Source organism: Cellulomonas shaoxiangyii, assembly GCF_004798685.1.
GTDB lineage: Bacteria > Actinomycetota > Actinomycetes > Actinomycetales > Cellulomonadaceae > Cellulomonas > Cellulomonas shaoxiangyii.
On sequence record NZ_CP039291.1, the window covers coordinates 3,267,493 to 3,498,178 of the forward strand.

The following is a 230,686-nucleotide window of genomic DNA, read 5'->3' on the forward strand; positions in this document are numbered from 1 at the left end:
CGACGCCCCGGGCGGATCCGGCCGGTGCCGGGCGGGACGCCGGACGGCCTCCGGGTGTTCACCTGCGCGGTGGCCGACGTTCACCGGGCCGTGCCACGGTGTGGGCCGCACGGCGCACCTGCGCGCAGGAAGGGATCACATGCGGGACATCTTCAACAACGAGCTCAAGCAGCTCGGTGAGGACCTGGTGGCCATGAGCGGCCGGGTCGAGCAAGCCATCACCCACGCCGGCGTCGCGCTGCTGACGGCGGACCTCGGGCTCGCCGAGTCGGTGATCGCCGACGACCTCGCGATCGACGCCCTCGAGCAGGACCTCGACGAGCGGTGCGTGCGCCTCCTCGCGCAGCAGCAGCCCGTCGCCACCGACCTGCGCGTCGTCGTCTCGGCGCTGCGCATGAGCGCGTCCCTCGAGCGCATGGGCGACCTCGCCCGGCACGTCGCCCAGGTGGCCCGGCTGCGGTACCCCGCCGCGGCCGTGCCCGCGGGCCTCGAGTCGACGTTCACGCAGATGCAGGACGCGGCGGTCCGCGTCGCACGCCGCACCACGACCCTGCTGGAGACGCGCGACCTCGACCTCGCCGTGAGCATCGAGCAGGACGACGACCTGCTCGACCAGCTGCACACCGACACCTTCACCGCGATGCTGTCGGGCGACTGGGACCGCCCCGCGCAGGTGACGGTCGACGTGACCCTGCTCGGCCGGTACTACGAGCGGTTCGGGGACCACGGGGTGTCGGTCGCGCGCCGCGTCGGCTACCTCGTCACGGGCGACGCCGCGCACGCGCTGGACCCGGCCGCGGTGCGCTCGGGCTGACCCGCCGCACCGCCCGTACCGCGAGGCGCCCGACCCGGGGAGGGGGCGGGCGCCTCGCCTCGTCGTGGTCAGCGACCCTGGTTCGCCACCGCGGCGATCGCGGCCTTCGCGGCCTCGGGGTCGAGGTACGTGCCGCCCGTGACCGTGGGCTTCAGCGTCTCCTCGTCGAGCTCGTAGAGCAGCGGGATGCCGGTGGGGATGTTGATGCCGGCGATCGTCTGCTCGTCGACGTCGTCGAGGTGCTTGACCAGCGCGCGGATGGAGTTGCCGTGCGCCGCCACCAGGACCGTCTTGCCGGCCTGCAGGTCGGGCACGATCTCGGCGTCCCAGTAGGGCAGCGCGCGGACGAGCACCTGCGCGAGCGCCTCGGTGCGCGGGATGGGCTCACCGGCGTAGCGCGGGTCCGTGTCCTGCGAGAACTCGCTGCCGAGCTCGATCTCGGGCGGCGGGACGTCGTACGAGCGGCGCCAGAGCATGAACTGCTCCTCGCCGTACTCCTCGAGCGTCTGCTTCTTGTTCTTGCCCTGCAGCGCGCCGTAGTGGCGCTCGTTCAGGCGCCACGAGCGCTTCACCGGGATCCAGAGGCGGTCGGCCACGTCGAGCGCGTAGTTCGCGGTCGTGATCGCACGGCGCAGGAGCGACGTGTGCACGACGTCCGGCAGCACGCCCGCGTCGGTCAGCAGCGTGCCGCCGCGCTTGGCCTCCCCGACGCCCTTCTCCGACAACGGCACGTCGACCCAGCCGGTGAACAGGTTCTTGGCGTTCCACTCGCTCTCGCCGTGGCGGAGCAGCACGAGGGTGTAGGTCATGGACCCATCCTGCCGCAGGCCCGCCGGGCGGGCGCAGGGACGTCCGTCCCGGAGCCGGGCGCGTGGCCGGCCGGCCGTCGGCGGCCCGGTCGCGCGAGGGGTCAGCGGCGCTGCTCGGCGGCGACCGTGTAGACCTTGACCAGCTGGTCCGCGGCGGTGTCCCAGCCGAAGCGCTCGGCGACGCCGCGGGCCGCGCGGCCCCACGCGGCGCGTCGGTCGTCGTCCGCGAGCGCGTCGGCGACCGCGTCGGCCCAGCGCGCGGGGTCGTGGCCCGGGACGAGCCGGCCGGACACGCCGTCGTCGACGACGGTGCGCAGCCCGCCCACGGCTGCGGCGAGCACCGGGACGCCGCTGGCCTGCGCCTCCGCGGCGACGAGCCCGAAGGACTCGGAGCGCGACGGCATCGCGACGACGTCGGCCGCGTGGTACCACAGCGGCAGGCGGTGGCGCGGCGCCGGCGGGTGGACGAGGACGTCGTCCGCGACGCCGCAGGTCGAGGCGAGCGCGAGCAGCTCACGCACGGCCGTCACGCGGCCGCTCGGGCCGCCGAGCACGACGAGCAGCGGGACCGGCCGGCCCGTCGCCTTCAGCACGCCGAGGGCGCGGACCAGCACGTCGGGGGCCTTGAGCGCCTGCACCCGCCCCGCGAACAGGACGACCTGCCGGTCGAGCGGCAGGCCCACGGCGCGGCGGGCGGCCTCGCGCCCGCCGGGCGCGGCGGGGGCGAACCGGTCCAGGTCGACACCCGGCTCGACGACGTGCACCCGCTGCGGGTCGGCGGCGTAGAGGTCGACGAGCTCGCGCGCCTCGACCGGCGTGGACGCGACGAGCGCGTCCGCCTCCGCGACGACCTGCTCCTCCCCCACGATCCGCACGGTCGGCTCCGGGGAGTCGCCGGGGCCGAGGCTCGCGTTCTTCACGCGCGCGAGGGTGTGCGCGGTGTGCACGAGCGGGACCTCCCAGCGCTGGGCGGCGAGCGCGCCGACCTGCCCCGAGAGCCAGTAGTGCGAGTGCACGACGTCGTACCAGCCGGGCCGCCGGGCCGCCTCCGAGCGCAGGACGCCGGCCGCCATGGCGCACAGGACGCCCGGCAGGTCGTTCTTGTCGAGGGCCTCGAACGGTCCGGCCGGCACGTGGTGCACGAGCACCGGCGGCACGACGCCGGCCGGCACGTCCGCGGCCAGCAGGACGTCGCGGGCCTCCGTGCCGGCGAGGACGCGGCCGTCGGCCGTCGTCCCGTCGAGGACGACCGTCTCGGGCAGGTCGGACGACGTCGCGCGCGTGAAGATCTCGACGCGCGCACCGCGGGCGGCCAGCGCGCGGGACAGCTCGAGCACGTACACGTTCATGCCGCCGGCGTCGCCCGTCCCGGGCTGGTCCAGGGGGGACGTGTGCACCGAGAGCATGGCCACCCGGGGTGCGCGCTCGACGGTCACGTGCCCATTGTCACGCGGCGGGCGGCCCGCGCACGCCACGGCCGCGGCCGCCGGAGGTCGCGGCCGCCGCCGACGTGCCGGCCGGTGGCCCGGGCCGCGGTCAGCGCACGCGGGTGATGCACGCGGGCGACGGGATCGGCGCCCTGCCGACCTCCGTGCCGTCGTGGTCCAGGACGACCACCGCGTGCGAGTCCTGCAGCGCCACCACGGTCCAGTCGGCGACGACGTCCAGGTGCCGCGGCGTCCGGCCGCCCAGCGGCGACGACGTGCCCGCGCCGAGCGACCCGTCCGCCGCCACCGGGTACGTCGTCACGACGTCGGCACCGCGCACCCCGAGCAGGAGGCGGTCCCCCTCGAGCAGCACGTGGGACGGGGAGGGCGCCGCCCCGCCCGCGTGCGCGGCGTCGACGGCGGGCGCGGCCGCCACCGGGTGGCCCGTCGCCGAGGCCGCGTCCCACGCGAGCACGTGCACGGCCGCGTCGAGCTCCCCCACGACGTACAGGTGGCGCGCGTCCGGTGCGAACGCGACGTGCCGCGGGCCGGTGCCGGGCGGCAGGGTCGCGGCGACGCCGTCGTCGGTCAGCGTGCCGTCGGCGGCACGCGCGTACCGGCGCAGCTCGTCCGTGCCGAGGTCCGACACGAGCACGTGCCGGGCGTCCGGCGTCAGGGCGACGAAGTGCGCGTGCGACCCCTCCTGCCGGTCCGTCACCGGACCCGAGCCGGCGCGGGTGAACGTCCGGGCCGGGCCGGGCGCGGCGAGCACCTCGGGCGCGAACGCGCCGTCGGGCGTGAGGGGCAGGACGGCCAGCACGCCGTCCGAGTAGCAGGCCACGTACAGGGCGTCCTCGACGAGGAGCAGGTGGCACGGGTGCGCACCACCGACGGGCACGGTCGCCACGGCGCTGAGCGCGCCCTCGTCGTCGACCGCGAACGCCGTCACGGTGCCCGGGTCGTCCTCCGCCACCGCGTACACCACGCGCCCCGACGGGTGCGCCACGACGAACGACGGCGCCGGCGTCTCGACGGCCGGCCGCGGCCGGTTCAGCGTCCCGGTGGCCGGGTCCAGGTCGACGACCCACACGCCCTCGCCGCGCCCCGGCTCGGTGCCGATCCCCGCGCGCGGGTACGTGCCCACCCACAGCGGGACGGACCCGTGCGCGAGGGTCTCGGCGTCGGTGGCGGGCTCGGGCTGCGTCGTCAGGTCGTCCACGGGAGCGACCCTACGGAGGCCCGCGCGCCCGCGCGTCCCGTGGACCCGCGCCCCTCCCCCGGACCGGGACGCGACCTCGTCACTCCCGCGCGACCTCGTCACTCCCGCGCGACCTCGTCATCCACAGGTGACGAGGTCGCGTCCGAGTGACGAGGTCGGCGGCGCGGCGGGGGCCGGCGGGAGGGTGGGCGGGCGCCGGGTCAGCGGGGGGACGCGGCGGCGGCGTCCGGGGTCAGCCAGACGGACGGCTCCGCGACGACCTGGCGCAGCACGGCCAGCGCGCCGCCCGTCATCGCGGGGTAGGCACCGGCGCGGGCGCGCGAGACCTCCAGCGTGGACCACGGCGCGAAGATGACGTGCGCGTCGAGCGCGTCGCGCACGGGCGCCTCGACGTGCGGGTACAGCTGCCCGAACGTCCCGCCGAGCACGACGGCCCCGACGTCCACGACGTTGGCGACCGTGGCGAGCGCGAGGCCCAGCCAGCGGGCGGCGCCGTGCACGGCGTCGAGGGCGCGCCGGTCCCCCGCCTCGACGGCGGCGAGGAGCTCCGCGAAGCGGCTGCCGGCGGGCAGGCCCGCCGCGGTGGCGATCGCGTCCTGGCCGGCGAGGCGCTCGAGCGTCGCGGGGCCGCCGCGTGCGGAGCCGTCCACGACCATGTGCCCGATCTCCCCGCTCCAGCCGTGCCGGCCGAGGAAGATCTCGCCGTCGAGCACGAGCGCACCACCGACGCCCACCTCACCGGACACGTAGAGGAACGACGGCCCGTCCGCGCCGCGGCGCACGTGCGCCTCGGCCCGGGCGGCGAGGTTCGCCTCGTTCGCGAGCCGGGGCGGGAACGAGGCGAGCACGGGGTCGGCGGCGAGGCGGGCGACGACGTCGACGTCCCGCCAGCCCAGGTTCGGCGCCACGCGCAGGGGCCCGGTCACCCGGTCGACGAGCCCGGGCAGCGCGAGGGCGGTCCCCGCGACGCGGACGCCGTCGGCCTGCAGGCCGGCGAGCACGGGGCCCGCGAGGGCGGCGAGCCGGTCGAGCACGTCACCCGGGTCGGCCCCGCGCAGGTCGTCCTGCTCGACGCGCTCCACGAGCACACCGCCGGCGAGGTCCACGACGCGCACGCCGAGGTAGTCGACGTTGACCTCCATGCCGACGCCCGCGATCCGTCCCGCGGCCGGCACGAGCGGCACCGCCGGACGCCCCGCGCGCGGGACCGCGACGGGGTCGAGCTCGCGGACCAGCCCGGCCTCGATGAGCACGTCGACGAGGCCGGTGACGGTGCCGCGGGCGAGGCCGGTGGCGGCGGCGATCTGCGCGCGGGAGGGCGGCGCGGTCGCGTCGACGACGCTCGCGAGCGCCACCGAGAGGTTGTGCTCGCGCAGGTGCTCCTGGCGGCGGGCGCGCACCGGGTCCGGCACGCGCTCGGCGGCGCGGCCGTGCCGGGTGCGGCGGGGGGCGTCGGGGTCGTCCGCGACGCCCGGTCGCTCCGGCGCCGACGCGCCACCGGCGGGGTGCGCGTCGTCGCTCGCCTCGGCCATGGCTTGACCCTAGCCCAGTTCCATGGATAAATTCATCGCGAGAACAAATCCGTCGGGCGCTGTCGCCGGGCGGACCCGACCGCTCGACGTGGAGATGTGCCCATGGTTCGCAAGCCCACCCCTGACGACAAGTTCTCCTTCGGTCTCTGGACCGTCGGCTGGAACGCGCAGGACCAGTTCGGGTCCAACACGCGCTCCTGGCTCGACCCGGTCGAGGCCGTGCACAAGCTCGCCGAGCTCGGCGCCGCGCACGTGACGTTCCACGACGACGACGTCGTGCCGTTCGGCTCGTCCGACTCGGAGCGCGACAAGATCCTCGAGCGCTTCAAGGGCGCCCTGGCCGAGACCGGCATCACGGTCGAGATGGTCACCACGAACACCTTCAGCCACCCGGTGTTCAAGGACGGCGCGTTCACGTCGAACGACCGCCGCGTGCGCCGCTTCGGCCTGCGCAAGGTGCTCCGCAACGTCGACCTCGCCGCCGACCTGGGCGCCGACACGTTCGTCATGTGGGGCGGCCGCGAGGGCGCCGAGTACGACTCGGCCAAGGACCTCAACGCCGCGCACGACCGCTACGCCGAGGGCATCGACACCGTCGCCGCGTACATCAAGGAGAAGGGCTACGGCCTGCGCATCGCGCTCGAGCCCAAGCCCAACGAGCCCCGCGGCGACATCCTCCTGCCGACGATCGGGCACGCGATCGCCCTGATCTCGACGCTCGAGCACGCCGACATCGTCGGGCTCAACCCCGAGGTCGGGCACGAGCAGATGGCGGGCCTGAACTTCACCACCGGCATCGCGCAGGCACTGTGGCAGGGCAAGCTCTTCCACATCGACCTCAACGGGCAGCGGTCCATCAAGTACGACCAGGACCTCGTGTTCGGCCACGGCGACCTGTTCTCGGCGTTCGCCACGGTCGACCTGCTGGAGAACGGCTTCCCCAGCGGCGGCCCGCGCTACGACGGCCCGATCCACTTCGACTACAAGCCCTCGCGCACCGAGGACTTCCAGGGCGTGTGGGACTCGGCGGCGGCGAACATGTCGACGTACATCCTGCTCAAGGAGCGGGCGCTCGCGTTCCGCGCCGACCCCGAGGTCCAGGAGGCCCTCGAGGCCGCCGGCGTCCTGTCGCTCGCCGAGCCCACGCTCGCCGAGGGCGAGACGGTCGCCGACCTGCTGAACGACCGCTCGGCGTTCGAGGACTTCGACGCCGACGCCGTCGGTGAGCGCGGCTTCGGCTTCGTGCGCCTCAACCAGCTCGCGCTCGAGCACGCGCTCGGCGCCCGCGGCTGACCGACCGCACGTCCGGCACGCCCGCCGGAGCCCCCCTGCACGACCGGGGCGCTCCGGCGGGCGTCGCCGTCCCCGCCCCCGCGCCCCGTCCGGGCGACGCGGGGCGCGCCCCCCTTCCCCGCCCGGACACCCGACCCGCGGCCGACCGCCGCGGGCCAGCTCGCGGAGGAGCACAGGCGATGACGCTCGTGGCAGGTGTGGACTCGTCCACGCAGTCGTGCAAGGTGGTGGTGCGCGACGCAGAGACCGGCGCGCTCGTGCGGCAGGGTCGTGCGTCGCACCCCGACGGCACCGAGGTCGCACCCGCGGCCTGGTGGGACGCGCTGCAGGAGGCCGTCGCGCAGGCCGGCGGCCTCGACGACGTGGCCGCGGTGGCCGTCGGCGGCCAGCAGCACGGCATGGTGGCGCTCGACGCGGACGGCGAGGTCGTCCGCGACGCGCTGCTGTGGAACGACACCCGGTCGGCGGGTGCGGCCCGCGACCTGATCGCCGAGCTCGGCGACGGCGACGTCGTGGCCGGCGCGCAGGCGTGGGCGTCGGCGATCGGGTCGGTGCCCGTCGCGTCCCTCACCGTCACGAAGCTGCGGTGGCTGCGCGACGCCGAGCCCGAGAACGCGGCCCGCGTCGCGGCCGTCGCGCTCCCCCACGACTGGCTGACGTGGAAGCTCGCCGGCGGCCTCGCCGGGGCGGGCTGGGAGGGCCTCGTCACCGACCGGTCCGACGCGTCGGGCACGGGCTACTGGTCCCCGTTCACCGAGGACTACCGCCTCGACCTGCTCGAGCGCGCCCTCGGCTCCGTGCCGCGCCTGCCGCGCGTGCTCGGCCCGCGGGAGGCGGGCCCGCGGCTGGCCGGCGGCGGAGCGGTGCTCGCCCCGGGCGCCGGCGACAACGCGGGCGCCGCGCTCGCGCTGGGTCTGCAGCCCGGCGACGTGGCGGTGTCGATCGGCACGTCCGGTGTCGTGTCCGCCGTGGCGAAGGCCCCGACGGCGGACGGCTCCGGCCTCGTCACCGGCTTCGCCGACGCGACCGGTGCGTACCTGCCGCTCGCGTGCACGCTCAACGCGTCGCGCGTCCTCGACGCGGCCCGGCGCATCCTCGGCGTCGACCACGCCGGGCTGTCCGCGCTCGCGCTGTCGGCGCCCGCCGGCGCCGACGGCCTCGTGCACGTCCCGTACCTCGAGGGCGAGCGCACGCCGAACAAGCCCGACGCGACCGGCGCCCTGCACGGCATGCGCCTGACGAACACCACGCCCGCGCACCTCGCCCGCGCCGCGGTCGAGGGCATGCTCTGCTCGCTGGCCGACGGCATCGACGCCCTGCGCGACGTCGGCGTGCCCGTCGAGCGGCTGTTCCTCATCGGCGGCGGGGCGCAGTCCGAGGCGGTCCGCCGGATCGCACCGACGGTCCTCGGGCTCGACGTGCACGTGCCGACGCCCGGCGAGTACGTCGCCGACGGCGCCGCACGGCAGGCGGCGTGGGTGCTCTCCGGCACGGACGCCGCACCCGCGTGGTCGGCGGCCACGGACGCCGAGGTCGTCCGCGCCCCCGCCGAGCCGCACGTGCGGGCGCAGTACGCGGCCGCGCGCGAGCTCACGGTCGACCGCGCGTCCTGACGCCCCGCGTCACGACGCACGGGCGAGGGCCCGGCACCTGTGCGGTGCCGGGCCCTCGTCACGTCGCGGTGCGCGACGGTGCGGCGCGCTCAGTGCGCGTCGTCGTACGCCTGCTTCACCTCGGCCGAGATGCGGCCGCGCTCGGAGACCTGGTAGCCGTTCGACTTGGCCCACTCGCGGATCTCCTGCGCCTCGTTCGCCCGCGCCGCGCGCGAGGAGGACGAGCCGGCGGAGGACGAGCGGCCCGACGAGCGGCCGGAGGAGGAGCGTCCGCCCACGCGGCGCGCGTGACCGACCCACGTGCCGAGGGCGTCGCGGAGCTTGGCGGCGTTCTCGGTCGTCAGGTCGATCTCGTAGGTCACGCCGTCGAGCCCGAACGTGACGGTCTCGTCGGCCGTGCCGCCGTCGACGTCGTCGACGAGCAGGACCTGAACCTTCTGCGCCATGAAGTACTCCTGAGAACAATGTGAGTCGTGCTGACCGTCACAGCGTGACACTCGTCATTCCGGCGCGTCAAACGCTGCTGGAAATCTCTCAGGAATCCGCCGCGCGGTCGACGGTCGCCGACCCGCTCTCGCCGTCCATCTGCGCCAGCGCCTGACGTTCTGCGCGGTCCGCGTTCACGATGGCACGCATCGCGAACCAGAAGATCACGCCGACACCGATCGACGGCAGCAATGCGGCGAGAACGCCGCCCCAGTTGTCCATGGTCACCTCCGCCACAATGACTGCATCACGCCTGCGGCTTCACGAGCGGGAAAAGGATCGTGTCACGGATGCCGTGACCTGTCATGGCGATGAGCAGCCGGTCGATGCCCATGCCCATGCCGCCGGACGGCGGCATGGCGTGCTCCATCGCGGCCAGGAAGTCCTCGTCGACGCGCATCGCCTCGTCGTCGCCGCGCGCGGCCAGCAGCGCCTGCGCCTCGAAGCGCTCCCGCTGGACCACGGGGTCCACGAGCTCGGAGTACGCCGTGGCGAGCTCCATGCCGCGCACGTACAGGTCCCACTTCTCGACCAGGCCGCGCTCGGTGCGGTGGTCGCGCGTGAGCGGGGACGTCTCGACGGGGAAGTCGCGCACGAACGTCGGCGCCCACAGCGTCGAGCCGACGTGGTGCTCCCACAGCTCCTCGACCATCTTGCCGTGATTGCGGCGGGCGGGCGCGAGCTCGATCTCGGCCTTCTCCAGCAGCTCCGAGAGGTGCTCGTCCGACGTGTCGTGCGTGATCTCCTCGCCGAGCGCCTCGGACAGCGAGCCGTACATCGTCAGCTCCGTCCAGTCGCCCCCGAGGTCGTACGCGGACCCGTCGGCGAGCGTCACCACGGTGGTCCCGAGCGCGTCCTGCGCGGCCGTCTGCACGAGGTCGCGGGTGAGCGCCGCCATCGTGTCGTAGTCGCCGTAGGCCTCGTAGGCCTCGAGCATGGCGAACTCCGGGGAATGCGTCGCGTCGACGCCCTCGTTGCGGAAGTTGCGGTTGATCTCGAAGACCTTCTCGACGCCGCCGACCGCCGCGCGCTTGAGGAACAGCTCGGGTGCGATCCGCAGGTACAGGTCGATGTCGAACGCGTTCATGTGCGTCTCGAACTGGCGCGCCGCGGCACCCTCGGGGCGCACCTGCAGCATGGGGGTCTCGACCTCGAGATAGCCGCGGCGCCAGAAGTTCTCGCGCACGGAACGCACGACCGCGGCCCGCAGCCGCACCATGTCCCGCGCAGCCGGCCGCACGATCAGGTCGACATACCGCTGCCGCACGCGGGCCTCCTCCGACAGCTCGGCACCGTCGTAGAGGTTGGGCAGGGGCCGGATCGCCTTCGCGGCCATGCGCCACTCGTCCGCCATGACGCTGAGCTCGCCGCGGCGGGACGCAACCACACGGCCGTGCACGAACACGTGGTCCCCGAGGTCGACGTCCGCCTTGAACGCGGCCAGCGCCTCCGCGCCGACCTCCTTCTCGCTGAGCATCGCCTGGAGGCGGTTGCCCGCCCCGTCCTGCAGCGTCGCGAACGCGAGGCGGCCGGTGACGCGCAGGAACACGACGCGGCCTGCGAGGCCCACGACGTCGTCCGTCTCGGTGCCCGGCTCGAGGTCCGGGTGCGCGGCGCGGACGCCCTCGATCGTGTGCGTGCGCGGCACCCCGACCGGGTACGGCGCGACGCCCGCCGCCAGGAGCCGCTCGCGCTTGGCGCGGCGGACCTGGATCTGCTCGGGGACGTCGTCGGCGGGCACCGTGGGCGTGGCGGTCACCGCGCAATCCTACGGTCGCGCCGGGGGCCTCCCGGGCGCCCGGCGACGCACGTGCGGGACGTCACGGCGGCGCCGCCGTCCCGCGGACGGGTCAGGCGCCGGCGTGCAGGTCCAGCGCCACGTCCAGGATCGGCGACGAGTGGGTGAGCGCGCCGACGGAGAGGAAGTCGACGCCCGTCGCGGCGACCGCGGCCGCGCGGTCGAGCGTGAGGTTGCCCGTCGCCTCGAGGTCGACGTGGCCGGTGGCCGCCGCGCGCGCCCGGACCCGGGCGACCGTGTCGCGCAGCGTCGCGTCGTCCATGTTGTCGAGCAGCAGGAAGTCCGCACCGGCGTCGAGGGCCTCGTCGGCCTGCTCCGGCCGGTCGACCTCCACCTGCACCGCGACGTCGGGGAACGCGGCCCGCACCGCCGCGACGGCGCCCGCGACCGACCCGGCGGCCACCACGTGGTTGTCCTTGACCATCGCGACGTCGTGCAGGCCCATGCGCTTGTTGGTGCCGCCGCCGCAGCGCACGGCGTACTTCTCGAGGGCGCGCAGCCCGGGCGTCGTCTTGCGCGTGTCGAGCACCTGCGCGCCCGTGCCCGTCAGCGCGTCCGCCCAGCGCCGCGTGTGGGTCGCCACGCCGGACGCCCGGCTCACGAGGTTGAGCAGCGTCCGCTCGGCGACGAGGAGCACCTGCACGGGGCCGTCGAGGCGCGCGACGACGTCGCCCGCGCGCACCGCGGTGCCGTCCGGGACGAGCCAGGTGACCGTCGGGCGGGGCAGGCGGAGGCGGTCCGCCACCTGCGCGAGCACGTCCGGCACGACGACGAGGCCGGCGACCACGCCGTCGGCACGGGCCGCCAGGTCCGCGGTCCCCCGCGCCGCCGCGTCGACCGTCGCCTGCGTCGTCACGTCGCGCCCCGGCGCGGCGCCCAGGTCCTCGTCGAGGGCGGCGGCCACGACGCGGGCCACCGCCACGGCGTCGGGTCCCGGGTCACCGGGCAGGCGGGGGTCGGTCGGCGTCGTCACGGGCGGCACGCTAGCGCGTGGACGCGGCGCGCCCGCGCACGGTCCAGCCGCACGGTCCACCCGCCCGGTCCCGGGCGCGACCGAGCCCCACGGGCAGCCGGGGGGGACCGCCCGTGGGGCTCGTCGAGGTGCGGACCGGCCATGCGCCGGCGGTCCGCACCGCGACCCGGCCGGGATGCGTCCCGGCCGGGTCACGCTGTCAGGGCCGCGTGAGCAGCCCCCGCCTGCGGGCGACGACGAGCACGACGCCCGCCGTCAGCACGAGCACGGCGAGCACGCCGAGCCCGAGCCCGGCACCGGTGACGGCCAGGCCGCCCCCGGCCGACGCCTGCGCGGCCAGCACCGTCAGCGTGGTGCTCGCGAGCACCGTGCGGTCGGTCGACGCCTGCAGGACGTACACGCCGGCCGCCGTGCGGGCCGGCACCGTCACCGTCACGGTGGCCGTGCCGTCCGCCGCCGTCGTCACCGTGCCGAGCACGGTGCTGCCGACCGGCGCCGTCGCGGCAGCAGCCGCGCCGACGCCCGCGCCGCCGCGGGCCGTGGCCCCGGCGCCCAGCGAGACGGCGACCCGCTGGCCGGCCTCGAAGCCGGCCAGACGGACGTCGACCCGCCCACCGGCGCGCACCCGCGCCGGGTCGGCCACGATCGACGGCTTCCCGACGGACGGGTTCGTCGGCGGCGCCGTGGGCCCGGTCGTCGGCGGGGCCGTCGGGTCGACGGTCGGGGTCGCCGTCGGCTCGTCCGTCGGCGTCGGGGTCGGCGTCGGGGTCGGCGTCGGCTCCGGCTCCTCCTCGGCCGCCACCAGCTGCCCCACGCCCCAGCGGGACGGGGTCTGGTATCCGGCGCCCGTGGGGTCGGCCCAGTTGCGGATCGACTGACGTGCGCCCGCGGTGGCGTCGTTGACCTGGAAGTCCAGGCCGTGGAACGTGCCGAGACCGGCCTCGCCGAGCAGGCTGATCGCCGCCTCGACGCGGTAGCCGCCGTCCGTGCGGACCACGGCCGACTGCAGGCGGCTCTCCTGGAACGCGGTGTCGCCGGTGCCGAACGAGACCACGTTGTCCGCGCTGATGCGGATCTGCGTGTCGTCGTACCGGTAGGCCGCGCTCTTGTAGTTGCCCGGGTCGACGTAGATCTCGACCGAGTCCTGCACCCACGGGTCGGACCCGGTCACGTCGACCACCGGGTCGGCCACGTCGGCGAGCACGTACAGGAGGTTGCCGCGCCACAGGGTGCGGACCTGGGCGACCGCGCCGCCCGTGCCCTCGACCTGCTTCTCGGTGGCGACCACACCCGCCGCAGACCAGGCCTCGTCCACCTCGCCGTCGACGTCCGGCGCGGTGCCGGTCTCGACGACCTCGAGGTAGGACAGCGCCTCGACGAGCGAGAGGGTGCCGACCGCGCCGGGCGTGTTCCAGCCCGTCGTGGTCGACCCGTCCGTGACGCGCAGGTCGAAGTCGACGGTGTCGCCCTCGGCGGCGTCGACGAGCGGCAGGTGGACGACGGCCGACCAGCCGTCGCCCGACTCGGTGACGACGCCGTCGACGTCGCCCTCGCCGTCCCGCCCGAACGTGTACTCCTCGTCACCGACGACGAACGTCACCGCGTCGCCGTCCTGCACGGTCGCGTCCGCCACCGTGACGTACGCGGTGAGGTGGTCGGCGGCCCAGCGGAGCTGGAACGCGGCCACGTCGTCGATCGCGTGCAGGCGCAGCCGGTCCCACTCGTCGGCGGACGTGGCGTCCCCGTCGAGGGGCACGTCGCCGGCGAACACGTCCGCCGTGCGCAGTCGCGCGGGCAGCTCCGCGTCGGCGGCGCCGTAGTAGGCCGGCTTGGCCGACAGGTCGTCGTCGAACAGCAGCGGCCCGCCCGACGCGTCGCGCCAGCTGCGTGCGTCCGTCAGACCCCACACCGTGACCGAGAACAGCTCGTCGGTGTGCTCGCGGAAGATCCGGAACGCGTCGCGGTAGTAGTAGCCCTGCTCGATGAACCGGGCCTGGCTCTCGGGCGTGCCGGTGGTGACGTCGAGCTCCGTGACGGCCTGCGTGAGGCCGAGCCCGGAGAACCGCTCGAGCGCGTCGTCGAGCGTGGAGACCGGCATCGCCAGGCTGACGTGGAACTGGTGGCCCACGCCGTCGACCGGGACGCCACGAGCCAGCAGCCGCTGGACCAGGTCGTAGTACCGCTGCTGCTTGCCGGCCTGCTCGGTGTTGTAGTCGTTGATGAACAGGGTGACGGGACGCTCGACGCCGGGCGCCGCGTACTCGTCGTTGAACGCCTCGTCGGCGTACTGGAACGCCAGGTCGACGAACTCCTCGCCGAGGATCCGGTACCACTCGCTGCGGCGCATGCCGTCGGCGAACTCGGAGCCGTCCGAGATGACCTCGTTGACCACGTCCCAGGCGACGAGCGGGTTGGTGTCCGACCCGAAGAGGCCGTACTCCGCCGCCATGTACTCCGCGATGTCGAACACGTGCGTGCGGAGCCGGTCGCGCAGCACCTGCTGGCCGGCCGCGTCCGCGGCGAGCGGCTGCCCGGCGGCGTCCTGGAAGAACCAGGCCGGCGTCTGGGCGTGCCACGCGAGCACGTGCCCGTACACGCGCAGGTCGTTCTCCTGCGCGTACCGCATGATCGCGTCCGCCTCGGGGTGCGGGGTGAACGTCGTGCCCGCGTACCAGGCCTCGGGCTTCATGTGGTTCTCGGGCGTGAGCTGGTCGAAGTGCCGCTCGGTGAGCTCCGCGGCCGAACCGACGGTCTCGCGGCTGTCGATGGCCACGCCGAGCGGGAAGTCGACCGTGCCCTTGAGCGGCGGCAGGTCCTGCACCGTGCCCGGGGCCGTGGCGGTGATGGAGATGTCGTCGACGAGGAACGTCGAGGTGTTGCCCGGGTCGGTGCTGCTGACCCAGGTGGTCTCGAGGTAGACCTCCTGCACGCCCGTCGGGACCGTGAACCGGCCCGTCACGCGCGTCCACTCGGTGGTCAGGCCCGTGAGCTGGACCAGGTTGCTGTAGCCGTCCGTCTCGCCGGTGCGGGTGTGGGCGCTGAGCGTCATGTCGCCCGGCGTGCCCTCGAACCTCACCCACGCCTCGAGGTCGTAGCTCGTGCCGGGCACGAGGACCCCCGCGACGGGGACCTGGATGCCCTGGCCCTGCGACGTGCGGCCGCTGACCCGCGCCGCGTGGTCGCTCTCGCGACCGGGCTCGACGACCTCGACGGTCGGCGTCCCCGCACCGTCGGCGCGTGCCGACCAGCCCTGGAGGGTGCCGTCCTCGAAGTCCGCCACGATCGAGGCGCCGGTCGGGGCCTCGGCCGCGCCGCCCTGCGGCAGCGTGAACGTCCAGCCGTCGGCCAGCCGCTCGGTGACGACCGTGCGCGTCGCCGCGACGGAGGCCGCGCGGTCGCCGCCGCCGTCGTGCACGAGCACGAGCTGGCCGGCCTGCATGGCCGTGCGGAGGTTGGCCGTGAGCACGGCCTCGTCCTGCGTGGCCCAGTCGTTGATCGTGTTGACCACCCCGAGCGGCTGCATGCCGAGCGAGACGGCGACCGCCGGGGTCGCGCCCCACGAGCCGTTGGGCGCGCGGAAGTACGGCACCGGGGCGTCCGGGTCGCCGAGCGCCTCGCGGATGATCGCGAGGTTCTCCACGAGGTCGGCGCGCACCTGCTCCGCCGTCCAGGAGCCCATGTCGTCGTAGCCGGTGGAGTGGTTGCAGAGCGTGTGGCCCTCGCGGACCATCCGCTGGAGCAGCTCCGCGCCGCCCGGCGCCTCGATGTTCTGGCCGATGACGCAGAACGTCGCGGGCAGCTCGTTCTCGGCGAGGAAGTCGAGGAGGTCCGCCGTCTCCCCCGGGTTGGGGCCGTCGTCGAACGTGAGCGCCGCGACGTCGCCCGTGCCGCGCGCGGCGGTGACGGGGGTGGCCGTGGGGTTCACGGCGCCGCCCGGGACGACGTCGGGGTCGGGCTCCTCACCGTCGGGGGCCGTGCGGGTGACGAGGACGTCGTCGAGCAGGAACGACGGCTTGAGGGACCCGTCCCACGGTCCGGCCTCGAGGGCCAGCTTCACCGTGCCGGCGTCGACACCGGCGGGGACCGTGTAGGCACCGGTGATCGTCGTCCACGCGGTCGTGCTCACGGCCGTGGCGCCGACCGGCGTGTAGGCGCCGTCGTACAGCGTGAAGCGCCCGACCGAGTCGGCCGCCTCGTCCACCAGGCGGATCCGCGCGGAGAACGCGTACTCGACCCCCGCCTCGAGGACGCCGGTGGCCGACTGGACCGAGTCCCACGTGTTCGCACGCGTCGAGATGCTCAGGGCCTGGCCGGCACCCTCGGCGACGTGCTCGAGCGTGGGCGTGCCGCTCTGCTGCAGGTCACCCAGCGTGCCGTCGTCGAAGTCCGCCTCCAGCACGACGACGGGGTCGGCAGCGTTCGCCGCGCCCACCACGAGGGATCCCAGGAGCGGGGCGACGACGAGGCTGCCGACGACCAGTGCTCCGATCCCGATAGTTTCGCGACCTCGACGGGGCCTACGTGTGCGACGCATCGACGCTCCCTTGCGCAATGACGGCAGTGAGACTGCAAAGTACGTCATGATCATGGGCTGAACTAGCGTCCAGCGGAAGGTTCGCCCGCTCGCTGTTGCGCGATCGTGACCGAAATTATCGGTCGTCCCACGTCTCCGCGGCGGTGCGGCGGGCCGCCGTCAGGGCCGGCCCGCGTCGTGCACCACGCGCGCCACCTGCACCCGGTTCGCGGCGCCGAGCTTCGCGTACAGGTGCCCCACGTGCGTCTTCACCGTCGCCAGGCCCAGGTGGAGCTGCGCGGCGATCTCCGTGTTGGACAACCCCTCCGCCACGGCCAGCGCGACGTCGCGCTCGCGCGGGGTCAGCCCCGCGAGCAGCCGCCGCGCCGCCACCCGCCGACCCGCGTCCTGCGGCTGGGCCACCGACGCGATGAGCTGCGCCGTCACCGTCGGGGACAGCGCCGGCTCCCCCGCCGCCACGCGGCGCACCGCGTCGACGAGCTGCGCGGGCGGCGTGTCCTTGAGCAGGAACCCCGCGGCGCCCTCGCGGAGCGCGCGGAGCACCAGCTCGTCGGCGTCGAAGGTCGTCAGGACGACGACGCGGGCGGCCGAGCCCCGCGCGCGCAGCGTGCGCAGCGCCGTCAGTCCGTCGACGCGCGGCATGCGCACGTCCATGAGGACGACGTCGGGACGCAGCCGCAGCACCTCCGCCACGGCCTCCTGGCCGTCCGCGCACTCGCCGACCACCGAGAGCCCCGGATCGCCGCCGAGGATCAGGCGCAGGCCGGCGCGCACGAGCGCGTCGTCGTCCACGACGACGACCCGCACCGGCCCCGGCACCGCACCCGGGCCGCCGCCCGACCCCGCCGGCGCGCCCCCGTCCGGCACCGCCGCACCCGCTCCCGATCCCATCACGCCGACCACGGCAGCCACGCTCTCACGACGAACCGGCCGGCCGCGTCGGGCCCGTGCTCGAGGCCGCCGCCGGCGAGGGTCGCCCGCTCGCGGGCGCCCACCAGCCCCAGCCCCGCCCCGGGCACCCGGGACCCCGCGTGGACGCCCACGGGCGCCGCGTCGTTGACGACCGTGAGCTCCAGCCGCCCGCCGGGCTCACCCGCGAGGCGCACCGCGACCGGCGCCCCCGGCGCGTGCTTCTGCGCGTTCGTCAGCGCCTCCTGCAGCAGCCGGAAGGCCGTGCGCGACACCGACGCGGGGACGCCGGAGAGCGACGTGCGCGTCGCACCGGGCAGGGCCGAGACGTCGAGCGTCACGGGCGCGCCCGCCTCGTCGACGTCCGCGAGCAGCGCGGGCAGCTCGTCGAGCGTCGGCTGCGGCGGCTCCTCCTCCGTCGCGGCGGGCGCGTCGGCGCGCAGCACGCCCAGCACCTCGCGCAGCTCCTCGAGGGCGCGGTGCGCTCCGTCGCGGACCGTCTCCGCGGCGGCGCGGACCTCGTCGCGGCTCAGGTCGTCGCGGAACGCGAGGCCGCCGGCCTGCAGCGCGACGAGCGAGATCCGGTGCGCGAGGACGTCGTGCATCTCGCGGGCGATCCGCGTCCGCTCGGCGGCGCGCGCCTGCTCGGCGCGGGACTCCTGCGCCGCCTCCGCGACCAGGGCACGCTCCTCCAGCGAGCGGACGAGCTCGCGGCGCGTGCCGACGTAGAAGCCGATCGCGACCAGCAGCCCCCAGACGAGCGCGGACAGCCCCAGCGCCGGCAGCAGCATCACGCCGACCCGCTCGTCGCGGACCACGGTCGCGTTCAGCATCTCGTTGGCGACCGAGCCCAGGAGCCAGACGCCGCCGACGGGCAGCAGCTCGCGCCACCGGCGGCGCGTGGCGAGCGAGACGAGCGCGAGGGCGGCCGGCCCGACCGCGAAGGTCGACACGGACGTCGCCGCGACGAGCAGCACCGCCACCACGACGGGCACCTGCCGGCGCAGCGGCAGCAGCGCGAGCGAGCCGAGCCCGATCAGGAGGTCGGCGGTGACGAGCAGCCCGATGCCGAGGGACCCGGGCTCGGGCGCGTTGGTCGACGCGTCCAGCACGACGACGGACCAGACGACGAGGCCGGTGCCCCCCGCCACGAGGTAGCGCCAGGTGCGCGACCACGGGCCGAGGCGCGGGGGGACGGGTGCGGGAGGGGGCATGTCCCGGAGCCTAGGGACGGCACCGCGTGCACCGGATCGGACCGGCGGACGCGACGTCTCCCCCGCCGGGGGGAGGTGGTGACGCTCCGCGGAGGACGGACCGCGGGTGCGCCCTCACGCCGGGCGGACGGGGGCGCGCGTGACGCCCACCGCCCCGCCGGGGCCGAGCGCCACCTCCACGCGGACGCGCCAGTCGTCCGACGAGGCCGGGAAGTCGGTGCGGGCGTGCCCGCCGCGCGACTCCTCGCGCGCGAGCGCCGCCTGCGTCAGCACCGTCGCGACCTGGTGGACGTTGGTCGTCTCCCACTCGGCGGTCTGCGGGGCGGCGAGGGCGCGGCCGTCGTCGTGCCGACGGTGGGCGTCGGTCGGCACGGCCGCGAGCGCGTCCACGGCGCGGCGCAGGCCGTCGCCCGACCGGAGCACGCCGGGCCCGTCGGTGGCCGCCCGCTGCACGCGCGAGCGCGCCGCCGCCGCCACGAGGGCCGCGTCCCCGGGCCGCTCGACCGGGTCGCCGTCCGTGAGGAACCCGCCCTCCAGGCGCGCGACCACGTCCCGCGCGGCCCGGTGCGCGAACACCAGCCCCTCGAGCAGCGAGTTCGACGCGAGCCGGTTCGCCCCGTGCACCCCCGTGCACGCGACCTCCCCCACCGCGTACAGCCCCGGGACGGACGCCCGCCCGTCGAGGTCCGTCACGACCCCGCCCGAGTGGTAGTGCTGGGCGGGCGCGACCGGCACGAGGTCGGTCGTCAGGTCGATGCCGTGCTCGAGCAGCCGCGCGTGGATCGTCGGGAAGCGGCCGCGCAGGAAGTCGGGGCCCAGGTGGCGCGCGTCGAGCCAGACGTGGTCGGTGCCCGTGGCGGCGGTGCGCCGCACGATGGCGTGCGCCACGACGTCCCGGGGCGCGAGCTCGGCCAGCGGGTGCTCGTCCGGCATGAACCGGAAGCCGTCGGTGTCGAGCAGGTACGCGCCCTCGCCGCGGACGGCCTCCGAGACGAGCGTCAGCTGGCCCTTCACGCCCGAGCCGAGCCACAGCACGGTCGGGTGGAACTGCACGAACTCCAGGTCCGCGAGCCGGGCGCCCGCGCGCAGGGCCGCCGCGATGCCGTCGCCCGTGGCGAGCGCCGGGTTGGTCGACGAGCGGAACACCTGCCCGATCCCGCCCGTGGCGAGCACCACGGCCGGGGCCAGCGCCGCCCCGACGCCGTCGCGGGAGCCCTCCCCGATGACGTGCAGCGTCACGCCGCGCACCGGACCGGGTGCGCCGTCGGGACCGGGCTCGCCCGTGAGCACGTCGAGGACCAGCGCGTGCTCGACGACCTCGATGCCCGGGTCGTCGCGGACCGCCACGATCTGCGCCACGAGCGCGCGGGAGATCTCCGCGCCCGTCGCGTCGCCGCCCGCGTGCGCGATGCGGTCCGTGAGGTGGCCGCCCTCGCGGGTCAGGCTGATCGCGCCGTCGGGACCGGTGTCGAAGACCGCACCACGGGCCACAAGCTCGTGCACCCGGGCGGGCCCCTCCGTCACGAGCACCTCGACCGCGCGCGGGTCGCACAGGCCGGCGCCGGCCACCAGCGTGTCGTGCAGGTGCGCCGCGGGCGAGTCGCCGGGGTCGAGGGCCGCGGCGATGCCGCCCTGCGCCCACACCGTCGACCCGGACGACAGCACGTCCTTGGTCACGAGCAGCACGCGGCGCACCCGCGTGCGCAGCTCGAGGGCAGCGGTCAGCCCGGCGACGCCGGAGCCGACGACGACCGCGTCCGCGTGCACCGTCCAGCCGGGGGCCGGGGCCGCCAGGCGGGTCGCGAGGTGGGTCACCGGCTGCCGGGGCGGCCGGCGTCCGGGGCGTGCCCGGGCGCGTGCGGGGCGTGCCCGGGCGCGTGCGGGGCCGACGCCACGGCGGCGCGCCCCTCGCCGAACGGCAGGCCGCTCGGCACGAGCCCGGCCTCGGCGGTCCACGCCGCCGGCACCTGGCCCGGGTCCTCGTTCGTGTCGAGGACCTGGTTGTCCGCGTCCACCAGCACGACGTGCGGGCTGTACGTCCGCGCCTCGGCGTCCGACATCGTGCCGTAGGCGATCACGATGACGACGTCCCCCGGGTGCACGAGGTGCGCGGCGGCGCCGTTGACGCACACCTGCCCCGAACCCGCCGCGCCGGCGATCGCGTACGTCGTCAGGCGGGCGCCGTTCGTCACGTCGACGACGTCGACCTGCTGGCCCGGCAGCACGTCGGCCGCCGCGAGCAGGTCCGCGTCCACCGTGATGGAGCCGACGTAGTGCAGGTCCGCCGCCGTGACCGTCGCGCGGTGGATCTTGCCGGTCATCATCGTGCGCTGGAGCGTGGTCACGCGGCACCTCCGGCCGTGCGGACGCCGTCGGCCCCGGGGGCCGCGGCTGAGGTCGGGTCGGTGCCGCCGGCGCCCCCGAGGGCCACCGGCGCGTTGTCGATGAGGCGCGTCGCGCCGATGCGCGCGGCGACCAGCAGCAGCGCGTCGCCGGTCGTGGCGTCGGCGTCGGCGAACGTCGCGGGGTCGACGAGCGCGACGTAGTCGACCGCGTCGTCCGCGGTCAGCGCCGCGTCGAGCGTCGCGCGGGCGGCCGTCCGCACGGCGTCGGGCCCACCGCCGGCCGCCGCCGCACCCGCACGCAGCGCCGCGGACAGCGCCAGCGCACGCGCGCGCTCCGCCGCGGACAGGTAGGCGTTGCGGCTCGACAGGGCCAGCCCGTCGTCCTCGCGGACCGTCGGGTGCGCGACCACCTCGACCGGCACGTCCAGGTCGCGCACCATCCGCCGCACCGCGGCGAGCTGCTGGGCGTCCTTGGCCCCGAACACCGCGACGTCCGGCCGCGTCAGGTGCATCAGCTTGAGCACCACGGTCAGCACGCCGTCCAGGTGGCCGGGGCGGGCCGCGCCCTCGAGCACGTCGCCCACGGCGCCCGCCGCGACCCGCACCACCGGGTCCCCGCCGGGGTAGACGACGTCCACCGTCGGGGCGAGCACGACGTCGCCCGCGCCGAGCAGGCCCTCGCCCGTGAGCCGGCGCAGGTCGCCCTCGAGGTCGCGCGGGTAGCGCGCGAGGTCCTCGGTGGGGCCGAACTGCAGCGGGTTCACGAAGATCGTCACGACCACGGCGTCCGCGAGCTCGCGCGCGCGCCGGACCAGCGCGAGGTGCCCGTCGTGCAGCGCGCCCATCGTCATGACGACGGCACGCAGGTAGGGGCGCCCGCCGTCGGCGTCGTCCGCGGCGAGCGCGGCCTCGTCCTGCGCGTCGAGCGCGCGCTCGAGCGACTCGCGGTCGTGCACCAGCACGGGACTGCCCGTCATGCGTCCTCCTGCGGCGACGTGCCGCCGTCGTCCTGCCCGTCCGGGCCCGGGGACCCGGTTCCGTCGTCAGGGTCCAACGCGGTGGGGCCGGCGTTGATGCCCGCGAGCGCGTCCAGGACCCGCTCGGCCTCCGCCGGGCCCAGGAGGCCCGCCGCGAGCGCCCGCGACGTCGCCGCGCGGGCCAGGGCACCGTACCCGCTGGGCACGTCCACCGCGCCCGTCGCGGCCCCCAGTGCGGCGAGGGTCACAGCGTGCTCGTGCACGGTCCCCGCGTCCCCGCGGCGCACCGGGCCCGTGAGCGCGCCGATCGCGCCGGGCCCGTCCGCGCCGGTGGCGTCCTCGGCGCGCAGCGCCCCGTCGAGGGCGGCGTCGAGCAGCGGGCGCAGCACGCGGCCCGGCTCGGCGACGCCGGCCGCACGCAGCGCCTGCGACGCCTGCGCCACGAGGACGACCAGGTGGTTCGCCGCGTGCGCGAGGCCCGCGTGGTACAGCCCGCGCGCCCCCTCCGCGAGGACGACGGGCTCCCCGCCGACCTCCACGACGAGCGCCTGACCGATCGGCAGCACGGGTGCGGGTGCGGTCACCGCGAACGCGCAGCCGACGAGCCGCGCGAGGTCGAGCGACGTGCCCGTGAACGTCATGGCGGGGTGCAGCGCGAGCGGGATGACCCCCGCGGCGCGCGCGGGCGCGAGCACGTCCACCCCGAAGCGCCCCGACGTGTGCACGACGATCTGCCCCGCCTGCCAGCGGCCCGTCTCCGCGAGCCCCCGGACGAGCCCCGGCAGGACGTCGTCCGGGACGGCCAGCAGCACGAGCTCGCTGCGCCGGACGACCTCCGGCACGTCGACGACCGGTACCCCCGGCAACAGCGTGGCGGCCCGCTCGCGGGACTCCTGGGACACCGCGCTGACCGCGACCACGGGGTGCCCGGCGCCGCGCAGCGCGTTGCCGAGCACCGCGCCCACGCGGCCCGCCCCGACCACGCCGACCCCGAGGCGCCCGGGGCGGGCGGCGGGGTCGGCGCTCACCGCGGGTCCCCGGGCCCGGCCGGACCGTCCCCCGGCAGTGCGGGGCCGTCCCCCGGCAGCGCCGGCCCGTCCCCGGCCCCGACGCGCGCGCCGACGCCCAGCGACGCAGGCGCGTGCGGCGCCTCCGCCGCCCGCATCCACAGCTCCGGGCCCGCGACGGCCCGCGCCTGGCGCGCACGCTCCGCCTGCTCGCCCAGCAGGGCGCCCGCGACCGCGCCGTCGAGGTGCGCGACCTGCGGGCTGACCGGCCCGGGCGTCGAGTGCGCCACGAACGTCGCCACGCCGAGCCGGCGCTGCACCGGCCCCTGCGTGACCGCGAGGCTCTGCGTGCGCTCGTGCGGCACGACGACGACCGTCCGCCACCAGCGGCCCGAGCGCATGATCAGCGCGGTGCGCGTCACCAGCACGCCGTGCCGGCGCCAGCCGAGGGGGTCGAGCCAGCGGGCGCGGCGCGGCGCCGGCGTGAAGCCGCCGTCGTCGCCGGACCCGTCGTAGGCGGCGTCGAGCGCGGCGAGCGGGTCGTCCGTGCCGAGGTCGGGCAGCACGAGCCACATCGCGACGGCCGCCTCCTGCCGGGTGGCGACCGGGTGCAGCACGGACTCGTTGGTGGCCTCGGCGCCGTACCCGGCGACGTTCATCTCGATCCGCCACCAGTCCGGGCGCCGCCACAGCGGTCCCTGCGTGAGCCGCACGGCCTGCACGCGCCCCGGGGGCACCGTCTGCGTCCGCGTCTCCGTCAGGCCGTGGCGCAGCCGGATGCCGTCGGGCGACGTCGCCGCGCGGAACGTCGCCGCGACGTTGAGCCGCCCCCAGACGTAGCCGCCGATGCCGAGCGCGCCGGGCACCACGACGAACAGGGGGCCCACGTCGCGCGCCGCGACGGCCCCGACGACGCCGCCGGCGACCGCCACGAGGAACACGTACGGGGCCCCGGAGCGCAGGATCGAGCGGACGAGGCGCGGCATGGGCACCTCGTACACCTGCTGCTCGGGGGCCGCGGCGAACGTGGGCGCCGGGGCTCCACCCGGCGCACCTGCGGCAGCCGGCGCCCCCGCGACCGGAGCGGCGCCGCCGGCCGGGACGTCGATCGTCCCGCCGACCGTCCCGCCGACCGTGTGCTCCCCCGGCCCGGCCGTGCCCGCCGGGGCGACCGCGCCGGCACCGGGTGCGGCCGGCGCCGCGGCCGCGGGCCGCAGGCCCGCCGACAGCGCGAGGATCTGCGCGCGCAGAGACTCGGCCTCCGGCTCGCGCAGGAACGCGAGCTGCACGGCGGAGCCCGTGCCGCCGGCGACCTCCAGGTTCAGCTGCGCGAGCCCCAGCAGGCGCGCGAGCAGCGGCTGGACCACGTCGACGGCCTGCAGCCGGTCGAGCCGGGCCTGGCGCTGCTGGCGGAACAGCAGGCCGGTGCGCAGGTGCACCGCCTCGTCCGTCACCGCGAACCGCGTCACGCGCCACGCGAGCGCGGAGTACACGAAGCCGACGACGGCGACGAGGAGCAGCACCCCGATCACCACGAGCCACGCCCGGCCGGGGCCGAGCCACTCCCCCAGGCCGCGCAGGTTCTCCACGGCCTGGTAGCCGGTGTACGCGAGGAACGCGACGAAGACCTTCCAGCCCCGCAGCGCGGGCGTCACGGGGTGCATGCGCCGCCAGTCGTACGCGTCCTCCGGCGCCGCCTCCGGGACCGGCCGCAGGTCAGTGCTCACAGCCCCGCCAGCCGGGCCTCGCCGCGCGACGCCAGCCGGTCGCGCAGGCGGGCGGCCTCCTGCGGGGGCAGGCCGGGGATCGTCGCGTCGGTGCCCGGCGCGGCGGTGTGCAGCTGGACCGTGGCGATGCCGAAGCGACGCTGCACGGGGCCGGCGCTCACGTCGACGTACTGCATGCGGCCGTACGGCACGACGACCAGCTGGCGGAACAGGATGCCGCGGCGGATCAGCAGGTCCTCGGCACGCTCGGCGTACGCGAGCGCGCGGACCTGCCGCACCACGAGCAGCGCGGGCCAGAGCACGAGCACGGCGGTCACCGCGGGGAAGACCCACACCCAGCCGACCCCGATGAGCGCCGCCATCCCGGCGAGCAGGAGGACGAGCCCGCCGCCCCACAGCCCGAGCATGAGCAGGCGCACCGTGGCCAGGCGCGTCGACACCGGCGTCCACGTCACGTCCGCGGGGTCGAACGGTCCGGCGGCGGGGGCCGCGGGCGCGGGGACGTGCCCCGGGGTGTCGGTGGTCATGGGCACCATCCTGGCACCGGGCGCGCGGGCGCCGCGCCACCCGCGGGACGCGTCCGTGCTGGTCGTCGCGGACGACCGGGCGCCGACCGCCGTCCCGGTCCGGGGCGGCGTGGCGCGGTCAGACGACGCCGGCGTCCGCGTCCGGCTCGCCGCGGCGCTCCCCCTCGCCGTCCGACGGCGGGACGCGGCAGAAGTGCTCGGCCACGAGGCCGACCCCGGCCAGCACGGCGGCGCCGAGCGCCGCGACGGCCGCGGCGCCCGCGCGCGACGGGTTGCCCGGCACGTCGGCGTCCGTGAGGAGCGACAGCGTCTGGCCGCCGTACCAGCCGACGAGCAGCGCGCCGGTGTAGCACGACGCCTTCGCCAGCACCGCCGTGCGCGCCGCGCGCAGCGGGCTCAGCGACGGGCGCCTGCCCTGCTGGTACTGCCGCACGGTCCACCCCAGCGCGAGCACGAACCCGGCGATGACCAGCTCGACCGCGACGACGAGCCACGGCACCTCGGGCGGCGTCGACGCGCCCCGGCCGACGGTCATCCGCATGAGCCACCACGTCACCGCCGTGGTGGCGGCGGCGAGGAGGAGCAGCGTGCGCAGGCGGGTCGCGGTCACGGCCGGTACGCGTCCCCGTGCGGGTCACCGGGCCACGGGCCGGGCGCCGTCGGCGGCACCGCCGGGGACGTGCCGGTCACCGGCAGGAACGGCCGCGGGCCCTCGGGCGGTGCGGAGGGGTCCACCGAGCGGACCGGGTCGAACGGGGACGACGTCGCGGCCTCCGGGGACGCGTCGGCGCCGCGCGGGCGGTCGGCGCCGTCCCGGTGGTGGGCGCCGTACGGCACGTCCGCGTCGTCCCGGTGGTCCGCCCCGTACGGGCGCTCCGGGTCGCCGTCGTGGTCCGCGCCGTACCGCTGGACCGTCTCGCCGGCGTCCGGGCCGCCCGGCTCCGGGCTGGCCGCCGGGACGGGCGCCGTCAGCCAGTCGAGCGCCATCCAGCGCACGCCGTCCCGGTCGGGCGCCGTGGCCGCGAGCCGCGCGACCGGGCCGCCGCCCAGACCCGGCAGCACCGCCTCCGGGTCCACCTGCGCCCACGGCTCGAGCACGAACGCGCGCTCGTGCGCACGCGGGTGCGGCAGCTCGAGGTCGTCCGCGACGGCGAGCGTCGTCCCGTGCACGACGATGTCGATGTCGAGCGTCCGCGGGCCCCAGCGCTCGAGCCGCTCGCGGCCGTGCCGGTGCTCGACCGCGTGCACCGCGCGCAGCAGCTCGCGCGGCGCGAGCGTGGTCCGCGCCAGGACCACCGCGTTGAGGTAGTCCGGCTGCTCGGGCCCGCCCACCGACGCGGTGCGGGCCAGCGGCGACACCGCCACGATCTCCAGCCCGGGGACGGCCGCGAGGTCCGAGACCGCCCGCCGCAGCGTCTCCTGCGCCGGTCCCAGGTTCGCGCCCAGGGCCAGCACCGTCTCGACCGCGGTCGCGGGGGCGCGGTCGAGCTCGTCGCTCAGCACGTCCCCCTCGACGACGTCGTCGTCGACCGGCGGCATGAGCTGCGTGTGCGCGTCGGCGAACGGCTCGGGCCGCGGGTCCTGCGGCGGGTACGCCGGCTGCTCGTCGCGCACGGGCGGGAGGAGCTGCGTGCGGGCGTCGGCGGACGCGTCGTCGTGCGCGGGTGCGCCGCCCTCGCCGGCACCGGCGTGGTCCGGCTCGTGCCGCGGCCCGCCGTGCACCGGCAGGCCCGCCGGCGGTGACGCGGCGCCCGCCGCGACCGCCGGGAGCACCCCGGTGGGCACGGCGCCCGTGGGCGCCGGCGCGACGACGAGCGGCCCCGACCCGTCCGGTCCGACCTCGACCCCGCCCGGCAGCTCGACGGGCAGCTCGGCCGGGTCGCGCGGCAGGTCGGCGGCCTCGGTGGTCACCGCGACGCCCGGGGCCGGGGTCACGGGCAGCGGCGCGGTCGGCGGGTGCAGCAGGGGCTGCCGCGGTCCGGCCGGCGCGCGGCGCGGCTCACCGGTCGAGGGCCGGTACGGCTCGGCGGCCGGCAGCTTGGTCCGGTCACGCCGGATCGAGACGACGACGTCCCCGAACGGCACCGTGATCGGCGCCTGCGGCTTGTGGACCGCCACGTCGACGGCGTGCACGTGCGGCTGCACGAGCACGGTCGCCGCGATGCGCTCCGCCACGGTCTCGATCAGGTCGGCCGGGTCGCCGGCGAGCACCGCCGCGACGTGCTCGGCCAGCGTGCCGTAGTTCAGCGTGTGGGCGAGGTCGTCGGTCGCGGCCGCGCGGCGCGTGTCGAGGTGCACCACGACGTCCGCGACGAACGTCTGCCCCTCGCGCCGCTCGTGCGCGAACACCCCGTGGTACCCGGTCGCGCGGATGCCCTCGAGGCGGATCTGGTCCAGCCGTCGCCCGCCGCCGTCCTGCACGTCGTCCTGCGCGCTCACCGCACTCCCTCCGGCCCGGGCGTCCTGCCCGCAGCATGCCCCACGCGCACCGTCGCGCGCCCGGCTTCCGTCGTCGTGCCCGTACCCACCGGCCCTGTGGACGCGGCCCTGCGCCACGCCGCCGCGACCCGCACGGCGGCGGCCGACGCGGCGACCTCGTGCACGCGCACCGCCCACACGCCCGCCGCCGCGGCGAGCGCCGAGACGGCGGCCGTCGCGTCGTCGCGCTCGGCCGGCGGCACCGGGCGCCCGGCGGGGCCGGCCAGGAGGTGGCCGAGGAAGCGCTTGCGGCTCGCCCCGACCAGCACGGGGAACCCGTCCGCGACGAGCTCGGGCAGGTGCGCGAGCAGCGGCCAGTTGCTCGCGCCGGTCTTCGCGAAGCCGAGGCCGGGGTCGAGGACGACCTGGTCGTCGCGCACGCCCGCGGCGCGCAGCGCGTCCACGCGCTCGGCCAGCTCGCGCCGGACGTCCGCGACGACGTCGTCGTACACGTCGTGCGCGTCCATGACGTCGGCGTGCCCGCGCCAGTGCATCGCGACGTACGCCGCGCCCGTGCCCGCCACCACCGCGGCCATCTCCGGGTCGGCCACGCCGCCGCTGACGTCGTTGACGAGCACGGCCCCCGCCTCGACGGCGGCCCGGGCGACCGAGGCGCGCGTGGTGTCGACGCTGACCGCCGCGCCGGCGTCCACGAGCCGGCGCACCACGGGCAGCACGCGGGCCAGCTCCTCGTCGACCGGCACGCGCGCCGCACCGGGCCGCGTGGACTCCCCGCCGACGTCGAGCAGGTCCGCCCCCTGGGCGGCGAGCTCGAGCGCGTGCGCGACGGCGGCGTCGGCGTCGAACCAGCGGCCGCCGTCGGAGAACGAGTCGGGCGTGACGTTGACGACGCCCATCACGAGCGTGCGGCCGGGGTCGCGCAACGCCGCCGGCAGGGCGGTGAGCCGCTGGTCCGCGGGCACGGCCACGCCGCCGCGCTCAGCGCCCGGCGACGAGGCTCATCGCCTCGGCGCGCGTGGCGACGTCGCGCATCTGCCCGCGCACGGCGGACGTCACGGTGCGCGCACCGGGCTTGCGCACGCCGCGCATCGACATGCACAGGTGCTCGCACTCGACCACCACGAGGACGCCGCGCGGCCGCAGCACCTCGACGAGCGCGTCCGCGACCTGCGACGTGAGGCGCTCCTGCACCTGCGGGCGGCGGGCGTACACGTCGACGAGCCGGGCGAGCTTCGACAGCCCCGTGATCCGGCCGTCCTCACCGGGGATGTAGCCGACGTGCGCGACGCCGTGGAACGGCACGAGGTGGTGCTCGCACGTGGAGTACACCTCGATGTCGCGCACGAGGACCATCTCCTCGTGCCCGAGGTCGAACGTGGTGGTCAGGACGTCGCGGGGCTCCTGGTACAGGCCCGCGAAGATCTCCCGGTACGCGCGCGCGACGCGCCCCGGGGTCGCCCGCAGGCCCTCGCGGTCCGGGTCCTCCCCGACCGCGAGCAGCAGCTCGCGCACGGCACGCGTGGCGCGCTCCTCGTCGAAGGGGCCGACCGCCAGCCCCGCACCGAGGCCCACGGCGCCGATCGGCGTGATCCCGCCGTCGGGCCGCGCACCGCCGTCCGGCCGGGCACCATCGGGCCGCGCACCGCCGACCGGCTGCGCACCGTCGACCCGCGGCACGTCCCGCTGCCGCGCGCCCGCCTCCGCGCCGACCGTCCCGTCCGTCACGTCAGCGCTGCCCGCCCATGTCCGGGGTCTGGCCCGGCGGCACCTCGATGACCGCCGTCACCGGGCGCTCCTCGTCGGCCGCCGCGGCCTCGTCCTGCGGGACGACCGGGTGACCGTTCTGCGCGGCCTTCTCGGCCGGCGTCATGACGGGCCCGCGGTCGCTGACCGCCCGGTCGTCGCCGGAGATCCACACGTCGCGCGGGGGGCGCTTGGTGACCGGCGCGAAGATCGCCGCGAGCTGCTCGCCGTTCAGCGTCTCCTTCTCGAGCAGCTCGAGCACGAGGTGGTCCAGCACGTCGCGGTACTCGACGAGGACGTCGCGCGCCTCGTCGTGCGCACGCTCGATCAGCCCGCGGACCTCCAGGTCGATGGCCGCGGCCACGTCCTCGGAGTAGTCGCGCTGGTGGCCGACGTCGCGGCCGAGGAACATCTCGCTCGACTCCTGGCCGAGCTTGATGGCGCCGATCCGCGAGCTCATCCCGTACTGCGTGACCATCTTGCGGGCCGTCGACGTGGCCTTCTCGATGTCGTTGCTGGCGCCCGTGGTGGGGTCGTGGAACACGAGCTCCTCGGCGACGCGGCCGCCCATGGCGTACGCGAGCTGGTCGAGCAGCTCGTTGCGCGTCGTGGAGTACTTGTCCTCCATCGGCATGACCATCGTGTAGCCGAGGGCACGCCCGCGGGGCAGGATCGTCACCTTCGTCACCGGGTCGGTGTACCGCATCGCGGCCGCCACCAGGGCGTGGCCGCCCTCGTGGTACGCCGTGATCTTGAGCTCCTTGACGTTCATCACGCGCGTGCGCTTCTGCGGACCGGCGATGACGCGGTCGATCGCCTCGTCCAGCGCCTCGTCGTCGATGACCTGCGCGCCCCGGCGCGCCGTGAGCAGCGCGGCCTCGTTCAGCACGTTCGCCAGGTCGGCGCCGCTGAAGCCGGGGGTGCGGCGCGCGACGACCGCGAGGTCGACGCCCGGCGCCATCGGCTTGCCCTGCGAGTGCACCGCGAGGATCCGCTCACGGCCCTTGAGGTCCGGCGGCTCGACGGCGACCTGGCGGTCGAAGCGGCCCGGCCGCAGCAGCGCGGGGTCGAGGATGTCGGGCCGGTTCGTCGCCGCGATGAGGATGACGTTCGTCTTGACGTCGAACCCGTCCATCTCGACGAGCATCTGGTTGAGCGTCTGCTCGCGCTCGTCGTGCCCGCCGCCCAGGCCGGCGCCGCGGTGGCGCCCGACCGCGTCGATCTCGTCGACGAAGATGATCGCCGGCGAGTTCTCCTTGGCCTGCTGGAACAGGTCGCGCACGCGGCTCGCGCCGACGCCCACGAACATCTCGACGAAGTCCGAGCCGGAGATCGAGTAGAACGGCACGCCCGCCTCGCCGGCGACGGCGCGCGCGAGCAGGGTCTTGCCGGTGCCGGGGGGACCGTAGAGCAGCACGCCCTTGGGGATCTTCGCGCCGACGGCCTGGAACTTGGCCGGCTCCGCGAGGAACTCCTTGATCTCCTGCAGCTCCTCGACCGCCTCGTCCACGCCCGCGACGTCGGCGAACGTGACCTTCGGCGACTCCTTGCTCACGAGCTTGGCGCGCGACTTGCCGAAGCTCATGACGCGCGAGCCGCCGCCCTGCATGTTCGACATGAGGAACCAGAACAGGCCCAGGATGATGACGAACGGCAGGAGGATGCCGAGCAGGCTGCCCCACCACGACGGCTGCGGGACCTTCGACGTGAAGCCCTCGGCGGGGTCGGCGGCGGTGACGGCCTCGACGACCTGCTCGCCCTGCGGCGTGACGTAGAAGAAGTAGACCTGCGTGCCGAGGTCGGTGTCCTCGTCGGGCTTGTAGGCCTCGCTCAGCGTGAGGTCGACGCGCTGCGTGCCCTCCGTGATGAGGACCTGCTCGACCTTGCCGTCCTCGAGCAGCTCGAGGCCGGTCGAGGTGTCGACCTGCTGGACGCTGGGCATGCGCAGCATGCTGAGGGCGACCACCGTGAGCACGATGGCCAGCGCGACCCACACCAGGGGGCCGCGGACGAGACGCTTGAGGTTCATGGGCGATCGGGGCGTGCGCCCCTCATCCTCCGCTCGCAGGGACTTCCGGCGCACGACGGTACACGGCGGCACTGGACGATCCCTGGGTGTTCGCCCAGGGCACAGCCGGTGCGGCGGCGACGCGCGCGGGCGTCACTGACCGTAGACGTGGGGCGCGAGCGTGCCGACGAACGGCAGGTTGCGGTACCTCTCGGCGTAGTCGAGGCCGTACCCCACGACGAACTCGTTGGGGATGTCGAAGCCGACGTAGCGCACGGGCACCTCGACCTTCGCGGCGTCGGGCTTGCGCAGCATCGTCGCGATCTCGACCGACGCCGGCCCGCGCGAGCGCAGGTTCGACAGCAGCCAGCTCAGCGTCAGGCCGGAGTCGATGATGTCCTCGACGATGATGACGTGCTTGCCGGTCAGGTCCGTGTCGAGGTCCTTGAGGATCCGCACGACGCCGGACGACTTGGTGCCCGACCCGTAGGACGACACGGCCATCCAGTCCATCGCGACCGGCACGCGCACGCGCCGCGCGAGGTCCGCCATGACCATGACCGCACCCTTGAGGACGCCCACGAGCAGCAGGTCGCGGCCCGCGTAGTCGGTGTCGATCTGCGCCGCGATCTCGTCCAGCCGGCTCTGCAGCTGCTCCTCGCTCAGGAGCACCCGCTCGAGGTCGTCACCCATGTCCGACGCGTCCACCGTCTCACTCCCGCTCGTCGTGCTCGTCACCGGTCGTGCCCCCGTCCGACCGCCCCGGCGCACCGCGCAGGGGGTCGGCCGGGCGGGGGTCGAGCCCGCCGAGGTAGAGCCTGCCACACGAGCGCCGGGCCGCCCGCGCTCCCGGTAGGTGCACGTCACCCTGCCCGCGCCACTCGCCGAGGAGGGCGTCGACGGCGAGCACGTGGGCCCGTGCGAGCGCCCCCGCCGGGACCCCGGAGCGCACTGCGGCCGTGTGCAGCGCGCGGCGCCGGACGGCCGAGGGCGCCCCCGCGAGGACGTCGACGTCGAGGGCGAGGACGTCGGCGCCGAGGGGCGCGCGGTCGTCCCCGCCGGGGTCGACCGCCGCCGCGCGCAGGAGGTCGGCCGCGAGGGCGTCGAGCGCGTCGGCCGACTCCGCCAGCGCGTCGGCGGTGCGGGCGAGCGCCTCCGCCACCCCGGGTCCCAGGACGTCCTCGAGCACCGGCAGGACGTCACGGCGCACGCGGCTGCGCAGCGGCAGGGCCGCGACCCCGGCGGGGGCGTCGCGCCCGTTCGTCGGGTCCTGCCACGGCGCGAGGCCCTGGGCGGCGCACGCGTCCTCGGTGCAGGTGCGGCGCAGGCCCAGCAGCGGCCGGCGCAGCAGCCCGCGCACCGGTCGCATCCCGGCCAGCGCACGCTCCCCCGATCCGCGGGCGAGCGCGAGGAGCACGCCCTCGGCCTGGTCGTCGAGCGTGTGCCCGAGCAGCACGGCGGCGGCACCGGCGCGGCGTGCGGCGTCGTCCAGCGCGGCGTACCGGGCGGTGCGCGCGGCCGCCTCCGGGCCGCCGTCCCCGCCCACCTCGACGCGGACGACGTCGACGGGGTCGAGCCCCAGCCCGCGGCAGGCGGTCGCGGCCGCGGCGGCCACGGCGGCGGACCCGTCCTGCAGGCCGTGGTCCACGACGACCGCACCGGCGACGAGGCCGGTCCCGCCGCGGGCCCGCCGCCGGGCCTCGTGCGCGAGCCCGGCGGCCAGCGCGAGCGAGTCCGCGCCCCCCGAGCACGCCACGAGCACGGTCGCGCCCGGCGGGACGTCGGCGAGCGCGCCGCGCACGGCCGTGCGCACGGCCGCCACCGCCGGGGCGGGTCCGCTCACCCGTGCACGCGGCGGACCCACGCGTCCGGGTCGCCGATCTCCGCGGGCGAGGGCAGCGCGCCGGGCCCCGACCAGACGGCGTTGAGCCCGTCGGCGCCCGCGCGCCGGCGCACGCCGCGGACGAACGCCGCGCCGTCGCGGTACTGCGCGAGCTTGAGGTCCAGGCCCAGCAGGCGGCGCAGCACGCGCTCGACGCCGCCCGCGCGCGCCGCCTGGTCGCGGCGCCGCTCGAAGGCGCGCCGGATCGCCCGCACGGACGGCACCACGCGCGGGCCGACCTCGTCCATCATCACGTCGGCGTGCCCCTCGAGCAGGGCCATGACGCCGCTGACCTCGTCGAACACGGCGCGCTGGCGGGGCGTGAGCACCTGCAGCACGCCGCCGGACCCCTCGGGCCCCGTCAGCCCGCGCGCGACGGACGCCACGAGCTCGTCGAGACGCGGTCCCGCGGGCCGGTCCGAACCGGCACGGCCCGAGCCGGTCGAGTCGGGTCGCGGCGTGAGGTCGGCGAGGTCGGACAGCAGGTCGGCCGAACGCGCGCGCAGGTGGCCCGCGAGCCACGGCGCCGCGGCGAACTGGAGCGCGTGCGTCTGCTCGTGCAGGGACACCCACAGCCGGAAGTCGTGCGGGTCGACGCGCAGCGCGCGCTCGATCTGCAGCACGTTGGGGGCGACGAGCAGCAGGCGTCCCGGCTCGCCCGGCGCGGCCGTGAACGGGTCGAACTGGCCCAGCACCTTGCCCGACAGCAGCGCCAGGACGCCGCCCGCCTGCGCGGCCGCGGCGAGCCGGGCCACGTCCGGCACCTCGACCGCGGAGCCGTCGCTGCGCCGCGCGAGCGGGGCGGCCATGACCGCGAACATCTCGGCGTTGGCGCGCGCCCACCCGGGCCGGTCGACGACCACCACGCGCGCGACGTCCTCGGCGCTGCGGCCGTCGGCGGGCGTCATGCCCGTGGCGTCCACGACGTGCCGGGCGGCGACGTCCGCCGACGTGCGCAGCTCCTCGACCAGCGCCTCGAGCACGGCGCGGCCGGCCACCGGTCCGGGCGGGGCGAGCCGCCCGGCGACGCGTGCGGCCGCGTGCCAGTCGACGGGTCCGGGCGTGGCGGGGTCCATCGGGTCACGGTAACCCGGCGCGCGCGCCCGGGCGCCGGGTCGCGCGGCACCCGCGGCACCACGTGGGCGCGGCCGTGCGCCGCACCCGGCCGGCGCGGCGGCCGGGCGCCGGCGCGTCGGCGTCGCCCGGCGCCGGCGCGTCAGCGGCAGCCGCACCCCGCGAGCTCGGTGACGAACGCGTCGACGGCCTGCCGCGGGGCCCACTGCCCGCCCGGCGGCGTCTGGTCCGCCATCACGACGAACACGAGCTGGCGCCCCTGCGCGTCGAGCACCGTGCCGGCCAGCGACGTCACGGCCGGCAGGCTGCCGGTTTTCGCGCGCACGAGCCCGCGCGCGGGCGACGTCGTGAACCGGTCGCCGAGCGTGCCGGTGAGGCCCGCGACGGGCATGCCCGTCGCGACGTCCCGCAGCCGGGGGTGCGCCGGGTCCGTCGTCAGGCGCACGAGGTCGGCGAGCAGCGCCGGCGACAGCGACGACGTCGCCGCGAGGCCGGACGCGTCGACGAGGCGCGCTCCCGACACGTCGACGCCCAGCGCGCCGACCGCGCGCAGCACGGCCTGCGTCCCGCCCTCGAAGCTGCCCGGCAGGCCGGCGTCCACGGCCACGAGCCGGGCGACGACCTCCGTCACGGTGTTGTCGGACGTGTCGAGGAAGTAGTGGGTGACGTCCGCCAGCGGGGCCGACTCGACGCGTGCGAGCTCGCTGCCCTCGACGGGCTGGGGCGCGCGCGACGGCCCGCCCGTGACCGTGATGCCGGCCTCCGCGAGCCGGGTCGCGAAGATCTCCGCGGCCGCCACCGACGGGTCGGCGGCCCGCGGCGGGTTCGGCCCGGGGCGCAGCTTGCCGAGGTCCACCGCGAGCGCGGTGATCGGCGCCGTGAACCCCATGTCGACGTAGTCCGCGTCCCACGTCGGGTGCTCGGTGGGACCGCTGAAGAGCGTGTCGTCGACGACGAGCTCGACCGACGTCGTCCCGCGCAGCGCGAGGGCGTCGGCGGTGCGCCGCGCGAGGTCGGCCATGCCGGCGCGGCCCTCGACCGCGTCCGGGTTGCCCTCCCCCGCCGCGAGCAGCACGTCGCCGCCGCCGACGAGCGCGATCCGGTCGCCGTCGAGCGCGAGCACGCGCGTCGGCAGGGTCGCGTCCGGGTCGAGCGCCGACAGCGCCGCGACGCCCGTGAGCAGCTTGGCCGTCGACGCCGGGACCCGGCCCGCGTCCGGCTGGTGCGCGCCCAGCACCTCGCCGGTGAGCTGGTCGGCCACGACGACGCCGACGGACGGGCCGAGCCGCGCGTCCGCGACGAGCCCGTCGACGAGCGCCTGCACCGCCGCGGGCGACGGCGGCGGGACCTGGGGGTCGAGGTCGTCCAGCGCGCGCGGCACCGCGGTCGGAGCGAGCGCCCCGGGCGCCGTCGGGAACGGCGAGGGGTCCGGCACGGGCGGTGCGAGCGTCACGATCCCGGGCACGACGTCGTGCGCGTCCGCGGTCGCGTACGCGCCCGCGCCCAGCACCAGGACGAGCGCGACGGTGCCCGTCACGCGCGCTCCTGTGGTCATCGTCACCCGCTTCGCCGTACAGAGGTCGGTACCGCCCCGCCGGTGCGCCACACTACTGTCCTGGACAAGGGCGCCCGGGGAGACGACGCGCCCACGGCCACCTTGCCGCCCCACGAGGGCCGGCGGGTGGAGACGCGTGGAGGAAAGCACTGTGGAGTTCGACGTCACGATCGAGATCCCCAAGGGGCAGCGCAACAAGTACGAGGTGGACCACGCGACCGGGCGCATCCGTCTGGACCGCATGCTCTTCACCTCGACGCGCTACCCCGACGACTACGGGTTCATCGAGGGGACCCTCGGCGAGGACGGCGACCCGCTCGACGCACTCGTGCTGCTGGAGGAGCCGACGTTCCCCGGCTGCCTGATCCGCTGCCGCGCGCTCGGCATGTTCCGCATGCGCGACGAGGCCGGCGGCGACGACAAGGTGCTGTGCGTGCCGACGGGCGACCAGCGCGCCGCGTGGCGCCAGGACATCGACGACGTGTCGGACTTCCACCGCCTCGAGATCCAGCACTTCTTCGAGGTCTACAAGGACCTCGAGCCCGGCAAGTCGGTCGAGGGCGCGCACTGGGTCGGCCGCGCCGAGGCCGAGGCCGAGATCGAGCGCTCCCGCCAGCGCGCGATCGACACCGGGTACGACACCGGCCACTGATCGCCGCGCCGCGCCGGCGACGCCGGGCGGACGCCACGACGCCCGGTCCGCCCACCCCGAGGGGTGCGGCGGGCCGGGCGTCGTCGTGCGTGCGGGCCGCGCGGGTCAGGGGCGACCGGCGAACGGCATGGTGCCCGACCAGCGCATCGACACCTGGCGCAGCGGCACGCCGGGCTTCGACGCCTCGACGATCTGGCCGTTCCCGGCGTAGATCGCGACGTGGTAGATCGAGGTCGGGTCGTTCTTGTTGCTGCCCCAGAAGACCAGGTCACCGGGGCGCAGCTGGTCGTACGGGATCTTGAGGACCTGCTTGTACTGGTCCTTCGAGGTGCGGTTGATGCCGACGCCCGCGGCGCGCCACGCGCCCGAGGTCAGGCCCGAGCAGTCGTACCCGTTCGGGCCCGTACCGCCCCACACGTACGGCAGGCCGATCTTGCTCTGCGCCCACGCGACCGCGGACGCGCCGGCGCCGGCGGAGCCGCGCGACGTGCCGGTGCCCAGGCCGTACGGCGAGCTCGGAGCCGGGGCGGGAGCCGGGGCCGGCGCGGGAGCGGGAGCCGGCGCGGGAGCCGGGTTGGCCGGCGCCGGGTTCGCGGGAGCCGGGTTGGCGGGGGCCGGGTTCGCCGGCGCCGGGTTCGCGGGGGCGGGGTTCGCCGGGGCGGGGTTCGCGGGCGCGGGGCGGGCGGGCCCGGGGTTCGCGGGAGCGGGGTTCGCGGGCGCCGGGTTGGCCGGCGCGGGGTTCTGCGGCGCCGGCGCGGCCGTGCCGCCGGCCGGCGCGGTCGCGGCCGGCGCGGCCGGGCGCGTGCGGTCGGCCTGCGCGGAGGCCTCGGCCCGGGCGCGCCGCTCGGCGTCGAGGGCGTCCTGGCGGGCGCGCTCGACCTCGGCGCTGGTCTGGCGGGCGGCGGCGAGCGCGTCGATGAGGCCGTCGCGCTCCGCCTGGCCGGCCGTGAGGGACGCGTCGGCGGTGGACTGCGCGTCCTGCGCCGTCACGAGGGCGTCCTCGGCGGCGGCGGCGGCCGTCTCGGCGTCCGCGGCGGCGCGCGTGGAGCGCGTCTGCATCGTCTCCGCGACGAGGAGGGCCGCGGTGAACTCCTGCACGACCTCGTCGGCCTTGCCGGTGGCGCGGTTGAGCGCGGTCGACCGGCGGGCCACGTCCTGGAAGCCGTCGGCCGACAGCACGGCCTCGAGCGCCTCGACGGACCCGCCGGAGCGCGCCAGCTGGCGCGCGACCGCGACGAGCCGCTGCCTGGCGTCCTCGGCCTGGGCACCCGCCTGCTCGGAGCGCGCCGCCGCCTCCTGCGCGCGGACCTTCGCAGCGTCAGCGTCGGCGAGCGCCTGCGCGTAGTCCTCGCCGGCGCTCTGGACGGCCACCTGGGCGGCGTCGGCGGACGCGGCCAGCTCGGCGAGCCGCACCTCCATCTGCGCGACGGAGCGCTGCGCCTGCCCGACGGCGGCGCGCGCGTCGCGGACGTCGTCCTGGCCGGGCGCGGCGCCGGCGAGGGTCGCCGGGGACGCGACGAGGCCGAACGTCAGCAGCGCGACGGGTGCCACCCCGAGCAGCCGGCGGTGCCGCACCCACGCCGGCGCGCGGTGCGGGGACCTCGTCCCGGCTCGCGTCGCGGCGGTCGGGGGGACGGCCGCGGGGGGACCCGCGGAGCCGTCGGTGCGGGGCGTCGCCCGCTGCTGCTCGTCATGCACGTCTGCGACGCTACCCGCGGTGGTCCCAGGAGAGAACATCTGTCACAGACGTCCCAGTAGTCACACCGCTGTGCTTCGGGAGGAACCCGGACAGACCCTCTGGGCCGTCCGGGTGAACCGGGTCGCCGCCGGTGCGGGGCGGCGTCCGCACCGGCCTCCCGCGGCCGTCGCCGCGGGGTGGACGGCGCGGGGCGCGGACACCTCCCCGTCCGAGGGGCGAGACGGCCGTACCGGCAGGCGGGACGATCGGCCTACTCTCGGCCACATGTCCCGCCGAATGTGTCGCTGACCAGCGCACGCTCGGCCGTACCCGCGGCCGGTCGCCCCGGCGGCCGCCCGCCGAGCCCCGGCTCGTCCCGTGCGCACCACGACCCCCCCGCGGGGCGGGCGCCGGCAGCGCGCTCCTCGGGTGCCCCGCCCGACCGCCGGTCCCCCGGCGCCGTCCCCCAGGAGCCCGTCCCATGAGCAACGAGAGCTGGAGCTTCGAGACCCGCCAGATCCACGCGGGCCAGACCCCCGACGCCGCCACCGGCGCGCGCGCCCTGCCGATCTACCAGACGACGTCGTTCGTCTTCGACTCGCCGAAGCAGGCGGCCGACCGGTTCGCGCTCGCCGAGCTCGGCCCGATCTACACGCGCATCGGCAACCCCACGCAGGAGGTCGTCGAGAACCGGATCGCGGACCTCGAGGGCGGCGTCGGCGCGCTCCTGGTCGCGTCCGGCCAGGCGGCGGAGACGCTCGCGATCCTCAACGTCGCCGAGGCCGGCGACCACGTCGTCGCGAGCCCGTCGCTCTACGGCGGCACGTACAACCTGCTGCACTACACGCTGCCCAAGCTCGGCATCGAGACGACGTTCGTCGCCGACCCCCACGACCCGCAGGCGTGGCGCGACGCGGTCCGCCCGAACACCAAGCTGTTCTTCGCCGAGACGATCCCGAACCCCAAGGCCGACGTGCTCGACATCGAGGCCGTCGCGGGCGTCGCGCACGAGGCCGGCGTGCCGCTCGTCGTGGACAACACCGTCGCGACGCCGTACCTCGTCAACCCGCTGCAGTGGGGCGCCGACGTCGTCGTGCACTCGGCGACGAAGTACCTGGGCGGGCACGGCACCGCGATCGGCGGCGTGATCGTCGACGGCGGCACGTTCGACTACGCGCAGCACCCCGACCGGTTCCCGAACTTCAACCAGCCGGACCCGTCGTACCACGGGCTCGTGTTCGCCCGGGACCTCGGCGTCGGCGGCGCGTTCGGCGCGAACCTGTCCTACGTCCTCAAGGCCCGCGTGCAGCTCCTGCGCGACCTGGGCCCCGCCCTCAGCCCGTTCAACGCGTTCCTCATCGCCCAGGGCATCGAGACGCTGTCGCTGCGCATGGAGCGGCACGTCGCGAACGCCCAGAAGGTCGCGCAGTGGCTGGAGGCCCGCGAGGACGTCGTGCGCGTGCACTACGCGGGCCTCGAGTCGAGCCCGTGGCACGCGAACCAGCTCAAGTACGCCCCCCGGGGCGCCGGCGCGGTCCTCGCGTTCGAGCTCGAGGGCGGCTCCGCGGCCGGCCAGGCGTTCGTCTCGGCGCTCGAGCTGCACTCCAACGTCGCAAACATCGGTGACGTCCGCTCGCTCGTCATCCACCCGGCGTCGACGACGCACAGCCAGCTGACGCCGGCCGAGCAGGAGCTGTCCGGCGTCACGCCGGGCCTCGTCCGCCTGGCCGTCGGCATCGAGCACGTCGACGACATCCTGGCCGACCTGGACGCCGGCTTCCGCGCCGCCAAGAGCGCCTGAGCCGGTCCGCCACCGAGGAGCCGCACCGCATGACGACGCCCCGCCCCCGCCCCGGCACGCCCGCCGCGCACGACGCGTCCCCCGGACCCGTCGCGACCGGTGGCGCGATGCCGGGCGGGTCGGACGTCGCCGGCCTGCCCGGGGTCGGGCGGCGCACCCGCCGCGGCGCCACCCTCGGCACCCGCCGGCCCGCCCCGGACGTCCCCGTGCCCGCGAGCGCGGCGTGGCGCGACGGCGACCCCGTGGGCCGCCGGCAGTTCGCCGACCTCGGGCCGTTCGCGCTCGAGTCGGGCGGCCGGCTGCCCGCCGTGCGGCTCGCGTACGAGACGTGGGGCGAGCTCGACGAGGACGGCGGCAACGCCGTGCTCGTGCTGCACGCGCTCACGGGCGACTCGCACGTCACGGGCCCCGCCGGGGAGGGGCACCCGACGCCCGGCTGGTGGCAGTCGATGGTCGGCGCGGGCGCACCGATCGACACCGACCGCTGGTTCGTCGTCGCCCCCAACGTGCTCGGCGGCTGCCAGGGGTCCACGGGCCCGGCGTCGACCGCGCCCGACGGCCGCCCGTGGGGCAGCCGGTTCCCGCTGCTGACCGTGCGCGACCAGGTGGCCGCCGAGGTCCGCCTGGCCGACCTGCTCGGCATCGACCAGTGGGCGCTCGTCATCGGCGCGTCCATGGGTGGGCAGCGCGTGCTCGAGTGGGCCGCCTCCGCGCCCGACCGCGTCGAGGCGTTCGCCGCGATCGCCACGTGCGCGCAGACCGGCGGCGACCAGATCGCCGGCTTCCACACCCAGCTCAGCGCGATCGCCGCCGACCCGCGGTACCGCGACGGCGACTACTACGGCGCGGCCGACGGCGACGGGCCGCACGTCGGCCTCGGCATCGCCCGGCAGATCGCGCACCAGACGTACCGGTCCGCCGCCGAGCTCGACGAGCGGTTCGGGCGCATCCCGCAGGGCGCGGAGGACCCGCTCGAGGGCGGGCGGTTCGCCGTGCAGTCCTACCTCGACCACCACGGGGACAAGCTCGCCCGACGGTTCGACGCGAACACGTACGTCACGCTGACGCGGTCGATGATCACGCACGACCTCGGGCGCGACCGCGGCGGTGTCGAGGCCGCGCTCGCCCAGGTCACGGCGCGCGGGCTCGTCGTCGCCGTCGACTCCGACCGCCTCTTCCTGCCCGCGCAGTCCGAGCGCGTCGCCGCCGGGGTGCCCGGTGCGGGACCGGTCCGGTACGTGCGCTCGGCGTACGGCCACGACGGCTTCCTCATCGAGGAGGACCAGGTGGGCGCGCTCGTCACGGACTTCCTGCGCGAGGGCGCGTCCCACCACTGACCGCGCGCGCCGGTCGTGCGGCGCCCCCGCCGCGCGCGGCACGATGGGCCGATGGACACGGACGCCGACCTCACGACCGCGAGCACCGCCCTGCGCACCCAGTGGGACGCACTGCGCACGTGGGCGCACGACGTCGGCGACCCGGCGCTCGCCGCCGCGCCGTCGGTGCTGGACGGCTGGACCGTCGCCGCGCTGTGGGCGCACGTCGGCCGCGCGATGGAGGCGCTCACCGCGTGCACGCCGGCACCGGCGGGCGTCGTCCCCCTCACGCTCGGCGAGTACCTCGCGACGTACGCGGCGGGCGCAGCGGACACCGCGGAGGCGGCGCGGCGGCTCGCCGCGGAGCACGTGTCCGACCCCGTCGGCGCGGTCGAGCGCAGCGCCACGGCGGCGCTCGCGCACCTGGGGACCCTCGGCCCCGGCGACCCCGTGGTGCAGGCACGGCGCGGCCCGGTGCGCCTGTCCACGATGACCCTCACGCGGGTCGTGGAGCTGGTGGTGCACGCCGACGACCTGCTGCGGTCCGGGCGCCGGGCGCGGGGCACGTCCGCCGGCGTCCCGGACCCCGTCGACCCCCGCGCGCTCGCCGTCGTCGCGGACGCCCTGCTCACGGTGGTCCAGGCCCGCGGCGGCTGGGACCTCGAGGTGGCCGACGCCCGCACGTGGGTGCGGATCGCGGCGGGCCGCATCCCCTACGACGTCGACGTCCTCGCCGACGCGCTGCACGCGCGGTACACGTCCGACGCCGTGCCGGACCTGGGGCGGCTGCTCCCGCTGCTGTGAGCCCGGCGCGGGTGCGCCGCCGCGACGCGCACCCGGCTAGCGTGACCGCATGCTGAGCGCCCGCGTCACCGCGTTCTCCCCCGACGACCCGCTGTCCGGCCTCACGGTGGGCGACGCGCCGGCACCCGGCGTCCTGGTCGACCCGCCGGCGGGCTGGACGACCGTCGACGTGCGCGCGGCCTCCCTCAACCACCACGACCTGTGGTCGCTGCGGGGCGTCGGCCTGCGGGCGGAGCAGCTGCCCATGGTGCTCGGCACCGACGCGGCCGGCGTCACCGCGGACGGGCGCGAGGTCGTCGTGCACGCGGTGGTGGGCGGCCCCGACGGGCGCGGCGTCGACCCCGACGAGCCGCGCACGCTGCTGTCCGAGCGGTACCCCGGCACGCTCGCCGAGCGCGTGGCGGTGCCGGCGTGGAACGTGCTGCCCAAGCCGCCCGAGCTCTCGTGGGTCGAGGCGGCGTGCGTGCCGACGGCCTACCTGACGGCCTACCGGATGCTGTTCCGCTCGGGCGGTGCGCAGCCCGGGCAGCGGGTGCTCGTGCAGGGCGCGGGCGGCGGGCTCGCGGTCGCGGCCGTGCAGCTCGGTGCCGCGGCGGGCCTCGAGATGGTCGTGACCGGGCGCGACGCCGGCAGGCGCGAGCGCGCGCTGTCGCTCGGGGCGGCCGCCGCCGTCGAGCCCGGCGCCCGGGTCGGACGCGTCGACGTCGTCCTCGACAGCGTCGGGCGCGCGACGTGGGAGCACTCGGTGCGCTCGGTGCGCCCCGGCGGGCGGATCGTCGTCGCCGGCCTGACCTCCGGCGACCCCGCCACCGCCTCGCTGACGCGCGTGTTCTTCCAGGAGATCAGCGTCGTCGGCGCGACGATGGGCACGCGCGACGAGCTCGGGCAGGTGCTGGCCTTCCTGGCGCGCACGGGTGTGCGGCCGCTCGTGGACTCCACGTACCCGCTGGCACGCGCCGCGGACGCGCTCGGCCGGATGTGGAGCGGGCGGCAGTTCGGCAAGATCGTCCTGGAGGTCTGACCGGCAGCACGTCCCGGGTCCCGGCGACGCACGCGCCTGCGGCCGCGGACGGGGGTCCACGTGGAGCTGACGACGACGGCGGGCACGCCGCACGCACCGGCGGTGCCCGACGCCCCGGCGCCGCCGGCATCGACGTCCGACGGCCTGCGCGCCGACCGGTGGGCCCCGGACGTGCTCGGCGACGGCTTCGAGGCGCGCCTGCTGCCGCTCGCCGACGACGACGAGGGGCCCGTCGTCGCCACGCTCGTGCGGTACGTGCCCGACGCGACGCTGCGGCCCGCCCGCGCGGTCCTCTACGTGCACGGGTGGTCGGACTACTTCTTCCAGGCGCCGCTCGCGCAGTACTGGCACGGGCTCGGCGCGGCGTTCTACGCGCTGGACCTGCGCAAGTACGGCCGCTCGCTGCGCCCGTACCAGACCCCCGGCTACGTCGAGGACCTGCGCACGTACGACGAGGAGATCGCGGCCGCCCTGCGCCGGGTCCGCGCCGAGCTCGGCCCCGTCGCCCGCGTGGTGCTCATGGGGCACTCGACCGGAGGGCTGGTCCTGTCGCTGTGGGCGGCGCGGCACCCCGGCACGGTCAGCGGCCTCGTGCTGAACAGCCCGTGGCTCGAGCTGCAGGGCTCGGCGATCGTCCGGCACGTGAGCGCCCCGGCGATCCACCAGCTCGCACGCTTCCAGCCGCGTGCGCCGCTGCCCAACATCGACCCGGGCTACTACGCGCGCACGATCGCGGAGACCACCGGCGGCGAGTGGCCGATCGACGACCGGTGGCGTCCCACCCCGTCGTTCCCCGTGCGGGCCGGGTGGCTGCGCGCGGTGCTCGACGGGCACGCGACCGTCGCACGGGGGCTCGCTCTCACGGTGCCGGTGCTGACCGCGCTGTCGGCGCGCACGCTCATCAGCCCGCGCTGGAGCGAGGAGATGCGCTCCGCCGACATCGTCCTCGACACCGAGGCGATCGCGCGGCGGACGATCCACCTGGGGCCGGTGAGCACGCTCGTGCGCATCCCCGGCGGCATGCACGACCTCACGCTGTCCGCCCGGCCCGCGCGTGAGCGCTTCTACGCCGAGACGACGCGGTGGCTCGCCGCGTACGGGTGGGGCTGACCCGCCAGCCTCAGAGCGCCCCCGTGGCCTCCGCCAGCGTCGGGCCGCCGTCCCCGAGCCGCCACGCGCGCCAGCCGTCCGCCACCTCGACGCCGGCCACGCGGGTCGCCGCGTCGTCGGGGTCCGTGACGACGTCGCCGTCGGGGAGCTCGATGCGCCCGTCCGGCAGCAGCATCGCGGTGAACCGCTGACCGCGGCGCTCGCGCGTCCACACCAGGGTGGTGACCGCGCGCCGGCGCCTGGCCAGCATCGCGAGCCCGGGGTGGGGCCAGCCCTCGTCCGCGCGCGCGGGGCGCGACGGTGCCGGAGCCGCCGGCGGTGAGCCGGGAGGGGCGGCGGCGGTGGGGGTGGCGCCCGTGGGAGCGGCGCCCGTGGGGGTGCCGGTGGGCGTGGCGCCGGTGTGCGTGGCGCCGGTGGGGTCGTCGTCCTCCGTATCGGCGGCGGCGGCGTCCGTGCCCGCCGGCGCGGCGGCGCGCAGACCGGCGACGGGGGTGAGCGTCGGCGGGCCGGCGCGCCGCGCGGACGGGGGCGCGTCCGCGGGGTCGCGCGGCCAGTCCGGCGTGTCGCGGCGGCCGTGGCGCGGCCCGTCGCCCCCGCGGGGCTCGGCCGTGGGCCCGGCGGTGCGGAAGGGCAACGGCGTCGGCTCGGTGACCGTGCCGCGCCGGCCGATCGGGGTGGGCGCGGGCGGCTCCGGCTGCTGCGGCGGCGGCGTCACGGCGCGCAGCTCGCCCGTGGGCGGGGCCTTGCGCGCGGGGGCGCCGGTGCCGCGCTGCTCGTCGTACGCCATGGCCGTCGCGAACGCCTCGCTCGACCGCACGAGCCGCAGCGCCGTGGGCTCGACCGACCGGCGTGCGCCCTCGTGCAGCGCGAGCGGTGACACGTCGAGCAGGCGCCGCTCGTCACCGCGCACGACCCCCACCTGGAGGACCTCGACCTGGCGTGCGGGCCCGCGCAGGAACGCGAGCGTGTCGGCGGCCTCGGCGGCGACCTCGGAGCACAGCAGCAGGAGGCGGACGCCGTCGCGCCGGCTCGTCTGCGCGCCGACGGGCACGTGCTCCCGGAACGCGGCGAAGTCGGCCCCGAAGCGGCCCGGGTCGACGTGGTAGGCGCGGGCGAGGTCGGACGTCGTCAGGCGTGCGGCCGCACCGCCGCGGCGCAGCGCGGCCACGATCGCGTCGTCGTCCAGCACCTGCGCGACCTCGACGACCACCGGCCGACCGGCCGCGTCGAGCGCGAGCAGCTCCGGCAGGTCGCCGCGCTCGGCGGCCGCGGCGCGCGTGCGGACCACGAACAGGGGCTCCCCGGCGATGGCCGCGAGGTGGTGGGTGACGAGCGCGCCGACCTCCTGGGCGAACGACCCGGCGAGCGGCTGCATCGGCTGGACGAGGCGGGGGCGTCCGTCGTCGAGCTCGAAGATCGGCATGTCGCGTCCGGGCCCTTCCTGGGCACGCGCCCGCCGAGGAGCCGTGCACCGTCACCGCCGGCGACGCGTCCGCCTCGCGCGCCTCGCGGGCCTCCACTGTCCCACGACCCGGCGGGCTTCGTCAGCCCGTCGAAGGGGTGGTCATGGTCGTGCGCGCCGCGTCCTCAGTCGTCGGCGAGCAGCGCCTCGACCCGGTCGACCTTGCCCTGCAGCTCGCCCGTGCGCCCCGGCCGGATGTCGGCCTTGAGCACCAGGCTCACGCGGTCGCCGTGCCGCCCGACGGCCTCGGTGGCGCGCCGCACGACGTCCATCACCTCGTCCCACTCCCCCTCGAGGGTGGTGAACATCGCGTCGGTGCGGTGCGGCAGCCCCGAGGCCCGGACGACGCGCAGCGCGTCGGCGACGGCCTCGGACACGGACTCGCCCGCACCGAGCGGGGCGACGGAGAAGGCGACGAGCATGCCCCCACCCTGACGCGCGTGCCGCGTCCCGTCCACCGCCGGTGGGTGGGTGCGTCAGGCGTCGTGCGTGCGGCCCAGGCCGGCGCGGCGCAGCACGACGCCGACCGCGACGCCGACGACCGCGAGCGCGACCGCCGTGGCGGCGGACGTCACCGCGACGCCGTGCGTGAACGCGGCCTCCGCCGCGGCGCGGACCTGGGTGCCGAGCGCACCCGGCAGGCCGTCCGCGACCACCATGGCGCCGCCGAGCGTCTGGCGGGCGGCGTGGGCCGCACCCGGCTCGACGGCGGCGGGCAGCACGAGGTCCGCGCGGTAGACGGCCGACAGCACCGACCCCAGCACGGCCACGCCGAGCGACGCGCCGAGCTCGTACGACGTCTCCGAGATCCCGGACGCCGCGCCGGCGCGCTCGGGCGGGACGGAGGCCAGGATGGCGTCGTTCGTCAGGGTCTCGGCCAGGCCGACCCCGGCGCCGACCAGGCAGAACACGGCGACGATGCCGGCCGTGCCCACGTCCCGCGCGACGACGACCGCGACCGCGTAGCCCGCCACCGCGAGCAGCATGCCCGCCGGCACGAGCGCCCAGCGCGGCACGGCGCGCGCGAGGCGGACCGCGAGGATCCCCGACACGATGGAGGCGACGGCGCCCGGCAGGAGCGCCGTGCCGGCCTCGCGCGGCGAGAGCCCGACGACGAGCTGCAGCACCTGCGAGACCACGAGCACCAGGCCGGCGAGCGCGAACGACGCCATGAAGTTCGCCGCCACGGAGGCCGAGAACACCGGCCGCCGGAACAGCCCCACGTCGAGCAGCGGCTCGGCCAGGCGGGTCTGCCGGCGGACGAACACCGTGACGAGGGCGGCGCCGAGCGCGAGCGCACCCAGGCCGAGCGCGCCGACGCCGTGCCCGGCGGTGGTCTTGATGCCGTAGACGAGCGGCAGCATGCCGACGGTGGCGAGGACGACGCTGGGCACGTCGAGCCGGGCCGCGGACGGGTTGCGCGACTCGGGCAGCAGCAGGCGCCCGGCGACGAGGAGGACGAGCAGCACGGGGACGTTGAGCAGGAAGATCGAGCCCCACCAGTAGTGCTCGAGCAGCCAGCCGCCGACGACGGGCCCGAGCACCGACCCGCCGGCGAACCCGGACGCCCAGACGGCGATCGCGAGGCGCCGCTGGGCGTCGTCGAGGAAGACGTTGCGCAGCAGCGACAGCGTCGAGGGCATCAACGTCGCGCCGAACACACCGAGCAGCGCGCGGGCCGCGACGAGCTGCCCGGCGTCCGTCGCGAAGGCGGCGAGCAGGCTGACGAGGCCGAACCCGGCCGCGCCGATCAGCAGCAGGCGCCGGCGGCCCACGCGGTCGCCCAGCGTGCCCATCGTGACCAGGAGGCCCGCGAGCATGAGCGGGTAGACGTCCACGATCCAGAGCAGCTGGTCGGCGGACGGCGCGAGCGCGACGGAGATCTGCGGCAGCGCGAACGAGAGCACCGTGGTGTCGACCGACACCAGGAGGACGGGGAGCATCAGGACGGCCAGCGAGAGCCACTCGCGGGCGCCGGCGCGGGCCGGGGCCGCCACGGGGGCGGCGGACGTGGGGGTGTGCGTGGGCACGGTGGTTCCTGTCGTGGTCTCCCGCATGACCGGGCGGGGCCCGGGGGACGGGCACGCGGCGCGGGTCCCTGCCCCGCGACGGGCGTGGCGCTCGGCCACGCGGCTATACCGTCCAGCCGGTACAGTAGCACCGTGCCGCCGGCCCGCAGTGGTGACGTCGCCCACGACTACGCTCCCCGCATGCCCTCGACGCGCGACCGCATCCTCGACGCGCTCCAGGACGTGCTGCTGGAGGAGGGGCCCGCCGGCGCCACGCTCGACGTCGTCGCCCACCGCGGCGGGGTCTCCAAGGGTGGGCTGCTCTACCACTTCCGCTCCAAGGACGACCTGTTCGAGGGCCTGCTCGGGCGCCTCGACGCGGGCGCCGCCGCGGCCGAGGCGGCCACGCCGGGCGACCCGGGCGGCGCGGCCCGCTGGTTCCTCGACGGCTCGCAGTCCGCCGACGGCCCCGAGGAGCGCACGATGCTCGCGGCCCTGCGGCTGCTCGGCACCTACCCGCCGGCGCGGGCGCGCATGGCGTCCTACCTCGACGGCTGGGCGGCCGGCCTGCACCGCGCGGTCGACGACCCCGTGCTGTCCCGCCTCGTGCAGCTCGTCGGCGACGGCCTGTTCCTGCACGCGCTGCTCGGCGCGGGCGACCCCGACCTCGACGGGCAGGTCGTCGCGGACGTCCTGCGACGCGTGGGCGGCACGCGCCGCTGACCGGCCGCCGCCGGCCCCGGCCGCCGGGCAGCCGGCGGGCGGGTCGCCGGTGGCGGGTCAGCCGGCGGGCGTGCGCTCCGGCAGGTGCGCGGCCAGCAGCTCGGCCAGGTGCACGCCCTGCACGCCCGCGAGCTGGTCGGCCTGCGTGCGGCACGAGTAGCCGTCGGCGAGGAGGACGTCGCCCGGGGCGGCGTCCCGCAGCGCCGGCAGCAGCGACGCCTCGGCCACCGCGACCGACACGTCGTAGTGGCCCTTCTCCATGCCGAAGTTGCCGGCGAGTCCGCAGCACCCCGCGAGCGCGGAGAACTGCGCACCCGCCTCCGTGAGCAGGCGCCGGTCCGCCGTGTACGTCATGACGGAGTGGTGGTGGCAGTGCGGCTGGACGACGGCGGTGACGTCGGAGAGGTCCGGCACGGACCACCGCTCGCCCGGGCCCACGGGGGCCGGGGCCGTGAGCAGCTCGGCGAGCGTGCGGGTCTCGCGCGCGACCGCGACGGCCCGGGGGTCGTCCGGGAGCAGGTCGAGCAGGTCGCTGCGCAGCACGGCGGTGCACGACGGCTCGAGGCCGACGATCGGCACGCCGTTGACCGCGAACGGGCCGAGCACCTCGAGCAGGTGCGACAGGCGCTTGCGGGCGCCGTCGAGCTGCCCCGTGCTGATCCACGTGAGGCCGCAGCACGCGTCGTGGTCCGGCACGAGCACGTCGTAGCCGGCGTCGCGCAGCACGCGGACGGCGGCGTGCGGCACGGACGGGGACAGGGTGTCGCTGAACGAGTCGGTCCACAGCACGACGGGCGGTCGGCGGCCGCCCGCGGCGGCGCCCTCCGGCACGGTCGGCAGGCCGTCCGCGGCGGCGCCGCCCACGACGCGCACCTCACCGGACCGCGCGCCCGCCGTGCGCGACCAGGCCCGGAACGGCACGGGCGCGAAGCGGACCATCTTCCGCCGGGTGTCCATGCCGCCCGCGGCGAGGACGGCCCTCGCGAGCGGGCGCACGCGCAGCACCGCGTTCGCGAGCGACGCGAGCCCCGGCAGCCCCGTGATCAGGCGCGACCAGCGCGGCAGCCAGCCGAGCGCGTAGTGGTTCACCGGGCGGACCCTGCCGCGGTACGTGCGGTGCAGCACCTCGGCCTTGTACTGCGCCATGTCGACGCCCGCCGGGCAGTCGGAGGAGCACGCCTTGCAGCTCAGGCACAGGTCGAGCACGTCGTGCACCTCGGGCGACGACCAGCCCTTCGTCACGAGCGTGCCGTTCGCCATCTCCTGCAGCACGCGCGCGCGGCCGCGCGTCGAGTCCTTCTCGTCCTTCGTCGCCAGGTACGAGGGGCACATGAAGCCGCCGGTGGCGCGCGTGTCGGCCCGGCACTTGCCGACGCCCACGCAGCGGTGGACGGCGGTCGTCATGTCGCCGCCGTCGTGCGCGAACGCGAACCCGCCGGACCCGGCGAGCAGCGGGCGGGCCGCGGGCCGGCGCAGGTCCGCGTCGAGCGGGTTCGGCCGCACGAGGACGCCCGGGTTGAGCAGGTCGCGCGGGTCGAACAGGTCCTTGACGGCGCCGAACAGGTCGATCGCGCGCTGCGAGTACATGACGGGCAGCAGCTCGGAGCGTGCGCGCCCGTCGCCGTGCTCACCGGACAGCGAGCCGCCGTGCGCGGCCACCAGGTGGGCGGCGTCCGTCATGAACGCCCGCAGCGGACGCCCGGACTCCGCCATCGGCAGGTCGATGCGCAGGTGCACGCACCCGTCGCCGAAGTGCCCGTACGCGAGCCCGTCCACGCGGTGCTCGGCCATGAGCGCCTCGAGCTCGCGCAGGTACGCGCCGAGCCGCTCGGGCGGCACGGCCGAGTCCTCGAAGCCGGGCCAGGCCTGCTCCCCCGCCGGCGTGCGCCCCCCGAGCCCGGCGCCGTCCTCACGGATGCGCCACATCGCCGCGGCCTGCGGCCCGGGCGGGAAGACCGCGACGGCGTCCGTGCCGGCGTCGGCCGCGAGCGCACGGGCCGACGCGAGCGCCTCGTCGAGCGTCGCGCCGCCGACCTCGACCATCATCCAGCCGGCACCGGGCGGCAGGTCGGGCACCGCGGCGGCGCCCTTGACGCGGCGCACCACGTCGACGAGCCGGGCGTCCATGCCCTCCACGGCGAGCGGGCGGTGCGCGAGCAGCGCGGGCACGGCGTCGGCCGCGGACGGCATGTCGGGGTAGCCCAGCACGACGAGCACGGGCGCCGACGGCACCGGCACCAGGCGCACCGTCGCGCCGAGCAGCGTGACGAGCGTGCCCTCGGTCCCGACGAGCGCCTTCGCGAGGTCGGTGCCGTTCTCCGGCAGCAGGTGCTCGAGGGAGTAGCCGGAGACCTGACGCGTGAACCGGCCGAGCTCGGTACGGATCACCTCGAGCCCGCCGCGCACCACCGCGTCGAGCCCGGGGACGGCCGCGAGCGCACCCGCACCGGCGCGCGCGGTGAAGCGGCGCCCCGTCCCGTCGACCACGTCGAGGTCCACCACGTTGTCCGCGGTGCGCCCGAACGCGACCGCCCGCGGCCCGCACGCGTTGTTCCCGATCATCCCGCCGAGCGTCGCGCGTGCCTGCGTCGACGGGTCGGGGCCGAACCGCAGCCCGTGCGGCGCCGCCGCGGCCTGCAGGTGCGACATGACGACACCCGGCTCGACCCGTGCCGTGCGCGCCTCGGGATCGATGTCGAGCACGCGGTTCACGTGCCGGGAGAAGTCGAGCACGATCCCCGGTCCGACCGCGTTGCCGGCCACGGACGTCCCGCCGCCGCGCGAGGTCAGCGGCGTGCCGGTCTCGCGCGCGACGTGCAGCGCCGCGAGCACGTCGTCGGTGTCGCGCGGGAACACCACGACGCGCGGGACCACGCGGTAGTTCGAGGCGTCGGTGGAGTACTCGGCGCGCCGGCGCGTGGTGTCGTCGACGGACCCGCGGACGACACCGCGCAGCGCGTGCACCACGTCCCGGACGTCCGCACCGGGCTTCTCGGTCGTCACAGCCACGCTCGGCAGTGTCGCACCCCGCACCCGGGACCCGCGTCGGCGTCCGTCGCGCACGCGGCCCCGGGGGCGGGGTGCGGCGCCGTCAGGACTCGAGCTGCGCGTCGAGCGTGATGGTGGTGCCGGTGAGCGCCTTGCTCACGGGGCACGTCGCCTTCGCGGCGTCGGCGGCCTCGCGGAACCCGTCCGCGTCGACGCCCGGCACCTCGCCCCGCACGGTCAGCACGATGCCCGAGATGCGGAAGCCGCCGGCCGGGTCCGGCGACAGCGTGACGTCGGCCGTCACGTCGAGGGACTCGGGCGCGTGGCCCTTCTCGCCGAGCAGCGCGGACAGCTGCATCGCGAAGCACGACGAGTGCGCGGCGGCGATCAGCTCCTCCGGGCTGGTCGTGCCGCCGGCCTCCTCGGCCGCCCGCTTGGGGAAGGACACGTGGTAGGTGCCGACGCCGGAGCTCGTGAGCTCGACCTGGCCGCTGCCCTCCTGCAGGGAGCCGTTCCAGGCGGTGCGTGCGGTGCGCGTGGGCATGTGCACTCCTCGGTTTTCGTGCGGGGGTGGGGCCGGGCGCCGCCGGGCGGGCCCGTGCCGGGGAGCGCGCGGCGCACGCCCCGTCGTCCAACCTAGGAGCCGGACGCGGGTCCGCGCGAGGCGTCAGCGCGCGCGCTCGAGGTGCGCGGACACCACGTGCGTGGGGGCGCCCGCCTCGCGCAGGGCCCACGCCGCGCGCGCGTGCAGGGCCCGGCGGTCACCCGCGTCGAGACCCGCGTAGAGGGAGGACCGCACGAGGTCGTGGCGGAAGACCAGGCGGTCGCCGCGCGCGTGCACGACGCCCGCGGCCAGGCCGTGGCGCAGCGTCCGCCAGCACTCGGTGACGGAGTCGCCGGCGAGCGCGGCGAGGTCGCCCACGACGAACGACGTGCCGAGCACGGAGGCCTGCCCGAGCAGCGCGAGCACGCCCGTGCCCAGGTGCGCGACGTGGGCCCGGCCGACCCGGTCCAGGTCGTCGAGCCAGCCCGTGCCCACGGCCTCGACGACGCCGTCCCGCTGCTCCAGCACGCCGCACGCCTGCGCGGTGCGGACGACGTCGACGACCAGCCGCGGGTTGCCGCCCGTGGTCGCGAGCACGCCGCGCAGCCGCGGGCCGACCTTGGCGTGCAGCAGCGACTGGGCGAGCTCGACGGTCGCGGCCGGGCCGAGCGGCCGCAGCTCCAGGTAGCGCGCGCCCGCCCGGGTCCAGGCGGCGACGAGCTCGGCGAGCTCGGCGCGGTGGGGAACGGCGCGCGTCGTCATCACCGTCAGCGCGTGCGGGAGCGTTCCCTCACCGGCCAGGCCGGCCAGCAGGCGCAGGGAGCACGCGTCCGCCAGGTGCAGGTCCTCGAGCACGAGCACCCAGGGGCCGTGGTCGCCGTGCCGGCGGACGAGCGCCGCGAACAGCTCGTCGGCGCGGGCGTACCGCTTCGGCGCGTCGGCCCGGTCGTCGGGCAGGACGTCGAGCAGGTCGGCGAGCTCGGTGACGACCGGCCCGCGCGCCTCGCCCCCGCGTGCGCTGCGACCGCCCACCGGCCCCAGGAGGGCGTCCGTGAGCAGCGCGTACGGCGGGGCCGCGGGCCCGACCGCGCGTCCCGTGCGGACCTCGATGCCGAGCAGGTCGGCCGTGCCCTGCAGGGCCTCGACGAGTCGCGTGCGCCCGACACCGGGCTCGCCCTCGAGCACGACGGTGACGCCCTCGCCGGCCGTCGCGCCCGACAGCAGCGCGTCCAGGTCGTCGAGCTCGCCCGCGCGTCCGACCAGCGGCTCGTCCCGGGCGGACGGGGAGGGCGCGGTCATACCGCCGATCGTAGGACCCGGGCGGCACGACCTCCCTGCCCGGGCGGGAGCCCGGCGGGGCTGTGGGCGGACGTGCTCAGCCCACGTACTCCCAGTGCCACGGCTCAGGCTTGCTGCCGCCGGCGCGGGCCCACTCGGGCAGCACCCAGTCGTGGGCGGGGGCGTTCTCCCGCATCCAGACGTGCTCGGCCGTGCCGAAGGACTGCACGGCGCCGCCGAGGTCGACCGCCACACCCATGCCGTGGTTCGACGTGCCCGGGCGCGCGCACAGCGAGCCCTTGTTCGCGCGGCACGCGACCTGCTGGGCGTAGGGCCGGTAGGAGTCGGAGACCTGCAGGTGCTTGCCGAACCGCGCGGCGAAGTCTGCGTCCAGGGCCTCCAGCGCCTCCGCGGCGTCGCACCGCAGCCGGACCGACGGGGAGAAGGACACCCCGCACAGCGCCGAGTCGGGCACCTGACCGTTCTCGAAGCCCTGCAGCGAGGACTTCCACGCCGCGCGCTGGGCCGCCTCCTCGGCGGCGACGCGGGCGGCCTCGTCGGCGGCGGCCTGCGCCGCGGCCTCCGCGGCGGCCGTCTCGGCCCGCTTCTGCTCGGCCGACGCCTTGGCGGCGTCGGAGGCGCGGGCGACGCGCTCGAGCGCGTCGCGCAGCGGCTCGGTCGCGGGGTCGCCCGCGTGCGGGATCGTGGTGGTCTCGCCCGTGTCGCCCTCCGCCGCCGGCGCGGCGGCGTCGCCGGCCGCCTCGGCCGGGTCGGCGGGGACGGCCGTCGGGTCGGAGGACCCCGCGGGCGCCGACGCGGAGTCGTCCGCCTCCCCGGTCGGTGCGGACTTCGCGGGCGCGTCCGCGTCCTGCTCGGAGTCGTCCCCGCGGGGGGCCGAACGTGAGACGGGGGCGTCGCGGTCGACCGGCGGGTCGGTGGGCGTGAGCGGCGCGACGTCGACCTGCGTGATGGCGTCCTGCAGCTCCGCCGTGGCGGCGTCGAGCTCCGCGATCACCTCGGGGGCGACGGCGACCTGCTCGGCGTCGGCGCGCACGGCGGACGCCTCCTCGATGGCGCCCGACGCGACGTCGACGGCCTCGGCACGCAGCTGCTCGGTGCGGGCGAGCGCGGCGCGGTCCTCGGCGTGGCGGGCCAGGATCCCCTCGTCGCGACCGTCGGCGAGCACCGCCGAGGGCGGCTCCTCCGCGGTGGCGGTCACGACGACGGCACCGGTGCTGAGCACGAGGCCCACGGCGACCGCACCCTGCGCGACGCGTGCGGGCAGGGGCACGCCCCACCCGGCAGGTCGGCGGAGGGTGATGGGCTGACGGCGCGGGGCGGCATGCCTGCCGCCCGACCGACGCCGCGGGATCGGCAATCTGTCACTCACTCGTAACACGTTAAGTGAGTCGGACGCACGTCCATCCGACTTGAGCGAATACGGGTGCGAAGATTCCGTGCACATCCCGTTACGTCCACGCCACACGGCCGAGCATGTCGGAGCACTACGCTTTCACCCGTGCCCGATCTGGACGCGCAGCCAACTGCTCCCGGGACAGCGCCGACCGCGCCGACGCCCGTCGCAGCCGCGTCGACCCCGCACGCGGACGGCGGCGGCCTCGACGACCTGTACGACATCGCACGGCTCGCGCGCCGCCTCGACGTCGAGCACGCCACCATCCGCGTCTGGCTGTCCCGCAAGGTGCCGTGGCTGCCGCCCCCGGACGGCCGGCTCAACGGCGGCGCCGTGTGGCGCGCCACCACGCTCGAGGGCATCGAGGAGCGGCGCTTCCGCCGGCGGCCGGGCCGCAAGCCGCGGTTCCTCACCGCTCCGGCCGCGGCCGACGTCCCGCGCACCGGCCCGCTGACCGGGCAGATCCCGATCGTCGACCCGGCCGCGCGCACCGGTGCCGTCGCGGCGGTCGCCGCCGCCACCGGGCAGATCCCGGTCGTCCCGGTCACGGCCATGACCGGCGCCATCCCCACCGTCCCGATCGCCCCGCGGACGGGCCAGGTGCCCGTCGTGCGGCCGCGCGGCCGGCACGCGGCGCTCACCGGCCCCGTGCCGACCGTCGCACCGCGCGCCGTCGGCAGCACCGCCGGCATCCCGCCGACCGCCTGACGGCCCGCGGACGGGCGCCACGCGCCGGCGCCCCCCGTGCGGCGCGGTCGTACGCTGCCCGTATGGCGGGCCGGACGCCGGACGACCCCGACCCCGCGCGCGCCGCCGACGTGGCGGCAGCGATGCGCGCGCTCGACCGCGCCGCGTTCCTGCCGCCCGACCAGCGGCCGCACGCGCACGAGGACCGCCCGCTCCCGCTCGGGCACGGGTCGACGAGCTCGCAGCCGAGCACCGTCGCCGCGATGCTGCGCCTCCTGGCCGTGCCCGCGGGCGCGCGCGTGCTCGACGTCGGCGCGGGCTCCGGCTGGACGACGGCGCTGCTCGCGCGGCTCGTCGGGCCGGCGGGCGAGGTGCTCGGCGTCGAGCTGGAGCCGGCCGTCGCCGCGTGGGGGGCGGGCAACGTCGCGGCCGCGGGCATGCCGTGGGCGCGGCTGCGCCCCGCCGACCCGCACGTGCTCGGCGGCCCGCGACCCGGCGGCTGGGACCGCGTGCTCGTCTCCGCGGCCGCCGAGGCGCTGCCCCGTGCGCTCGTCGACCAGCTCGCCCCCGGAGGTGTCCTCGTGGTCCCGGTCGGGCGCACGATGCACCGCGTCGTGCGGCGGCCCGACGGCGGCGTGGACGTCACGACGCACGGCTCGTACGTGTTCGTCCCGTTGCGCTGACGGCGTGTCCGCCGGACGCGCCGACGAGGGCACCACCGGTTCAGGAGGGATCCCCGTGAACCCGACGGACCCGGACGGGTCACGGATTCCGGCGGAGGGGTGACGAAACGCCTACCGGTCAGTAGCGTGCACCCTGCCCGGGGGGAACTGTGACAGCAGCCACACCGGGCGTGACGCCCGGGACGCCGTCCTCGCGTCCGCCGTGCCCCGCACCAGCCGTCCGACACCCCGGGATGACAAAATGCCACGTCGTGCTCTCGCCGGCCTCGCTGCCGCCTCCGTCGTCCTCGCCACCGCGCTGCTCGCGCCGCCCGCGGCCGCGGCCCCACCACCGGACGAGCTGTCCGGCCTGCTCGTCGAGGACCGGGCCGTCCGCGTCGAGAAGGAGGGCGTCGGCGACGCCCTCGCGGACGCCACCGGACAGGTCACCGCGTTCGTCGAGCTCGACACCCCCGCGGGCGTCGAGGTCGCGGAGGACGGCGGCGCACCCGCCGACGTCCTGGCGGCCGCGGAGGTGACCGAGGCGAAGGCGGCCGAGGTCGTCCCCGCCGACGCGGGCGAGGCACGCGCCGCCGGCGCCGAGCCGACCCGCATCGCCACCCTCACCAACCTCGTCTCCGGCGCGCTCGTCGTCGGCGACGCCGCGCAGCTGCGCACGCTCGCCGACCGGCCCGACGTCGTCTCGGTCCGGCTCGTCGCCGAGCGCACGCTCGACAACGCCGCGCAGGTCGAGTTCACCCGTGCCCTCGCGACGTGGCAGGACACCGGCGTGCTCGGCACGGACGTCACCGTCGGCATCGTCGACACCGGGATCGACTACACGCACGCCGACTTCGGCGGCCCGGGCACGGTCGAGGCGTACGAGGCCGCGTACGGGGAGAACGGCTCGGGGCCGATCCCCGCGGGCTCGTTCGACCCGGAGAAGTTCCTCGGCGGCATCGACTTCGCCGGCCGCGACTACCACGCGGGCGGCACGCCCGCGCAGCGCGTGCCCGCGCCGGACGACAACCCCATCGACGTCAACGGCCACGGCTCGCACGTCGCCGGCACGGCCGCCGGGTTCGGCGTGACGCCCGACGGCGCGACGTTCCGCGGCGACTACAGCGCCCTCGAGACGGTCGCCGACTGGCCCGTCGGCCCGGGCACCGCGCCCGCCGCGCAGCTCTACGCGCTCAAGGTCTTCGGCGACATCGCCGGGTCCACGAACCTGACGTCGCTCGCGTTCGACCACGCGGCCGACCCGAACGGCGACGGCGACTTCAACGACCGCCTCGACGTGCTCAACCTCTCCCTCGGCGCGGCCGGCGCACCGGCCGACGACCCGGAGAGCCTCCAGGTCGGCGAGCTCACGGCGCTCGGCACGGTCGTCGTGCTCTCGGCCGGCAACGAGGGCGACGTCGAGGACATCGGCGGCTCCCCCGGCAACGGCTACGCGGGCCTGACGGTCGCGTGGTCGATCGGCAAGGACCTCGCGTTCGACGCCATGGAGGTCACCGAGGCGTCCGACCCCGCGCTCGTCGGCCGCCACGCCGGTCAGAACTCCGTCGCGTACTCCGGTGCGGACGTCACGGCGCCGGTCGCGTACGTCGGCCCGACGTTCGACGGCTGCACGCCGTTCACGCCGGAGCAGGCCGCCACGGTCGCCGGCAAGATCGCCTACCTGTGGTGGGACGACGACGACGCGACCCGCGCGTGCGGATCCGTCGTCCGGTTCAACAACGCGACGGCCGCGGGCGCGGTCGGCGTGCTGCTGCCCACCGAGGAGCGCATCTTCCCCGCCGGCATCTCGGGCAACGCCACGATCCCCGGCTTCCAGATGACCGCCGCCACCACCGACGCGCTCCTGCCCGAGATCGAGGCCGGCACGCTGGTCGCGCGCATCGGCCCGTCGATGGCCCTGTCCACGCGGCAGGACGTCGGCGCCGACACCCTCAGCACGTCCTCCTCGCGTGGTGCGCACGGAACCGTCGGGTGGGCCAAGCCCGACGTCGCGGCGCCCGGCCAGCAGATCGTGTCGGCGGACGTCGGGTCGGGCAACGCCGGTGCGACGAGCAACGGCACGTCGATGGCCGCCCCCCACGTGGCCGGCATCGCCGCCCTCGTCAAGGAGGCCCGTCCGGGCTGGTCGGCCGCGCAGATCAAGGCCGGGATCATGAACACGGCGACGCACGACGTGTCGACGGAGCCCGGCGGCGACCTGTTCTACGGCCCCGCCCGGGTGGGCTCCGGCCGCGTCGACGCCCTCTCGGCCGTCACGAACGACACGCTCCTCTACAACGCGGAGCGCCCGCAGCAGGCCTCGGTCGGCTTCGGGGTCGTGCAGGTCGGCGCGGAGCCGGTGACGATCCGCAAGGCCGTCACGGTGCAGAACCTCGGCAGCACGGCGCGCACCTACACCACGTCGGTCACCGAGAGCACGACGTCCGGCGAGGCGTCCATCACCGCGAGCCCGGCGTCGCTGCGGGTCCGCGCGGGCGGCACGGGCATCGTCACGCTGACGTTCACGGCCGACCCGGCCACGCTGGCCCGGGACATCGACCCGACGCAGCAGGTGGAGCAGCTCGAGGGCCTCGCCCGCGAGTACGTCTCGCAGGTCTCCGGACGCCTGGTCCTCACCTCGGGCGGTCAGGAGTGGCGCCTGCCGGTCCAGGCCGCGCCCCGGCCCACGACCGACCTCGAGGCCCTGCCCGTGGCGTTCGCGGACGCCGGCGCGGAGACGGCCGAGCTCGCGATCACGGGCCGCGACGTCGTCGCGGACGGCTGGTACGGGCTCGTCACGCCGCTCGTGCACGCCGCCGACAGCCCGCGCCTCGACGCGCTGCCGCCGAACGCGCAGACCTCGCCGTCGACCCTCGCCGCCGGCGACATCCGGCACGTGGGCTGGGCATCGACCGCTCCGGCGGTCGAGGCCGCCGGGGGCGACCCGACAGCCGACGGCTACCTCGGCGTCGGCATCGCGACCGACGGCGACTGGGCCGTCGTCGGGCACGCGCTGCAGCCCCGCGTCCTGGTGGACACGGACGGCGACGGCGAGCCGGACGTCGTGAGCATCGTCACCAAGCTCGTCGACACCGACTACACCGTGGTCGAGACGTACGACCTCGAGACCGAGGACCTGATCGCCGGTCCGGAGCTCGCCTTCCCGTTCGCGGGCGAGATCGAGGCCGGGTCGTTCGACAACAACGTGCTCACCGTGCCGGTGCCGCTCGCGGCGCTCGGGGTCGAGCCGGGCACGCAGGTCGGCGTCTGGGCCGCGATGTACAGCGAGTACGCGTTCCCCGCCGACGGCGTGATCGACCAGGTCGGGCCGTTCACGGTCGACCCGTACGACCCGCCGCTGTGGTTCGAGTCGAACATCGGCGCGGACTTCGTCTCGGCGTCGTTCGCCGGTGCGACGGTCGACGTCCACAAGGGCCCGGGTGCCGCCGACGCGCGGATCCTCGCGCTGCACCACCTCAACGGCACGGGCGACCGGGCCCAGGTCATCGACGTGACCGTGCCCGACGCGATCACCACGACGACGACGCTCGACGTCGAGTCGGCGTGGACGGCCGGCGAGGAGACGCTGTTCCAGATGACGGTGAGCCCGGGCGAGGCGACGGGGACGTTCCGCGTCTACGACGGCGAGACGCTCCTCGGTGAGACCGAGGTCGTCGACGGGGCCGGCGTGTGGGGCACCGCGTCGCTCGGCGCCGGGCCGCACGCGTTCCGGGCCGAGTACGTGCCGGACACGGCGCTGTACGCGGGGTCGACGTCGGAGGTGGTCGAGCGCGAGTTCGCCGCGTCGGCCTCGACGACGACGCTGCGGCTCTCCGCCTCGTCGGCCCGGTACGGCTCGCCCGTCACCGCGACCGTCACGGTCACCGGCCAGAGCTGGGCACCGTCCGGCCCGGTCGAGATCCGCGAGGGCAGCAGGGTCGTCGCGACCGGCGAGCTGACCGTCGACGGGCTCGTCGGCACCGCCACGGTCGAGCTGCCGCGGGACCTCGGGGCCGGCACGCACCGCCTCGTGGCCGTCTTCGGCGGCACGGCGGACCTCGCGCGGTCCCAGTCGGCCCGTGCCGACCTGCGCATCACGCGGGCCGCGTCCCGCGTGACGCTCTCGGCCGACACGTGGACCGTGCCGCGCGGCAGCACCCCGACCGTCACCGTGACGGTCGGCGGCACGGTCGAGGGGGCCCCCGCGGGCACCGGGTCGGTCCGCGTCCTGCTCGGCCTGCGTCCGCTGGACGTGGTGCAGCTCGCCGACGGCACGGCCCAGGTGACCCTGCCGGCGGTGCGCTCGACGAACGTCGTGACCGTGCTCTACGGCGGGGACGACGGCTACCTCCCGGGTGCCGCCGCGCAGGTGGTCCGCGTCGGCTGACCCGCACCGACCGGTCCCGAGGGCCGGTGCCGCCACGGACGTCCGTCCGGGCGACACCGGCCCTCGGTGTGTCAAGGGACCTCCTGAGGGCGCCGATGCAGCGCGCATGGGCATCTTCGAGCACCGGACCCCGCCGCAGGGCGCCGTGCTGCCCACGCCGCACGGCCCCGGCGACTCCCCGCTCCCCGCCGACCCCGCAGACGGCGCCGGCGAGGCGACCGGTGCCGCCGGCGACTCCGCCGCAGATCCGGTCACTGCGGAGCCGGTCACCGCGGAGCCCGCCACCGCAGCGCCCGCCACCGCGCCGGCGCCGAGCGACCTCGGGCACACCGTCGACGACCTCAACCCGGCCGAGCGCATCTGGCTCGCCCAGCAGCGGACCCTCCTCGCGGACCTGTGCGACGACCCCGCGGACGCGGCGGCCGTCGCGGCGTTGTTCGACCGCGTGCGCACGCAGTGGTCCGAGGCGGCCGAGCGGCCCGACCACCGTCCCCTGGCCGACGCGTTCGGCGTGGCACTCGGCGACCTCGTCGTGGCGCAGGCGCCCGCCCTGCGGTGGGCCGCGGCCAGCGACCGCTACGGCACGGAGATCGTGCTCGCGCACGACGCACCGCAGGTGCTCGTGTACCCGCTCGCGTCGGTCGGCCAGTACTGGGAGGACGCGCGCCCCGGCTGGTTCGCGGCGCAGGTGGAGCGGCTCACGCAGACGGTCCGGGCGGCGCTGGACTCCGGGGGCTGACGACTTCGCCGGCGGCGCGCGCCGCCGGCGACCGGACGACCCGCCCTCCCCCGGCGGGTCCCCCGGGCGGGACCTCGCGCACGTGCCGGCCCCCCTCCGGCGCGCGCGGGGTCCCGCCCGCCGTGGTGGTGGGACGCGCCCGGCGGTGCGGAACGCGCGGGGGCCTAGAAGAGGACGTCCGGCTCCGGTCGCTCGGTGGCCGACGGGGCCGTGGCGGACGGGGCCGCGGGGGACGCTGCCGGTGCGCCCGGGGCGGTCGCGGCGGGGGTGCGGGTGGTCGCTGCACGGGTACGGGTACCGGTCGCCGTCGCGGCACGCGTGCGCCGCGCCGGTGCCGCGCCGACGGGCTCGAGCACCGGCGTCGCGCGCATCGTCCCGGCGGGCAGCGTGCCCTCACGGGCAGCACGCGCGGCGACCCCGGCGAGCTCGTCCGCCCGCTCGTTGAAGCGGTCGCCGGTGTGCCCGCGGACCCAGCCGAACGTCACCGGCCCGGTCCGGTCCGTGATGGCGCGGTCGATGGCCTGCACGAGTCCGAGGTTCTGCACGGGTCCGCCGCCGGCCGTGCGCCAGCCCTTGCGCTTCCAGCCGGGCAGCCACTCCGACGCGCACTTGATCGCGTACTGCGAGTCGGCGACGACGCGCAGCGGCTCGTCCCCCGGGTGCGCGAGCACCGCCTCGAGCACGGCCATGAGCTCCGCGACCTGGTTGGTGCCGGAGCGGGCACCGCCGCTCGCGCTCGTGCCGTCGTGGTTGACCCACGCCCAGCCGATCGCCCCGCCGGGGTTGCGCAGGCAGGAGCCGTCCGTGCTGACCGTGATCACGGTCGACGATCGTGCCACGCGCGCCGGGGACCGCCGAACCGCCCGACCGCCGCGTCAGGCGACCGCGCTGAGCGCCTCGACGACCCGTCGCACGCTCGACGACAGCCCCCACCGCTCCGCGAGCGCGACCAGCGCCTCCGGGTCGGCGGGCGTGGCGGGCAGCCGGTCGTCCGCGTCCGCGACGGGGGCGTCCGCGGCGACCCGGACGACCGTGGGCGCCACGGCGAGGTAGTCGGCGGCCTCGGTGAGGCGGCGGCGCTGGGTCGGCGTGAGGCCGGCGTCGCCGGAGTCGCGGGCGGCGAGCACGCCCTCGAGCGAGCCGTACCGGTGGATCAGCGCGGCCGCGGTCTTCTCGCCGATCCCCGCGACCCCGGGCAGGCCGTCGCTCGCGTCGCCGCGCAACGTGGCCATGTCCGCGTACGCGCGGCCGGTCGGCACGGCGTACTTCTCCGCGAGCAGCGCCTGGTCGACGACGAGCAGGTCCTTGATGCCCTTGATCGTGTAGAGCACCCGCACGGGCACCTCGTCGTCGACCAGCTGGAACAGGTCCCGGTCGCCGGTGACCACGTCGACGGCGGCGCGCTCCCCCGCCGGGCGCGCGGTCTCGCGCGCGACCAGCGTCCCGATGACGTCGTCGGCCTCGAACCCGGGCGCACCCACGCGCGCGATGCCGAGCGCGGCGAGTGCCTCGACGATCACCGGCACCTGCGGCGACAGGGTGTCCGGCACCTCCTCGACCCCCGTCGTGCCGGGCCGCTCCTGCGCGACGCGGTGCGCCTTGTACGACGGGATCGCGTCGACCCGGAACTGCGGCCGCCAGTCGTCGTCCCAGCAGGCGACGAGGCGCGTGGGCCGCCGGTCGGTCACCAGGCGGGCGATCATGTCGAGCAGCCCGCGCACCGCGTTCACGGGTGTGCCGTCGGGCGCCTTCACCGAGTCGGGGACACCGAAGTACGCGCGGAAGTACAGCGACGCGGTGTCGAGGAGCAGCAGTCGTCCGGCGGCCATGGGCGAACGCTACCGACGCCCACCGACGCCCGCCCCGTTCGGGGCGCGCGCCTCGTCGGCGGGGCGCCGACCTCGTCACCGCGGTGCCGACCTCGTCACCCGTGGCTGACGAGGTCGCGCCGCAGTGACGAGGTCGCGCAGCAGGTCACGCCGTCAGTCCACCGGGCTCAGGTCCAGCTGGTCCTGCGCGACGGCGATGACGCTCCACGTCTGCCCGTCCGCGTCGGCGAGCTCCCACGCCGGCACGAGGACGGTCGCACCGTCCGGCGTCGTGAGGAGCGTGACGCCGAGGCGCGCGTCCACGAGCGTCACCTGCTGCACCGGCCAGGCGATCGGCGAGCCCGGTGCGGGCACCGGCGGGACCGTGGGCTCGGCCGGGGCCGGCTGCGGCTCGGCGGGCATGCTCCCGACCACGTCCTCCGTGCCGGCCCCCGCCGCGGCCGTGCGCGCCAGCGGGCTCACGCCGCCGAACGAGGCACCGAACCGCGGGTCGCCGAGCCGCTCGACCGCGTCCGTGGCGCTGACGACGTCGTACGTGCCGAGCTCGACGAGCGACGCGAGCGGGCCGGACGCGGACTGCACGCCGTCACCCGCGAGGCCGACCGTCCACGCGACGCCGGTCTGCGTGCCGTCGACGACCTGCGTCGCCTGCACGTTCACCAGCCCGGGCACGCCCGTCTCCTCGGCGACCGTGAGCTCGTAGCCCGCGGTGTCGACGCCGAGGCGGTCGAGGAGGTCACGGGCCGCCGCGACCGCCGCGTCGCCGGTCGGGGTCGCCGCCGGGTCGCACACGCTCGGGTCGGCCGGCGCGGGTTCCGGCACGGGTTCCGGCGCCGGCACGGGCAGGATCGACATGTCGGGGGCGACGGCCGGCTCGCCGGTCGCGTCGCCGGTGCCCGCGGCCGGACCCGCACCCTCGGCCGCCCCGCCGTCCAGCTCCTCCGGCAGGCCCGCCTGGCAGACGGACGGGTCGCGCGCGCGGTCGTAGAACCACAGGTTCGCCGTCCCGTCGCCGCCGATCGTCACGCTCGCCCCGGTGCCGTCGTTCGCGCCGACGACCCACTGCCCCCACTCGGCACGTGGCTCCCCCGGGACCCCGAGCACCTCGGCGGCGCGGCGGGCCGCCTCGGCCGTCGCGGCCGACGTGGCGTCGAACGCCCACGCCCGGGCCTCGCCCGGCTCCGTCGGCAGGCCCTCGCCGGTGAACGTCGTCCGCCAGCCGAAGCCGGGCGCGATCATGCTCCGCGCCGTGCCCGCGTCGGCTCCGGCGAGACCCTCGACGGTCGCCTCCGTGCCCACCGCCTGGCCCTGCAGCGCGATCGGCGGCGCGGCGGGCGCGTCGCCGCCCGCGGCGCCGAGCGCGTAGCCGCCGCCACCCACGAGCACCGCCCCGGTCGCCACCGCGGCGACCTGCAGCCAGCGCGCGGGGCGGCGGCGCGCGCGGGCCGCGGCGAGCTCGTCGGGGGCGGAGGGAGCGGGCCCGCCGGTGGTCGCTCCGGTGGGCCCGCCGGTGGTCACGCCGACGGCGACGCCCGTCGCGTCGGTCAGGCGCGCGTGCAGGCGCGGCAGGTCGGGCGTCGCACCCGCCGCCGGGTCGGCGGCGCGCACGCGCGCCAGGGCTGCGTCCTCGGCCTTGGCGGCGGCCTCCGTAGCGGCCTCCTCCGCGGCGGCGGCGGTCGTCGCGTCCGCAGTGGCCGCGTCCGCAGTAGCAGGGTCCGCGCCGGCGGCGACGGCGTCGGCCGTGTCGGGGCCGTCGCTGCCCGTCGCGGCGTCGTCGGGTGCGTCGTGCCGCGGGTCGCGCGTGTCGTCCATGGGGTCCTCCTGCCGGGGCGGTGCAGCGGGCCGGCCGGTCCGGGGGCCGGACGCCGCGGCTGCTCTCCTGCCCCGTCTGTGTCGTCGGGGGTGCGGCTCTTGCAGCGGGTCGGCGCCGGCTCCTCAGGCGTCGACGGCGGCGAACGCGGCCCGCAGCCGCGACCGCGCCCGCGAGAGGGCGGCGTCCGCCCCGCCACGCCCGGTGCCGAGGACCGCCGCGAGGGCGTCGCCCGTCAGCCCCTCCCAGGCGTGCAGCAGCAGCACCTCGCGGTCCCGCGCGGACAGCCCGGCCAGCACGGTCCGCACGGTGTCGTCCCGCACGGTCCGCAGCGCGGGGTCGTCACCGTCGGGCACGTCGGGAACCTCGGCGACCGGCACGGGGCGTCCCTTGCGGCGGTGGTTCGCCACGACGAAGCCCGCCGTCCGGTACAGCCACGGCAGCTCGGCGCCGTCCGGCACGTCGTCGCGCCGGCGCCAGGCGACGGTCAGCACGTCGGCCGTGAGGTCCTCCGCGTCCGACCGGCCCGCGCGGCGTGCGACGTACCGGTGCACCGCCGTGGCGTGCGCGCGCACGAGGGAGTCGAACCAGGCGCCGTCGTGGGCGGGCGGGGACGCACCGGCCGGACCGGCACCGGCGAGCGGAGCGGGCGGCGCGTCCGGGAGTGTGCCCCCGGGCGCGCCGCGGTCCCGGTCCGCCGCGGGCGCGGGCCCGCCGGGGACGACGTCGGCGTGCGGGGGGTGCGTCGGCACTGCGGCTCCCGGCGGGTTCGGCGGCGGTGGCGGCGGTGCCCGTGAGCACCGCCCTCACCCCCTGGTGTCGCCACCTGCGCCGATCTTGCACCCGTCCGGCCACGGGACGCACGAACGGCGTGCCGGTCGCCTCCCCTGGGGCGGGGCGGGAGCGGCACGCCGTCCGACGGACGCGCGGCGGGTGGGCCGGTCAGAGGCCGTCGGCCACCACGGCCGTGGCACGCAGCCACGCGTCGCGGGTCGACGGGCGCAGGGACGCGTGCGCGATGGGCCCGCCCGTGACGAGCGCCCGGTCGTGCGGCACCTCGACGACGGCCCGCGTGAGCGCGCCGAAGTGCGAGCGCAGCCGCTGGCGCAGGTCCTTGTCGACCTTCGGCTCGGGGAACGACAGGATCGTGACGGCCTGGCGCACCAGCTCCTCGTGGCCGGTCGCGCGCAGTGCGTCGAGCGCCCACGCCGCCGACTGCGCCGTGTCCTCACGCAGCGTCGAGACGACGACGAGCTGGTCCGCCGTGTCGACCGCCGCGCGCCAGTTGGAGGCGCGCATGTTGTTGCCCGTGTCCACGACGAGCACCCGGTAGAACTGCGACAGCACCTGGTGCAGCGCGCGGAACGACTCCGCGTCGACGCTCGACACCGACGCCGCGTTCTCGTCCGAGGCGAGCACGTCGAACTGCTCCTTCGGCTGCGTGCGCACGTACGAGTCGAGGTCGCCGATGCGCAGGGTGCCGCGCCCGGTGAGGTCCGGCAGCGCGTGCAGCAGGTCGACCGCCGTGCGCGTGTGGTCCGCGTGCGACGAGCGCCAGCCGAGCGTGCCGCGCGTCTCGTTGTTGTCCCACGCGAGCGTGTACCCGCCGCGGTGCAGGCCGAACGTCGCCGCGAGCATCATCGTCGCGGTCGTCTTGTGCGCGCCGCCCTTGGGGTTGACGACGACGACCGTGCGCGGGCCGTCGAACGTGCGGCGCACGGCCTCGACCTGCGACCGCCGGACGCGCTCGGCGCGCCCCGGCTGCGGCGTCACCGCGCCGAACGTGAGGCGGCGGACCGTGCGCTGCCAGCCGCGCTCGGCGGGGCCCTCGTGCGCGGGGTGCCGGGCCGCCAGCAGGTCGTCGAGCGTGGGCAGCGAGGTGCCGCCGACGGCCGGGGTCGCCCCGGTCGCGGGGCCGCTGCTGCGGCGGCCGCCGACCGCGGGTGTCGCGCCCGTGGCGGGTCCGCCGCGGCGCGTGGCCGGGGGCGGCGCGTCCACGGCGGGCGTGGCGCCGGTGGTCGGCGGGGCGGGTGCGGGGGCCACCGCGGCGGTCGGGGCCGACGTCGCCGCGAGGGGGCCTCCGGCGGCCGGCACCGCGCCGGGTGCTGCCACGGCGGTCACGTCGCCGGTCAGGGGTGCCACCTCGTCGGCGTCCGTCGCCTCGTCCACCCGACCGTCCGGGTGGATCACGAGCGCCCACAGCCCGTCGGGGTCGCGGACCTCGACGGGCAGCGCGCGCCCTGCCTCCTGCGCGAGCGTCGCGATGCGCGAGGTCATCTGCGCGCCGGCCTCCGCGAGGTCCGCCGCCGCGATGCGCTGGAGCACACCGTCGACGGAGATCTCCCCCGTGCCGTCCTCGCGCACCTCCGCCACGATGTGGGGCAGCGCGCCCGTCGTGGGCTCGCGCGTGGCCACGTCGCCGCCGCCGGTGTCCGTCATGGGTCCCCTCCGTCCTGCCGGCCCGCGGCGCCCGCAGGTGGCACGCCGGGACACGGACCTGCCCTGAAAATCCTGGACGAACGTATCGCTGCTGCGGCCCCAGCGCACAACGGGCAGGGTCCAGCGGCGCAGGACGGGCGGTCAGCGGGACCGGACCGCGCCCACGAGGGGCGCGCCGGAGGGGTCACTCGTCGGTGTCGACCTCGAACCACACGGTGGTGCCCCCGTCGGGCAGCCGGGCCGAGCCCCAGGCCGTCGACAGCGCCTCGACCAGCGCCATGCCGCGGCCGTTGAGGGCGGTCGGCTCGGGATGACGGACCTGCGGGGTGCCGCCGCCGCGGTCGGTGACCGCGACGCGCACGACCGGGCCGTCGACCCGCACCGCCACCCGCACCGGCTCGCCGGACGGGCCGTGCACGACCGCGTTCGACACCAGCTCGCCCGCGAGCAGCTCGATGACCTGGTTGGCCGCCCCGCCCACCCCCGCCCCGGCGACGGCGCGCATCACCCAGTGCCGCGCCTGACGCGACGCGCTGCGCTCGGCGATGACGACGAGCTCGTCGTCGACGATGGGCGGCGGCGCACCGCGCCGCCGTCCGCTGCGGAGGTCCCGGACGTCACCCACGCCCACCAGGGTGCACGAGAGACGCCCGTCCCGCCGGTCAGCCCGCGTGACGGACACCCGTCCGGATGACGGCCACCGGCGTCGCCGACGTGCCGCGTCGCCTGGGCGTCCAGGTCACGGCGTGGTCCGCACGCCCGGCACCCAGCCCTGCGACGGCATGCAGAACCACAGCACCGCGTAGATCAGGAACGGGCTCCCGGGGAGCACCAGGAGCAGCACCAGAACGAGCCGGACGATCCACGCCGGCACCCCGGCCCGCACGGCCACGCCGGCGCACACGCCCGCCAGCAGCCGGCCCGCGTAGGGGCGCACCAGCCCGGCACGCGCGAACGCGCTGCGGATCTCGTCCATGTGAGTCCTCCGTCCCGGGGCGGACCGTCCGCGCCCGACACCCGAGCCTGCCGCGCCGCGTGCCGGCGCGCCTCCGGGACGGACCCGGAGCCGACCCCGAGCCCGGCCGGCCGCCGGTCGGGGTGCGCGCCGCTGAGGCACCTCAGACGCCGGGCGCGGGGCCTCAGGGCGTGGCGGGCCGTTCCCGGCGCCGCGGACCCGTCGTCCGCCCGATCCGCCGGCACCCGCCTCACGGGCAACGTCGTCGTCGTGCCCGCGCACCGAGCGCCGGGCACGACGAGGAGGACGAGATGAGCACCACCATGTGGGGACCCGCGCTCGACGCCGAGATCGCCTACCGCCGCGAGCGCGTGCAGGACGCGCTCGCGTCCGCCCGCGCCCCGCACGGCGACCGGGAGGACGACGCCCCCCGGACGACGGCGGCGCAGGGCACCGGTCGGCACGCGTCCGGTCGGCACGCGTCCGGTGGGCACGGCTCCGGCCGAGGCCCCGGGCGTCGGTGGGTGCTGCCAGGATCGGGGGCGTGGCACGCGGCCCGATGAGCACCCCGTTCGTCGCGCGCTCGGCGCAGGTGGCCCGGCTGACCGAGGCCCTGGGCCGCGCGCGCGCCGGCACGCCCTCGCTCGTGCTGCTCGGCGCGGACGCGGGCGTCGGCAAGACCCGGCTCGTCCGCGAGGTGGCCGAGCGCGCCGGGGCGGACGGCGCGCGCGTGGTGACCGGGCACTGCGTCGACCTGGGCGAGATCGGGCTGCCCTACCTGCCGTTCGCGGAGGCGCTGGGTGCGCTGCACGCGCTCGACCCGGACGCGGTGCGTGCGGTCGCCGCCGCCCGGCCGGCGCTCGCGCGGCTCGCCGGCCCGGGCACGGTCGCGCCCCCGGGCGACGACGCCGCGGACCGGCTCCAGCTCTTCGAGGGCGTCGTCGAGGCGCTCGCGGCGTCCGCGTCGCCGGACCGGCCGCTGCTGCTCGTGCTGGAGGACATGCACTGGGCCGACGCGTCGAGCCGTGACCTGCTGCGCTTCCTCGTCTCGCGCCTCGCCGGGCAGCACCTGCTCGTCGTCGTCACCTACCGGACGGACGACCTGCACCGGCGCCACCCGTGGCGTCCCGTGGCCGCCGAGCTGGCACGGCACCCGCGCTCCGAGCGCCTCCTGCTCGACCCGTTCACCGAGGACGAGCTGCGGGACTTCACCGCGGCCGTGGCCGGTGCGCCGCTGCCCGACCCGCTGCTGCGCCGCGTGCGCGAGCGCGCCGAGGGAAACGCGTACTTCACCGAGGAGCTGCTCGAGGCGGGCGCGGACAGCGACGCGCTGCCGTGGACGCTCGGCGACGTGCTGCGCACACGCGTCGAGCAGCTCGAGCCGGCACCGCTGCGCCTGGTGCAGCTCGCGTCCGCCGCCGGCCGCCGGGTCGACGAGCCCCTGCTGCGCGCCGCCGCCGGCGCCGACGGCGACCCGGCCCTGGCCGCGCCCGGTGCGGTCGAGCGCGCGCTGCGCGACGCGGTGGCGCAGCACGTGCTGGTCGTCGAGGACGGCCGGATCGCGTTCCGGCACGCGCTGCTCGCGGAGGCCGTCTACACCGACCTGCTGCCGGGCGAGCTCGGCGGCGTGCACCGCGCGTACCTGCGGGCGCTCGACGCGGAGCCCGGCGTGGGGACGGCGGCGCAGCGCGCGGCGCACGCCGTGCGCGCACCCGACCTGCCGGTGGCCCTGCGGGCGTCGTGGGACGCCGCGGTGCAGGCGCACCGCGTCCTGGCCCCGACGGAGGAGCTGCGTCACCTGGAGGTCGTCCTGCGGCTGTGGGACGCGGCACCCGAGGTGGCGGCGGCCCTCCCGGAGCACCGTGCGGGCGTGCTGCTGCGCGCCGCGGGCGCCGCGAGCCGGGCCGGCGCCGCGGACCGCGCCGTGCAGCTCGCCCGCTCGGCGCTGGAGGCCCCGGACACCCCGCCGGGCGAGCGGCCCGCCGTGCGCACCATGGTCGCCCGGCACCTGCTCGGCGTCGACGACGTGCCCACGGCCCTCGACGAGGCGGCCCGGGCCGTCGCCGAGCTCCCCGACGCGCCGACGCCCGCGCGCGCCTGGGCGCTGGCCACGTACGCGCGCGCCGCCGTCAACGCGGGCCGGGAGGACGAGGCGGAGCAGCTGGCGGGCCGGGCGGTGGAGATCGCCCGGGAGGTCGGCGACGCGGCCGCCGAGTCGGACGCGATGGCGACGCTCGCGCTCGCGGAGCGCCTCGACCACGCGCAGTCGGCCCGGCTGCTCGCCGAGGCCCTGGAGCGCGCGGTCGGCGCCGAGGACCGGGCCACGGAGCTGCGGATCCGCTACAACCTCGCCTCGGCGCACTACGACGTCGGCGACCTGCCGCGGGCCGCGCAGGCGTCGGCCACCGGGGTGGCGCGGGCCCGGGCGCTGGGCATGTCCTGGGCGCCGCACGGCGTCGACCTGCACGCCCTCGACGCGATGATCCGGTTCGCGCGCGGCGACCTGTCGCCGCGCGCACCCGGCCCGGACGACGACGGGGACGTGCCCGAGTTCGCCGCCGCACTGGTCGCGGCGGGAGACCTGTGGGCGGCCGTCGCGCGCGGCGACGACGACGCCGTGGGCCGCGCGCAGGCGCTCGAGCGCTGGTGGGACCGGGACCCGCTCGTGGCGCTGCTCGCGGGCGGCAACGCCGTCGACGCGCTGACGTGGCAGGGCCGGCCGGCGCAGGCACGGGAGCTGCTGGACCGCGTCGACGCGCACCTGCGCTCGGTGTGGCCGCAGATGTACACCGGCGGCATCCGGATGAGCGCCCTGGCGCTCGCCGCGACGGCCGACGAGGCCGCGGTGCGGCGGCTCGCCGGCGCCGCGGTCGACGACCTGCTGGCGGACGCCGACGCACGCCTCGACCGTGCCGAGCGGACCGCGCAGGCACGTCGTCCCCGCCCCGGCGGCATGGGCCCGGAGGGCCGCGCGTGGCTCGCGCGGGCGCGCGCCGAGCACGCGCGGGCCCGCAGCGAGGCGGCACCGGCCCTGTGGGCGAGCACCGTCGCGGAGTTCGGCTACGGGCACGCGTACGAGGAGGCGCGCTCGCGCTGGCGGTGGGCCGAGGCGCTGCTCGTGGCCGGCGACCGCGCCGCGGCGACGACGCAAGCCGCGTCGGCGCTCGCCGCCGCGCAGGGCATGGGCGCCCGGCCGCTCGCCGAGGCCGTGCGCGACCTGGTCCGGCGCGGGCGGCTGGACGTCGCGGGCGTGCGCGCGCAGGGCGTCGACGTGCTGACCGCCCGCGAGGCCGAGGTGCTCGCGCTCGTCGCGCAGGGGCTGTCCAACCGGCAGATCGGCGAGCGGCTGTTCATCTCCGGCAAGACCGTGTCCGTGCACGTGTCGAACGTGCTGGGGAAGCTCGGTGCGTCCGGGCGCACCGAGGCGGTCACGGTCGCCCACCGGCGCGGGCTCCTGACGCCCCGGGCCTAGGCGCCCGCCCGGGGGCGCGGCTGCGACCTGGGCGGATGTCGGCGGGCAGCCCTACGGTGTGAGCCATGGCACAGAAGGCACCCACGGTCGAGCTGGACGTGCGCGGCCGCACGGTCCGCGTCACGAGCCCCGACCGCGTCGTGTTCCCGGCGCGCGGGCTGACCAAGCTGGACGTCGTCCAGTACTTCGTCGCGGTAGGCGACGGCATCCTCGGTGCGCTGCTGCACCGCCCCACGACGCTCGAGCGCTGGCCCAAGGGCGTCTTCGAGGGCGCGCGCATGTCGACGCGCCAGGACTCGACGGGTGACGCGTTCTACCAGAAGCGGCTGCCGCAGGGCGCTCCCGACTACGTGGAGACCGCCCGCATCGCGTTCCCGAGCGGCCGCACGGCGGACGAGGTCGCACCCACCGAGCTCGCGGTCGTCGCCTGGGCGGCGAACATGGGCACGCTGACGTTCCACCCGTGGCCGGTGGTCCGCGACGACGTGGAGCAGCCCGACCAGATCCGCATCGACCTGGACCCGCAGCCGGGCACCGACTTCGCCGACGCGGCGCGCGTCGCCCCCCACGTCCGCGAGCTCCTCGCCGAGCACGGCCTCGAGGGCGTGCCGAAGACGTCGGGCGGGCGCGGCATCCACGTCTTCGTGCCGATCGAGCCCGCGTGGACGTTCACGGACGCGCGGCGGGCCACGATCGCGTTCGGGCGCGAGCTCGAACGGCGGCTGCCCGACCAGGTGACGATGAAGTGGTGGAAGGAGGAGCGGGGGCAGAAGATCTTCGTCGACTACAACCAGATGGCGCGCGACCGCACCATCGCGTCGGCGTACTCGATCCGCTCGAACCCCCGCGCCACGGTGTCGGCGCCGCTCACGTGGGACGAGGTCGGCGACGTCCACCCCGACGACTTCGACGTGCTGACGATGCCGCAGCGCCTCGCCGACGTCGGTGACCTCTTCGCGCCGCTCGTCGCGCACGAGCAGCCGCGGTACCGCCTGGAGTCGCTGCTCGAGCTCGCCGACCGGCAGGAGCGGGACGAGGGCCACGGCGACCTGCCGTACCCGCCCGAGTACCCGAAGATGCCCGGCGAGCCCAAGCGCGTGCAGCCGAGCAAGGACCGCGACCGGCCGCGGTGACACCGGGGCACGTGCCGCGCCGTCACCCCCGCCGGCGGTCGCGGCTCAGCCGCGGTACTCGTAGTGCCAGTACTCGGGGTTGGAGCCGCCCTGACGCGCCCACGTGGGTGACACCCACCCGTACGACGGCCCGTTCGCGACGAGCCAGGCGCGCGCGGCGCTGTCCCACCCGTACGCGCACGGGAGCTCCGGCACGTCGATCGCGAGGCCGGTGCCGTGCGACGACGTCCCGGGCACGGCCGCGACCGCCCCGAGCGCGGCGCGCATCTCCACCTGGGTGTCGTAGTCGCGGTACGTGAGGTCGAGCGCGAGGTCGTGGCCGAGCGCCGCACGGAACGCGGCGTTGAGGCGCTCCAGCGCGGCCGTCGCGTCCTGGCGCAGGTAGAAGGGCGTCCCCTGCGAGTCGCGCGTCCACGACACCGCGCTCAGCGCCGAGGGGGGCAGGCGCCCGTTGCTGCCGTCGCCGCCCTCGGTGGGCACCGACGTCCAGAACGCGGGGCCGGAGTACGTGGTCACGCACGAGCGGTCGGCCGCCGGTGCGGCTGCGGGTGCGGGCGCGCCCGGCGCCGGTGTGCGCGGGCGGGCGGCGGCGGCCTGGGCGCGCGCCGCGGCCTGCGCGGCCTCGCGCGCGGCGACCGCCTCGGCGACCGCACGCTCGGCGACCGCGACGTCCGCCGCGAGCGCGCGCAGCCGCACCGCCGACGCACCGTCCGCCTCCCCCTCCGCCGTGCCGAGCACCCCCGCCAGCGCCTCGCGCACCGCCTCGTCGTCGACCCGCTCCGCGGAGGACCCGAGCGTGCCGTGGGCCTGCGCCACCGCGGCGTCGAGCGCCGCCCGGGGCCCTGCCTGCACGGCCGCGGCACCCGCCGTGCCGAGGAGGGCCGTCCCGGCCGCCGCGGCGGACCGGTCCGCGTCGACCGCGAGCGCGACCGCGGCGACCCGGGACTCGGCCGCGTCCCGCAGGGCCGCCTCGTCGCCCCGCCTCTCGGCCGTCCACGCCCAGCCGCCCGCTGCCGCGCCCAGGGCGAGCGAGGCGGCGGTGAGCACGCTGACGGCGACGCGGCGGATCTCGGCCTCCGGTGGTCGGGACTCGGCCGGCGCGGGGCACGGCAGGACGCGGACCACGGTAACGGTGCCGGCGCCCGCTCGCCGCACCGGCGTCACACCTCCGAGCGCTCAAGGCCGCCGCCGGGCGAGCCGATGCCACAGGCATGCGCACCGCCTCGCCGACCCTCCCGGCGGGGACCGCACCGGTGGCCACGACCGGCGCCGGCCCTGTCCTCGCCCGCCTCCTCACGCCGTCCGAGGTCGCGCACCTCGACCGTCTCCGAGAGTGGCTGGAGGAGGACGGCGTCGACGTGGACAACGCCGCGTCCCTCGACGCCCGCTGGGGCCGGTTGCTCGCGACGCACCCCGCCGACGGGCCCGCCCCCGCCGGGGTCGCCGCGGCCATCGGCATCGCGGTCGGGGACCTCCTCCTGCGCTCCGTGCCGGGCGCGACCTGGATGATGTGCCCCGGCCCCGACGGCGCCACCCCCGGCGTCGTCGCGGACGGCCGCGTGCACAGGCCCGTGCTCGCCGTGCTCGACGCGCACGCCCGCTGGCGCGTGCGCGCCGCCGACTGGACGGTCGACTACGTGCGTCGCGCGGCGCAGCACCTCGCCGCGCCGCCCGAGGAGGCCGCACCGGCCACCGAGCCGGCAGCGCCCGAGCCGTCCGCCGCCGAGCTCGTCGTGCCCGAGCTGGTCGACCCGGCGCCCCTCGACCCCCAGCCCCTCGACCCCGAGGTCGCCGACACGGCGGCCGTCGAGCCCGAGGTCGCCGACACGGCCGGCCCCCCGGCCCCCCTCGACGCACTGTCCCCCGCCTGGCGGCCCCCGACGCCCGCCCCGGCGACGCCCGCGTGGGCGCCGGTGCACGCACCGTCCCCGGCCGCGGCCCCGCTCCCCGAGGCGGATGTGGTCACGTCGTCCACGCCCGTCGTCGCGCCGGCCTCGACCCTCACGCCCGAGGACCTCCCCCACCGCCCGTCGGCGCAGGTCCAGGACCTCGCGCTGCGCGCGCTCGAGCACGCCCTCGAGCAGGCCGTCGCCCACCCGGAGGGTGCGGCCCCGTTCGTGCTCGTGCGGGACGACGCGGGCGTCCACCTGACGACGTTCCCGCACGGCGACGCGGGCACCCTCGAGGCGCGCGAGCACGCCCGGCGCTGCGGTCTCGCGGCCGCCGCGGTGGGCTGGACGTCACGCGCGGACGCGGTCCGCCCGTACCCGCGCGCGGTGGTCGACGCCTCCGCCGCGGGTGAGCCGGGCATCCGGGTGGCCCACGCGTTCCTGCACGACGCGGCGGGTGGCCGCGAGATCGGCGGCCCCGAGGTCGTGGGGCAGGCGGCTCCCGTCCTCTGACGGCGCGGGCGGGCCCTCCCGCGCCGTCACGGACGTCCCGGCACGCCCGGCTGCTCGACCGGTGCGTCCGCCGGCGTCTTGCCGTGCCGGACCTCCACCCCGCCCATGAGCGAGACGACGCGCACGTCGAGCAGGGGCGCGGCCGGGTCCGCGGGTGCGACCGTCTTGTCCTCCCAGCCACCCAGCAGCGGCAGCCCACCGATGCGCACGCGCCACGTGCGCGGTACGCGGATGTCCACGCCGCCCCAGAACGTGAACACGTCGATGCGCGCCTGCCCCACGATGTCGGCCTCGCGCAGGTCGAGGGAGACCCCGCCCATGACGGCGGTGAGGCTGGCACCGGTGAACCGCTGCGACCGCGTGCGCGGCTCGGCGCCCCACCAGAACGCGAACGCGGTGACGTGGTCCGCGTCGCCGCCCGACGAGCCGGCGCGCAGGAGGATGCCCAGCCCGACGGCCACGATCGCCACGGGCCACAGCGCGGACCACACGTCGGGCTCGACGACGCCCAGCTCCACGAGCAGCAGGATCGCCCCGACGGCCGTGACGACCGCCGGCCCGATCCACGCGCGCGGCACCACCACCGCGGACACGACACCGACGGCGATCACCGCGAGCGGCCACCACGTGCCCACCACGGTGCCAGGATCGACGTCGAGGACGCCGGTGCGCTCGAGCAGCAGCACGACCCCGACCGCGACGACGAGCAGACCGAGGAGCACCTGGCCGGGGGGACGTCTCTGCATGGCCGTGACGCTAGCGGCCCGGTGTGCCCCCGGGCACCACCCGGTCGCCCGCTCCGCCTGCCCCGGACGCCGCGCGCCGGCGTCCCGCCGGGCCTACCGTGGCCGACGTCCACCCCGCCGCACCGCGCGGCGACGACCTGGAGGTGCACATGAGCAGCCCGATCCCCGACCCCGGCGCCGTGCCCGACGAGCCGCTGTTCACCGACGTCCCGGGCGACGACGCCCAGCCGGACGACCCGCGCGAGGAGGAGCCGGAGCCGAGCGACGGCACGCCCCTCGGGGTCCCGGACGCGCCGGACCCCGACGACCTGCCCTTCCCCGGCGGCGGCAACCCGTCCTGACGGCTGTCGGCGGCCGGTCGTAGCGTGGGGGCATGACCGGCGCCGACGTCGCACCCGGGACCGAGCCCGCCGACCCGCGGAGCCCGGCCGAAGTGCGGAGACCCGTCGACCCGCCGACCCCGACCGGCCCGCCGGCGGCCACGGACGCCCGTACCGACGCCGAGGCACGGCTGCACGCCGTCGCCGCGGCCTTCGCCGACGTGCCCGGTGTGGTGCTGCCCGCGGTCGGGCGCCGCCACTTCGGCACCGCGACGCTGCGGGTGCACGGGCGGATCGCCGCGTTCACGCCGGGCGAGCACCTGGTGGTCAAGCTGCCGCGCGACCGCGTCGCGGCTCTGGTCGCGTCCGGCGACGGGCTCCCGTTCCCGGACGACCGGCCGCCCATGCGCGAGTGGGTGAGCATCGCGTCCGACGACGCGGACGTGTGGCACCGCGCGGTGGCGGACGCGCTGGCGTTCGTCGGCCGGAACGGCGACGGCCCCGCACCGGTGGGTGCGGGGCCGACGCGGACGAGCCGCCTTGGGGAATCGAACCCCAGACCTTCTCATTACGAGTGAGACGCTCTGCCGACTGAGCTAAGGCGGCGCTGACGTCGCGGCGGGCCCGAGGGCCACCGGAACGGCGAGCGCGCCCACTGTACCCGGCGGCGCGCCCGACTCCAAAGTCAGCAGCGGGTCCCGTCGGCCGGTGCCGTGCCGGTCAGCAGGTACCCGTCGACGGCGTCCTTCACGCAGGAGTTCGAGCGGCCGTAGGCGGTGTGCCCCTCGCCCTCGAACGTCAGCAGCACGCCCGACGAGAGCATGCCGGCGAGCGACTCGGCCCACGCGTACGGCGTCGCCGGGTCGCCGGTCGTGCCGATCACGAGGATCGGCGCGGCGCCGGGCGCGGCGTACGAGTCGAGCGCGCCGACCTCCGGCACGGGCCAGTCGGCGCACGACGCTCCACCGTAGGAGAAGAACTGCCCGACCGTCGGCGCGACGGCGGCGATCTCGGCGGCCTCGGCCTGCATGTCGGCGAACGCCGACGGCGCCCGCTCGTCGAGGCAGAGGATCGCCGTGAACGCCTCGTTCTGGTTGGTGGTGTACGTGCCGTCGGGCTCGCGCCCGTAGTACTGGTCGGCGAGCTGCAGCAGGGGCGTGCCGTCGCCCGCCTCCAGCGCCGCCGTCAGCGCCTGCGTGAGCACGGGCCACGCCTCCTGCGCGTACAGGGGCGTCGCGACGCCGCTGAAGGCGAGCGCGACGGTCAGCTCGCGGTCCGTGCTGGTGCGCATCGGGTTGGCGCGGGTCCGGTCGAACAGGTCGCCGATCTGCGCCATGCCCGCGTCGACGTCGCCGTCGAGCGGGCAGCCCGCCGCCGCCTGGCAGTCCTCGACGTAGGCCCGCAGCGCCTCCTCGAACCCGGCGGCCTGCCCCGCGGCGACCTCGCCCGAGTCGAGCGTCGGGTCCATCGCGCCGTCGAGGACGAGGCGGCCGACCCGCTCGGGGAACAGCGCCGCGTACGTCGCGCCGAGGTCGGTGCCGTAGGAGTAGCCGAGGTACGTCAGCGCGTCGTCGCCGAGCGCGGCGCGCAGCACGTCCATGTCCCGCGCCGCGCTCGCGGTGTCGACGTGGCCGAGCAGCGGTCCGGTGCGGTCGAGGCACGCCTCCCCGTACTCGGCGCTGCGCGCGATCGCCTCGTCGACGCCCTCGGGCGTCGAGAAGTCCGGCACCCACGCCGTGAGCGCGTCGAGGTCGGCCGGCTCGACGCACGTCACCGGGGACGACGCCTGCACCCCGCGCGGGTCGAACGCCACGAGGTCGTACGCCGCGCGCACCTCGGCGCTCACGAGCACCTGGAACGACGGGAGGAAGTCGATCGCCGAGCGCCCCGGACCGCCGGGGTTCACGAGCAGCGAGCCGACGGGCTCGCCCGAGGACGCCGGCACGCGTCGCAGCGCGACCGTGATGGTGTCCCCCGCCGGCTGCGACCAGTCGAGCGGCACGGTCGCCTCGGCGCACTGCTGCGACCCGCACGCGCTCCACTCGAGCTGCTGCTCGTAGAACGGGGCGAGGGCGGGGTCGACCCCCTCGCTCGCGGAGGAGCCCGCGGCGGACGTGGGGGCGGAGGACTGGTGCAGGGGCGACGGCGTGCACGCGGCCAGCCCGAGGGCGGCCAGGACGGCGAGGGCGCACCGGCGCAGGGTGAGGGGCGTCGGCATGGCACCTACGGTATCCGCACCGCCGACGCACCCGGGGCTCCGTCGCGGGCCCGCACGCGCTCCTCCCCGGGCGTGCACGCGACGTCCGCACGGGCACGGCCGCCGCGGCGGGTCAGCCCTGCGGGCGCAGCGCGATCGCCATCGCCTCGACCGCCAGCAGCGGCGCGACGTTGCCGGCCAGCCGCGTGCGGGCCTGCCCCACCGCGTCCATCCGGCGCAGGGTCTGCTCGGGCGTGGACCCGGCGGCGAGGGCGCGGACGGCCTCCTCCTGCTCGACGTTGACGAGGTCGACGTCCGCCCCGAGCTGCACGACGATCACGTCGCGGTACAGCGACAGCAGGTCGACCATCGCGCGGTCGAGCACGTCGCGCTGCGCGCGGGTCGCCCGGCGCTTCTGGTCGTCCTCGAGCGCCTTGACCTGCCCGCGCAGCGCGGGCGGGAGCGTGGTCGCACCCTCGGCGCCGAGCGACCGCAGCAGCGCGTTCTTCTCGGTCGCGTCGCGCTCCTCGGTCGCGGCCCTCGCATCGGCCTGCGCGGTCTCGACGAGGGAACCGGCCGCGAGCACCGCGTCCCCGACCCCGCGCACGCCCGTCGCGATGCCGAGCACGGCGGCGCGCCGCTCCCGCGCCTTGGGGTCGCGCGCGAGGCGGCGGGCGATGCCGACGTGGCTCTGCGCGGCGCGGGCCGCGACCACGGCGGTGCGGTGGTCGACGCCGTCGCGCCGGACCAGCAGCTCGGCGACCGCCTCGACGGGCGGCACGCGCAGCGCCACCGAGCGGCTGCGGCTGCGGATCGTGACGAGCACGTCCTCGGGGCTCGGCGCGCACAGCAGCCACACCGTGCGCGGGGGCGGCTCCTCGATCGCCTTGAGCAGCACGTTCGCGCTCTGGTCGTTGAACCGGTCGGCGTCCTCCACGACGATGACCCGCCACCGCCCCTGCGACGGCGAGCGCTGCGCCAGCTCGACCAGCGGGCGGGTGGTGTCCACGCGGATGAACACGCCCTCGGTGGCCACCAGCGTGACGTCCGGGTGCGTGCCGCCGAGCACCGTCGTGCAGGCGTGGCACGTGCCGCAGCCGCCGGCCTCGCACTGCAGGGCCGCGGCGAAGGCGCGCGCGGCGTTGGACCGCCCCGACCCCGGGGGGCCCGTGATCAGCCATGCGTGCGTCATCGCCGCCGGGTCCTCGATCGCGTGCCGCAGCACCGCGACCGCGGGCTCCTGCCCGACCAGGTCGTCCCAGACGCTCATCGGCCGAGCCTCCCGCCGACCGGTGTCTCGGCGTCACCCGTCGACGCCCCCGACGTGGTGGCAGCCGTGGTGGCCGACGTTGTGGCAGACGCGGCGCCGGGCGCCGGCACGGGGCCCAGCAGCGGCGCGAGCCGGTCACGGACCGCCGCCGCGAGGACGTCCGCCGGCTGCACCGCGTCGAGCACGAGCCAGCGTCCCGGGTCCGCGGCCGCCCGGTCGAGGAACGCCCGGCGCGTGCGGCGGTGGAACGCGTCACCGGCGGACTCGAGCCGGTCGGGGTCACCCGTGAGCCGCGCCAGCCCCACCGCGGGGTCGAGGTCCAGCAGCACCGTGACGTGCGGCAGCAGGTCGTACGTCGCCCACAGGGACAGGTTCTCCACCTCCGCCGCGCCCAGCCCGCGGCCGCTGCCCTGGTAGGCCACCGACGAGTCGAGGTACCGGTCCGTGAGCACGATCGCGCCGCGTGCGAGCGCCGGGCGGACGAGGCTCGCGACGTGGTGCGCGCGGTCCGCCGCGTACAGCAGCGCCTCCGTGCGCGGGTCCAGGTCCTCGCCGTGCAGGACCGCCTGGCGCAGCTCCCGCCCCAGGGGCGTGCCGCCCGGCTCGCGCGTGACGACGACCTCGCGCCCCAGCGCGGCGAGGTGGTGGCCGAGCAGTGCGACCTGCGTCGACTTCCCCGCGCCGTCGCCGCCCTCGAACGAGACGAACACCCCGGCGGGTGCGCCGTCACGTGCGTCGGCCGGTCGGTGGTGGGTCACGGCGTCAGGCTAACGCCCGCCCCGGACACGGCGGCCCCGGCCCGGCGCGAGGCAGGCCGGGGGCGCCCGGTGTCAGGCCGCCGGTTCGCCCGGGTAGACGACGCCCACCTGGCGGCGGACCTCGTCCATCGTCCGCATGACGTCGAGGGTGCCCTGCCAGGTCATGCGCGGGCTCTCGGTGTCACCGGCGGCGACGCGGCGCGCCACCTCCGCGGCCTCGTACTGCAGGCCGCGCGCGTACGGCTGCTCGAACGTCCACTCGCGGCCGTCGCGGCGGGCGACGCGGAACTGCGTGGGCCCGTAGAAGCTGCCCGCGACGCGGATGTACCCCTCGGTGCCGGAGATGGACGAGGTCGTCGGCGTCTTGGCCCACAGCGTCGTGTTGAGCGTCGCCTGCACCTGGTCGCCGTACTCGAGCACCATCGAGATCTGCCCGTCGACACCCGTGGGCGTCAGCTGCCCGTAGGCGTGCACGCCGGTCGGCACCCCGAGGAAGTCCTGAGCCCACGAGACGGGGTACACCCCGAGGTCGAGCAGCGCCCCGCCTGCGAGCTCCGGCGCGTACAGCCGGCTGCTCGCGTCGAACGGGAAGTACTGCCCGTGGTCGGCCCGGATGTTGACGATGTCGCCGATCTCACCGGCCTCGATCACCTGGTGCAGCGCCGCGACGTGGGGCAGGAACCGCGTCCACATCGCCTCCATGACGAACACGCCCGCCGCCTTCGCGGCCGCGAAGATCTCCTCCGCCTCGGCGCTGTTGCGCGTGAACGACTTCTCGACGAGCACGTGCTTGCCGGCCTTGATCGCGAGGAGCGCGTGCTCGTGGTGCTCGGAGTGCGGGGTCGCGACGTAGACGGCGTCGACCTGCTTGTCCTCGACGAGCTCGCGGTAGCCGACGTGCGTCGTCGGGATGCCGTGCGCGGTGGCGAACCGCTCGGCGCGGTCGCGGTGCCGCGACCCGACGGCCACGAGCTGCGCACGCGTGAACTCGCGCACCGAGTGCGCGAACGTGGAGGCGATGTTGCCGGCGCCGAGGATGCCCCAGCGGATCGGCGGTGCGGAACGGGGGTCCTCGGTACGAGCCATGCCGCCAACCTAGCGGCCCCGCGACGACGCGTCCGTGCGACGCCGCCACCGAGCCGGGCGCCGCTGCCGGCCGCCCGCCGGCACGAGGTGCAGATCCGCCGGGGACAGCAGGCTCGTGGGCCGGCCGATCTGCACGTCGCTACCCGCCCGGTGGGCGCAGCGGGTGGCGGCGGACGGTTCTCGCCACGGTGCCCGCGTGCACGTCCCGGGCCGTGAACCGGAGGACGACGGCGCCGGTGGCCACGATGGCGTTCTGCCGCGCGCGGTCGTGGAAGAGCGCCGCCGGTGTGCCGTGCGGCCCGGCACCGTCGATCTCCGCGACCAGCAGGCGCCCGTCCCGCAGCCACCACCCGAGGTCGCCCCGCGCGAGGACGCGTCCGCCCGCGTCGCGCACCGGCACCTGGAGGTCGTGCGGCGGGACGCCGGCGTCCTGGCACTGCAGACGCGCCCACGACTCGAGCGGCGACTGCGCCCTGCCGTCGACGAGGGCCCACCACGTCGCGGTCCGCGCCGCGCCGCGCCGTCCGCGCGTGGCCCGCTGCACCAGCGCGAGGTCCGCCGGCCGGACCAGCCGGCGCTGCAGCGCCGAGTCGAGGACCGCGACCGCGTGCGGCCGGCTCAGCTCCGGCACGGCCTGCGCCAGCGCGCTGACCGGGTCGACGACGAGCGCGCCCCCGAGGCGGAGGACGCGCGTTCCCTCGCCGAGCCGGCGCATCCGGACCCCGCCGCGAGCGGCGTGGGTGGCGCCGCGGCGCGAGGCGACCTCGGGAGCGACGCCCGCCGGCAGGCCCTCCACGCCGAGGAGCGCGAGCGCGCAGCAGCCCGTCGCCACCGCGTGGTCGACGCCGACGGTGAGCAGCGCGAGCCAGGCCGTGCGCACCCGCCGACCGGCCGGGTCCGCCGGCCCGCCGACCGCCTCCGCCGCCACCTCGTGCACACCGGTCACCACCGGGGCGAGCACCCCCGCCCGGCGGAGCGCTGCGCGCCGGGCGTCGGTCACCCCGGCGTCGTCGCACTGGCGGGACGAGAGGAGGCCCGCCTGCGCGGCGGCGAGGCGCAGCAGGTCACGGGGCAGCAGCTGAGGTCGACGCACACGGCATGGGACCGCACCCGCGTCGGGCGCCGACCGCCAAGCGCCGCGACCGGTGGACGCCCCGGCCACCACCGGCCCCTGTGGACGCGTCGACGCCCCCACGCCCGGCGACGAGGTGCAGAAGAGCCGGCTTCTCGATCCGATGAGCCGGACCACCTGCACCTCGAGGGGACGGGACGGTGGGTCAGCGGAGCGGAGCGGCCGCACGGGTTGCCGTCATGAACCGGTCCGCGACCTCGGTCAGCGTCGTGGCGAGCTCCGGGGGGTGCACCACCGTGAACGGCGCGCCGACCAGCCCCAGCGCCGTCGCCGCCCACAGGAGGTCGTCGACGTCGAGGCGCACGCGGCACCGCCCGTCCGGCTCGTCCGTGACCGACAGCCACCACGTCGCCCGGCGCCGGACGTCGGCGGCCGGCGCGTCCACCACCGCCTCGACGCGCCACCGCTCGGGGCCGCCGCTGACGCGCTCCCGCACGTACGCGGCGACGTCGTCCGCCGGCAGCGGCCGCGGTGCGAACGGTCGGCCGGTCCCGCGCGCCCCGCGCAGCCGGTCCAGCCGGAAGACGCGCCAGTCGCCGCGGTCGACGTCCCAGGCCACGAGGTACCAGTGCGCGCCGAGGGGCACGAGGCGGTACGGGTCGACGGTCCGGTCGGTGCGCGCACCGTCGGCGGCGGTGTAGGCGAACGCGAGCCGCTCGCCGTCCCGGCACGCGAGGGCGAGCGCGGTGAGCGCGTCGGGGTCCGCGCCGCCGCTCTCCGGGGTCGTGCCCCACGTACCCGGCACGGTGACCGCCCGCAGCGCGTCGACCCGGCGGCGCAGCCGCTTCGGCATGACGGGGACGACCTTGGCCAGCGCCCGGACGGACGGCTCCGCCAGCCCCGCGATCCCCGTCGACGCCGCCGCCGACAGCCCGACCGCGAGCGCGACCGCCTCGTCGTCGTCCAGGACGAGCGGGGGCAGCGCCGCGCCGGGCGCCAGGGTGTAGCCGCCGTCGACCCCGGGCTGCGCGTCCACCGGGTAGCCGACCTCGCGCAGCCGGTCGACGTCGCGGCGCAGGGTCCGGATCGACACGCCGAGCCGGTCGGCGAGGTCGGCGCCCGACCAGTGCCGGCGCTGCTGCAGCAGGGACAGCAGGCGGAGCGTGCGCGAGCTCGTCACGGCCATGTGCCGAGTGTGCCGCCATCGCGGTCAGGAAGTGGCACCGATCGTCCCTAGCGTCGGTGACGACCCCGACGGCCCTGACCGTCACCCGCCGTCACCGGCGCCGCCGGCCCGGCCCGACCCGTGAGGAGCACCACCATGACCGTCACCACCACCACGCACCTGAACTTCCGCGGCGACGCCCGCGCCGCCCTCGAGCACTACCGGGGGGTGTTCGGCGGCGAGCTGACCGTCGTGACCTACGCCGACGCGCACGCCGTGCAGGACCCCGCCGAGGCCGACCAGGTGATGTGGGGACAGGTCGCCTCCCCCGCCGGTTTCCACGTGATGGCCTACGACGTGCCCGCGCGCCTGCCGCACGACGCGGGCACGAACGCCTTCTTCGTCTCCGTCCGCGGTGCCGACGCCGACGAGGTCACCCGGTACTGGACGGCGCTCGCGGACGGCGCGACGGTCCTGCAGGACCTCGCTCCGGCCGGGTGGGCGCCGCTCTACGGGATGCTCGTCGACCGGTTCGGCGTCACGTGGGTGCTCGACGTGGCCGTCGCGTACGCGGGCTGAGGAACCGGACCGGGCGGGTCGGCCGGTCGGCCGGTCGGCCGGTCGGCCGGAGACGGCGGACGGGCCGCCCGGACCGTGCCGGCGGTGCTGCCGCGGGCGCGACCCCGGCACCGCCGCGGAACTTTCATCCTTGCCGGAATCGGGCCATACCGGACACGCTCGACCGTCACCGGGGACCGGCGAGGGGGCTGCCATGCGGCACGACGACGACGTCCCGCACGAGGACGAGGAGTACGTCGGGATGCTCGGCGACGGCTGGACCGTCGACCGGAGCGGTGCCCACCCGGCCGTCGACGGGCCCTGCCCCGTGTGCGGGGGCGCGGCCTTCGGGCCGGACCCCGTGCTCGGTGGCCGAGCGGGGGACGCGGTGGGCGACTCGCCCGGGCTCGCCGTGCAGCGGCACGCCGTGCGCGCCCGGTGCGCGTGCGGCCGCGACCACGGCGCCGACGTCACCGGGTGCGGACGCACGTGGTGGGTGCCGGTATGACGCGCGAGACGCTGCCGCCCCAGCACACCGCCGCGGTGACCGCCTCCGACGGGGCCGCGTACGAGCGCATCTGGTCGGAGTACACGCAGCAGCTGTCCACGCTGCGCACCCGCGCGGCCACCTACGTCGCCGCGCTGGCGTCCATCACCGGTGTCCTCGGCACCGTCGCGGTCCTGAGCACCGGGACGAGGCTCGAGCAGCTGTCGCGGCCGTGGGGGGTCGTGGCCGGCGTGCTCGTCCTGCTCGCCGCCGCCGCCGTCGTCACCGGCCTCGTGCTCGTCTACGACGCCGCGACGACCACGCCGTGGGACGCGGGCCGCGACACCCTCGAGCCCTACATCGCGACGGCACGGGTGGACGGCGCCGCGGCGGCGTGGACGTCGGCGGTCACGACCGCGGTCGGCCGCGCGCGCACGTCGCTGACGGTCGCGCTGTGGGTCAGCGTCGGCGCGGTGGCGCTGATGGCGGCGGCGCTGTCGCTCGGCTGGTGGGGGCCGACCGGCGGTGCCGCGACCGGCACGTGGTGCGTGCAGGTCGGGGGCACCACCCTCGAGGTCGACGCGCCGCCGCGTCTCGTCGACGGCACGTACGAGGTCGTCGCCTGCGGGTGACGACGCGCGTCGTCACCCCGTCGTCACCCCGTCGTCACCCCTTCTTCGCGGTCGCCTTCTTGCGCGGCGCCGCCGGCTTGCGGGCGGTCGTGCGCTTCTTCGCCGGACCGGCCGCCCGCTTCTCGGCGAGCAGCTCCACCGCCTGCTCGGGCGTGATGGACTCGGGCGTGACGTCCTTCGGGAGCGTGCGGTTCGTCTCGCCGTCGGTGACGTACGCGCCGAACCGGCCGTCCTTGACGACGATCGGCTTGCCGCTGGTCGGGTCGTCCCCGAGCTCGCGCAGCGGCGGGGTCGCGGTCTGCCCGCGGCCGCGCTTGGGCTGCGCGTAGATCGCGAGCGCCTCGTCGAGCGTCACCGTGAAGAGCTGCTCCTCCGACGCGAGCGTCCGCGAGTCGGTGCCCTTCTTGAGGTAGGGCCCGTACCGCCCGTTCTGCGCGGTGATCTCGGCACCCGACTCGGGGTCGACGCCGACGACCCGCGGCAGCGACATGAGCCGCAGCGCGTCGTCCAGCGTGACGGTCTGCAGCGACATCGACGAGAACAGCGACGCCGTGCGGGGCTTGGGCTGCGCGGCCAGGGCCTTCTTGCGGGCCGCGGCCGAGAGGTTCGGGTCGAGCTCGGGCTCGGGCAGCACCTCGGTGACGTACGGGCCGTAGCGGCCGTTGCGCGCGACGATCTCGGTCCCCGTGGTCGGGTCCGTGCCGAGGACCTTGTCGCCCTCGGGCTGGGTCTCGAGCAGCTCGCGCGCCTTGGCGGGCGTGAGCTCGTCGGGCGCGAGCTCCTCGGGGACGGACGCGCGCACCGGGTCGTCGCCCGGGCCGGCGCCGGGCGCCTCGAGGTACGGCCCGTACCGGCCGACGCGCAGCGTGATGCCGTCGCCGATGTCGATGGAGTTGACCTCGCGCGCGTCGATCTCGCCGAGGTTGTCGAGGATGCCGCGCAGGCCGCCCGTCTCCGGGGACTCCGACCGGTCGCCGAAGTAGAACTCGTTCAGCCAGTCGACGCGGTCGCGCTGACCGGCGGCGATGGCGTCGAGGTCCTCCTCCATGCCGGCGGTGAACCCGTAGTCCACGAGCCGGTCGAAGTTCTCCTCGAGCAGCCGCGTCACGGCGAACGCGAGCCACGTGGGCACGAGCGCCTGGCCGCGGTTGGTCACGTACCCGCGGTCCTGGATGACACCGATCGTCGCGGCGTACGTCGACGGACGGCCGATCCCGCGCTCCTCGAGCGCCTTGACGAGCGACGCCTCGGTGAAGCGCGGCGGCGGGGACGTGCGGTGCCCGTCGGCGGCGAGGTCGCTCCCGGTCAGGGGGTCGCCCTCGGCCATGCGCGGCAGGCGGGCGTCCTTCTCGGCGCGGGCGCCGTCCTGCGACGCCTCGGCGTCGTAGCGGTCGACGTCGCGGCCCTCCTCGTACGCGGCGAGGAACCCGCGGAACGTGATGACGGTGCCGGAGGCCGAGAAGACGGTCTCGACGGGCTCCGCGCCCGCGGGCGTCGCCGTCGCGGCGAGGCGGACCGACGCGGTCTGCCCGCGCGCGTCGGCCATCTGCGAGGCGACCGTGCGCTTCCAGATCAGCTCGTACAGGCGGAACTGGTCGCCGGAGAGCTGCCTGGCGACCTGGGCCGGCGTGCGGAAGTGGTCGCCCGCGGGGCGGATCGCCTCGTGCGCCTCCTGCGCGCCCTTCGCCTTCGACGTGTAGACGCGCGGCGCGTCCGGCACGTACTCGGCGCCGTAGAGCTCGGCGGCCTGGCGGCGCGCGGCGTCGATCGCCTGCGACGACAGCGTCGGCGAGTCGGTACGCATGTACGTGATGTAGCCGTTCTCGTACAGCGACTGCGCGGTGCGCATCGCCTGCCGCGAGCTCATCCGCAGCTTGCGCGACGCCTCCTGCTGGAGCGTCGACGTCGTGAACGGCGCCGCGGGGCGGCGCGTGTACGGCTTGGTGTCGAGCGAGCGGACCGCGAAGTCGGCGTCGGCCAGGCCGGCGACGAGTGCGTGCGCGCGGGCTTCGTCGAGCGTGACCGCGTCCCGCGTGCGCAGCTGCCCGCGGTCGTCGAAGTCGCGCCCGCTCGCCACGCGCTGCCCGCCGACGCCCGTCAGGCGCGCGCTGAACCGGGGCTCGCCCGCGTCCGCCACGGCGAAGGTGCCGACGACGTCCCAGTACTCGGCCGGGACGAACGCCATGCGCTCGCGCTCGCGCTCGACCACGAGCCGCGTCGCGACCGACTGCACGCGCCCGGCGGACAGGCCCTGGCGGACCTTGCGCCACAGCACGGGGCTGACCTCGTAGCCGTAGAGACGGTCGAGGATGCGGCGGGTCTCCTGCGCGTCGACGAGCCGCTCGTCCAGCTCGCGGGTGTTCTCGAGCGCCCGGGCGATCGCCTCGCGCGTGATCTCGTGGAAGACCATCCGCTTGACCGGCACCTTGGGCTTGAGCTCCGCGAGCAGGTGCCAGGCGATGGCCTCCCCCTCGCGGTCCTCGTCGGTCGCGAGGTAGAGCTCGTCGGAGTCCTTGAGGAGCTTCTTGAGCTCGGCGACCTTCTTCTTCTTGTCCGCGTCGACGACGTAGTACGGCTGGAAGCCGTGCTCCACGTCGACCGCGAACTTGCCGAAGGGCCCCTTCTTCATCTCCGCCGGCAGCTCGGACGGCTGCGGGAGGTCGCGGATGTGGCCGACGGACGCCTCGACGTCGTACCCCTCGCCGAGGTACCCGGCGATGGTGCGCGCCTTCGCGGGTGACTCGACGATGACGAGCTTGCGCCCTGCTGACATCAGACCGGCCTTCCGTGCATGCGGGTGGATCGAGAGGAGGTGGCGGACGGGTACCCCGGGGACTCTACGTGTCTCCGTCAAGCCGGTGCGGCGGCCGTCCCGTCACGCGACCCGGCGGCGTGCCGCAGGACCAGCATGAGCGCGAACGTCAGGCAGGACGCCGCGATGACGGCCGAGACGCCGCCCGCGTAGGCGGCCAGGTCGGTGCGCCCGGACGGCGCGTCACCGCGCACGGCCCATGCCCGCGCGAGCATCGCCAGGGCGAACGCGCCGGTCCCCACGGCCGCCACGACGAGGGCGGCCGCGGCCGTGCGCGTGCGGCGCCACCAGCGGTCACCGCCCTCGACCTGCGCGAGCGCCGCCGTGGCCGTCGCGGGTGCGGGCGCGAGCGCCATGGCCCCGCACACGAGCGCCACCCAGGCGAGCACGACGAGGACGGCGGCCACGACGTCGGCGGGGCGGTGCCACTGGCCGACGAGGGTGGAGACGCCGGTCGCGCTCGTGTACCCGGCGCCGACGACGGCGACGAGCGGGCGCGCGCGCGGCGGGACGACGAGCAGCAGGGCCGCGGAGACGGACGCCGCGACGGTGGTGTGCCCGCTCGGCAGCGTGTTGCCGTAGTCGGCGCCCACGCCGTGGTCGGGCCGCTCGAGCAGCCGCTTGACCCCCTGCGTCGTGAGGTTCGCGCCGCCCACGAGCACCGCGACCTGCACGGCCAGCGACCACCGGCGCCGCACCGCGGCGATCAGCACCGACGCGAGGAGCACGGCCCCGACGAACCCGACCGAGACGACGTCGAGCACCGGCTCCGCGACCGCCCAGAGCCGCCCCTGCCCGTACCGGGCACCGTCGAAGGCGGCGTCCTCGACGCGCTGGCCGGCCCACGTCACGACGAAGACGCGCCACAGCACCGCCACGGCGAGCGCCGACGCGAGGGCGACCGCCACCGCCGCCGCGACCACGACCGCGCGGGCTCGGGGGCGGCCGGTGCGGGGGCGGGGTGTCGCGGCGGGCGCTGCACCCCGGACGGGGGGGAGGGACGAGCGGCCAGGCACGTGCACACGGTAGGACACGCAGCGGCGTGCGGGGGCCGGGCGGGCGTTCCCGCCGGCGACCGGCGGCGCCACGCCGGCGGCGCCACGCCGGTGGCGGGCTCAGGGCCGGGCCACCGCCCCGGACGGCACCGTGTCCGCCGCCGCGCCGTCGTCCGCCCGGTCGTCGATGCCGCCGAGCGCGTCGGCGTGCCAGTCCACGAGCCGCCACCGCCCGGGCGCGCCGGCCAGCGTCACGGCGCCGGTGTTCGACAGGCCGTGCCGCGCCGCGTCGGCCGGGTCGACGTCCGGGCACCGGGACGCCACCCACGCGCGGATCACCGCACCGTGGCTGACGACGACCACGACGTCCCCCGCGGCCGCCGCCTCGTCGACCACGGCGTCGAACCGTGCCAGCACCGTCGCCCCGTCCTCCCCGCCCGGGACGCGCGCCGTCAGGTCGCCGTCGCCCCAGCGCAGCACCGTCCCCAGGTAGGCCATGACGGAGTCGTGGTCGCACGCCATCTCGAGGTCCCCCGCCGACACCTCGCGCAGCCCGGCGCGCACGCGCACGTCGAGCCCGAGCGCCGCCGCCAGGGGCGCGGCGGTCTGCTGCGTGCGCACGAGCGTCGACGCGTACACGGCCGCGACACCGCGGTCGCGGAGCACCGGTACGAGCGCCTGCGCCTGCCGGACGCCCAGCGGGGTCAGGTCGGCGCCGGGCGCCGCGGTGTCGAGGTGGTGGCCGACGTTCGAGGACGTCTGCCCGTGCCGGACGAGGACGAGGCGCACCCGCCCATCCTGCCCCGCGGCGAGCGGTGCACCGGACGAGCGGGCGGGCGAGCGAGCGGGCCGTCAGAGCGGGAAGGCGGCGTACGCGTCGGCCACGTCCTGCACGGGGGCGTTCAGCTGGAGGACGGCGGTGCCGTTCTGCCACACCGCGACGCCCGTGCCGTCGCCGGCGTCCACGAGGGTGTACGTCCCGACGGCCGCGCCGCCCGCCTGGACCTCGCCCGACTGCGGGAGCGTCGGTGCCTGCGCGCCGGCGGTCGCGTCGGCGGTCGCGTCTGCCGTCGCGTCGGCGGTCGCGTCCGGAGCGGGTGCGGCCGGCAGGCCGGCCACGAGGGTCGCCGCGAACGCGGCGGCCTCCTCCGGGGTCTCGAACTGCGCCGCGCGCACCGTGAGCGTGCCGTCGGCGCCGTCGGTGTACGTCTCCGTCCACGCCTCGAGGGCGCCCGCGGCGACCCGCTCGTCGTCGGGCACCGAGCTCGCGAGCGCGTACTGGAGCACGGACGCCGGCAGGGCGGACGTGAAGACGGTCGCCGCCTCGCGCGGCACCGCGTCGACCGTGGGCGTCGGCGACGGCAGGACGACCGTCGTCGCCGTGGCGACGGGCGTCTCCGCGCCGTCCCGCGTCAGCAGGACGCCCGCGACGACGCCGCCGAGGACCAGCACGCCCGCCGTGATCGCGGCCGGGACGAGCCACGCCGGGCGCCGGTCCCCCGCCGGGTCCGGGGAGCCGGACTGTCCCGGTCGTCCCGTGTCGCTCATCGACCGATCCCCTCGTGTCGCGTCAGCCGGCAGCCGCCGGACCGCAGCGCAGCCTACCGACGCCCACCCGGGCCGCCCGGACGGGTCCGCGGCGCGGCGGCCGGGTGCCACCAGGTGCGGGGCGGGGCGGCCGGCGCTGTCGGTGGTGGCCCGTAGCGTGCCCCCCGTGAGCCCCACGACCACCCGCCGCGCCGACCGGTCCGCCGACGCCCGCCCCGCCTTCCGCTGCAGCGAGTGCGGGTGGGGCGCGTCCAAGTGGGTCGGCCGCTGCGGCGAGTGCCAGGCGTGGGGCACCGTCGCGGAGGACGTCGGCCCGGGCGGCGGCGCACCGCGGACCGTCGCCGTGTCAGCCGCGCGCAACCCCGCGCGCCCCATCCACGAGATCGACGTCGAGGCCGCCGCGGCTCGCCCCACGGGGGTCGCGGAGCTCGACCGCGTGCTCGGCGGGGGGCTGGTGCCCGGCGCGGTCGTGCTGCTGGCCGGCGAGCCGGGCGTGGGCAAGTCGACGCTGCTGCTCGACGTGGCGGCCCGGACCGCGCGCTCCGGCCGGAAGGTCCTCTACGTGACCGGGGAGGAGTCGGCCGCCCAGGTGCGGCTCCGCGCGGGCCGCATCCGCGCGCTCGACCCGCACCTGCTGCTCGCGGACGAGACCGACCTGGCGACCGTGCTCGGCCACATCGAGGCGGTCGACCCCGACATGCTGGTGCTCGACTCCGTGCAGACCGTGGCGTCCGCGCAGATCGAGGGTGCAGCGGGCGGCGTCGCGCAGGTGCGCGAGGTCACGGCGGCCCTCATCGCGGCCGCCAAGTCCCGTGGCATGCCGGTCGTCCTCGTCGGGCACGTCACCAAGGACGGTTCCGTCGCGGGGCCCCGCACGCTCGAGCACCTCGTCGACGTGGTCTGCCAGTTCGAGGGCGACCGGCACGCGCGCCTGCGGCTGCTGCGCGCGACGAAGAACCGGTACGGCCCCACCGACGAGGTGGGCTGCTTCGACCTGTCCGAGCACGGCATCGTCGGCCTCGCCGACCCGTCGGGCCTGTTCACGTCCCGCCTGGCCTCCGACGTGCCGGGCACGTGCCTCACCGTGACGCTCGAGGGCCGGCGCCCCCTCGCGGCCGAGGTGCAGGCGCTCGTCGCGCCGAGCGTCGTGCCGAACCCGCGCCGCACGACGAGCGGCGTCGACGGCAGCCGCCTCGCGATGGTGCTCGCGGTCCTCCAGCGCCGCCTCGGCGCGCGCCTCGCCGACCAGGACGTCTACCTGTCCACCGTCGGCGGCGCGCGCGTCGTGGAGCCCGCGGCGGATCTCGCGCTCGCCCTCGCGGCCGTCAGCGCGCGGGAGAACGTGCCGGTGCACCCGGGGCTCGTCGCGGTGGGCGAGGTCGGGCTCGCGGGTGAGATCCGGCCGGTGTCCGGCGTCGGGCGCCGGCTCGCGGAGGCCGCCCGGCTGGGCTGCACGCGGGCGGTCGTCCCGCTGGGCACGCTCGGCGAGGTCGCGGTGCCCGAGGGGCTGCGCGTGCTCGAGGTCGGCGACCTCGCGGCGGCCGTCCTCGCGGGTCTCGCGCCCACCGACCGCGACGCGCCCGGCGGCGACGCGTGACCGTGCACTCGGCCATCGCGTCACGCCCCCGATACGATCAGGCGGTGCCGCACCAGACACCGCAGGAGGACCTGCTCCGGTCCACCCTCGCCGCCGTCGCGCCCGGATCGGAGCTGCGCGACGGTCTCGAGCGGATCCTGCGCGGCCGCACGGGCGCCCTCATCGTCCTCGGCATCGACGAGACCGTCGAGCGGCTGTGCTCCGGCGGCTTCGTGCTCGACGTCGAGTTCTCCGCCACGCGCCTGCGGGAGCTGGCGAAGATGGACGGCGCGGTGGTGATCGACCCCGTCCGTGGCCGCATCGTGCGCGCCGCCGTCCAGCTGCTGCCCGACCCGGCCATCGAGACGAGCGAGTCCGGCACGCGTCACCGCACCGCCGAGCGCGTCGCGAAGCAGACCGGCCTGCCGGTCATCTCCGTCTCGGCGTCGATGCACATCATCGCGCTGTGGGTCGGCACGTCCCGGCACGTGCTCGAGGACTCCACCGCGATCCTGTCCCGCGCCAACCAGGCCCTCCAGACGCTCGAGCGCTACAAGGCCCGCCTCGACGAGGTCAGCGGCACGCTGTCGGCGCTCGAGATCGAGGACCTCGTCACGGTCCGCGACGTGTCCGCCGTGGTGCAGCGCCTGGAGATGGTGCGCCGCATCGCCGACGAGATCGCCGGGTACGTCGTCGAGCTCGGGAGCGACGGCCGGCTGCTCACGCTGCAGCTCGACGAGCTCGTGGGCGGAGTGGGCATCGAGCGGGAGCTCGTCATCCGCGACTACGTCGACACGACCCGCCGCTCGGTGGAGTCGGTGCTCGACGCGCTCGCCGAGCTCGGCTCGACGGAGCTCATCGACATCGCGCTCATCGGGCGCGTGCTCGGCCTGCCCGGGGGAGGCGAGGCCCTCGACGCGGCCGTCGGCCCCCGGGGGCACCGGCTGCTGTCGAAGGTGCCCCGGCTGCCGTCGACCGTCGTCGACCGGCTCGTCGTCCACTTCGGCGGGCTGCAGAAGCTGCTGGCGGCGACCGTCGAGGACCTCATGGCCGTCGAGGGCGTCGGCGAGCAGCGCGCCCGCTCCATCCGCGAGGGCCTGTCCCGCCTCGCCGAGTCGAGCATCCTCGAGCGCTACGTCTGACCCCTCGCACCCGTGCGGACCGCGTCAGCTCAGGCCGAACACCGCGGCGGGGGCGCTCGCGCCGCCGACCGTGAACGCGGCCGAGTACGTGCCGTCGCCCGGCTCGGGCAGGTCGCCGGGGCAGCCCTCCGCCGACCGCTCCCGGGACCACGTCATCGCGCGCTCGTCCACCTGACCACCGGCGAGCAGCAGCGTCAGCTTCTCCACCTCGGCCGGCAGGCAGTCCCGGCTCGACCAGATGCGGTCCGAGCCCGAGGTCACGACGACCTCCCGGCTCCGCTCGTCCGCGTCGACCAGGCAGGGCTCGTCGCCCGAGTTGGTGATGCTCACCGTGAAGGTGGGCTCGACGTCACCGGGGAACGTCTCGGCGCCGGGCGTGATCGCGAGCGCGAGCTGCTCGGGGGCGCACGCCGGCACGCTGCCGTCCGGGTCCTCGTCCGCCGGCTCCTGGTCGGCAGGGGCGTCGGCCGGGGCCGCAGCCGTCGGGGACGTCGCCGCCGCTGCCTCGCCGTCACCGCGCCCCGTCAGCCACACGACGAGGAGCACGACGAGCAGCAGCGGGAGCCCCAGCACGACGAAGCGGCGCACCCAGTAGACGCGGGCGGGCAGGCGCTGCGGGACGTGCCGGTCGCTCATGGTGTCCTCCGGTGCGGGATCGGCCGCGGGTCGCCACGGCGCGTCGTCCACGGTACGAGCCGGACGCGGCCGCGGCGGGGACGACGCGCCCGCGTCGCGGGTCCCGGTCGGCGGCGGCGCCCGGCGACACCTGGCCGGCGGCGGCACCCGGTCGGCGCGGTCGGCGGCGGGGCACCGGTTCGGCGCGGTCGCCGGCGTGCCGCACGATGGGCGCGTGCTCGCCGCCCCCGCTCCCCCCGCGCCCGCCGCGCTGCGCGACCCCGTGCTCGCGTGGTTCGACGCGCACGCCCGTGACCTGCCGTGGCGCGCGCCCGGCCGCACGCCGTGGGGCGTGCTGGTCAGCGAGGTGATGCTGCAGCAGACGCCCGTCGTGCGCGTCGAACCGGCGTGGTGCGCGTGGATGGCCCGCTGGCCCGGTCCGGCGGACCTCGCGGCCGCCCCGACCGGCGACGTCCTGCGCGCGTGGGACCGGCTCGGGTACCCGCGGCGCGCGCTGCGCCTGCAGGAGTGCGCCCGCGCCGTGGTGGAGCGGCACGGCGGGCGGCTGCCGGCCGACGAGGCCCGGCTGCTCGCCCTGCCGGGTGTCGGCGCGTACACGGCGGCCGCGGTGCTGGCGTTCGCGTTCGGCCGGCGGTCGGTGGTGCTCGACACGAACGTGCGGCGCGTGCTGGCGCGCACGGTCGCGGGCGAGGCGCTGCCCGCGCCGACGCAGACGGTCGCCGAGACGCGGCTCGCGGCGGCCTACGTGCCCGACGACGACGCGACCGCCGCCCGGTGGGCCGCCGCGTCGATGGAGCTCGGCGCGCTCGTGTGCACCGCCCGCAGCCCGCGGTGCGACGCGTGCCCCGTGCGCGACGTCTGCCGGTGGGTCGCCGCGGGGCGCCCGGGCGACCTGCACGCGCACCGTCGCCGCACGCAGGCGTTCACGGGCACCGACCGGCAGGTGCGCGGGCGCGTCATGGCGTTGCTGCGGGAGGCGCTGGGGCCGGTGCCCGCGAGCGCGGTGGACGCTGTGTGGCCGGACCCGGCCCAGCTCGCCCGCTGCCTGGACGCGCTGGTCGCGGACGGGCTCGTGGTCCGCGTCGAGGCGGCCTCGGTCGACGACGCGCCGACGTACCGCCTGCCGCACTGACCTGGGGTGACCCCGAGGCGGCCCCTGCCGCGACGCGTGCCCCGCGGCGTCACACCGCCGGGTCGTCCCCCGCGAGGTCGAGCAGCATGCGCGTGTTGCCGAGGGTGTTGGGCTTCACGCGCGCCAGGTCGAGGAACTCGGCGACGCCGTCGTCGTGCGAGCGCAGCAGCTCCGCGTACACGTCCTGCGGCACGGGCGTCCCGTCGATCACGCGGAACCCGTGGCGCCGGAAGAACTCGACCTCGAACGTCAGGCAGAAGAGGCGCCGCAGCCCGAGCGCGCGGGCGCGCTCCACGAGCGCCGTCAGCAGCAGGTGCCCGACGGCGCGGCCGCGCCACCGCGGGTCGACCGCGAGCGTGCGGATCTCCGCGAGGTCCTCCCACATGACGTGCAGGGCGCCGCAGCCGACGACGTCGTCGCCCAGCTGCGCGACGGCGAACTCCTGCACCGACTCGTAGTAGCCGACCCACTCCTTGGCGAGCAGGATGCGCTCCGCCGCGTAGGGCTCGACGAGGGCGCGGATCGCCCGCACGTCCGCGGGAACCGCGGGTCGGACGAGGACCTCGGAAGGGCTCACGTCCCCAACCTAGACAGTCCTGGGCGCCCGTCCGGATCGCGTCCAGCCCCGCGCGCGTCGGCGCGTCCCCCACGACCTCGTCCCGGAACCCCGTCCCCCGCGACCTCGTCACCCGCGCGCGACCTCGTCACCCACGACTGACGAGGTCGGCACCGCAGTGACGAGCTCGGCACCGCAGTGACGAGCGCGGCGGCCGTCAGGACGGGCGGGGGCGGGCACGCGGCGTGTGCCGCCCGCCGGCGGCCTCGACGAGCGCGGTCGCGGTCAGCTCGTCGACGACGAGGTCGGTGACCACGTCGGCGCGCAGCGCGGCGAGCAGCGGCGCGACCTTGTTGTCGCCGGCGACGACGCAGACCCGCCGCGGGACGCGCTGCAGCTCCTGCGGGCTGGGGCCGGTCGCACGTTCGTTCAGGGACACGTCCTGCCAGGACCCGTCGGCACGCAGGAACACCGTGCAGACGTCGCCGACGACGCCCTCGTCGTGCAGCAGGCGCACGTCGGACTCGTCGAGGTACCCGGCGGAGTAGACGTGCGACGGCACGGCGCCCGCGACCGCGCCGGCGGAGAACACCGCGATGTCGGCCCGCTGCTGCATGTCCAGGACGCGGCGCACCGACCGCTCGCGCCACATGGCGGCCTTGGTGTCGGGGTAGTCGAAGAACGCCGGCACGGAGAAGTGGTGCACGCCGGCGCCGAACGCGGACCCGAACGAGGAGATGAGGTCGCTCGCGTACTCGACGCCCGAGGTCCGCATGTTGGCGGCGCCGTTGAGCTGGACGACCGCCGACCCGCGGGTCGGCTTCGGCGCCAGGTACCGCGACACGGCGGCGATGGTGGTGCCCCAGGCGACGCCCATCACCATGTCGGAGTCGAACCACGAGCCGAGCAGCCGCGCGGCGGTCATGGCCACCTGGTCCAGGCGCTCGACGGTGCCGGCCGAGTCGGGCACGGGGACGACGTAGGTCTCGATGCCGAACGTGGACGCGATCGACCGGCCGAGCCCCGGTGCACGCGTGCTCGCGGGCCGCAGCGTGATCTCCACGAGCCCGGTCTCGCGGGCCCGTTTGATGAGCCGCGACACGGTCGACCGCGACGTGCCGAGGTGGCGTGCGATCACGTCCATCTTGAGGTCCTGCAGGTAGTACATCGACGCCGCTCGCAGGACGTCCTGCTCTCGCTCCACGTACATCCGCCCGCCCCCTGCGTCCGCCGTGCGCCGCCGTTCTGCACGTTCGTGCAGCCCGGTTGCGCGTGTGTTCTGGACGTGATGACCATAGCCGGACGAAACCGGCGAGCGAGGGGGCTGCTCGTGCCGGGAGCCGACGACCGACGACGCCCCGCGACGGCTTCGGGGAGGACCCGCACATGAGAACCGCACCCCTGACGGTGCAGGCACGCCAGGACGCCCTCGACGCGCTGCGACGCAGCCCCGAGCGCGACCGCGAGCTCGACGTCCTCGTGGTGGGCGGTGGGGTGACCGGGGCCGGGATCGCGCTCGACGCCGTCACGCGCGGCCTGTCCACCGGCATCGTCGAGGCGCAGGACTGGGCGAGCGGCACCTCGAGCCGCTCGAGCAAGCTCGTGCACGGCGGCCTGCGCTACCTGCAGATGCTCGACTTCCACCTGGTGCGGGAGGCCCTCACCGAGCGCGACCTGCTCATCACGCGGCTGGCGCCCCACCTGGTCAAGCCCGTGAGCTTCCTCTACCCGCTCGAGCACCGGGTCTGGGAGCGCGCGTACGTTGGCGCCGGCGTGGCGCTGTACGACACGCTCGCCTCCGTCTCCGGCGGCCGCCACCGCGCGATGCCGATCCACCGGCACCTCACCCGCAAGGGCATGGAGCGCCTGTTCCCGGACCTGCGGCACGACGCCGCCGTGGGGGCGGTCCGCTACTGGGACGCGAGCGTCGACGACGCGCGCCTGGTCGCGACGCTCGTGCGCACGGCTGTCTCGTACGGCGCGCACGCCGCGTCGCGCACGCAGGTCGTGCAGCTCCTCACGACGGGCGGCGGCGCGGTCACCGGCGCGGAGCTGGTCGACCTCGAGACGGGCGAGCACCTCGACGTCCGCGCGCGCAACGTCATCAACGCGACCGGCGTCTGGACGGAGAAGACCGAGGCCCTCGCCGGCACGGACGGCGGCCTGCGCGTGCTCGCGTCGAAGGGCATCCACATCGTGGTGCCGCGCAGCCGCATCGAGGGCGGCACGGGCCTGATCCTGCAGACAGAGAAGTCGGTGCTGTTCATCATCCCGTGGTCCCGGTACTGGGTGATCGGCACCACCGACACCCCGTACGAGCAGGACCTCACGCACCCCGTCGCGACGAGCGCGGACATCGACTACGTCATCGACCACGCGAACCAGGTGCTCGCGCGGCCCCTCACCCGCGAGGACGTCATCGGCACGTGGGCCGGGCTGCGCCCCCTGCTGCAGCCGGGCACCAAGGAGGGCACGTCGTCGGCGAAGGTGTCGCGCGAGCACACCGTCGCCTCCCCCACGCCGGGGCTGACCGTCGTCGCCGGCGGCAAGCTGACGACGTACCGCGTGATGGCGAAGGACGCGGTCGACTTCGCGATCGGGTCCCGGGCCACCACGGTGCCGTCGATCACGGACGACGTGCCGCTCGTCGGCGCCGAGGGGCTGCGCGTCGTGCAGCGACAGGCCCGCGCCACGGCGGCCCGCTACGGCTGGGACCGCGCGCGCATGGACCACCTCCTGCACCGGTACGGCTCCCTGCTGCAGGAGCTCACGGACATGGTCGACGAGCGTCCGGAGCTCGCGGAGCCGCTGGTGGGTGCGCCGGCGTACATCGGTGCGGAGGTCGTCTACGCGGTGACCCATGAGGGCGCGCTGCACCTGGACGACGTGCTGATGCACCGCACCCGGATCAACTACGAGCAGGCGGACAAGGGTGTCGGCGCCCTCGACGAGATCGCGGACCTCATCGCGCCCGTGCTCGGCTGGGACGACGCGACACGCGCCCGCGAGATCGAGGCGTACCGGGCGCGTGCCGCGGCCGAGGACGCCGCGGCGGCCGAGCCCGACGACGAGTCGGCCGAGCGCGCACGCCTGACGGCCGAGGACGTCAGGCCGCTCCTGCCGATCGCGGGCGAGGTCGACCCGGGCGCGAAGCCGGGCTCCCCGTCCGGGCGTGGCTCCGCCGGACCGTACGGCACCTGACCGACCAGACCGACCAGCACGACTCGCACGACCCGCACGACCTGCACCACCGTCGACCGCCCGGCTCCCGGGACCCGGCCGACGAGCCGGCGACAACGACGTCACAGGAAGAGGTCTGCAGTGGAGATTGTCGAGTACACGATCGGTGACGCGTTCGTCTCCGAGCTGATCGGGACCGCGATCCTGCTCCTGCTGGGTGCGGGCGTGGTCGCGAACGTGATCCTGCCGCGGACCAAGGGGTTCGGCGGCGGCTGGCTCCTCATCAACTTCGGCTGGGGCATCGCCGTGTTCGCCGGCGTCTACGCGGCGTACCGGTCCGGGGCGCACATCAACCCCGCCGTGACCATCGGCCTGTGGGCCAGCGGCGCGGAGGAGTTCGCCCCGGGCATCGAGGTGACCGTGCTCAACGGGTTCCTGTACGTGGTGGCGCAGATCGCCGGGGCCGCGATCGGCGCCGCCCTGGCGTTCCTGGCGTACAAGAAGCACTTCGACGAGGACGCCGACCCGGCCGTGAAGCTCGGCGTGTTCTCCACGGGTCCGGAGCTGCGCTCGTACGGCTGGAACGTCGTCACGGAGACCATCGGCACGTTCGTGCTGGTGTTCGTCGTCCTCGCGTTCGGCAACACGCCGTCGGAGCTCGGGCCGCTCGCGGTCGCGCTGCTGGTCGTCGGGATCGGTGCGAGCCTCGGCGGGCCCACGGGCTACGCCATCAACCCGGCGCGCGACCTGGGGCCGCGCATCGCGCACGCGCTCCTGCCGATCCGCGGCAAGGGCAGCAGCGACTGGTCGTACGCCTGGGTGCCGATCGTCGGCCCGCTGCTCGGCGGAGTCCTCGCGGGCCTCGTCGCGAGCGTCTACCTCGGCTGACCCCCACCCATCCCCCACGACCCGCGCTGAGCCGCACAGGAGGGACGCACATGTCCGAGAAGTACGTCATGGCGATCGACCAGGGCACGACCAGCACCCGCGCGATGATCTTCGACCACTCCGGGAACGTCGTCTCCACCGGTCAGGAGGAGCACGAGCAGATCTTCCCCCGGGCCGGCTGGGTCGAGCACGACGCGCAGGAGATCTGGACCAACACCCGCGACGTCGTCGGCCGCGCGCTGGGGCGCGCGAGCCTGCAGAACACGGACCTCGCCGCGGTCGGCATCACGAACCAGCGCGAGACCGCGGTGGTGTGGGACCGGCGCACCGGCGAGCCGGTCCACAACGCGATCGTGTGGCAGGACACCCGCACGCAGAAGATCTGCGACGAGCTGGCCGCGCTCGGCGGCGGCGCCGAGCGCTACAAGGACCGCGTGGGGCTCCCGCTGGCGACGTACTTCTCCGGCCCGAAGGTGCGCTGGATCCTGGACAACGTCGAGGGCGCGCGGGAGAAGGCGGAGGCCGGGCACCTGATGTTCGGCAACACCGACGCGTGGCTGATGTGGAACATGACGGGCGGCCCCGACGGCGGCGTGCACGTCACGGACGTCACGAACGCCTCGCGCACGATGCTGATGAACATCGACTCGCTCACGTGGAACGAGGAGATCGCGGCGGAGATGGGCATCCCGATGTCGATGCTGCCGCAGATCCGGTCCTCGTCGGAGGAGTACGGGCGGGGCCGCGCGCGCGGCCTGCTCGGCGGGGTGCCCCTCGCCGGCATCCTCGGCGACCAGCAGGCGGCGACGTTCGGGCAGGCGTGCTTCGAGGTCGGCAACGCCAAGAACACGTACGGCACGGGCAACTTCATGCTCATCAACACCGGCACCGAGCCGGTGCCGAGCAAGAACGGGCTGCTGACCACGGTCGCGTACAAGATCGGCGACAAGGACGCGGTGTACGCGCTCGAGGGGTCGATCGCCGTGACCGGGTCGCTGATCCAGTGGCTGCGCGACAACCTCGGCATCATCTCCTCCGCGCCGGAGGTCGAGAAGCTCGCGGCGAGCGTCGACGACAACGGCGGCGCGTACTTCGTCCCGGCGTTCTCGGGGCTGTTCGCCCCGTACTGGCGGTCGGACGCCCGCGGCGCGCTGGTCGGCCTGACGCGGTACGTCACGAGGGCGCACATCGCGCGCGCGGCGCTCGAGGCGACGGCGTTCCAGACCCGCGAGGTGCTCGACGCGATGAACGCCGACTCGGGCGTGGACCTCACCGAGCTGAAGGTGGACGGCGGCATGGTCGCCAACGAGGCGCTCATGCAGTTCCAGGCGGACATCCTCGGCGTGCCGGTGATCCGGCCCAAGGTCCCGGAGACGACGGCCCTGGGCGCCGCCTACGCCGCGGGCATCGCGGTCGGCTTCTGGTCGGGCGAGCAGGACGTCGTCGACAACTGGGCCGAGGACAGGCGCTGGGAGCCGGCCATGGACGCCGACGAGCGCGACCGCCAGTACCGCCTGTGGAAGAAGGCCGTCACCCGGACCTTCGACTGGGTGGACGACGACGTGCGCTGACCCGCTCGGCGCGTCGGTCGGCGTGTCGCTCGGCGCGTCGGTCGAGGGGTGGGGACCTCTTCCCGCGGGCGTACGCACGGTGTGCGTACGCCCGCGGGAACGACCTCGCTCGCCCCGCGACACGCGCGTCCGACACGCCGGGCAGATGACGGCACGGCAGCGGCACGCGCGGCGCGGCGCGGGGTGTGGAGGACCGCCGCGGCGCACCTCGTCCCGGCCGTACGGTGCCGCGCATGGTCTGGGGCGAGCACATCCCGCTGCGCACCGCGCGGCTGCACATGCGGCTGACGGAGGAGGGGCTGGCGCTGCTGCGGCAGGCGGCCGCCGTGCAGGAGCAGGACGTCACGTCGTTCGTCCTCGGCGTCGCGCTGGACAGGGCCCGCGACGTCGTCACGCGGGAGAACGCGCTGCGCGTGCAGATGGCGGTGATCGCGGCCGACCCGCTCCGCTACGTCCGCGATCCGCGCGTCCCCGACGATCCTGAGCTCGCCGCCCTCGTGCTCGCGGTGCGGCACGACCCCGACGGGCTCGACCGCCTCGGCTGAGCGGCGGCCGGTGGCGCAGCGGCCCGCCCGGACGCAACACGGCGGTCCGGGTGCGGGCCCGGCGGCCGCGACGCAGCATGGGACGGTGCCGGGTTCGCCCGGAATGACCGACCGCAGTGACCACCGACGAGGGAGAGCACGCATGGGCATCGACGACCTCAAGGGCAAGGCGTCCGACGCGGCGAAGGGCGAGAAGGGCGAGCAGGCCAGCGACGCCGCGCTCGAGAAGGGCTCCGACGCGGCCTCGTCCGCGACCGGCGGCAAGCACGACGACAAGCTCGACAAGGCGCAGTCGGCCGCCGACAAGAAGATCGGCGACAGCTGACGCACGGCGCCGGCGCACGGCGCGCCGCGGACGACCCGCGTCCTCGTCGCTCACCACGGTCAGCGCGACGGCCGGTGAGCGGCGGGGGGCGGGCCGTGACGGGCGGCGCCCGCGGGTAGCGTTCCGTCCCGTGCGAGTCGCGACGTGGAACATCAACTCGATCCGGGCACGCTGGGAGCGCGCGGCGGCCTGGCTCGGGAGCGCGGACGTCGACGTCCTCGCGCTGCAGGAGACGAAGGTCAAGGACGAGGCGTTCCCCCGGGAGCCCTTTGAGGCGCTCGGGTACGAGGTCGTCACGCACGGGTACTCGCAGTGGAACGGCGTCGCGATCCTCTCGCGCGTCGGTGTCGCGGACGTCGAGGTGGGGTTCCCCGGGCAGCCGGCGTGGGGCGACCCCGCCGTCGTGGAGGCGCGCGCGCTCGGCGCGACGTGCGGCGGCGTGCGCGTGTGGAGCCTGTACGTGCCGAACGGCCGCGAAGTCGACGACCCGCACTACGCCTACAAGCTCGAGTGGCTCGCCGCCCTGCGCGACGCCGCCGGGAAGTGGCTCGCCGACGACCCCGAGCTGCAGGCCACGCTGATGGGCGACTGGAACATCGCGCCCCTCGACACCGACGTGTGGGACATCGAGCGGTTCGCCGGCCGCACGCACGTGACACCCGCCGAGCGCGCCGCGTTCCGCGCGTTCGCCGAGGGCGGCTGGACCGAGGTGTCGCGCACGCACGTGCCCGCCGAGCACACCTACACGTACTGGGACTACCAGCAGCTGCGGTTCCCGCGGAACGAGGGCATGCGCATCGACCACGCGCTCGCGACGCCGGCGCTCGCCGCGCGGGTCACCGGCGTCACGTTCGTGCGCGACCAGCGCAAGGGCAAGCAGCCGTCCGACCACGTGCCCGTGGTGCTCGAGATCGCGGACTGAGCCGTGGGCGACGACCGCACGGCCGACGACCGCGCGCCGCACGACCGGCCGATCGAGGACCCCAACCCGCCGACGCACTACGCCGAGGGCTGGCAGGCCGGCCCGCGCCCCCGCAGCCGCGTGCCGCTCCGCGCCGCGGGCGCCGGCGTCGCGCTCGCGGTGCTCACGGGCGCCGGCCTGCTCGTCGCCGACCGCGTGGAGGCGAGCCGGTCGCGCCCGCTGCCTCCCGACGTCACCGCGCCGGTCGACGCGTGGGCCGCGCAGGTCGTCACCGGCTCCTGCCTCGCGGAGCTCCCGGCCGACGGCGCCGTCGAGCGCGTGCGCGTGGTGCCCTGCGCCGATCCCCACACCGCGCAGGTGGTGGGGCAGTTCTGGTTCGCGCCCGACGCGGTGTGGCCGGGTCAGGACGCCGCGCACGCGCGCGTCGCGCGGTCGTGCGCCCTGACGGACGAGGAAACGGCCGCGGGCGTGCGCGTCGTCACGTGGGCGCCCACCGAGGACGGCTGGCGCTCGGGCGACCGCGACGGGCTCTGCCTCGCGGTCGCGCCCGAGCCGGTCAGCGGCTCGTCGCTCAGCGTGCCCACCGAGGGCTGAGGGTCGCGCCGACGCGTCAGAGGTGGCCCTCGCCGGCGTGCCGGCGGCGCTCGCCGCGCGCGCCGGTCCGGTCCCAGACGAACTTGCCGACGACGAGGACGAGGACGAGGTACACGGCGTAGTTGAGGACGTCGCTGTACCGGCCGACGTCCTCCCACTGCGAGCCCAGCAGGTTGCCCGCGAGGACGAGCGCGCCGTTCCACACGAGCGACCCCGCCAGCGTGAACAGCGAGAACTTCCAGAACGGCATGCGCTCGACGCCCGCGGGGATCGAGATGAGGCTCCGGACCACCGGCACGCACCGGCCGACGAGGACGGCCGCGCCTCCGTGCCGGTCGAACCAGCCCTCGGCCTTGTCGAGGTCCTCGGCCTCCATGAGCGGGATCCGCTGCATCCAGCGCCGGATGCGATCACGCCCGACCCAGTACCCGAGGCCGTAGAGCATCCACGCGCCGACGAGCGCACCGATCGTCGCCGCCGCGATGGCCCACCCGAGCGACATGTCGCCCTGCGACGCGACGTACCCGGCGACCGGCAGGATCACCTCGGACGGGATCGGCGGGAAGAGGTTCTCCAGCGCCACGAGCAGGCCCACGCCGACGGGGCCCAGCGCCTCGATGACGCTCACGACCCAGCCGGCCAGCCCCGTCAGCTCGGCGCCGCCGCCGGACGCGGCGAGCGCCGGGGAGCCGAGCACGGTCGTCGGGGCGGTGGCCAGGGCGACGTGAGGAGGCATCGCACGATGCTGCCACGGGCGTCCGCGCGGTGCCCGGCGGCTCTCGCCGGGCACCGCGTCAGGACGTCAGTGCGTGGCCTTCACCGTCAGGCCGCTCTCGCCGAGGTCGACGTGCACGGTGTCGCCGTCGCGCACCTCGCCGGCGAGCAGCGCCCGCGCGAGGCGGTCGCCGATCTCCTTCTGCACGAGGCGGCGCAGCGGGCGCGCGCCGTACGCGGGGTCGTACCCCTCGATCGCGAGCCACTCGCGCGCGCCGGGCGTCACGTCGAGCGTGAGCCGGCGGTCCGCCAGGCGGCGGCCGAGCAGGTCCACCTGCAGGTCGACGATCGACCCGATCTGCTCGAGCGTGAGGGCGTCGAACAGCACCACGTCGTCGAGGCGGTTGAGGAACTCCGGCTTGAACGCCGCGCGGACCGCGCTCATCACCGCGTCCCGGCGGGCCGCGTCGTCGAGCAGCGGGTCGACGAGGAACTGCGAGCCCAGGTTCGACGTGAGCACGAGGATGACGTTGCGGAAGTCGACCGTGCGGCCCTGGCCGTCGGTCAGGCGACCGTCGTCCAGCACCTGCAGCAGCACGTCGAACACCTCGGGGTGCGCCTTCTCGACCTCGTCGAGCAGCACCACCGAGTACGGGCGCCGCCGCACGGCCTCGGTGAGCTGGCCGCCCTCCTCGTAGCCGACGTACCCCGGGGGCGCACCGACGAGCCGCGCGACGGAGTGCTTCTCGCCGTACTCGCTCATGTCGATGCGGACCATGGCGCGCTCGTCGTCGAACAGGAAGTCCGCGAGCGCCTTCGCCAGCTCGGTCTTGCCGACACCCGTCGGCCCGAGGAACAGGAAGGAGCCCGTGGGGCGGTCCGGGTCGGAGACGCCGGCCCGTGCGCGGCGGACCGCGTCGGAGACGGCCGCGACGGCCTTCTCCTGCCCGATCAGGCGCTTGCCGAGGGTCTCCTCCATGTGCAGCAGCTTCTGGGTCTCGCCCTCGAGCAGCCGCCCGGCGGGGATGCCGGTCCACGCGGCGACGACCTCGGCGACCTCGTCGGGGCCGACCTTCTCGGCGATCATCGGCGCCTCGGTGGTCGGCTCCGCCTCGGAGGCCTCCGCGGCGGCGATCTCCTTCTCGACGGCGGGGATCTCGCCGTAGAGCAGGCGGCCGGCCGTGGCCAGGTCACCCTCGCGCTGCGCGCGGTCGGCGTCGGCCCGCAGCTGGTCGAGGCGCACGCGCAGGTCGCCGACCCGGTTGCGCCCGCCCTTCTCCTTCTCCCACCGGGCGTTGAGGGACGCGAGCTCCTCGCGGCGGTCCGCCAGGTCGGCACGCAGGCGCGCCAGCCGGTCCTGCGACGCGGGGTCGTCGGCCGTGGCGAGGAACTGCTCCTCCATCTCCAGGCGCGTGACGGCGCGCTGCAGCTCGTCGATCTCGACCGGGGACGAGTCGAGCTCCATGCGCAGGCGCGAGGCGGCCTCGTCGATCAGGTCGATCGCCTTGTCGGGCAGCTGGCGGCCGGTGATGTACCGGTCGGACAGCGTCGCCGCGGCGACGATCGCGCCGTCCGAGATCTCGACGCGGTGGTGCGCCGCGTACCGCTCGCGCAGGCCGCGCAGGATCGCGACGGTGTCCTCGACCGACGGCTCGCCGACGAAGACCTGCTGGAACCGCCGCTCGAGCGCCGGGTCCTTCTCGATGCGCTCGCGGTACTCGTCGAGCGTCGTCGCGCCGACCAGGCGCAGCTCGCCGCGCGCGAGCATGGGCTTGAGCATGTTGCCCGCGTCCATGGCGCCCTCGCCGCCGGCGCCCGCGCCGACGACCGTGTGCAGCTCGTCGATGAACGTGACGACCTGCCCCTCGGACGCCGTGATCTCGCCGAGCACGGCCTTGAGGCGCTCCTCGAACTCGCCGCGGTACTTGGCGCCCGCGACCATCGAGGCGAGGTCGAGCGAGACGAGGCGCTTGCCACGCAGGGACTCCGGCACGTCGCCGGCGACGATGCGCTGCGCGAGCCCCTCGACGACGGCGGTCTTGCCGACGCCCGGCTCCCCGATGAGCACGGGGTTGTTCTTGGTCCGCCGGCTCAGGACCTGGATGACGCGGCGGATCTCGGCGTCGCGGCCGATGACCGGGTCGAGCTTGCCCTCCTCGGCCCGCTTCGTCAGGTCGACGCCGTACTGCTCGAGCGCCTTGTAGGTGCCCTCGGGGTTGGGCGTGGTGACCTTCGCGTTGCCCCGGACGTTCGGCAGCGCGGCCACGAGCGCGTCGCGGGACGCCCCGGCGGCCCGCAGGGCGTCGGCGACGCCCGACTGGCCGGCGGCCAGCCCGATGAGCAGGTGCTCGGTGGAGACGTAGTCGTCGCCGAGCGCGCGGGCCTCGGCGTTGGCGGCCTCGAGCGCCGCGGCCGTCTGCCGGGACGCCGAGGGCTGGGCCACCGTCGAGCCGCTCGACGACGGCAGGTTGACGAGGATGCCGCGCACGGCGCGACCGAGCGCCGTGCGGTCGGCGCCGACCGCGTCGAGCAGCCCGTTCGCGACGCCGCCCTCCTGCTGCAGCAGCGCGTTGAGGATGTGCGCCGGCTCGAGCTGCGGGTTGCCCGCAGCGCTCGCCTGCTGAATCGCGTCGCCGAGAGCCTCCTGCGACCGCGTGGTGAACTTCGCGTCCACGTGACCTCCCTGTGCGGACCCCCCGCACGTCGTTCCCTGTTCCTGCTGTCCCCAACGGACCGCAGACTTGAGTCTATTCCGCTCAACTCTCGGCACCACCGGAGGCGGGGTACGGGACCGTGCCGGCGGGCGGGGGCCGCGTGGGCGCCGCCGTGCGCTCGTCACCGGGCCGTCGCGCCGCCGTCGCCGCGCCGACACCCACCCTGCCTAGCGTCGTCGCGACACCAGGAGAGGAAGGGCACCGATGACCCTCACGCTGACGCTCGTCCGCCACGGCCGCACCCACTTCAACGCGCGACGCATCCTGCAGGGACGCTGCGACTCGCCCCTGACCCGGCCCGGCCGCGAGGGCGTGCGCACGACCGCGCTGCACCTGGCCGGCACCCCCTTCACCGCGGCGTGGGCCTCCCCGTCGGGGCGCGCCGTGACGACCGCCGTCGAGATCCTGCGCCACCACCCCGACCTGCGCCTGCGCACCGACGCGGACCTGCGCGAGTACCACTTCGGCGTCTACGAGCAGAAGCCCGAGTCGACGCTCGACGGCGTCGTCGCGTGGTCGGACCTGGTCGGCGACGTCCTCGCGGGCACCCACCCCGGGCTGCCCGGCGGCGAGCACGCGGCGGAGTTCATGGGCCGCACCCGCCGCGTGTTCCGGCGGATCGCCGCGGACCACCCCGACGGGCACGTGCTGGTCGTCGGGCACGGCCTGGCGCTCGGCGCGTACCTCGCGACGGTCGATCCGGTCGGGCTCGTGCCGCTGCCGAACGCGTCGGTGTCCACGGTGGAGGTCGAGGCCGACGGCACCGCCCGGATCACGCAGCTCGCGCTCGACGTCGCCGGGCAGGGCCACATCGCGGCACGCCCCATGACCCGGCGCACCCCGGTGCCGTCGGTGGCCTGACCGGACGACCGCCGACCCGTCGGCGTCCGGCCGTCGAACCCGGACGTCCTCAGCACGGGGTGGCCGGGACGCTGAGGAACTCCGGGTTCGACCGTCGGGCCGTCCCGACGGCGACCGGCCCGCTTCGGTGGCGGTGCGTCGCGGCGGTGCGACGGCGGGTCCGGTGGCAGCATCGGCGCGTGATCGACGACGCCGTGGGACCGCCCGAGACCGACGACGTGCTGGGGACCGGGTGGGTCTCCCGCACGCTGCCGCTGCGCCCCGACGCGCTGTCCCGGCGCGGCGGGCCCGACCCCGTCGCGACGCTCGTCCACCGCCGCCCCGACGCCACCGGCGACCCGGGCGCGTCCCGCCCGCACACCGCCGTGCTGTACCTGCACGGGTTCGTCGACTACTTCTTCCACCCGCACGTCGCCGACGCCCTGGCCGCGGCCGGGTACGACCTGTGGGCGCTCGACCTGCGCGACTACGGGCGCTCGATCCGCCCCGGCCGGCCGGCCAACGAGATCACGGACCTCGCGACGTACAGCGAGGAGATCGACGCGGCGGTGCGCCTGCTGCGGGCGTCGCACGACCGCCTGGTCGTCATGGCCCACTCCACCGGCGGCCTGACGGCCGCGCTGTGGGCGGACGCGCGCCGCGGCCTCGGGCGGGTGGACGCGCTCGTGCTCAACTCGCCGTGGCTCGACCTGAACGGCACCATGCTGGAGCGGACGGTGCTCACGCGGGCGATCGACATGGTCGGCGGGGTGGCCCCGCGGCTCGTCGTCTCGCGCGTGGGACGGCACTACGGCGAGGCCCTGCACGCGGCGAGCGGCGGCGAGTGGGACTACGACCTCGCGTGGAAGCCGCACCGCTTCAAGGTCCGCGCGGGGCTGGCGCGGACGGTCCGCCGGGGGCACGCGCGCGTCGCGCGCGGGCTGGCGGTCGACTGCCCGGTGCTCGTGCTCGCGTCCGACGCCGCCGGCCCCGACGACCGCTGGCACGAGGCGCTGCTGACCACCGACTCGGTGCTCGACCCGGCGCAGATCGCGGCGCGCGCGCCCCTCCTGGGTCCCGACGTGACGTTCGTGCAGGTGCCCGGCGGCGCGCACGACCTCGCGCTGTCGCGCGCGCCCGCCCGCGAGCGCTACCTGCAGGAGGTGCTGCAGTTCCTCGACGCGCGCGTCGGCGGGCGCCCGCAGGACGCGGACGCCTGACGGGGGCTCAGGCGCCCGCCGGGAGTAGCGCCGGCTCCTCCGGCTCGGACAGGGACAGCACCGCGCCCACCACGCCCGGGCTCGCGCGCACCCGCCCCTCGATGCGCGCCAGCACGTGCGACGCGTCGTCCTCGGCCAGGTTGCCCGAAAGGTCGACGGCCCCCACGAGGAAGACGCGCCGCGCGCCGACGAACTCGATCCGCAGGCTCGTCACGCGCGCCACCTCGGGCATCGCGAGCAGCCACCGCAGCGCCGCGTCACGCAGCGCCGGGTCGACCGCCTCGCCGACGATGAACCGCAGGTTCCGCTGGATGAGCACGATCGCGACCACACCGAGCAGCAGGCCCACGAGGATCGAGCCGACCGCGTCCGGGACGGGCGAGCCGGTGACCTCGTGCGCCGCGATCCCGGCCGCGGCGATCACGATGCCGACGAGCGCGGCTGCGTCCTCGAAGAACACGGCCCGCACCGTCGGGTCCGACGTGCGCAGCACCTGGGTGAACAGCCCGACCCGCTGCCGGCGGGCGTCCGCGCGCGACTGGCGCCACGCCTGGGTGAACGACGCGCCCTCGAGCACGAAGGCGACCGCCAGCACCACGTACGCGACGACGAACGACTCCGCCGGCTCCGGGTCGAGGAGCTCCTGGATGCCGTGCGTCACGGACACGCCCGCGCCCACGCCGAAGAGCCCGATCGCGGCGAACAGCGACCACACGTAGACCTCGCGGCCGTGCCCGAGGGGGTGGGCCGCGTCGGGCGGGCGCTCGCCGCGCCGGTGCGCGATGAGCAGCAGCACCTCGTTGCCCGTGTCCGCCCACGAGTGGGCCGCCTCCGCGAGCATCGACGCGGCTCCCGTCACGACCGCGGCCACGGTCTTCGCGACGGCGACGAGGAGGTTCGCGACGAGGGCGAGGACGACGGTCAGCAGCGACTCGCCGCCGCCGGCGTCACCGTCGCCGTCACCGTTGCCGTTGCCGTCGTCCCACATGCCTCTGGCGTAGCACAGCCCGGCCGCGCGTGCGCCCCCGGCGGGCTCGGCGACACGTGCCGTGGGCCCCGGGACGCCGAGGCCGGGCAGGCGCCCACCCGCTGATGCGGACGGGCGTCCGAGATGGTTGGCTGTGCCCGCCCGGGCGCCGACCGCCCGGAGCGCGACGAGAGGGTGGCAGACCGCGATGACGGTGAACGACAGCCCGTGGCCCGCCGGCGTGCCCGCCTGGGCGGACATCACGGTGCCCGACCTGGCCGCGGCGCAGCGCTTCTACGGCGGCCTGCTCGGGTGGGAGTTCTCGCAGGGGCGACCCGAGACCGGCGGCTACGTCACCGCGTCGGTCGACGGGCGCCGGGTCGCGGGCCTCCTGCCGGCGTCCGACGCGTCGGCGGACGACCCGGCCGCGTGGTGCCTCTACCTGGCGGTGGACGACGTCACCCTCGCCGCGGAGCACGCCGTCGCCGCCGGCGGCCAGCTGATCGCCGGTCCCATGACCGTGCTCGGCCTCGGCGACATCGCCGTGCTGGCCGACCCCGTCGGCGCCGTCTTCGGGCTGTGGCAGTCCGGCACGCACACCGGCTGGGACGTCACCGACGTGCCGGGCGCGTTCGTGTGGGCCGAGCAGATGTCGCAGCACCCCGACGTCTCGCGGCGCTTCTACACCGAGCTGTTCGGCTACGAGCAGACGGACCTGAGCGCCCCCGACTTCACGTACACGTCGCTGGCCGTCGGCGGCTCGCCCGCCGTCGGCGTCGGTGGCTACGGGGCGGGTGTCGGTGCCGACGTGCCCGCGGCGTGGACCTGGTACGTCGCCGTGCCGGACGTCGACGCCGCCGCGCGCCGCGTGCCCGAGGTCGGCGGCAGCGTCGTCAGCGGCCCGGAGGACACCCCGTACGGGCGGCTCGTGCTCGCGCACGGCCCGGCCCGTGAGGTCGTCGCGCTGCTCGAGCAGCCCCCGGCGGACGTCCCCGCCTGACGCGGCCCCCGCCGGGCCCGGCAGCCGGGCGCGGCGGAGCGCCGTAGCCTGGTGCCCGTGCGCCAGGCCGACGAGGACGTGTTCACGCACCGCGCGTCGCGGCCCCACGAGCCCCTGCGCACGTTCCACCCGCGCCGGTCACCCCTCGGGCGGGACCGCACGGACGCGCTCGACCGGCTCTTCCCGCGCTGGGGGTTCTCGGTCGACGACGAGCGGGCCGCGCCGCCGCGCACGCCCGACGGCCTGCTCGACACCGCCGCCCTGTTCGGGCGCACCGCCCCGCTGGTCGTCGAGATCGGCTCCGGCATGGGGGACGCGACCGCCGCGATGGCCGCCGCCGACCCGGGCCGCGACTGGCTCGCCGTCGAGGCGCACCTGCCCGGCGTCGCGGCGCTGCTCGTCCTGCTCGAGCGCGAGGGCCTGACGAACGTGCGGGTCGCGCACGGCGACGCGCTGCGGCTGCTGCGCGCGTCCGTCGCGCCCGGGTCGCTCGACGCCGTGCACGCGTTCTTCCCCGACCCGTGGCCGAAGGCCCGCCACCACAAGCGCCGGCTCGTGCAGAGCGACCACGTCGCGCTCGTGCGGGACCGGCTCCGCGTGGGCGGGACGTTCCACGTGGCGACCGACTGGGCGGAGTACGCGGAGCAGGCCGCCGAGGTGCTCGCGGCGGACCCGGACCTCGACGGGGGCGTCGTGCCGCGGCCCGCGCACCGGCCGGTCACCCGGTTCGAGCAGCGCGGCCTCGACCTCGGCCACGCCGTCACCGACCTGATCGTGCGGCGGGTCCGGTGAGGCTGCTCCTGGTTCCGGGGGTCTCCCCCGACCGGTGGGCGCGCGTGTGGGCGCAGCGCCTGCCCGGCGAGGCGCTGGACGTGGTGCGCGGCACGCCGGGGGACGCGGTCGCCGCGCTGCTCGAGGGCCGCGTGGACGCCGCCGTCCTGCGCCTGCCGCCGGACCCGGCACCGGCCCCGCCCGCACCCGGGCTCCCCGCGGTCACGCCGGCGACCCGCGACGGCTGGGCCGTCGTGCCGCTCTGGGAGGACCGGGCGGTCGTCGTGGTCCCCCGCGAGCACCTGTTGACGGTCGTCGAGGCCGTCGACCTGGCCGACCTGCGCGAGGAGCCGCTGCTGGTCCCGGCCGACGACGTGCTCGGCGCGGAGGCCGCGGTCGGCGCCGACCAGGTCACCGAGGTGCCCGACACGGCGACGGCGCTCGACCTGGTCGCGTCCGGCGCGGGCGTCGTCGTGCTCCCGCACGCGCTGGCGCGCGAGCACGCCGACAAGCGGTTCGCCGTGCGGGAGGTGCCGGAGCTGCCGGGGTCGCCCGTCGTGCTCGTGTGGCACCGCGACGCCGAGCACCCGCTCGTGCAGGAGCTGGTCGGCATCGTCCGCGGGCGCACCGCCGGGAGCTCCCGGGGCGACGGCACTCCCCCGCCGGACGCTCCCGCGCGCACGGGCCGGCCGCGCGACGGTGGCCAGTCGGGCGGCGGTGGCCAGGCGAGCGGGCGCCCGCGCGGAGGCCCGGCCCGCGGCACCCGCCGCGACGGACCGCCGCGGGGCCGGCGCCGCCCCCACTGACCCGCGCCCCGCCGCCGCGAGCACCCCGCACGCAGACCGGCGCCCGGTCGGCCACCGTACGGTGGCCGGCCGGGCGCCGGGTGGTGCGAGGTGCGGAGGGTCAGCGGGCGGTCTGGCGACGTCGCGCCAGGACCAGCGCCCCACCGGCGGCGACGAGCAGGGCCGCCGCGAGGCCGGCCGCCTGCGGGTCCGCGCCGGTGACCGCGAGGGTGCCCGCGCCGGTGCCGGCCGCGAGGACCTCCACGTACTGCCAGCCCAGGAGCGTGCCGTCCGCGCGGTACAGCGCGACGCGGTGCGTCCCGGCGGCGATCCCCGCGGGGACCGTGAGGCGCAGCGTGCCGTCCGCGGCGACCGTGGCGACACCGAGGTCGGTGGGCACCGAGAACAGGTAGGCGTGCAGCACCGCGCCGGCGGGCAGACCGGACAGGACCAGCGTGCCGCCCGGGCCGACGGTCGCCGGGGCGGTGAAGCCGCCCCGCGTGGCCTCCGTCAGCTCGTCAACGGCGGGGCAGGTGCCCGCAGTGACGGTGACGGTCCGGGAGACGAAGTTCCCCACCTCGGGGAACGCCTCCCACTCGCCCAGCTCGCCGAACTCCCCGGCGAGCGGGAACGCGAACACGTCGTACGCGCCCGGCGCGACCGCGACGTCGCCGGCGACACCGGCGTCACCCTCGGCGACGACGTCCTCCTCGTTCAGCCCGAACAGGCTGCTGCCGTTGGTGATGACGAGCCACGCGGTGGACGCGGCCGGCTCGATGACGAGGCGGCCGGTCGGGGCGGCGTTCAGGCCGGTGCACGTCGGCTGGACGACCGTGAGCGCGGGCACCGGCTCGACGGCGGGCGCGGGCTCCTCCGACGGCGTCGGCGTGGGCTCCGTCGTGGGCTCGGCCGTCGGCTCCGTCGTGGGCTCGGCCGTCGGCTCGACGGTCGGCTCCGTCGTGGGCTCGGCGGTCGGCTCCGTCGTGGGCTCGACGGTCGGCTCGACGGTCGGCTCCGTCGTCGGCTCCGTCGTCGGCTCCGCCGTGGCGGTCGCCGTGGGCGTCGGGGACGGCGTCGTGGCGGCCTGCGCGGTGGCGATGCCACCGGTCAGCAGGGCGGAGAGCGCGACGACTGCCGCTGCTCGCCGGAAGGGGGTGGGGGACACGTGGTGCTCCTTCGTAGCCCGCCTCCGGGTACGGAGCGAGCGGATCGCTGGGTGCTGCGCTCGCGACGCTAGGGGCGGCGGCGCACCCCGGGGCAGGGCCGGGCAGGTGACCCGGCCCGCCCACGCCGGACGAACGCGGACGATGCGGGCGCCCCGGACGGGTGAAGTTCTGCGGACGCACCACGGCCCGCCCGCACCCGCGTGAGCGGGGCGGACGGGCCGCGGTACGTCGGGTGGCCGCTGCGCTAGCGCGCGACCACCGGCTGCGAGTGCCAGATCCGGTCGATGTAGTCCCACATCGACCGGTCGGAGGAGAAGAACCCGGACCGCGCGACGTTGAGGATCGCCGACCGCGTCCAGCCCTCGACGTCGCGGTAGGCCACGTCGACGCGCTCCTGGGCGTCGAGGTACGCCTGGAAGTCCGCGAGCGCGAGGAAGCGGTCCTCGGTGAGGAGGTTCGACACGATGGGCTCGAACACGCGCTTGTCGTCGGGCGAGAACGTGCCGGACGCGATGAGGTCGATCGCGCGCCGCAGCGTGGCGTTCTCCTCGTAGTACTTCGACGGGTCGTAGCCGACCGCCTGGATCTCCGCGACCTGGGGCTCGAGCAGCCCGAACAGGAAGAAGTTGTCGTCGCCCACGAGCTCGCGGATCTCGACGTTCGCGCCGTCGTCCGTGCCGATGGTCAGCGCACCGTTGAGGGCGAACTTCATGTTGCCCGTGCCCGACGCCTCCTTGCCGGCGAGCGAGATCTGCTCCGACAGGTCGGCGGCGGGGATGAGCTTCTCGGCGAGCGTCACGTTGTAGTTCGGGGGGAAGACGACCGTGAGCGCACCCTGCACGCGCGGGTCGGCGTTGACGGTCGCCCCGACGTGGTTGATGAGCCCGATGATCTGCTTGGCCATCTTGTAGCCGGGCGCGGCCTTGGCGCCGAACGCGAACACGCGCGGCGGGATCGACGCCGGGTCGAGCTCACCGCTGATGATCCGCTCGTACAGCGACACGATGTGCAGCACCTTGAGCGTCTGGCGCTTGTACTCGTGCAGCCGCTTGACCATGACGTCGAGCATCGCGTCGGTCCGCAGCTCGATGCCGTCGCGCGTCGCGAGCACGCCGGCGAGGCGCTGCTTGTTCGCGAGCTTCACGGCCCGGAACCGCTCACGGAACTCGGCGTCGTCGGCCAGCGGCTCCATCTCGCGCAGCCGCTCCAGGTCGGTGACCCAGCCCGGGCCGATGGCGTCGGTGATGAGGTCGGACAGCGCGGGGTTCGCCAGCCGGACGAACCGTCGCGGGGTGACGCCGTTGGTGACGTTCGTGAACTTGTCCGGCCAGAGCTCGGAGAAGTCGGGCAGCACGTTGTCGCGCAGCAGCTGCGAGTGCAGCGCCGCGACGCCGTTGACCTTGGCGCCGGCGATCGTCGCGAGGAACGCCATGCGCACGGACCGCTCGGGGTGCTCGGCGATGATCGACATGCGGCGCAGGCGCAGCTCGTCGTTCGGGTACGCCTGGCGCACCTGGGCGAGGAACTCGTCGTTGATCCGGTAGATGATCTCGAGGTGCCGCGGCAGCAGGCGGCCGAGCAGCTCGACGGGCCACACCTCGAGGGCCTCGGGCAGCAGCGTGTGGCAGGTGTACGCGAAGCACTTCTGCGTGATGGCCCACGCCTCGTCCCACGCGATCTTCTTCTCGTCGACGAGGATGCGCATGAGCTCGGGCACGCCGATCACCGGGTGGGTGTCGTTGAGCTGGAACATCACGACGTCGGGCAGCCGGTGCAGGTCGAAGTCCGCCGGCAGGCCGTCGAGGAAGTCGCGGATGGAGCACGCCACGAAGAAGTACTGCTGCTGCAGCCGCAGCTCCTTGCCCTGCGGCGTCGAGTCCTCGGGGTAGAGGACCTTGGAGATGTTCTCGGCGAACGTCTGCGCGCGCACGGCCTCGGCGTAGTCGCCGGAGTTGAAGATCTGCAGGTCGAACGCCTTGGTGGCGCGCGCGCTCCACAGCCGCAGCGTGTTGACGCGGCCGTTCTGGTAGCCCGGGACCATGTAGTTGTAGGGCACGCCGAGGACGTCCCACGCCGGCACCCAGCGGCTACGGGTGACGCCGTCGTCGTCGGTGTAGGTCTCGGTGGACCCGCCGAAGTGCACGGTCACCGCGTCCTCGGGGTGCGGGAACTCCCACGGCGCACCCAGCGACAGCCAGGTGTCGGGCTGCTCGACCTGCCAGCCGTCGACGAACGTCTGCCGGAAGATGCCGTACTCGTAGCGGATGCCGTAGCCGATGCACGGCACGCTCATGGTCGCGAGCGAGTCGACGAAGCACGCGGCGAGCCGGCCGAGGCCGCCGTTGCCGAGACCCGGCTCGACCTCCTGCTCGCGCAGCGTCGCCAGGTCGATGCCGAGGGACGTGAGGGCCTCCTCGACGATCTCCGTCAGGTCCGTCGCGATGAGCGCGTTGTCGAGCTGGCGCCCGAGCAGGTACTCGGCGGACAGGTAGGCGACCGTCTTGGCGTGCGCGTCGCGCTGCCGGCGCAGCGTCTCCATCCACCGGGCCATCAGGTACTCGCGCACGGTCCGCGCCAGCGCCAGGTACTGGTCGTTGACGCTCGCGCGGGACAGGGGAACCCCCTGCCCGAAGTTGAGCTCGCGCAGGAACTCCTTGGCGAACCCCTCGACCGAGTGCTGCGGGGCCGTCACGGATACGGTGCCGTTGACGCGGTTCTCAGTCACTTGCGCAACGTTATGCGTCCTGGCCGGGAGAGGCCAGGCCGCCCGTCCCGGGGAGCCCGTCCGGCGAGACTCTCATCCGCGTCTCATCGACGTGGCGCCACCCGCCCGCGGGCGAAACCGCGTGACAGCGCCCGCACCCCGCACCACGCTGGACGGACCACCCGCCCCCCGATGAGTTGGCGCGCGGGAACGGTCTGCACCACGGACACCCTCGTACCCGCGGAGGACGCGCCATGTCTGCCCCCACCTCGTCCGCACCGGAACCGCCGCCCGGGACGCCCGACGCCGCCGGCCCCACCGGGACCGGCGCCGACGCCGCGCGCGACCCCGACGTCGCGCTCGACCAGGCCCCGCTCACGGAGGCCGACCACCCCCGGTGGCGGCGCGACCTCACCCTGTTCCTGGGCGGGCAGACGTCGTCGCTGCTCGGCTCGATGCTGGTGCAGTACGCGATCATGTGGCACCTCACGCTCGAGACGCGCTCGGGCGCCGTGATGGCGGTCTACGCCGTCGTCGGGTTCCTGCCGCAGGCGGTCGTGTCGGTCTTCGGCGGCGTGTGGGCGGACCGGCTGGACCGCAAGAAGCTCATCATCGGGGCCGACGCGACCATCGCCGCGAGCACCCTCGCGCTCGCCCTGCTCATGCTGTCCGGGTACCGCGAGCTGTGGCTCCTGTACCTCGTGGCCGCCATCCGGTCGGCCGGTGCCGGCATCCAGACGCCCGCCGTCTCGTCGCTGCTGCCGCAGATCGTGCCGACCGAGAAGCTCATGCGGGTCAACGGCATCAACCAGACGATCCAGTCCGCGATGATGCTCGTCGCCCCCGCCGTGGCCGCCGCCCTGTACGCGTCGGCCTCGATCGAGGCGATCTTCTTCGTCGACGTCGTCACCGCGCTCATCGGCATCGCGCTGCTGACCCTCGTGCCCGTACCGCGGCTCGTGCGCACCGACCAGGTCGCGGGCGTCCGCGGGTACCTCGCCGACCTCGTCGGCGGCGTCCGGTACGTCGCCACCCACGCGTTCGTGCGGTGGGTGCTGCTGCTGTGGGGCGTCGTGTTCGTGCTCATCGTCGCGCCGTCGTTCCTCACCCCGCTCATGGTCGTGCGCACGTTCGGCGACGAGGTGTGGAAGCTGACCGTCAACGAGCTCGCGTTCAGCGTCGGCATGCTGCTCGGCGGCATCGTGGTCGCCGCGTGGGGCGGCCTGCGGAACCGCATCGCGATGGTCGTCGCCACCACCCTGCTGTTCGCGCTGTTCAACATCGGGCTCGGGCTCTCGACCAACATGTGGGTGTTCTTCGCCTTCATGTTCCTCATCGGCCTGGGCGTGCCGTTCTTCTCGACGCCGACCATGACCGTGCTGCAGGAGAAGGTCGAGCCCGAGCGGCAGGGCCGCGTCTTCGGGTTCGTCGGCATCGTCATGGCCGTCGCGATGCCGCTCGGCATGTCGGTGTTCGGGCCGCTCGCCGACCGGTACAGCGTCGAGTCGCTGCTCGTCGCGGCGGGCGTCGCGCTGCTGCTGGTCGTGCTCGTCGCGGTCGGGCTGCCGTCCGGGCGGCGCGCGATGGCGGAGGCGGACGCCGACGCGCCGGCGCAGGAGGCGCGCGTCTGACCTCCCCGCCGCGGGGTGAGAGGGTGACCGCGTGCGCGCGCCGACCGGACCGACGTCGGGCCGTCCGCCGCACCTGCGGCCCGGCCTCGTGGCGCTGGTCGCGGCCGGCGGCGCGGTCGGCACGCTCGCGCGGCAGGGCCTGGGCGGCGCCCTCGGCGGCGGTGCCGGGTGGCCGGTCGCGACGACCGTGGAGAACCTCGTCGGCGCCCTCGCGCTCGGCCTCCTGCTCGGCGCGCTCGGCCGCGGCGCCGAGTCGCCGCGGGCGCGCGCGGTGCGCCTCGCGGTCGGCACCGGCGTGCTGGGCGGGTTCACGACGTTCAGCACGCTCGCGATCGAGGTGCAACGGCTCGGGGCTGACGGCCACGTGCTGCTGGGAGCGGCGTACGGGCTGGTCAGCGTCGCGGCGGGGTGGGCGGTGGCGCTCGTCGGCGTGGTGGCGGGCGGGCGCGCACGACGCGGTGCACCGGACGAGGACCGCGTCCCGGACCCGCCCCGGGCAGCCGTCGAGGGCCGGGGGCGCACGTGACCGTGCTGCTCCTCGCCCTCGCCGGCGGCCTCGGCGCCGCCGCACGGTTCGTCGTCGACGGGCTCGTGCGGGCGCGCACCCGCACGCCGTTCGCGTGGGGCACGTTCGTCGTCAACGTCTGCGGCTCGCTGCTGCTCGGCGTGCTGGTGGGTGCGGGCGCCGCCGGGCTGCTCGCACCCGTGGCGCTGCTCGTCGCCGGGACCGGGTTCTGCGGCGGCTTCACGACGTTCTCGACGGCGATGGTCGACTCCGTGCGGCTGGCTCAGGACGGTGACGTGCGGGGTGCTGCCCTGAGCGCGCTCGGCTCGCTGGTGGTCTGCGTCGCGGCCGCGGCGGCGGGGGTGGGACTGGTCCGGGCGGTCACGGGCTGACGTCACCGGCCCCGGGTCGGCGGTGGCGCCGGGCTGCCGCGACCGCCGCGTGCCGTCCGGTCAGCCGGTCGGCTCGTCCTCGACGGGGGTCGCGCCCGTGGCCTCGGCGGTCGCCCGGTCCACCAGGTACACGCGGCCGCTCGCGTCGCGGACGCGGACGAACTCGGCCCGCAGGGCCGACTCGCGCTGGACCTCCGCCTCGTTCGCACGGCGGCCCCGGCGGTGGGGGTGCGCGACGGACGCGGGGCCCAGCAGGTACCGCGCCAGCCAGTCCGTCATGTCGAACCGCTGACCGCGTTCGCGCGGCATGGCGACCCCCGGGGTTGCGAGTGGTGGTGCGCCCATCATCCCGCACGCCGTCGGGCCTCCGAGCGCCGAGCCGGGGGGCGGCCCGCCGACGTCAGCGCGACGTCCGCCGGTACCGCCCGATCGCGAGCGGTGCGAAGACGACGAGGATCACGACGACGCAGATCAGCGTGTACAGGGCGGGGTTCTGCATCGACCAGGCGTCGGGGACCGGCGCCGCCGGGTTGGTGTTGCCGAACAGCTCGCGGCACGCCTGCGTGAGCGTCGACACCGGGTTCCACTCGACGAACACGCGCAGCGCCGACGGGAACGACTCGAGCGGCACGAAGGCGTTGGAGACGAACGTCAGCGGCATGATGACGATGAACGACGCGTTGTTGATGACCTCGACGCTCGGCACGAGCACGCCGACCAGCGCCATGATCCAGCTCACGGCGTACGCGAACACCAGCAGCAGCCCGAACGCCGCGGCGGCGTCGAGGAGCGACCCGCGCACCCGCCACCCGACCAGCAGGCCGGTGAGCGCCATGATGAGCAGCGAGAGCACGTTGTAGACGACGTCCGACAGCGTGCGCCCCGCCAGCACGGCGGACTGCGACATGGGCAGCGAGCGGAAGCGGTCGATGATGCCCTTCTGCATGTCCTCCGCGATGCCCGCCCCGGTGAACGTGGCACCGAAGACGACCGTCTGGGCGAAGATCCCGGGGATGAGGAACTCCCGGTAGCTGACGCCGTCGCCGGGGTCGATCGCCCCGCCGAAGACGTACGCGAAGAGCAGCACGAACATGATCGGCGAGATCAGCACCGCGACGAGGATCTCGGGCACGCGCACGATCTTCAGCAGGTTGCGCTTGGCGACGACCTGCGTGTCGGTGAACGTCCGGGTCAGCGTGGTCACCGGGCCACCTCCCCGGTCGCGTCGGGGCGCGCGGGCACGAGGTCGCGCTCCTCGTCGGGCGGCCCGCCGGCCGGGGGCGCGTCGGCGTCCTCCGCCGTGCGGCCGGTCAGCGTGAGGAACACGTCGTCGAGCGTGGGGCGCCGCAGGCCCACGTCGAGGACCCGGACGCCGTCCGCCTCGAGCCGGTCGAGGACCCGCCGCAGCGACCGCGCGCCGTCCTGCACCGCGACCGAGAGGCTGCGCTCGGTGGCACCGTCGTGCACGTCGTCCCCCACCGCCGCGAGCGCGGCCCGCGCAGCCGCCCGGTCGGCCGTGTCGGCCACGACCAGCTCGACCCGCTGGCCGCCCACCTGCGCCTTCAGCGCGTCGGCGGTGCCGTGCGCGATGGCGCGGCCGTGGTCGACCACGACGATGTCGTCGGCGAGGCGGTCCGCCTCCTCGAGGTACTGCGTGGTGAGCAGCACGGTCGTGCCGGTGCGGACCAGACCCGCGATGACGTCCCACATCTGGAGCCGGCTGCGCGGGTCGAGGCCGGTCGTCGGCTCGTCGAGCACCACGACGCGCGGCGTGGCGACGAGCGCGCACGCGAGGTCGAGGCGACGGCGCATGCCGCCCGAGTACGTCTTCGCGGGGCGGTTGCCGGCGTCCGACAGGTCGAACCCCTCGAGCAGCTCCCGCGCCCGGTCGACCGCGCGACGCCGGCGGAAGCCGTAGAGGCGGCCGATCATCTCCAGGTTCTCCGCACCGGTGAGGTTCTCGTCGACCGCGGCCGACTGCCCCGACAGCCCGATGCGCCGGCGCACCTCCTCCGGCTCGCGCAGGACGTCGGCTCCCGCGACCGTCGCCGTGCCCTCGTCGGGGCGCAGCAGCGTCGTGAGGATGCGCACCGCCGTCGTCTTGCCCGCCCCGTTCGGGCCGAGCAGGGCGAGCACCGTCCCCTCGGGGACCGCGAGGTCGAGGCCGCGCAGCGCCTCCACCCGGCCGTACCGCTTCACCAGCCCGTGGGCCTCGATCGTCGTCGTCATGCCCCGCTCCCGTCTCCGCCGTCCCCGGGACCGACCGACCGTGCACGCGGAACTCATCCGGGTCGCCGGGCCGCACCGCGCCCCGCGCCGTCCCGGACCGGCGCGCGATCCCCGGGCGCTCGGTGCCCGGTTCGTCCTGGTCCGTCCACCATGCTGCACCCGACCACCGACAGGACGGCAGGGGTGTGCGGGCAGGGCCGTGCGCCGGGCCGGCGGGGGTCAGAGCGACGTGCGGAGCACGTCCTCCATCTCGTCGCCGGTCAGCACGACGGGGTTGCCGCGCGTGCTCGACGCGGCGAGCGCGTCCCGGGCGACGTGCGCCACGTCGCCGTCCTCGAGCCCCAGCGCCGCCAGCCCGCGCACGCCCAGCGCCGCCACGGTGTCCCGCAGCCACGCGACGCCGTCCTCCGGGCGGGCGCCCGGCCGTCCGGTGAGCACGGCCGCCGCCTCCGCGTACCGGCGCAGGCCCTCGCCGTCGGGGTCGCCGCGCCGCAGGGCCCGCACGTTCGCGGCGGTCGTGGCAGCGAGCACGGCCGCGCACACCTCGCCGTGCGGGGCGCCCAGGCGTCCGCCGAGCGCCGCCGCGAGCCCGTGCACCGCCCCGAGGCGCGCGTTCGCCAGGGCCATCCCGGACATCAGCGCCGCGAGGCTGAGGTCGGTGCGCGCGTCGAGGTCGTCGCCGTGGGCGTGGGCACGCAGCAGGCTGCGCCCGGCGCGGCGCAGGCCCTCGCGGGCGAGCGGATCGGTCAGCGGGGTGGCCTGCGGCGTGGTGAACGCCTCCAGGCACTGGGTGAGCGCGTCGGCGCCGGACGACGCCGTGACCGCCGGCGGGCAGCCGACCGTGAGCACGGGGTCGACGACCGCGACGGCGGGCAGCAGGGTGGGACCGCGCAGGCTCGCCTTGACGCGCCGCTCCGGCACGCGCACGGGCGCGTTCGCGGTCACCTCGGCGCCCGTGCCCGCCGTCGTCGGCACGGCCACGACCGGCAGCGCGGCTGCGGGCAGCGGCAGCCCGCGGCCGACGACCTCCAGGTGGTCGAGGACGTCGCCGTCGGAGAGCGCGAGCGCCGCCACGGCCTTCGCGGTGTCGACGACCGACCCGCCGCCCCACCCGACCACGACGTCGGGGCGCAGCTCCCGGGCGCGGGCGACGACCGCCCGCACGTCCTCGACCGTGGGCTCGCCCCGGTGCCGCCAGACGTCGACGTCCCCGGCGCCCGCGAGCGCCTCGACGTCGGCCGATCCGCCGGCCACCACGAGCACGCCCGGGCCGAACGACGCGAGCAGCCCCGCCACGCCGTCCGCCGCCCCGGCGCCGACCACGAGCCGCCCGGCCGTCGCGAACGTGAACATGCCCCGACCCTAGGTGCGGTCGGCGCCGAGCCGAAGACGCGTCAGTGCAGCCCGGGCACCAGCGCGCTCAGCAGCCCCAGCGCCGCGCAGACGCCGAGCGTGCGCAGCACCGACCAGCGCAGCCGGAGCACGAGCACGCCGGCGACGAGCGCGATGACCACCGGCACGGGCTGCACCGACCCGAGGTCCGGCACCTCGAGCCGGAACGGCCCCCACCGCTGCACGGCCGTGGACGCGAACAGCGTGTGCAGCGCGAAGTACAGCGCGAGGTTCGCGATCACGCCCACGACGGCGGCGGTGATCCCCGTCAGTGCCGCGCCCAGCGACCGGTTGCCGCGCAGCCGCTCGACGTACGGCGCACCGAGGAAGATGAACAGGAAGCTCGGGACGAACGTGACCCACGTGGTCAGCAGCGCGCCGAGCACGGCGGCCACCCACGGGTCGAGGCCGCCGGGGTCGCGGTAGGCGCCGACGAACGCCACGAACTGCACGACCATGATGAGCGGCCCGGGCGTCGTCTCCGCGAGCGCGAGCCCCCGCACCATCTCGCCGGGCGCGAGCCAGCCGTAGACCTCCACGGCACGCTGCGCGACGAACGCGAGCACCGCGTACGCCCCGCCGAACGTGACGAGCGCGGTCCCGGAGAAGAACAGCCCCTGGTCGGCGAGGACCGAGGACCGCCCGAGCAGCAGCAGCACCGCCGCCACCGGTGCGAGCCACACCACGACGCCGACCCCCAGCACCAGCGCCGCGCGCCGGCCCGACGGCCGGGCGCCGTGCAGGGCGTCGTCCGGGATGACGGGCGGCGGCCCGTCGTCCGTGCCGCCGTGCCCGGCGCGCTCGACGAGCAGGCGCGGCGCCCACCGGTGCAGCGCCCAGCCGACCGCCCCCGCGCCCAGCACCACGAGCGGGAACGGCAGGCCCAGCAGCGTCAGCGCCACGAACGCGGTGACGGCGAGCACCACGAGGGCCGGGCTCGTCAGCGCGCGCGAGCCGACGCGGTGCACGGCCTGCACGACGATCGCGATGACGGCCGGCGCGAGCCCCGCGAACAGCGCCGTCACGGCCGTGGTCTCCCCGAACGCCACGTACACCGCCGAGAGCGCGAGCAGCGCGACGACCCCGGGCAGCACGAACAGGGTCCCGGCGACGAGCCCGCCGCGGAACCCGTTGAGCAGCCACCCCGTGTACACCGCGAGCTGCTGCGCCTCCGGACCGGGCAGGAGCATGCAGTAGTTCAGCGCGTGCAGGAACCGGCGCTGCCCGATCCACCGCCTCTCGTCCACGAGGGTGCGCTGCATGACGGCGATCTGGCCGGCGGGACCGCCGAACGTCTGCAGCGAGATGGCGAACCAGGCGCGCACGGCCGTGCCGAACGGCACGAGGTCGCGCACGGGCGCCCCGCCGCCCGTGGGCCCGGCGACGGGCACGGACGGGCCGTCGGTGCGGTCGGCGCTCGGCACGGCGGCAGGGCACCACGGCACCGGAGGGCGTGTCCAGCACCGTCCGCGCTGCGGTCGCGGCCCGTCGGCGGGGTGTCGGTGGGGCCGCCTACCGTCGTCCCCGGGAGGGCGCGATCCCCTGACCCGGCGCCGGCGGCCGCTCGCCCCCGGCCGGCTCGCCACCGGGCCGGGAGCGAGCACGCGGTCACCGTGCCGTCGCGCCGCGCGCCTGCACCTCGAGCCAGTGGGGGTTCTCCATGAGGCCGAGCAGGTTGCCGAACGGGTCGACGACGACCGCCGTCCGGAAGCCCTCGCCACGCTCCGTCACCGGCTCGCGCGGCGTCGCGCCGAGCGAGAGCACGCGCGCGAGGGCCGCCTCGAGGTCGTCGACGTGCCACTGCACGACCGCCCCACCGGGCTCGCCCAGCGCGTTCGGCGGCGCGTACGCCGCGTCGATGAGGCCCAGCTCGTCCTCGTGGTCGCCGACGCGCCACTCGTGGTACCCGGGCACCCGGAAGTACGGCTCGAGCCCGAGCAGCTCGGTGTACCAGGCGGACGCCGCCTCGTGGTCCTCGGCGTAGATGGAGATCGTCGCCACTCCGCGCAGCATGGCTGCCCCTCTCGTCGCGGCGGTCCCACCGACCGCCCGACCACCACTGTGCTGCGAGTACCGGTCAGATGCTGTCCTCCACCGAACCTCCGCCCGGCGGTCACGGCGGCCGGGTCACCGACGACGCGTGCCGGTGCGCAGGGCGACACGCGGGCACGTGCCCACGGCGCCGGAGGTCAGGCGGTCTGCGCCTCGAGGACCGCCCACACGTGCTTGGTCGTCGTGTCGGCGTACCAGCCCACGTCCTGCGAGAGCCGGCGTGCGATGCGCAGGCCGAACCCGCCCATGCCGACCGCGCGCTCGCCGGCGATCGCGGGCGTGCCGCGCACGTCGTGGTCGGCCACGTCGAGGAGCAGCAGCGACCCGCTGCGGCTCAGCGTGACGATCGTCGGGGGGATGCCGTGCAGGAGGGCGTTCGTGGCGAGCTCGCTCGCGATGAGGAGCATGCGCTCGCCCACCGGGTCCAGGCGTGACGGGTCGCCGCCGGTCTCGGCCGAGAGCTCGCGACGCAGGCGGGAGAGCTCCGCCGTGGTGTCGAGGGTCCACGTGCGGACGTGCTCGAACCCCTCCGGCGGGAGCGCCGTGCGCAGCCCCTGGTCCCGCTCCGACGGGCCGTCGGTCGGCTGCTCGCTCACAAGGCTCCTCGAGGTCGGGCGGCGTGCCGTCTCACGCGCGCACCCACCGTAGGCGGCGGGGGACGCGGACGCGCGGCGAGCCACGCGGGCGCGTCGACGGGCGCACCGCGACGCGGCGGCGGCTGGCCGGACCGGCCAGGACGTCCTCCGCGCGCCGGTCAGGCGGTGCCGGACGCCGCCGGGACGCCCACCGTCTGCTGACCCGCGAGGAGCCACCGGACCGTGCGCGTCGCCTGCCGGCCCGCCCAGTGGGCCGCCGTCCCCCGCGCGCGCCCGACGGTGCCCAGGCCGAGCTGCTCGGCCGCCCACGGCGGCAGGCTCGCGACCGCCGCCTGCGACAGCGCCGAGTACCCGAGCCGCAGCGGGGCCGGCACGGGCGGCTCGCGCAGCAGGAAGTGCGCGGCGTCCAGGGCGGCCGGGGTCGGTCGCAGGACGGGACGGTAGGAGTCGAGCGCCGCCTCGAGCTCGGCCACGGTCTCCGGCACGTCGACGGCGCCGAGCGCGCGGCCGATGCGCGCGGCCTGCGCGACGTACTCGTCGGCGCGCCCGGGCGTCAGCGGGTGCGTGCCGTGCCGGCGGTGCGCGTCGAGGAAGCTCTCGATCTCGGCGACGTGCACCCACCGCAGCAGGTCGGGGTCGTCGGCGGCGTACGCGACGCCGTCGGCCGTGACCCCGCGGACGCGCCCGTGGATGGTGCGCACCGCGTCGACGGCGCCCTGCGCGTCCTCGGCGGTGCCGAAGACCGTCACCGCGAGGAACGTGCTGGTGCGCGACAGGCGACCCCACGGGTCGGCGCGGTAGCCGGAGTGCTCCGCCACGGCGGCCATCGCGGCGGGGTGCAGCGACTGCAGCAGCAGGGAGCGCAGGCCGCCCACGAACATCGACGCGTCGCCGTGGACCTCGCGGATCGCCGCGTCGGGGGCGAACCAGCGCGGGCCGGGACGGTGGTGGATGCGGTGCCGGCTGCGCTCGCCGTGGGGTCCCGCGACCCGCAGGAAGAGCGCGGTGCCGGCGCGGGCGCGCCACCGGCGCACCGGGTCGACGAGGGTCATGCGCCCACGCTGCGCGACGGTGCCTGAGCGGCCGCTGAGACGCGCGCCGCACCGACGCGGGGAAGAGGTGCGCGCCGGACCTGGTTGCGACCGGTATGCGCGCCATCACCTACGCCACGTACGGCGGTCCCGACGTCCTCGAGCTCACCGAGCAGCCGACCCCCAAGGTCGGGCCGGACAGCGTCCTCGTCCGCGTGCGGGCCACCTCCGTGAACCCGGTCGACTGGAAGGTCCGCGCGGGCTACCTCGACCCCCTCATGGACGTGACGTTCCCCGTGGTGCCGGGCTGGGACGTCGCGGGCGTCGTCGAGCAGGCGGGCCTGGACACCCCCGAGCTGCGGGTCGGCGACGAGGTGTACGGGTACGTGCGCAAGGACTGGGTGCAGGGCGGCACGTTCGCCGAGCTCGTCGCCGCCCCGGTCCGCACGCTGGCCCGCAAGCCGGCGGCGTGGTCGTTCGAGGAGGCCGCCGCGGTACCGCTCGCCGGCCTCTCCGCCTACCAGAGCATCGAGCGCACGGGCCTGCGCGCGGGCCAGACCGTGCTCGTGCACGCCGCCGCCGGCGGCGTGGGGCAGTTCGCGGTGCAGATCGCCCGGGCCCGCGGCGCGCGGGTCATCGGCACGGCGTCCGAGCGCAACCACGACCACCTGCGGGCGCTCGGGGCCGAGCCGGTCGTCTACGGGGAGGGCCTCGCCGACCGCGTGCGCGCGCTCGCCCCCGCCGGTATCGACGTCGTCCTCGACTACGGCTCGGACGACCTCGTGCCGACGACGCGCGCGGTGCTCGCCGACGGCGGGACGGTCGCCTCGATCGTCGACGCCGCCGCGCGCGACGAGCTCGGCGGGCACTACGTGTGGGTGCGCCCCAGCACGGCGGACCTCGACGCGCTGAGCGCGCTCGCGGAGGCCGGGCAGCTGCGCGTCGACGTCGCGCAGGTGTTCGACCTCGCGGACGCGGCCGCCGCGCACGAGGCCAGCGCGAGCGGGCACGTGCGCGGCAAGGTCGTCGTCCGCGTCTGACGCGGCCTCCCCGTCAGAACGCGAGCTCGGCGACGCGGGCCGCACCGCGCAGCACCAGGCGCAGGTCGACGTCGCTGCGGTCGACGCCGGCGCGGTCGGCGCCGGGCGCCACGGGCACGACCACCGTGGTCCACCCGTAGCGGCCCGTCGGCGGCACCTCGACCGGCGCGGCGAGGGGCGTCCACGCGTCGTCGCCGGCGCCGCCGGGGCGCACCTGCACGGACACGGTCGAGGGCACCCACGCGGCCAGCGCGCGACGGGCGACGGTGAGCGTCACCCGCTCCACGCCGGACAGGTCGAGGCGGTCGTACCGCGTCCAGGCGTCCGCGCGCGCCGGGTGCACCTCGACGCTCGACCCCTGCTCGCGCGTGCGGTCGGACGTGACGGCGCCGTCGTGGCGGTGGAACGCGTGCGCGGGCAGCACCTCGACGCGGCGGGGGCGCGTGCCCTCGCCGGTGACGACCAGCTCGGCGGTCACCGCCGCGTCCTCGACCGACGCCCCGGCGGTGAGCACGTACCGGCCCGGCTGCACGCGGTAGGCGCCCGGGGTCGCGGGCGTGGCCGGTCCGCCGGCGGCGGGCACGGCCGCGACGTCCCACACGGCCAGGACGCCGACGGGCACGGTGAGCCGGACCTGCCGCTCCTCACCGGGCTCCAGCCGCACGCGCGTCCACGTCGCGAGCCGGCGCCGGGGCGCCGGGACGGGCAGCTCGGGTGCGCGGACCCAGAGGGCGACGAGCTCGTCGACGGCGCGCGTGCCGTCGTTGCGCAGCGTCACGGTCGCCTCGACCCCGTCGCCGGCGGCCGCGCGGACCGCGCCGTCGGCGTCGTCGGCGTCCCGGCCGACGAACCGCGCCGGCACGTGGCTCGTCGTGGGCGCCGGTGCCGCGACGGTCGCGGCGGACAGGTGCAGGCCCGTGTAGCGCACCGGCGCGTAGGTCAGGCCGTGGCCCAGCGGGTAGAGCGGCGCGGCCGGCTGGTAGCGGTAGGTCTGCCCGGACCCGACGACGTCGTAGTCCAGCAGGTCGCCGGCGTCGGCCTCGGTGCGCCACCACGTCTGCGCGAGGCGACCCGACGGCGACCGGTCGCCCGACAGCACGTCGACGAGCCCGCGGCCGAGCTCCTGGCCGGCGTGGCTGGTCCAGACGACGGCCGCGGCGGACGCCGCCTCCTCCGCCACCGCGTACGGGTAGCTCGACACGACGGTGAGCAGGGCGGGCGCCCCGCCGGCGACCGCGGTCCGCCAGATCTCGCGCGCGGCGGCGGGCAGACGCAGGTCGGGGCGGTCCTCCGTCTCGCGGCCGGCGACGTGCGGGTCGTTGCCGACGGCGACGACCACGACGTCGGCGCCCGCGGCGGCGTCCGTGACGGCGGCCACGCCCGAGCGCACGACGTGCCGGGCGAACCGCTCGGCGGTGCGCTCGGTCCCGTCGGCGACGAGCAGGTGGGTGCCGTGCTGCACGCGCAGCCACCTGCCCGACCCGACGTGCTGGACCGACACGGTCTCGTCGGCGTGCGTACGGAACCGGTACGTCTCCTGGGCGACCCAGCCGCCGATCCGGCCGGACGCGGCCGCCTGGATCCACGAGGCGCCGGTGAGCAGGAGGCCGGACGCGACGGCACGCAGGCTCACGACGCCGTCACCCCAGTCGGTGACGTCGAACCGCGTCGGGTCGCCGGTGCCGACGGCCGTCGCGGTCACCGCGCCGTCCGGCAGCACCTCGAGGTAGCGGTCGTGGGTCAGGGAGCGCAGCGCGATCCGGTCGGCACCGGGCGCGACGCGCACGTCGGCGTCCGGGTACCGCTCGCGGAGCGCGGCGGCGAGGGTCGAGGTGTACGGCGGCGTGCCGGAGTACCAGTCGTGCACGACCTGGTCGGCGAAGGGGCCGACGACGGCGATGGTCCGCGGCGCGCGCAGCGGCAGCAGCCCCGCGTCGTCGGCGAGGACGACCACGCCGCGTCCGGCGGCCTCGCGGGCCAGCGCCCGGTGCTCGGGGCCGGCGGCGGGCCGGGTGACGGCCGGGTAGGGGTCCTGCCCGGTGAGCTCGCCGGTGCGCTCGCGCAGCTCGAGGAGCCGCAGGACCGCGCGGTCGACGTCGGCCTCGCCGATCAGGCCGGCCTCGAGGGCCGCGGTGACCCGCGAGACGGTGGGGCCGGTGTCCTCGGAGTTGTCGGTGAAGGAGTCGACCCCGGCCCGCAGGGCGGCGGCGGTCGCGGGCACGTGGTCGTCGAAGTACCGCTCGCCGTCGACGAGGTTCGACGGCGCCTGCGCGTCGGAGACGACCGCGAGGGAGTGCGGCGCGAACCCGCGCAGCTCGTCGAGCAGCTCGTGCGCGACGTGGTTGGGCCGGCCGTTGACGAGGTTGTACGACGGCATGACGGCGCCGACCACGCCGGCGGCGAGCGGCCCGACGAACGCCGGCAGCTCCCACTCGCGCAGCGCCTGCGGCGGCAGGTGGGAGCTGGTGACGGCGCGGTCCGTCTCGTTGCCGTAGGCCAGGTAGTGCTTGAGCGTCGGGACGGTCTTCCACACCGTCGGGTGGGACCCGCGCAGCCCGGTGCAGAAGCCCGTGGCCAGGGCCGCGGTGAGGTCCGGGTCCTCGGCGTAGCCCTCCTCGGTGCGTCCCCACAGGGGGTGGCGCAGGGTGTTCACGACGGGTGCCCAGACGTTGAGGCTGACGGTGGGGTCGGCCGCGTGGCTCGCGCGCACCTCGGTCGCCACCGCGTCGCCGACCTCGGCGAGGAGCTCGGGGTCCCAGGTCGCACCCAGGCCCACGGCCTGGGGGAAGACCGTCGCCTCCCCCAGCCAGGACAGGCCGTGCAGGCCCTCGGTGCCGGTCCGGAACGCGGCGAGCCCGAGCCGCTCGACGGCGGGGGCGTGCTGGTGGAGCATGGCCACCTTCTCGGGCAGCGTCAGCTCGGCGAGCACCTCGCTCGCGGTGCGGACGGCGGCGCTGCGGGACTCGGCCCCCATGAGGCTCCTTCGGTAGGCGGTGTGCCGAACGCTCGAATCGGTTCGACGAACATCGCTGGCTCGTTGCGCTCGCTGCGGAACGCTGCGCGGGCCAGTTCTGGCCGCGATCCTGCGGATCCTCGTCATCGAGGGTCGGGCGGGACGAACGAGGGTTGCGCGGCAAGGACGGCGACTATACGTTACCGGCGAAGCGCTTCGATGGTCGATGCCGACCCGGAGCGAGCAGCGGAGGGCACCGACGCCCTCCCACGGGACAGGGAGCTCCGCCGATGACGTCGATCGATCCCACGCACGGGCGCGCACCCCGGCAGACGCACCGCAGAGCCGTCCGCGCAGTCGCCGCGGTCGGCAGCCTCGCCGTCCTCGCGGCGTGCAGCGGCGGCGGTGGCGAGACCAGCAGCGGCGGCACCGAGGGCGACGCGGGTGCCATGGGCACCATCAGCGCCGACGCGCTGCCCGCCTACGTGCCCATCGACCTCGTCGAGCCCGACTTCCCGAGCGTCAACGGCTCGACCCCGGGGTTCCTCTCGGTCCCGGACCCGCTGGTGAAGGCGTTCGACGCCCCGCCCGGCACGGGCGGCACCTACACGGCGATGACGCCGCTGTGGGGCACCATCCCGCCCACCGAGGGCAACGCGTACTTCGACGCCGTCAACGAGGCGATCGGCACGGACATCACGTTCCAGATCTCCGACGGCAACACCTACGGCGACAAGCTCGCCGCGGTGCTGTCCTCCCCCAAGGACGTCGCCGACTGGGTCAGCATCCCCACGTGGAACGTCCCGCCGCGGTTCGGCCAGGCCGTCGACACGATCTTCGAGGACCTCACGCCCTACCTCGCAGGCGACGCCGTCGAGGAGTACCCGTACCTCGCCAGCATCCCCACCGAGGCGTGGAAGACCTGCGCGTGGAACGGCAAGATCTACGGCCTGCCGTTCCCGCAGGAGGTCGGCGTCGGCAACTGGGTGTTCTACCGCAGCGACCTGCTGCCCGACGCCCAGCTGCCCACGAACGCCGACGAGCTCATCGCGTTCGCCGAGGCGAACACCAAGGACCGCGTCTGGGGCACCAATGACCTGGTCGCGACGTCCGCGCTCATGCACGAGGTGCCCCCGGACTGGGCCCTCGACGAGAACGACGAGCTGATCCACCGCTTCGAGACCCCGGAGTACCGGGCGCACCTCGAGTGGATGGCCGACCTGTACGCCTCCGGCGCCGTGCACCCCGACGCCGTCGCCGACAACCAGGGCGACGCGGGCACCCGGTTCGAGTCCGGCAGCGTGATGATGACGTCCACCGGCGTCGGCTACTGGCACGAGGCCCTCACGCGCAACCGCGCCGGCAACCCGGACTGGAACATGACGCCGCTGCCGGTGTTCGCGGCGGACGGCAGCGCCCCCGTCGTCTACAAGTCCGACGGCGCGAGCATGTGCTCCTACCTGAAGAAGTCGGACGACGACGCGGCGATCGAGGAGCTGCTCTCGGCGGCGAACTTCCTCGCCTCGCCGTTCGGCACCGAGGAGTTCCAGCTCATCAACTACGGCGTCGAGGGCACGCACTACACGGTCGACGCGAACGGCCTGCCCGTGCCGACCGAGCTCGCGCAGACCGAGGTCCAGCCGTCGTACATCTTCCTGGTCGACCCGCCGGTCGTGAACGCCAAGGTCACGCTGCCCGACTACGTCGAGCAGTACAGCGCCTGGACGGCCACGAACTCGGAGTACGTCGTCGAGCCGCTGTTCTACGGCATGAACATCACCGAGCCGAACCAGTTCGCCTCGCTCGGCCAGCCGTTCGTCGACCTGGAGAAGGACATCGCCCGCGGACGCAAGTCCATGGACGACCTCGACGCCGCGCTCGAGACCTGGCGCGCGTCGGGCGGCGAGGAGCTGCGCGCGTTCTACACCGAGATCTACGAGGCCCAGCAGGCCGGCGACGAGAACTCGGACCAGTGACCAGCCCCACCACCACCCGTCCCGGCTCCCCGGCTCCCCAGCCGGGGGGCCGGGACGCCCCGGGCGGCACGCGCCGCCCGGGCCGGCGTGAGGTCGCCACGCACAACGGGATCGTCGTCAACAAGGTCACGATCCGCACGCGCCTGCGCAGGGACCGCTCGCTGCTGCTCATGACGGTGCCGGCGGTCAGCCTGCTCGTCGTGTTCGCGTACGTGCCGATGCTCGGCAACGTCATCGCCTGGCAGGACTACTCCCCGTACGTCGGGATCCTGAACAGCCCGTTCACCGGCTGGGACAACTTCGTGCGGGTGTTCAGCAACCCGCTGTTCCTGCACGCGGTGCAGAACACGCTCGCGATCACCGCGTTCCAGCTGGTCTTCTTCTTCCCGATCCCGATCGTCCTGGCCCTGCTGCTCAACAGCGTCGTCACCCCGGGCATCCGCACGACGATCCAGTCGATCATCTACCTGCCGCACTTCTTCTCGTGGGTGCTGGTGGTGACGATCTTCCAGCAGATCTTCGGGGGCGCGGGGCTGGTCAGCCGCGTGCTGGCCGACCGCGGCCACGCCGGTTTCGACCTGATGACGAACCCGGACGCGTTCCTGGTCCTCGTCACGGCGCAGGCGGTCTGGAAGGACGCCGGCTGGGGGATCATCATCTTCCTCGCAGCCCTCTCGACCGTGGACCCGGCCCAGTACGAGGCCGCCGCGATGGACGGCGCCGGCCGCTGGCGCCGCATGTGGCACGTCACCCTGCCGGCGATCCGGCCCACGATCATCCTGCTGCTCATCCTGCGCCTGGGCGACGCGCTCACGGTCGGGTTCGAGCAGCTCATCCTCCAGCGCGGGGCCGTCGGGCCGGGCGTCTCGGAGGTCATCGACACGTTCGTCTACTACCAGGGCGTCGTCAACGGCGACTGGGCGTTCGCGGCCGCCGCAGGCCTCGTCAAGGGCGTCGTGTCGCTGCTCCTCGTGCTCGGGGCCAACAAGCTCGCGCACGTCTTCGGTGAGGACGGGGTGTACCGCAAAGCATGAGCATCCAGACAGACGCAGGCCAGGGGCCGCTCGGCCGTCCCGACGCCGTGCCGGTGCCCGCACCCGTGCGGGACGCCGGCCCGCAGCGCAGGCGGCCGCGCCGCTCCCGGCACCGCAACGCGTGGGAGGGCACACCGTCGCCGCTCGGGCAGGCCGCGAAGGCCGCGGTCCTGGCCGCCGTCGTCCTCGTGGTCCTCTTCCCGCTGTACACGGTGGTGCTGACGTCGCTGTCCACGACCGCCGACGTCAACCGGTCGGGCGGCATGGTCGTCGTGCCGGGCAGCATCACGTTCGCCGCGTACGAGCAGATCCTGACCGGGGGCATCGTCTCGCGCGCCGCCCTGGTCAGCGTCGGGATCACCGCCGTCGGCACCGTGCTGTCGACGGCGGTGTCGGTGCTCGCGGCCTTCGGGCTGTCGCGGCCGGGCTCGGTCGCCCACCGGCCGCTGCTGTTCGTCTTCCTCGTCACGATGTTCTTCGGGGCGGGGATGATCCCCACGTACCTGCTGGTGAGCAACCTCGGTCTCATCAACTCGTACTGGGCGCTGATCCTCCCCGGGGCCGTCTCGGCCTTCAACGTGCTGATCCTGCGCTCGTTCTTCATGGGCATCGACCCCGCCATCACGGAGGCCGCCCGCATCGACGGCGCGGGCGACTGGCGGGTCCTGGGGCGCATCGTGCTGCCGATGTCGAAGGCCGTCACCGCGGTCGTCGCGCTCTTCTACGGCGTCGGCTACTTCAACGCGTTCTTCAACGCGATGCTCTACATCAACGACAACGCGAAGTGGCCGCTGCAGCTGGTCCTGCGCTCGTACGTCCTGCAGGGCGTGACGCTGCCGGGCAGCGGCACGGGGCAGGTCGACGTCGCCACCGGCGCCGTGACCGGCCTGCCCGTGAAGATGGCGATCATGGTCCTCGCGATCATCCCGATCCTCGTGGTCTACCCGCTGGTCCAGCGCCACTTCACGAAGGGCGTGATCTTCGGGGCGGTCAAGGGGTAGGACGCGACCCCCGACGCGGCCGACGGCGGCGCACGCCGCCGCCGCGGTCCGTCGGCACCGTCCCCGGGGCGGCCCGCCGGGCGTCCACCCGGTGCACCCGCGCCGGTGGACGTGCGGACGGGCCCGCCCCCGCGGCGCACCGCCTCCGGCCCCTCCCCCGCCGCGGCCCCCGCACCTCGTGCCGATCGCGGCACCCGCACCACGTGCCGCACGCGGCACCCCACGCCCTGTCTGATGGAGGCACGATGAAGTTCACCGACGGCTACTGGCAGCTGCGCCCCGGCGTGGAGGTCCTGCGCCCGCGGGACGTCGACGACGTGGTCGCCGACGGTGACGACCTGGTCGTGTACGCGCCGACCGCGCCGATCGGCGCCCGCGGGGACACGCTGAACCGCCCGCTCGTGACGGTCCGGCTCTCCGCCCCGATCCCCGACGTGATCGGCGTGCGCATCTCCCACCACGTCGGCGGCCCCGACCGCGGGCCGCACTTCGCGATCGCCACCGAGCAGCACGACGTCGCCCGCACGCTGCCCGAGTCGCTCGGCAAGGGCCCCGCGACCCTGCGGTCCGGGCGGCTGACCGCACGCGTCGCGACCGACGGGCCGTGGGGCGTCGAGTTCGTCGCGGACGGCCGGGTGCTCACGTCGTCCACCGACCGCAGCGTCGGGATCATCAGCACGCCGGACGGCCCGTTCGTGCGCGAGCAGCTGACGATGGGCGTCGCGGAGACGGTCTACGGCCTCGGCGAGCGCTTCGGCCCGTTCGCGAAGAACGGGCAGAGCATCGACATCTGGAACGAGGACGGCGGGACCGCGTCCGAGCAGGCGTACAAGAACGTGCCGTTCTACCTGTCCGACGCCGGGTACGGCCTGTTCGTCGCCCACCCCGAGCGCGTCTCGTTCGAGATCGCGACCGAGGTGGTCTCGCGTGCGCAGTTCTCCGTGGCCGGCGAGGAGCTCCAGTACTACGTCGTGCACGGCGCGACGCCGAAGGAGATCCTCGAGCGGTACACCGCGCTGACCGGGCGCCCCGCCCGGGTGCCGGCGTGGAGCTACGGACTGTGGCTGTCGACGTCCTTCACGACCAGCTACGACGAGGAGACCGTGACCTCGTTCGTGGACGGCATGGCCGAGCGCGACCTCCCGCTGTCGGTGTTCCACTTCGACTGCTTCTGGATGCGCCGGTTCCACTGGAGCGACTTCCGGTGGGACCCCGAGATGTTCCCCGACCCCGCGGGCATGCTGGCGCGGCTCAAGGCCAAGGGCCTGCGCATCTGCGTCTGGATCAACCCGTACATCGCCCAGCGCAGCCACCTGTTCGAGGAGGGCCGGCGCCGCGGGTACCTCGTCAGGCGCGCCGACGGCGGCGTGTGGCAGTGGGACAAGTGGCAGGCCGGCATGGCGCTGGTCGACTTCACGAACCCCGAGGCGGTCGCCTGGTACCAGGGCGAGCTGCGCGCGCTGCTCGGCGACGGGGTCGACTGCTTCAAGACCGACTTCGGCGAGCGCATCCCCACCGACGTCGTGTGGCACGACGGCAGCGACCCGCAGCGCATGCACAACCAGTACGCCCAGCTGTACAACCGGGCGGTGTTCGACCTGCTCGTCGCCGAGCGCGGCGAGGGCGAGGCCGTGCTGTTCGCGCGGTCCGCCACGGCGGGCGGGCAGCAGATGCCCGTGCACTGGGGCGGGGACTGCGAGTCGACGTTCGTCGCGATGGCGGAGTCGCTGCGCGGCGGCCTCTCGCTCGGGATGAGCGGGTTCGGCTACTGGAGCCACGACATCGGCGGGTTCGAGGGCACGCCGGACCCCGCCGTGTTCAAGCGCTGGGTCGCGTTCGGCCTGCTGTCGTCGCACTCGCGCCTGCACGGCTCGAACTCCTACCGCGTGCCGTGGGCGTTCGACGACGAGGCGGTCGACGTCACGCGCCGCTTCACGCAGCTGAAGATGCGGCTCATGCCGTACCTCGGCGGGGCCGGCGAGGAGGCCGCGACGACGGGCGTGCCCGTGATGCGCGCGATGGCGCTGGAGTTCCCCGGCGACCGGGGCGTCGCGGGGGTGGCGACGCAGTACATGCTCGGCGGCGCCCTGCTCGTCGCCCCCGTGTTCTCCGCGGGCCGGGCGACGCAGGTGTACCTGCCCGCCGGGACGTGGACGCACCTGCTCACCGGCGAGCGCGTCGCCGGGGCCGGCTGGCGCACGGAGGAGCACGGCTTCGACTCGCTGCCCCTGTACGTGCGGCCCGGCACCGTGCTCCCCGTCGGCGCCGTGCGCACCGCGCCGGACTACGCGTGGGCGGACGGCGTCACGCTGCGGCTGTTCGAGCTCCCCGACGGGTACGACGCCGTCACGACCGTGCCCGGGGGCACCGGCACACCCGCCACGTTCCGCGTGCGGCGCACCGGGACCCGCGTGACCGTGGTCAGCGACGACGCCACCGCCGCGTGGTCGGTCGCCGTGGGCGCGCTCGACGAGCCCGCCGCGTCCGCCACGGGTGCCGGCACGCTCAGCGTCGACCTGGCCGCCGCCGCATGAGCGCTGCCCGCTCGACCGTCACCCGGCCCGAGGACTGGCACCGGGCCACCAACCCCGTCCTCCCCGGGTTCCACCCCGACCCCTCCGTGTGCCGGGTGGACCACGGCACGCCCGACGCCCCCGACACGTGGTTCTACCTGGTCAGCTCCACGTTCGAGTACCTGCCGGGCCTGCCCGTGCACCGCTCGCGCGACCTCGTGCACTGGGAGCTGGTCGGGCACGTCGTGACCGACCAGCTCGACTACTCGCGGCTGGGGGACTCCGGCGGCCTGTACGCCCCGACGATCCGGCACGACGGCGAGCGGTTCCTCGTCGTCTGCACCCACCTCGGCGGCCCCGAGGGCGGGACCGGCAACTTCGTCGTCAACGCGACGGACGCGGCCGGCCCCTGGTCGGCGCCCGTGTGGTGGCCGACGTCCGAGGGCGTCGACCCGTCCCTGCTGCTGGACGACGACGGCCGGATCTGGGCGCACGGGGCACGCGCCGCGCACGAGCCGCAGTGGGCGCACCAGGGCGAGATCTGGGTCCGGGAGGTCGACCCCGCCACGCTCGAGCTCACCGGCCCGGAGACGGTCGTCTTCACCAGCGCCCTGATCGGCGCGGTCTACACCGAGGGCCCGCACCTCTACCGGCGCGGCGGGTACGTGTACCTCGTCGCCGCCGAGGGCGGCACGGGGCACCACCACGCCGTCGTCGTCGCCCGCGCGGAGTCGCCCACGGGCCCGTTCGAGCCGTCGCAGGACAACCCGGCGCTGACGCACCGCCACCTCGGCCCCGACGCCGTCGTGGTGAACGTCGGGCACGCCGACCTCGTCGAGGCGGCGGACGGCTCGTGGTGGGCGCTCGCGCTCGCCTCCCGGCTGTCGGACGGCATCGACCTGCTCGGCCGCGAGACGTTCCTGCTGCCCGTCGACTGGGTCGACGACTGGCCCGTCCTGGCGCCCGGCGTCGGGACGCTCGTGCCGGAGCCGGGCGGGCCGGCGGGCACGCGCACCGGCGCCGACTCGCCCCGGCCGCACGCCGCGTGGGTGGCCGTGCGCCGGCTGCCCGGTGCCGTGGCCGAGCTCGACCACGCCGGGGCGCGCGCGACCCTGCACGCCGGTGCGGGGATGGCCGCGAGCGAGCCCGCGTTCGTCGGCCGGCGGCTCCTGTCGCCGGCCGCCGTGCTCACGCTCGAGCTCCCGGACGACGCGCTGACCTGGGCGGGCGCACCCGGCCGCGAGGTCGGGCTGGCACTGCGCCAGTCGGGCACGCAGTGGCTCACCGCCGGCCTGCGCGCCGGCGCCGACGGGCCGCGGCTCGTCGTGACGCGGTGCGTCGACGGGCAGGCCGACGTCGTCGCGGAGCACCGCGTGCACGGTGCCGGGACGGTCCGCGTGCGGGTCGAGGGCGCGCGCGCCGACATCGGCTGGCAGGACGGGTCGGACGGCTCGGACGTCACGGACGGCTCCGACGGCTCCGACCGCACGGCGGTCGCGGCGGTCACCCGGGTCGACGTCACGCACCTGTCGACCGCGTACGCGGGCTGGTTCGTCGGTGTCGTGCTCGGCCCCTACGCGCTCGGCGACGGCGACGTCACGGTCGGCCGCCTGGAGCAGCGGGCCGTGTGAGCCGCCCGGCCGGCACTCCGGGGCGGGCGCGACGGGGACGCACGCCGCCCGCGCCCACGCGCGTCGGCTGCGGCAGCATGTCGGGGTGACCGACCCCGCCACCCCCGCGCCCGCGCCCGCCGGCGTGCGCATCGTCCCGCTCACGGCCGCGCACTGGCCCGAGGTCCGTGACGTGTACGCCCGCGGCATCGCGACCGGCGAGTCGACCCTCGAGAGCGAGCCGCCCGACTGGGACCGCTTCGACGCCGGCAAGCTGCCCGACCACCGGTTCGTCGCGGTCGACGAGGACGGCACCGTGCTCGGGTGGGTGGCCGCGAGCCCGACCTCCGAGCGCGCCGTCTACGCGGGCGTGGTCGAGGTGTCGGTGTACGTGCACCCCGACGCGCACGGCCGCGGCGTCGGGCGCGCGCTGCTGACGGCGCTGCTGGCGTCCACCGACCGCGGCGGCATCTGGACCGTCCAGGCCGTCGTGTTCCCGGAGAACCGGGCGAGCGTCGCGCTGCACACGTCGCTCGGGTTCCGCGTGGTCGGGCGGCGCGAGCGCCTGGGCCGCGCGGCGCACGGGCCGCGGGCGGGCACGTGGCGGGACGTGCTGCTGCTCGAGCGTCGACGCTCCCGGGACTGAGCGTCGCACCGGGCGGCGGCCGGGACGGCCGCCGGGCACCGGGTCACCAGTCGGCGCGCTCCGCGAGGCCCAGGGTGTACTCCACCCAGAACCGGCCCGCCGGCGGGCCGCCGTGGCACGTGCCGTCGGACAGGCCGACGGTCTTGACCCACAGGTTCGCCACGTGCGGGCCGGTGCCCGTCGCCCCGGGCCGGGTGCCGAGCGCGCGCCCCGGCGGGTTGCACCACTGCGTGCCGTCCTCGCCCGCGAGCGGGCCGTTGCCGTTGCGCGACGTGTCGACGACGAACGCCGCCCCGCCGAGCAGCGCCGACAGGTACCGCCCGTAGGCCGCCTCGTGCTCGGTGCGCTGGAAGTTCGCGGTGTTGACGGCGAAGCCCGCGGCCCGGTCGACCCCCGCGGCGCGCAGCCGCAGCGCCATGTCCCGCAGCGCGTCGGCGCTCCAGCCGAAGCTGTTGCTGCTCGCCGCGTCGAGGTAGACCTCCGCGCCGGCGTCGACGAAGGCGTCGACGGAGTGCCGCAGCGCCGCGAGGCGCGCGTCGCGGTCGCCGCAGCGCTCCAGGTGCAGGAGCGCGTCCGGCTCGACGACGACCACGGCGTCCGCGCCCGCCAGGCCCGCCGCGACGTCGTCGACCCACGCCGTGTACTCGCCGGTGGTCGGGAAGCCGCCCGCCGAGTGGCTGCCGCAGTCGCGGTCGGGGATCGCGTACGCGACGAGCACCGGGGTGCGGCCCGCCGCGCGCGCGGCGTCGGCGTACGCGCGCACGCCGGCGGCCGTGTCTGCCGGCCCCAGCCAGCGCGCCGACACGTGGGCCGCGGCCTTGTCGAGCAGCGCCGCGTCCTCGTCCCGGCCCTCGGCGCGGGCGTCGCGGGCGGCCCGCGCGGCGGCGGAGGACGGGTCGACGTACGGCGGCGCGGCAGAGAGCACGGTGCTGAACGCGCGCTCCCCCGGGGCGGCGCCGTCCGGGCGCGCGGGGTCGTCGGGACGCGCGAGGGCGCCCGGGTCGTCGGCGCCGTCCGGACGCGGCAGCGGGTCGGGCAGCGGCAGGCCGACGACCGTCGGCGCGCGCTCGGCCGGCGGCGACGGCGTCGACCACACCGCGTCGCCGTCGCGGCCCACGAGGTACGCGCGGCCGTGGTCCTTCACGACGAGCCGGGCGCCGGGCACCGCGGTGCCCGTGGACCAGGCGACCGTGCCGTCGGGGGCGACGAGGCGCACGTCGCCGTCGGCCGTCACCGTGGCGTGAGCACCCGCCGGCGCGGGCGGGGCCGCCCACGCGAGCCCGTCGGCCGAGGTCAGCGTGAAGGTCCCGTCCTCGCCGACGGTGAGGCGCACGCGCCCGTCACCGCTGGTCACCGACTCGCCGGGCAGCAGGAGCCCACCCGTGGGGACGCGGTCGGCGGGCGCGGTGCGCAGCGCGGGGCCGTCCGTCGTGGCCGCCCACACCTGCTCCCCCGCGCCGTCGAGCGTGCGCAGCAGCCCCGGCTCGACCACCGTGCGCGCGCCGGGCGCGTCCGTGCCGGTGCTCCACAGCACGTCGCCGTCCGCGGCGACCACCTCGAGCCGGCCCTCCGGCCGCTGGACGAGGCGCGCGCCGGCGTGCCCGGCGGTCCCCGTGTGCCACACGACCCGGCCGCCCGACCGCAGCGTCACGTCACCGTCCGGCTGCACGGCCAGCTCGGTGTCGCGGTCGGCCGCGTGCAGGGCGTCCCCGGGGCCGAGCGCGTCGCCGCTGCCCAGTGCGTCCGCGGGCGCGGGGGTGCCGGCCGGTGACGGCAGCGTCAGCACGAGCGTGGCGAGCAGCACAGCGGCGGCGAGCGCGACGACGGCGAGCCGGGCGTGCGGCTGGCGCGGCGGGCGCGACGGGTGCGGTCCGGGCGGCATCTCCGTCCTCGTCCTGGGTCGGTCGGAGCGGGTGCGGTGCGGTGCAATGCGGGCCCGCGCGGCGGGGGACCGGGAACGCGAGAGGCGCGGCACCCGGGGGTGCCGCGCCTCTCGTCTGCGCGCCCGAAGGGACTCGAACCCCCAACCTTCTGATCCGTAGTCAGATGCTCTATCCGTTGAGCTACGGGCGCGTGGCCGTTGCGGGCCGGAGAGAACATTACAGGAGCGACGCCCCTGCCCCAAACCCGATGCCCCCGGCCGCCGCGGTGCGACGCAGGTCACGCCGGGGGGACGACCCGGCTGACCACGTACGCGTGCTTGCCGAGCTGCCGGCCGCGCACGAACCCGAGGTCCTCGAACAGCTCGACCGTGCCGCTGAACAGGAACCGGCCGTGCGCCACGCGCCCGTCGGTGCCAGCCGATGCACCAGCAGCCGCCGACGATGCCGTTGTTGCGCTCGACCAGCTCGGCGAACGCGTCCCAGGTCGACGCGTCGAGGGTCGTGACCCCCGGTGCCACGTCAGGCCCGCGCGGCGTCGTCGAGGACCGCGCGGCGTCGTCAGGCCCGCGCGGCGTCGTCGAGGACCGCGGCGAGCTCGGCCGGCCGGGTGAGCATCGGCCAGTGGCCGGAGTCGAGGTCGACGTAGGAGACGTCCCGCGCCGCGGCGAGCTCCGGCACGTCGCCGGCGGCGACCCACGCGCGGGCGTCGTCCGGGCTGAACTCGGGGCAGACGACCGTGACGGGGACGCCGTACCGGCGCTCGTCGCGCAGGCGGACGACGCCGCGGGCCACCCGCTCGGGGACGGGCGCGGTGCGGGCCGCCAGGGCGTCGCGCGCCGCGTCGTCGAGGTCGGCGCTGTCCGCGCCCTCGAACGGGCCCCACCCGGGGAACGGCATGGCGCCGTCGACGACCGGGAAGAAGTCCGCGTACGTCGCGCCGTCCGGCACCGGGAACCCCCCGACCAGCACCGTGCGGCGGACCGCCCCGGGACGCGCGTCGGCGGCGGCCCACGCGAGCGCCGCCGCGGCGGAGTGGCCCACGACCAGCGGCGCGTCGGCGGCGTCGACGGCCGCGACGACGGCCGCGACCTGGTCCTCGAGCGACGCGGCGGCCGCCGCGTCCGGTCCGGTGCCCGGCAGCTCCACGGCCACGGGCCGGTGCCCCCGGCGGCGCAGCGCGTCCGCCACGGCGTCCCACTCCGACGCCGCCAGCCACAGCCCGGCCACGAGCACCATGTCCACGGTCCGCTCCTCCGTCGTCCCCGTGCGCCCGCGGCGTCCGGGCCGCGTGGCACGTCGTCGGTCCGACGGTAGGGGCACGGCCGTCCGCGCGCTCCCCGGGCAGGTGGCAGCCGACCTCGGCTCGCGGCTCGGTGCGCGGGGACGCGCTCCCCCGGCCCCCGCACGACGAGGGCCCCCGCCGAGCAGGTGCTCGACAGGGGCCCTCGCAGGAGCGGAGACGGTGGGATTTGAACCCACGGAAGGGTTGACCCCTTCACGGCCTTAGCAGGGCCGCGCACTAGACCTGGCTATGCGACGTCTCCAGGACGTGCACAGGCTACCCGCCGCCGGTCGAGGCGCCAAAGCGCGGCGCGGCGGCCCGGCCGCGGGTCCGGCGGCGGCCGGTCAGTGCTCGAAGCCCCACTCGCGGTCGGTCACCATGCGCGCGACCGCGAGGCCCACCGCGAGCGCGGTGACGACGAGCGCGGCGGGCACCCCGTACTCCAGGGCCGTCGTGACGTCGCCGTTGCTCAGGTGGTAGACGGCCCGGTACGCCCCGACGCCCGGCACCATGATCGTCACCGCCGGCACGTAGACCGTCACGCGGGGGATGTTCAGGCGCGGCGCGGCCCACGCGGCGAGCAGCCCGACGAGGAACGCCGCGACCGCGGCGGCGGCCTGCGGCGGCCACACGAGCTGCTCCACGGCGGCGATCCGCAGGACGTTCGGCACGGCGGCGACGCCGGCGGCGACGAGCGCCATCGACCACGGGCTGTTGAACATCAGGGCGAACCCCAGCACGCCGACGAACGAGGCGAGCAGCCGCAGCGCCTGCCGCGCGGTGGGGTCCAGCGCGGCCGCGCCGGGCGGGTCGGGGCTCAGGCCGACGACGATCGACACGGCCCACACCGCGAACGCGGCGGACACGAAGATCATCAGCGCCCACGTCAGCCGCGCGACGCCCGCGGACAGGTCGAGCCGCGCGAGGTCGAGCGCGCCCGTGACCAGCGGGAACCCGGGGACGAGGAACAGCGCGGCGGCCACGTAGCCCGTCTCGTGCGCGCCGCCGGTGACCCCGGCGAGGTCGAGCAGCGCGACGAAGCCGAGGTAGGTGACCGCCGCGAGGGCCGCCGCCAGCATCGTCACGCCGAACTGGTTGTAGCCGCGGTGCAGCATCGTGCGCCGCAGCCCCTGCCCGAGGCCGGCGCCCAGGAACGCCCCGAGCACCTCGACGGGCCCGCCGTTGTTGAGGAAGGCGAACGCCCCGCACGCGAGGGCCGCCCACAGCGCGTTCAGCCACACCGGGTACAGCGGCGGCTTCGTCGCGATGCGGTCGACCTCCGCGTCCACCTCCGCGACGGTCACGGGCGCGTGCGCCTCGACGCGTTGCGCCAGGTGCTCGAGCTCGGCGAGGCGGTCGGTGTTGACGCCGACGCTGCGGACCTCGGTGACCTCGGTGCGGAACGAGCGCCCCTGGTGCGACGTCGTCGTGATCTCCGTCAGCGTCACGTGCGCCTGGTGGCGGTCGACGCCGAGCGCGCGCGCCACGCGGGCCATCGACGCCTTGACGCGGTACGACCCCGTGCCGGCCGACAGGCTGAGCCGCCCGACGCGCAGCACCGTGCCGGACCGTCGGATCAGCTCGAGCTCGGCATCGTCCGGTCCGGTGGGCACGACGCCCATCATGACGGCTCCACCCCCGCCCACCCGCGACAAGCGACCCGCCCACCCCCGCGCCTCCCCCCGACGCCGGGCCCGTGAGGTGCAGATCCGCCGGGCCATGCGCTCGGAAAGCGGGTGCATCTGCACCTCGCCGGCTCGGGCCGGGGGGTCAGGGTGGGGGTGGGAGGGGTTCGGCCGTCTCCTGTTCGCGTTCGCGGGCGCGCTCGGTCGTGGCGCGGGCGCGCTCGAGCTCGCGGCGGGACGCCCGGACGGCCTTCTCGCGCTCGTGCGCGGCCGTCTGCGCCGTCATGACGGCCTCGTCGACGCGCGGCAGAGCCGAGCGGGCCTCGGTGAGCCGGCGGCGCAGCTCCGAGAGCTGCCGGACCAGCTCCTCCTCGGCCCGGTACGCCTCGGCCGACGCCTCCTCCGCATCCTCGAGAGCGGTGGCGGCGTCCCGCTCGGCGCGGGTGGCGCCGTCGTGCCGCTCCTCCAGGCGGGCCAGCTCGGCCTCGGCGTCCTCGCGGGCCGCCACCGCCTGCTCGTGCCGCAGCCGCGCGCGCTCCCGCTCCCGCTCGGCGCGCTCCTCCGCGGCCCGGCGCTCGCGCTCCGCGCGCTCCTCGGCGGCCCGGCGCACGCGCTCGGCGCGCTCCTCGGCGGCCCCGCGCTCCCGCTCGGCGGCCTCGGCGCGGGCGCGCTCCGCCTCGGTGGTCGCACCGTCGGACGACGTCCGGCTGCCCCCGGGCCGGGACGTCGGGCCGCGCTCGGCGCGTCCGGGGGTCCGAGCACGTCCCCTCGAGCCGCCGGCGGAGCCGCCGGACGCGCCGCCGTCGCCGTCGCCGGGGCGGTCGTCGTCTCCGTCGCCGTCGCTGTCGTCGCCGGCTGCGCCGCCGCCCGACGCGTCCCCGCGGCGCGCACGGGCCGGCCCGTCCCGCCCACCGACGGGGAACGCCGTCACCACGGCGTCCGCGCCGTCGGCGGCGTCGGCACCCCCGTCGTGCGCGTCCCCGTCCGTGCCGCCCTCCGGGCGCGCGTCGTCGTGCGCGGCGGCGCCGCGACCGCCCGCGTCGGCGGCCGTACGGGCTGCGGGCCCGGGCTCGGCCGTGCCGAAGCCGACGTACTCCTGGCCCTGCGTCAGCGTGCCGCTCGTGACGGCGTCGGCGACGCGCGGGTCCAGCAGCGCCGCGTTCAGCGTGCGGTCCACCTCCTGCGCGGCCGCCTCCGACACCTTCTGCCCGGCGGCCGCCGCCAGGCGCCGCGCGCGGCGCACGAGCCCGGCGACGAGCGTGCGCCGCTGCGTGCTCAGCTCCCGCAGCGCCGGGCCGTCGAGGGACCGCTCCGCCTCCTGCAGCCCCTCGCCGACGGCGCGGACCTGCTCCGCGAGGGCCGGGTCGTCGCGCATGAGCAGGTTCACGGCCCACGCGGCGAGCGTCGGCTTGCGCAGGGCCGCGATCTGGCGGGCGAGGTCCCGGTCCTTCCCGGCCTTCGCCTCGCGCGCGGCGGCGTCCCGGCGCGCGACGAAGTCGGCGAGCGACCCGCCGTACAGGTCGTCGACCACCTCGTCCAGGCTCACCACGGCTCCACCCTGCCCGACGCGCCGCCGTCCGGCACCCGCCCCCCGGAACGACCCGTCGCGGACACCCCCCGGGCATCCCGGGCCATCGTGACGGGGCACCGGCCGCCGAACCCGGAGTTCCCCAGCGTCCAGGGGCACCGGTGCTGAGAAAGCGCCGGTTCGTCGGCAGGGGTGAGCCAGCAGCGGTCAGCCGGCGTTCGGGCGGCGGGGCGGGAGCCAGCGGTTGCCGTAGCGGCGGGTGAGCCGGCCGTCGGTGGTCTCCGCGAGCTCGTCGAGGCGGCTGAGCACGGCCCATCCGACCCGCCGCGCGGCGCCGTCCCCCTCGGCCTGGAAGCGGACGGTCACGCGGGCCTCGCCGCGCACGACGCCGACGTCGTGGGCCTCCACGGTCGTCAGCGCGCGGGCGGCGGCGACCGCCTCGGGCAGGACGTCGGCCGGGGCCGTGCCGGGCCGCAGCAGACCGACGGTCGCGGTCACGCGGTACGACGGCACGCCCGCACCTCCCGCCGCCCGCTCACCGGCCCATCCTCCCCCGCCCGGCGCTCGCCCCGTCGCTGCACCGCACGGGGACGGCGCCTGCCGGGAGCACACGTCGTCCGCCTCAGCCGGTGCCGCGCCGCCCGTCCGACGGTCCCGGCGCCACGGGCACCAGCAGCGCGACCGCCCCGCCCCACTCCCCCACCAGGTCGACGGCCCCCGGCTCGCGAAGCCACTGCATCTGTCGGCGGCGCTCGTCCGCCGACAGCCGCCCGCGGCTCCGGCCGGGCTCCGCGAGGGCCCGGCCGGCCTCCCGCGGATCCGCTGCCCGGGGACCGGGCTCACACGACCGTGCTCACGCCTCGATCCGGAGCGTGACGGCGTCGGCGGCGTGCGCGTGCGACGCGACGTCGAGCTCGACGCCGACGCCCAAGGGCAGCCGCAGGCGCTTGGCGTCGGCGTCCCACCGCGAGAGCGGTGCGAGGCTCACCGGCACGGCGACCTCGACGGCCTGCCCCGCCGGGACCTCGGCGACGGCGAACCCGACGACCGCGGTCTCGCCCGCGCGGTCACCCTCCGTGCGGCGGCCGTAGACCTGCACGACGTGCCGGCCGTCCCGCTCGCCGGTGTTGCGCACGCGCGCGGTCACGGTCAGCGCGCCGTCGACCACCGGGCCCGCGGCCGCGTCCTCCACGGCGAACGTCGTGTACGACACGCCGAACCCGTGCGGGTACGCCGCCTCGACGCCGAGGCGGTCGAGCAGCCGCTGCCCGTGGAACCGGTCGTACGTGATCGCGGTCGCGTCGCGGTCGAAGAACGGCAGGTGCTCCTCGCTCGTCGGCACCGAGAACGGCAGCCGCCCGGACGGGTTGTGCGCCCCCGTGAGCACGTCCGCGAGCGCGTGCCCGCCCTCCATGCCCGCGTACCACGTCATGACCAGCGCGGGGACGTCGTGCTGCCACCGCTCCATGAGCACGGCACCGGCCGCGACGATGCCCACGACCGTGCGCGGGTTGGCCGCGGCCACCGCGCGGATGATCTCCTCGTCGACCGGGCGCAGCGTGAGCGACCGGCGGTCGCCGCCGTACTCGTCGCCGGCGGTCATGACGACGTTGCCCTCGCCGGCGGCCGCGGTGATCGCGTCGGACGCCTGCCCCTGGCCGTCCGGCTGCTCGGGGAACAGCGCGAGCAGCTCGGGCCGGTTCATGGTGTCGGAGCCGACGTACTCGCCCTCGTCCCGCTCGTCGAAGCCGGCGACGACGACCGCGACGTCGGCCGCGCGGGCCGCCTCGGCCGCGGCGGCCGGGTCGTCCTGGTCGACGACGGTCACCGTGGCGCCGGGGAACGCGGCGCGGATGCCCTCGGCGGGGGTGACGTGGCTGGGCGGACGCACGTCGGACGAGCCCTTGTCGCCCATGTTCGGCGCGGTCGCGAGCCGGCCGACCACGGCGACCGACGTGACGCGCGCCGGGTCGAGCGGCAGGACGGGCGCGCCCTCGACGGGCTCGTTGCGCAGCAGGACCATCGCGCGGCGGGCGACCTCGCGGGCCAGGTCGCGGTGCGCCTGCGACGCCATCAGCTCCACCGGGAAGTCGCCCTGGTCGCGCCGCGCGTAGGACCGCAGCTGTGCGGCGAGCAGCCGCACGCCGGCGCGCTCGACGAGCTCCCACGTCGTCTCGCCGGCCTCGAGCTGGCGGGGCAGGTCGCGGGCGCGCTGCTGCACGAACGGCTCCTCGAGGTCGAGGCCCGCGTTGAGCGAGGCGGCCGCGTCGCGCAGGCCCCAGATGAAGTCGCTGACGGTGATGCCGTCCCAGCCCCACTGGTCGCGCAGCACGTCGGTGAGCAGGTAGTGGTTCTGCCCGGCCCACTCGCCGTTGACGGAGTTGTAGGCCGACATGATCGCGGAGACGCCCTCGTCGACCGCGCGCCTGAAGTGCGGCAGGTAGACCTCGTGCAGCGTGGCCTCGTCGACCGTGACGTCGACCGTGAAGCGGGCGTTCTCCATCGAGTTCAGCGCGTAGTGCTTGGCGCACGCCATGGCGTACCGCTCGACGCCGCGGGTCAGCGCCGCCCCGAGCTCGCCGAGGTGGAACGGCTCGTCGCCGTACGTCTCCTGCGCGCGGCCCCACGCGGGGTGACGGGGCAGGTTGATGCAGACGCCGCCGAAGAAGTTGCCGCCGATCGCGCGCAGCTCCCGGCCGATCGCCTCGCCGACCTCCTCCTCGAGGTCGACGTCCCACGTCGCGCCGCGCGCCATCGACACGGGGAACGCGGTGCCGTGGCCGGAGACGACGCCGCGCGGCCCGTCGACGAACCGGATCCCCGGGATGCCGAGCCGCTCGACCGCACCGTGCACGTACGGGCGGACGTTGTAGCCCTGCCCCATCTCCGCCATCCCCTGCCAGAACGGGGTGTCCCCGTCGAGGAGCCCGAGCCGCTCGCCGTCGTCCAGCGCGGCGTACAGCGCGGCGGCCTCGTCGGCGGGCGCCGCCCCGGCCCGGACCCGGTCGACGGCCTGGTCGAACGCGGTGCGTCCCGTGTCGCTCACTGCTGCCCCACTTCGTCGTGACGTCGTCTGCCGAGTAGACGGTAGGTAGTGGACCGCACCCCGGCGCGGCGACGGCCCGGACCGGTCGGGCCCGGGCCGTCGCGTGGTGCGGGCGCCGGCCGGTCAGGCCGCCGGTGCCACCGACGCCACGGCCCACGCGGGCAGCTCGAGGTCGATCGTCAGCACGCCGTCGGCGTCGACGACCAGCTCGGTGCGCCACAGGCCGTCCGCGACCTCGCGCAGCTGCGCGGTCTGCTCGCGCGTGAGGTTGAGCGGCTCACCCATCGCGTGCCACGCCTCGGCGACGTTGCCGTGCTCCCAGTCGACGCGCTCGACGGCGTACCGGGCACCGGGGGCCAGGCCCGCGACCTCGTGCCGGACCCGGCGGGCGGGACCCTTCTCGGCGAGCGCGCGCGTCGAGGAGTAGCCGATCGCGCCGCCGACACCCTGCGTGCCCATGTCGTCGGGGTAGTTGAACAGCACCGCGGAGAACGCGTCGGTGCGGCTGTCGCGCGTGAGGACGCCGTGCGGCGTCTGCGCCAGCAGGCGGTCGCCGAGGCGCGCGAGCATCGAGAACGCGTGGAACGTCGGCTTGTGCAGGCCCTGCTCGTTGACCAGCCCGAACCCGCCGTGGAACGGGCCGATGCCGGCGCCGCCCTCCTCGAACACGTCGGTGAACGTCCAGTACGAGATCGAGTCGGCCAGGTCCGTGCACTGCAGGTACGCGCGGGTGATGTACGTGGCCGCGAACAGGGTGTCGTGCATGTTGTCGCGGCTCGAGGGCGTGGTCGACCACTCGGTGACGTGCACCTCGGCGTCCGGGTACGCGCTGCGCGCGAGCAGGTCGCGCATCGTGACGAGGTCGTCGCGGGTGGCGTCGGCGTAGCGGTGGATGTGCCGGATCTCCCCGTCCTCGTGGTACGCGAAGTCGGTCGGGTACAGGTGCGTGGAGACGAAGTCGACCGGCAGGTCGCGCTCGGCGCACCAGGTCAGGAACTCGTCGATCCACACGGGTCGCCAGTCGAGCGCGTCGACGTCCTGCGCCGCGGCCGTGCCGTGCGTGGCGCTGCGGTCCTCGGTCTCGCCGGCGTAGCGGTCGTCCGGGACGAAGACGCTCGTCGAGGGGCCGCCCACCAGGAGCTGGGAGTCGACGCCCTTGACCGCGCGCACGGTGGCCTCGTACAGCTCGAAGTACTGGGTGCGGGTGCCGGTCCAGAACATCGGCACGAGGTTCGGCTCGTTCCACACCTCGAAGCGCCAGCTACGCACCTCGTCGATGCCGTAGCGCTCGACCCAGTGCTCGACCGTGGCGGTCACGAGGTCGGCCCAGCGCCCCATGTCCTTCGGCGGGCTGCAGTGGGCCTTCCACCAGAACAGCGTCTCGGTCTGCGTCGCCAGCTCGCGCGGCATGAAGCCGAGCTCGACGAACGGCCGCGCGCCGGCCTCGAGGACGAAGTCGATGACCTTGTCGACGTAGCTGAAGGTGTGCAGCGGGCGCTCGAGCTCGGTGCCGGGCCCGAACCCGCCGCCGTTGGACGCGCGGTACACGAACATGTCGTCGTGGTAGAGCCCGTGGAACCGCACGGAGCGCGCCCCGAGCACGTCGACCGCCTCGCGGAAGTGCGCCTGCCAGTCCGCGCGCAGCGCCTCGTTGGCGCGGCCGGCGCCGACGCACTCGTTCCAGACGTGGCGCAGCGGGGCGTCCAGCGCCGGGGCGCCGTCGATGCGCCAGGGGGTGGTGCTCGTGTCGTGGGTCATGGTGCGTCTCTCCAGTGGCGTGAACGCGGCAGGAGCGCCGGGCTGCGGTGCCGACGCAGCCTCGGGCGCGTCGCGGTCGGCCGGGCGAGCGGGTGCGCCGCGATGCGCTCCCGCGGCCGGTGAAACAATTTCGACCAACCGTTGATGCGCCGGTGACGCTAACGTTGCTCCCGCCGTCGGTCAAAGGTGAACGCGCCGCGTCGCCGCAGGTTCCAGTGCGAAACAATTTCTGCGAGGGGTGACACGTGGCGAGCAGGTCACCCTCCCGGCGCGTGACGCTGGCCGACGTCGCGGCACACGCCGGGGTGTCGACCGCCACCGCGTCCAAGGCGCTCAACGGCCGCTACGGCGTGGGGCCCGACGCGCGCCGGCGCGTGCACGAGGCGGTCTCGCAGCTCGGCTACCGCTCGAGCACCGACGACGCGCACCCGCCGCGCAGGCGTGCGCTCGCCACCGTCGTCGACGGGCTGGAGTCGCCGTACATCTCCGGCGTCCTGCAGGGCGTCCTCGCCGCGGCGACCGCCGCCGGCGTCGACCTGCTGCCACGGCTCGCCCCGGACCGCGACCGCCGCCGCACCGGCGCGGCCGCCCGCGCGTGGGTCGCCGAGCAGCAGGCGTCCGGGGTCGTCGGGATCATCGGGCTCACCGTCGGCGAGCCCAACGCGATGCTCGCGGCGGCCCAGGACGCGCAGCTGCCCTTCGTCGTCGTCGACCCCGTGGACGTGCGCGACCCGCGCGTCGTCAGCATCGGCGCGACCAACTGGGCCGGCGGCCGCACCGCGACCGAGCACCTGGTCGGCCTGGGGCACCGGCGCATCGCCTGGGTGGGGGGCCCCGCGACGTCGGCGGCGTCGACCGAGCGGTTCCACGGGTACAGCGCCGCGCTCGCCTCGGCCGGCATCGAGGTGGACCGCGCCCTCGTCCGCGAGGGCTCCTTCAGCCTCGAGACGGGCCGCGAGCAGGGCATCGCCCTCCTGGGCCTGGCGGACCCGCCGACGGCCGTGGTGTGCGGCGACGACGAGATCGCCGTCGGCGTCCTGGGCGCGGCCCGCGCGCTCGGCGTCCCGGTGCCCGAGCGCCTGAGCGTCGTCGGCTTCGACGACACCCCGCAGGCGGCGTGGACGACGCCCGGGCTGACGTCGGTGCACCAGCCGCTCGCCGGCATGGGCCGCATGGCCGTGGAGACGGTGCTCGCGATGGCCGGCGGCCTGCAACCGGCGTCCCGCCAGGTGCAGCTCGTGACCACGCTCACCGTGCGCGACTCGACCGCTCCGCCCGGCTGAGCGCGCCCCACCGCCCCGCCCGCCGCGGCCCGCGTGACGGCCGCCCGGGTAGCGCCTGCTGGAAGACGCCCGGGGCGCGGGCACCACCCGGCACGCGGCAGGTGGCGGGATCGTCCCGGCGCACCGCCGCGGACGAGGCTGGACGGGTACCGACCGACCCGTCCGACCCGGCCCCAGGAGACCTCATGCCCACGCAGCCCACCCCGTCCACGCGCGGCCCCCGCGCACCTCGTCCCACCCGCCGGTCCGCGCTCACCGTGGTGTGCGCGCTGGCCGTCGGCGCCACGCTGGCGACCCCCGGCATCGCCGCCGCGGGCGACCGGGACCGCGGCAGCGGTCACGGGCACGGCGGCGGTCACGGGCACGGGCGCGGTCACCAGCCGCGGCCCGACGCGGTGCAGAAGGCGCTCGACCGCGTCGTCGCCCTGGGCGCCCCCGGCGCGCTCGCGTCCGTGGCGGACCGCCGCGGCGAGCGCGACCTCGTCGCCGGTGTCGGCGACCTGGCGACCGGCGCGCCCGTGCCCGTCGACGGGCAGGTGCGCATCGGCAGCGACAGCAAGGCGTTCCTCTCCGCCGTCGTGCTGCAGCTCGTGGGCGAGGGCCTGGTCGACCTCGACGCGTCCGTCGAGACGTACCTTCCCGGCGTCGTGCGCGCCGAGGGCCTCGACGCGGACGCCATCACCGTGCGCGACCTGCTGCAGCACACCAGCGGCATCGGCAGCTTCACGGCCGGTCCGCCGTTCGTCGTCGACGGCGTGCCCGCCCTGACCGCCACCAAGGACTGGTACGTCGAGCCGTACGAGCTGGTCGCCCTGGGCCTCGCCGCGCCGACCACCGAGCACGGGACCTGGGCGTACAGCAACACCAACTACGTGCTCGCGGGCCTGATCGTGCAGAAGGTGACGCACCGCCCGCTGGGCGAGGTGATCACGGACCGCATCATCGAGCCGCTGGGCCTGACCGACACGTACGTGCCCGGCCGCGGCGAGCGCGCGATCCGCGGCGAGCACCCGCAGGGGTACCACGCCGAGCCCGCCGGGACGGCGCTGTTCGAGCACACCGAGATCGAGCCCGCGCCGTCGTGGGCCGCGGGGGACATCGTCTCGACGCCCAGCGACCTGCGGACCTTCTACACCGCGCTGATCGGGGGCGAGGTCCTGCCGCCCGCCCAGCTCGCGGAGATGAGGACGACGGTCCCGATGGTGGGCTCGGGCCTCCCCGAGAGCGTGACCTACGGCCTCGGGCTGTTCGCCACGGAGCTGAGCTGCGGCATCACGGCGTGGGGCCACGGCGGCGCGATCCCCGGCTTCAGCACCGAGGGCGGCGTGAGCGAGGACGGCCGCGGCGTCATGGTCGCGACGAACGTCCTCTTCGGCGCGCTGCCGGCGGAGGCCGCCGGTGCCGCCCACGCCGAGGTCACCGGTCTGGTCGACACGGTCCTCTGCTCCTGACGTGGCCCCCGCCATGGTCCGGTGGCGTCAGCGGGCCAGCAGGGCACGCATCTCGGCGACGACCTCCCGCGGCGCCTCCTCGGCCATGAAGTGCCCGGCGCCGTTGGTGCGGTGCTCCAGGTCGTCCGCCCACGCCCGCCACAGGGCCGCGGCGTCGTAGCCGAGGGCGGCGCCCCAGTCCTGCTGGACCACGGTGACGGGCATCGACAGCGTCCGGCCGGCGGCCCGGTCCGCGCGGTCGTGCGCGACGTCGACCCCCGCCGACGCGCGGTAGTCCGCGACGATCGACGGCACGGCCTCGCGGCTGGCCCGCAGGTACTCGGCGCGGTACTCCGCCGGGATGGCCGCCGGGTCGGCGACCCACCCGTCGAGGAACGAGGCGAAGAACGTGTCCGCGACGGCACTGATCATCGGCTCGGGCACGCCGGCCGGCTGCGCCATCAGGTACAGGTGCCACGCGACCTTGGCGTCGGCCCCGTGCAGCACGTCCCACATGTCGAGGGTGGGCAGCACGTCCAGGACCAGCAGGTGCGTGACCGCGTCGGGGTGGTCGAGGCCCGCGCGGACCGCGACGAGCGCGCCCCGGTCGTGCCCGGCCAGCGCGAACCGGTCGTGCCCGAGCGCGGCGGTCAGCGCGACGACGTCGGCGGCCATCGTGCGCTTGGCGTACGTGTCCTCGTCGGCCCCGGCCGGCTTGTCGCTGTCGCCGTAGCCGCGCAGGTCGGGGCAGATCACGGTGTGGTCCGCGGCCAGGTCCGCCGCGACGTGTCGCCACATGACGTGCGTCTGCGGGAAGCCGTGCAGCAGCACGACGGCGGGCCCGCTGCCCGCGACGGCGGCGTGCAGCGCGACGCCCGGGGCGGTCTCGACGCGGTGGTGGGTGAAGCCGGGGATGGTCAGGGACATCGCGTCCTCCGTCGGTCGGGGTGGGATGCACCCACCCTGCCGGGGCCCGATCAGCGGACGATCAGCGGACTACCCTGCCGGGGTGACGGCCGTGGAGATCCGGGTGCTGGGCCCGGTGTCCGCCACCGCCGACGGCGTCGCCCTCCCGCTGCACAAGCGGCGGCTGCGCGAGCTGCTCGGGGTCCTCGTCGCGGCCGGGGGACGCACCGTGCCGACGGACGCGCTCGTCGACGACCTGTGGGACGGCGCCGGTCCCGCCGGCGCGGTCGGGGCGGTGCGCACGTTCGTCGGGGAGCTGCGCCGCGCGCTCGAGCCGGACCGGGCGCCGCGTACGCCGCCGCGTGTGCTCGTCACCGTCGGGACCGGGTACGCGCTGCGCCTGCCGCCCGGGGCGGTGGACGCGTGGCGCGTCGTGGACGCGGCGGCGGAGGCCCGCGGCGCGTCCCCGGCGGCGGCCGTCCCGCTGCTGACCGGCGCCCTGGCGCAGTGGCGCGGCGACGCGTACGAGGAGTTCGCGGACCGCCCGTGGGCGCAGCCGGCGCGGGCGCGGCTCGCCGCCCTCCGCGCGGACCTGGTCGAGCGCCTCGGGGACGCGCTGCTCGCGACGGGCCGGGCGTCGGACGCCGTCGCGCTGCTGGACCCGCACGTGGCGGCGCACCCGTGGCGCGAGGACGGGTGGCGCCTGCTCGCCACCGCGCTGCACCGGGCGCAGCGCCCCGCCGACGCCCTGGACGTCCTGCGCCGCGGGCGGCGGACCTTCGCCGACGACCTGGGCCTCGACCCCGGCCCCGCGTTCGTCGCGCTCGAGCAGGAGGTCCTCGAGCGCCGTCCGCAGCCCTGGCAGGACGGCGGCCTGTCGGCGCTCGACCGGCGCGGTGCCCGCGCCCGCCTGGAGGCCTCGGGGGCCGTGCTGACCAGCCTCGCCGTCTCGGGCGACCTCGCGACGGTCCGCACCCAGCGGCTGGCGACCATCGCCGCCGCCGAGCAGCTCGACGACCCGCAGCTCACCGCGCGCGTCATCGGCGGCCTCGAGGCACCGGGGGTGTGGACGCGCTCGGACGACGAGGAGCTCGCGGCAGCCATCGTCGCCGCGGCGACCCGCACGCTCCCCCGCGTCGCGGGCAGCCCGCACGCGCGCGCCCGGCTCCTCGCGACCATCGCGCTCGAGGACCGCGGCACGGCCGCGCGCGAGGCGGAGGCGCACGAGGCCGAGCGGCTGGCGCGCGACCTCGGCGACCGCCGCCTGCTGTGCCTCGCGCTGAGCGGGCGGTTCATGCAGCGGTTCGCGCGGGCGGGGCTGGCGCGCGACCGCGCCGGCATCGGCGCCGAGCTGGTGGAGTCGGCGCGCCGTGCCGAGTCGACGACGTTCGAGATCTGCGGGCGCATCGTGCGCATGCAGGCGCTGTGCGCGCTCGGCCGCCTCGACGACGCCGCCGCCGAGGCTGACGCCGTCGACGCGCTCGCGTCCGCGGCCGAACGCCCCCTGGCCTCGACGTTCACCGCGTGGTTCCGGCACACCTTCGCGGGCGCCCCGGAGCCCGCCGCCCCGGACGAGATGCCGGGGTTCTCGCGCGGCATCGTTGCGCTCAGCCGCGTGACGCGGGCGCTGCGCACCGGCGGCGACGTCGAGGCCGCCCTCGGGGGACCGGACGGCGCCGCGCCCGGGCTCGGCCCGTACGAGGCGTGGGTCCGTCCCCTGCTGCTCGCCCGCGCGGGCCACCGCGACGAGGCCCGCTACGCGCTGGCCACCGCGCCCCCGCCGCGCCACGACCTGCTGCTCGAGGTCACGTGGTCGCTGCTGCTCACGGCCGCGCGCGAGGCCGACGTCCCTGACGTCGTCGCCCGCGCGTGGGCGGCCCTCCTGCCGGCCCGTGGCGAGCGCGCGGCCGGCAGCGGGGTGGTCGACGCGGGAGACGTGCGGACGCTGCTGGGGGGATAGCCCGCTCGTCGGTGCCGCCTGGGCGCCGCGGCCGACCGGTCAGCGCGGGGAGACGTCCAGCACGACCTCGAACTCGAGCAGCTGCGCACCCGAGCTCACGGGCCGCGGCCGGTCCCCGGCCGAGCCGGCGTGCGCGGCCCTCGCGTCACCGTCGCGCCAGGCGGCGAACGACTCCTCGTCGGCCCAGTGCGTCACGACGAAGTAGCGGTCCTCCCCCGCGGTCGGCCGCAGGAGCTGGAACCCGAGGAACCCCGGCGAGCTCTCGATGGTCCCCGCACGCGCGGCGAACCGGCGCTCGAGCTCCGCCCCGGCCCCGGGCGGCACGGAGATGGCGTTGATCTTCACGACGGACATGCAGCCAGCGTACGAGCGCGGGGCGGGACCGGCGCGAGCCGCACGCCCGTGCGCGCGGTGGGCCGTCCGGCGACGTCGCCGTCACTCGTCGCACGGGAGGAAGTGCTCCGCGATCGCGCTCGCGAGGCGGTTGCCGTCGACCTCGTACCGCTCCCCGGCGGGCACGGCGCGCAGGTGCTGCCCGTTCAGCCACACGCGCAGCGCGTCCTCTGCGGACTCGTCGTCGAGCGGACGGACGCGGACGGCGACCATGACGGGGCCCGTCGGCATGGCGGCGATCGCCTCGAGCGTGGCGAGGTCGTCCGCGTGCTCGGTGGCGTCCTCGGGCGCGAAGCACCCGGGCACAGGCTCGTCGAGCGACGCCTCGGGGTCGACGGTCGCGATGACCTGGGCCCGGGCGACGGCGCGCGCCAGGCGGTCGAGCTCCCCCGCGAGCATCCCGATGCCGGACTGCGGCTCGAGGGTGCTGACGGCGTAGGTGAGGACTGCGGCGGCGTCGGCGACGGCCTCGAGCGCGTCCGTGGGGTTCTGCATGACTCCTCCTTCGATGGCGGAGCCGCAGGGGCACGACTCCTTTCCCCATGCCACGGACCGAGCAGAAACGGAAGCCGGAAGTGCAGCCGGACTTCAGGCAGTTGCCGCGGAGGCGCACCCCCGTGCCACGGCCGTCGAAGAATGCGACGGCGACGTCGCCCGACGGCAGCGGGGGGCCGGTCGCGAGGAGGTCACGTCTGCAACGGCGAAGGGCCCCACCGCGTGATCACGCGGGTGGGGCCCTTCGACTGACGAGCGGTAGCGGTGGGCTTCAACGGCACGCCTTGTACCTGGCCGTTCGGGCCGGACGATCCTGTCCCTGACCTGGTCGGACACGGGCCCGAGCCGTGTAATGCGTTGCACGGTGCCGGACCCGGTCGGCCGGTCAAAGAGGCGAGCAATCGGCGACCTCCCAGCGATTTGGGGGATATCCAGATGTCAGGTACGTGCGCCGTCGCAACCCGCTACGTTGCCCGCGTGGCACGTTCAGTTCGAGCTATCGGGCTCGCCGGCATGGTGGTCGTGGTGCTGGCCGCGTGCGGGGGGCCGGACCTGTCGACGGTGGCAGTGGACGCGTGCAACATGTTCGCGTCCCGGACTGCGGAGGCTCCCGTGGGAACCGAGCGAGCAGACCTCATGGACGCGATGGCACCAAGTGTCGAAGAGGCTGACGAGAAGGCCCTCAAAGACGCCTACGAGGTGCTCGCCGCGGCCGAGCAGGGCGACGCCACCCAGTGGAGGGAGGCTGTAGCGGCCTTCTCCAAGACGTGCATCTCCCTCGGCTGGGAGCTTCCCGAAGGTTAGCCGGGGCGCGTGGCTGCTTGATGGCTTGGGCATATCGAGGCGTCGTACCGATAGCGGAGCACAAGAGGCTGTCGGAGGTCCGGGGCAGGGGTGGCGCAGCCATCACGGAGTGACGCCGTAGGCGCCCTTGACGCGGAGTGGAGACGACCGGATGCTCGGCGGTCGGTGCGGGGCCGGCGGGCCCCTTGGGCATGCCGACGAGAGCACGACGGCACGGCACTACGTGCAGCGGATCCACATCGCCCCGGACGTCCGCGTCGTCATTGACCAGTTGTTTGAGCACGCGGTCGAACACGGCAGCGAAGAGCCAAAGCGGTGAGTTTCCGGTTGCCTGGGAACGACGAAGGGCCCCACATCCGCGTGATCATGCGGGTGGGGCCCTTCGACTGACGAGCGGTAGCGGTGGGATTTGAACCCACGGTGGACTTTCACCCACACACGCTTTCGAGGCGTGCTCCTTAGGCCGCTCGGACACGCTACCTCGGCGGGTAACCCTACCCGGTCACAGCCCCAGGCTCCCAATCCGCCCCGGCGTGAGGTCGCGCACGCCCACCCCGCCGGCGCCGGTCACCCGCGAGCGCCGTCGTACCGTGGAACGGTGAGCACGTCGCAGACCCGTCCCGTCACCGCCGGCACGCTCGCCGACGTCGTCGACGTCCTGGCCGGCCGTCGCCTCACCGTGCTGACCGGCGCCGGCGTGTCGACCGACTCCGGCATCCCCGACTACCGCGGTCCCGACTCACCGCCGCGTACGCCCATGACGTACCAGCAGTTCGTCGGCGACCCCGCGTTCCGCCGGCACTACTGGGCCCGCAACCACGTCGGCTGGCGGCACGTGCACCGCACGCACCCGAACGCCGGCCACCGCGCGCTCGCGGAGCTCGAGGCGCGCGGCGTCGTCGTCGGGATCATCACGCAGAACGTGGACCTGCTGCACGAGGCGGCGGGCTCGCGCAACGTCATCGACCTGCACGGCCGGTACGACCGGGTCGTGTGCCTGCGCTGCCGCACGGTCGTGAGCCGCGCGGCCCTCGCCGAGCGGCTCGAGGCGCTGAACCCGGGGTTCGTGGAGCGCGTCGGCGGGGTCGTCGGGGACGTCGAGATCGCACCCGACGCGGACGCCGTCATCGAGCAGACCGCCGACTTCGTCGTGCAGGCGTGCTGGGCGCCGGACCCCGACGGCGGCGGCCCGTGCGGCGGCATGCTCAAGCCGGACATCGTGTACTTCGGGGAGAACGTGCCCCGGGAGCGCGTCGACCGGGCGTACGCGATGGTCGACGCCGCCGACGCGCTGCTCGTCGCCGGCTCGTCGCTGAGCGTGCAGTCGGGGCTGCGGTTCGTCCGGCACGCCGCGCAGAGCGACAAGCCGGTGGTGATCGTCAACCGCGGCGAGACCCGCGGCGACCGCCACGCCACGGTGACGCTCCACGCGGGCACGTCGGAGACGCTGACGACCCTGGCCGCGGAGCTCCCCACCCCCGCGCCCACCTGACCCGCGCCCCACGTCGGCGCCCACCCGCCGATGAGCGCACCCCACGTCGCACGAGCGCACCGCCATCGACGGGTGCACTCGCCCGCTGACGGGTGCACTCGCCCCGACGGGCGCACTCACGCGCCGACGGGTGCACTCACCCGCCGACAGGTGCACTGGCGCGCTGACGGGCGCACTCGCCCGCCGACGGGCGCACTCGTGCGCCGACCAGCGCACGCATGGTCCGGTACGCGCCCGGGCACGGGGCGAGCTGGGCCGCCGTCAGCGGTGGGTGGCGAAGAAGTTGCGCAGGAGGGCTGCGCACTCGTCCGCGCGCACGCCGGCGACCACCTCCACGCGGTGGTTCGTGCGCCGGTCGCGGACCACGTCCCACTGGGACCCGCACGCGCCCGCCTTGGCGTCCCACGCGCCCAGCACCAGCCGCGGGACGCGCGCGAGCAGCGTCGCCCCGGCGCACATCAGGCACGGCTCGAGCGTCACGACGAGCGTGCAGTCGTCCAGCCGCCACCGCCCGAGCGTCGCGGCGGCCGCGCGCAGGGCGACGACCTCGGCGTGCGCGGTCGGGTCCGCGTCGGCCTCCCGCCCGTTGCGACCGCGCCCCACGACCGCGCCGTCCGGACCCAGGACGACCGCCCCGACGGGGACGTCGCCGGTGGTCAGGGCGGCCCGCGCCTCGTCGAGCGCGGCGGTCATCGCGGCGTCGTCCGCGGGCGTGGCCCACGGCGACGGCGGGGTCACGACGACGTCCGCCCCGGTGCTCGCGTCGTCCACGCCCTGCCTCCGCACTCGCGCCCCACGGGCCGGCCGCCGCGTGCGACCGGCCGCGGGTGTCACGTCCGTCACCCCGGCGGCCGCCCCGCCGTTCGCGACGCCCCGGCCGTGACCGTTGGTCCCCGCCGCCGCCCGCATCCTCCCACTACCCTGACGTCCATGCGCCTGCACGTCGCCGACCACCCGCTCGTCGCCCACAAGCTCGCCGTCCTGCGTGACGCGGAGACGCCGAGCCCGACGTTCCGGCTGCTCGTCGACGAGCTCGTCACGCTGCTCGCCTACGAGGCGACGCGCGAGGTGCGCACGACCGAGGTCCGGATCACCACGCCGGTCGCCACGACCACGGCGGTCAAGATCGCCGACCCGAGCCCCATCGTCGTGCCGATCCTGCGCGCGGGCCTCGGGATGCTCGAGGGCATGACGCGCCTGCTGCCGACGGCCGAGGTCGGCTTCCTCGGCCTGCAGCGCGACGAGGAGACGCTCGAGGCGATCACGTACGCGAACCGCCTGCCCGACGACCTGACCGGCCGGCAGTGCTTCCTGCTCGACCCGATGCTCGCCACGGGCGCGACCCTCGTCGCGTCCATCGAGTACCTGCTGCAGCGCGGCGCACGCGACGTCACGGCGGTCTGCCTCATCGCCGCGCCCGAGGGCCTCAAGGTGGTCGAGGAGTTCGTCGGCGACCGTGCGGACGTGCAGGTCGTCGTCGCGGCGGTCGACGAGCGGCTCGACGAGCACGCGTACATCGTCCCGGGCCTCGGTGACGCGGGCGACCGCCTCTACGGCATCGTCTGACCGACGCCGTCGGCGCCGCCGGGCGCCGGCACGCCCGATTCGTCCCATGCCCTGAGACCGGTCCGGTAACGCGTGGACCGGTTCGTCCCGGCGTGCCACGATCGTCCCATGAGCCCCGCCACGCGCCGACCCGTGCATGCCACCCGCATGCAGGCGTCGGCCGTCGCGCGCCGGTGGTATCCGCGCTGCTGTCGCATCTGACGCCGCCCGCCACCCGCCCCGCCGGCTCCGCACCACGCGTCGACGCCGGTCCGTTCGTCCGGAGACAGCCATGACCGCACCCGCGACCGCGCGCGTCCGCCGCCCGTCGGCCGTCGCACCCACCCCTCCCCCGGTCCCCGCCGACCCGCCGCGCGCGGCCCTCGTGCTGTACGTGAGCCTGCCGGCCGGCGCCGACGAGCCCGCACCGAGCGCCGCCGAGCTGGCCGAGGCCGCCGAGATGCTCCGCGAGCTCGCGCAGGACCTGCTGCCGACCGCGCAGACGGCGACCGCCCTGTCCCTCGTGCCGGGCACCAGCGGCGACGTGCGCCGCATCGGTGACCGGATCTCCCACCTGCGGCTGCTCCCGCCCGAGGCGGACGAGCCCGGCGCCCCCGCGCCCCTGCCGCTCCCTGACGTCCTCGCCGGCTCGGGGGACGCCGGCTGAGGACGCGCGCTGCCGGGCCGGCGTCCTGGGATCGGGGGACCCCGGTCGGCCCGGCAGCGCACCCCCGCCCGACCCGGGCGTCCGCACCGCGCTCGACCCCGCGCCGGCGTGGCGTCAGCGCTGCCGCGAGGAGACCCCCTCGGGCGCGACCGTGCGCACCGTGACGACCCCGATGAGGTACTGGTCGGACGACGTGGTGGGCGTGAGCGTGCCGACGTCCGAGGTGAGCACGACGTCCTCGAACCCCTTCGCGTCGACGCCGAGCGCGTTCGGGTACCGCCAGCCGGTCGCCGTCGAGTCGAACGCGTTGGCGCGCGAGCCGCCGCGGACCACCTGCGTGCCGTCCCAGCGCAACGGGGTGAGCGCGCCGACGCCCGACAGGGACAGCCGGTCGTCACCGGACCCGCGGTCGCCCTCCCAGGCGACCACGCCGATGCGCGCACGCGTGCCGGCCTCGGCGACGAACGCGAACGCGGGGGCCGCGGCCGCCCGGCCGATCCACGCACCGCCCTGGTGCACCGTCACCGAGGCGCCGTCGGCGGCCTCGGTCCCGTGCACCACCACGAGCGACCAGCCGGCGTAGTAGGTGGGGTCGCGGTCGGTGCGCGCGTCGCTGACCGCCGCGTCGGCCAGCGCCCACGCCCCCGCGCCGCCGCGCGCGACCAGGTCGGTGACGTCCGCGGCCGCCTGGTAGTAGGAGCGTCCCGCGTTGTCCGCGACCTGCGTCACGGCGTCGGCGCCGACGCGCACGTCGGTCCAGGTGCCGTCGGGGGCGCGCAGGCGTGCGGTCGTCAGGTCGCCGGTCCACCCGTCCTCGGGACCGCGCACGCCGGACCAGTAGAGCCCTGCCCACACGACCGGGCGGCCCGCCGGCAGCGCGAGACGCGTCTCGGAGGAGACCGGCACGGCGGACCGCGGGCCGGGCGGCGGCGCGTCGTCGAGCGGGCGCATGTCGAGGCCGTTGTTGTCGTCGGCGCGGTGCACGGACGGGCACGGCACGGTCGGCCCGTACCGGCAGACCAGCAGGGGCGCGCCCACCTCGACCACGTCGAGGTCCCCGAGACCCGACCACACGGGCGTGAGGTTCGCCGACGAGGCGACGACCCGGACGGAGGCGGTCGCCTCGGCGGCGCCCGTGCCGGTGACCCGGATCTCGGCCGTGCCGTGGAGCGCACCCGCGACACGCACGTTGAGCTGCACGGGCAAGGTCGTGCCCGCCGGCACGCGGCCGAGGTCGCAGGCGACCTCACGCCCGGACGCGTCGGTGGCGGCGCAGCCGTCGGTGCTCGGGACGACGGCGTCGGGGTCGTACGTCACGCCGCGCGGCAGGGTCACGCGTGCGACGACGTCGGCGGCGTCGGCGCCCGGGCGTCCGTGCTGCGGCCCGGCGGCCCCCACGACGAACGCGAGCACGCCCCCGCCGTCGCCGTCGGCGACCGCGGCGGCGTCGCTCACGGTCACGACCGGGGCGACGCCGGACACCGCCACCAGCGCGGGCGCCGGCAGGTCGGCGTCGTCGGCGGACACGGCGACGCTCACGACGCCGAGCGGCCCGACCGCGCCGGCGGCACCGGTCAGGCGCGCCACGACGCGCGCGGTCGCACCGGGCGCGAGCGGCTCGGCGAGCCGGCAGACGACGTCGGCGCCCTCGCTCGTGCAGCCGTCGGCCGCCGCGGGCGGGGTGCCGGCCGGCGGGGTGAGGCGCACGGTGACGCCCGTCGCGGGCAGGTCACCGGTGTTGGTGACGTCGACGGGGACGTCCGTAGCGGGTCCGAGCGCCACCTCGACGGCACCGGGGACGGCGAGCGTCGGCGCGGCGGGCCGGACCACGGTGTAGGGCACGGACGTGCGGGCGGCGTCGCGGCCGGCGGCCGGGCGCAGGACGGCCTCGAGGGCGCCCCCGGCCGGCGCGGTCCCGCCCGCCGCCGTGAGCGCGAGGGTGAGCGTGGTGCCCTCCCGGGGGCCCAGGGCCGGGAGCCGGCACCGCGTCGTGCCGTCCTCGGGGGCGCACGACCAGGGCGCGGCGGCCTGGGCGCCGACGCCGCGGGGCAGGGCGAGGTCCACCGTGGCCGGGGCGTCGGCGGTGACCGGGGACCCGCCGACGTTGACGAGGCCGAGCGTGGTGGTCCGCGTACGGCCGGCCACGAGCTGCACGCCGGCGTGCTGGCCGGCGGGCACGAGCCGTGCGGGCGACGGCGCCACGACCAGCGGCAGCGCCGGCGGTGCCCACACTCGCGTGGCGCCGGTGATCCGCAGCCCGACGCTCAGGCCGTCCGCGGGCACGAACGCCTCGTCGATGCTGACGCGCAGCACCAGCCGGACCGCGGTGCGGGGCGGCAGCTCGGGCAGGGCGCACGCAGCCTGGTGCTCGCCGGCGGGCGCACACACCCACCCGTCCGTGACGAGCGGCGCGAACCCCGCGCCGACGGCGATGATGCCGGCGATGCCGTCCACGCGGACGCCGGGCGGCAGCGTCACTTCCGCCCGCAGGTCCACGGCGGGGCGGTCGCCGTCGTTGCGCACCGTCAGGCCGAGCTCCTGACCGGCGCTGCCCGCGGCGAGGACGATGCCGCCGTCGGGCGGTTCGACGACCACGTCCGGTGCGGGTGGCGGCCCGGGGTCAGGCGGCGGTGTCGGCTCGGGCGGCGGGCCGGCGGACGGGACGGGCGCGGGGGCGTCCGCGGCGTCGGGCGGCGGGCCCGCGAGCACGGGGCCGTCGTCACCCGGCTCGCTGATGCCGCCCGCGCCGGTGTCGTCGGTGTCGCCTGTGTCGCCTGTGTCGCCTGTGTCGCCCGTGTCGTCGGTGTCGCCCGCCGGCGGGAGGGTCGGCAGGTCGGTCGGGCTCACGGTCGGTGTGGGCTCCGCGGTGGGCGTGGCGGCGTCGGCGGTCGGCGCCAGCGTGCTGCCGGACACCGTGGGGCTCGCCGTCGGTGCGGCGACGCCGTCCGCCGGGCCACCGAGCAGCTGCACCGCCCCCACCACGGTCGCGGCCACGACGGCGACCGCGCCGACCGTCACGGCGGCGGCCGTGGCCGTCATGCCGCCGAGCACGGCCGTGAGGCCGGTCGCCGCGGCCGCCGCACCGGCGCCGCCGGCGGCAGCCGCGGCACCCGCGCTCGCGACACCGGCCCCTGCGACGCCGGCCGCCGCGGCGCCGCTCGCCGCGGCCACGCCGGCGGGTGCGGTCGCGGCGCCCGCGGCCAGGCCCGCCGTCGCCCCGCCGCCCGCGGCCGTCCCGCTCGCCGCCGCACCGCCGGCCGTCGCCCCCGCCGCACCGCCCACGGCCGGCTGCACCGCGAGCGCCGCCGTGCCGGCCGCCACGCCGCCGCCCACCGGCAGCGGGTGCCGCAGCGCCGCGACGCCGAGCAGACCCAGCACGAGCGGAGCCACGACGGCGCGCATGCCGTGGTTGACGTCGCCGAGCTCGAGCACGAGCGCGCGGCAGTCGCCGCACTCGTCGAGGTGCCGCTCGACCTGCGCGGTGTCGCGCGTGCCCAGTCCGCCGCGCACGTACGACCCGAGCTTGGCCGCGACGCTGCGGCAGCCGTCGTCGAGCGGGTCCTGCAGGTGCTGCTGGAGGTAGGCCTGACGCAGCCCCTCGCGGGCGCGGTACGCCAGGGCCGCGGTGCTGTTGGCGCTCAGCCCGAGCACGGGGGCGATCTCGGCCGGCGTCAGCCCCTCGACCTCGGAGTGCCACAGGACCGCCTGCCACCGCTCGGGGAGCGAGCGGAAGGCGCGGGCGACGACGCTGCGCTCGAACCCGGCGAGCGCGGGGGCCTCCGCCGCGTCGACGGGCGTCGCCGCGGTCTCGAGCGTCGCGACGTCGTCGGTCGGCTCGACGCGCCGGCCCGCGTGACGGTGCACCGTGGCGGTGCGCCGCACCGCCGTGAAGAGGTAGGCGCGGAAGGCGACCTCGGGTCCCGCTCCCCCGCGGATGGCGCGGTGGACCGCGGCGAAGGCGTCGGCGACGACGTCCTCGGCGTCGGGCGCGGAGTCGGTGTACTGCCGCGCGACCACGAGCGCGGCGCCGACGTGCCGCTCGTACAGGTGGCCGAAGGCGCTCCCGTCGCCCGCCCGCGTCGCGCGCAGCAGGGCGGCGTCATCGTCGATGACGCCGTCCGTGCCCGCGGAAGCCACCACGCCGGGACTCCTGTCGCAGTCTGGTTTGCTCGCAAGCCTGCCATAACCGACTGATCGGATGAACCCGGCGGACGACGCGCGGAACGATCGCCGGCGCCGGCGTCCCGGCCACCGTGCCGCGGCGCGCGCCCGGACCAGCGCGGACGCGCAGCTGGACACCGGACGGGTGAATTGGGCCGGTCGTCTGAGCCGATCGGGTGACGGCGCGCAGATCGGTGCCCGAACCCGCGTCATGACCGCGACCGTGCCCCCTCTCATCCGGTGTGACGATGCACATCGGCAAGGACGGTCGCGCCTTCCCGGAGGAGCTGCGCGAGCGCTGGCGCGCGCGCAGCGTGGGCTCCGTGTGGCGGCGCCCCTCCGACTGGTACCACCCGGCGGTGGACGCGCTCGCCGGCGCGGTGCTGCACGACGGCGACCCGGCGACGCCCGCGTGGGACCTCGGCCGGGCGCGCGGCGAGAGCGGCGTCGGCATCGGGGAGGCGGTCGACGACCTCGTGTGCCTCTACCGCTCGACCGGCCGCACCGACCCGCCGATGGACGCGGTCCGCGCGCTGAACGAGGGCTGGGCCGACGCGCAGGCCGAGCTCGTCCTGACCGGCGGGTGCGTCGACGCGGAGACAGGCCTGCCCACGCAGCAGTACCTCGGCGTGCGGCTCGCGGAGGCGTACCTCGAGGCGGAGCGGCAGGACGCCGACCCGGCGTCGCTGCACGGGCTGGCGGTCGTGGACGTCGCCGCCGGGCACGTCACCGGCTTCCTGCGCGCCGCACGGTCTGCCGCCGCCGGGGCGGCGCTGCGGTCCGCGTTCGGCACGGGCCATCCCATGGCCACGCTGGGCGGCGGCGTCTTCGTGGTCCTCACGCGCACCGACGACGACCTCGACGCGCGCATCGCCGCGCTGCGCGCCGACGTCGCCGACCGCAACCGGGACGTCGACGTGCGCCTCGCGACCCGCCAGCCGGTCCGCGTCTGGCACGAGCCGCTGCCGGGGACGCACGCGGCCGCGCTGCACCGGCTGACGCAGCTCGCGCGCCCGGAGCCGTGGACGGGGATCCCCCGGCCCGCGCTCCCGCCGACGCTCGGGGACCCGCGGGCCGACGACCTGCCGGGCTGACCCGCTGCACCGCCCGGTCGGCTCCCGGCGCGGCGCCGCTGGTGGTCGCAGGGACGGTCGCTCCGTGACCGCGATTTGACCGGATCGCGACCAAGGGCGAGACATGTGACGTACGCGGGGTTACGGTCGTTTCATGCCTCCGGCCGAAGTCGCACCGACGGACCCGGCTCGCGCCGCCGACGTCCCGGGCCGGCTGCTGACCTCGGGCGCCTCCGCGGACCTCTACGCGATCGACGACGACCGGGTCCTGCGCCGCTACCGGGACGGTCGGGACGTGACGCCCGAGCGCCTGCTGCTGGACCACCTGGCCGCCCACGGCTTCCCCGCCCCGCGCGTCGACGACGCCGCCGGTGCGGACCTCGTCATGGAGTGGCTGCACGGGCCGACGATGCTGCAGGCGCTCGGCGCCGGAGAGATGACGCTGCACGACGCCGGCGAGCTGCTCGCGGACCTGCACCTGCGCCTGCACGACGTCCCGGCACCGGCCGGGTGGCGGCCCACGGGGGCGGGCGACGCCGCGGCCGGTCCGGTCGTCGTCCACCTCGACCTGCACCCCGGCACGGTGGTGCTGACGGAGCGTGGCCCGTTCGTCGTCGACTGGGCGCACGCCCGGCCCGCCTCCGCGGAGCTCGATGTCGCCGTGTCGGCGCTGATCGTCGCCGAGGTCGCGGTCGACGCCGGCGGGGACTACTCGCAGGCGGCGCGCGCCCTGCTCGCGTCGTTCCTGCACGCGAGCGACATCGACGCCGTCGCCGCGCTCGACGAGGCCGCGGCGCTCCGCGCGAACGACCCGCAGCTCGTGCCGGGCGAGCGCGAGCTGGTGCAGGACGCCGCCGCGCTGGTGCGCACGCTGGTCAGCCTGACCGCGCGCCGCTGACCCCTGCGTGCGTCTGCCCGGACGTGCCGAAGGCCGCTCCCGGCGGGCCGGGGCGGCCTTCGTGCGGTGCGGCCCAGCCGCGCGCGGGGGGTCGGTGTGCGGGTCGTGCCCGGCGTCAGCGCGGGGCGAACGTCAGGCAGTCGGCCAGGTCGTGACCGGCGCCGACGCGGATCGAGTCCGCGCCGCACTCCAGGTGCGCGTTGTGCTGGCAGTCCTGCCGCTGGCAGGCGCCGACGTGCGAGACGACCTTGTCGAGCCCGCCCTTGGCGCTCAGCGGGATGAAGGTCGCGCACTGCGCGTCCCCGGTGCCGCCGACCGTGATCGCCGCAGCGTGGCACGAGTGGTGGTCGTTGTAGGAACAGCCGTCGACCGAGCACGAGGCGACGGGAGGAAGCTCTGCGAGGGTGCTCATTCCGGACCTCCGAGTCAGGCGCGATCCGTGCCGCAGCACGGCGTTCCTTCTCGACGGTAGACCCGTGCCGCCGGTCCCGCCACCAAGGAAGGACTGGCTAATCTGCAGGTCAGAGGCACTTTTCAGGTGAGGCTACCCTTCCCGGGCCGGCGTCCTCGCAGGTCGGGAGGGGTGATACGGCTTCGCGGGTACCGGGCACGGAGGGCGCAACCGTGCGCGGGGCCAGGCCGCCGCGGTCGCCTACTCCCCGACCCGACCGTCGACGGCCTCGCGCAGCAGGTCGGCGTGCCCGTTGTGCCGCGCGTACTCCTCGACCATGTGCGTCATCACCCAGCGCAGGCTCGGCGACCGCCCGTCCGGCCAGCGCCTGCGGGTCGTCCCGCTCAGTCCGCCGGCGTGGAAGGCCTCGGCGGCTGCGGTCCGGGCGCGGGCGACGGACTGCTCCCACAGGGCCCGCAGCACCTCGGGTTCGTCGGTTCGTGCGGAGTCCCACTCCCAGTCGGGGGTCGCTGCCCAGTCGACGGACGCCCACGGCTCCCGCCGTGGCTCGTCGTTCAGCCACCGCCCGAACCAGTCGTCCTCGACGTACGCCAGGTGCTTCATCAGGCCGGCCAGCGTCATGCTGCTCGGAGGCAGCCGCCGGGACATCTGCACGGCGGTCAGGTCCGCGCTCTTCCAGGCGAACGTCGCGCGCTGGTGGTCGAGGAATCCGCTGAGCGTCGCCCACTCGTCGCCGTCGAGCGGGGGCCCCGGTCGGCCGTGCTCGTCGAGAGTCGCTGCCATGACCGCACAGTAGTCAGGCCACCGCCGGCTTCACCCAACCAGCCGCGGCCACCGCACCCGGGCCGGTGACGCGGCGCGTGCTGCGGCCACGACAGCGAGCACCGGAGATCCGGCGTCGGCCGGTACGACTCCGATGCTCGCTGCCCGACGACACCGGGCGTCGTCAGGGACGGGCGGGGACTAGAAGTCCCAGTCGTCGTCCTCCGTGTTGACGGCCTTGCCGATCACGTACGACGAGCCGGACCCCGAGAAGAAGTCGTGGTTCTCGTCCGCGTTCGGGCTGAGCGAGGACAGGATCGCCGGGTTGACGTCCGTCTCGTCGCGCGGGAACAGCGCCTCGTAGCCGAGGTTCATCAGGGCCTTGTTGGCGTTGTAGCGCAGGAACTTCTTGACGTCCTCGGTGAGGCCGAGGTCGTCGTAGAGGTCCTGCGTGTACTCCACCTCGTTGTCGTAGAGCTCGAAGAGGAGGTTGAACGTGTAGTCCTTGAGCTCCGCGCGCTCCGCCGGCGAGACCAGCTCCAGCCCCTTCTGGAACTTGTAGCCGATGTAGTACCCGTGCACGGCCTCGTCGCGGATGATCAGGCGGATGAGGTCCGCCGTGTTGGTGAGCTTGGCCCGCGACGCCCAGTACATCGGCGCGTAGAAGCCCGAGTAGAACAGGAACGACTCGAGCATGGTCGAGGCGACCTTGCGCTTGAGCGGCTCGTCGCCCCGGTAGTACTCGAGGACGATCTGCGCCTTGCGCTGCAGGTTCTGGTTCTCCTCCGACCAGCGGAACGCCTCGTCGATCTCCTTGGTGGAGACCAGCGTGGAGAAGATCGAGGAGTACGACTTGGCGTGCACCGACTCCATGAACGCGATGTTCGTGTAGACGGCCTCCTCGTGCGGCGTCAGCGCGTCGGGGATGAGGCTGACCGCGCCGACGGTGCCCTGGATGGTGTCCAGCAGCGTCAGGCCCGTGAAGACGCGGCTCGTCATCGTCTTCTCGGCCTCGGTGAGGGTCGCCCAGGACTGGATGTCGTTGGAGACCGGCACCTTCTCGGGCAGCCAGAAGTTGCCGACGAGGCGGTCCCAGACCTCGACGTCCTTCTCGTCCTGCACGCGGTTCCAGTTGATCGCCGACACCCGGTCGACCAGCTTCAGCTTGCCCGTGGGGCTCATCATGTCGTGGTTCCTCGGTCCTTCGTCGTCATCGCAGTACTCGTCGGGCGAGGCGTCACAACATGCAGCTGACGCAACCGTCCACCTCCGTGCCCTCCAGCGCGAGCTGGCGCAGACGGATGTAGTAGATCGTCTTGATGCCCTTCTTCCACGCGTAGATCTGCGCCTTGTTCAGGTCGCGCGTGGTCGCGGTGTCCTTGAAGAACAGCGTCAGCGACAGGCCCTGGTCCACGTGCTGCGTGGCCTCGGCGTAGGTGTCGATGATCTTCTCGTAGCCGATCTCGTAGGCGTCGGCGTAGTACTCGAGGTTGTCGTTCGTCATGAACGGCGCCGGGTAGTACACGCGGCCGATCTTGCCCTCCTTGCGGATCTCGATCTTCGACGCGATCGGGTGGATCGAGCTCGTCGAGTGGTTGATGTACGAGATCGAGCCGGTCGGCGGCACCGCCTGCAGGTTCTGGTTGTACAGGCCGTGCTCGGCGACGAGGGCGGCCAGCTCGCGCCAGTCGTCCTGCGTCGGGATGCGCACGCCGGCGGCCGCGAACAGCTCGGCGACGCGGGCGGTGCGCGGGGCCCACTCGCGCTCGACGTACTTGGTGAAGTACTCGCCGCTGGCGTACGTGGAGTCCTCGAAGCCGAAGAACCGGGCACGCCGCTCACGTGCGAGCAGGTTCGACGCACGGATCGCGTGGTAGGCGACCGTGTAGAAGTAGATGTTCGTGAAGTCGAGGCCCTCGTCGGAGCCGTAGTGGATCCGCTCGCGCGCCAGGTACCCGTGCAGGTTCATCTGGCCCAGGCCGATGGCGTGACCGCCGGCGTTCGCGCGCTTGATCGACGGCACCGACTCGATGTCCGTCTGGTCCGACACCGCGGTGAGCGCGCGGATCGCCGTCTCGACGGTCTTGCCCAGGTCGGGCGAGTCCATCGACAGGGCGATGTTCATCGAGCCGAGGTTGCAGGAGATGTCGCGGCCGACCTCGGCGTAGGACAGGTCCTCGTTGTACGTCGACGGCGTCGCGACCTGCAGGATCTCCGAGCACAGGTTCGAGTGCGTGATCTTGCCCTTGATCGGGTTCGCGCGGTTGACCGTGTCCTCGAACATGACGTACGGGTAGCCGGACTCGAACTGGATCTCCGCGAGGGTCTGGAAGAACTCGCGCGCGTTGATCTTGGTCTTGCGGATCCGCGCGTCGTCGACCATCTCGTAGTACTTCTCGGTGACGTTCACGTCCGCGAACGGCATGCCGTACACGCGCTCGACGTCGTACGGCGAGAACAGGTACATCGGCTCGTTCTTGCGCGCCAGCTCGAAGGTGATGTCCGGGATGACGACGCCGAGCGAGAGCGTCTTGATGCGGACCTTCTCGTCCGCGTTCTCGCGCTTGGTGTCGAGGAAGCGGTAGATGTCCGGGTGGTGCGCGTGCAGGTAGACCGCGCCGGCGCCCTGGCGCGCACCGAGCTGGTTGGCGTAGCTGAACGAGTCCTCGAGCAGCTTCATCACGGGGATGACGCCGGACGACTGGTTCTCGATGTGCTTGATCGGCGCGCCGTGCTCGCGGATGTTCGACAGGAGCAGCGCCACTCCGCCGCCGCGCTTGGACAGCTGCAGGGCGGAGTTGATGCCGCGCGCGATGGACTCCATGTTGTCCTCGATGCGCAGCAGGAAGCAGGAGACGGGCTCGCCGCGCTGCGCCTTGCCGAGGTTGAGGAACGTCGGGGTCGCCGGCTGGAACCGGCCCGAGACGATCTCGTCGACGAGGTTGGTGGCGAACTCCTGGTTCCCCTCCGCCAGGGCGAGGGCGACCATCGTCACGCGGTCCTCGAAGCGCTCAAGGTAGCGCTTGCCGTCGAAGGTCTTCAGCGTGTACGACGTGTAGTACTTGAACGCGCCGAGGAACGTCTGGAAGCGGAACTTCTTGGAGTACGCGTACTTGAACAGCGACTTGACGAACTCGCGGTCGTACTGCGCGAGCACGGCGGGGTCGTAGTACTGGTTCTCGACCAGGTAGTCGAGCTTCTCCTCCAGGTCGTGGAAGAAGACCGTGTTCTGGTTGACGTGCTGCAGGAAGTACTGCCGCGCCGCCTCACGGTCCTTGTCGAACTGGATGTTGCCGTCCGCGTCGTACAGGTTGAGCATGGCGTTGAGGGCGTGGTAGTCCAGCCCCGTCAGCTCTACGCGGGTATCTGCGACCGTCGCTGCCAAAATCTTCCCAATCCGTCGCGGACGCGCATGACGTCCTCGGCTGTTCCCATGAGTTCGAACGCGTACAGGTAGGGCACGTGGCACTTGGCCGCCACGATGTCGCCCGCGATGCCGTACGCCGCTCCGAAGTTCGTGTTGCCTGCCGCGATGACGCCGCGGATCAGGGCACGGTTGCCCTCGTCGTTGAGGAACCTGACCACCTGCCGCGGCACCGCGCCCTCACCGTTGCCCCCGCCGTAGGTGGGGACGACCAGCACGTAGGGCTCGTCGACGTGCAGCGCGGGGTCGGTCGGCCGCAGCGGGATCCGCCGGGCCGACATGCCCAGCTTCTCGACGAAGCGGTGCGTGTTGCCGGAGGCGGACGAGAAGTAGACGAGCGAGGCCATGGCGACACTCCCCTCCCTCTCGACCGGCCGGCGGACATGCCGGAGCGACCTTCCTCCGGCTGATGTGTTGCGGTCCGGCGGCCGTGCCGTCGGACCGGCGAGAGCCCGCCGGGCCGGCGCGGATCAGGTCCGGCGCCGACCCGGGGCGTCCGTGGGCCGCTGTGCGGACCGGCGAGCTGCCCGGGCGCGGCTGCGGTCAGGCGACCTGACCGGCCAGCTGCTCCGCGAGCGCGCTGATGCGGTCCGGGCGGTAGCCCGACCAGTGCTCGCCACCGGCGACCACGACGGGCGCCTGCAGGTGGCCGAGCGACATGACGTAGTCACGGGCGTCGGCGTCCTCCGAGATGTCGACGACCGTGTAGTCGTGCCCGAGCTTGTCGAGGGCGCGGTAGGTCGCCGTGCACTGCACGCACGCCGGCTTGCTGTAGACCGTGATCGTCATCGCGATGTCCTCGATGCTCGTGGCTGATGTCCTGTGACGGCCGCTCGCCCGCTGCGTCCTTCGACCTCGTCGACCCCCTCCGCGAGGCCCGTCGAGCGGGTCCGTGCCGGGGGTCCGCGGGCCTGGGAGGCGTGGGGCGAACCGTCGATCTAGACACTACACCTGGGGTCTGACAGCGCCAACACCACTAAGTGTTGTGTTACAGCCGTGTCGTTTTTCACCCTGTGGTCACCGCCGTGCACCGCCTGTGGACGACCCCGCGAGCCCCTGACGTGCACCTTCGTACACCCGCCCTCCGACACGCCGACGCGGCGCCCACAGGCGTCCACAGCCGACCGGGCGACACCCCCAGCGCCGTCCACAACCGATGTGGGCGGGATGTCCGGAACGAGCACGAGGGGGACCCTGCCCGTGCGTCGACGGCGTCGTCGCGCACGGCGGGTCCCCCTCGGGCGGAGGCGGCCCGCGGCGGTGCGGGCCGGGTGGGTCAGCCGATGGTCGCGAGCGCCCGGCCGAGGGCGGTGAGCACCACGAGGGTCAGCGTCGTCCACAGCAGGACGCTGCCCGCCAGGTAGCCCAGGAAGCGCAGGCGCTGCCCCGGGGCACCCTCGAAGTAGGGCGCCGGCGCCCAGCGGATCGTCTCGCCGAGGTGGCGGAGGCGCGTGCCCAGCGGGAGGGGGGTGGACGGTCGGCGGTGGAAGGTGAGGACGGACACGACGGACGCTCCTGTAGGTGCGAGGGGAGGACGGGGCGCCGGGGTCACCGGCCCCTCGATTGTCTCATCATCTGGACAGGCGCCTGGGTCCAAGGTCCCGTCGCGGCGCACCTCACCCGAACGCGCGCCGCCGTCCCCCGTGCGCCTCACGCGACGTCAGGTCCTAGCGTCGGACACGTCGGCGGGCGCACCGCCGCGGGACGCGAGGGAGCGGACGATGACGCGGTTGACCCCCTACCTGACGGTGCACGACGCGGCGGGCGCGATCGACTGGTACGCCGCCGCGTTCGGCGCCCGCGAGGTGGGCGAGCGGTACGTCGAGGACGGGGTGGTCGGCTTCGCCGAGCTCCGGATCGGCGACGACGCCCTGTACCTGTCGGACGAGGCGCACGAGTACGGCGCCTACGCGCCCCGGACGCTGGGCCACTCCACCGCGGCCCTCGCGCTCACCGTCGACGACGTCGACCGCACCTACGCGACGGCGCTGCAGGCGGGTGCGACCGCCGACCGCCCGCCCACCGACCAGGGCGACGAGCGCCGCGGCTGGCTCGTGGACCCGTTCGGGCACCGCTGGGCGCTCGCGTCCCCGGTCCGCTGAACGGGCTGCCGACGGCACCACGGGAGGCGAGCCGTGGTCGTTCTGGTCCCCGCTCCCCCGGGCGCGCTGACGGCCCGGGCCTGCCCGCGCGGCGTCAAGCGATGCGCAGGTGCTCCGCCGGCGGCACGGGGCGGATGCCGTCGGGGCGGTCCGCGACCGCCTTCTCCAGCACGCCGGTGATCTCCTCGCCGATCAGCTCGTGCCGGTCGAGCAGCGCGTCGCGCAGCGCCTCGACGAGGTCGCGGTTGCTCGCGAGCAGGCGGCGGACCGTGGCGCGGGCACTGTCGAGGACGTCCTCGAGCTGCGTGCGGGCCAGCGGGTCCCCGATCACCGACGCCACCAGGTCCTTGTCCATCGCGGCGAACGACACGAGCGACCCGGTCATGCCGGCCGCGCCGACCATCTGCGCCGCCGTGCGGGTCGCCGCCGCCAGGTCGGACGCCGGCCCCGTCGTCGTCTGCCCGAAGAACAGCTCCTCCGCGACCATGCCGCCCATCGCGATCTGCACGAGCGCCCGCAGGTCGTACGTCGTGCGCGTGTAGACCTCCTCGCAGTCGCCGTGCGCGAGCAGGCCGAGGGCGTTGCCGCGCTTGACGATCGTGAGGACCTCGAGCGTGCGGTTGGGCGCGACCAGCCAGGCGGTGACGGCGTGCCCGGCCTCGTGCGTCGCGATGAGCGTGCGCTCCTGCGTCGTGTAGTTCACCGGGTGCCCGAGGCCGACGAGCTCGGTGATGCGGGCCTGCTCGACGTCGACGTACCGCATCGCGGAGTCGCCGCGGCGCAGCGCGTTGACGAGCGCCTCGTCCAGCAGGTGCTCCACCATGACAGGCGTCCAGCCGTTCGTCGCGGCGGCGACCCGGTCGCGCAGGGCCGGCTCGTCGAGCTCCGGGTGGTGCGCGCGGCGGGCGAGGAAGTGGTCGACGAGCGCGCGGCGCCCGTGGGCGTCCGGGGGGTTGAACGTGAGGCGGCGGTCGAACCGGCCGGGGCGCAGCAGCGCCGGGTCCAGGTGGTCCGCACGGTTGGTCGCCGCGATGAGCAGGATCGGCGCGCGCACGGGCTTGCGCTGCTTGAGCTGGCGGTGCGCCGGCAGCAGCAGGTTCACCGCCGCGAGGATCCGGTTGGTGACGCGGTCGAGCCCGACCGGCTCGTCGAACGACTGCATCTGCACGAGCAGCTCGTTGACGACGCCACCCGTGCCCTCCGACGTGATCGCGTCGCGCACCACGCCCGTGCCGTGCCCCGTCAGCAGCGCCTGCGTCGACGGCACCGTGACGAACGCGGCGCGCCCCGACATGCCGAGCAGCCCGCCGCGGCGCAGCGCGATCGCGTCGATCTCCTCGATGAAGCCGATCGCGCCGCCCTCCTTGCGGGCCGCGGTGCGCAGCGCCTTGAAGTAGGTGCGGATCTTGCGCGCCGTCGCGCCGTAGTACATCGACTGGAAGCTCGTCGCCGAGACGAACAGGAACGGCACGCCCGCCTCGGCCGCCATCGCCTTGGCCGTCAGCGTCTTGCCCGTCCCGGGAGGGCCCTCGAAGAGGATGCCGCGGCGCGGGGTCCCACCCATCTGGTCCGCGAAGCGCCGGTGCGTCTGGAAGAGGTCGATGGAGCGGCGCACGTCGTCGACGATCGGGTCGATGCCGACGACGTCGTCGAGCGTGACGTCGACCTGCTCGGGCCGGTACGTCACGTGCGGCGAGCGCCCCGCGCCGACCTGCGTGCCGACGAGCAGCACGATGAGCGCGACGAAGAAGAGGGCCGGGACCACGACGAGCGGGTCGACCTCCGGGACCACCAGCAGCGGGCGCCCGGTGACAGCCGCCCAGATCGCGTACGCCTCGAGCGCCAGCACGACGACGCAGAGCCGGATCACGCGGCGGCGGCGCACGCGCTCCCGGTCGGCGGCGATGTCGTGGGGTGCGAGCGGGGCGGGCGCGGCGGGGACGGCAGGTGCGTCGGACACGGGGCGGGCCCTTCGTCGGCAGGGCGCGGTCGCACGGGGCGTGCCCGCCACGACGACCGCGAGCCGCGGCGGTGCCGTCATCGTCGTCCGGTATGTCCGAATGCGACACCGCACGGCCGCCGGATCACCCGAACGGCCCACGTGCCGCGCGGCCCAGGCGTCGCGCGGTCAGCCGTCGCGGTGCCGGGCCGACGGGCCGGCGGTGAGCTGGCGCGGCACCCAGCGGGGGCGGCGCGGCGGCGTCGTCTCCGCCAGCGGGTGCAGGCGATCGGCCACGACGTTGCCCGTCGGGTCCGCGCGGAACACGCGACGGCCCGGGTCGACCAGGGTGCGCAGGAAGTCGACCTGGCGGCGGAGCTGGCGCGCCTCCGCCTCGAGCTCGAGGATCCGCTTGATGCCGGCGAGGTTGACGCCCTCGTCCTGCGAGAGGCGCTGCACCTCGCGGAGCATCTGGATGTCCCGGTGGGAGTACCGGCGGACGCCGCCGCGGGTGCGTCCGGGCTGGACGAGGCCGAGCCGGTCGTACTGGCGCAGCGTCTGCGGGTGCATGCCCGCGAGCTGCGCCGCGACGGAGATGACGTAGATCTTCGCGTCCTCGTCCACGGCTGCGGTCCTCCTCTCCTCGATCGGTCCCGGGCCGGCGCCCCTCAGCGCCTCGCCTCCGCCATGAGGTCGGCGCGCACGTCCTCACCGGACGTCGCGATGCCGAACGCCTGCACGGCCTCGCGGGCGGCGGCGGTCAGCTTCTGCGGCACGACGACCTGCACGGTGACGAGCAGGTCGCCCGTGCCGCGGCTCGTCGTGATGCCCTTGCCCTTGACGCGCAGCGTGCGCCCCGACGGCGTGCCGGCGGGGATCTTCACGCGCACCGTCGAGCCGTCGAGCGTCGGCACCTCGATCGTGGCGCCGAGAGCGGCCTCGTCGAACGCGACGGGCACGGTCATCCGCAGGTTGTCGCCCTCGAGCGAGAACACGGGGTGCGGCTCGACGTGCACGGTGATGACGAGGTCGCCGTCGGGAGCGCCCGGGTCACCGGGGCGGCCCTTGCCGCGCAGGCGGATCTTCTGCCCGTCGCGCACGCCGGCCGGGATGCGCGCGTTGACGGTGCGCCCCTCGACGCCCAGCGAGACCGTGGCCCCCTCGGCGGCGGTGCGGAACGGCAGCGTCGTGGTCGCGGTCAGCTCGACGCCGGGCTGCGGCCCGCGGGCACCGAAGCCGCCGCCGCCACCGAAGAGCCCGCCGAGGATGTCCTCGAACCCGGCCCCACCGGCCCCGCCCGCGCCGCCGGTGGAGTACCGGACGCGCCCGGCCGGGCCGTTCGCGCCGGCGCCGAACATGTTGCCGAACAGGTCGTCGAACCCGGCGGCGCCGGGCCCGCCGGCACCACGGCCGCCGGCGCCCGCCGTGAAGCGGGCACCGCCGGCCATGGCGCGCAGCTGGTCGTACTGCTGGCGCTGCTCGGCGTCCGAGAGCACCGCGTACGCCTCACCGATGTCCTTGAAGCGGGCCTCCGCCGCGGCGTCCCCGGGGTTCTGGTCCGGGTGGAGCTGGCGTGCCAGCTTGCGGTACGCCTTCTTGATCGCGGCGGCGTCGGCGTCCTTGGGGACGCCGAGCACGGCGTAGAAGTCCTTCTCGAGCCAGTCCTGGCCGGTCACGGCGCCTCCCTCCCGCGTCGTCGGGTCACGGTGGTGATGATGGTCAGCCCTCCGGGTCCACGACCGCGACACGCGCGGCGCGGAGCACGCGCTCGGCCGTGCGGTAGCCCGGCTGGAGCACCTGCTGCACGGTCGGCTCGGTGACGTCCGCCGAGTGCCCGTGCATGAGCGCCTCGTGGACGGCCGGGTCGAACGGCTCGCCCTCGGTGCCGTAGCGCTCCACGCCGAACCGGTGCAGCGTCGCCTCGAGCTTGTCCGCGATCGACGCGAAGGGACCGGACAGGTCCCCGTGCCGGCGGGCCAGCTCGATGTCGTCGAGCACCGGGATCAGCGCCTCGGCCACGGACGCGACACCACGCTCGTGCGCGGCGCCGGCCTCGACCTTCGACCGCTTCACGTACGCGGCGTACTGCTGCTCGAGGTTGTAGTGCGCCGCCTGGGCGCGCTGCAGCTCCTCGAGCCGCTCGGCCGCGAGCGTCTGCGCCTCGACGAGCCCCTCCATGAGGACCACCTCCTCGGCGCCCTCCACCGCCTGCTCGGCCTGGCTCACGGCGTCGGCTGCTGCCGCGTCGGCAGCCGCCTCGTCGGGCGTCGGCTCGCGCAGGAGGTGCGTCTCGGGGTCGATCCGGCGCTTGTCGGTCACGCGCGGGGTCCCCTCCTCGGGGGCGGACCCGCCCTGCGCCTGGTCCGTCCCCTCGGGGCGCTGCTGGTCGTCCGTCACTTCTTCTCGTCCTCGTCGTCGACGATCTCGGCGTCGACGACGTCCTCGTCGGAGGACGTGGCACCGGTCGCGCCGGCGGTCTCACCCGCGGGCGCGTCACCGGTCGGCGACGCCTGGTTCTGCGCGTACAGCGCCTCGCCGATCTTCTGGCTCGCGGTGAGCAGCGCCGAGTGCTTGGCCTTGACGGCCTCCACGTCGGTGCCCTCGAGCGCGGTCCTCAGCTCGGTGACGGCGGTGCGGACGTCCGTCTTCACGTCGTCGGAGAGCTTGTCGTCGTTGTCGGTGAGCAGCTTCTCCGTCTGGTAGACGAGCTGCTCGGCCGAGTTGCGGGTCTCGGCCTCCTCGCGACGGCGCTTGTCCTCGGCCGCGTGCTCCTCGGCGTCGCGCACCATGCGCTCGATGTCCTCCTTGGGGAGGGCCGAGCCGCCGGTGATCGTCATCGACTGCTCCTTGCCCGTGCCGCGGTCCTTGGCGGACACGTGCACGATGCCGTTCGCGTCGATGTCGAACGTGACCTCGATCTGGGGCAGGCCGCGCGGCGCCGGCGCGATGCCGGTCAGCTCGAACGTGCCCAGCGGCTTGTTGTCCCGCGCGAACTCGCGCTCGCCCTGGAACACCTGGATGAGGACGGACGGCTGGTTGTCCTCGGCCGTGGAGAAGATCTCCGACCGCTTGGTGGGGATGGCCGTGTTGCGCTCGATGAGCTTGGTCATCACGCCGCCCTTGGTCTCGATGCCGAGCGACAGCGGGGTGACGTCGATGAGCAGGACGTCCTTGCGGTCGCCCTTCATGACGCCGGCCTGCACGGCGGCCCCGACGGCCACGACCTCGTCCGGGTTGACGCCCTTGTTGGGCTCCTTGCCGCCGGTGAGCTGCGTGACGACCTCGGACACCGCGGGCATGCGGGTCGAGCCGCCGACGAGCACGACGTGGTCGATGTCGTTCACCGAGATGCCCGCGTCGCGGATGACCTGGTGGAACGGCGCCTTCACGCGGTCGAGCAGCGACTGCGTGAGCTGCTGGAACTGCGCACGCGTCAGCTTGGTGTCGAGGTGGATCGGGCCGTTCTCGCTCATCGAGAGGTACTGCATCGAGATGTTGGTGCTCGTCGCGGACGACAGCTCCTTCTTGGCCTGCTCCGCGGCCTCGCGCAGACGCTGCAGCGCGATCTTGTCCTTCGACAGGTCGACGCCCGTGGTGTTCTTCACCTCGTTGATCAGGTGCTGCACGATCACCTGGTCCCAGTCGTCGCCGCCGAGGCGGTTGTCACCGGCGGTCGCGCGGACCTCGATCGTGGAGAAGCCGTCGTCGTCCTTGCCGACCTCGAGCAGGGACACGTCGAACGTGCCGCCACCCAGGTCGAAGACGAGGATGAGCTCGTCCTCCTTGCCGCGCTCCAGGCCGTACGCGAGGGCAGCGGCCGTGGGCTCGTTGATGATGCGCAGGACGTTGAGGCCGGCGATCGTGCCGGCGTCCTTGGTGGCCTGGCGCTCGGCGTCGTTGAAGTACGCCGGGACGGTGATGACGGCGTCCGTGACCGGCTCGCCGAGGTACGCCTCAGCGTCGCGCTTCAGCTTGCCGAGGATGCGGGCGCTGATCTCCTGCGCCGTGTACTTCTTGTCGTCGATCGTCACGCTCCAGTCGGTGCCCATGTGGCGCTTGACCGAGGAGATGGTGCGGTCGACGTTGGTGACGGCCTGCCGCTTGGCGACCTCGCCGACGAGGACCTCACCGGTCTTGGAGAACGCGACCACCGACGGCGTCGTGCGCGACCCCTCGGCGTTGGCGATGACCGTGGGCTCGCCGCCCTCGAGGGTGGCGACCACCGAGTTGGTGGTGCCGAGGTCGATGCCGACTGCTCGTGCCATGTGATGCCTTCCTTCCGGGGCTCACGCCCCTGACTGCTGTTACGTCTTGAGCCTGCTGCACTCAAGTCTGCCGCCTCGGGGCGATGGGCGCCAACTCGGGGAGGCGAAACTTGAGTCTGATGGGCTCAACTACGCGGGGGTGACGGTTGTTCCCATGCAGTGCGGGGGGTGGCGGGCGCTGTGGGTGTGGGTTCGCATTGGGCTTGTCCGATTCGCGTTAGCGTGTCCGGTGCGTGTCCGGCGTCGCGTTAGCGTGTCCGCGCGCCATCCTGTGCATGTGGGCACGGCGGTGACCCGAGCGATGTACCTGACGGCGGACGGCCTCGAGCGCGAGGCACCGCTCGCGGGCATCGACGCCCTCGAGGCGGTGCAGGGCGCCCCAGTGCGCATCCCGCCCTCGTACGCCGGGCAGTCGAACTACCCGGGCCTGTTCTGGTCGTCGACGATGCGGGCGCACGTCGTCTACGAGAGCAGGCTCGAGCTCTCGTGGCTGTGGCTGGCTGACTTCGACCCGGATGTGGTCGGGATCGCGGCGCAGCCCCTCTACGTCGTCGGTGACGACGCCGGGCGGACCAGAACGCGGTACCCGGACTTCCTGTGCGTCATGGCCGATGGGCGCGTCGTTGTGGTCGACGTGAAGCCCGAGGAGATGCTGAAGAAGCCCGCCGTGCGTGAGTCGTTGGACTGGACCGCTCGCGTCATGCAGGAGCGGGGGTGGGAGTACCTCGTCTGGATGGGCGCTCCAAGGACGACCCTGCGGAACGTGCGCCTGCTGGCTGCCGCACGACGGTCAGCTCTCGTCGGCCCGTCGCTCATCGAGGCCGCCGTCGAGGCCTGCCCACCGGGCGGGGCCGCGCTCGGTCACCTCGAGCAAGAACTGCGCCGTTCCCTGCCGGGCGCCGCGAGGTCGGCGATCTTCGCGGCTCTCTGGTGGCACCGACTGGGCTGCGATCTCTCGACACCGCTCGACTCCAGGACGTGGGTGACACACGCATGAGGCAGAACGGCACTGTCGAGGTCCGCCCAGGCTCCACCGTCTGGTGGGAGGGCGCGCTCTGGCGGGTCGAAGCGGTGCACCCTCACGACGTTGTCCTGCGGCTCGATACCAACGTCGCGCGTGTCCCCTTCGGGAACCTCATCGACGGGCTGCGGATCCTCGATCCAGGAGCGTTGGAGTACGGCGGCGATCCGCTCGGGTCCATCGCACTCTCGTCGCTCTCGCAGTCGGCACGCGCCTCGGTCGAGGAGACGGCGCGCGTCATCACCCACCTGCTCGAAGGTGACGGACCATGGGGACCGCGGATGGACGATGCCGCACGCGAGCTCGGTGTCGACGTCCGCACTGTCCGGCGGCGAGTGGCGGCATTCCGTGAACGAGGCGTCGCTGGGCTCGTGAACGCCACCGCGACACAGCGACGCACTCCGCGCGTGGACCCGCGTTGGGACGCTGTCTGTCTGGACGTGCTGAAGCAGTACACAAACAAGTCGACGCCGACCCAGGGCGCTGTGATCGACGAGGTCAGCCGTCGCGTGGTCGCGCAGCACGGCCGCGACGTGGCGCTGCCCCACCGGGCTACTGCCTACCGGCGCCTCAAGGAGCTCGAGAAGGGCCGCTACACGTTCGGCTCGGCGAAGGCCCGTCGATCTGTCGCTGCTCGTCCGGACGGCATGCTCGGGCGTCTTCGAGCCGATCGACCGGGCGAGTACGTGGTGCTCGACACCAACTCCCTCGACGTCTTCGCCATGGAGCCCGTGACGGGACGCTGGGTTCCCGTGCAGCTGACCGTCGCGATGGACCTGATGTCCCGGAGTGTCCTCGGACTGCGGCTCACCCCGGTGTCGACGAAGGCGATCGACGTGGCGAACGTGCTGTTCCAGTGCCTGCTACCTCAGAGCGGATCGGGACAGACCTGGCCCTACCACGGCGTCCCATCCAACCTCCTCGTCGGGACCGAGGAACCTGACGGCGTGCATCAAGAGCGCCAGGGCGGCCTGCCGGCCATCGTCCCTGACACGATCGTGACCGACCACGGCAAGCAGTACATGTCCGCCCACGTCATCGGGGCATGCGCACGCCTCGGGATCTGCGTGCAGCCGGCCATCCCGCACAAGCCGACGGACAAGCCGACGATCGAACGGTTCTTTAAGACGCTCCGCGAGTCGCTCCTGCAGCACCTGCCTGGATACAAGGGGCCAGACGTCTACTCGCGCGGCGAGCGCGTCGAGCAAGGCGCCTTCTACTACGTCGCCGAGCTCGAGCAGATCATCCGTGAGTGGGTCGCGACCGTGTATCACCACACGGAGCACGACGGGCTGGCGATCGCGGAGATGCCGCGCGCGCGCTTTACCCCAGCCCAGATGTTCGAGATCGGCCTCACCCGGATGGGCGGGCTCATGCTCCCCGCGGCCCGGGATCTCGCGTTCGAGTTCCTCGACGTCAAGTGGCGGACGATCCAGCACTACGGAGTCGAGGTCAACGGACTGCGCTACGACGGCGGAGCGCTGAACCCCTACCGCAACCTGAAGTCTGCCTACGGCGGGGCGCATGCGGGGAAGTGGCCGCTTCACGTCGACGTGCACGACGTGCGGCACGTCTGGTTCCGCGACCCGCAGGACGACTCGTGGAACGAGCTGACCTGGGAGCACGCGCCCTCGTTGGGCGCCCCGTTCAGTCTCGACGCCGTGGAGTACGCCAAGCGGGTGGCCCTGCACGGAACGCACCTCGACAACCCGTCCGCCGCGGTGCACGAGCTGCTCGCGGCCTGGCAGCGCGGGGAGGTCACGACCCGACGTCACCAGAGCCTCGCGCGGCGCCTGGCGGCACAGCCGGCACACCAGGACGGCGACGCCCGCCAGGTCGCCGCACTGCCGGGCGTGATCGACCTTCTCGAGCGGCGCGCCGCGCGGCGCAACCCGCCGGACGACCTGGACGAGTTCGAGCGGTACGCCGACGTCGAGGCCTTCGAGTTGTTCGACGAATGACGAACCGGTGGGCCGCGTGGCTGTCACGCAACGGGACCGAGTCGTTCCACCTCGCACGCAAGGAGGGGTGGGACGCGTTCGTGAACGCCGCGGCGCGCGATCCGCTCGAGCGGCTGGATCGTCGTCAGCTCGCAGCCCTCACCGCGGAGGAGCGGGAGGACTACGACGAGGCGCGGATGGTGTGGAACGCCAACCTGCCGACGGTGCGGACACCGCAGATGATCGACGCGTACTCGGTGTTCGAGCAGGTGATGGCCTCGTCCCGCCGGGACGGTGACCGTCAGCGGGGGTCTGTGGTGTTCGACGCCGAGGCCGGTCGCGGGAAGACCACGACGGTGACCCGGTTCGCCCGCGACCTGCACCGGCGCATCTACCGCCGCGAGGGACCCGTCACGGCCGAGGGCCACCAGCGACTCCCGGTGGCGTTCATCCCGCTGTCCGCCGGGATGACGCTGAAAGGCCTGAACCAGAAGATCCTCGAGTTCTACGGCCACCCCGCCGCGACCCGCTCCTCCACGACGACCTCGCTCGGAGCGCTGGCGGTCGACTGCGTGCTGTCGTGCCAGACGCGGCTCATCGTGATCGACGACCTGCACTTCATCGACTTCCGGCACCGGCACGGCATCGAGGTCTCGAACCACCTCAAGTGGCTGGCCAACGAGATGCCCGCCACGTTCATCTACGTCGGCATCCAACTCGCAGAGAAGCGCTTCTTCGACGACGGCCTGGCCGGCGAGCAGGCCGTCTACGCCCAGACCAGCCGGCGCGCGACGCGGTGCTCCCTCTCGGCGTTCCACCTCAACAGCGACGCCGGCTACCAGGTGTGGGTCAAGACCCTGCGTGCCTTCGAGGACGGCATCGTGCTGGCCGACGCCCACCCCGGGATGCTGACCGACCACGCCCGAGAGATCTTCCGCCGCACCCAGGGCAACATCGCGTCGCTGACGAACCTGATCGACCGGGCCTGCTACCTGGCCATCGCGACGGGAACCGAGGCCATCGACGCGGACATCCTCGCCGCCGTCACCACGGACAATGCCGCCACGATCAGCGCCGCGCGCTGACCCGAGCGCCGCGCCCCGGTTGCGCGGCCCACGCCTGCGTCCCGCAGCCGCGGGCTACGACATCGCGCAGTGGCCGCTACGCGTGCCGCCGCACGACGACGAGCTCCCGCAGTCATGGCTGGCGCGGGTGGCGTGGCGTTACGGACTGGCCCCCACGGCGCTGCTCCGGGTCCTCGACCCACGCATCGTCCAGTTCTCGGTGAGGGACTTCTCCCGCCTGCTCGACGACCTCGCCATCGCGACCCGCACCCGGGCTCCCCGACGGCTCGGGACGGTCGAGTCGCAGATCGCCCGGTGGTCGTTCGCGTACGAGCGGCGCCATGCGACGGGAGCGGGGTCGTCGTTCTGCCCTGCCTGCCTGGCCGAGCCAGAGCCCTACTGGCGCCAGAGCTGGGCACATCCGCTGTCGATCGTGTGCTTCACGCACGGCCAGTTGCTCGTCGAGCGCTGTCCCGGCTGCGGCACGCGCCCGTACGCCACCCTGTTCGCCGGCCAGCGTCCCGGGCCTCCGTGGTTGTGCCCGTCGCGCCGAGAGGACGACGACCGCATCCACAGGACGCGGCGAAAGTGGTGCGGCACGGATCTTCGCGAGGTCGAGTCCGCACGCGTCACGGGCGGGGAACTCGCTGCGGCGGCCCGCGTGGAAGGAGCGATCGATCTCGCGGCGCGGCGGGGGTCCGACCGATGGGACCTGATGCCCCAAGGCTGGCAGACGACCCACGTCGAGTACCTGGACGCCCTGTTCGAGCTCATCGACGAGCAGGTGCCCGCCCGGACGTGGCCCGTCGTCGATCGAGAGGCCCTTCTTGCCGCAGTCTGTGTCGCGGTGTCGCTTGTGCAGTCCACCACGGCGTCGGAAGTGGCAGGGCTGTGCGACCGGCACGGCGTGATGAACCCTGTCGGGAACCACACCCCGCTGCACCCCTCGCGGCACCGCCATGTACGCAACCGGCTGCTGCTGGCGCTGCGACTGCGATCACTGGAGCCGGGGCTGTCCCTGGCGAGCCGACTCGAGTTCCGGCTGGCGTCCGCGATGCCGCGTGCGCCGCTCGACGACGAGAAGCGCGTCGACGGCCGCGTCCGCCCGACGGGTCGCTGGCCGGCGCACGGCTGGGTGCCGCCGACGATGTGGCCAGGCGTGCTGGACCACGTCGGTCTTGCATCGCGTCCGCATGCCCGTGCGGCGCTCTCGCTCGCACTGTCGAAGGTCGGCTCCAACGCGCCCCTCCGTGCGATCGCCGTCAGCCTCGGGCTCCCGGGATGGAGCGCCGACCACGTGGCCCGGGTGTTCGTGGGAACCGACCTGCGGGTGGTGTCCGAGGCGCTCGAAGACCTCTTCTCCCGGCTGGAGGCGAACCCGCCACCCATCGACTACGCGCAGCGCGTCATCATCGGCCGCGAGCGTGCGCCCTTCGACGCGGCGGTCGAGAAGGCGCTCCTCGCTCAAGACCTGGAGATCGACACAGGCGCCCGTGACGCCGCTGCCGTGCAGCTGTGGGCGGCATACACCGGATCCTCGACGGCGTACTGCCCCTGGGTGCCGCAGCCGACGGAGCTCTTGATCCCGTGGTTCGTCGACCGGCCCGACCTCCTGGCCCAGGCGTACGTCGCCTTGCCGCACCGACCTCGCGAGCCGCTCGCGTGGGCTCCACCTTGAAGCGATACCGTCGAACCCTTGGGGGTCGTGCGTCCGCTCTTCTCGACGGCCGACGCCTTGCCGAAGAACCTGTCGTTGCACATCGACGAGCTCCGGCGCGCGGTCGCGGACATGCGATGGTCGACGAGCCCGCACCCGCGCGCCACCGTCTTCGCAGACGGCCGGTACTGCGTGGAGGACGAGCCCGGCTGCTACAGCCCCGTGCCCGTCGTCGCCGACGCCGTGCGTCGTGTCCTGTGCGGAGCGGGCCTCGGCGCGCTGCGTGACGCACCGGTGCTGCATTCCTGGATCGGGTTCACGACGCACACCGCCGGTGGGGCCTCCGAGTGGGACGACTGGCTGAGCAACGAACGCACTCGGCCGCATGGCGCGGTGCCTGATCGGGCGCATGATCGATCCGCTGGTCCCTGGAGCATGGATCCTGCGCACGCACACCACCGACTATGAGCTCAGGGTCTGATGAATGAGTAGCTGGCAGTCAGTCGCTGGCGCTGCTGGCCGCCGAGGCACGGGCGAAGGTCGAATTCCTCGCTGCCGCGATCCAGGACCCGTTCGGGAGCACGGACCACTCCAACCCCGCATCAAGGCCGCGGCGAGTCGACTCGACGTGCCGGTACGGGAGACCGTCGGTCTGAGCTGAGAGAGCCTCGCGGGAACGATCGCTACTCCGCGACCAACTCAATGGTCACCGTCCGCGCCACATTCGAGCGGCGACAACGGCACGGACCAACCCGCTCCGCAAGAGAAACTGCTGTGCCAAACTGCTCAGGTCTGCCCACCTGCGTCGGACGGAGTCAGGTCCCGATGGTCGAACGCACGCTGACGACGGCGCAGAAGTCCGCGCTGCTATTCGAGGCGCACGCTGCGCGCCAGCTCCTCGGTCACGGTTGCCACTTGCTGGCCGGCTCGCATGGCATCGAAGGGAAGTTCGACGCGCTTGCCACGTCGTGGTCCATCGGCGTGGAGAAGACCCTTAAGGTGACACTCGGCCTGGCGGCCCTATCCCGCGGAGAGAAGTGGCCGAACGGGCAGAAGTTTGGGCACAACCTCGTCCACATGAACGGCCGGCTCCTTCAGCACCTCGACCAGTGGCAGAAGGACGTCTCGCAGTCTTCGTGGCTTGCTGACCTGCTCGCCGGCGTACGAGACGACCCGATCTTGCCGCCGCTGCTCGTTGTCCTTGACACCTACGCACGCAGCGGCCGGTTCGCTTACCTCGACCGGCTCGCGGAAGTCGGCGATCCGCCCGACGAACCACGCCCGCTGTGGCAAGACGTGGAGATGGCCGCGCTGACCGTCCGCCCGGATCTGAAGCGACTTCTGTACGGCGGCGGCGACCCGCTCTCACCGGTCGCGGAGTTCAACGCTGGCCTACTCGAGATGAACTGCACGATCACCCGGTCGCTGACGTCGTGGTGGTTCACCGTGACACGCGTCGGTCTGTTCAACGCCTACGGAGCACAGTCCCGCCAGTTCACGCCCGAGCTCGAACCGGACATGGCCCTGCCGGCGCTGCCGAAGACCCTGCTGAACTTTTGAAGGCTATCGCACCGCCACGTGGAGCGAAAAGACGACGGTTCTGCCCACGCTCCAGTGCCACCTAGGCAACGCCGGCCAAGGACCAGCGAGCAGCCGTCACGTCTCTGGGATGAACGCCGACTTGAACAGGTCAGCAGCGTCGATCAGCTCGGCCGTGGGTACCTGGAGTTCACCCCGGGTGACCGCGTCATTGCCGTCCTCGGTCAGGACCCACGTCACGGACACCGATACCGCCTGCGGATCCTTCGCAAGAATGACGTAGTCGTCCCGGTCGCTCGTCCAGGGAACGTTGGGCCGGAACGACTCCGGTGTGAGCACGACCTCGGCGTCGCTGTCGCGGTTGCTCCAAGAGACCGGGTACTCGCGGGGCCTAATCCGGAGAGCGGCGTGGGCGATGCCGACCCCGAAGGGCTCCCGTCGCCGTATCACGGGCTCCACTAGTTGTTCGTAGTCCGCGTCCTCGAGTTCGAGGAAGTCGCTGGCCTCGCAGCCATGGAAAGTCAGGATGAGGTGCGGTTTCGCGACGAACCGGTCGCGGCTCACGACCCTGATTCCCACGCCAGGCAGACCGACCCCGATGAAGTGCTCCCGCCCTTGCGCGAAGTGTGCGGGCCTCTCGTTCCGCCACGCCTGCAAGAGCTCCGCTCGCTCCTCTGGGGTCCGCGGCCGTCCCCCTGACAGGACGTTCGACGCAAGGAGCGTCGATGTCGATGCAAATGACTCCCGCGTTGGTTCCTCGCGCTTGGTGAACTCTTCCTCCTCGAACGCATAGAGGCGTTCCAGGACCTCGTCGATGCGGTCGACGCGCCCGATTAACCCAACCACATCTACATCGAGATTGATCGGAGGTTTCCCCCCGCCTCGGGCACGCTCCACAAGAGCCAACACCTCGCCGGCACGGGCCGGGCGCGTGTTGCTGGTGCCTCGCACGTAGATCGCGCCGTCCTCGAGGCTGTCCCGGCGGTCTTCGCCTTGGAAGCTCCTGTGGCAAGGGAAGATCGTCTGCCCTTCCAGCGGTGGCTGGGCGATGACAAACAACACCTCTCTCTCCGCGTCGACACCGATCCTCCCAAACTCGAAGGCCGGAAACTGGGGCCCGAGGTAAGGTCGGAGTCGATCCTCGAGTTCATGTGCTTCGACGCCACGTGAGACTCCCTGCGCACCGCCCTTCTGCGCGCCGATGACCAGCACCGCGTAGCCGTGGAAGTGGCGCGCGGCTTCGTGGGGCCGTCGGTTGGCTGAGCCCAGAAGGAACTTGGCGACCTTCGCCACGCCTACCTTGCTGCCGAGGTCGAGGTCGCTCTTGACCTCGAGGTAGGTCGTCTCGGCCTCGTCACCGACAGCGTTCACGTGGTCGAGGATGCTCCGCAGGGCGCGTTCCCCGAGAGGGATGAGATCGGTGGCCAGCGTCACGCGCTTCGGTTCGGGCGGCGCGGCCGCGGCGTGATCGGGAGGCATAGGGCGACTCTCCCATCCGTCGCCGTCGCCGACACCACGGCATGCCGACAGCGTGGCGGGGCTGCTGCGCGAGTAGGTGACACCTTGACCTGTGGCGCTGAGGGCGCCGCTGGAAGGAGATGGCCGCGCCCGGGCGCTATACGACGCAGTTTCGCCAGGACGTCATGCCGCAAGATCCTGCGCGAGCGGGCTCACCGCACCTCCGAGCTCCCGGGTGTGGCTCGACCGCCGACCGGGGAGTACGACCATCTGTTACGCGGTCCTACACCACGCACGGACCAAGAGGAGTCGCCGCCGACGGGCCAGCGAGCCGCCTCGCCTTCACCGACGCCGACGCGTCATCGGGCTCTCCGCAGCGAGCTGAGGACTCAGACAGGCAGGTGGGACGACGGCCGTCTCGACAAGTTGTCCGGTCGCAGTTCAGCGCGTTGGGCGTCGAACAGCTTCGATGAATCCCTACACGACGCTGTGGGTTCGCATCGGGCTTGTCCGAATCGCGTCAGCGTGTCCGGCGCGCGTCCGTCGTCGCGTTGGCGTGTCCGCCCGCGCTCCTGTGCTCGCGCGTCGAGCAGCCCCGTCGGGGGCGGCCAGGGCGACGCGGCGGCAGCGCACGGGGCAACGGAAGGCCGAGCGCCTTGAGAGCGCCAGGAGCTCCAAGGGCAGGCCTGCTGCTTCCTTCGACCCGCCGAATTCCGTTGAGGTCCCGGCGGCACCCCGACGAGACTGGTCGTCATGACACCTGCCCTCGCCCTGCGCGCGCTCACGTTGGCTGACGAGGTCGAGGCACTGGCGGCGCACGAGGAGCTGGCGCGTGAAGGCTTCTCCTTTCTTCCCGACGGCCGACCCGACGACTGGACCGGTTACCTCGCCCACCTGGCCGACGAACACGAGGGCGTCAACCTGCCCGTCGGGCGCGTGCCCGCCACGTTCCTGGTTGCCGACGGCGGCGGCACCATCGTCGGCCGCGCCTCCGTCCGGCACGAGCTCAACGCCGCGCTGGCACGCGTCGGCGGGCACATCGGGTACGGGGTCAGGCCCGCCTACCGCAGGCGTGGTTTCGCGACCGAGATCCTGCGTCAGTCACTCGCTCTCGCTCGGTCCCTCGGCCTTGATCGAGCGCTCGTCACGTGCGACGACGACAACGTCGCGTCGGCGCGCACCATCGAACGGTGCGGCGGCGTGCTGGAGGACGTCGTGCTCGAGGGCGCGTCGCCCAAGCGCCGGTACTGGATCCCGACGAGCATCTGACACAGCGCCGCGTCGCACCGACGCCGGTCCGACCGATCGCTCCGTCAGCCGCGTCCGCAACGAACCGAACCCTCCGCCGCCTTCTCCGAGGCTTCGGACACTTTCGCGAGATGACTGGCGTCTCACGAACGTGCTCCCTCGGCGGTCAGGGGTCGCACGGCGGACGAGCCCGATGAGTTCCTACAGCTGGTGTGGGATCTCATCCGAGTTGGCCAGATCTCACGGAGTTGGCCAGGACGTGTCCGAATCTCACCGAGTTGGCCAACGGGGTGCTCGACGCGGCGGCGCGTGAGTTCGTCGTGGTCTTCGGGGACAGGCAGAGGGGCGATGTGGGACCGTCCCGCCGTGGCGAGAGACCCGAAGACGAAGCGCCCGAAGACGGACCCCCTGCTCCTCGCGATCATGCGCGCCCGCGAAGCAGAGCGGGTCTGGGTCGACGCGTGGTCGACGCCGCCCGGGACGACGTTCGACGACGTCGCCCGCCGCGCAGGCCTTGAGCCGCTCGGGGACCGGTGGGAGGCGGTGAAGCGCGCGGCCGCCGTCGACCTGCTGGCGCTCCTCCTCCACCGGGACCTCGCGTACGGCGGCGTCGTCGTCCCGGCGCCGCGGGCACGCGAGTTCGCGGAGGGGTTCGTCGGGTTGTTCGGCCCGGAGGAGTGCCGCTTCGCGACCAACCGGCCCCTGCGAGGCGGACGCTTCGTGTCCTCCTGGAACCCCGCGACGTCCTTTACGGTCGACGCCGGTGTGGTCGCCGTCGGCCAGGATCGAGCCGGGGTGCTCTGGGTCGCCGACGAAGACTGAGGGGGCGTGTCGAACGTCGGCGCTGCGCCCGCCCTGCCACGGCGGCACGCACCCCATCGAGGTGGAGCCACAGCGCGCACCGCTCAGAGGATTCGGACCGGTAGGTGAGACGGCGACCGTCTCACCTACCTGTCCTCTCGCAGGTCATCTGACAGGTCCGATGAGTTCCTACAGGGTTGTAGGGAGTCAACTGACCTGTCGTTCTGTCATTGATCTGTCATCGCGATGTCGCGGAGTCACCGACTTGTCACCTGCCTGCTCGAGCGTCGCGGTGCGGGCCGGTTTCCTCGGCCGTCTGGGACGGTCAGCTATCGCTCACTACGGTGGCTCCGCATGACCACGACCACGATCACCGCGGGTCTCGTCCGCGACCTGTTGCGAGACCAGCACCCCGACCTGGCCGAACTACCGCTCCGTGAGGTGGACGGCGGCTGGGGGAACCAGATGTGGCGCCTCGGCAGCGAACTGGCTGTGCGGATCCAGCGGATGGACACCCATCCCGATAGCCAGCTCAAGGAGCGCCGGTGGCTGCCGCTGCTCGCCCCACGGTTGCCGCTGCCCGTTCCCGTCCCGGTGCGCAGCGGCGCGCCTTCCGAGCGATTCCCCAAGCTCTGGACAGTCATGACGTGGGTGCCGGGCCTGCCGCTGGATCACGGGTCGATCACTCGCGGCGAGCACGCAGCCGACACCCTGGCGGCGTTCCTCCGAGCGCTGCACGTGGAAGCGCCCGCCGACGCACCGGTGGGTACGGACCGCGGCGCTCACCCCAAGGACTGCACTCCCGGCTTTGACCACTTCTTCGGCTCAGTCGATGCTGAGGCGATCGGCTGTGACGCCGCCGACGTCCGGGCCGTCTGGGACGACGCCGTCGCGGCACCCACATGGGAGGACCGACCGGTGTGGGTGCACGGTGATCTGCACCCGGCGAACGTCGTCGTCGCGGACGGGACACTGGCCGGCATCGTGGACTTCGGCGACCTGTTCGCCGGCGACCCGGCGTGGGACCTCGCGGCGGCGTGGCTGCTGCTGCCGGTGGGCACGGCCGCACGCTTCTTCGCCGCCTACGCGCGGGCGGACGAGGCGACCATCCGACGTGCCCGTGGACTCGCCGCCCTCAAGAGCCTCTTCCTGATGCTGATGGGCCAGAACGGGGACCGCGGTCTGCCCGGCGGGAAGCCGGCGTGGGGCCCAGCGGGACGCTCGGCGCTCGACCGGGTGCTCAGCGAACGTCTGCCCTGAGACGGCTCGGGGTGCCCGCCGCTGAGGATTCGGACGGGACGGTGGGACAGCGGCCGTCTCGCGCTCCTGTCGGCATGGAGGTCCGAGCGCCGCGCACCGGACGAGACAGATGACTTCCTACATGGGTCGATGTCGCTGCCGCGGCTACGTCCAGCGCGACCGGGGCAGCCAACCTGCGTGCTGCACGGATTCGGACGTTGCGCGCACCGCGCCATGACGTCCGGGTACCGCCTTCGACGGTTCCGAGTCCCACAAGCTTGAATGCACCGGTCCTGCCGTCCACGAGTAGAGCCGACGCGATCACGTGGCGGCCCCACAGTTCGGCGCTGACCACCCGCTCGAACTCCTGCGGATCTGTATCGCTGAACCCTGTTACCCCAACCGCTCCCTCGGTTGGCTCATCGTCATCGTCGAGAAGGTCGGAGGCGTCGCCGGTTTCCGAGGCGAGTTCCCACTCCCGCTCCCGTGCTGACCCGGGCATGGGCCGGTAGCTCGGCTCGGGGAGCTCCCCCGCGAAGGCGAGGGGGACTTCTTCCGGACGGAGCAGGACCAACACCACCACGTTGCACCTCAAAGGCGTCGTTGCTGCAGACTCGCAGAATCAGGGTTCGGCGGGCGACGCCTTCGGGCCAGAGGTGCCGGCGCAGCGCAACCACATCGTCTTCTCGGTCGCTGCCCCTGCGTCCGTGTCCATTCAGGCGGCGTCGGCACGAGACTTGAGGGACTGAGAGCGCCAGCCAGTTGCGCGGGCCAGTTGACCTCAACGCCACGTCGTGGAACGTCGAGCGATGTCGCTGATCGCCTCGACCTGGCGCATGTCGAGGCGGGCCGGCAGTCCCTGCAGGTACGCGCTGAGTCGCCGCCGGGCGACGACGACCACGGCCCCGTCCCGCGGTTGCTGCTTCACGGTGAAGCCGCGGTGGGCTCCCATCACTGCGATGACGCCCACCACGTCGACGGGGAAGCCGGCGTGCTCGGTCAGCAGCCGCGACGCTCGGCCAGCCTCGTGGCGGCTGTTGCGGACGTACGGCACCCGCTGGCCGTTGACGATGAAGGTGTCGCCGCCGACCCAGACGGAGGCGTTCGGGTGGTTCTTGGCGTTCACCGTGAACACACCCGCCGGGCCGATGAGCACGTGGTCGATGTCTGCGTTCCGCTGCCCCACCCGCACGGCGTGCAGAACTCGCCACTGCGGACCGAGTGTCGCGATCTGCGCCGCGACCGCCTCCTCACCGTCGGCGCCGATCCGCCACGCCCGTTCCTCAGTCCTGACGTCGAAGACGCGCGCGAGGAAGCCCGTGAAACGGCCTTGCGCGGCTCGTGCGGCGACGGCCTGCTCACGCGCCGCGCTGCCCGGACGCGCACCACTGATGTCAGTCCACGCTGGGGCTACATCGGCCAAAGACGGCTCGCGCGTCGCCGTCGGCGCCGCACCGATGGCGCCCGACGAGGCAGCACCGTGCCGAGATGCCAGGTGGTCGTTGATCGCCGCCTCCAGCAGCGGCAGGTTCGACAGGTCGTCGGAGTGGAACCGGCCCGTCTTCAGGTCGAGGTACCCCAGCGCCGTCCCGCCGGCCGTCTCCGCATACAGCCGCTCGTGCCCGTAACGGGCCCACCGCCGCACGATCCAGCTCGTCACGCTGCCCCCCGACCGTCAAGGCGGGACACCCGACGCCGCCATGTGCAGCAGATCGGCAGAAGTTGCCGGCACCTGAACCGCCGCCGGGGAGCCCACACCCTCCAACCGGTTGCCCCAGCCGCGCTGCGGGAGCCACGGTCCGGGCTTGACCTGAAGCGCGCACCAGGTTGCACGGTCGACGTCAGAGAAGGCGAGACACCGGGCTCGGCCTCGGTCACCTCCGCCCTCGGCGCTGCCTGCTCAGCAACGCTTCTGAGGATGCGGACACGAAAGTGAGACGCGGGCATTCTTCGCACGGTGTCCGCGTCAAGGTCGGAGCGTCGGACAGCGGCAAGTCGCGGGAGTTCCTACAGATTCCGTGGGAAGACGCGCCCAAGGGCTCGGGAAGACGCAGAATCGCTCGGCACGCCGGCCTGAGCTGCTGTGGGGTCGCACCGGACCTGTCACTTTCGCGCGGAGTTGTCATCGGCGTGGCGTTCTTCGCACCAGCCGGAGAGGTCGGCGTCGATCGACTCCTGAGCAGGTGGGGCGCGTGTCCCAGACTGGGGCCGCCGGTACTTGGGGCCAGGGTCGAGCGGCCCCTGGTCGCAGTGGGTGGGCCGGTAACGGTTCGGGGCATGCCGGGACCAAGAGGGTATGGAGCTGATGAGCCGGGACCTGCCGCGGGACGACCGCTGGTTCGAGGCGATGTTCGTCGAGCACGGGAACAAGGTGCTCGCGTACGCGCGTCGTCGCGTTCCGGACGAGGCGGACGACGTCGTGGCGGAGGTCTTCGCGACGGCCTGGAAGTACCGGGACCGCGTTCCTCCGGAGCCTTTGCCCTGGTTGTACCGCACCGCCGCCCACCAGATCCTGCACAGCCACCGCTCGAGCTCACGTCGCACGGCGTTGGTCGCCCGGACCGCACGGCTCGACGAGCCGGAGCGTCACCCGACGGACGTCGCGGAGCACCTCGTCGAGCGGCTCGACCGCGAGGCGTTGGTCGCGCGCGTCATGACGAACCTCTCGCCTCGAGACCAGGAGGTGCTGCGGCTGTGGGCGTGGGAGGAGCTCAGCACCGATGAGATCGCCTACGTCCTGGTCATCAGCAGCACCGCGGCTCGGGTGCGCTTGCACCGCGCTCGACGACGCGCCGAAGCCGTGCTGCGGGATGCGTCGCCCCCTGCCCGCCTGCCCCTCACCTTGCGGTCCGTCGTGGAGGAGATCCGATGAGCACCAGGCTGTTCGACCAGCTCCACGAGGCCGACCCGGCGCGCGGGCTGACCGGTTACGACGAGACGTACCTGCGCGCCGCTGCCCGCGAGATCTCGAGCGGGGTGACCTGCGGTGACGCGGTCCGCCGCCCTCGTCGCACGTTGCCGCGCAGGCTCGCGATCCTGACCCCGGTCGCTGCCGTCGTTGCGGCCGCGTTGGTCGTCGCGCCCGCGATGATCGCTCGACCGAGCGCATCGGCCGACGCCGTGGAGATCCTGCACAGGGCGGCGGAGCAGGTCGTCGCCGTCGATCCGCTCGCCGACCCCGGTGACTGGTGGGAGGTCACGACGAGCGGGACGACTCTCGGCATCATCGACCTGCCCTCCGGGCGGGTCGCCATCCTGGAGTCCCGCGACAGCACCGCGTTCCACGCGGCGGACGGCTCACGACCGAGCTACTTCGTCGACAGGCCGACGCGTCTCGTGCGCCAGCTCGCTGGCGCGCCCGTGACGTTGACGGAGCTCGCAGGCTGGCTGGGCGACACCACCGACGGGTGGACGAGCGACCTTGCTCCGCAGGACGCACCCGGGACCTGGCAGACGCCCAACCCTGCGTTCCTCGCGGCGCTCCCCCGCGAGACGTCGGCGCTGCGGGAACGCCTCTACCGGGACTCTGCCGGCGGGGGCAGCTCGGCTGACGGTCAAGCCTTCACGTTCGTCGCCGACCTGCTCACATCCGGAGTCGTGCCCGCCGACCTGCGCAGCGCGCTGTACCGCGTCCTCGCCACCATCCCCGGTGTGGAGGTCACCGCTCACACGGCGGAGGTCGGCCCGGCCAGCGGTGTCGCGTTCGGCAGGTACGAGTCGAACGACGGCATGCGCAGCGAGCTCGTCATCGACCCCGCCACCGGCGACCTGTTGGGGGAGCGCGACATCGCCACGCGGGACCAGGACGGGATCGCCGCCGGCACGGTCATCGGGGAAAGCACCGTCACGCGCTCGTTGGTGAGCAGCGTCCCTGCAGACGTCGTCGAGGAAGCTCAGGTCTGGGACTGCGACGTCGCCCCGGACGGGTCGACGGTGTGCACGCCGTGACCTGAGGATGTGGACAGGTAGGTGAGACAGGCGGCCTCTCACCTACCTGTCCGCTCGCAGGTCATGGCCGCGCCATGCGGACGACTCCGCTGAGTTCCTACAGTGGGATCTCATCTGAGTTGTCCCAATCTCACGTAGCTGCCCACGGCGTGTCCCAATCTCACCTACTTGTCCCAGGAGGATGCTCGAGGGCGTGGAGCTGAGCGTGGCTCGTGCCACGTACGTGACCGCCGCGGGGAGCGAGTTCGAGACCGCCCTCTCGGAGGTCGACCTGCGCCATGTGGCGTTCGGCGCCCCGTTCCGGATCCCGTCGTCGTACCTCCTGCGCGAGCGAGGGCACACGGGCCCCAGGTTTCAGGCGACGAAGATGATCGCCGACGTCGCGGCGTACATGGCGCGGAAGGATCGATGGCTTCGGCGCGCGATCATGCATCACTGGATGCGCGGAAGCGCAGCTGCACACTCTCGGATGTGGGTCACACACATCATCGAGACCGAGGACGAGCCGATCCCGGGTGGTGGCTCGATGAGGCGGGTGACCTCAAGCGTCTCCGACATCGCTCAGGCCTACGGGGCGCCGACCCTCGTGCTCAGTGAGGCGCTCGATCTATGGGAGAGGCGTCGACGCCGACAGACACCACCTCTGTTGCTCGTCCCACTACCGGGTCCGTCGGCGCCCACCTCCTGCCTTCGGCCCCGGCCGTGAGGGTTGTTCACTGACGGCCAGAACGGTCGGTCCGCCCGCGTAGAACGGCATCCCGAGGATTTGGACAGGCAGGTGAGAGGGACTGCTGCAGGGTCGGTTGACACTCCATCTGTGGGACGAGGTCCCGCTGGGAGGATGTCGTGCCCAAGAAGTTCCCGCCCGAGTTCAAGCGTGACGTCGTGCGGGTCGCCCGCCGTGGCGATCTGAACCACGCCGAGGTCGCTGCCGACTTCGACATCTCGATCGAGTCCGTCCGGCGGTGGGTGCGCCAGGCCGACATCGACGACGGCGTCGTCGGTGGCCAGACGTCCAGTGAGCAGAACGAGCTGGTCCAGCTGCGCCGGGAGAAGCGCCGGTTGGAGCAGGAGAACGAGATCCTGCGCCGCGCTGCGGCCTACTTCGCCGCCGGCTCGCTCCCAAAATGAGCTACCCGCTGGTCCGTGACCTGGCCGCCGAGGGCATCCCGGTGCGGTTGACCTGCGGGGTGCTGGGCCACTCCAGGCAGGCGTACTACGCCTGGCTCGCGCAGCCCGTCAGCGCCCGAGAGCTGCAGGACGCCTACCTGACCAACGCGCTGATCGACGCCCACGGCGACGACCCGGAGTTTGGCTACCGGTTCCTGACCGACGAGCTCGAGCGCGCCGGGCACGACGTCGGCGAACGGCGCGTCTGGAGGCTGTGCTCACAGCAGCGCCTGTGGTCCACCACGGTCCGCAAGGGCCGCCGCGGCGCCGGCAAGTCCCCGGGGCCGGCGATCCACGACGACCACGTCCAGCGCAACTTCACTGCCGCCGAGCCAGACCCGGTCTGGGTCACCGACATCACCGAGCACCCCACCGGTGAGGGCAAGCTCTACTGCTGCGCGATCAAGGACCTGTTCAGCAACCGGATCGTCGGCTACGCGATCGACGAGCGGATGACCGCCCAGCTCGCCGTCACCGCGCTGCGCACCGCCGTCGCCAGACGCGCCCCGACCGGTGTCGAGGTCGTGCATTCGGACCAAGGAGCCCAGTTCCGAGCACGGACCTTCCGGGCTGTCCTTGCCGCTGCAGGCCTGCAGGGATCGATGGGACGCGTCGCCTCAGCGGGCGACAACGCGGCCATGGAGTCCTGGCACGCGCTGCTGCAGAAGAACGTCCTGAACCGTCGACGCTGGGCTACCCGCGACGACCTGCACGACGCGATCGTCTTCTGGATCGAGCCGACCTACAACCGTCGTCGCCGCCAGCGCGCCCTCGGCAAGCTCACCCCCGTCGAGTTCGAGCTCGCCTTCACCGCCCAGAACGCCGCCCTTGCGGCATGATCGCCACACCCAGTGTCAACCGACCCTGCAGCAGTCCCGTCTCAGCGCGTCGTCGACTGCTTGGGCACAGGGCACATCCGTCCAGCGGCGTCTGCGGCACTACAGGTGGGCGTCACCCACTCGTGCAGCAGCCCCGCGCGACCACCGACCATCTGTGGTGTGACGCGGCTCCGGACCACGCGTCACTGCCGTGTCGAGGGCTCCAGACTGTAGACATGGACTTCATGCTCGAGTCGGGTGCGTCGCAGATCCGCCGTGCTAACCCGCAGTGGCAGAAGCTGCAGCGAAGGTCGCCCAAGCTCTTCCGGGCCTTCGAACTCTTCGGTGACTTCCAGAACCAGCTGATGCACCATCTCCCGCACGCGTGGCGCAGCCTCGCGGTCGCGCCGTCAGCGGACGCGTCCGAGATGGACGTGCTGCTGGTGCAGGACACCACTGACGAGCAACTCACCATCGACTGGGCGGTCCTCGTCGGAGACATCGTCCACAACGCTCGCAGCGCACTCGACCACGCTGCATGGCAACTCGTTGGCCTGAACGGCGGTACACCGGGGACCCACACGCAGTTCCCAACCGCGCGAGCAAGCAAGGACTTCGACACCAAGACCCGTCTACGGGGAGCGCACCCGTACGTTCACGAAACCGTGCGCGCCCTCGAGCCTTGGGGGGGCGGCGCTGGCCACTGGCTCTGGGTGCTCACGCAGCTGGACAACGTCGACAAGCACCGGCTGCTACTCGACGTAAACAGCTCGTCGAACTCGAATGTCTCGATTCAGGACCCTGAGACAGGCGAGTGGCGGGACCAGTGGATCAGCACGGAGGGCCGTCAGGCCGGCGACGTCGTGCGCACTGCGCCTCGCGGGACCATGAAGGTACGGCAGAGCAGCGCGACGATGTACTTCGAGCACCACGACGGGGATGCCTGGGATGGCAACGCGCCCCAGGGCTACAAGATCAACGCTCAACTGGTGCTCGAGTTCTGCCTGACAGCAGCCGGTGATGCACATGACGCGATGGGACGAGCTGACAATCGAAGGCGTCGCGATGGGGAGGCACGGGCTGACACTCCATAGTCCAAATGCGTCACACCCCCCGGACGCCTCACAGCGGGAAGAGCGACCGCGCAGCGGCAGATCCGGGCGAGCGCAGCCGCCGTCAGCGCGGCAGATTCGGGCCGGGTCCCGGTCTACGTCGGTATCGGGCACCACGACTTCGCAATGCAGGTCCCCGGCGAGCACGTGCGCACGTGCACCACCAGCTGACGCCACGAGCCTGTTCATCGCCGAGGCGCTCGATGCACCTCGACGGCGCATCCAGGCGCTGGCTCGCAGCTCGCGTGAGATGACGGCCGCCGGTATCGATGCCGACGCCCACATCCAGGCCCGCGCGACGTTGGACGCCGAGCTCGCCCGGATCGAGGACGACCTGACCGCGGTCGGCGCGCCACTGTCAACCGTAGACAGGACTTGGCCCTTCCTTCGTTGTGCGAGGCCAACACCTCCGCTAGTCCTCGATGGCCGTGCGCCAGTCCCGCACCGGGCCGATTCCGAGATCTGCACGCATCGCGTTGAGCGCAGCTCGGCATGACTCCGTCGCCGCCCCGATGGGGTCGGGGGGTGTACGTACCCCGTCGATCAGCAGCGCGGCCCCGACTTCCTCCAAGGCCTGCTCCGCCGCGAAGACGGCGTCACGCACTGCGTCAGGAGCGAGCAGATTGATTTCGGCGTGCACGCTGTTCATCAGAATCGACGCCGCGTTGTCCGTATCGATTGCGGCCTGGCGCTCGGGGGACCCGACAGGCTTGGTGAGCATGTCCGTCCTGGCGTCGAGCAGGTCGCTCAGCACTGTTTGGGTCCTGACGTAGATCAACCGCTTCTCCTGGACCCAGCGCCGCTCGAGTTCGGTGTCCCGCTCGTGCTGGGCGCTGGCCTGCGCACCAAGACGGTCCCGCTCGTCGCGTTCCCTTGTGTCCTTGCGGGTTACGAAGAACTGCGTGATGGCCCACCCGGCGCCACCGATGCCGAGCACGAGCGCGACCCAGGTCCCTGCTTCCATGCCTTGGAACCTAGCGGCGTTCGTCGATCACGGTCGGACGTTCGACGCGTCTCCTCGGGTACGACTTCCGAGCGCTCTACGCGCCGACGCCGGCCTGGTCGAGCCGCCTGTGGATGTAGGAGAAGAGCGAGAAAGCGTCCAGGAAGTCGTCGCGTGCTTCCGTCGAGCCCAGCCGCGTGCGGTGCGCGCGAGGGTTGCGGTAGTGGCCGTGGATGCCGACCAGCATGTTTTTGAAACCGCGGTGCTCGCTGACTTCTGAGTCGCTCGCCAGGGGATTAATCTGGACGAGCGGCGTCAGGTTCTGAGATCCGAGCGCCTGGTCGTACAGGGCTGCGCCGTCGCCGGCGAGGCCGGTGTGTCGCCGGATGCGGTCGGGGATCGTCTTGGACGCCTCGCTCATGGCGTGGAAGAGGGACTGCGTGATCAGCTCTTCAGAGCAGTAGTCGAGCAGGACCGCGTGGCACCCCCGATGTCGCAGCTCGGTCAACAGCTCCCCGGAGAGTTGGGCCGCCTCGGACAGTGTCGCGGCCGTGCGTCCGCGCGCCAGTTTCCCCTCGTCGTTCACGCGCAGCCCGTACAAGACCAGGACGGCGTTGAGCTGGCCGCGCAGCGCCTCCCACCGCAGCGGTTCGCTCACGTACCTCGCTGGGCTCATCGCGGCATTCAAGAACCCGATCAGCGTCTTGCCGGTGCCGCGACTGACCTGGGCGTTGTGCAGGGTCGTCAACAGGCGGGTGCGCTTGTTCGCGCCCTCGTCGAGCCTGTGGATCCCGACGACCCGCAGCACGGAGGTCAACTCGGACGAAGACAACGCCGGCGCGTCCGTCGCGGCGAGCACGTTGCACACCGCCTCCGTGAAGGCGATGTCGAACACGGGTGTGCTGCTGGCAGTACCCACCATCGCCTCCGCCGTACTGAGGATTCGGACACGAACACGAGACGAGCACCGTCTCACGAAGCCGTCCGCGCGGACGCGGGACGCCCGATAAGAAGACAACTCCGACGAGTTCCTACAGCAAGACGCACCGATCCCGCGGCAAATCCCGTGGGAAGACGCGCCTGAGGGCTCGGGAAGTCGTGGGATCTCACCGAGTTGGCCAAGCGGGGCCGCTCGACGCGTAGGCCCGCGCGCGGTGCGGGTCGCGTACGTGACAGCCCGATGGCGTCGAGCGTGAGGTCGACCTGCGCGACGTCGCGCAAGGGACGGTGGTGTGCCTCCCCATGTCGTTCGGGTCCGGGCCTACCGCGGGTCTGAACAACCGTCGGCCGGTACGTCGGCGCCCTCACCGTGCACCGAGGGTTGCCACGGAGACCAGACAGGACCGGGGAGTACTCGCTCGAACCCGGCGTTGGACCACTCGCCGGAGGCGAGGAAGGAGATGATCCGATCCGTCTCGTGGTAGAGCCAGCGCTGGGCGTCGGCGATGTTGGCGAACAGGCCCTGGAAGACCACGAAGGGCCACGCCAGGACGGGCATGAGCGATGCCTGACCCCGCTCGGGGGGCGGCGTCACCCGAAGGTCCATCCAGAGTTCCAGCGGCCAGTCCCGTGTGTTGGCCAGTTCGGGCGGCAGTGGATGGGACTCGCGCACCGCCCACTGGAACATGGCGAGGACGTCGAGGAGCACACCGGTCGCACGGTGCTTGTCGTCGTTGTCCGCGCGGGCGATGAGGGTCAACGGGTCTGGCTCCCCGTCGTCGCGCCTGGCCCAGCCCTGGACCTGGCGGATCCGCTCCAGCAGCGGCGCGGGGATCGTGCTCAGGTGCTTAGTTCGCTCTGGCCATTCGTTCGGGTGAGCGGTCACGGGGAAGTGGATCTTCCCAGGCTCTTGGGGGTGCCCCTCTATGTGGCACAGCTCGAAGCACAGCGTGTCGAGCGCGACGCGCAGGTTGTGGACGCCATCGTGGAACGTCGCCTCCCAGGCCGCGGCGGGCAGCTCGTCCAGTTCCTGCGGACGGAAGACCTCGAGACGCGACGGCCCGTCGTGGGGCGAGCGCATCGGCGCGAGCAGCTGGTGGTCCTCGTTCCAGCGGTCGATCTCCCGCTCGAGCGACTGGAACACCCGACCTGCCTGCTGCAACTTCAGCAGGGCGCGGCTCTCGTACTCGTAGGTGACGCGCTCGGCCTCGGCCTCCATGTCGCCATCTTGCCCTGCGTCTCGCTCTGCGCGAGCGCCGCGGCGATGACCGGACGGTTCATGTGCGCAGCGGTGCGCTACGGGCTCCGCGCACGGTCCAGGCTGAGGATCTGGACAACTTGGTGAGACGACGGCCTTCTCACCAAGTTGTCCCGCCACAGGTCAGAGTGGCGGTCGTCGGGCAGCTTCGATGAGTCCCTACAGGCGCGCCCGCCTCTGGGTTCGCATCGCATCGCTGCTCCGGTGTCACGGGCCAACGTGCGCGAGCTGCTCTCGCGGTTGTCCCCTCCGACAGGTGCCCGCGTCGTGGACCTGGGGTGCGGGTGGGCGAGTGGCTGCTCGAGCTTCTTGTCGCACGGCCGGGCGTGTCCGGGGTGGGTGCCGACGTGTCCCTCCCGGCGGACGTCGAGGCTCGGGCGCGAGCGCGGGTGTGGCGACGCGCGGCTACGGCGCCGGGCTCGGCGTCGCCTGGTCGCTCAGGTAGTCGCACCCGAGCGACCGCACCCGCGCCATCGCGTCCTGCCACAGGGTCACGGTCGCCTGCACCGAGGTTCCGAGCTGTGCGAGCCCGGACCGTGCCTCGCGGCACGCGTCGCGGACACCCCGCCGCTGCTCGGTGCCGTAGTTGCCCGCCCAGGCGCCGGCGGTCTCCCACGTGCGCAGGTACGCCTCAGCGCCGCCCCACAGCGGCTCGAGCTCGTCGTCGGACAGGCCCAGGACCCGCAGCTCCTCCACGAAGTCGGGGATCATTCCGACGTGCGCGACGCCGTCGAAGGAGATGTCGTACGGCTCCGAGCGTCCCGACCAGGGCAGGGTCGACCGGTCGAACGACTCACCGGTGAGGGGCGACACGAACGGGTACGTGACGTGCGGCGGCGCGCCGGCCGGGAAGCCGCCGATCGCCAGGTAGCAGCGGCCACCCACCGGTGTCAGCGCCCCACCGACGAAGAGCGGATCGAACGACGTCTCGCCGACCGCCGTCCCCGCACTGTCGAACCGGGGCCGCGGCCACCCCGCCAGCCCGTTGAAGTCCGAGCCGAACCCCACACCGACGAACGCGGGCCTCCCCACAGCCAGCGGCGTCGTACGGAGCTTGTCGACGGCGTACCGGTACGCCTGCACCCACGTCTCGCTCGTCCCGGGGCACACGTGGGGCGCCGTGGTGGAGCCCGCCGGGTAGGTGCGCACCTCGTCCGCCGCCGTGCCCTGCAGGAGGATCGGCGCCACGGACCCGCCCCAGCGGATCAGCCGCTGGAGGTCGTCGGGCAGGAGCTGGTCCTCGTTGCTCTTGTCGCCGCCGTTGATCTCGTTGAAGCCGCTGTGGCTGCTCACCACCGGGTACTGGTCACCCAGCTCGGCCCACAGGTCGCGCTTGGCCTTGATCGAGAGGTGGTCGAGGTCGATGACCGACCCCTCGTTCGCCATGGCGCGCGCGAGCTGACGGCCCGTGAACGTCAGACCGACGCTGTTGCACCGTCCGCCGTCGAACGCGAACGCCGTCGGGCAGGCGAACGACGTGATGGGTGGTCGGACGTCACGGACGACCCGGTCGATGTCCGCGACCCTGTCGAACGGGCTGCCCGGCGCGTGTCGCGACGGGTTGGTGACCGCGTGCAGGAGCGCAGCGGACAGCGAGTTGCCACCCGCGACCCCCTGCAGGTTGTGGATGAGGTAGAAGTGCCGGGCACCGAGCTCGCGGTAGCGCTCCATGAGCGCCACGGCACGCGACGTCACGCCCTCGTCGAGCAGTGGAGGCAGGAGCCCGTTGCAGTTGAGGGCCCACCGCGTCTCGTCGGGGTTGCTCACGAACGGACTGACCGGCGGCACGGCGGGCGTCACGCCGGCAGGGACGAACGCACAGCCGCCGAACGCGCCGGCCGCCTCGACGCCCAGGACCACCGCGAGCTTGCCCTCCCCGATCACGGTCCGGGCCTCGGCGGGCGTGAGCACGATGCGGAACCATCCGGTGCCGGGGCCGCCCGACGTCGCGTCGATCGTGTTCTGCAGGGTCCGCGCCGCGGCGAGCTGCGCCTCGATGGACGGGATGTCCGGACAGCTCGACGTGATCTTGGCGGCCAGGCACAGGAACTCACTGTTCACGGCGTGGATGACGACGAGCCGCAGGCCGTACCGCCAGGCGCGTTCCAGGCTGTCGACGTCCACCTGCTGCCCGGCACGGCTGGTCGGCGTCGGAAAGCACCGGCCGGAAGCGGCCTGCGTCGCCGCCTCGTCAACGAGCCCGGCGCGCACGACGTCGGCGAGACGGAACGTCGACGCGTCGGAGGTCAGCGGCGCCCGGCAGGGCGCGGCCGGGTCGGTCGAGTGCGTGAGGAGCGACCCGTCGAACCCCAGGTCGGCGAACATGTGGCTGTGGAAGTCTGCGAGCCCCCGCACGACCGGCGGCGGTGCTGGCGGTTCTCCCGTCTCGCACGACGAGGCGGAGAGCAGGAGCGCCGCGGTGACGGCGCCCAGCACACGCGAGCGCCACCGGGCTCGCGAGCGTGGGAGCACGGCCCGGCTCTCGGCGTCCGGTGACATGGCGACCTCCTGCGGTGGGACCCTCGCAGACTCGGAGGGACGCGTGGATCACGATGAACAGAGCCGCCCCGGAGGGCTGCAGATACGCGTCGAGATCCGCGACGTGCGGGCTCGCTCGGTAGCGCGGCGGTCACCGCCGCTCCGATGGGCGGACCGTCCCAGTGAGGGCCACCCGCCCCTGACGGGCGGCCCGCGAGTCGTCCCGTCAGCCTCGGGCGGCAGCACAGACGACAGCGCGCCGGCGCTGGGCATCCATGAGCACGGCCGGGCCGTCACACCACTGCTCGATGGCGCCGATGCCCGGCGGCAGTGCGCGCAGCAGCGGATCGTGGATCTCGGCCCGGAGTGCCTCGAGGACGGCGTCATCGACGCCGAGGAACGGGCGGTCGTAGAACGGCCGGACCGGCACGCCGTCGGCGACCGGCAGACCCGCGCCACGCTGCGCGTCGTACAGCGCGGTGAGCGCGAGGCCGAGTGAGTCCTGACGCTCCATCCAGTCGTCTGCCGCCAGCGCTGCGCGCAAGGGCGGCACCAGGCGGGACGCGAACGGGAGCCGGCTGACGGCGGTGCCCAGCCACTTCGGGTACGGCGCCCACACGTCCCCGACGACGCAGCCCAGGTGCAGGATCACGCCGGCGAGCCGCCCCGTGAGGGCTCGTGCACCCACGTCGTCGTGGACCTGACCGGCTCGACCGAGCAGGTGGAGCTCCTGCGAGATTCGCCACCAGCCCGCGGCGAGGACCTGGAGCCGAACGTCGCGGGGGTAGGTGGCCATGAGCGTTCGCGCCCGCGTCACGGTTCCCGAGGCGTCGTGGAACAGCCGTCCTGCGGTGACCTCCAGCACGGCCTGACCGGTGAGAGCCAGCCAGCCGAGCGAGTCGAGGTCGTGCGGCGTCCCGACCCCGATCCGGGTCCCGAGGAAAGCCTCGACGGTCGTGACGTCGACACGGTGCCGTTCCCGAGCGTCCCATGACGTGGTGAACCGCGTCGGATGCCCGTCGAACTCGTCGGGCAGGCTCTCGTCCAGGGCTGCCGAGACCCGCTCAGGGGTGGGCGACGCTGCAGAGCCGGCGTCGGAGGTGTCCAGGAGCACCGTCAGCCGCAGGCCCCAGTCGTGATCGCGGGACATGTCGTCGTCAAGTCCGAGGACGTCGGACCCGGCTCCGAGCCGACCTGCGGCGTGTGGCAGCCCGGGCCAGTGACGCTCGAGCGCGGCTCGGACGACCTGCTCGTAGTAGGCCTCGCTGAGATCCGCGCCGCGCACCGGGACATCATGGCGCGGCGCCGACGGCATTGCTGCGAGGCCGCGCGTCCGCGGATCCCGGAGCCGCCCGCGCACACCGCCGCCGCGAGCACCGCCGACCCGGACGGTGCGCATCGTGGGTGACGACTCCGGCCGTGGAGCCCGTTCCGGCCCCACGTGCCCAGGTCGGGCTCTCTAGGCGACGCGGACCGCGATGCCCGGGTAGTCGAGCACCAGCCCGGCGTCGTCGTAGGTGAGCATCGCCCGGAAGCCGCCCTCGGACCTGTAGTCGAACCGGTGGTCGTCAAGTCGCTGGTACGTCTGGTCCAGCCGACGTACGGCGAGGTCGGACGCCTGCACGTAGACGGCAGAGGCGGTGACCACCTCGCCGACGGGCATCGTCAGCCGGTGGACCGGCAGCGTGTTCGTGCAGGCCGACGCCTCGAGGTCGACGTCGACGAGCCCGTCCAGGTGCGGCGCCGGAACCCCGTCGACGGTCCAGGTGCCGAGCCCGTCGGAGCGCAGGACCGTGCTGCGCGGGCCGTCCACGGTGTCGGACGTGACGCGGACCGTACGGGTGATCCACCGCTCGTCGAGCCTGATCTCGTACTCGACGGCGTACGCCCGCCCGCCTTCGACGGCGGACGTGTGGCCGCGCAGCCGGCCTGGACCGAGGTAGGCCACCTCGAACCCGTCGACGGCGTCGACGAACTGCCAGGCGGCGAACGGCGGCACGGCTGCGAGCACGAGACCAGGCAACCAGATCGCCGGCCACGCGAGAAGACGGCCGTCGGTGACCTACCGCCGCTGGCTGGTCCAGCCCGCCGCGCTAGCGGCGACGCCATGTCGTCATGCACCCGGCGCGATCAGAGCAGGGCGAGGAACCGCTCCGCGTCGCCGACGCGGGGGAGGTTGTTGAACATGACGTAGGGCGACGGACGGCCGTCGACCATGTCCCGGAGCCGGCGCAGCTCGTCATCGGAGTGGACGTGACGCGAGCCGGACGTGCCGTGCAGGCGGTAGTACGTCTGCTCCGGCGTCACGGTCTCGGTCTGCATCGGGTCGACGACGTGCACGAGATCGAGCTCGGCGCAGAGCTCCGTGAGCAGCTGCGTGGGCCACTCACCACGGGGTTCCCACAGCAGCCGCGCCGCCGGCCGCTCCACCTGGGTCATGAAGGTGCGCAGCCGTCCGACGTTGTCGGCCGTCGGGCGAAAGCTCTTCGGGCACTGCAGCAGGACGGCGGTGGCCTGCAGGATCCGGGCGCACTCGAGGGTCCGCTGCCATCCCGCCAGGACCGCAGGCGTGGTCCGGAACGCCCCGACCTGGCCACGTGCGGTGTCCGGCAGAGGCTGCTTCATCCGCCGGTAGGTGGGGCTGTTGGACTCGTGGGTGACGACCTGCCACGCCTTGATCGTGAACTCGAAACCGGCCGGCACCTGGGCTCGCCAGCGCATCAGCACGGCGTCGGACGGCGGCTCGTAGAACGTGTGCTGCACCTCGACGACGGGGAAGCGACGGACGTACGAGGCCTGGGAGACCGTCCAGCCGCACAGCCCTACGCGGACGCCCACCTGCCTACCCGTCCCCGGTGCAGCGCGCTCGAACCGACGCCCTGCGCCGCGTGATCCAGTTGACCATGCGGCCGATGCTCCCAGGAGTGCACGGCCCGGGCTCAGTGAAGGCTCGGCCACCCAGCCGGCGACAGCGAGGAGTGGCCCGCAGGCAACGGCGTGCGCGCCGTCACGCGTCGAGTGGCTCGCCGGTCGGATCGGCGCCCGCGTCGTCGCGTAGCGTCGGGCCACCCAGAGGGTCGGCCGACCACGTGATGAGCCGCCATCCGCTGGTCGGGTCGCCGTCGATCTCGATCGCGCCAGCGCGTCGTCGGACCGTCCGTCACCCCTGTCACCCACGGGTCAGCCCGATGACGCCTCCCCCGCGAGTCGGCCGGGCCGAGGATCCGGGCATCCGGGCAGACCGGCGCCCGGATCCTCTGGGGCCTACCGGATGACGCGGACCTCCTGGGGCCAGCCGCACCCCTCGGCGACCCTGCCCGCCCACATCTTGGCCGTCTCCAGGTCGGGCACGTCGATGATCGTGATCCCGCCGAGCTGCTCGACCGTCTCGGTGTAGGGACCGTCGGTGATCGACAGGGTCCCGCTCGTCGCGTCGGCGCTGAACGCGTCGGCCAGGTCCTCCTCGAGCCCACCGGCGAAGACCAGGACACCGGCGGCCTCCATGTCACGGACGACCGCCGTGCTGGGCTCGACGCGGCTCCGGAACCACTCGGCCGGGTGGTCCCCCACCCACTGCTGGTGGAAGTAGATGGCGTACTGCGTCATGACGCTCCTCCTGCGTGTCGTCCCGTCTGGCCTGACACCACCGTGACGCGCGGGACCCGCCGGATTCGACAGGCCGGTACGTCAGCGCGGGCCGTCACAGGGGTCGAGGTCGGTACGTCTCCAGGAGTCGCTCCGTGAGGGCCTCGAACTGCGGGTCGACGACCCGGCGCGCGGGGTCGGCGTCGTGCCAGGCGACGATCTCGCGGGCGCCCTGCGCGAACGGGATGCGGGGCGAGAACTGCGGGACCAGCCGTCGCAGCTTCGTGTTGTCGAAGATCATCGTGTGCGCCTTGTCGCCGAGGATCCCGGCGCCCAGCTCGGGGTCGGCGGCGGCGATCGCCTCGGACGCGACGTGCACGAGCCGCGGCTCGTCGACGCCGGCGGCCCGGGCCATCGCGAGGTAGATCTGGTCCCACGACGGAGCCTCGTCACCGGTGATGTGGAACGCCTCGCCGATCGCCTCCTCGCGCCCCAGCAGCCCGACAAGGCCGACCGCGACGTCGGCGCTGTGCGTGATGGTCCACCGAGACGTCCCGTCCCCGGGGACGACGACCTCCAGGCCGCGGCGCATCCGGTCGACGACCGTCCAGCCACCGTCCATCGGGACGAGCGTGGCGTCGTAGGTGTGCGACGGGCGCACGATCGTCATCGGCAGGCCCGTGTCGCGGTACGTGCGGACGAGCAGGTCCTCGCACGCGATCTTGTTGCGGGAGTACTCCCAGAACGGGTTGCGCAGCGGCGTCGACTCGACGACGGGCAGGTGGGTGGGGGGCGTCTGGTAGGCCGAGGCGGAGCTGATGAACACGTACTGCCCGGTGCGGCCGGTGAACAGGTCGAGGTCGGCCTGGACGTGCTCGGGGGTGAACGCCGTGAACTCCACGACGGCGTCGAACTCCTGGTTCCCCAGCGCGGCGCGGACCGACTCCGCGTCGCGGACGTCGGCGTGGATCACGCGGGCGCCGTCGGGCACCGCGCGCTTCGTCGACTGCCCGCGGTTGAGCAGGGTGACCTCGACGCCCTCCGCGACCGCCCGCCGGGCCGCCTCCGTGCTGATGATGCCGGTCCCACCGATGAACAGCGCGCGCAGTGCCATGCCACGCAGGATACGGAACTGCCCGCACCGATCAGCGGGGTGGAGAAGGCACGTACCTCGACGTCCAGGATGTCGCCGGGGCGACAGTCCAGCGCGTCGCAGATCGCGGTGAGCGTGGAGTTGTCGCCCGTCGGGCGAAAGCTCTTCGGACACTGCAACAGCACGGCGGTGGCCTGCAGGATCCGGGCGCACTCGAGGGTCCGCTGCCATCCCGCGAGGACCGCAGGCGTGGTCCGGAACGCCCCGACCTGGCCACGTGCGCTGTCCGGCAGAGGCTGCTTCATCCGCCGGTAGGTGGGGCTGTTGGACTCGTGGGTGACGACCTGCCACGCCTTGATCGTGAACTCGAAACCGGCCGGCACCTGGGCTCGCCAACGCATCAGCACGGCGTCGGACGGCGGTTCGTAGAACGTGTGCTGCACCCCGACGACGGGGAAGCGGCGTACGTACGACGCCTGGGAGACGGTCCAACCACACAGCCCTACGCGAACACCCACCTGCCTACCCGTCCCCGGTGCAGTGCGCTCGAACCGACGCCGTGCGCCGCATGATCCGGTTGGCCATGCCGCCGATCCTCCCAGGAGGGACGCCTGCGAGGCGGTCACACCGGCGCAGCTGGCGACCTGGTCCTGACGTCGTTCGGCAGCCGGCGGCTGCAGGCCCCACGGCCTCCGGTCCCGGGTCGCCGCGAGAGTGCGCGACTAGCCCCATGTACCGCGTGCCTCCCGGCGGCGCTGGGGAGGTCAGTCCAGCAGCGCAGCGATCCGCTCCTTGAACAGCCGGTCCACGAGGTCGTGATCGGCGAAGGCGATCTGCGAGACGAGCATCCGCCGCGGTGACAGGTCCCGCCACCACACCCCGCGCACCGGCAGGACCTCACACGTGAACGTCCCTGACGCGCCGCCCGTCGAGGCGAGGAACGCCGACATCCACTCCGGTTGGTATCGCCTGACCACACTGTCGTCGATGTGCTCGTTGGCCCAGTCCTCGGCCTCCAGCCTGTGCTGGGCGACCGCCTCGGCAAGCCGTGGACTGCGCGGCTCGACCATCTCCGGAGCGCGGAGGTTGCCCTCGATGTCAGCGACCCACTGTTCCCACGCGCCCGCAGGGACCTGATCCACCGGCAGCGGCGCCACTGCCGGCGTCAGCGGCGGGAACGCGTCCAGCGCCGAGGGGTCCAGCAGGTCGCGCAGGTACAGCACCGGCGTGTACCGCGAGGAGTTCGTGCAGGAGACGGAGAGGGGGCTCACTTGGTCACGTAGAGCTGCATCTTCAGCACCTCCGGGTTGGTGGACCAGCAGGTGCCGGCCTCGCCGTCGCTCTGGCGGCGCCGGATGAGACCCTGGGTGTGCGTGCGCGAGTCGGACTTGATGAACAGGATCTGCCCGTGTCCCAGACCACGCGCGCGCCCGGCGTTGGCACGCAGGACCATCTCGTACGTGGCGGAGTTGGCGTACCGCTCGACGCGCCGGCGACCGTAGATGGGCCTGTTCGGCAGGTTCATCGCGGCCATGATTCCCTAGCCAGGCCACGGGTGAGCACTCGCCCGTCGCCGACGATCTGCGTGATGCCCGCGAAGGGTGCCGGCACGTACCGGTCCTGGTGCTCGCGCATGTCCCGCCCGCGGCTGCCGCCGGCACCGACGAGGAACCGGTCGCTGTCGTCGCGGTGCGCGGTCGGGTCGTCCCCGTACCACTGGGCACCGTTCAGGCGCTCCCACTGCGAGCGCCACCCGGGCTCGTTGGGACCGGCGAGGAGATGAAGGTCTGCGCTCATGACCACAGGACGCCTGGGGCCGCTGCCTCGGCAGTGCCCTCGGGGCGTGCGCCACCGACCGCGGGCAACCCAGGGCGCAGCGCCGTCGGACCTGCCTGCCCGCCGAGGGTCGCTCCGCACGCGCTGGTCCGGGAGCGTGGGTCAGGCCGTGACGGGGTCGATCGTGGCGAAGCCCATCTGCGTGGCGGCGCCCGCCATCGAGCGGTCATGGGTCGCGACCGTCACGACGCGGGTGCCGACCCGGGCGGCAGAGGCCAGATGCACGCAGTCGAGGGTCTTCAAGACCGCCGGGACGTGCGCGGCCTCCACGAGCAGCGCGTTGTCCACCGCGACGGGATGAAGCGACTCGGTCAGGAAGTCCCCGGCCCGCGGGTCGAGGCGCTCGCGGTGCAGGAACCGGGCGACCTCGAGGTTCAGCAGGACTGAGGAGATGAGGCGGTCACCGGCGGACACCCGCTCGTCCCACCAGCGAACGGCGGAACGTGTGCCGACCAGGACGTGGATCGCGACGGACGAGTCGAGGTAGATGACCTCAGGCACCGGTGTCCTCGGACAGCCACGCGCGCGCCTCGTCGGCCCGCTGTTCGCTCAACAGCGGCTCCGCGCGGTGCGGCGCCCGCTGCGGTCGGACGGCTTCGCCGACGAGGCCGGCGGCGATCAGAGGGCCGAGCGGGTCCGCCGCTGTCGGCTCGGGCACCAGGCGCAGCACAGCCTTACCGTGCCGGGTCACCTGGACGGTCTCGCCGGCCTCGACGAGCTTGGCGACCTCGCTCGGGTGCTGGTTCAGCACCGTCATCGGGATCGTCCTCACGGCACCAAAGTAGCATCCAGATGCTACTCAGGGTCGAGCGCGGCCCGCCTGACCTTCATGACGGCCTGCGCCTGCTCGCGGATCTCGAGCGCGTGCCGGCGGGCTGTCGCGACCTGAGCGCGCGCCGCTTCACACGGGGCGAGTTCAGCGCCCGGGAGCTGTGCCGGTGGGCGCACGGCGCCGTCGGCCATGACGGGGATCCCAGCTGCCAGGCGTTCGTCGACCTGCACGACATCTACGAGACCGTCGAGTACTACCCGGACGAGGACGACGCGAGCCTCGAGCGGCGCACCGCCGAGGCGACGCGAGCCTTCCTCGACGCCCGGTACTGAGCACGGCTCATCAGCGGCGACGGTCGGCGCTCCCAGCCCGACGTCGGCGCGACCGCGCCCACTCGCCGTGCAGACATCGGTGTGACCTCGTTCGACTCGCCCGGGCGGGGGCCGGAGGGGCGTGCGGCCATGCCGGCGCTCCACGCCTGCAGGGCTGCTTTCCGGGCCGAGTGCGGGTTGCCGGCGTACTCAGCACCGATCGAGTCGATGCTCACGACGGCTCCCCCCGGCTGCAGCCCGTCCTCGTGGACAGGCGGCAGCATCGTCCGCTTGTACCAGGAGCCGCCGGGCTGGGTGAGCCGGACGCTTCCGCACGACGACGCGCTCCACGGTCGACGCGAGGTGCGCGGTGCACCTAATCGATTCCACTCCCTGGGCCCAGCCAGGCGGACCCGCACGCGGCCCTACCGTGGCCGGAGCGCTCCCACGACGGCCGTGTCCCAGCGCTGGGCACCTGCCGGGCGTGGTGATCCGCCGTCCACCACGTCGCACGCTCAGCAGAGGACCGCCATGTCACCGACCACTGACCGTGACCGCGGGCTGCTCCGGCGCCGCTCCGCCGGGCTGGCGGTCGCCGCCGCGCTGGCCGTCTCCGGACTCGTCGCCTCGCCGCAGGCCGCGGTCGCGGCGCCCGACCCCGGCTCGCCGGTCAAGGTGAACCAGGTCGCCTACGTGCCCGGTGTCGCCAAGGTCGCGACCCTGGTCAGCTCGTCGACGGCACCGGTCGCGTGGACGCTGCGGAACGCGGCCGGCACGGTCGTGGCGTCGGGCCGGTCGACGGTCAAGGGCGCCGACGCACTGTCCGGTGACTCGACGCACCTCATCGACTTCTCGACGTTCGACACGCCGGGCTCCGGCTACGTGCTGTCCGCGGAGAACGCCGGCAGCTACCCCTTCGACATCTCTGCCGACCCGGTGAAGAAGCTGCGCTACGACTCGCTCGCGTTCTTCTACCACCAGCGCAGCGGCATCGCGATCGACGCCCGGTACGTCGGCAGCACCTACGCGCGGGCCGCCGGTCACCTGGGCGTCGCGCCCAACCAGGGCGACACGAGCGTGCCGTGCCGGCAGTCGTGCGGCTACAGCCTCGACGTGCGCGGAGGCTGGTACGACGCCGGCGACCAGGGCAAGTACGTGGTCAACGGCGGCATCGCCACGTGGCAGCTGCAGAACGCGTACGAACGGACGCTCCATGTCGCGGGCGCCGACAAGGCGGCGCTGGGCGACGGCACCATGGCGATCCCGGAGCGGACCAACGGTGCCCCCGACATCCTCGACGAGGCGCGCTGGGAGCTCGAGTTCCTGCTCCGCATGCAGGTGCCGGCCGGCCGGACGGACGCCGGGATGGTGCACCACAAGATGCACGACGAGAACTGGACCGCTCTGCCGACGATCCCCGCGCAGGACAGCCAGCGCCGGGTCCTGTCACCGGTGAGCACCGCGGCGACGCTGAACCTGGCCGCGGTGGCGGCGCAGGCGTCGCGGTTGTGGAAGACGATCGACCCGACCTTCTCCGCGAAGGCCCTGGCTGCGGCGCAATCCGCGTACACCGCGGCACAGGCGAACCCGAACCGGATCGCGTCCGCGAACGACGGCACGGGCGGCGGCGCCTACAGCGACAGCTCGGTGACGGACGAGTTCTACTGGGCGGCCGCCGAGCTGTACGCGACGACCGGCTCGGACACGTACCGCGCCGACGTCACGGGGTCGTCCCTGTACAAGGGCCGCAGCTTCGCGCAGCGCGGGTACGACTGGGGCTGGACCGGTGGCCTCGGCGACACGACGCTCGCCCTCGTCCCGAACGGGCTGCCGTCGTCCGACGTGGCGGCCACCCGCGCCGCCATCGTGACGTTCGCCGACGCTGCCCTGGCCCGCGCCACCAGCCAGGCCTACCCGGCGCCGAACAACGCCGGGAGCGTCTACTACTGGGGCTCGAACGGCCAGATCGCCAACAACGCGAACGCCCTCGCGCTCGCGTACGACTTCACCGGCCAGTCGAAGTACCGCACCGGCGTGTACGCGGCGCTCGACTACTTCCAGGGCCGCAACCCGCTCAACCAGTCCTACATCGCGGGGTACGGCGAGAAGGCGGTCCAGAACGTGCACCACCGGTTCTGGGCCCACCAGGCCGACGCGTCGCTGCCCATCGCCCCGCCCGGCTCGTTCTCGGGCGGCCCGAACAGCGAGCTGCAGGACCCGATCGCCGCGGCGCAGCTCGCGGGCTGCGCACCCCAGAAGTGCTTCGTCGACCACATCGAGGCGTACTCCGTCAACGAGGTCGCGATCAACTGGAACTCGGCGCTCGCGTGGCTCGCGACGTGGGCCGCGGAGCACACGGGCGCAGCACCGGCGGTCGACACGACCCCGCCGACCGTCCCCGGCACGCCGCTGGTGTCCGTGAGCGGCATGAACTTCACGTCTGCGGGCCTCTCGTGGACCGCCTCGACCGACCCGGAGAGCGGGATCGCCGGGTACGACGTCGTGCGCGTCGCAGGCGACTCGTTCGAAGTCGTCGCGACGACCACCGCGACGAACGCGACGGTGAGCCGCCTCCAGCCGGCGACCTCGTACACGTACGTGATCGTGGCCCGCAACGGCGCCGGTCTCTCCTCGACGTCCGCCCCCGTCACCTTCCGGACCGGGGAGGACGTCCCGCCGGTCGACACCCCGCCGACGACGCCGGGCACGCCCGTGGCCTCCGCGGTCACCACGACGGGCGCGACCCTGACGTGGACCGCCTCGACGGACGACACGGGCGTCGCGGGGTACGACGTGCTGCGCGTCTCCGGCGGTACGTCCACCGTGGTCGCGATGTCGACCACCCCGACGGTCACGCTCACCGGGCTGACCCCCGGCACCGACCACGTGCTCGCCGTCCGGGCGCGGGACACCGCCGGGCAGCTCTCGTCGGTCACGCCGACCGTCGCTTTCCGGACCCTGCCCACCGGGACGACACCGCCCGGCACCTGTGCGGTGACCTACTCCGCGAACTCGTGGGGCAGCGGGTTCACGGCGTCGATCACCCTGACCAACACCGGATCGACGCCGTGGACGTCGTGGAACCTCGGGTTCACGTTCGCGGGCGACCAGAAGGTCACGCAGGGGTGGAGCGCGAGCTACAGCCAGACCGGCTCGGCCGTGACCGTGACGAACGCGGCGTGGAACGGGTCCGTGCCGGCCGGCGGCTCGACGAGCATCGGGTTCAACGGCTCGTACAGCGGCACGAACTCCGTACCGACGGGCTTCACCGTGAACGGGGCGCCCTGCTCCTGAGCAGCCGCTACCGCAGTGCGGCGGGGCCGCCGGTCACCTGACCACCGGCTGAACAGTGCGGGTCCGCGGGCGCAGAGCGCTGGTGCCGGGTGGGTGGTTCACGGTCCGGCGAGCACCTCGTCGACCGTCGTGATCTCGATCAGCGGTGCGTAGAGCGCCATCGCGTCGAGTGCGCGGCGGTGGTCGCCCTCGCTGGCGCCGGCGCACGCGTCCGCGACGACGCGCACGTGCACGCCGGCATCGGCCGCGGCGAGCGCCGTGGACAGCACGCAGCAGTCGGTCGACACCCCGGTCAGCACGATCTCGGTGACCCCCGGGAGCGCGGCGGCCGTCGCGGCGTCCCACTTGCCGAAGGTCGGACGGTCCAGGACGACCGCGTCGGCGACGGGCAGGCCGGGGACCAGCTCGTACAGCGGGAGGTTCGCCGGGTCCAGCGCGAACGGCCAGGCCGCGTAGTACGGCCCCCACGCGCCGGCCGGCCGGTCCGGCGGGCGGAACCGGGTCAGTGCCACGCGCCGGCCGAACGCTCCGCGCAGCCGCAGCGTGCCGGCGTGCGCGTCCGCGAACCGCGGCGCGCACCACGGGCTGGTCGGCTCGGCGAAGACCCGCTGGAGGTCGACGGCCACGAGCCAGGGCGCCCCGCTCACGCGACGGGGTCGGGCGTCGTCGACCCGGCGGGCAGCGGCCGGCCGGTGGACGGCCGGGCCTCCTGCGCTCGCACCGCGCGACGGCTGAGCAGCAGCGTCCCGACGAAGCCGAGCGCCAGGGCCACGAGGACCCCCAGGTTCGCGTACGCCCACGCGCCCTCACGCCCGCCCAGGCCGAACGGCGCGAGCAGGTAGCCCTGCCAGGAGAGCCAGCCCGCCGAACCGTTCGTCACCAGGCCCCAGCCGAGCACCGAGCCCAGCACGACGAGCGCCACCGGGACGAGCCGCACGGAGCCGTAGCGGCCCCGCGGGTCGAACAGGTCCGGCGCGTCGTACCCGCTGCGCCGCAGGGCGACGTCGGCGACGAACACGCCGCACCACGCCGCGATCGGGACGCCGAGGGTGATGAGGAAGCCCTGGAACGGTCCGAGGAAGTCCGCGGCGAAGAACACCACGTAGACCGCGCCGAGGATCATCAGCACCCCGTCGATCCCGGCAGCGACGGGCCGCGGGACCCGCACCCCGACGCTCAGCAGCGCGAGCCCCGAGGAGTAGATGTCGAGCACGGCTCCCCCGATCAGGCCGAGGACGGCCACGACCGCGAACGGCACGAGGAACCACGTGGGCAGCAGCAGCGCGAGGGCGCCGATCGGGTCGGCGGCGATCGCGGCGTTGAGGTCGGGCGAGGAGCCGGCCAGCAGCAGCCCGAAGACCAGCAGCAGGAGCGGGGCGAGCGACGCACCGAACGTGGTCCACCCGACCACCCCGGCGCTCGAGGACCGCGCCGGCAGGTAGCGGGAGTAGTCGGCCGCCGCGTTCACCCACCCGAGGCCGAAGCCCGTCATCATGAACACGAAGGCGCCGACGACCTGGGGCGCGCTGCCGGCGGGGATGGCGGTCACGGTGCCGAGGTCGATCGTGTCGAGCACGAGCACCGCGTAGACGACCGTCAGCACGCCGGTGACGACCGTGATCCACTTCTGCAGCCGCATGATGAACTCGAAGCCGAGCACGCCGCCGACGATGATCAGCGCGGCGACCACCGCCAGCGCGAGCAGCCGCGTCGCGGTCCCCGAGGCCCAGCCGAGCGCGCTGAACACGGTCGCGGTCGCGAGCACGGCCAGGGAGGCGAGGACCGTCTCCCAGCCGACGGTCAGCAGCCAGGACAGCGCTGAGGGCAGCCGGTTGCCGTTGACCCCGAACGCCGCCCGGCTCAGCGTCATCGTCGGCGCGTGGCCGCGCTTGCCCGCCAGCGCGACGAACCCGCAGAAGAGGAAGGACACGACGATGCCGACGACACCGACCACCGTGGCCTGCGCGAACGAGATCCCGAAGTCGAGCAGGAACGAGCCGTAGGCGATCCCCAGCACGGAGACGTTCGCCGCGAACCACGGCCAGAACAGGTCACGCGGCCGGCCCTTGTGCTCGGCCTCCTCGATCGCGTTGATGCCGTTGAGCTCGATCCCGCCCGGTGCTGCCTCGGACGGAGCGGGAGGGACCAGCGGTGGGGCGCCCATGAGTGCCTCGTCTCGCGCCGTCGGGGAGGCCTGGGCGGGGCTGACCAGGCCGTGCACGCGGAAACTAGGTCGCGGCGCGGGCGGTGTCAACGGCTCGCACCGTGCCCGCGCCGTGGCGGACAGGTCCGACTGCGCTGACGCCCGGCAGGGCGCTCCTGCGTGCCGTCTCTTGCCCGTGCCTGCGTGCCGCTGCGAGCCTGGAAGTCCCCGTCCCGCCGGAGGCACTCGTGGGCAAGCTGATCTACGCAGCCAACACCTCGCTCGACGGCTACCTGGAGGACGAGACCGGCGCCTTCGACTGGTCGGTGCCCGACGAGGAGGTGCACGCGTTCTGGAACGAGCACGAGCGGGGCGTCGGCACGTCGCTCTACGGCCGCCGCATGTACGAGACGATGCGCGTCTGGGAGGACGACGACTGGCTGGCGGACGAGCCGGCCGTCGTCCGCGAGTACGCGGGGATCTGGCGCGACGCGGACAAGGTCGTCTACTCCACGACGCTCGACGCGGTGTCGACGGCGCGGACGAGGATCGAGCGGCAGTTCGACCCCGTGGCGGTGCGACGGCTCAAGGAGGAGTCGAGCGCGGACCTGAGCGTCGGGGGCGCGGCCCTCGGGGCCGAGGCGTTCCGGCACGGGCTGGTCGACGAGTGCGTCCTGCTGCTGTGCCCGGTGATCGTGGGCGGCGGCAAGCCGGCGCTGCCGCGGGGCGTCCGGGTCGACCTGGAGCTGCTGGACACCCGGCGGTTCGGCAACGGCGTGATCTACGTGCGCCACGCGGTGCGCAGCGCCGGCTGACGCCGTGCACGAGGCGGGACCCGTCGATCGACCGGGCCGTCCTGATCCGATCTGCAGAAGGAGACGCAAGCCATGACGACGCCAGCCGACCACGACGCCTACATCGCCGCGGCGCCGGAGCCCTTCCAGCCCACGCTGAGGCGGTTGCGCGAGGTCCTCGCCCGCGTCCTGCCGGAGGCGGAGCAGATCGTGGCCTACGACATGCCGGGGTTCCGGATCGGCGACGCGGTCGTCGCGAGCTACGCGGCCTTCAGCAAGCAGTGCGGGCTGTACCTGCGCCCGCACGCCCTCTCCGAGCACGCCGACGAGATCGCGGCCGCCGGGCTGAAGGCGACCAAGACGGGCATCACCTTCTCGCCGCGTCGCCCCGTCCCGGACGACCTCGTCGAACGGCTGGCGCGGACGTCCCGGGAGGATGCCGGGGCGTGAGTGCCCCGTCCGTGAGCGAGAGCGCGTGGGAGGCGCCGTCCCGGTCGTCCGGGCAACGCGGCGGACGGTTCAGGCCGCCAGGTAGCGGGCGTAGAACGTGCGGGGGTCCTCGGCCAGCGAGGCCTTGACCGTCGCGCTCCACTCGTCGACGACGACCTCGAGGTCGCCGGCCTCGACCGCGTCCAACGTCCTGCGCACGACCACGGCCGGGTCCGTCTTCGGCCCCTGGAGCGCCCTGACCATGTCCGTGTCCGCCAGGCCCAGGTGGACGGAGGTGACCTGCGTGCCCTGCTCGGCGAGCTCCAGACGCAGCGCGTTGCTCATGTTCCAGTTCGCGGCCTTGGACACCGCGTACGCACCGGCGCCCGGAGCGGCGAACCAGGACAGCGCGGAGGCGATGTTGACGACCGTCCCGCCGCCGTTGGCCGCGAGGACGGGCGCGAAGGCGCGGACCATCGCGAGCGTGCCCCAGAAGTTCACGTCCAGCTCGGCGCGCACGCCCTCCAGGTCGCCGAGCAGCTGGGCCCCGGTGGAGATGCCGGCGTTGTTGACCAGCAGGTCGACGTCGCCGGCCAGCGCGGCGGCTGCGGCGACGGCGTCGGGGTCGGTGATGTCCAGGGCGATGGGCCGGACGCCGGGCACGTCGATCGCCTCGGGTCGGCGGGCGCCGGCGTAGACCGTCGCGCCCCGGGCGACCAGCTCGGCGGCGAAGTGGCGGCCGAGGCCGCGGTTGGCTCCTGTGACGAGTGCGGTAGTCATGGCCGGTACGCTAGAACCTGACGTCGACGTCAGAGGCAAGGGCTCGGACCGATCGACTTTGGGGGAACGGGTGCGCATCGGGGAGGTCGCCGCACGGGCGGGCGTCAGCGTGCGGGCGCTGCGCTACTACGAGGAGCACGGTCTGCTGGCCGCCGAGCGCAGCGCCAGCGGGCAGCGCCACTACCCGCCGGAGGCGGTCGACCGGGTCAGGTTCATCCAGAACCTCTACGCCGCCGGGCTGGGCAGCAAGGCCGTCCTGCGGATCCTGCCGTGCATGGAGCACGGCGTCCTCACCGACGAGATGCACGAGCGGCTGCTGGCCGAGCGCGCGCGCGTGCAAGCCCAGCTGGACGAGCTGACCGCCACGCGCGACAAGCTCGACGACGTCATCCGGGCGGGGCAGGCCCACCGCGCGGGCCGCACGCAGGCCGCCGGCCGAAGCGGCCGCGCGAACGCCTCGTGAGGCACGCTCCCGTCCCGGGAGGCTGACGCGGGCGTGCTCGCCCGTGCCGGACGTCGGGGCGCGGGCGACTCAGGGGTTGGCGGTGACCAGACGCATGGCGCCGGCGCACTCGGCCTGCGCACCTCGGCGTCGCCCGGAGCAAGGGCGTCGACGACGCGATCGATTCGTCGGGAACCGGGTCGGTTCGTCGGGACGAGCGGGCGGTGGCCGTGCGAGGCTCGCGGTCATGGCCGGTGGGGCGCAGGGCCGCGACGTCGTGCTCACGACGGACCGCCTGCTGCTGCGACCCTGGCGGGTGGCCGACGCCGTCGTCCAGCGTGAGCTCTGGACCGAACGTGATCGACGAGTGCCGCCGCACCGACGGATCGACGCGGACGGCCGCCCCACGGTCGCCGACCTGGAGAAGAAGATCCGCACGGAACGCCCGTCGTCCCTCGGCCTGCTCGCGGTCGAGCGGAAGGACGCCGGGGACGTCATCGGCTACTGCGGGCTCATCGACAGCGGACGGGGTGCGAGCGGGGAGCCGGAGCTGGCGTTCGAGCTGCTCCGCCGGGTCTGGGGTCAGGGGTACGCGACCGAGGCCTCGCTCCAGGTTCTGCACTGGGCGGAGAGCTCCGGGTACGAGCGTCTGTGGGCCACGGTCCGGGAGTGGAACACCGCTTCTCGCCGGGTGCTGGCCAAGGTCGGGTTCACCGAGACCGGGCGCGAGGAAGCGGATCCGGTCCACGGGACGACCGTGTTCTTGACGAGACGGCTCTGAAGAACGATGCGTGGCTCAGCGCCCAGGAGGAGCCCGACCTCCTCGACCAGGTGGACTGAGCCGGCGGCACCGGCACGCCGGGACCCTCTCGTCGACCGTCGCGGATCCCCGAGGTGAAGCGCTTCGATGGGGTGTGTGGCCCACGTCGGTCTGGTGTGCTGGCCAGCCCGCCCCCGGGCCACCACGGCCGGGACCGACCCGTTCCGAAAGAGGGAGCCACCCGTGCGCTCACTACGCAAGGTGCTGACCGCGACCGCGGCAGCCGTCGTCGCCGTCGTCGGCTCGATCGCGGTCACCGACACGGCGAGCGCCGCCGCCGGCTGCCGGGTCGACTACACCGTCGCCAGCCAGTGGCAGGGCGGCTTCAACGCCAGCGTGCAGGTGACCAACCTCGGCGACCCGGTGACCGCGTGGGACCTGCGCTTCTCCTTCGGCGCGGGCCAGACCGTCAACCAGCTGTGGAACGGCACCGTCACCCAGTCCGGCGCGGCGGTCACCGTGCGCAACGCCCCGTACAACGGGACCCTGCCCACCAACGGCACCGCGTCGTTCGGCTTCATCGGCACGTCCGCCGGGAGCAACCCGGCGCCGACGACGTTCACGCTCAACGGCGTCACGTGCACCGGGCGCCCGGTCACCCCGACCAGCTCGCCGACGACGTCGCCGACGTCCACGCCGACCCAGTCGCCCCGGCCGACGTCCACCCCGTCCCCCACACGTACGCCCACACCCACGCCGACGCCCACCACCGGACCGATCACGGTCGGCGCCACGCAGCTCGTCGCCGACATGGGCAGGGGCTGGAACCTGGGCAACCAGCTGGAGGCCAACGTCAACGGGGTGCCCGGCGAGACGGCGTGGGGCAACCCGGTCGTCACGGGCGCGCTCCTCGACCGGGTCAAGGCCGCGGGCTTCCGGACCGTCCGCATCCCGGTGTCCTACCTCGGCACGATCGGCTCGGCGCCGAGCTACACGGTGGACGCCGCCTGGCTCGGCCGGATCCGGCAGGTCGTGGACCTGGCCTACGACCGCGGCCTGCACGTGATCATCAACATGCACGGCGACGGCTACAAGAGCGTCGGCGGGGCCTGGCTCATCTGCGACGCGTCGGGGCAGGAGCAGATCCGGGACAAGTACCAGAAGGTCTGGCAGCAGGTCGCGTCGACGTTCCAGGGCTACGGCGGCCGGCTGATCTTCGAGTCCATGAACGAGAACTTCGACGGGCAGTACGGCGCACCCACCCAGCCCTGCTACTCCAACATCAACGCGTACAACCAGATCTTCGTCGACACGGTGCGCCGGACCGGCGGCAACAACACGTCCCGGTGGCTGCTCGTGCCGGGCTGGAACACGAACATCGACTACACCGCCGGCAATTACGGCTTCGTCATCCCCACCGACCAGTACCGGTCGACGGCGATCCCGAGCAACGAGCGGCGCCTCATGATCTCCGCGCACTACTACGACCCGTGGGACTTCACCGGTACGGAGAGCGGCGCCGTCACGCAGTGGGGGCCGAACGCGACCGACCCGGCGCGGACTGCGACGTGGGGTCAGCAGGACTTCATGGATTCGCAGCTCAAGAAGATGCACGACACGTTCACCGTGAACGGGTACCCGGTGCTCATCGGCGAGTACGGCTCGATCGACAAGACGGCCTTCGACGCCTCGAACAACCGGTACCGCGCCGACTACGCGCGGGCCCTCGTCGCCACGGCGGCGAAGTACGGCATCGCCACCGCCTACTGGGACAACGGGTACAACGGCCAGTACGGGTTCGCGCTGTTCGACCGGCAGACCGCGACGGTGACGCAGCAGGGCATCATCGACGCGATCATGGGCCGCTGACCGGGCCGCCGCCGCGGGCGTCACGACGCTCGCGGCGGCGCCCGCGTCCGCATCTCGAGATGGAGCGCTCGCGAGACCGGGGTCGGCATGCTCACCGGCGCTGAACAAGCCGCCGGCCCCGGTCTCGTCGACACCTCCCCCGATGGATGGACACGTCGGCACGGGAGTTCGTGGGGCACCTGGGGACCCCGGCACCGGACTACCCGGCCATGACGGTCGGCCGGGCGGGGCCACGATCAGCAGTCGGGCGCGGGCCGTCGTCGTACGAACGCGGAAGGAGTCGGACGGCCGCATGCGTGCTGGCCGTGACACCGAGGCCCAGCGCCGCCAGCACCTGCACGACCTCCCCGGCGGCGAGCGAGCCGTGCCGCTCGAGCCGCAGGTGGACGCGACCGTGGACCCGCTCAGCCCGGTGGAAGGCCAGGATCGTCGTCGAGACGGTCGTGTGACGGGGGAACCGGGCACGGGCCGCCGCCTCGTCGTCGTGCTCCAGCAGCACGAGGTCGCCACCGGCCAGCTCGGCGCGCAGCGCGTCAGCACGCCAGTGCACCGGCGCGTCGACCTCGCCGGTCACGTGCCGGGAGCGGTTCGCCGACGAGATGACGAGCAGACCGACGGCGTCCGACGCCTCCGCCAGGAACCGCTGCGACGGGCACGCGTCGCCCGGGACGATGACCTGGGTCGTGGTCGTCGAGCCGTCCTGCGCGGTCAGACCCGGCGGTACGTGCGTGGCCGCAGGTCCGCGGAACCCGAACGGGCCGAGCGTCGAGCAGGCGTCGACGACGTCGGCGACCAGGCTCGGCGACACACCGGGCGGCAGTGCCGACAGGTCGAACGCGTCGAGCACCCGTCCCGACGGCGCGGTCAGGCTGCCCGTCTGGTCGTGGGGCCGCCCCTTGAGGGCGTTGAGCCGCCCGACCGCGTCGCCGCGCGCGGTCAGGGCGTAGATGTTGCCGAACCCGTGCGCGACGGGGCGGCCTTCCGCGAGGAGCCTCGCCGCGTGCGCGACGTCGTCGGTGCGGTCGAGGACGAGACGTGCGTGGTTGGCGGACATGTGGGCCTCCGGGAGCTCCCTGATAGGACCCCGCAGCCGCGTGCCGAATACCGATCGGGCCCCACCAACGGTGCGACCAGCGCCACCACCCTGCACCGGGCCGCGGACGCGCTCCGGGCCACGCCGATCGCGTTCACAGGGCCGCGCTCACGTCTTTGCCGCGTCGCCCACCTCGTGGCCGCGGCCGCCGTCGGCGGCGGGCACCGTCAGCGTCATCACGCGGTCGACGAAGAGGCACGTGATCCGGTAGTCCGGGCGCTGCCGCAGGCCCTGCTCCCAGTCCTTGCGGTGGTGGATGTTCGGCAGCTCGTCGACGGTCCCGTACTGGGCCCAGGCGACGGCGGTGTCACCGTCCAGGACGAGCGCCGCGTGCGTGCGGCCCGCCAGCACCAGCCGACGCTTGAACTCGCGGTGGCCGAGCGCCCTGCGCTCCTCGACGGGGTCCGGGTACAGGTGGAAGTAGGTGCACCAGCACCCTCCCCACACGCCGTTGTGCCGCTCCGCCAGACCCGCGAACGCGTCCCAGGTCCGTGCGTCGAGCGGTTCGATCCGGTAGCCGTCGCCGGCCACGGTGCCCATTCTCGCGAACGTACGCGCGCGCTCATCGCGCGACAACCCCCTCGGGTCACGCGACGCAGACGACTCCCGTGTTGCCGTCCTGGTCGGCGATCACCGTGAGCGACGGTGCGCTGCTGTCGTCGACGACGGTCCCACCGGCGGCGACGGCGGCGGCGATCCGTCGCTCGACCACCTCGGCCGGCACGTAGACCTCGACGTGGAACCGCTGGCGCGGGGCCTCCCCCTCGTCCAGGTCCCCGAACCACAGGTTCGGCACCCGTCCTCCGGCGTCCCGGACCTCGTCGCTCGGCGACCCGCGGCCCTGGGACGAGGCGTCGCCGGTCAGCAGGGCGGCCCACACGGGGGCGATGGTCGCGGGGCGCGCCGTGTCGAGGCCGAGCTCGAGGACGCTCACCGACGCCGGGTCGGCGTCGAGCCCGTGCTCGGCGGCGACCGCGGTGATCCGCCGGGCGAGGTCGACGTCCTTCCGGGTCACCCACTCGACGACGTGCTCGGTGGCCCCGTCGCGGTAGACGGCGTCCGCGCTGACGAGCTCGAGGTCGACGTACCCCGTGCCGATCGACACGCTCGGGTGGTGTCCGAGCGCGTCCCCCACCTCCCCCACCGCGACGACGAAGCGAGCACCGCTCCCGAAGTCGTCGACCAGGTAGCGGGCGTGCAGCCCCTGGGCCAGCTTGCGCCAGTCGGTCAGGCCGGCCTCGGTGATCTCGCGGCCCGTCAGCATCTCCATGGCCCGTCACCCCATCCGTGATCCAGCTGCTGGCTCGTGCTCATCGGTCCGCCCCCGTCCGCGTGCTGGTTCAGCGGGTGCCGGGCGTCGGCTCCGGCTCGTCACCCGCCGGTGCGCACACCGTCCAGCGCCCCTCCTCGATCCGGAACCACAGCGTCGTGTCCGGCTGGCCCGGACGCGACACCACGGCGCTCGCGACGTCTCCCGTCACCCGCACGTCCGACGCCTCGACCGGGCGGCTGTCGGCGCCGCCCTCCTCCGTGCCGCCGGCGTCGGGGTCGTAGTCGTCGTCCTCGAGGATGCCCTCGGCCTCCTCCTCGCAGAGCAGCGCCACGATGTCCGAGAGGTTCTCGCGGTCCACGGCACGGGCGAACTGCGTGACGAGCTCCTGGATCCGCGCCTCCTCGCTCGGGGGCCGGGTCGCGAGGACGTAGGCGACCACCACCCCCGCGACGACGACCGCGACGGCAACCACGAGCGCCACGACGCGCCCGCGACGTCCGGCGCGCGCACCCCCGCCAGGGGCCGGGTCGACCCCGGGCGGCGGCGGGGTGGGGCCCGCGGGCGGCTCGGGCAGCGGCTCGGGCGGGACGGTCATGCGACTCCTCCCCCGGGAACCGGGCCGCGGCGCGCGGCGACCGCCAGCGAACGTACCGGTGCCCGTGAAGCGCTGTCCACGGTCTTGATCCGCGGCGGTCGGCCCTGCCAAAGTCATGAGGATCCGTGACGAAACGGACGGCAGGCCGCCGGGCCGGGAGGTCCGCAGCGGTGCAGAGGGGGCCTCGATGACCCGACGACCCGACGGGCGTCGATCCGTGGCGCGCGTCCTCGTCGCACTGCTGCTCGCCGGGTGGTGCGTCGTCGCCGGGCCACCCGCGACCGCTGCGACACCCGAGGCCCTCTGCCCCGCGCAGGCAGCGGCCGTGGAGTCGGTCACCGCGCGCATCGCCGCGCACAACGCCGCCCCGAGCACCTTCGAGATCCCCGCCCAGGCCGCGCTCGCCGCCGCGTACGACGCCGAGGCCGCCCAGCTCAACGCCGAGGCCACGGTCGTCGACGCGAACTTCGCGGCGTGCGTCGCGGCGATGGGGGCGCTGACCGACGCCCGAGCCGGCTCGCCGGCGATCAAGCCGCCGCCGGCCGAGGTCGAGGCCGACCTCCGGGCCGCGGCCGCGAGCGTCCCGGCGGGGTGGACCCCGCCCCCACCACCGCCCCCCGGGAAGCTCTGGCGCGTGCTGCCGAACTCCCCGGTACGTGGCCTCTACGACGCGCTGCGCCGGAACAACCCGCCGGAGCTCGGCTCCGCGACGCTCCAGGGCAGTCCGCGGCCCGCCGTCGGTGCGCCCGACCCCGCCTACCCGGCCGGCTTGGGGCAGGTGTTCCGCACGAACGCGCGAGGCGGCTCGGCGGCGTCGCCGGACCACGTCCTGCCGCTCGCGGAGCTGGTGCAGATGCCCGGCTTCGCGCGCCTGAGCCCCACGAGCATGTACGTGCTCGCCCGCGCGCCGCTCAACTTCCAGTGGCTGTCGTTCAAGGCGAACACCTCCAAGTCCTCGCGCAGCGTCGCCGGGATGTCGGGCGTCGACCCGGCCTGGCAGTCTCAGCAGGTCACGCTCGAGCAGCAGCTCCGGGCGCGCGTCCAGAGCATCATCGACGAGCTGCTGCGGATCCAGGCATGAGGGGACGGTCGCCATGGCGGGCCTGAGCGGTACCGAGGTCGCCGCGACGCTGCCCGGCTGGGCGACGACGCTCGTCGAGCCCGGGTCGGCGGACGCGGTCCGGCTGCCCGGGCAGTGGCGCGCGGTGCTGGAGGACGACGACCCCGCGCGACGCCGCGACGCCGCCCGCACGCTCTGGAACCCCGACCTCCTCGCGCTGCTCCCGCGGTTCGCCGACGCGCTCACCACCCGGGTGGTCGACGTGCGCACGTGCCTCGTCGACGACCTCCCCGCGCTCGTCTACGTCGCGTCCGCCGACGACGGCTCGCACGTCAGCTGGATCGGGTTCGACCCGCGCAGCTCCCCGGCGGCTCCCCCGCTGTGGGACAGCGCGCCGGCACCGCTGCGGCGCTTCGTGCGCGACGTGCACGCGGGCTTCACGTCGTACACGGGCGAGTCGTTCGGCGTCGTGCGACCGGTCGACATGGCGACGCTCGCGGACCTCGCGGACGAGCCCGACGGCATCCCGGGCTGGGAGGAGGGCGCCGACATCTCCTCGACGCGGCTGCTGCGCTTCACCCGGGACAGCGGCGCGCTGCACTACTGCGCGTCGCCGGACCTGCCGCCCGGCCAGATCGCGCTCGTGTACGAGGGGGACGTCGAGGGCGTCGACGCCGGTCCCGAGCTGGACAGGCTGCTCATGTCGCGCTTCCTGTACCCGGCCTGACGGCCGGCCCGGGCGACCGAGGAGGCCCCGTCGGGGTGCCGCCGGAGCGGGCACGCCCGTCGGGGCCGCCCCGCTCAGACCAGCTCGACGCCGTCCGCCTGCGGTCCCCGGTCGCTCTGGCGCACCTTGAAGCGGACGCGGTCGCCCTCCTCCAGCGGCTCGCCGCCCCGCACCACCGACACGTGCACGAACAGGTCCGGGCCGCCGGCGTCCGGGGTGATGAAGCCGAAGCCGCGGTCCGCGTCGTAGCGGGCGACCACGCCCTCGCCGCCGCGCACCGCACCGCCGGACCCAGCACCGCCGAACCCGGCACCGCCGGAGCCCGACGGCCGGTCCGAGCGACCGCGGGGCGCCGCCGCCGGCGCACGGCGGGGCGCCGAGCCGCGGACGAGCCGCACGTCGAGGGCCTGCGGGCCCCGCTCGCTGTCGGCGACCTCGAACGCCACGCGGTCACCCTCGACCAGCTCGCGCACCCCGGCGGGCAGCGTCCGGGCGTGGACGAAGACGTCCTCGCCGCCGCCGTCGGGGACGATGAACCCGAAGCCCTTGTCCGGGTCGAAGAACGTCACGGTGCCGTCCGCGCCGTCGGACGCCACGGCCGGGGCGGCCTCGGGCCCGAGCGGCAGCAGGTGGTCCGCCTGCGGCCCCTTCTCCCCCGGCACGACGAGGAACGCGACCCGCTGACCCTCGGAGACCACGCCGCCGCCCACGATGGCCGAGCTGTGCACGAAGATCTCGGCGCCGGCGCCGTCGGGGGTGATGAAGCCGTACCCCTTGGCCGGCTCGTACCAGGACACGGTGCCGAGCACGCCGAGCTGTGCGTCGGCGGCCTGCTCGCCCGTGATGCGGACGTGGCGCGCCTGCGGTCCGCGGTCGCCCTCGCCGACCTCGAACTCGACCTCCTGCCCCTCGCGGAGCAGGCGCACACCGCCGTCACGGCCGACGATCTCGGACGCGTGCACGAACAGGTCCTCGGCGTCCTCCCCGAGGTCGAGGAAGCCGAAGCCCCGCTCGGCGTCGAACCAGCGGACAGTCCCCTTGGGCACGGTTGTTGACTCCTTCACGAACGACGGTTGCTGTCTCCTAGTGTCCCTGACGCGCGCAGCGGACTGGTGCCCGCGCGGACGGTCGTCACGTCGACGCCTTCGACCCGCACGACCGTGGTCGTCCGCGGCGCGGGACCCGGGAGCGTCGCCCCCGGTCGTTAGGGTGGCGCGCGTGACGGTGACGGCGCGGCAGGTGGCGGAGCGGATCGGCGCGCACGTGGGGGTGCCGCCGCGGCCGGTGACGGTCGACGGCTTCCTCGCCGGCGACCCGGACGCCCCGATCAGGGGTGTCGCCGTGACGGTGATGGCGACGCTCGACGTGCTGCAGCGCGCGGCCGCGCGGGGGCTCGACCTCGTCGTCACGCACGAGCCGCTCTACTTCGACCACCACGGCAGGTCGGATCCGGTCCTCGCGGCCGAGGCCGACCCGGTGTACGCGGCGAAGTCGGCGTTCGTCGCCGAGCACGGGCTCGTCGTCCTCCACCAGCACGACGCCTGGCACGACCGCCGCCCGGACGGCATCCTCACCGGCACCGCCCGGGCCCTCGGCTGGCTCGACGCCGAGCGGGCGGGCGACCCGGGGGTCTACGACCTGCCGCCCACGACGCTCGGCGAGCTGGCCGCGCACGTCGCGCGCTCCCTCGACGCCCGTGCGCTGCGCTACGTCGGCGACCCCGGCGCGCCCGTGTCCGCCGTCGGCCTGCAGCCCGGGTTCCTGGGGTTCGAGAAGAACCGGCACCTGCTCGCCCGGCCGGACGTCGACGTGATCGTCATCGGCGAGGGCCACGAGTGGGAGACGGGCGAGTACGCCGCCGACGCGGTCACCGCGGGCGTGTGCGCCGGCGTCGTGGTGGTGGGCCACACGCCGTCGGAGCAGGAGGGCATGGCCGAGTACGCCCGCCGGCTGACCGATCTCGTGCCCGAGGTCCCCGTCGAGCTCGTCGCCGCCGCCGACCACTACCGGACCGTCTCGGTCTAGGCACGCACCGCCGTCAGCGGGTGTCGAGATGCACGATGGTTCGACTGAACGGCGTCGATGGTCCGACTACCAAGCCAGCCGGCAGCAGGTCAGGTCCGTCCGCGCGGCGTCCCCGCCAGACCGAAGGGCTCGTGTGACACGCGAAGCGGCAGCGGACCTCGTCACGCTTGTCCGTGCCGTGAATCGTCGTCCCCTCGTGGTGGGTGTCGACGGTCAGAGCGGTGCCGGCAAGTCCACGTTCGCCCGAGCCGTCGTCCCTCTTCTCGCCGGCGCAGTCGTCGTCGAGGGCGACGACTTCTACCGCGACATGGACAGCCGCAGGCGTGCCGCACTCTCGCCCGCCGACGGTGTGCAGCACTACTTCGACTGGCAGCGCCTGCGGAGCGACGTCCTCGAGCCCGCCCGCCGCGGTGCCTCGACGCTGCGCTATCAGCGATACGACTGGGTGCTCGGGGCGATGGGTGGGTGGGTCGAGATGCCGATGCCCGACGTCGTCATCGTCGAAGGCGTCTACACGTTGCGGCCGCAGCTCCTCGATCTGGTCGATGTCGCGGTGTGGGTGGAGACACCCGAGGAGACCCGACTGCAGCGACAGCTCGAACGCGGCGAGAACACCGACGAATG

Annotated in this window: 201 protein-coding genes, 4 tRNA genes and 1 pseudogene (1 of these 206 cut by a window edge); 82 read left to right on the top strand and 124 right to left on the bottom strand. The window is 74.9% G+C overall.

Features of this window, described 5'->3' with window-relative positions:
* Window positions 1-139: 139 nt before the first annotated feature.
* Window positions 140-814 carry a phosphate signaling complex protein PhoU gene (phoU, locus tag E5225_RS14595; RefSeq protein ID WP_135973906.1) on the top strand — a complete coding sequence of 225 codons (675 nt, stop codon included), beginning with the start codon at window positions 140-142 and terminating at the stop codon, window positions 812-814.
* Between the two features lie 68 nt (window positions 815-882).
* On the opposite strand, the gene E5225_RS14600 is transcribed toward phoU, so the two are convergent.
* From E5225_RS14600 to E5225_RS14615, 4 genes are all read right to left on the bottom strand, one after another.
* Window positions 883-1,623 carry a phosphoglyceromutase gene (locus E5225_RS14600; protein ID WP_135973905.1) on the bottom strand — a complete coding sequence of 247 codons (741 nt, stop codon included), beginning with the start codon at window positions 1,621-1,623 and terminating at the stop codon, window positions 883-885.
* A gap of 101 nt (window positions 1,624-1,724) precedes the next feature.
* Window positions 1,725-3,059: a glycosyltransferase gene (locus tag E5225_RS14605; RefSeq protein ID WP_208012558.1), complete on the bottom strand. Its 1,335-nt coding sequence runs from the start codon at window positions 3,057-3,059 to the stop codon at window positions 1,725-1,727.
* A 100-nt stretch (window positions 3,060-3,159) separates the two neighbouring features.
* On the bottom strand, window positions 3,160-4,269 hold the full coding sequence (locus tag E5225_RS14610) for a lactonase family protein (protein WP_243738279.1): 1,110 nt from the start codon (window positions 4,267-4,269) through the stop codon (window positions 3,160-3,162).
* 200 nt (window positions 4,270-4,469) lie between these two features.
* Entirely contained in the window at window positions 4,470-5,801 is a 1,332-nt protein-coding gene (locus tag E5225_RS14615; RefSeq protein WP_135973904.1) for an ROK family transcriptional regulator, read from the bottom strand.
* A 102-nt stretch (window positions 5,802-5,903) separates the two neighbouring features.
* Between E5225_RS14615 and xylA the strand changes: the two genes are divergently transcribed.
* Together xylA and E5225_RS14625 are read left to right on the top strand one after the other, a co-directional pair.
* Entirely contained in the window at window positions 5,904-7,094 is a 1,191-nt protein-coding gene (xylA, locus tag E5225_RS14620) for a xylose isomerase (RefSeq protein WP_135973903.1), read from the top strand.
* Window positions 7,095-7,273: 179 nt separating this feature from the next.
* Window positions 7,274-8,707, top strand: a complete 1,434-nt coding sequence (locus E5225_RS14625) for a xylulokinase (protein WP_135973902.1) — start codon at window positions 7,274-7,276, stop codon at window positions 8,705-8,707.
* 89 nt (window positions 8,708-8,796) lie between these two features.
* Here E5225_RS14625 and E5225_RS14630 read toward each other — a convergent pair whose 3' ends face one another.
* From E5225_RS14630 to dacB, 22 genes are all read right to left on the bottom strand, one after another.
* Complete coding sequence (locus E5225_RS14630) at window positions 8,797-9,153, bottom strand: histone-like nucleoid-structuring protein Lsr2 (RefSeq protein WP_135973901.1); 357 nt, start codon at window positions 9,151-9,153, stop codon at window positions 8,797-8,799.
* A gap of 88 nt (window positions 9,154-9,241) precedes the next feature.
* On the bottom strand, window positions 9,242-9,421 hold the full coding sequence (locus tag E5225_RS14635) for a hypothetical protein (protein WP_135973900.1): 180 nt from the start codon (window positions 9,419-9,421) through the stop codon (window positions 9,242-9,244).
* A 19-nt stretch (window positions 9,422-9,440) separates the two neighbouring features.
* On the bottom strand, window positions 9,441-10,952 hold the full coding sequence (lysS, locus tag E5225_RS14640) for a lysine--tRNA ligase (RefSeq protein ID WP_135973899.1): 1,512 nt from the start codon (window positions 10,950-10,952) through the stop codon (window positions 9,441-9,443).
* 91 nt (window positions 10,953-11,043) lie between these two features.
* Window positions 11,044-11,964: a carboxylating nicotinate-nucleotide diphosphorylase gene (nadC, locus tag E5225_RS14645; RefSeq protein WP_135973898.1), complete on the bottom strand. Its 921-nt coding sequence runs from the start codon at window positions 11,962-11,964 to the stop codon at window positions 11,044-11,046.
* 199 nt (window positions 11,965-12,163) lie between these two features.
* Window positions 12,164-16,396 (bottom strand): endo-1,4-beta-xylanase, encoded by a 4,233-nt coding sequence (locus E5225_RS14650; RefSeq protein ID WP_167306023.1) that lies wholly within the window; start codon window positions 16,394-16,396, stop codon window positions 12,164-12,166.
* A gap of 261 nt (window positions 16,397-16,657) precedes the next feature.
* Window positions 16,658-17,389, bottom strand: a complete 732-nt coding sequence (locus E5225_RS14655) for a response regulator (protein ID WP_135973912.1) — start codon at window positions 17,387-17,389, stop codon at window positions 16,658-16,660.
* On the bottom strand, window positions 17,389-18,621 hold the full coding sequence (locus E5225_RS14660; RefSeq protein WP_135973896.1) for a sensor histidine kinase: 1,233 nt from the start codon (window positions 18,619-18,621) through the stop codon (window positions 17,389-17,391). Before E5225_RS14660 ends, E5225_RS14655 begins: the two co-directional genes overlap by 1 nt.
* A 114-nt stretch (window positions 18,622-18,735) precedes the next feature.
* Window positions 18,736-20,436, bottom strand: a complete 1,701-nt coding sequence (locus tag E5225_RS14665) for an L-aspartate oxidase (RefSeq protein ID WP_135973895.1) — start codon at window positions 20,434-20,436, stop codon at window positions 18,736-18,738.
* On the bottom strand, window positions 20,433-20,966 hold the full coding sequence (gene panD, locus E5225_RS14670) for an aspartate 1-decarboxylase (RefSeq protein ID WP_135973894.1): 534 nt from the start codon (window positions 20,964-20,966) through the stop codon (window positions 20,433-20,435). The genes E5225_RS14665 and panD overlap by 4 nt, the downstream gene beginning before the upstream one ends.
* Window positions 20,963-21,943, bottom strand: coding sequence for a pantoate--beta-alanine ligase (gene panC / locus E5225_RS14675; RefSeq protein ID WP_135973893.1), 981 nt, complete (start codon window positions 21,941-21,943; stop codon window positions 20,963-20,965). Before panC ends, panD begins: the two co-directional genes overlap by 4 nt.
* Window positions 21,940-22,971 (bottom strand): Rossmann-like and DUF2520 domain-containing protein, encoded by a 1,032-nt coding sequence (locus tag E5225_RS14680; RefSeq protein WP_135973892.1) that lies wholly within the window; start codon window positions 22,969-22,971, stop codon window positions 21,940-21,942. Before E5225_RS14680 ends, panC begins: the two co-directional genes overlap by 4 nt.
* A complete protein-coding gene (locus E5225_RS14685) occupies window positions 22,968-24,677 on the bottom strand; it encodes a PH domain-containing protein (protein WP_136225490.1) in 1,710 nt (569 codons plus the stop codon). Before E5225_RS14685 ends, E5225_RS14680 begins: the two co-directional genes overlap by 4 nt.
* Entirely contained in the window at window positions 24,674-25,204 is a 531-nt protein-coding gene (locus E5225_RS14690; protein WP_135975064.1) for a PH domain-containing protein, read from the bottom strand. Before E5225_RS14690 ends, E5225_RS14685 begins: the two co-directional genes overlap by 4 nt.
* Before the next feature lie 118 nt (window positions 25,205-25,322).
* Window positions 25,323-25,814, bottom strand: coding sequence for a DUF3180 domain-containing protein (locus E5225_RS14695; RefSeq protein ID WP_135975066.1), 492 nt, complete (start codon window positions 25,812-25,814; stop codon window positions 25,323-25,325).
* Window positions 25,811-27,643 (bottom strand): 2-amino-4-hydroxy-6-hydroxymethyldihydropteridine diphosphokinase, encoded by a 1,833-nt coding sequence (gene folK / locus E5225_RS14700; protein WP_135975068.1) that lies wholly within the window; start codon window positions 27,641-27,643, stop codon window positions 25,811-25,813. The genes E5225_RS14695 and folK overlap by 4 nt, the downstream gene beginning before the upstream one ends.
* Window positions 27,640-28,539, bottom strand: coding sequence for a dihydropteroate synthase (gene folP / locus E5225_RS14705; protein WP_135975077.1), 900 nt, complete (start codon window positions 28,537-28,539; stop codon window positions 27,640-27,642). Before folP ends, folK begins: the two co-directional genes overlap by 4 nt.
* 82 nt (window positions 28,540-28,621) lie before the next feature.
* Complete coding sequence (folE, locus tag E5225_RS14710; RefSeq protein WP_425267389.1) at window positions 28,622-29,233, bottom strand: GTP cyclohydrolase I FolE; 612 nt, start codon at window positions 29,231-29,233, stop codon at window positions 28,622-28,624.
* Between the two features lie 136 nt (window positions 29,234-29,369).
* Window positions 29,370-31,415 carry an ATP-dependent zinc metalloprotease FtsH gene (gene ftsH / locus E5225_RS14715; RefSeq protein ID WP_135975070.1) on the bottom strand — a complete coding sequence of 682 codons (2,046 nt, stop codon included), beginning with the start codon at window positions 31,413-31,415 and terminating at the stop codon, window positions 29,370-29,372.
* A gap of 132 nt (window positions 31,416-31,547) precedes the next feature.
* Window positions 31,548-32,102 carry a hypoxanthine phosphoribosyltransferase gene (gene hpt, locus E5225_RS14720; protein ID WP_135975072.1) on the bottom strand — a complete coding sequence of 185 codons (555 nt, stop codon included), beginning with the start codon at window positions 32,100-32,102 and terminating at the stop codon, window positions 31,548-31,550.
* 4 nt (window positions 32,103-32,106) lie between these two features.
* Window positions 32,107-33,237 (bottom strand): tRNA lysidine(34) synthetase TilS, encoded by a 1,131-nt coding sequence (gene tilS, locus E5225_RS14725; protein WP_135975074.1) that lies wholly within the window; start codon window positions 33,235-33,237, stop codon window positions 32,107-32,109.
* Window positions 33,234-34,352, bottom strand: coding sequence for a zinc-dependent metalloprotease (locus E5225_RS14730; protein ID WP_135975075.1), 1,119 nt, complete (start codon window positions 34,350-34,352; stop codon window positions 33,234-33,236). Before E5225_RS14730 ends, tilS begins: the two co-directional genes overlap by 4 nt.
* A 140-nt stretch (window positions 34,353-34,492) precedes the next feature.
* Window positions 34,493-35,887 (bottom strand): D-alanyl-D-alanine carboxypeptidase/D-alanyl-D-alanine endopeptidase, encoded by a 1,395-nt coding sequence (gene dacB / locus E5225_RS14735; RefSeq protein WP_243738426.1) that lies wholly within the window; start codon window positions 35,885-35,887, stop codon window positions 34,493-34,495.
* A gap of 169 nt (window positions 35,888-36,056) precedes the next feature.
* Here dacB and E5225_RS14740 point away from each other — a divergent pair, with 169 nt between their 5' ends.
* Window positions 36,057-36,557, top strand: a complete 501-nt coding sequence (locus E5225_RS14740) for an inorganic diphosphatase (RefSeq protein ID WP_135975607.1) — start codon at window positions 36,057-36,059, stop codon at window positions 36,555-36,557.
* A 105-nt stretch (window positions 36,558-36,662) separates the two neighbouring features.
* Here E5225_RS14740 and E5225_RS14745 read toward each other — a convergent pair whose 3' ends face one another.
* Window positions 36,663-38,255 (bottom strand): C40 family peptidase, encoded by a 1,593-nt coding sequence (locus tag E5225_RS14745; RefSeq protein ID WP_244243667.1) that lies wholly within the window; start codon window positions 38,253-38,255, stop codon window positions 36,663-36,665.
* A gap of 461 nt (window positions 38,256-38,716) precedes the next feature.
* Here E5225_RS14745 and E5225_RS14750 point away from each other — a divergent pair, with 461 nt between their 5' ends.
* The 5 genes from E5225_RS14750 to E5225_RS14770 are packed head-to-tail and all read left to right on the top strand — an operon-like array spanning window position 38,717 to window position 44,287.
* Window positions 38,717-40,036 carry a bifunctional o-acetylhomoserine/o-acetylserine sulfhydrylase gene (locus E5225_RS14750; RefSeq protein ID WP_135975341.1) on the top strand — a complete coding sequence of 440 codons (1,320 nt, stop codon included), beginning with the start codon at window positions 38,717-38,719 and terminating at the stop codon, window positions 40,034-40,036.
* 29 nt (window positions 40,037-40,065) lie between these two features.
* Window positions 40,066-41,373 carry a homoserine O-acetyltransferase MetX gene (gene metX, locus E5225_RS14755; RefSeq protein ID WP_243738405.1) on the top strand — a complete coding sequence of 436 codons (1,308 nt, stop codon included), beginning with the start codon at window positions 40,066-40,068 and terminating at the stop codon, window positions 41,371-41,373.
* Between the two features lie 51 nt (window positions 41,374-41,424).
* Window positions 41,425-42,156: a maleylpyruvate isomerase N-terminal domain-containing protein gene (locus E5225_RS14760; protein WP_135975343.1), complete on the top strand. Its 732-nt coding sequence runs from the start codon at window positions 41,425-41,427 to the stop codon at window positions 42,154-42,156.
* A 49-nt stretch (window positions 42,157-42,205) separates the two neighbouring features.
* Window positions 42,206-43,177, top strand: coding sequence for a zinc-binding dehydrogenase (locus tag E5225_RS14765; RefSeq protein WP_135975345.1), 972 nt, complete (start codon window positions 42,206-42,208; stop codon window positions 43,175-43,177).
* A gap of 60 nt (window positions 43,178-43,237) precedes the next feature.
* Window positions 43,238-44,287, top strand: coding sequence for an alpha/beta hydrolase (locus tag E5225_RS14770; RefSeq protein WP_424945154.1), 1,050 nt, complete (start codon window positions 43,238-43,240; stop codon window positions 44,285-44,287).
* 10 nt (window positions 44,288-44,297) lie between these two features.
* Here the strand turns inward: E5225_RS14770 and E5225_RS14775 are convergent, their stop codons facing one another.
* The 3 genes from E5225_RS14775 to E5225_RS14785 form a co-directional block, all read right to left on the bottom strand.
* Window positions 44,298-45,710, bottom strand: coding sequence for a restriction system modified-DNA reader domain-containing protein (locus E5225_RS14775; RefSeq protein ID WP_136225494.1), 1,413 nt, complete (start codon window positions 45,708-45,710; stop codon window positions 44,298-44,300).
* A gap of 164 nt (window positions 45,711-45,874) precedes the next feature.
* A complete protein-coding gene (locus tag E5225_RS14780; protein WP_135974463.1) occupies window positions 45,875-46,171 on the bottom strand; it encodes an MTH1187 family thiamine-binding protein in 297 nt (98 codons plus the stop codon).
* Between the two features lie 54 nt (window positions 46,172-46,225).
* Complete coding sequence (locus E5225_RS14785; protein WP_135974461.1) at window positions 46,226-47,806, bottom strand: MFS transporter; 1,581 nt, start codon at window positions 47,804-47,806, stop codon at window positions 46,226-46,228.
* A gap of 153 nt (window positions 47,807-47,959) precedes the next feature.
* Between E5225_RS14785 and E5225_RS14790 the strand changes: the two genes are divergently transcribed.
* Window positions 47,960-48,481, top strand: coding sequence for a TetR/AcrR family transcriptional regulator (locus E5225_RS14790; protein WP_135974459.1), 522 nt, complete (start codon window positions 47,960-47,962; stop codon window positions 48,479-48,481).
* A 57-nt stretch (window positions 48,482-48,538) separates the two neighbouring features.
* Here the strand turns inward: E5225_RS14790 and E5225_RS14795 are convergent, their stop codons facing one another.
* The 4 genes from E5225_RS14795 to E5225_RS14810 all read right to left on the bottom strand — a co-directional run bounded on the left by E5225_RS14795 (window position 48,539) and on the right by E5225_RS14810 (window position 54,582).
* Window positions 48,539-51,484: an FAD-binding and (Fe-S)-binding domain-containing protein gene (locus E5225_RS14795; protein WP_424945147.1), complete on the bottom strand. Its 2,946-nt coding sequence runs from the start codon at window positions 51,482-51,484 to the stop codon at window positions 48,539-48,541.
* An 88-nt stretch (window positions 51,485-51,572) separates the two neighbouring features.
* Window positions 51,573-52,013, bottom strand: a complete 441-nt coding sequence (locus E5225_RS14800; RefSeq protein WP_135974455.1) for an OsmC family protein — start codon at window positions 52,011-52,013, stop codon at window positions 51,573-51,575.
* Window positions 52,014-52,136: 123 nt separating this feature from the next.
* Window positions 52,137-53,312, bottom strand: coding sequence for an AAA family ATPase (locus tag E5225_RS14805; RefSeq protein ID WP_135974453.1), 1,176 nt, complete (start codon window positions 53,310-53,312; stop codon window positions 52,137-52,139).
* Window positions 53,313-53,388: 76 nt separating this feature from the next.
* Entirely contained in the window at window positions 53,389-54,582 is a 1,194-nt protein-coding gene (locus tag E5225_RS14810; RefSeq protein ID WP_135974451.1) for a M15 family metallopeptidase, read from the bottom strand.
* Between the two features lie 228 nt (window positions 54,583-54,810).
* Here E5225_RS14810 and E5225_RS14815 point away from each other — a divergent pair, with 228 nt between their 5' ends.
* The 4 genes from E5225_RS14815 (at window position 54,811) to E5225_RS14830 (ending at window position 61,180) form a co-directional block, all read left to right on the top strand.
* Window positions 54,811-55,413 carry a hypothetical protein gene (locus E5225_RS14815; protein WP_135974449.1) on the top strand — a complete coding sequence of 201 codons (603 nt, stop codon included), beginning with the start codon at window positions 54,811-54,813 and terminating at the stop codon, window positions 55,411-55,413.
* A 62-nt stretch (window positions 55,414-55,475) separates the two neighbouring features.
* A complete protein-coding gene (locus tag E5225_RS14820; protein ID WP_135974447.1) occupies window positions 55,476-56,075 on the top strand; it encodes a protein-L-isoaspartate O-methyltransferase family protein in 600 nt (199 codons plus the stop codon).
* Between the two features lie 241 nt (window positions 56,076-56,316).
* Window positions 56,317-60,441, top strand: a complete 4,125-nt coding sequence (locus tag E5225_RS18150) for a S8 family serine peptidase (protein WP_135974445.1) — start codon at window positions 56,317-56,319, stop codon at window positions 60,439-60,441.
* A gap of 106 nt (window positions 60,442-60,547) precedes the next feature.
* Window positions 60,548-61,180: a DUF3806 domain-containing protein gene (locus E5225_RS14830; RefSeq protein ID WP_135974443.1), complete on the top strand. Its 633-nt coding sequence runs from the start codon at window positions 60,548-60,550 to the stop codon at window positions 61,178-61,180.
* 164 nt (window positions 61,181-61,344) lie between these two features.
* On the opposite strand, the gene E5225_RS18015 is transcribed toward E5225_RS14830, so the two are convergent.
* The 7 genes from E5225_RS18015 to E5225_RS14865 all read right to left on the bottom strand — a co-directional run bounded on the left by E5225_RS18015 (window position 61,345) and on the right by E5225_RS14865 (window position 68,234).
* The gene (locus E5225_RS18015) at window positions 61,345-62,001 is read right to left on the bottom strand and encodes a ribonuclease H family protein (protein WP_243738346.1); all 657 of its coding nucleotides are present in this window, start codon (window positions 61,999-62,001) and stop codon (window positions 61,345-61,347) included.
* Between the two features lie 54 nt (window positions 62,002-62,055).
* Window positions 62,056-63,009, bottom strand: a complete 954-nt coding sequence (locus E5225_RS14840; RefSeq protein WP_135974441.1) for a 5'-3' exonuclease — start codon at window positions 63,007-63,009, stop codon at window positions 62,056-62,058.
* A 153-nt stretch (window positions 63,010-63,162) separates the two neighbouring features.
* Complete coding sequence (locus tag E5225_RS14845; RefSeq protein ID WP_136225496.1) at window positions 63,163-64,821, bottom strand: hypothetical protein; 1,659 nt, start codon at window positions 64,819-64,821, stop codon at window positions 63,163-63,165.
* Window positions 64,822-64,944: 123 nt separating this feature from the next.
* Window positions 64,945-65,571 (bottom strand): RNA polymerase sigma factor, encoded by a 627-nt coding sequence (locus E5225_RS14850; protein WP_135975624.1) that lies wholly within the window; start codon window positions 65,569-65,571, stop codon window positions 64,945-64,947.
* Window positions 65,572-65,761: 190 nt separating this feature from the next.
* Window positions 65,762-67,258 carry a MinD/ParA family ATP-binding protein gene (locus E5225_RS14855; RefSeq protein ID WP_136225498.1) on the bottom strand — a complete coding sequence of 499 codons (1,497 nt, stop codon included), beginning with the start codon at window positions 67,256-67,258 and terminating at the stop codon, window positions 65,762-65,764.
* 184 nt (window positions 67,259-67,442) lie between these two features.
* Window positions 67,443-67,883, bottom strand: a complete 441-nt coding sequence (locus E5225_RS14860; protein WP_135975423.1) for an ATP-binding protein — start codon at window positions 67,881-67,883, stop codon at window positions 67,443-67,445.
* A gap of 114 nt (window positions 67,884-67,997) precedes the next feature.
* Entirely contained in the window at window positions 67,998-68,234 is a 237-nt protein-coding gene (locus E5225_RS14865; protein WP_135975425.1) for a PspC domain-containing protein, read from the bottom strand.
* A gap of 290 nt (window positions 68,235-68,524) precedes the next feature.
* Between E5225_RS14865 and E5225_RS14870 the strand changes: the two genes are divergently transcribed.
* The 3 genes from E5225_RS14870 to ligD all read left to right on the top strand — a co-directional run bounded on the left by E5225_RS14870 (window position 68,525) and on the right by ligD (window position 72,818).
* Window positions 68,525-68,776, top strand: coding sequence for a hypothetical protein (locus E5225_RS14870; protein WP_135975427.1), 252 nt, complete (start codon window positions 68,525-68,527; stop codon window positions 68,774-68,776).
* Window positions 68,758-71,685 (top strand): helix-turn-helix transcriptional regulator, encoded by a 2,928-nt coding sequence (locus tag E5225_RS14875; RefSeq protein WP_243738411.1) that lies wholly within the window; start codon window positions 68,758-68,760, stop codon window positions 71,683-71,685. The genes E5225_RS14870 and E5225_RS14875 overlap by 19 nt, the downstream gene beginning before the upstream one ends.
* Window positions 71,686-71,750: 65 nt before the next feature.
* The gene (ligD, locus tag E5225_RS14880) at window positions 71,751-72,818 is read left to right on the top strand and encodes a non-homologous end-joining DNA ligase (RefSeq protein ID WP_135975429.1); all 1,068 of its coding nucleotides are present in this window, start codon (window positions 71,751-71,753) and stop codon (window positions 72,816-72,818) included.
* Window positions 72,819-72,863: 45 nt separating this feature from the next.
* On the opposite strand, the gene E5225_RS14885 is transcribed toward ligD, so the two are convergent.
* Window positions 72,864-73,943 carry a M15 family metallopeptidase gene (locus E5225_RS14885; RefSeq protein WP_244243668.1) on the bottom strand — a complete coding sequence of 360 codons (1,080 nt, stop codon included), beginning with the start codon at window positions 73,941-73,943 and terminating at the stop codon, window positions 72,864-72,866.
* Window positions 73,944-74,071: 128 nt separating this feature from the next.
* On the opposite strand from E5225_RS14885, the gene E5225_RS14890 reads away from it, so the two are divergent.
* On the top strand, window positions 74,072-75,220 hold the full coding sequence (locus E5225_RS14890; RefSeq protein WP_135973617.1) for a hypothetical protein: 1,149 nt from the start codon (window positions 74,072-74,074) through the stop codon (window positions 75,218-75,220).
* A 26-nt stretch (window positions 75,221-75,246) separates the two neighbouring features.
* Here the strand turns inward: E5225_RS14890 and E5225_RS14895 are convergent, their stop codons facing one another.
* Window positions 75,247-75,966, bottom strand: coding sequence for a LiaF transmembrane domain-containing protein (locus E5225_RS14895; protein WP_135973618.1), 720 nt, complete (start codon window positions 75,964-75,966; stop codon window positions 75,247-75,249).
* A gap of 149 nt (window positions 75,967-76,115) precedes the next feature.
* Between E5225_RS14895 and E5225_RS17605 the strand changes: the two genes are divergently transcribed.
* A complete protein-coding gene (locus E5225_RS17605) occupies window positions 76,116-76,307 on the top strand; it encodes a hypothetical protein (RefSeq protein WP_166435962.1) in 192 nt (63 codons plus the stop codon).
* A 512-nt stretch (window positions 76,308-76,819) separates the two neighbouring features.
* Here E5225_RS17605 and E5225_RS14905 read toward each other — a convergent pair.
* From E5225_RS14905 to E5225_RS14935, 7 genes are all read right to left on the bottom strand, one after another.
* Window positions 76,820-76,892 (bottom strand) — tRNA-Thr (locus E5225_RS14905).
* 79 nt (window positions 76,893-76,971) lie between these two features.
* Entirely contained in the window at window positions 76,972-78,504 is a 1,533-nt protein-coding gene (locus E5225_RS14910) for an alpha/beta hydrolase (protein ID WP_135973619.1), read from the bottom strand.
* Between the two features lie 112 nt (window positions 78,505-78,616).
* The gene (locus tag E5225_RS14915) at window positions 78,617-79,753 is read right to left on the bottom strand and encodes a DNA polymerase III subunit delta' (protein WP_135973620.1); all 1,137 of its coding nucleotides are present in this window, start codon (window positions 79,751-79,753) and stop codon (window positions 78,617-78,619) included.
* On the bottom strand, window positions 79,750-80,511 hold the full coding sequence (tmk, locus tag E5225_RS14920; RefSeq protein ID WP_135973621.1) for a dTMP kinase: 762 nt from the start codon (window positions 80,509-80,511) through the stop codon (window positions 79,750-79,752). The genes E5225_RS14915 and tmk overlap by 4 nt, the downstream gene beginning before the upstream one ends.
* A 72-nt stretch (window positions 80,512-80,583) precedes the next feature.
* Entirely contained in the window at window positions 80,584-81,597 is a 1,014-nt protein-coding gene (locus tag E5225_RS14925) for a Gfo/Idh/MocA family protein (RefSeq protein WP_135973622.1), read from the bottom strand.
* Window positions 81,598-81,736: 139 nt separating this feature from the next.
* Window positions 81,737-82,690, bottom strand: coding sequence for a PDDEXK family nuclease (locus E5225_RS14930; protein WP_135973623.1), 954 nt, complete (start codon window positions 82,688-82,690; stop codon window positions 81,737-81,739).
* A 184-nt stretch (window positions 82,691-82,874) separates the two neighbouring features.
* Entirely contained in the window at window positions 82,875-83,855 is a 981-nt protein-coding gene (locus tag E5225_RS14935; RefSeq protein WP_135973624.1) for a helix-turn-helix transcriptional regulator, read from the bottom strand.
* 135 nt (window positions 83,856-83,990) lie between these two features.
* On the opposite strand from E5225_RS14935, the gene E5225_RS14940 reads away from it, so the two are divergent.
* The 3 genes from E5225_RS14940 (at window position 83,991) to E5225_RS14950 (ending at window position 85,511) form a co-directional block, all read left to right on the top strand.
* Window positions 83,991-84,413: a VOC family protein gene (locus E5225_RS14940; protein WP_135973625.1), complete on the top strand. Its 423-nt coding sequence runs from the start codon at window positions 83,991-83,993 to the stop codon at window positions 84,411-84,413.
* Between the two features lie 193 nt (window positions 84,414-84,606).
* Window positions 84,607-84,900: a hypothetical protein gene (locus E5225_RS14945; RefSeq protein ID WP_135973626.1), complete on the top strand. Its 294-nt coding sequence runs from the start codon at window positions 84,607-84,609 to the stop codon at window positions 84,898-84,900.
* Entirely contained in the window at window positions 84,897-85,511 is a 615-nt protein-coding gene (locus E5225_RS14950; RefSeq protein ID WP_135973627.1) for a hypothetical protein, read from the top strand. The genes E5225_RS14945 and E5225_RS14950 overlap by 4 nt, the downstream gene beginning before the upstream one ends.
* 34 nt (window positions 85,512-85,545) lie before the next feature.
* Here E5225_RS14950 and topA read toward each other — a convergent pair whose 3' ends face one another.
* The 4 genes from topA to E5225_RS14970 all read right to left on the bottom strand — a co-directional run bounded on the left by topA (window position 85,546) and on the right by E5225_RS14970 (window position 90,866).
* The gene (gene topA, locus E5225_RS14955; RefSeq protein ID WP_135973628.1) at window positions 85,546-88,284 is read right to left on the bottom strand and encodes a type I DNA topoisomerase; all 2,739 of its coding nucleotides are present in this window, start codon (window positions 88,282-88,284) and stop codon (window positions 85,546-85,548) included.
* A 77-nt stretch (window positions 88,285-88,361) separates the two neighbouring features.
* Window positions 88,362-89,231, bottom strand: coding sequence for a phosphatase PAP2 family protein (locus E5225_RS14960; protein WP_244243669.1), 870 nt, complete (start codon window positions 89,229-89,231; stop codon window positions 88,362-88,364).
* A 207-nt stretch (window positions 89,232-89,438) separates the two neighbouring features.
* Window positions 89,439-90,107, bottom strand: coding sequence for a histidine phosphatase family protein (locus E5225_RS14965; protein ID WP_135973630.1), 669 nt, complete (start codon window positions 90,105-90,107; stop codon window positions 89,439-89,441).
* A gap of 63 nt (window positions 90,108-90,170) precedes the next feature.
* Window positions 90,171-90,866 (bottom strand): hypothetical protein, encoded by a 696-nt coding sequence (locus tag E5225_RS14970; RefSeq protein WP_135973631.1) that lies wholly within the window; start codon window positions 90,864-90,866, stop codon window positions 90,171-90,173.
* A 166-nt stretch (window positions 90,867-91,032) separates the two neighbouring features.
* On the opposite strand from E5225_RS14970, the gene radA reads away from it, so the two are divergent.
* Both radA and disA read left to right on the top strand, forming a co-directional pair.
* Window positions 91,033-92,463, top strand: a complete 1,431-nt coding sequence (gene radA / locus E5225_RS14975; protein ID WP_135973632.1) for a DNA repair protein RadA — start codon at window positions 91,033-91,035, stop codon at window positions 92,461-92,463.
* A 44-nt stretch (window positions 92,464-92,507) separates the two neighbouring features.
* A complete protein-coding gene (gene disA / locus E5225_RS14980; RefSeq protein WP_208012546.1) occupies window positions 92,508-93,584 on the top strand; it encodes a DNA integrity scanning diadenylate cyclase DisA in 1,077 nt (358 codons plus the stop codon).
* Between the two features lie 24 nt (window positions 93,585-93,608).
* Here the strand turns inward: disA and E5225_RS14985 are convergent, their stop codons facing one another.
* On the bottom strand, window positions 93,609-94,220 hold the full coding sequence (locus E5225_RS14985; RefSeq protein WP_135973634.1) for a hypothetical protein: 612 nt from the start codon (window positions 94,218-94,220) through the stop codon (window positions 93,609-93,611).
* A 214-nt stretch (window positions 94,221-94,434) separates the two neighbouring features.
* Here E5225_RS14985 and E5225_RS14990 point away from each other — a divergent pair, with 214 nt between their 5' ends.
* Complete coding sequence (locus E5225_RS14990) at window positions 94,435-95,352, top strand: HhH-GPD family protein (protein ID WP_243738240.1); 918 nt, start codon at window positions 94,435-94,437, stop codon at window positions 95,350-95,352.
* 49 nt (window positions 95,353-95,401) lie between these two features.
* Here the strand turns inward: E5225_RS14990 and E5225_RS14995 are convergent, their stop codons facing one another.
* Both E5225_RS14995 and E5225_RS15000 read right to left on the bottom strand, forming a co-directional pair.
* A complete protein-coding gene (locus tag E5225_RS14995; RefSeq protein WP_135973635.1) occupies window positions 95,402-95,929 on the bottom strand; it encodes an amino-acid N-acetyltransferase in 528 nt (175 codons plus the stop codon).
* A 196-nt stretch (window positions 95,930-96,125) separates the two neighbouring features.
* Window positions 96,126-97,118, bottom strand: a complete 993-nt coding sequence (locus tag E5225_RS15000; protein WP_135973636.1) for a sugar-binding transcriptional regulator — start codon at window positions 97,116-97,118, stop codon at window positions 96,126-96,128.
* A 176-nt stretch (window positions 97,119-97,294) separates the two neighbouring features.
* Between E5225_RS15000 and E5225_RS15005 the strand changes: the two genes are divergently transcribed.
* The 7 genes from E5225_RS15005 (at window position 97,295) to E5225_RS15035 (ending at window position 103,933) form a co-directional block, all read left to right on the top strand.
* A complete protein-coding gene (locus E5225_RS15005) occupies window positions 97,295-99,109 on the top strand; it encodes a glycerol-3-phosphate dehydrogenase/oxidase (protein WP_135973637.1) in 1,815 nt (604 codons plus the stop codon).
* A 120-nt stretch (window positions 99,110-99,229) separates the two neighbouring features.
* Window positions 99,230-99,976: an MIP/aquaporin family protein gene (locus E5225_RS15010; RefSeq protein ID WP_243738241.1), complete on the top strand. Its 747-nt coding sequence runs from the start codon at window positions 99,230-99,232 to the stop codon at window positions 99,974-99,976.
* A 50-nt stretch (window positions 99,977-100,026) separates the two neighbouring features.
* Window positions 100,027-101,547 (top strand): glycerol kinase GlpK, encoded by a 1,521-nt coding sequence (gene glpK, locus E5225_RS15015; RefSeq protein ID WP_135973638.1) that lies wholly within the window; start codon window positions 100,027-100,029, stop codon window positions 101,545-101,547.
* Between the two features lie 233 nt (window positions 101,548-101,780).
* A complete protein-coding gene (locus E5225_RS15020; protein ID WP_135973639.1) occupies window positions 101,781-102,092 on the top strand; it encodes a type II toxin-antitoxin system TacA family antitoxin in 312 nt (103 codons plus the stop codon).
* Between the two features lie 142 nt (window positions 102,093-102,234).
* Window positions 102,235-102,417, top strand: coding sequence for an Rv0909 family putative TA system antitoxin (locus tag E5225_RS15025; protein ID WP_135973640.1), 183 nt, complete (start codon window positions 102,235-102,237; stop codon window positions 102,415-102,417).
* Between the two features lie 130 nt (window positions 102,418-102,547).
* Complete coding sequence (locus E5225_RS15030; RefSeq protein WP_135973641.1) at window positions 102,548-103,339, top strand: exodeoxyribonuclease III; 792 nt, start codon at window positions 102,548-102,550, stop codon at window positions 103,337-103,339.
* Window positions 103,340-103,342: 3 nt separating this feature from the next.
* A complete protein-coding gene (locus E5225_RS15035) occupies window positions 103,343-103,933 on the top strand; it encodes a septum formation family protein (protein ID WP_243738242.1) in 591 nt (196 codons plus the stop codon).
* A gap of 16 nt (window positions 103,934-103,949) precedes the next feature.
* Here E5225_RS15035 and E5225_RS15040 read toward each other — a convergent pair whose 3' ends face one another.
* The gene (locus E5225_RS15040; RefSeq protein WP_135973642.1) at window positions 103,950-104,669 is read right to left on the bottom strand and encodes a DedA family protein; all 720 of its coding nucleotides are present in this window, start codon (window positions 104,667-104,669) and stop codon (window positions 103,950-103,952) included.
* Between the two features lie 66 nt (window positions 104,670-104,735).
* Window positions 104,736-107,321: an ATP-dependent chaperone ClpB gene (gene clpB, locus E5225_RS15045; RefSeq protein ID WP_135973643.1), complete on the bottom strand. Its 2,586-nt coding sequence runs from the start codon at window positions 107,319-107,321 to the stop codon at window positions 104,736-104,738.
* A gap of 244 nt (window positions 107,322-107,565) precedes the next feature.
* On the opposite strand from clpB, the gene E5225_RS15050 reads away from it, so the two are divergent.
* Both E5225_RS15050 and E5225_RS15055 read left to right on the top strand, forming a co-directional pair.
* The gene (locus E5225_RS15050; protein ID WP_135973644.1) at window positions 107,566-108,222 is read left to right on the top strand and encodes a histidine phosphatase family protein; all 657 of its coding nucleotides are present in this window, start codon (window positions 107,566-107,568) and stop codon (window positions 108,220-108,222) included.
* 179 nt (window positions 108,223-108,401) lie between these two features.
* Window positions 108,402-109,421 carry an alpha/beta hydrolase gene (locus E5225_RS15055; protein ID WP_166435963.1) on the top strand — a complete coding sequence of 340 codons (1,020 nt, stop codon included), beginning with the start codon at window positions 108,402-108,404 and terminating at the stop codon, window positions 109,419-109,421.
* A gap of 7 nt (window positions 109,422-109,428) precedes the next feature.
* On the opposite strand, the gene E5225_RS15060 is transcribed toward E5225_RS15055, so the two are convergent.
* Window positions 109,429-110,409, bottom strand: coding sequence for a cation diffusion facilitator family transporter (locus E5225_RS15060; RefSeq protein WP_135973646.1), 981 nt, complete (start codon window positions 110,407-110,409; stop codon window positions 109,429-109,431).
* A 187-nt stretch (window positions 110,410-110,596) separates the two neighbouring features.
* Here E5225_RS15060 and E5225_RS15065 point away from each other — a divergent pair, with 187 nt between their 5' ends.
* From E5225_RS15065 to E5225_RS15075, 3 genes are read left to right on the top strand one after another with little or no spacing between them, the layout of a single operon-like run.
* Complete coding sequence (locus E5225_RS15065; protein WP_135973647.1) at window positions 110,597-111,388, top strand: VOC family protein; 792 nt, start codon at window positions 110,597-110,599, stop codon at window positions 111,386-111,388.
* Window positions 111,389-111,445: 57 nt separating this feature from the next.
* Entirely contained in the window at window positions 111,446-112,180 is a 735-nt protein-coding gene (trmB, locus tag E5225_RS15070) for a tRNA (guanosine(46)-N7)-methyltransferase TrmB (RefSeq protein ID WP_208012547.1), read from the top strand.
* On the top strand, window positions 112,177-112,965 hold the full coding sequence (locus tag E5225_RS15075) for a LysR family transcriptional regulator substrate-binding protein (RefSeq protein ID WP_136225500.1): 789 nt from the start codon (window positions 112,177-112,179) through the stop codon (window positions 112,963-112,965). The genes trmB and E5225_RS15075 overlap by 4 nt, the downstream gene beginning before the upstream one ends.
* Before the next feature lie 100 nt (window positions 112,966-113,065).
* Here the strand turns inward: E5225_RS15075 and E5225_RS17790 are convergent, their stop codons facing one another.
* Together E5225_RS17790 and E5225_RS15090 are read right to left on the bottom strand one after the other, a co-directional pair.
* A complete protein-coding gene (locus tag E5225_RS17790) occupies window positions 113,066-114,109 on the bottom strand; it encodes a hypothetical protein (protein WP_208012527.1) in 1,044 nt (347 codons plus the stop codon).
* Window positions 114,110-114,354: 245 nt separating this feature from the next.
* The gene (locus tag E5225_RS15090; RefSeq protein WP_135973334.1) at window positions 114,355-116,835 is read right to left on the bottom strand and encodes a glycogen/starch/alpha-glucan phosphorylase; all 2,481 of its coding nucleotides are present in this window, start codon (window positions 116,833-116,835) and stop codon (window positions 114,355-114,357) included.
* Window positions 116,836-117,068: 233 nt separating this feature from the next.
* Here E5225_RS15090 and E5225_RS15095 point away from each other — a divergent pair, with 233 nt between their 5' ends.
* From E5225_RS15095 to E5225_RS15105, 3 genes are read left to right on the top strand one after another with little or no spacing between them, the layout of a single operon-like run.
* Entirely contained in the window at window positions 117,069-118,445 is a 1,377-nt protein-coding gene (locus E5225_RS15095; protein ID WP_135973333.1) for an MFS transporter, read from the top strand.
* A gap of 31 nt (window positions 118,446-118,476) precedes the next feature.
* A complete protein-coding gene (locus tag E5225_RS15100) occupies window positions 118,477-118,971 on the top strand; it encodes a fluoride efflux transporter FluC (protein ID WP_243738200.1) in 495 nt (164 codons plus the stop codon).
* On the top strand, window positions 118,968-119,342 hold the full coding sequence (locus E5225_RS15105; protein ID WP_135973332.1) for a fluoride efflux transporter FluC: 375 nt from the start codon (window positions 118,968-118,970) through the stop codon (window positions 119,340-119,342). The genes E5225_RS15100 and E5225_RS15105 overlap by 4 nt, the downstream gene beginning before the upstream one ends.
* A gap of 60 nt (window positions 119,343-119,402) precedes the next feature.
* Here E5225_RS15105 and E5225_RS15110 read toward each other — a convergent pair whose 3' ends face one another.
* The 8 genes from E5225_RS15110 to E5225_RS15145 all read right to left on the bottom strand — a co-directional run bounded on the left by E5225_RS15110 (window position 119,403) and on the right by E5225_RS15145 (window position 126,663).
* Window positions 119,403-119,651 (bottom strand): hypothetical protein, encoded by a 249-nt coding sequence (locus tag E5225_RS15110; protein WP_135973331.1) that lies wholly within the window; start codon window positions 119,649-119,651, stop codon window positions 119,403-119,405.
* Between the two features lie 91 nt (window positions 119,652-119,742).
* Window positions 119,743-120,546, bottom strand: coding sequence for an ABC transporter permease (locus E5225_RS15115; RefSeq protein ID WP_135973330.1), 804 nt, complete (start codon window positions 120,544-120,546; stop codon window positions 119,743-119,745).
* The gene (locus tag E5225_RS15120; RefSeq protein WP_135973329.1) at window positions 120,543-121,571 is read right to left on the bottom strand and encodes an ATP-binding cassette domain-containing protein; all 1,029 of its coding nucleotides are present in this window, start codon (window positions 121,569-121,571) and stop codon (window positions 120,543-120,545) included. Before E5225_RS15120 ends, E5225_RS15115 begins: the two co-directional genes overlap by 4 nt.
* 219 nt (window positions 121,572-121,790) lie before the next feature.
* The gene (locus E5225_RS15125) at window positions 121,791-122,924 is read right to left on the bottom strand and encodes an iron-containing alcohol dehydrogenase (protein WP_135973328.1); all 1,134 of its coding nucleotides are present in this window, start codon (window positions 122,922-122,924) and stop codon (window positions 121,791-121,793) included.
* 41 nt (window positions 122,925-122,965) lie between these two features.
* Window positions 122,966-124,387 (bottom strand): chromate efflux transporter, encoded by a 1,422-nt coding sequence (gene chrA / locus E5225_RS15130; protein WP_243738199.1) that lies wholly within the window; start codon window positions 124,385-124,387, stop codon window positions 122,966-122,968.
* A 184-nt stretch (window positions 124,388-124,571) separates the two neighbouring features.
* Window positions 124,572-124,976 (bottom strand): VOC family protein, encoded by a 405-nt coding sequence (locus E5225_RS15135; protein ID WP_135973327.1) that lies wholly within the window; start codon window positions 124,974-124,976, stop codon window positions 124,572-124,574.
* A 176-nt stretch (window positions 124,977-125,152) separates the two neighbouring features.
* Window positions 125,153-125,611 (bottom strand): ATP-binding protein, encoded by a 459-nt coding sequence (locus tag E5225_RS15140; RefSeq protein ID WP_208012526.1) that lies wholly within the window; start codon window positions 125,609-125,611, stop codon window positions 125,153-125,155.
* A gap of 158 nt (window positions 125,612-125,769) precedes the next feature.
* On the bottom strand, window positions 125,770-126,663 hold the full coding sequence (locus tag E5225_RS15145) for an oxygenase MpaB family protein (RefSeq protein WP_135973326.1): 894 nt from the start codon (window positions 126,661-126,663) through the stop codon (window positions 125,770-125,772).
* A 95-nt stretch (window positions 126,664-126,758) separates the two neighbouring features.
* Between E5225_RS15145 and E5225_RS15150 the strand changes: the two genes are divergently transcribed.
* Complete coding sequence (locus E5225_RS15150; RefSeq protein WP_135973325.1) at window positions 126,759-127,682, top strand: NADP-dependent oxidoreductase; 924 nt, start codon at window positions 126,759-126,761, stop codon at window positions 127,680-127,682.
* A 13-nt stretch (window positions 127,683-127,695) separates the two neighbouring features.
* On the opposite strand, the gene E5225_RS15155 is transcribed toward E5225_RS15150, so the two are convergent.
* Entirely contained in the window at window positions 127,696-130,656 is a 2,961-nt protein-coding gene (locus E5225_RS15155; protein ID WP_135973324.1) for a beta-glucosidase family protein, read from the bottom strand.
* Between the two features lie 269 nt (window positions 130,657-130,925).
* Between E5225_RS15155 and E5225_RS15160 the strand changes: the two genes are divergently transcribed.
* The 6 genes from E5225_RS15160 to E5225_RS15190 all read left to right on the top strand — a co-directional run bounded on the left by E5225_RS15160 (window position 130,926) and on the right by E5225_RS15190 (window position 139,415).
* On the top strand, window positions 130,926-132,611 hold the full coding sequence (locus E5225_RS15160) for a type 2 periplasmic-binding domain-containing protein (RefSeq protein ID WP_135973323.1): 1,686 nt from the start codon (window positions 130,926-130,928) through the stop codon (window positions 132,609-132,611).
* Window positions 132,608-133,645, top strand: a complete 1,038-nt coding sequence (locus E5225_RS15165; protein WP_424945132.1) for an ABC transporter permease — start codon at window positions 132,608-132,610, stop codon at window positions 133,643-133,645. Before E5225_RS15160 ends, E5225_RS15165 begins: the two co-directional genes overlap by 4 nt.
* Window positions 133,642-134,646 carry a carbohydrate ABC transporter permease gene (locus E5225_RS15170; RefSeq protein WP_135973322.1) on the top strand — a complete coding sequence of 335 codons (1,005 nt, stop codon included), beginning with the start codon at window positions 133,642-133,644 and terminating at the stop codon, window positions 134,644-134,646. The genes E5225_RS15165 and E5225_RS15170 overlap by 4 nt, the downstream gene beginning before the upstream one ends.
* Before the next feature lie 245 nt (window positions 134,647-134,891).
* Entirely contained in the window at window positions 134,892-137,180 is a 2,289-nt protein-coding gene (yicI, locus tag E5225_RS15180; RefSeq protein WP_135973321.1) for an alpha-xylosidase, read from the top strand.
* Window positions 137,177-138,790, top strand: a complete 1,614-nt coding sequence (locus E5225_RS15185) for a glycoside hydrolase family 43 protein (protein ID WP_135973320.1) — start codon at window positions 137,177-137,179, stop codon at window positions 138,788-138,790. The genes yicI and E5225_RS15185 overlap by 4 nt, the downstream gene beginning before the upstream one ends.
* An 85-nt stretch (window positions 138,791-138,875) precedes the next feature.
* Complete coding sequence (locus E5225_RS15190; protein WP_243738198.1) at window positions 138,876-139,415, top strand: GNAT family N-acetyltransferase; 540 nt, start codon at window positions 138,876-138,878, stop codon at window positions 139,413-139,415.
* A 43-nt stretch (window positions 139,416-139,458) separates the two neighbouring features.
* Here the strand turns inward: E5225_RS15190 and E5225_RS15195 are convergent, their stop codons facing one another.
* The 10 genes from E5225_RS15195 to E5225_RS15240 all read right to left on the bottom strand — a co-directional run bounded on the left by E5225_RS15195 (window position 139,459) and on the right by E5225_RS15240 (window position 150,537).
* Entirely contained in the window at window positions 139,459-141,297 is a 1,839-nt protein-coding gene (locus E5225_RS15195) for a glycoside hydrolase family 6 protein (protein WP_135973319.1), read from the bottom strand.
* Window positions 141,298-141,415: 118 nt separating this feature from the next.
* Window positions 141,416-141,488, bottom strand: a tRNA-Arg gene (locus tag E5225_RS15200).
* Between the two features lie 87 nt (window positions 141,489-141,575).
* Window positions 141,576-141,698: a hypothetical protein gene (locus E5225_RS18155; protein WP_279536535.1), complete on the bottom strand. Its 123-nt coding sequence runs from the start codon at window positions 141,696-141,698 to the stop codon at window positions 141,576-141,578.
* Window positions 141,699-141,856: 158 nt separating this feature from the next.
* Entirely contained in the window at window positions 141,857-142,534 is a 678-nt protein-coding gene (locus tag E5225_RS15210) for an alpha/beta fold hydrolase (RefSeq protein WP_243738201.1), read from the bottom strand.
* A gap of 218 nt (window positions 142,535-142,752) precedes the next feature.
* Window positions 142,753-142,842, bottom strand: a tRNA-Ser gene (locus tag E5225_RS15215).
* A gap of 82 nt (window positions 142,843-142,924) precedes the next feature.
* Window positions 142,925-144,193, bottom strand: coding sequence for a threonine/serine exporter family protein (locus E5225_RS15220; RefSeq protein WP_135973317.1), 1,269 nt, complete (start codon window positions 144,191-144,193; stop codon window positions 142,925-142,927).
* A 157-nt stretch (window positions 144,194-144,350) separates the two neighbouring features.
* A complete protein-coding gene (locus E5225_RS15225; RefSeq protein ID WP_135973316.1) occupies window positions 144,351-145,754 on the bottom strand; it encodes a hypothetical protein in 1,404 nt (467 codons plus the stop codon).
* A gap of 186 nt (window positions 145,755-145,940) precedes the next feature.
* Window positions 145,941-146,246: a hypothetical protein gene (locus tag E5225_RS15230; protein WP_135973315.1), complete on the bottom strand. Its 306-nt coding sequence runs from the start codon at window positions 146,244-146,246 to the stop codon at window positions 145,941-145,943.
* Window positions 146,247-146,586: 340 nt separating this feature from the next.
* Complete coding sequence (locus E5225_RS15235) at window positions 146,587-148,779, bottom strand: glycoside hydrolase family 3 protein (RefSeq protein WP_135973314.1); 2,193 nt, start codon at window positions 148,777-148,779, stop codon at window positions 146,587-146,589.
* A gap of 123 nt (window positions 148,780-148,902) precedes the next feature.
* Window positions 148,903-150,537 (bottom strand): GH39 family glycosyl hydrolase, encoded by a 1,635-nt coding sequence (locus E5225_RS15240; protein WP_135973313.1) that lies wholly within the window; start codon window positions 150,535-150,537, stop codon window positions 148,903-148,905.
* Window positions 150,538-150,809: 272 nt separating this feature from the next.
* On the opposite strand from E5225_RS15240, the gene E5225_RS15245 reads away from it, so the two are divergent.
* Window positions 150,810-151,820: a LacI family DNA-binding transcriptional regulator gene (locus E5225_RS15245; RefSeq protein WP_243738197.1), complete on the top strand. Its 1,011-nt coding sequence runs from the start codon at window positions 150,810-150,812 to the stop codon at window positions 151,818-151,820.
* Window positions 151,821-152,005: 185 nt separating this feature from the next.
* Window positions 152,006-153,271 (top strand): serine hydrolase domain-containing protein, encoded by a 1,266-nt coding sequence (locus E5225_RS15250; protein WP_135973311.1) that lies wholly within the window; start codon window positions 152,006-152,008, stop codon window positions 153,269-153,271.
* Window positions 153,272-153,298: 27 nt separating this feature from the next.
* On the opposite strand, the gene E5225_RS15255 is transcribed toward E5225_RS15250, so the two are convergent.
* Complete coding sequence (locus E5225_RS15255) at window positions 153,299-154,177, bottom strand: alpha/beta fold hydrolase (protein ID WP_135973310.1); 879 nt, start codon at window positions 154,175-154,177, stop codon at window positions 153,299-153,301.
* 82 nt (window positions 154,178-154,259) lie between these two features.
* Here E5225_RS15255 and E5225_RS15260 point away from each other — a divergent pair, with 82 nt between their 5' ends.
* The gene (locus tag E5225_RS15260) at window positions 154,260-156,116 is read left to right on the top strand and encodes an AfsR/SARP family transcriptional regulator (RefSeq protein WP_135973309.1); all 1,857 of its coding nucleotides are present in this window, start codon (window positions 154,260-154,262) and stop codon (window positions 156,114-156,116) included.
* Window positions 156,117-156,155: 39 nt separating this feature from the next.
* Here E5225_RS15260 and E5225_RS15265 read toward each other — a convergent pair whose 3' ends face one another.
* Window positions 156,156-156,470 carry an antibiotic biosynthesis monooxygenase family protein gene (locus E5225_RS15265; RefSeq protein ID WP_135973308.1) on the bottom strand — a complete coding sequence of 105 codons (315 nt, stop codon included), beginning with the start codon at window positions 156,468-156,470 and terminating at the stop codon, window positions 156,156-156,158.
* 81 nt (window positions 156,471-156,551) lie between these two features.
* Entirely contained in the window at window positions 156,552-157,004 is a 453-nt protein-coding gene (locus tag E5225_RS15270) for a hypothetical protein (RefSeq protein WP_135973307.1), read from the bottom strand.
* A 477-nt stretch (window positions 157,005-157,481) separates the two neighbouring features.
* Here E5225_RS15270 and E5225_RS15275 point away from each other — a divergent pair, with 477 nt between their 5' ends.
* Window positions 157,482-157,808 carry a hypothetical protein gene (locus E5225_RS15275; protein ID WP_135973306.1) on the top strand — a complete coding sequence of 109 codons (327 nt, stop codon included), beginning with the start codon at window positions 157,482-157,484 and terminating at the stop codon, window positions 157,806-157,808.
* A 394-nt stretch (window positions 157,809-158,202) separates the two neighbouring features.
* On the opposite strand, the gene E5225_RS15280 is transcribed toward E5225_RS15275, so the two are convergent.
* Window positions 158,203-158,289 (bottom strand) — tRNA-Ser (locus E5225_RS15280).
* Between the two features lie 117 nt (window positions 158,290-158,406).
* On the opposite strand from E5225_RS15280, the gene E5225_RS15285 reads away from it, so the two are divergent.
* Window positions 158,407-159,300, top strand: coding sequence for a Sir2 family NAD-dependent protein deacetylase (locus E5225_RS15285; protein WP_135973305.1), 894 nt, complete (start codon window positions 158,407-158,409; stop codon window positions 159,298-159,300).
* A gap of 261 nt (window positions 159,301-159,561) precedes the next feature.
* Here the strand turns inward: E5225_RS15285 and E5225_RS15290 are convergent, their stop codons facing one another.
* On the bottom strand, window positions 159,562-159,993 hold the full coding sequence (locus tag E5225_RS15290; protein WP_135973337.1) for a nucleoside deaminase: 432 nt from the start codon (window positions 159,991-159,993) through the stop codon (window positions 159,562-159,564).
* Window positions 159,994-160,230: 237 nt separating this feature from the next.
* On the opposite strand from E5225_RS15290, the gene upp reads away from it, so the two are divergent.
* Together upp and E5225_RS15300 are read left to right on the top strand one after the other, a co-directional pair.
* Entirely contained in the window at window positions 160,231-160,866 is a 636-nt protein-coding gene (gene upp, locus E5225_RS15295) for a uracil phosphoribosyltransferase (RefSeq protein WP_135973304.1), read from the top strand.
* A gap of 271 nt (window positions 160,867-161,137) precedes the next feature.
* Window positions 161,138-161,512 (top strand): hypothetical protein, encoded by a 375-nt coding sequence (locus E5225_RS15300; RefSeq protein WP_135973303.1) that lies wholly within the window; start codon window positions 161,138-161,140, stop codon window positions 161,510-161,512.
* A 114-nt stretch (window positions 161,513-161,626) separates the two neighbouring features.
* Here the strand turns inward: E5225_RS15300 and E5225_RS15305 are convergent, their stop codons facing one another.
* The gene (locus tag E5225_RS15305) at window positions 161,627-165,652 is read right to left on the bottom strand and encodes a sigma-70 family RNA polymerase sigma factor (protein ID WP_167306024.1); all 4,026 of its coding nucleotides are present in this window, start codon (window positions 165,650-165,652) and stop codon (window positions 161,627-161,629) included.
* A 269-nt stretch (window positions 165,653-165,921) separates the two neighbouring features.
* Between E5225_RS15305 and E5225_RS15310 the strand changes: the two genes are divergently transcribed.
* Window positions 165,922-166,767: a hypothetical protein gene (locus E5225_RS15310; RefSeq protein WP_208012434.1), complete on the top strand. Its 846-nt coding sequence runs from the start codon at window positions 165,922-165,924 to the stop codon at window positions 166,765-166,767.
* A 133-nt stretch (window positions 166,768-166,900) separates the two neighbouring features.
* Window positions 166,901-167,644, top strand: a complete 744-nt coding sequence (locus tag E5225_RS15315; RefSeq protein ID WP_135971993.1) for a BUD32 family EKC/KEOPS complex subunit — start codon at window positions 166,901-166,903, stop codon at window positions 167,642-167,644.
* A gap of 115 nt (window positions 167,645-167,759) precedes the next feature.
* On the opposite strand, the gene E5225_RS15320 is transcribed toward E5225_RS15315, so the two are convergent.
* From E5225_RS15320 to E5225_RS15350, 7 genes are all read right to left on the bottom strand, one after another.
* Window positions 167,760-168,056 carry a DUF1540 domain-containing protein gene (locus E5225_RS15320; protein WP_135971994.1) on the bottom strand — a complete coding sequence of 99 codons (297 nt, stop codon included), beginning with the start codon at window positions 168,054-168,056 and terminating at the stop codon, window positions 167,760-167,762.
* A gap of 240 nt (window positions 168,057-168,296) precedes the next feature.
* Window positions 168,297-168,839 carry a DinB family protein gene (locus E5225_RS15325; RefSeq protein WP_135971995.1) on the bottom strand — a complete coding sequence of 181 codons (543 nt, stop codon included), beginning with the start codon at window positions 168,837-168,839 and terminating at the stop codon, window positions 168,297-168,299.
* A gap of 180 nt (window positions 168,840-169,019) precedes the next feature.
* Window positions 169,020-170,000, bottom strand: a complete 981-nt coding sequence (gene nrdF / locus E5225_RS15330) for a class 1b ribonucleoside-diphosphate reductase subunit beta (protein WP_135972123.1) — start codon at window positions 169,998-170,000, stop codon at window positions 169,020-169,022.
* A gap of 55 nt (window positions 170,001-170,055) precedes the next feature.
* On the bottom strand, window positions 170,056-172,203 hold the full coding sequence (gene nrdE / locus E5225_RS15335) for a class 1b ribonucleoside-diphosphate reductase subunit alpha (RefSeq protein ID WP_135971996.1): 2,148 nt from the start codon (window positions 172,201-172,203) through the stop codon (window positions 170,056-170,058).
* On the bottom strand, window positions 172,173-172,589 hold the full coding sequence (gene nrdI, locus E5225_RS15340; RefSeq protein ID WP_135971997.1) for a class Ib ribonucleoside-diphosphate reductase assembly flavoprotein NrdI: 417 nt from the start codon (window positions 172,587-172,589) through the stop codon (window positions 172,173-172,175). The genes nrdE and nrdI overlap by 31 nt, the downstream gene beginning before the upstream one ends.
* Before the next feature lie 196 nt (window positions 172,590-172,785).
* Window positions 172,786-173,031, bottom strand: a complete 246-nt coding sequence (nrdH, locus tag E5225_RS15345) for a glutaredoxin-like protein NrdH (protein ID WP_135971998.1) — start codon at window positions 173,029-173,031, stop codon at window positions 172,786-172,788.
* A 487-nt stretch (window positions 173,032-173,518) separates the two neighbouring features.
* Window positions 173,519-173,746, bottom strand: a complete 228-nt coding sequence (locus tag E5225_RS15350) for a chemotaxis protein CheW (protein WP_135971999.1) — start codon at window positions 173,744-173,746, stop codon at window positions 173,519-173,521.
* A 217-nt stretch (window positions 173,747-173,963) separates the two neighbouring features.
* On the opposite strand from E5225_RS15350, the gene E5225_RS15355 reads away from it, so the two are divergent.
* Window positions 173,964-174,344 (top strand): VOC family protein, encoded by a 381-nt coding sequence (locus E5225_RS15355; RefSeq protein WP_135972000.1) that lies wholly within the window; start codon window positions 173,964-173,966, stop codon window positions 174,342-174,344.
* Window positions 174,345-174,438: 94 nt separating this feature from the next.
* On the opposite strand, the gene E5225_RS15360 is transcribed toward E5225_RS15355, so the two are convergent.
* The 5 genes from E5225_RS15360 to dnaK all read right to left on the bottom strand — a co-directional run bounded on the left by E5225_RS15360 (window position 174,439) and on the right by dnaK (window position 180,548).
* Window positions 174,439-176,304, bottom strand: coding sequence for an AAA family ATPase (locus E5225_RS15360; protein ID WP_243738047.1), 1,866 nt, complete (start codon window positions 176,302-176,304; stop codon window positions 174,439-174,441).
* 168 nt (window positions 176,305-176,472) lie between these two features.
* Window positions 176,473-176,907, bottom strand: coding sequence for a heat shock protein transcriptional repressor HspR (locus E5225_RS15365; RefSeq protein ID WP_135972002.1), 435 nt, complete (start codon window positions 176,905-176,907; stop codon window positions 176,473-176,475).
* Window positions 176,908-176,951: 44 nt separating this feature from the next.
* Window positions 176,952-177,959 (bottom strand): DnaJ C-terminal domain-containing protein, encoded by a 1,008-nt coding sequence (locus E5225_RS15370; RefSeq protein ID WP_135972003.1) that lies wholly within the window; start codon window positions 177,957-177,959, stop codon window positions 176,952-176,954.
* A 43-nt stretch (window positions 177,960-178,002) separates the two neighbouring features.
* A complete protein-coding gene (locus E5225_RS15375; protein ID WP_135972004.1) occupies window positions 178,003-178,680 on the bottom strand; it encodes a nucleotide exchange factor GrpE in 678 nt (225 codons plus the stop codon).
* On the bottom strand, window positions 178,677-180,548 hold the full coding sequence (gene dnaK, locus E5225_RS15380; RefSeq protein ID WP_135972005.1) for a molecular chaperone DnaK: 1,872 nt from the start codon (window positions 180,546-180,548) through the stop codon (window positions 178,677-178,679). Before dnaK ends, E5225_RS15375 begins: the two co-directional genes overlap by 4 nt.
* A gap of 277 nt (window positions 180,549-180,825) precedes the next feature.
* On the opposite strand from dnaK, the gene E5225_RS15385 reads away from it, so the two are divergent.
* The 6 genes from E5225_RS15385 (at window position 180,826) to E5225_RS15410 (ending at window position 187,790) form a co-directional block, all read left to right on the top strand.
* Window positions 180,826-181,545, top strand: a complete 720-nt coding sequence (locus tag E5225_RS15385) for a TnsA-like heteromeric transposase endonuclease subunit (protein ID WP_166435864.1) — start codon at window positions 180,826-180,828, stop codon at window positions 181,543-181,545.
* Window positions 181,542-183,530, top strand: coding sequence for a helix-turn-helix domain-containing protein (locus E5225_RS15390; RefSeq protein WP_135972007.1), 1,989 nt, complete (start codon window positions 181,542-181,544; stop codon window positions 183,528-183,530). The genes E5225_RS15385 and E5225_RS15390 overlap by 4 nt, the downstream gene beginning before the upstream one ends.
* Window positions 183,527-184,594, top strand: coding sequence for an ATP-binding protein (locus E5225_RS15395; protein WP_135972008.1), 1,068 nt, complete (start codon window positions 183,527-183,529; stop codon window positions 184,592-184,594). Before E5225_RS15390 ends, E5225_RS15395 begins: the two co-directional genes overlap by 4 nt.
* Before the next feature lie 82 nt (window positions 184,595-184,676).
* Complete coding sequence (locus E5225_RS15400; protein ID WP_166435865.1) at window positions 184,677-186,251, top strand: TniQ family protein; 1,575 nt, start codon at window positions 184,677-184,679, stop codon at window positions 186,249-186,251.
* Window positions 186,252-186,278: 27 nt separating this feature from the next.
* Entirely contained in the window at window positions 186,279-186,698 is a 420-nt protein-coding gene (locus tag E5225_RS15405) for a hypothetical protein (protein WP_136225504.1), read from the top strand.
* A gap of 357 nt (window positions 186,699-187,055) precedes the next feature.
* The gene (locus E5225_RS15410) at window positions 187,056-187,790 is read left to right on the top strand and encodes a hypothetical protein (protein WP_135972011.1); all 735 of its coding nucleotides are present in this window, start codon (window positions 187,056-187,058) and stop codon (window positions 187,788-187,790) included.
* 96 nt (window positions 187,791-187,886) lie between these two features.
* Here E5225_RS15410 and E5225_RS15415 read toward each other — a convergent pair whose 3' ends face one another.
* Window positions 187,887-189,203: a hypothetical protein gene (locus tag E5225_RS15415; protein WP_208012435.1), complete on the bottom strand. Its 1,317-nt coding sequence runs from the start codon at window positions 189,201-189,203 to the stop codon at window positions 187,887-187,889.
* Window positions 189,204-189,980: 777 nt separating this feature from the next.
* On the opposite strand from E5225_RS15415, the gene E5225_RS15420 reads away from it, so the two are divergent.
* The 3 genes from E5225_RS15420 (at window position 189,981) to E5225_RS15430 (ending at window position 192,536) form a co-directional block, all read left to right on the top strand.
* Window positions 189,981-190,496, top strand: coding sequence for a GNAT family N-acetyltransferase (locus tag E5225_RS15420; protein ID WP_135972013.1), 516 nt, complete (start codon window positions 189,981-189,983; stop codon window positions 190,494-190,496).
* 345 nt (window positions 190,497-190,841) lie between these two features.
* The gene (locus E5225_RS15425; protein ID WP_135972014.1) at window positions 190,842-191,297 is read left to right on the top strand and encodes a hypothetical protein; all 456 of its coding nucleotides are present in this window, start codon (window positions 190,842-190,844) and stop codon (window positions 191,295-191,297) included.
* 333 nt (window positions 191,298-191,630) lie between these two features.
* Window positions 191,631-192,536 carry a phosphotransferase gene (locus tag E5225_RS15430; protein ID WP_135972015.1) on the top strand — a complete coding sequence of 302 codons (906 nt, stop codon included), beginning with the start codon at window positions 191,631-191,633 and terminating at the stop codon, window positions 192,534-192,536.
* 760 nt (window positions 192,537-193,296) lie between these two features.
* Here the strand turns inward: E5225_RS15430 and E5225_RS15435 are convergent.
* Window positions 193,297-194,160 (bottom strand): nuclease-related domain-containing protein, encoded by an 864-nt coding sequence (locus E5225_RS15435; RefSeq protein WP_208543832.1) that lies wholly within the window; start codon window positions 194,158-194,160, stop codon window positions 193,297-193,299.
* 651 nt (window positions 194,161-194,811) lie between these two features.
* Between E5225_RS15435 and E5225_RS15440 the strand changes: the two genes are divergently transcribed.
* The 5 genes from E5225_RS15440 (at window position 194,812) to E5225_RS15460 (ending at window position 199,545) form a co-directional block, all read left to right on the top strand.
* Window positions 194,812-195,387, top strand: a complete 576-nt coding sequence (locus tag E5225_RS15440; protein WP_135972016.1) for an RNA polymerase sigma factor — start codon at window positions 194,812-194,814, stop codon at window positions 195,385-195,387.
* Window positions 195,384-196,463, top strand: a complete 1,080-nt coding sequence (locus tag E5225_RS15445) for a CU044_5270 family protein (protein ID WP_135972017.1) — start codon at window positions 195,384-195,386, stop codon at window positions 196,461-196,463. Before E5225_RS15440 ends, E5225_RS15445 begins: the two co-directional genes overlap by 4 nt.
* A 193-nt stretch (window positions 196,464-196,656) precedes the next feature.
* Window positions 196,657-197,169, top strand: a complete 513-nt coding sequence (locus E5225_RS15450; RefSeq protein WP_135972018.1) for a hypothetical protein — start codon at window positions 196,657-196,659, stop codon at window positions 197,167-197,169.
* Window positions 197,170-197,309: 140 nt separating this feature from the next.
* A protein-coding gene (locus E5225_RS15455; RefSeq protein WP_243738048.1) for an IS3 family transposase occupies window positions 197,310-198,472 on the top strand; the annotation gives its coding sequence in 2 pieces (ribosomal slippage) (window positions 197,310-197,571 and window positions 197,571-198,472; 1,164 coding nt in all).
* A gap of 215 nt (window positions 198,473-198,687) precedes the next feature.
* Window positions 198,688-199,545 carry a hypothetical protein gene (locus E5225_RS15460; RefSeq protein WP_135972019.1) on the top strand — a complete coding sequence of 286 codons (858 nt, stop codon included), beginning with the start codon at window positions 198,688-198,690 and terminating at the stop codon, window positions 199,543-199,545.
* 430 nt (window positions 199,546-199,975) lie between these two features.
* Here E5225_RS15460 and E5225_RS15465 read toward each other — a convergent pair whose 3' ends face one another.
* The 15 genes and pseudogenes from E5225_RS15465 to E5225_RS15535 all read right to left on the bottom strand — a co-directional run bounded on the left by E5225_RS15465 (window position 199,976) and on the right by E5225_RS15535 (window position 212,452).
* Entirely contained in the window at window positions 199,976-200,527 is a 552-nt protein-coding gene (locus E5225_RS15465; protein ID WP_135972020.1) for a hypothetical protein, read from the bottom strand.
* Window positions 200,528-200,603: 76 nt separating this feature from the next.
* The gene (locus E5225_RS15470; RefSeq protein WP_243738049.1) at window positions 200,604-201,401 is read right to left on the bottom strand and encodes a TIGR02391 family protein; all 798 of its coding nucleotides are present in this window, start codon (window positions 201,399-201,401) and stop codon (window positions 200,604-200,606) included.
* A gap of 366 nt (window positions 201,402-201,767) precedes the next feature.
* Window positions 201,768-202,664, bottom strand: a complete 897-nt coding sequence (locus tag E5225_RS15475; protein ID WP_135972022.1) for a hypothetical protein — start codon at window positions 202,662-202,664, stop codon at window positions 201,768-201,770.
* Window positions 202,665-203,108: 444 nt separating this feature from the next.
* Window positions 203,109-205,058, bottom strand: coding sequence for a membrane dipeptidase (locus E5225_RS15480; protein WP_167306025.1), 1,950 nt, complete (start codon window positions 205,056-205,058; stop codon window positions 203,109-203,111).
* 349 nt (window positions 205,059-205,407) lie between these two features.
* Window positions 205,408-206,466, bottom strand: coding sequence for a DUF4037 domain-containing protein (locus E5225_RS15485; protein WP_167306026.1), 1,059 nt, complete (start codon window positions 206,464-206,466; stop codon window positions 205,408-205,410).
* A 174-nt stretch (window positions 206,467-206,640) separates the two neighbouring features.
* Entirely contained in the window at window positions 206,641-207,192 is a 552-nt protein-coding gene (locus E5225_RS15490; RefSeq protein WP_166435866.1) for a putative glycolipid-binding domain-containing protein, read from the bottom strand.
* Between the two features lie 119 nt (window positions 207,193-207,311).
* Window positions 207,312-208,019 (bottom strand): DUF72 domain-containing protein, encoded by a 708-nt coding sequence (locus E5225_RS15495; protein ID WP_243738050.1) that lies wholly within the window; start codon window positions 208,017-208,019, stop codon window positions 207,312-207,314.
* A gap of 426 nt (window positions 208,020-208,445) precedes the next feature.
* Window positions 208,446-208,787, bottom strand: a complete 342-nt coding sequence (locus tag E5225_RS15500; RefSeq protein WP_135972026.1) for a YciI family protein — start codon at window positions 208,785-208,787, stop codon at window positions 208,446-208,448.
* Window positions 208,788-208,881: 94 nt separating this feature from the next.
* Window positions 208,882-209,880, bottom strand: coding sequence for an NAD-dependent epimerase/dehydratase family protein (locus tag E5225_RS15505; protein ID WP_135972027.1), 999 nt, complete (start codon window positions 209,878-209,880; stop codon window positions 208,882-208,884).
* A gap of 62 nt (window positions 209,881-209,942) precedes the next feature.
* Window positions 209,943-210,485 (bottom strand): annotated as a pseudogene (locus tag E5225_RS18160) (DUF72 domain-containing protein); the annotation flags it as partial.
* Between the two features lie 138 nt (window positions 210,486-210,623).
* Entirely contained in the window at window positions 210,624-211,130 is a 507-nt protein-coding gene (locus E5225_RS15515) for a hypothetical protein (protein WP_135972029.1), read from the bottom strand.
* Window positions 211,127-211,384, bottom strand: a complete 258-nt coding sequence (locus E5225_RS15520) for a hypothetical protein (RefSeq protein WP_135972030.1) — start codon at window positions 211,382-211,384, stop codon at window positions 211,127-211,129. Before E5225_RS15520 ends, E5225_RS15515 begins: the two co-directional genes overlap by 4 nt.
* Window positions 211,381-211,656, bottom strand: a complete 276-nt coding sequence (locus E5225_RS15525; protein ID WP_135972031.1) for a hypothetical protein — start codon at window positions 211,654-211,656, stop codon at window positions 211,381-211,383. The genes E5225_RS15520 and E5225_RS15525 overlap by 4 nt, the downstream gene beginning before the upstream one ends.
* A gap of 141 nt (window positions 211,657-211,797) precedes the next feature.
* Window positions 211,798-212,196: a PIN domain-containing protein gene (locus tag E5225_RS15530; RefSeq protein ID WP_135972032.1), complete on the bottom strand. Its 399-nt coding sequence runs from the start codon at window positions 212,194-212,196 to the stop codon at window positions 211,798-211,800.
* Window positions 212,189-212,452, bottom strand: coding sequence for a type II toxin-antitoxin system Phd/YefM family antitoxin (locus E5225_RS15535; RefSeq protein WP_136225506.1), 264 nt, complete (start codon window positions 212,450-212,452; stop codon window positions 212,189-212,191). The genes E5225_RS15530 and E5225_RS15535 overlap by 8 nt, the downstream gene beginning before the upstream one ends.
* Before the next feature lie 35 nt (window positions 212,453-212,487).
* On the opposite strand from E5225_RS15535, the gene E5225_RS15540 reads away from it, so the two are divergent.
* Both E5225_RS15540 and E5225_RS15550 read left to right on the top strand, forming a co-directional pair.
* Entirely contained in the window at window positions 212,488-212,799 is a 312-nt protein-coding gene (locus tag E5225_RS15540) for a hypothetical protein (RefSeq protein WP_135972034.1), read from the top strand.
* 510 nt (window positions 212,800-213,309) lie between these two features.
* Window positions 213,310-216,072, top strand: coding sequence for a glycoside hydrolase family 9 protein (locus E5225_RS15550; protein ID WP_135972035.1), 2,763 nt, complete (start codon window positions 213,310-213,312; stop codon window positions 216,070-216,072).
* A gap of 98 nt (window positions 216,073-216,170) precedes the next feature.
* On the opposite strand, the gene E5225_RS15555 is transcribed toward E5225_RS15550, so the two are convergent.
* Window positions 216,171-216,719, bottom strand: coding sequence for a cysteine hydrolase family protein (locus tag E5225_RS15555; protein WP_135972036.1), 549 nt, complete (start codon window positions 216,717-216,719; stop codon window positions 216,171-216,173).
* Window positions 216,716-218,236 carry a purine-cytosine permease family protein gene (locus tag E5225_RS15560; RefSeq protein WP_135972037.1) on the bottom strand — a complete coding sequence of 507 codons (1,521 nt, stop codon included), beginning with the start codon at window positions 218,234-218,236 and terminating at the stop codon, window positions 216,716-216,718. The genes E5225_RS15555 and E5225_RS15560 overlap by 4 nt, the downstream gene beginning before the upstream one ends.
* A gap of 227 nt (window positions 218,237-218,463) precedes the next feature.
* On the opposite strand from E5225_RS15560, the gene E5225_RS15565 reads away from it, so the two are divergent.
* Entirely contained in the window at window positions 218,464-219,030 is a 567-nt protein-coding gene (locus tag E5225_RS15565) for a dihydrofolate reductase family protein (protein ID WP_135972038.1), read from the top strand.
* Window positions 219,031-219,102: 72 nt separating this feature from the next.
* On the top strand, window positions 219,103-219,459 hold the full coding sequence (locus E5225_RS15570) for an iron chaperone (RefSeq protein ID WP_135972039.1): 357 nt from the start codon (window positions 219,103-219,105) through the stop codon (window positions 219,457-219,459).
* 69 nt (window positions 219,460-219,528) lie between these two features.
* On the opposite strand, the gene E5225_RS15575 is transcribed toward E5225_RS15570, so the two are convergent.
* On the bottom strand, window positions 219,529-220,218 hold the full coding sequence (locus E5225_RS15575) for an SDR family oxidoreductase (RefSeq protein WP_208012437.1): 690 nt from the start codon (window positions 220,216-220,218) through the stop codon (window positions 219,529-219,531).
* A gap of 70 nt (window positions 220,219-220,288) precedes the next feature.
* Here E5225_RS15575 and E5225_RS15580 point away from each other — a divergent pair, with 70 nt between their 5' ends.
* From E5225_RS15580 to E5225_RS15590, 3 genes are all read left to right on the top strand, one after another.
* Window positions 220,289-220,681 carry a MerR family transcriptional regulator gene (locus E5225_RS15580; RefSeq protein ID WP_135972041.1) on the top strand — a complete coding sequence of 131 codons (393 nt, stop codon included), beginning with the start codon at window positions 220,289-220,291 and terminating at the stop codon, window positions 220,679-220,681.
* A 226-nt stretch (window positions 220,682-220,907) separates the two neighbouring features.
* Complete coding sequence (locus E5225_RS15585) at window positions 220,908-221,441, top strand: GNAT family N-acetyltransferase (RefSeq protein WP_208012438.1); 534 nt, start codon at window positions 220,908-220,910, stop codon at window positions 221,439-221,441.
* A 222-nt stretch (window positions 221,442-221,663) separates the two neighbouring features.
* Entirely contained in the window at window positions 221,664-223,289 is a 1,626-nt protein-coding gene (locus tag E5225_RS15590; RefSeq protein WP_243738052.1) for a cellulase family glycosylhydrolase, read from the top strand.
* Between the two features lie 199 nt (window positions 223,290-223,488).
* Here the strand turns inward: E5225_RS15590 and E5225_RS15595 are convergent, their stop codons facing one another.
* From E5225_RS15595 to E5225_RS15610, 4 genes are all read right to left on the bottom strand, one after another.
* Window positions 223,489-224,343 (bottom strand): hypothetical protein, encoded by an 855-nt coding sequence (locus E5225_RS15595; protein WP_208012439.1) that lies wholly within the window; start codon window positions 224,341-224,343, stop codon window positions 223,489-223,491.
* Between the two features lie 147 nt (window positions 224,344-224,490).
* Complete coding sequence (locus tag E5225_RS15600; protein WP_243738053.1) at window positions 224,491-224,922, bottom strand: hypothetical protein; 432 nt, start codon at window positions 224,920-224,922, stop codon at window positions 224,491-224,493.
* Between the two features lie 46 nt (window positions 224,923-224,968).
* Window positions 224,969-225,652: a 4a-hydroxytetrahydrobiopterin dehydratase gene (locus tag E5225_RS15605; RefSeq protein WP_135972043.1), complete on the bottom strand. Its 684-nt coding sequence runs from the start codon at window positions 225,650-225,652 to the stop codon at window positions 224,969-224,971.
* 70 nt (window positions 225,653-225,722) lie between these two features.
* Entirely contained in the window at window positions 225,723-226,250 is a 528-nt protein-coding gene (locus E5225_RS15610; protein WP_135972044.1) for an Rv0361 family membrane protein, read from the bottom strand.
* 187 nt (window positions 226,251-226,437) lie between these two features.
* Here E5225_RS15610 and E5225_RS15615 point away from each other — a divergent pair, with 187 nt between their 5' ends.
* Window positions 226,438-227,331, top strand: coding sequence for a hypothetical protein (locus tag E5225_RS15615; protein ID WP_135972045.1), 894 nt, complete (start codon window positions 226,438-226,440; stop codon window positions 227,329-227,331).
* A gap of 13 nt (window positions 227,332-227,344) precedes the next feature.
* Window positions 227,345-228,037 (top strand): hypothetical protein, encoded by a 693-nt coding sequence (locus E5225_RS15620; protein WP_135972046.1) that lies wholly within the window; start codon window positions 227,345-227,347, stop codon window positions 228,035-228,037.
* Between the two features lie 74 nt (window positions 228,038-228,111).
* Here E5225_RS15620 and E5225_RS18165 read toward each other — a convergent pair whose 3' ends face one another.
* Entirely contained in the window at window positions 228,112-229,083 is a 972-nt protein-coding gene (locus E5225_RS18165; protein ID WP_135972047.1) for a cold-shock protein, read from the bottom strand.
* 172 nt (window positions 229,084-229,255) lie between these two features.
* On the opposite strand from E5225_RS18165, the gene E5225_RS15630 reads away from it, so the two are divergent.
* Both E5225_RS15630 and E5225_RS15635 read left to right on the top strand, forming a co-directional pair.
* Window positions 229,256-230,062: a Nif3-like dinuclear metal center hexameric protein gene (locus E5225_RS15630; RefSeq protein ID WP_135972048.1), complete on the top strand. Its 807-nt coding sequence runs from the start codon at window positions 229,256-229,258 to the stop codon at window positions 230,060-230,062.
* Window positions 230,063-230,258: 196 nt separating this feature from the next.
* Window positions 230,259-230,686, top strand: the 5' portion of a protein-coding gene (locus tag E5225_RS15635) for a uridine kinase family protein (protein ID WP_166435867.1). It continues 88 nt past the right edge of the window; only the first 428 of its 516 coding nucleotides appear in the window; its start codon is at window positions 230,259-230,261; its stop codon lies off the right edge, out of view.

Excerpts from the sequence above, each read along its gene's own strand:
- E5225_RS15250 (WP_135973311.1), top strand. The coding sequence starts at position 152,006 with ATGCCCACGCAGCCCACCCCGTCCACGCGCGGCCCCCGCGCACCTCGT.
- E5225_RS15270 (WP_135973307.1), bottom strand. The coding sequence starts at position 157,004 with ATGCAGAACCCCACGGACGCGCTCGAGGCCGTCGCCGACGCCGCCGCA.
- E5225_RS15575 (WP_208012437.1), bottom strand. The coding sequence starts at position 220,218 with ATGACTACCGCACTCGTCACAGGAGCCAACCGCGGCCTCGGCCGCCAC.
- E5225_RS15320 (WP_135971994.1), bottom strand. The coding sequence starts at position 168,056 with ATGAGCACCCTCGCAGAGCTTCCTCCCGTCGCCTCGTGCTCGGTCGAC.
- ftsH (WP_135975070.1), bottom strand. The coding sequence starts at position 31,415 with ATGAACCTCAAGCGTCTCGTCCGCGGCCCCCTGGTGTGGGTCGCGCTG.
- E5225_RS14630 (WP_135973901.1), bottom strand. The coding sequence starts at position 9,153 with ATGGCGCAGAAGGTTCAGGTCCTGCTCGTCGACGACGTCGACGGCGGC.
- E5225_RS15170 (WP_135973322.1), top strand. The coding sequence starts at position 133,642 with ATGAGCATCCAGACAGACGCAGGCCAGGGGCCGCTCGGCCGTCCCGAC.
- E5225_RS14945 (WP_135973626.1), top strand. The coding sequence starts at position 84,607 with ATGCGGCACGACGACGACGTCCCGCACGAGGACGAGGAGTACGTCGGG.
- E5225_RS14775 (WP_136225494.1), bottom strand. The coding sequence starts at position 45,710 with ATGCCGATCTTCGAGCTCGACGACGGACGCCCCCGCCTCGTCCAGCCG.
- E5225_RS15500 (WP_135972026.1), bottom strand. The coding sequence starts at position 208,787 with ATGACGCAGTACGCCATCTACTTCCACCAGCAGTGGGTGGGGGACCAC.
- E5225_RS15265 (WP_135973308.1), bottom strand. The coding sequence starts at position 156,470 with ATGTCCGTCGTGAAGATCAACGCCATCTCCGTGCCGCCCGGGGCCGGG.
- E5225_RS14950 (WP_135973627.1), top strand. The coding sequence starts at position 84,897 with ATGACGCGCGAGACGCTGCCGCCCCAGCACACCGCCGCGGTGACCGCC.
- E5225_RS14805 (WP_135974453.1), bottom strand. The coding sequence starts at position 53,312 with ATGACCGCGCCCTCCCCGTCCGCCCGGGACGAGCCGCTGGTCGGACGC.
- E5225_RS14935 (WP_135973624.1), bottom strand. The coding sequence starts at position 83,855 with ATGGCCGTGACGAGCTCGCGCACGCTCCGCCTGCTGTCCCTGCTGCAG.
- E5225_RS15300 (WP_135973303.1), top strand. The coding sequence starts at position 161,138 with ATGACCGCACCCGCGACCGCGCGCGTCCGCCGCCCGTCGGCCGTCGCA.
- E5225_RS14925 (WP_135973622.1), bottom strand. The coding sequence starts at position 81,597 with ATGGCTCGTACCGAGGACCCCCGTTCCGCACCGCCGATCCGCTGGGGC.
- E5225_RS15540 (WP_135972034.1), top strand. The coding sequence starts at position 212,488 with ATGCTACTCAGGGTCGAGCGCGGCCCGCCTGACCTTCATGACGGCCTG.
- E5225_RS15150 (WP_135973325.1), top strand. The coding sequence starts at position 126,759 with ATGCGCGCCATCACCTACGCCACGTACGGCGGTCCCGACGTCCTCGAG.
- metX (WP_243738405.1), top strand. The coding sequence starts at position 40,066 with ATGACGACGCCCCGCCCCCGCCCCGGCACGCCCGCCGCGCACGACGCG.
- E5225_RS15610 (WP_135972044.1), bottom strand. The coding sequence starts at position 226,250 with ATGACCGTCCCGCCCGAGCCGCTGCCCGAGCCGCCCGCGGGCCCCACC.
- E5225_RS15195 (WP_135973319.1), bottom strand. The coding sequence starts at position 141,297 with ATGCCGCCCGGACCGCACCCGTCGCGCCCGCCGCGCCAGCCGCACGCC.
- E5225_RS15505 (WP_135972027.1), bottom strand. The coding sequence starts at position 209,880 with ATGGCACTGCGCGCGCTGTTCATCGGTGGGACCGGCATCATCAGCACG.
- E5225_RS14730 (WP_135975075.1), bottom strand. The coding sequence starts at position 34,352 with ATGGACCCCGCCACGCCCGGACCCGTCGACTGGCACGCGGCCGCACGC.
- xylA (WP_135973903.1), top strand. The coding sequence starts at position 5,904 with ATGGTTCGCAAGCCCACCCCTGACGACAAGTTCTCCTTCGGTCTCTGG.
- E5225_RS14790 (WP_135974459.1), top strand. The coding sequence starts at position 47,960 with ATGCCCTCGACGCGCGACCGCATCCTCGACGCGCTCCAGGACGTGCTG.
- E5225_RS15135 (WP_135973327.1), bottom strand. The coding sequence starts at position 124,976 with ATGCTGCGCGGAGTGGCGACGATCTCCATCTACGCCGAGGACCACGAG.
- E5225_RS15410 (WP_135972011.1), top strand. The coding sequence starts at position 187,056 with ATGGTCGAACGCACGCTGACGACGGCGCAGAAGTCCGCGCTGCTATTC.
- E5225_RS15525 (WP_135972031.1), bottom strand. The coding sequence starts at position 211,656 with ATGAGCGCAGACCTTCATCTCCTCGCCGGTCCCAACGAGCCCGGGTGG.
- glpK (WP_135973638.1), top strand. The coding sequence starts at position 100,027 with ATGTCCGAGAAGTACGTCATGGCGATCGACCAGGGCACGACCAGCACC.
- E5225_RS15460 (WP_135972019.1), top strand. The coding sequence starts at position 198,688 with ATGGACTTCATGCTCGAGTCGGGTGCGTCGCAGATCCGCCGTGCTAAC.
- nrdI (WP_135971997.1), bottom strand. The coding sequence starts at position 172,589 with ATGGCCTCGCTCGTCTACTTCTCGTCCGCCTCCGGCAACACGCACCGC.
- ligD (WP_135975429.1), top strand. The coding sequence starts at position 71,751 with ATGGCACAGAAGGCACCCACGGTCGAGCTGGACGTGCGCGGCCGCACG.
- yicI (WP_135973321.1), top strand. The coding sequence starts at position 134,892 with ATGAAGTTCACCGACGGCTACTGGCAGCTGCGCCCCGGCGTGGAGGTC.
- E5225_RS14820 (WP_135974447.1), top strand. The coding sequence starts at position 55,476 with ATGGCGGGCCGGACGCCGGACGACCCCGACCCCGCGCGCGCCGCCGAC.
- E5225_RS15310 (WP_208012434.1), top strand. The coding sequence starts at position 165,922 with ATGCACATCGGCAAGGACGGTCGCGCCTTCCCGGAGGAGCTGCGCGAG.
- E5225_RS14870 (WP_135975427.1), top strand. The coding sequence starts at position 68,525 with ATGAGCACCACCATGTGGGGACCCGCGCTCGACGCCGAGATCGCCTAC.
- E5225_RS15185 (WP_135973320.1), top strand. The coding sequence starts at position 137,177 with ATGAGCGCTGCCCGCTCGACCGTCACCCGGCCCGAGGACTGGCACCGG.
- E5225_RS15355 (WP_135972000.1), top strand. The coding sequence starts at position 173,964 with ATGACGCGGTTGACCCCCTACCTGACGGTGCACGACGCGGCGGGCGCG.
- E5225_RS15620 (WP_135972046.1), top strand. The coding sequence starts at position 227,345 with ATGGCGGGCCTGAGCGGTACCGAGGTCGCCGCGACGCTGCCCGGCTGG.
- E5225_RS15040 (WP_135973642.1), bottom strand. The coding sequence starts at position 104,669 with ATGCCTCCTCACGTCGCCCTGGCCACCGCCCCGACGACCGTGCTCGGC.
- E5225_RS14855 (WP_136225498.1), bottom strand. The coding sequence starts at position 67,258 with ATGACGGACACCGGCGGCGGCGACGTGGCCACGCGCGAGCCCACGACG.
- E5225_RS14970 (WP_135973631.1), bottom strand. The coding sequence starts at position 90,866 with ATGAGCGACACGGGACGACCGGGACAGTCCGGCTCCCCGGACCCGGCG.
- E5225_RS15210 (WP_243738201.1), bottom strand. The coding sequence starts at position 142,534 with ATGGTGCTCGTGGCCGGGCTGTGGCTGGCGGCGTCGGAGTGGGACGCC.
- E5225_RS14910 (WP_135973619.1), bottom strand. The coding sequence starts at position 78,504 with ATGCCGACGCCCCTCACCCTGCGCCGGTGCGCCCTCGCCGTCCTGGCC.
- E5225_RS15600 (WP_243738053.1), bottom strand. The coding sequence starts at position 224,922 with ATGGGCACCGTGGCCGGCGACGGCTACCGGATCGAACCGCTCGACGCA.
- E5225_RS15145 (WP_135973326.1), bottom strand. The coding sequence starts at position 126,663 with ATGACCCTCGTCGACCCGGTGCGCCGGTGGCGCGCCCGCGCCGGCACC.
- E5225_RS15095 (WP_135973333.1), top strand. The coding sequence starts at position 117,069 with ATGTCTGCCCCCACCTCGTCCGCACCGGAACCGCCGCCCGGGACGCCC.
- E5225_RS14830 (WP_135974443.1), top strand. The coding sequence starts at position 60,548 with ATGGGCATCTTCGAGCACCGGACCCCGCCGCAGGGCGCCGTGCTGCCC.
- topA (WP_135973628.1), bottom strand. The coding sequence starts at position 88,284 with ATGTCAGCAGGGCGCAAGCTCGTCATCGTCGAGTCACCCGCGAAGGCG.
- E5225_RS15535 (WP_136225506.1), bottom strand. The coding sequence starts at position 212,452 with ATGACGGTGCTGAACCAGCACCCGAGCGAGGTCGCCAAGCTCGTCGAG.
- E5225_RS15240 (WP_135973313.1), bottom strand. The coding sequence starts at position 150,537 with ATGACCCACGACACGAGCACCACCCCCTGGCGCATCGACGGCGCCCCG.
- E5225_RS15155 (WP_135973324.1), bottom strand. The coding sequence starts at position 130,656 with ATGGGGGCCGAGTCCCGCAGCGCCGCCGTCCGCACCGCGAGCGAGGTG.
- E5225_RS15475 (WP_135972022.1), bottom strand. The coding sequence starts at position 202,664 with ATGGAGGCCGAGGCCGAGCGCGTCACCTACGAGTACGAGAGCCGCGCC.
- E5225_RS15445 (WP_135972017.1), top strand. The coding sequence starts at position 195,384 with ATGAGCACCAGGCTGTTCGACCAGCTCCACGAGGCCGACCCGGCGCGC.
- E5225_RS14600 (WP_135973905.1), bottom strand. The coding sequence starts at position 1,623 with ATGACCTACACCCTCGTGCTGCTCCGCCACGGCGAGAGCGAGTGGAAC.
- E5225_RS15020 (WP_135973639.1), top strand. The coding sequence starts at position 101,781 with ATGGTCTGGGGCGAGCACATCCCGCTGCGCACCGCGCGGCTGCACATG.
- E5225_RS15585 (WP_208012438.1), top strand. The coding sequence starts at position 220,908 with ATGGCCGGTGGGGCGCAGGGCCGCGACGTCGTGCTCACGACGGACCGC.
- E5225_RS14940 (WP_135973625.1), top strand. The coding sequence starts at position 83,991 with ATGACCGTCACCACCACCACGCACCTGAACTTCCGCGGCGACGCCCGC.
- E5225_RS15315 (WP_135971993.1), top strand. The coding sequence starts at position 166,901 with ATGCCTCCGGCCGAAGTCGCACCGACGGACCCGGCTCGCGCCGCCGAC.
- panC (WP_135973893.1), bottom strand. The coding sequence starts at position 21,943 with ATGACGGGCAGTCCCGTGCTGGTGCACGACCGCGAGTCGCTCGAGCGC.
- E5225_RS15550 (WP_135972035.1), top strand. The coding sequence starts at position 213,310 with ATGTCACCGACCACTGACCGTGACCGCGGGCTGCTCCGGCGCCGCTCC.
- E5225_RS15060 (WP_135973646.1), bottom strand. The coding sequence starts at position 110,409 with ATGTGGGACGACGGCAACGGCAACGGTGACGGCGACGGTGACGCCGGC.
- E5225_RS15050 (WP_135973644.1), top strand. The coding sequence starts at position 107,566 with ATGACCCTCACGCTGACGCTCGTCCGCCACGGCCGCACCCACTTCAAC.
- E5225_RS17605 (WP_166435962.1), top strand. The coding sequence starts at position 76,116 with ATGAGCAGCCCGATCCCCGACCCCGGCGCCGTGCCCGACGAGCCGCTG.
- E5225_RS15025 (WP_135973640.1), top strand. The coding sequence starts at position 102,235 with ATGGGCATCGACGACCTCAAGGGCAAGGCGTCCGACGCGGCGAAGGGC.
- E5225_RS15560 (WP_135972037.1), bottom strand. The coding sequence starts at position 218,236 with ATGGGCGCCCCACCGCTGGTCCCTCCCGCTCCGTCCGAGGCAGCACCG.
- E5225_RS15440 (WP_135972016.1), top strand. The coding sequence starts at position 194,812 with ATGGAGCTGATGAGCCGGGACCTGCCGCGGGACGACCGCTGGTTCGAG.
- E5225_RS15290 (WP_135973337.1), bottom strand. The coding sequence starts at position 159,993 with ATGACCGCCGCGCTCGACGAGGCGCGGGCCGCCCTGACCACCGGCGAC.
- E5225_RS15325 (WP_135971995.1), bottom strand. The coding sequence starts at position 168,839 with ATGGCAGCGACTCTCGACGAGCACGGCCGACCGGGGCCCCCGCTCGAC.
- E5225_RS15465 (WP_135972020.1), bottom strand. The coding sequence starts at position 200,527 with ATGGAAGCAGGGACCTGGGTCGCGCTCGTGCTCGGCATCGGTGGCGCC.
- E5225_RS14765 (WP_135975345.1), top strand. The coding sequence starts at position 42,206 with ATGCTGAGCGCCCGCGTCACCGCGTTCTCCCCCGACGACCCGCTGTCC.
- E5225_RS15605 (WP_135972043.1), bottom strand. The coding sequence starts at position 225,652 with ATGGAGATGCTGACGGGCCGCGAGATCACCGAGGCCGGCCTGACCGAC.
- E5225_RS15595 (WP_208012439.1), bottom strand. The coding sequence starts at position 224,343 with ATGTCCGCCAACCACGCACGTCTCGTCCTCGACCGCACCGACGACGTC.
- E5225_RS15395 (WP_135972008.1), top strand. The coding sequence starts at position 183,527 with ATGACGAACCGGTGGGCCGCGTGGCTGTCACGCAACGGGACCGAGTCG.
- E5225_RS14785 (WP_135974461.1), bottom strand. The coding sequence starts at position 47,806 with ATGCGGGAGACCACGACAGGAACCACCGTGCCCACGCACACCCCCACG.
- E5225_RS15005 (WP_135973637.1), top strand. The coding sequence starts at position 97,295 with ATGAGAACCGCACCCCTGACGGTGCAGGCACGCCAGGACGCCCTCGAC.
- E5225_RS14625 (WP_135973902.1), top strand. The coding sequence starts at position 7,274 with ATGACGCTCGTGGCAGGTGTGGACTCGTCCACGCAGTCGTGCAAGGTG.
- E5225_RS15065 (WP_135973647.1), top strand. The coding sequence starts at position 110,597 with ATGACGGTGAACGACAGCCCGTGGCCCGCCGGCGTGCCCGCCTGGGCG.
- folP (WP_135975077.1), bottom strand. The coding sequence starts at position 28,539 with ATGGGCGTCGTCAACGTCACGCCCGACTCGTTCTCCGACGGCGGCCGC.
- E5225_RS15125 (WP_135973328.1), bottom strand. The coding sequence starts at position 122,924 with ATGTTCACGTTCGCGACGGCCGGGCGGCTCGTGGTCGGCGCCGGGGCG.
- E5225_RS14615 (WP_135973904.1), bottom strand. The coding sequence starts at position 5,801 with ATGGCCGAGGCGAGCGACGACGCGCACCCCGCCGGTGGCGCGTCGGCG.
- E5225_RS14985 (WP_135973634.1), bottom strand. The coding sequence starts at position 94,220 with ATGAGCGACCGGCACGTCCCGCAGCGCCTGCCCGCCCGCGTCTACTGG.
- E5225_RS14660 (WP_135973896.1), bottom strand. The coding sequence starts at position 18,621 with ATGCCCCCTCCCGCACCCGTCCCCCCGCGCCTCGGCCCGTGGTCGCGC.
- upp (WP_135973304.1), top strand. The coding sequence starts at position 160,231 with ATGCGCCTGCACGTCGCCGACCACCCGCTCGTCGCCCACAAGCTCGCC.
- E5225_RS15420 (WP_135972013.1), top strand. The coding sequence starts at position 189,981 with ATGACACCTGCCCTCGCCCTGCGCGCGCTCACGTTGGCTGACGAGGTC.
- E5225_RS14895 (WP_135973618.1), bottom strand. The coding sequence starts at position 75,966 with ATGCAGAGACGTCCCCCCGGCCAGGTGCTCCTCGGTCTGCTCGTCGTC.
- nrdF (WP_135972123.1), bottom strand. The coding sequence starts at position 170,000 with ATGAGCCCCACGGGCAAGCTGAAGCTGGTCGACCGGGTGTCGGCGATC.
- dnaK (WP_135972005.1), bottom strand. The coding sequence starts at position 180,548 with ATGGCACGAGCAGTCGGCATCGACCTCGGCACCACCAACTCGGTGGTC.
- E5225_RS15430 (WP_135972015.1), top strand. The coding sequence starts at position 191,631 with ATGACCACGACCACGATCACCGCGGGTCTCGTCCGCGACCTGTTGCGA.
- E5225_RS15120 (WP_135973329.1), bottom strand. The coding sequence starts at position 121,571 with ATGACGACGACGATCGAGGCCCACGGGCTGGTGAAGCGGTACGGCCGG.
- E5225_RS15160 (WP_135973323.1), top strand. The coding sequence starts at position 130,926 with ATGACGTCGATCGATCCCACGCACGGGCGCGCACCCCGGCAGACGCAC.
- E5225_RS14845 (WP_136225496.1), bottom strand. The coding sequence starts at position 64,821 with ATGGACGACACGCGCGACCCGCGGCACGACGCACCCGACGACGCCGCG.
- E5225_RS14690 (WP_135975064.1), bottom strand. The coding sequence starts at position 25,204 with ATGACCACCGACACCCCGGGGCACGTCCCCGCGCCCGCGGCCCCCGCC.
- E5225_RS15110 (WP_135973331.1), bottom strand. The coding sequence starts at position 119,651 with ATGCCGCGCGAACGCGGTCAGCGGTTCGACATGACGGACTGGCTGGCG.
- E5225_RS14800 (WP_135974455.1), bottom strand. The coding sequence starts at position 52,013 with ATGCCCACGCGCACCGCACGCACCGCCTGGAACGGCTCCCTGCAGGAG.
- E5225_RS15255 (WP_135973310.1), bottom strand. The coding sequence starts at position 154,177 with ATGTCCCTGACCATCCCCGGCTTCACCCACCACCGCGTCGAGACCGCC.
- E5225_RS15000 (WP_135973636.1), bottom strand. The coding sequence starts at position 97,118 with ATGTACGTGGAGCGAGAGCAGGACGTCCTGCGAGCGGCGTCGATGTAC.
- nrdH (WP_135971998.1), bottom strand. The coding sequence starts at position 173,031 with ATGACGATCACGGTCTACAGCAAGCCGGCGTGCGTGCAGTGCACGGCG.
- E5225_RS15615 (WP_135972045.1), top strand. The coding sequence starts at position 226,438 with ATGACCCGACGACCCGACGGGCGTCGATCCGTGGCGCGCGTCCTCGTC.
- E5225_RS14840 (WP_135974441.1), bottom strand. The coding sequence starts at position 63,009 with ATGGCCGCCGGACGACTGCTGCTCCTCGACACCGCGTCGCTGTACTTC.
- E5225_RS15390 (WP_135972007.1), top strand. The coding sequence starts at position 181,542 with ATGAGGCAGAACGGCACTGTCGAGGTCCGCCCAGGCTCCACCGTCTGG.
- E5225_RS15570 (WP_135972039.1), top strand. The coding sequence starts at position 219,103 with ATGACGACGCCAGCCGACCACGACGCCTACATCGCCGCGGCGCCGGAG.
- E5225_RS14865 (WP_135975425.1), bottom strand. The coding sequence starts at position 68,234 with ATGGACGAGATCCGCAGCGCGTTCGCGCGTGCCGGGCTGGTGCGCCCC.
- E5225_RS14915 (WP_135973620.1), bottom strand. The coding sequence starts at position 79,753 with ATGAGCGTCTGGGACGACCTGGTCGGGCAGGAGCCCGCGGTCGCGGTG.
- E5225_RS14760 (WP_135975343.1), top strand. The coding sequence starts at position 41,425 with ATGGACACGGACGCCGACCTCACGACCGCGAGCACCGCCCTGCGCACC.
- E5225_RS14750 (WP_135975341.1), top strand. The coding sequence starts at position 38,717 with ATGAGCAACGAGAGCTGGAGCTTCGAGACCCGCCAGATCCACGCGGGC.
- phoU (WP_135973906.1), top strand. The coding sequence starts at position 140 with ATGCGGGACATCTTCAACAACGAGCTCAAGCAGCTCGGTGAGGACCTG.
- E5225_RS18150 (WP_135974445.1), top strand. The coding sequence starts at position 56,317 with ATGCCACGTCGTGCTCTCGCCGGCCTCGCTGCCGCCTCCGTCGTCCTC.
- E5225_RS15520 (WP_135972030.1), bottom strand. The coding sequence starts at position 211,384 with ATGAACCTGCCGAACAGGCCCATCTACGGTCGCCGGCGCGTCGAGCGG.
- E5225_RS14780 (WP_135974463.1), bottom strand. The coding sequence starts at position 46,171 with ATGCTCGTCGCCTTCTCCGTCGCCCCGCTCGGTGCGGGCGAGTCCGTG.
- E5225_RS14655 (WP_135973912.1), bottom strand. The coding sequence starts at position 17,389 with ATGGGATCGGGAGCGGGTGCGGCGGTGCCGGACGGGGGCGCGCCGGCG.